Source organism: Streptomyces sp. AM25 (genome assembly GCF_058146165.1).
Genome location: NZ_JBKIWN010000008.1, coordinates 1 through 226408, shown reverse-complemented (window position 1 = coordinate 226408; position 226408 = coordinate 1). Strand labels below are relative to the sequence as shown.

Sequence of the window (226408 nt, the reverse complement as noted above, 5' to 3'; positions counted from 1 at the left end):
AAAGGTAAAGAGCCCGCCCCTCCCGCACAGGGGGCGGAGCCGGCCGCGGTGCGCGGCCGGGCCGAGGGTCCCGGCCGTGCGCCGCAGCCACCCCGTCGCCCATCAGGCGGTTCATGTCCGTTCTGCTACATTGAGAATTGGTCTATACCACCCTCTTCAGATCGGCAGGCCCAGCGTGGAAGTTGTCATCGTCCCGGATGCCCAGGCAGGCGGCGAGATCATCGCCGAGGCCATGGCCGCTCTGCTGCGCCGCAAGCCCGATGCCCTGCTCGGTGTGGCCACCGGCTCGACGCCGCTGCCCATCTACGACGCGCTCGCCGCCAAGGTCCGGACCGGTGCCGTGGACGCCTCGCGCGCCCGCATCTGCCAGCTCGACGAGTACGTCGGACTGCCCGCGGACCACCCCGAGTCCTACCGCTCCACCGTGCTGCGCCAGGTCGTCGAGCCGCTCGGCCTGACCGAGGGCTCGTTCATGGGCCCCGACGGCACCGCCGAGGACGTCCAGGCCGCCTGCGAGGGGTACGACCGCGCGCTGTCCGAGGCCGGTGGTGTGGACCTGCAGCTGCTCGGCATCGGCACCGACGGGCACATCGGCTTCAACGAGCCGTGCTCCTCGCTCGCTTCGCGCACCCGCATCAAGACGCTGACGGAGCAGACGCGCGTCGACAACGCGCGCTTCTTCGACGGCGACATCGACCAGGTGCCGCACCACGTCATCACCCAGGGCATCGGCACCATCCTGGAGGCCCGCCACCTGGTCCTGCTCGCGACGGGCGAGGGCAAGGCGGATGCCGTCGCGCAGACCGTGGAGGGGCCCGTGTCGGCTCTGGTCCCGGCGTCGGCACTGCAGTTGCACCGGCATGCGACGGTGGTGGTGGACGAGGCTGCCGCCTCGAAGCTGAAGCTGGCGGACTACTTCCGCCACACGTACGCCAACAAGCCGGCCTGGCAGGGCCTGTAGGGGGATGCGAAGGGGCCGCGGCCGCCCCTTCGCCCCTGCCGTCGCGGCCGAGCGCCGCTGCGGCGGGTTCATGGGGCCGGCAGGCCCTGTGAACCCGACCGAGGGCCCGGTTCAAGCAGCGCGCCGCACCAACGCCTCCGCGGCAGCGGTTCCGCACACGCGCGCCGCGCCATGGGTGGCCACATGCACGACCCCCGCCGGAGGCGCCTGGTTGAGGCCCATCTCCACGACCGCCGTGTCCGGGCGGGCCGCCAGCAGGGCGGTCAGGGCCGAGGCCATCCACGGGTGGCGGTGCACGTCCCGGACGACGGCCACCACGCGGCGGTCCCCGGCGGCGGCCGGCACCGTGGCCGCGTCCGACCCGGGGCCGTACGTGGCCGTCGTCGTGCCCGGCAGCAGCCGGGCCAGTTCGGCACCGACGCCCCACGGCGTCTCGTCGCCCACGGCGATGTTCGCCACCGGCGCGAACGCCGCGACGTACGCGGCCCCGTCCAGCGGCTTCCAGTCCGATGCAGCCGTGACCCGCAGCGCGCGGCGGGCGGCCTCCAGTCCGATGTCCGGTGCCGGGGCGACCGCCGCCCCGGCCGGCGTCGCCGCTGCCAGCGCCCGTACCCGCGCCGCCGCGTCGGCGAGCCGCTCCTCCGGCAGTTCCCCGGCGCGCACCGCGCCGACGAGCGCGTCGCGCAGCCGCAGCACGGTGTCCTCGTCGGCCAGCCCGCCCCCGACGCAGATCGCGTCGGCGCCGGCGGCGATGGCCATGACACTGCCGCGCTCGATGCCGTAGGCGGCCGCGACGGCCTGCATCTCCATGCCGTCCGTCACGATGAGGCCGTCGAAGCCCAGACCGCCGTCCGCGACGGACGCCCGCAGCAGCCCGTGCAGCGCGGCCGGGCTGAGCGTGGCCGGCAGGCTCGGGTCGAGGGCGGGCAGCAGGATGTGCGCACTCATCACCGCCTTGGTGCCGGCGGCCACGGCGGCCCGGAACGGCACGAGTTCGCGGGCGTGGAGCGTGCCGAGGTCCGCGTCGATGCGCGGCATGTCGTGGTGCGAGTCGACGGCGGTGTCGCCGTGCCCGGGGAAGTGCTTGGTGCACGCGGCGACCCCGGCGGACTGCAGGCCCTCGACGTAGGCCGCGGTGTGCCGGGCGACCAGCTGCGGGTCGGCGCCGAAGGACCGCACGCCGATGACCGGGTTGTCGGGGTCGGAGTTGACGTCCGCGGAGGGCGCCCAGTTGAGGTTGACGCCGCAGGCGGCGAGCCGGCGGCCGAGTTCGCGGGCGACGGCCCGCGTGAGCCCGGTGTCGTCGACGGCGCCGAGGGCGAGGTTGCCGGGGAAGGAGGAGCCGGTGCGGACTTCGAGGCGGGTGACGTCGCCGCCCTCCTCGTCGATGGCGACGAGGACGTCGTCCCGTTCCGCGCGCAATTGCGCGGTCAGTGCGGCCAGTTGTTCCGGCGAGTCGATGTTGCGCCCGAACAGGCCGACGGAGGCCAGGCCCTCGCCGAGCCGGCGCAGCAGCCAGCCGGGGGCGGTGGTGCCCGTGAAACCGGGCTGGAGGACGGTCAGGGCGTCGCGCGTGAGCGTGTCCATGGATGCAGTGCTAACCCTTCACTGCGCCGGAGGTGAGGCCTCCGACCGCCTTGCGCTGGAGGATGACGAAGAGGACGAGGATGGGTACGGCGAAGAGCGAGGAGGCGGCCATGGTGGCGCCCCAGTCGTCGCCGAAGGTGCTGCGGAAGCCGGTGAGCCAGAGCGGCAGCGTCTGGGAGCCGGGGTCCTTGTTGAGGATCAGGACCATCGGGAACTCGTTCCAGACGGTGATGAAGCCGAAGAGCGAGGTGGCCATCAGGCCGGGCGCCAGCAACGGGAAGATGACCCGCACGAACGCCTGCGTGCGCGTACAGCCGTCCACCATGGCGGACTCCTCCAGCTCCTTGGGCACGGCGGCAACATAGCCGCGCAGCGTCAGGACGGTGAAGGGCAGCACCATGACCGTGTAGATGGCGGTGAGCGGCACGAGGCTGTTCAGCATCTCCGCGTCGCGCACGATCATGTAGTAGGCGATGACCATGACCTCCCAGGGGGCCATCTGGGCCATCATCATCACCAGGATGAAGCTCTTGCGCCCCTTGAAGCGCATGCGGGCGACGGCGAAGGACGCCAGCAGCGCGATGACGAGCGAGAGCCCGACGGCGATCAGGGTGACGGTGAAGGAGTTGCCGACGAACGTCCAGAAGCCGTCGGCGTGCACGGCCTTGGTGAAGTGGTCGAGCGTGGGCGCCTTCGGGAACCAGACGGGGGTGTCGCTGACGATGTCCTTGTTGGCCTTGAAGGCCGTGGCGAACATCCAGTAGACGGGGAATACGAAGACGACGAAGAGGACGGCCGCCGTCGCCCCGGGCCAGACACGGCCGAGCGGTGAGCCCGAGCCCGTCCGGCGATTGAGGACAAGACGCCTCATAGTTCGTCCTCCTCTTGCTTGAGCACGATGCGCAGGTAGTACGCGGTCAGGACGAGCAGGATCACGATGGTGAGGATGGAGATCGCGGCGCCCATGCCGAAGTGCTGGTTGCCCATGCCCTCGACGAAGGCGTAGACCGGCAGCGTCTCGGTGAGCCGGTCGGGGCCGCCCTCGTTGATCGCGAAGACCTGGGTGAACGCCTTGAAGACCCAGATGACTTCGAGGAACGTCGTCGCGAGGAAGAAGGGCTTGAGGAAGGGGAAGGTCACCGAGGTGAACTTCGCCCAGGTGCCCGCGCCGTCCAGCGAGGCGGCCTCGTAGAGCTCTTTGGGGATCGTGGTCGTCGCCGCGTAGAGGTTGATCGCCACGAAGGGGATGGACTGCCAGACGATCAGGACGGTGATCACGAAGAAGGTGGAGAGCTGGCCGCTGGTCCAGTTGTAGCCGTGCATGGAGTGCCAGCCGAGCCGGTCCAGCACGTAGTTGACGACGCCGAAGCGCTGGTCGAAGAGCCACTGGAAGACGGTGGTGGCGGCGACGACCGGCATGGCCCAGGCGAGGACGAGGCCGAGCGAGAGCAGCAGCCGCATTCTCTTGCCGAGCCGGGCGAGCAGCAGTCCGACGAGGCAGCCGAGCACCATGATGAGGACGACGTTGGCCGCGGTGAAGGCGACGGACCTGCCGGTGACGTGCCAGAACTCGGAACTGCCCAGTGTCTTGGTGTAGTTCTCGCCGCCGTTCCACTCGGTGACGTGCCGGATCAGCTGGCGCGGGTTGAGGTTCTGGAACGACAGCATGCCGTTCTTCACCAGCGTCCAGCCGAGCAGCAGGACGATGACGGCGGCCGCGGGGAGAATCAGCAGGTACGGAGCGGCGGTTGCGGCTCTCTTCGCCGATGTGCCGGGCGGCGGGGCGCCGCCTTTGCTGTTCCGGGGGGCGGTCCCGGCCGCCGCCTCTTCGGTCTGAGCTGACATCGTCGTCCGCCTTCTCCCCTGTAGAACTGTGCTGCGTGGTGCCGGGGTTGTGCGGTTCGCACCGCACAACCCCGTCGGATCACTGCTTCTGGCTGAGGCGCTTGTTCATGTCGCCCTCCACCTGCTTGGCCGCCTCGTCCGCGGACTTTCCTTCGAGGACGGCCGTCATGTACGCCTTGACGGGGTTCGGCGCGTTCTCCACCGCGGCCCATTCGGGGATGAGCGGGGTGGTGCCGCCGCCCTTGGCGGCGGGCGCCGCGGCCTCGGCGGCCGGGTTGCCCTTGACGCTGGAGAGCAGGGAGTCCTTGTTGGGGATCGAGCCGACCTCCTTGGACAGCGCGGCCTCGTTCTTGTCGGAGAGGGCGATCTTCAGGAATTCCTTGGCGAGTTCCTTCTTCTTGCCGCCCTCGGCGACGGCGAGGTTAGAGCCGCCGAGGAAGACGCCCTCGGGCTTGTCGGCCGTCTCACCGGGAATGGTGAAGTAGCCGATCTCCTTCTCGATCTCCGGGTTCGCCTTGACGGCCGTGGCCGCCTCCCAGCCCATGCCGATGAAGGCGCCGGTCTTCCCCTTGGCGAAGACGTCGGCCTGCTGCGGGGTGGCCTCGTCCTTGTCCTTGGGGGCCTTGCTGAAGGCCTGGTACTGCTTGTAGATGTCCATGGCCTTGGCGACCTTGGGGTCACCGAGGTTGGAGACGTACTTGCTGCCGTCCTTCTTCACCAGGTCGGCGCCGGTGCCGATGGTCAGGCCGTCGAAGAAGTACCAGTTCTGGCCGGGCAGATAGAGCGGCTCGGCGTCGCCCTTCTTCTGAATGGCCTCGAGGTCCTTGAAGAATTCGGCGCGCGTCTTCGGCGTGTCCGTGATGCCGGCGTCGGCCCAGATCTTCTTGTTGTAGATGACGACGCGGCTGGCGGCGTACCAGGGTGCGGCGTACTGCTTGCCCTCGAAGACGGACGGCTTGTTGAGGGAATCGGTCCAGTCGGCGCCGATCTCCTTCTTGAGGTCGCCGAGGTCGGCAATGCCGCCCGTCTGGGCGTAGAAGGAGGTCTGGGTGTTGCCCACTTCGACGACGTCCGGCGGGGTGGACTCGGAGAGCGCGGTGGTGAGCTTCTGCTGGATGCCGTCCCACTTCTGGACCTGGATGTCCAGTTTGGCGCCCGTTTTCTGTTCGAATTCGGCTTGTACGGACTTGGTCCAGCCCGGCGGATTCGAGCCATCCATGAACCAGACGGTCAGACTCTTGGCCCGGGAACCGTTTCCGCCCGAATCCTTGTCACTGTCGCTGGACCCACAGGCAGCAACACTCACCAACATTGCCGCGACACCGGTCGCCGCTATGAGCCCTCGCTTCACAGCACTCTCCCCAAGGACTGATTGTGGTCTTTAATGGTTTAGACCAGTGCCCGCAGCTTGGCCTAGACCTTTTGGGGTGTCAAGGGTGTATAAGAGTCGCTGTCGGCTCCGTTACCGGACCGACACCTGAGGCCGGCCCGGTCGTCCCCGGGCCCCTCGGGCTCTGCCCGTGCCACCATGTGACCGCGATAAACGGAGGAGCCGGTGACGGCAGCAGGATCGGACTCGGGAAGGCACGCCATGGCAACCGAGGGTGGTACGGCGGAGAGCGGCGGCGCCGCGAGCAGTGCGCGGACGGCTCGCGTTCCCAAGTACTACCGCCTCAAACGTCACTTGCTGGAGATGACCGAAACCTTGCCCCCCGGCACTCCCGTGCCGCCGGAGCGCACCCTCGCCGCCGAGTTCGACACCTCCCGCACCACCGTGCGGCAGGCCCTGCAGGAACTGGTCGTCGAGGGACGGCTGGAGCGCATCCAGGGCAAGGGGACATTCGTCGCCAAACCCAAGGTCTCGCAGGCGCTGCAACTGACGTCCTACACGGAGGACATGCGCGCCCAGGGCCTGGAGCCCACCTCACAGCTCCTCGACATCGGCTACGTCACCGCGGACGACCGGCTGGCCGGGCTGCTGGACATCGTGCCGGGCGGGCGCGTCCTGCGCATCGAACGCCTGCGGCTGGCGAGCGGCGAGCCGATGGCCATCGAGACGACCCACCTCTCGGCGAAACGGTTCCCGGCGCTGCGCAGAAGCCTGGTGAAGTACACGTCGCTGTACACCGCGCTGGCGGAGGTCTACGACGTGCATCTGGCGGAGGCGGAGGAGACCATCGAGACGTCCCTGGCGACCCCGCGCGAGGCGGGCCTGCTGGGCACGGACGTGGGCCTGCCGATGCTGATGCTCTCCCGCCACTCGCTCGACGCGGAGGGCCGGCCGGTGGAGTGGGTGCGGTCGGTGTACCGGGGAGACCGCTACAAGTTCGTGGCGCGGCTGCAGCGGCCGGCGGAGTAACGCGGCCAGCAGCGGACCGGCCGGGGGGCCGGGGGTTGCCCCCGGGACAATGCAGCGTGGCACGGCTGCAGCGGCCGGCGGAGCAGCGCCACCCGCATCAGGGACGGCTCGGCACCCCCGCGGCCCAGCCGCCCCTGATGGGGCGTCACATCCGGCGGACGTGCCGGTTCAGGGGTGCATCCTGGCGCCCTTGAGCACCTTGTCCACACCGTTGCGCGGCCCGTAAAGGGCGATGCCGACCAGGTCGAGCCCGTCCTTGCCCACGGCGCGCACCGCGGCGCGGTTGTCGCGGTCGTTGTCGGTCGTGAACAGGTCCGAGGTGAAGACGGACAGCGGGATCCCGCGGCCCAGGGCCCGGCCGTGCGCCGCCGTCAGAAGCTCCTTCGAGCCTTCGAAGACGAGCACCGGCTGCCGGAACATCGACAGGTACTCCGTGCCGTCGGCGTCCCCGTAGGGCTCGCCGATCACCTCGGGGAGCGCGGTGCCGATACCGCTGACCAGGAAGGCCGTGACGTTCAGGCGCTGCCAGGCATACAGGTCGTCGCGCAGCAGGACCGCGATCTTGGTGTCGAAGCGAACAGGGGCGTTCTCGGTTTCCATGCACAGGATTGTGACCGGGCCCAACGACCCGGGTCTTGTACGATCTTTGCGTGGTTGCCCGCCCCGAGCTCACGGCGTGGCGGCCGGCCGTGGCCGGGGTCGCCGAAGTCCTCCACGCCCACTTCACCGACCACGTCTACCCCATGCACGCGCACGACACGTGGACGCTCCTGATCGTCGACGACGGCATGGTCCGGTACGACCTGGACCGCCACGAGCACGGCGCCCTCAGCGACTTGGTCACGCTGCTCCCGCCGCACGTGCCGCACAACGGCTGCGCGGTGACACCCGACGGGTTCCGCAAGCGGGTCCTGTACCTGGATGCGGACGTGCTGGGCGTGGAGCACATCGGCCGGGCCGTGGACGGACCCGCGCTGGCCGACCCGCTGTTGCGGCGCCGCATCCATCAACTGCACACCGTGCTGGCCGAACCCGGCGAGGACTTGGAGGCGGACTCCCGCCTCGCCCTCATCTGCGAACGCATCCTGGGACATCTGGGCCGCCGCGTCCCCCCGCCCCGCCCGGACCAGAGCGGCCTGGCCCACCGGCTGCGCGACCTCCTCGACGACCGCGTCCCCGAAGGCCTGTCCCTGCAGGAGGCGGCGAACCTGCTGCACGCCCATCCCGCCCACCTCGTCCGGGCGTTCAGCCGCGAGTTCGGCATCGCCCCCCACCAGTACTTGACCGCCTGCCGCGTGGACCGCGCCCGCCGCCTCCTGCTGGAGGGCCGGGCCGCGCCCGCGGTGGCCGCGAGCACGGGCTTCTGCGACCAGTCGCACCTGGCACGGAACTTCAAGCGGATCGTGGGCGTCGGACCGGGGTGGTACGCCCGCACGGTCCGGGGACCGGGCGGCGGGCCGTACCGCCAGTAAGTGTGATCTGCACCGTGCGGCGCTTATACGGCCATTACCATCACCCCCGTACCAAGTGTCCCGTCTCGTCACACGCAGAGGTTGCTCGCATGAAGCTGTCCCGAATAGCGACGGTCGCGGCCGCCGTCTCCCTCGCCCCTGCCGTCTTCCTCGCCACGCCGGCGTCGGCCGACGACGTCAACACCGGGCAGTCGCAGGCCCGGACGGTCACGGAGCCGGAGAAGGACACGGCCGGCGCGACCACGCAGCAGACGGAACAGGAGGCCAAGGCCACCCTGACTGCTCACTTCCCCGAGAAGCTCGTGACCGGGTCCGAGAACTGGGCGGAGTTCTCGTTCGACATCGACAACACCCAGGGGGAGGACGTCGCGGAATTCTCGCTCCGCTTCACCCTTAAGGCCGTGCGCGACGGCAAGGACCACCCCAAGGCCGGCAAGGCCGAACTGGAGTACCAGGACACCGAAGGCAAGTGGCACCCGGTACTCGACCCCTCCGCCCCCTACGGCACCGTGTCCGGCACCGTGAAGGACGGCAAGCTCGACAAGGGCGCCAAGCGCACCGTCACGATGCACATCAAGCTGGGCGCCGACTTCCCGCGGCCCGCCTCCGCGCATGTGAAGGTGGAGGCTTCCGGCGTGGTGCAGAAGGGCCTTCCCCACATCACCGTCGAGGCCCAGCCCCCCTCCCCCTCCCCCGCGCCCGAACCGGCCACGCACGGCGGCGACAAGAGCAACCAGAGCGACAAGAGCGGCAAGGCCACGGCCTCCCCCTCCCCGGCCGGGCAGGACCCCTCCGCCTCCCCCAAGCCCAGCCCGAGCACCAGCGCGAGCGCTTCCGCCTCCGCCTCCGCGAGCCCCAGCCCCGCCCCCGCGACCGGTGGCGGCAACACCGCCTCCGGCAGCGGTGACACCGCGCAGCTGGCCTCCACCGGTGCGGGCAGCGAGACGCCGTGGCTGATCGCCGGCAGCGCCGCCGCCCTCGTGGCGGGCACCGGCATGGTGGTCGCGGCCCGCCGCCGTTCCGCCTCGCGCGGCTGACGTCGTCCGGCGGTGAACCCCGCTCTCTCCGGGCGGGGTTCACCGCCGACCACGAGGAGGCGACGTAAGATACTGACCGACCGGTTTGTTAACACCCGCCGCAACATGGTCGAGAGCGGACGCGGGGCCGGCTGACGGACTGAACCGAACCGGCCGCATCGGCACACATATCAATCACGGGGGACGCATCACTCATGGGTGCACTGCAGGGCAAGACCGCGCTCGTCACCGGTTCAAGCCGCGGCATCGGCCGCTGCACGGCCGAGGAACTCGCCCGTCAGGGCGCGCTCGTGGCCGTCCACTACGGCAGCAACGAGGCAGCGGCGCGGGAGACCGCCGCCGCGATCGAGGCGGAGGGCGGCCGGGCCTTCCCGGTCCGCGCGGACCTCGCCGGACCCGACGCCGCGACGGAGCTGTACGCCGCCTTCGACGCGGGCCTGAAGGAGCTCGGCGCCGAACCCGGCCTCGACATCCTCGTCAACAACGCGGCCGACGGCACGATGCGAGGGATCGCCGACGTCACCCCCGAGCACTTCGACGACCTCGTCGCCGTGAACGCCAAGGCCCCGCTGTTCATCATCCAGCAGGGCCTGGAGCGCATGCGCGACAACGGCCGCATCATCAACCTCACCTCGGCGGTGACGCGCCACGCCTTCCCCGACGCCATCGTCTACGGGATGACCAAGGGCGCCGTCGACGTCATGACCCTGGCCCTGGCCCAGCAACTCGGCGGCCGGGGCATCACGGTCAACTGCGTGGCGCCCGGATTCGTCGAGACGGACATGAACGCGGCGATACGCCAGTCCCCCGAGGCGCGGGAGCAGTTGGCGTCCTTCTCCGTGTTCCAGCGGATGGGCGTGCCGCAGGACATCGCCGACGTGATCGCCTTCCTCGCGTCCGACGCGGGCCGCTGGATCACCGGGCAGCGGATCGACGCCACGGGCGGCTCGAAACTGTAGGCCAAGCCTCGTCAGGGTGCGGCGACCGTCAACGGGACGTCCAGCGTGACCCCTTCGTGGGTGGAGAGGCGCAGGACGTAGATGCCCGGGGTCCGGCCGGCGTGGAGGGCGGGCATCGTCACGATGCCGCCGGAGTCCGGTCCGGGAAGGGCGAGGGTACGGACGGGGTTACCGTCCGCGTCCGCGAAATACGGCAGGTCGTCACCGCTGCCGGTGAGGGTCGCGGTGATCCGGGTCCCGAGGGCGGGCTGCCCGTAGCGGGTGGCCTTGATGCGTACGGGGCCTGGGAACTCGGCGCCGACGACGGCCTGCAGAGGCTTCTCGTCGAACTTCTCGTCGACCACGCGGAGGGCATCGGCGGTGGCGGTGGGAGCGAGCCGGAGATCCACGCGGAACCCGGCCTCCCGGCCGCCGGCCCGGGCCTTGACCGTGAAGCTGCCGGGCCGCTCGCCGGTGTGGAGGGGCGGGGCGACGGCGATGCCGTGCCCGTCGGTGCCGACGGTGACGCTCCTGGCACCACCGGGGAACCGGGCGTCGGTGCCGGTGATCTCGAACGTGACGTCCTGCCGGGGGACGCCCTGCCCGCTGCGGTTGCCGGCCCAGACGCGGAACGGGTCCGGGAGCACCTGCCCGGTCTCGGTGTCGAGCCGACCGGGCCCGAGGGCGTCGAGCCGGACGGGGGTGAGGTCGGGGACGGGCCGCGGATCGGGCTTGGGATCGGGCTTGGCGGGGTCGGGCTTCGGCTCGGGGTCCGGCTTGGGCCGGGGTGCGGGGGTGGTGGTGACCGGCCGCGAAACCCCACTGCCGGAAGCGGACTTGATCGACGTGGCCACGGTCCTGCGAACCCCCGGATCGGGCCGGTACGGGGTGGCCGAAGTGTCATTGGGAATCGCGGTGGCGTTGCCGCCCTGGTACGTCCGCATCCACTGCAGCACGGCGTTCACGTATTCACGCGAATTGTTGTAGCTGAGGACGGCCTTGTCGAGGTCGGCGGGATTGTTGAGATCCCGGTCCCCGGTGCAGAGATAACGGGCGGTGCCGAGGGCGGCGTCGTAGATGTTGTTGGGGTCCTTGACCCCGTCGCCATTGCCGTCGGCACCCCAGGAAGCCCACGTGGAGGGAATGAACTGGGTGGGCCCGACGGCCCGGTCGTACTCGGTGTCCCCGTCCCAGCGCCCGCCGTCGGTGTCGCGGATGAGCGCGAACTCCTTCCCGTCGAGCCGGGGCCCGCGAATGGGCGTCGCGGTGGACCCGTCCTCGCGCAGCCCGTACCCCGAGGCGTGCACGGACTCGACCCGCCCGATACCGGCGACCAGTTCCCAGGGAATGTGACAACCGGGCTGGCTGCCGGCAAGGGCCTCGGCAGCCTTCTTGTACGCGTCCAGGGCGGTCGCAGGAATCCCGGCGTCGCCGGCTGCGGAAGGCCCCGGCTGCACACCGGGCTTGCGGAGGTCGGGCAGCGCGAGGTTGGGCACACCACGCGAGGGTGCAGCCTGCGGGCTGTCCTGCCCGGGGGCCGCCTGACCGGCACTGGCGGTGAGCGGCCCGGCGGCCGCGGCCGTGGAGAGCGAGGCGGCGAGGGCGACCCCGCAAAGGCCGCGGCGGGTGCGGGGGGTGGCGAACTTCATGGGGTCCTCGGCTAAGGGGAACCGCGCCCCGTTAGGGGGCGCGGGAACTGCGCGGGGCCGACGCCCGACGGAATCAGGCGTCGGCCCCACAACGGGACAACGGCTACAGTCCGTTGTTCCAGACCTTGCGCGGCGCCTCGAAGCCGCCACCTGCCTTGCCGGCGAAGGTCCACACAGCGGTCTGCACACGGCCGTCGGCACCCTGTCCGTAGCCGTAGGTGATGCCGATGTCGGTCTTGCCGTCACCGTTGAAGTCACCGGCGACGAGCTTGCTCGCCTCCCAGTTCCAGCTGTCCTTGGCGCCGGACTCCCACACGGTGCGCGGCTCGTTGAAGCCGCCCTTGCCGTCGGCGGTGTAGACCCACAGCGCAGCCCGGTTACGGCCGTCCTTGGACGGACCGTAGTCCACCAGCATCGCGAGGTCGGTCTTGCCGTCGCCGTCGAAGTCGCCCGTGGCGGTCATGGAGCGCTTGGGCAGCGAACGGACCTGCTGGATCCAGTGGTTGACGTCGTCGACACGGCTCTCGACGGCACCCTTGCGGGTCTCGTCCTCGTTGCCGAAGCAACCGCCCTGCCAGGAGGTGCTGCTGACGCCGGCCAGCTCCTGCTGCCCGCCCTTCGTGCGGAGGGCGGGACCACCGGTGTCGCCCTTGCAGACGGCACCTTGCTTGCCGATGACGTCGAGGGCGGCACCCTTCACGGCGTCCACGCCGAACGCACCGGAGTGCACGCGGTCCGGCACCCACTCGTCCTTGGTGCGCCCGTACCCGGCGATGCTCAGCTCGTCCCCCTTGGCGGGGGCGCTGGTGGCGAGCTTCGCGGGGGCGACGTCGGTGACGGGGGCGGCGAGCTTGGCCATGACGAGGTCGCGGTCGGCGCGGGGGATCAGATCGACGACGTCGCGGACCTGCCCGGCCTCGGTGCCGAGGTCAGCGCGTCCGACGGTGGCGGTGGTCTTGAGCTCCGGCGCACCGGCCTTGACTGCCTTGGGGTCGTCGGCGAAGCAGCTGCCGGCGGTGAGCACCCACTGCTCGTCGACGAGCGTGCCGGAACAGCCGCGCTTGCCCTCGCCGATGTCGAGCTTGACGGTGGCGGCGAACTGCCCGTCCTTGGCAGCGTCACCGACGACGGCGTGCGCGGGGGCGACGGTCAGCGCGGTCGCACCGACGACGGAGGAGAGAAACCCTGCGGCCAGGAGGGAGCGCGAGGCGCGGCCGAACATGTGCAATTCCTTGGGGGTTGGGGGCGGGCCGCCCGTCGGAACGGGCGGCCCGAATGGTGTGCTGAGCCTCAGCCGACGAGCTGAACCTCGCCGTGGGTGCCGGCGGTGTCGACACCCGGGTAGTAGCTGAGGTTGCCGTCGTTCCATCCCATGAGGATGTCGTTCGGCCGGTTGGTAGGAGCGGTGAACGAACCCACCGTCAGCGTCTTCGAGTTCTTCCACGCGGACCCGACGGGCCGGATGGTGACCCGGCTGCCGTGGTATCCGGCGGTGTCGACACCGGGGAAGACCTGCGCCTGACCGTCGTTCCACCGAATGAGGAGGTCGGCGGTCTTCTTGCCGGTGAACTCACCGGCACTGATCTGCGCGGCGTTCTTCCAGCCGTCGTCGGCCTTGGTCAGCTGCGTCCAGCCGCTGAGGCCCTTGGTGCCGATGTCGGAGTACATCGAGGTCGAACCGTTCTCCCAGAGGACGAGCAGGTCGTCGCGCAGGGAGTTCTCGGTGTAACGGCCGGCCGTGATGAGCCGGGCGTTCTTCCAGAACGGGTTGTCGCCACCACCGGGGCGGAGCGTCTTCTCGTCGTGGACACCGTTCTGGTCGACGTGCATGAACGTCGACACCTTGCCGTTCTCCCAACGGACGGTGATGCCGTCGGAACCGTCCTCGGTGAACTTGCCACCGGTGACGGCGCGAGCACGCGTCCAGTAGCTGCCGGGCTTCTCGATCTGATACTCGGCCGAGAAGGGCTGCTTGGGATCGTCGTGGTCGGCACCCTGGAAGAGGCTGGCCTCGCCGTCCTTCCAGACGACGAAGAGGTCCATGCGGCGCTTGCCGTCGTTGGAACCGCCGGTGAAATAGCCGGAGGCGGTGTAGGTGGCCTGCTTCCAGTTCGAGCGGGTCAGGAGCGTACGCGAGTAGGTCTGCTGGACCCAGTCGGCGACATCGTCCACACGAGCATCCACCGCGCCCGTACCGGTCTCGCTCTCATCGGCACCCCAGCAACCACCCTGCAGGGAGGTGCTGTTGATACCGACTAGTTCGAAGCGCCCGTCCTTCTCGCGGAAGGCGGGGCCACCGGAGTCGCCCTTGCAGACGGCGGCGCCGGCAGACTTGCCAGTCAGTTCGAGCGTGGAGCCGGACACCGAGCCCACGGTGAACGCTGCGTTCTGCAGGCGGTCGGGTGCCCATTCGTCCTTGGTACGGCCGTAGCCGGAGACACGGAGCTCCTCGCCCTGACGCGGCGCGACCCTCCCCACAGGCACAGGGGCAACACCGCCGACAGGCTTGGCGAGCTTGACCATGACGAGGTCTCGGTCACCACGCGGGACGAGCTCGACGACATCGGTCGTAGTGCCGGTCTCGGTCGACAGATCAGTGCGACCGACGGTCGCCTTGGTCTTCTGCTTGGGCGCACCACCGGTGATGTGGAAGCCCTGCGACGGGTTGTCCGCGAAACAGCTGGCCGCGGTGAGCACCCACTGGCTCTCCACCAAGGCGCCGGTGCAGCTGCGCTGACCACCGCCGATATCGATCTTCGCCGTGAAAGCGTACTTCGCGTCTTTGACCCCATCACCGACAACAGCGTGTGCCTCTGTACCGGTCAGCATTCCAGTCGCAATGGAGCCCGCGAGGAGCCCTGCCACCCACGCAGCGCGTGGACGCTTGCCAGACATTTCTTTCCTAACGAATCTCGATGAACAACCGTGTGGGCAGGTGCTGCTGGAGCCGGAGCCCCAGCAGGAGCCTTCGTCGCTACTTCTTGGCGACGATCTCCAGCAGCGTGAAATCGCGACCCTGCTGGTCAGCGGTCTCTCCGACGGCAGTCCACTCGTTCTTGTCGAGGTCGAACGACTTCTCTTCGTTGGAGGTGACCATGTTGACGCGCACTGCGTAGTCGTTGCCCATGGCTCCATAGACCTTGGGAAGCTCCAGACTCAGGTAGCCCTGCTTGCCGGTGATCCGGAAGCAGAACTTGCCCTTGCCCACCTTGTCCACGTCGGCCATACCCCGACCCCACACCTCCATCAGATCGGGTCGACTTCCGCACTCTGCGAGGACAATGTGGCCGTCACCCCGCTTCAGCTTGATGCCGCGCTCCTTGAAGATCTTGTCGGCCTGCGGGTACGCAAAGTCCTCCACTGCCGAGGTCGGGGCGGACACAGCCGGAGCGCTCTTTCCTTCAACAGCAACGGCCACAGTAGGGCCGGTCAGCGCAGTGGCGCCCACAACCGCACCGGCGACAGCTGCGGCAACGAGCGTCTGGGAAAGCAACCTCATCAGGTCCTCACCTTCGTGATCAATAATGACGAGAGAAAGTGCATGCGCAAGATCGCGTGCACATACAGGTGCATGCAGGCCCACCCGCTCGACATCAATCCGGGACCTCAGGCCACCGACCGCCGCTTGCGCGGCATTACGGAGAATGAGATTTCCGCACGGCAGGCTTGCCAGCCATTGGTATCACCAAGTCGACTTTACCAAGAAATTACAGATGGGTGACAGGCATCACACACAGCCTGAGCAACTATCAGGCCGACCTTCGGCATACAACTGCCTGACCCGCAGGCACATCACGCCCATCGGCCGGACGCGAAGCGATCAGCAAGGCGCTTGATCTCTTTTCGTTAACTTTTCCATTACTTTACTGTACGCAACCTTCCTTGTGACCTATCTCTCCATAGGGGATCGCAACGCGTCGCGCGCCACACCCAAAGTCGTCCATCCAGGCCCGTATGTCACCTTTGCCGAACAGAATTTGACTGTGCATCAGGGGTGCGCTGCGATCGATTGAAGATCGAATCTCGAGCCCAAGCCTCCATTACTATCTCTTTACGTATGTGAGTATCTCTTCCCGACAAGGCATCAACAGCCGTGTCCCGTAATGCAAATGAAGCCTCGATGAGGCGGAGAACGGGCATGAAGAGATCAAATACGTCACGCGCACGCCACCTGCGCAGGAAACTCACCGCAATCACGGCCCTCTCGCTGGCTGCGACGGTGTTCGGCACCACTGCTGCCCAGGCCGCACCTGCCGATCCCGACGAGCCAACGCTGTCTGCCGGTGCGCGGGCACGGGTGGTCGAGGCATGGCAACTCGGTGGAATCGCAACCAAGGACGCCGCGGAGAGAGCACTCGTCGGCTCCGACGCTGACATCACCACGTTCCTGAAAAGCGGACTTGAGCGAGCGACAGTGGAGGACGAGCGCTTCGCCGTCCTGAAGATGCTCAGCTCGTCCGGCAAGGGTGTCCGTGAGGCTGCTCAGAAGGCTCTGAGCGGTTCGGACACGGACCTGCACGAGTTCGTGAAGTCCGGATACAAGAAGCCCTTGGACGACGACCGGCGCGTTGCAGTCCTGACCGTGATGAACGACGCCGGACGCGGTGTGCGTGCGGCGGGGCACAAGGCGCTCGAAGACGGCTCCGCCAAGGCACTGGAGAAATTCCTCACCGAGGGCCGGGTCACGGCTCAGGAGGAGGACGACCGTGTCGAGATTTTGAAGATCATGCGCGCCGGCGGTCCGGAGGTGAAGAAGCAGGCGAATCGGGCGATGAGCGGATCGCCCCAGGACATCCGGGAGTTCCTGGAGACCGGCCAGCACCTTGCCCGTGCGCGAGATCAGGAGACCCTGACGGTTTCCCAGCTCGCGAAGGTGGCCGAGGACGCGGGCAAGCGCGCCAAGGCCGAGACCGAAGCGGCCAAGGAAGCCTCGGATCGCGCAGAAGAAGCCGCTCGCCTGGCCAAGGAGGCTGCACAGCGGGCGGCAAAGGAAACCGAGGCGGCCAAGAACGACCTCCAGCGCGCGGGACAGGCCGCCAACCGCGCTGCGGCAGCCGCTGAAGGTGCGGCGGACGCCGCACGGACCGCGATCCGGGCTTCCAACACGGCGGTCTCCGCGGCCCGTACGGCTGCGGCCGCTGCCCAGGCCGCTGCCTCTGCCGCCGCCGCAGCCGGCCAGGCGGCTGCGCGTGCCTACTCGGCTGCCGCCGCGGCCGCAGGCAACGCCAGCGAGGCCGCTACTGCCCGCCAGGCTGCCCAGGCCGCCCGTGATGCAGCTGCCGGAGCCCGCAGCGCGGCATCGGCGGCATCGCACGCCGCTGATGCCAGCGCCGAGGCCGGCCGTTCAGGTGCCGCTGCTGCCCGCGCTGCGCAGAACGCCGCAGCCGCGGCAGACGCCGCAGCAGATGCCGGCAGCTCTGCCGGCGAGGCCACTGCTCAGGCTCAGAGGGCCCGCGAGGCCGCCGATGTCGCCCGTAGTGCAGCTGCAACGGCGACGTCTGCAGCCAACCGGGCGCAGTCGCTGGCAAACCAGGCTGCCTCTGCCGCACGTGATGCGCACAAGTACGCGAACAGCGCTGCCGACCATGCAGAAAAGGCCGCCAAGGAAGCTGATGAAGCTGCGGCCCAGGCTGGGAAGGCGCAGGACTGGGCGAACAAAGCCACTGAGCACGCCAACAAGGCCATCGAAGCGGCCAAGGCAGCTTCCGACGCAGTAGAGCAGGCTCAGAAGATCGAGCAGCTGGCTCGCGAGAGCGAGAAGGCTCAGCTCGAAGCCAATACGAAGCTGGCTGTCGAAGAAGCCAAGACCATCAAAAAGGCCGACAAGGAGGACCGGGATCGTGCGGAGCAGTTGCAGACCCAGGCGTCCGCTACTGACGCGGCGACCAAGCAGCTCCTCGAAAAGGCCACCGCTTCCGGAACCGATGCCAAAACTGCGGCCGGCTTCGGCCGCAAGGCTGCAGTCAACCTGCTGAACAGCACCGGTGCCTGGACCCGTCAGGCTGCCGAGGCCGCTCTCGCCGGCACGGACCAGGATGTCGTCACGTGGGCAAAGGCCGATCACAAAAAGGCCCTGGCCCAGGACGATCGGGAGAAGGTCCTCTACCTCTCCAAGGTCGGTGGCCCTGCCCTCGCCGAAGCAGCCCAAAAGACGCTCCAGGGTGACGACGCGGGCGTTGAGAAGTTCATCGACGAGGGCGTCTACAGCGTCCAGGCCGAGGACTACCGTGTCCAGGCGCTCAAGCTCATGAACGGTGCCGGCAAGGCGGTCAAGCAGGCCGGCGACGCCGCCTTGCGCGACGGCAGTGTCAAGGCCCTGTACACCTTCCTGTTCACCGGCTACCGCCAGGCGCTGGAGGAGGACGACCGGGTCGAAACCCTCAAGATCATGAACAACGGCGGTGCCAACGTGAAGGCCGCCGCCCAGGTCGCCATGGCCGGACCCGGCTGGATGCAGCACGAGTACGTCACCCGCGTCCAGTACAAGTCGGCTCAGCAGGATCAGGACACCGCCACCCACATCGCGTCGGTACGCTCGCTGATCGCCAACGCCGCACGTGCCGCAGCTCTTGCGAACGAAAACGCGGCACTGGCTTATGAGGTGGCCGAGAAGGCACGCAACAAGGCCAAGGAAGCCGGCGAGTGGGCCGACAAGGCCAGGGCCTCGGCCAATCAGGCCAAGGGCTACGCCGAGGAGGCACAGAACAAGGCTCGCGAAGCCGATCGTTCGGCAGCTTCGGCAGCGGAATCCGCCAAGAAGGCCAAGGACGCCGCAACAACCGCCCAGCAGGCCAGCCGCCAGGCCAACTACTCGGCCAGCCAGGCCGAGGCATCCGCTCGTGAAGCTGTGAACTCGGCTTCCAGCGCACAGGCGTCGGCCGCCGGCGCCCGCGAGTCCGCAGCGGCCGCGGGCAAGGACGCCCAAGCGGCGTCCCAGGCTGCCAGCGAAGCCAACACCATTGCCACCCAGAAGCGCCAGCAGGAACAGGCAGCGGCTGCGGCCAAGGCAGCCGAGCAGGCCAAGGAGAATTCGAAGAACGGCACCGAGCCCTTCAACGACCCCAAGTACGACGTGTGCAAGTTCACGCCGCCCGACGGCAAGGAAGGAGCACGTGAATGGGCACAGTACTGGAACCGCGCCAGTACCGTCCTGGGATTGATGGCGGCGGGTTCCGCTCTGATTCCGGGTGCCGACCTCATCGCCACACCTGTTCTGGGGCTGTCCTCGATTGCTGCTGGTGGAATCAGCGCCGGACTGGCCTGGTATGCAGACGGATTCGGCAGCGACAGCATGATGAGCGCCGTTACGGGCCTGGCGGTCGGCGGAATCATGGGTAGCATTGGAAAGGCAATAGGAATCGGGGCGAAGGTCCTGGGCAACGGTGTTCTGACAAAGGCGGAAAGGACGGTGAGCGCTGTGCAGTCGGCCGTCTCCCCCATCGTTGGCCTATTCACTTGGTAAAGTGATGGACGGACCCCAGGGCGTAGGACGATGAGGCTGCGAGGCCTCATCGTCCCGATTCGCCCCGGCAAGCGAACCGTCAGCTGAACACTCGGCGAAACAAAAACTGTGGGGCCCGCCCTCGGCGGGCCCCACAGGATCAAGGAAGGCATCATGCATCCCCCCTCCCTCCCCCTGCACATCTGGTGGTCCGCCGCTGTCGCGGTGACGATATTCTTCCTGCTGTTCTTCGTGCCGCTCATGCCGAATCGCCGGTACAAGATTCAGATCTCTCTTGCGCCCGCAGCTGCGGCGGCCTTCGCAGCGCTTTCCGCTCTGGCAAAGAACGTCGGGCCGGAAGTGCTGCTTCCGCTGTACTCATTCGGCATCTTCGCCTTCCCGATCGCTTTCCTTGGCCACCGAAAGGAGCTTCGGGAAAAGACATTGAATATGGCACAGCACGGAGAAAGCCGTGACAACGCCCTTTCCGTCGGACTGCAGTTGCAGCTGGTTTTTGTGTGCGCAGTCGTGGGTTCGCTGGGAGCCTGGTTCTCCATGGCAGCGTGATCCAGATCCAGACCTATATGCCGGAGGGCGTGGAGTAGCCGAGCCGTGGAGCCTCCCGCCTGAGACCCTCAAGCGCAGCTGAGCAATATCCCGCCGGAGTGGCGCTGACCGGCTTGAGGGCCACGCAACCGCCATTGGCCAGATCACAGGTATCCGCTTCGATCTGCGTACGCACGACTACTTCTTGGAAGCTCTGGCCGACTGAACACACACCAGTGGCCTTACCCGTGCCCTCTACCAGACGCAAGCGTCGATGTCCCAACTTCCCTCGGAACCCGACTCACTTGGTTCCCGCCCCGCTACGGTGGCCGCAACAAGCGACCCCCCGCACCGGCGGCAACCGGCACAGGGGGTCTTCACCACCAGGAGATCGGACCTCCCGCAGATGCACCGGCATGCTATCCCCCCTGCACGCTTCTTCTCCCAGGTTCCCAACGAGATCATCCGCCATCCCCGCCTCTCCTCCGACGCCGTCCGCCTGTTGCTCTGGCAGCTGTCGCTCCCGGACTCCGCGAGCGAGCCGCTCTACGAGTCCGCGCAGCGTGCCGGGATCAAGAAGGCCGCGTTCAACCGTGCGAAGCACGAGTTGCTTGCCGAGGGGTATCTGCACGAGTGGCGGACCCAGGACCCGGCCGGGCGCTGGTCCCGGCCGCAGGTGATCTCCAACGTGCCGTTGACGGCCACCGAAGCGATCGCCGTACGGGACGGCCGCGTTCCGCAACCGACTGCTCCAGAACCGGCCGTCGGTGAGCCGAAGACTCGGGCCGTCGGTCGTTCCCAAAGCAACACCGAGGAAGACACCTCCCACCCTCCCCACCCGCTCGCCGAGCGCGGAGCCCAGGCCCTCGCCGCCGTCGCCCGCGGCGAGCGGCGGCTCCGTCTCAGCAGGAGCGAGCTGCGCCAACTCGCCCCGCTGGCAGGCGAATGGCTGCTCCGCGGTGCCACCCTCGCCGACCTGCGCTTCGCGCTCACCTCCGGGCTCCCCGAGTGCATCCACTCCACCGCCGGGATCGTGCGCGACCGGCTCGTGCGGAAGTTGCCGGATCCCGCGCCGGAACCCAAGCCGGCTCCCAATCCGCTGCGCTCGTGCAGCGGCCCCTGCGGCCGCGTGTTCCGCCCCGCCGCCGACGAAGACCGGTGCCGCGACTGCCGCCGCGCAGCGGCCACCGCGGCCCCGTCCGTCGCCGCAACCCATCGCGGCATGGCCGCCCTCCGCGAAGCGCTCGGCATCACCCCAACGTGACGTTGCCATACCGAAATCCGGACAGGGGGTGACGCCGCCGCGCCCCTCGCCTACATTTCGTGCGCATCACGTAAGTGATCACTCGCACCGGGGACGGACGGAGTCACCGCATGTCGGCACCACCAGAACCACCCGAGAACAACCCCGAGAACACCAGTGGGCGCACCCGCCCCGTCGTCACCGTGCCGCTCGTCGTGGCCGGGATATGTCTGGCCGTCCCCTTCGGGGCGATGCTCTGGGTCGACTCCTACTCCCGGCTCACGCCCACCCTCATCGGCATCCCGTTCTTCTACTGGTACCAGATGCTGTGGGTGGTCCTCTCGACCCTGCTCACGATCATCGCCTACGTTCTCGTCCGGCGCCACGAACGGGCGCGCCGAGGGGGTGAGCCGCAGTGAACGGCACCGCGCACGGCGTCAACGGCGTGGCCCTCGCCGTCTTCATCGTCTTCTTCCTCGCCGTCACCGTCATGGGATTCCTGGCCGCGAAATGGCGGCGGGCCGAGAACGCGGACAGCCTCGACGAATGGGGGCTCGGCGGGCGGTCGTTCGGCACCTGGGTCACCTGGTTCCTGCTCGGCGGCGATCTCTACACCGCGTACACCTTCGTCGCCGTTCCGGCGGCGATCTACGCGGGCGGGGCGGCCGGATTCTTCGCCGTTCCGTACACGATCCTCTGCTATCCGCTCGTCTTCACCTTCCTCCCCCGTCTCTGGTCCGTCGCGCACAAGCACGGGTACGTGACGTCCTCGGACTTCGTCCGCGGGCGGTTCGGTTCCAGGGGCCTCTCGCTCGCCCTCGCGCTGACCGGAATTCTGGCGACCATGCCGTACATCGCGCTCCAACTGGTCGGCATCCAGGCCGTCCTGGACGTCATGGGCGTGGGCGGCGGAACGAACGCGAACTGGTTCGTGAAGGATCTGCCGCTGCTCATCGCCTTCGGCGTGCTGGCGGCGTACACGTACTCCTCCGGGCTGCGGGCGCCCGCCCTCATCGCGTTCGTCAAGGACGCGCTGATCTACATCGTCATCGCCGTCGCCATCATCTACATTCCCCTCAAGCTCGGCGGATTCGGCGAGATCTTCAGCAAGTCCGGCCACGCATTCGCCGCGGTCAACCCCGCCACCGGCCAGCCGCGCGGCTCGCTCGTCACGGGGCCGCAGGCGCAGTGGGCGTACGCGACGCTCGCGCTCGGTTCGGCGATGGCGCTGTTCCTGTACCCGCACTCGGTGACGGCCGTCCTCTCCAGCAAGAACCGCAACGTCATCCGGCGCAACACCACCATTCTGCCGCTGTATTCGCTGATGCTCGGGCTGCTGGCCATGCTCGGATTCATGGCCGTCGCCGCCGGAATCAAGGTGCAGAACGGGCAGTTGGCGATTCCGCAGCTCTTCGCGGACATGTTCCCGGACTGGTTCACGGGGGTCGCCTTCGCGGCCATCGGTATCGGGGCACTGGTCCCCGCCGCCATCATGTCGATCGCAGCCGCGAATCTCTTCACGCGCAATATCTACAAGGACTTCATCCGGCCGGACGCCTCGCCCGAGCACGAGGCCAAGGTCTCCAAACTCGCCTCACTGCTGGTGAAGGTCGGGGCGCTGGTCTTCGTGCTCACCATGGACAAGACGGTCGCCATCAACTTCCAGCTGCTGGGCGGCATCTGGATTCTCCAGACGGTTCCCGCGCTCGTCGGCGGCCTCTTCACGCGGTGGCCGCACCGCTGGGCGCTGCTCGCGGGGTGGGCCGTCGGGATGGGGTACGGGACGTGGCGGGCGTACGAGACACCGAGCGCCACGCAGGATCACTTCGGCAACACCAACCTGATTCCGTTCATCGGGGAGAAGGGGTACATCGGCCTGACGGCCTTCGTGCTGAACGTGCTCGTGGTCGTCGTCCTGACCTTCGTCCTCAAGGCGGTCGGGGCACCGGACGGCGTCGACCGGACGTCGGCGTCGGACTACACGGCCGACGCAGCCGACCCGGGCGTCAGCCCGGACCTGCCGCCGGCCACGGCAGGAGCGGCAGGTCCGGGCGGGCACTGAGTCCGCTCCGCCGGCGCACGGCTTGAACCTCACGTCGTGTGAGGACGCATGGTTGCTCCATGACCACGACCTGGAAAGTGGGTCCGCTCGCCGAGGCCAGCGGACTCACCGTGCGCACCTTGCACCACTGGGACAACATCGGACTGCTCAGCCCCTCCCAGCGCACCGCCGGCGGGCACCGGGAGTACACGGAGGACGATCTCGTCCGCGTCCGGCTGTACCAGGTGCTGGCCCTGCGCAGGCTGGGGCTGAGTCTGGAGAGCATCGCCGTCTGTCTCGACACCGGCGTCGACCCCGCGCGGCTCGTGCGGGACCACCTCGCGACGGTCGAGGCGTCGCTCACCGCGCTCGGTTCCCTGCAGCAGCGGCTCGCGCAGCTCGGCGACGCCCTCGACGCCGGACGCGCGCCGAGCACCGGCGTGCTGTGGGACGCGCTGTGCGCGATCGGCGGTACGGGGCCCGGGGGCGAGCGCACGCTGCGCCGACATCTGGACGACGAGCAGATGCAGGTGCTGGAGGCGCGGGCCGCGGCGCTCGGGCCCGCGATGCACTACCTCCTGGAGATCGAGTGGCCCGAGCTGTACCGGAGGGCGGAGCGGCTCCGCGCCGACGGGGTTCCGCCCGCCGACCGGAGGGTCCGGCGGCTGGTGGCCCGCATGGCCGAGTTGAGCACCCTGTTCGGCGGCGGCGATGCGGGGATCGGCGCCGGTGTGCGGGCGGCCTGGTACGAGGACCCGGCGGCCATGTCGGGTGATCCGGCTGCCGCCGCCTCTGCGGACGAATGGCACGCGCTCGCCGACTACTTGGACCTCGCCCGCCGCAGCACCGAGGAGCAGACCCGGTCATGAACCGTCCCGCCCGGACCCGTATCGCCCTGCTGTCCACGGTCCCCACCCTGCTGACCGTTCCGTTCCTCTGCCTCCTCGCTGCACTGGGCATCGCTCCGTGGAGCCTCCTCCTCTCCGTGCCGGTCGCCCTCGCCGTGCACGCGGCCGTTACGTTCGTCCGTCTGCGTCCGGCACGCAGCGGGACGTGACCGGCCGGAGGCCACTCGCGCCGCGCCGCACCGGCCTGACGACACCCGGATCACGCGATCACGCGAACGCGGGCATGATCCGCTCGTGGATGAGCCGCAATTGGGCAGGGACGTCGGCAACGTCCGGAAGGTCGCGGCCCGTGAAGGCCTTGACCAGTGTCCGGTCCGTCACAGCGCAGATCATGTGGTTCACGCCTGCCGGGGCGATCTGCGTACGGATCTTCTCCAGGCACTCCTCGGGCGTGCCCGCGATGGACAGCCGGTCGGCTGCCGCGGGCGGGGTGAGCTGGATGCCGCGGGCCAGGTCGCCCGCAGCGATCGCCTCGATCACGGGCTTGAGGGCGCTGGGGTCGACGCCGTTGCGGTGCAGCAGTTCCTCCGGCATGGAGGACGCGTAGATGCCGACCATGCTGCGCGCGGCCTCCTTGGCCTGCGCGGAGTCGGGGCCCGTGGCGAAGACGACCCAGGCGCCGATGTCGAGCGAGGTCCAGTCCTTGCCGGCGCGTTCGGCACCGGCCCTGATGTGCCGGACGGCGTACTCGCATGCCTCACGGCTGTAGCCGAGCGCGTGGTGGCAGCCGTCGGAGAGTTCGCCTGCCGCCTCGAACGACTTCGGGCCGCGCATGGCCCCGAGCTTGACCGGCACTCTGGCCTGGACGGGGCGGGCGAAGGTGAACAGCCCGTCGTAGGAGTGGAAGTCGCCCCGGTACGTGATGCTGCCGTGGTCGAGGAGCGTACGGACGACGTGGTGGGCCTCCTTGACCCGCGACAGCGGGCGGTTGCCGGCCGATGCGATGCCGTGCTGGGCGAGCAGTCCGAAGTTGCCGCTGGACAGCACGACTTCGGCGCGGCCGCCGGACAGTTCGTCCAGGGTTGCCACTGCCTGGGCGATCAGGGCGGGTTCGCGCAGCAGGACCGGGGAGACGCTGGGCCCGAGGCGCAGGGCACGCGTCCGGCCGGCAGCGACGGCGAACAGCTGCCACAGGTCCTTGTGCCAGGTCTCGTCGGCGGCGTAGCAGGCGTGGAAGCCGAGTTCGTCGGCGAGACGGATGGCAGCCAGCGACTCGTGGACCGGGTAGTCGGGGAGCATTGCGTAGCTGAACCTCATGGGTGGCACCCTGCATCGGGCTGCGGGGCATGACAAGGCCCCACGCCGGTCCCCATCGCCCTCGGGCGGTCCCCGGCTGTTTCCGGCCCTCCTGAGGCCCTCCTGGGTCCACCGTGAGGCCCCTCCCGAAGCCCCCTGAACCCCCCTCACCGCGCCGCCACCGCACCTCCGCAACGGTTCCCAACGCCCCCGTCCGTTAGCACATTCCGCAACCGCTCGACGACGCGCCGACACAACATGTGGGGGCGCTCCCGACCCCCGGCACTAGATGTATGCTCGTCCTCGCTGTCGTCGCAGGGGAATCCGGTGGAAATCCGGAACTGTCCCGCAACGGTGAATGTATGCGCATATGCGCTCCACAAGTCCGAGGACCTGCCGTCAGCGCGCCCACGTCCGAGCCGTCCCAGGGCCCGGCATGGGTGACGAACACGTCCGGGCCTCGCGGGTTGGGCCGATGGGCGCTGTCCGGCATGCCCCGAAGAAGTGTGCCGGTACGCGATCCGTCGAGCGCCTCCCGAGCGGCCCCAGCCGACCAGCCGAGCGAGGGAGAGCCACACGTGACCATCGCGCCCGCCGATCCGGTCTCAGCAGCCACTGCGGAGGAGACCGGAGGTCCCGGGACCGCGCTGCTGCGCACCCTGACCGATCTCACCGCCGATCTGCCCGCCACCGACCCCGGCAAGGTCGCCGCCGCCGCGCTGCGCGGCCGGCACCCGGGGTCGGACGAGGCGGAGCTGCGGTCCCTGGCCACCGAGGCCGCCGCGGGGCTGATCGCCGAGGAGCCGGAGTACTCGCGGCTCGCGGCGCGGCTGCTCACCCTCGCCATCCGGGAGGAGGCGGCCGGCCAGGGCGCGGTCTCCTTCTCCGCCTCCGTCGCCGTCGGGCACCGTGAGGGCCTGATCGCCGACGAGACCGCCGCGTTCGTGGCCGAGCACGCCGAGCGGCTCGACGCCCTCGTCGAGAACGCCCTCGCCGACGGTGCCGACAACCGGTTCGGGTACTTCGGCCTGCGGACGCTCCACAGCCGCTACCTGCTCCGGCACCCGATCACCCGCAACGTGATCGAGACCCCGCAGCACTTCCTGCTGCGCGTCGCCTGCGGTCTGGCCGAGGACCGCTCCGTCCGGGCCCTGGAGGACGTGGCCGAGCTCTACCGGCTCACCAGCACGCTCTCGTACCTGCCCTCCTCCCCCACGCTGTTCAACTCCGGCACGCGCCACCCGCAGATGTCGTCCTGCTACCTGCTGGACTCGCCGCTGGACGAGCTGGACTCGATCTACGACCGCTACCACCAGGTCGCGCGGCTGTCGAAGCACGCGGGCGGCATCGGGCTCTCCTACTCCCGCATCCGCTCCCGCGGTTCGCTGATCCGCGGCACCAACGGGCACTCCAACGGCATCGTGCCGTTCCTGCGCACCCTCGACGCCTCCGTCGCCGCGGTCAACCAGGGCGGCCGGCGCAAGGGCGCGGCCTGCGTCTACCTGGAGACCTGGCACGCGGACATCGAGGAGTTCCTGGAGCTTCGCGACAACACGGGCGAAGAGGCCCGCCGCACCCACAACCTCAACATCGCGCACTGGATTCCGGACGAGTTCATGCGCCGCGTCGAGGCGGACGCCGACTGGTCGCTGTTCTCCCCGGCGGACACCCCCGACCTGGTCGACCTGTGGGGCGACGAGTTCGACGCCGCGTACCGCACGTACGAGGCCGAGGGCAAGGCCGTCAAGCAGATCCCGGCCCGTGTGCTCTACGCCCGCATGATGCGCACCCTCGCGCAGACCGGCAACGGCTGGATGACGTTCAAGGACGCCTCCAACCGCACCGCCAACCAGACCGCCGAGCCGGGCGCCGTCGTCCACTCGTCCAACCTGTGCACCGAGATCCTCGAGGTCACGAACGACGGCGAGACGGCCGTCTGCAACCTCGGTTCGGTCAACCTCGCCGCGCACCTGGGTGCCGACGGCGGGATGGACTGGGAGAAGCTGGACCGCACGGTCCGCACGGCGGTCACCTTCCTCGACCGCGTCGTGGACATCAACTTCTACCCGACCGAGCAGGCGGGCTCGTCCAACTCCCGCTGGCGCCCGGTGGGTCTGGGCCTGATGGGCCTGCAGGACGTCTTCTTCCGGCTGCGGCTGCCCTTCGACTCCGCCGAGGCGAAGGCGCTCTCCACCCGCATCTCCGAGCGCATCATGCTCGCGGCGTACGAGGCCTCGGCCGACCTCGCCGAGCGGCACGGCCCGCACCCGGCCTGGGAGGCCACCCGCACCGCCCGCGGCGTGCTGCACCCCGACCACTACGCGGACGCCACGGCCACCTGGCCGGAGCGCTGGGACACCCTGCGCGCCCGGATCGCGAAGACCGGCATGCGCAACTCGCTGCTGCTCGCCATCGCCCCGACCGCCACGATCGCCTCGATCGCCGGTGTCTACGAGTGCATCGAGCCGCAGGTCTCCAACCTCTTCAAGCGCGAGACCCTCAGCGGTGAGTTCCTCCAGGTCAACACCTACCTGGTGGAGGACCTGAAGCAGCTCGGCGTGTGGGACTCCACCACGCGCGACGCGATGACCGATGCCAACGGCTCGATCCAGGACCTGAAGTGGATCCCGCAGGAGGTGCGCGACCTGTACCGCACCGCCTGGGAGGTCCCGCAGCGCTCCCTGATCGACATGGCCGCGGCCCGCACGCCGTACCTGGACCAGAGCCAGTCGCTGAACCTCTTCATGGCCTCGCCCACCATCGGCAAGCTCAGCTCGATGTACGCGTACGCCTGGAAGCAGGGCATCAAGACGACGTACTACCTGCGTTCGCGCCCGGCGACCCGCATCGCCCGCGCGGCCTCCGGCTCCACCGCCGCGTCCGCCCCCGTCCCCCTGCAGCAGGCCGCGCCCGACGCGGACGCCATCGCCTGCTCCCTGGAAAACCCCGAGTCCTGCGAGGCCTGCCAGTAATGTCCGCCGAACGCCAGAAGAACCTGCTCGACCCGGGCTTCGAGCTGACCCTGCGTCCCATGCGGTACCCGGACTTCTACGACCGCTACCGCGACGCGATCAAGAACACCTGGACCGTCGAGGAGGTCGACCTCCACTCCGACGTCGCCGACCTCGCCAAGCTCTCGCCGGGCGAGCAGCACATGATCGGCCGCCTGGTCGCGTTCTTCGCGACCGGTGACTCGATCGTCGCGAACAACCTCGTGCTGACGCTGTACAAGCACATCAACTCCCCCGAGGCGCGCCTGTACTTGTCGCGGCAGCTCTTCGAGGAGGCCGTGCACGTCCAGTTCTACTTGACGCTGCTCGACACCTACCTGCCCGACCCGGAGGAGCGCGCCGCCGCGTTCGACGCGGTGGAGAACATTCCGTCCATCCGCGACAAGGCGCAGTTCTGCTTCAAGTGGATCAACGAGGTCGAGAAGCTGGACCGGCTGGAGACGAAGGCCGACCGCCGCCGCTTCCTGCTCAACCTGATCTGCTTCGCCGCGTGCATCGAAGGCCTGTTCTTCTACGGCGCGTTCGCGTACGTGTACTGGTTCCGCAGCCGCGGCCTGCTGCACGGCCTGGCGACCGGCACCAACTGGGTGTTCCGCGACGAGACGATGCACATGAACTTCGCGTTCGAGGTCGTCGACACCGTGCGCCAGGAGGAGCCCGAGCTCTTCGACGACGAACTCCGGCAGCAGGTCACCGACATGCTCGAGGAGGCCGTCGAGGCCGAGCTGCAGTTCGGCCGTGACCTGTGCGGCGAGGGCCTGCCGGGCATGAACACCGAGTCGATGCGCGAATACCTCCAGTGCGTCGCCGACCAGCGCCTGCAGCGCCTCGGCTTCCCGGCGGTCTACGGCTCGCAGAACCCGTTCTCCTTCATGGAGCTGCAGAACGTCCAGGAGCTGACCAACTTCTTCGAGCGCCGCGCCTCCGCCTACCAGGTGGCGGTCGAGGGCACGGTCTCGTTCGACGACGAGTTCTAGAGACCGCCTCCCTGCAGACGAACGAAGGGCCCGTACGGAACGGAATGTTCCGTACGGGCCCTTCGGCCGTGACGACTAGTCGTTGGCGACGACCGGGTACCGCGGCGTACCCTCCTCCATCTGCCGCAGCGCATCGCGCCGCTCCCGCTTCGAGAGGCGGTCGATGTACAGGCGCCCGTAGAGGTGGTCCGTCTCGTGCTGGAGGCAGCGGGCGAAGTAGCCCGTGCCCTCGACGCGGATCGGGTTGCCCTTCATGTCCTGGCCGCTGACGACCGCGTAGTCGGGGCGGGCCAGCGGGGCGTAGGCCGTCGGGACGGACAGGCAGCCCTCGTTGGAGTCGTCGAGGACGCGGCGGTCGGCCGGCAGGTCCTCGAGGACGGGGTTGCAGACGTGGCCGACGTGCCGGACGCCCTCGTCGTCCATGCAGTCGTAGACGAAGACCTTGAGGTCGACGCCGATCTGGTTGGCCGCGAGGCCGACGCCCTCGGCGGTGCGCTGGCTCGTGAACATGTCGTCGACGAGCTCGGCGAGCTTGTCGTCGAACTCGGTCACGTCCTGGCACTCGCGGTGCAGGACGGGGTTGCCGACGACGGTGATCGGGCGGGAGGTGCCGCGCTCGCGATGGGCGCGCTCGCGCTCCTCGCAGTCCTCGGTGTCCACGATGAACTCGCTGTTCACCGAGTGCTCAGTGTCTTGCTGCGCCATGTCCGCCGTATGCCTCTCTCACAACCCGAAAGCAATATCGTGCCCGGAATCCACAGGGCTCATACAGGGTACGGGGAGCACGGGCCACCGCTCAGCAGACCTCTTCGAGATCCCGCCATTCCCGGGTGTCCGGGCTGTCGGCGACCCAGCCGTCCAGCAGTCCCCGCACCAGGCCCGCAGGGGCCGCGATGCCGCACTCGCGCTCGGGCACCCACAGGGAGCCGGAGCCGGCCGTGCGGTGGCCGAGCGGGCCGGGGTGGCCGGGCTCACTGTGGTCGTGCGGGTCCAGGTGCTCGCCGTCGCCCTCGTCGCTGGGCATCCGGCTCTCCGAGCACGTACGGCACAGCAGGCGCACGGACGAGGACCAGTCCTCGGCGGCGAAGCCGGCGTCGGCGGCGAGCCGCTCCAGGGCGTCCCGGTCGGCCTCGGTGGCGGCCTCCAGGAGGACCACCCAGGTCGGCACGGGGGACGGGGCCCACAGCTCGATCTCGTCGAAGACCGGGTACGAGGGCCCGGCGGCGGTGACCCGCTCTCCGTGCGGGACGCCGTCGTGCAGCACGACCTCGCCCCAGCGGCGGCCCGAGGACGGCAGCGGGATGGAGAGCACCTCCATGCGCGCCGGGTCGAGCCGACGGCCCCACACGACCTCCGCCTCGCCCTCCGGGGAGAGCCGCACGGCCGCGCTGCCCAGCTCCATGCCGACCGGCTCACCGGCCGGGCCGCCCTCGGAGGGCACCCGCAGCCCGTACGCCTGCCAGGCGCGGCGGGCCAGCGGCCAGTCCTGCAGGGCGGTGGCCGCGATGCCCACGTTCCACCAGTCGGGAGCGCCCGCCTCACGGTCCAGCAGGGCCACGGCGCGCAGGCCCGCGGCGCGCGCCTGCTCCCAGTCGTGGCGGAACTTGTGCAGCAGCGCGAGGTTGAACCACGACTCGGACAGCCACGGCTCCATGTCGGCCGCGCGCGTCAGCAGGGCGCCCGCGTCCTCGTACCGGCCGTCGCCGATGAGTGTGAAGGCACGGTCCGTCGCCTGCCGCCACGAGGCGGAAGGCCGGTGCCGCACCCTGCCGAAGATCCTCACGATTCCCGCCTGCCGGTTTCTGCGTGCAACCACGCCGGATGGTCCCGGTACCGGCCGCCGTCCTCACCGACGGTCGCCGGCCGCACCGCATTCGCTCCGGGGAGCGCTGCCGCCCTCCATGCCTCCTCCTTGCCGACGACGGCGCGCACGACACCCCCCGATTCCGCTTTCTCGCCATTCTCTTCGTCTTCTTCGCATCCAACCATGTCCTTCCGGACGCCCGCTCATTACCCGTGGGTTCAGCGGACTACTCCGGGTTTGCCCGCACTTTCACGGCCCCGGTGGAGCGGGGCCGCCGCGTGCGAGCACCCTCGCGAGCGCCTCCACCACCCGGGGCTCGTGGTCGTGCGCCGTCGCCAGCCGCAGCCGCTCCAGGGCGCGCAGCGGGCCGCACGCCGGGTCGGCGGTGAGGTCGTCGTAGGCGTTGACGGTCCGCACGACGCGGGCGGCGAGCGGCTGCTCGCGGTACGGATCGGCCTGCCGTTCGACCACCAGGGCGACGTCGGCCGGGACGCCGGTCTTGCGGACCACGGCCGCGCCCAGCAGCGCGATGCGGCGGCGCTCCTCCGGGGCCAGCGGCTCGGTCGCGCCCTCGGGCACCGGGTCGACGAGCGACAGCTGGCCGATGTCGTGCATCAGCGCCGCGTACTCCACGACGGTGAGCTCCGCGTCGGACAGGCCCAGCTCCCGGCCCACGGCCAGGCCGAGCGCGGCGACGCGGCGGGCGTGGCCGGCCGGGGTGTAGCCGGCGATCTCGGTCGCCCGGGCCAGCGAGGCGATGGTCTGCCGGCGGGTGGCGCGCACGGCCTCGTAGCGGTGGATCGACAGCTGGGTGACCAGCAGCGGGAGGCAGAAGACGGGCAGCGCCCACAGCCCGGCGACGGCCACCGCGAGGGCCATCACGACGCCGGTCGCACAGATCGCCGAGCCGATGCCGGGCAGGGTGCGCAGCTCCTCGCGCAGCAGCGGGCCGTACGGGCTCCCGGTGCGGGCCCGGGTGAGGGCGGCGGCGAGCACCGCGTCGCACAGGGCGGTGAGGACGAGCAGGAGCAGCAGGAACAGTGCGTAGTACGGGCCGGGGCCGGGCGTGCCCGCGTGCTGCAGGGGCTGGAAGCAGGTGGCGGCGAAACCGGCGTTCAGGACGCGGCGGGCGAGCCGGTCGACGGCGGGCGGGCGGCCGACGGCCCCGGCGAGGGTGGCGCCGAGCACCACGGCCACGACCTGCGGCGCCCCGTGCGAGGCCGGCCGCCCGCCGACCTCGCCGAGCAGCGCGTAGGCGAGGGTCGCGGCGGCGCTCACGGGCGCCGTCTCCCGCACCCCGCCGCTGCGCGGCCGCCGCCGGGCGGCCTCGCCGAGCGCGATGAGGATCCCGTAGGCCAGGGCGACGCCGGGCTGCGCGACACCGCGCCACGCGGTCCACAGCAGCGCGACCAGCGCCGCGGTCCCGGCGGCGGCGTGCACCCCGCGCACGACCCAGCGCCTGCGGGGGCGGGCGCCGGGCGGGATGCGGGGGGCGGGGTCCGGCGCCGCCCCGCAGGGGCGGTGCTCCGGCTCCCCGGACGGGTGCGGGGCGTCCTCGGGGGCCCGGCGGGGGCGGCCCACCGCGGGGAGCGGGCCGGGCGCCCCGCGGCTTCCCGCCCCGGGCGGTGCCTGCGCCGGTGCCACCGCAGCGGCGGAGGCGGAACGGGCACGGGCCCCCGGCACGGACACCCGTCCGCACTCCTGGCCCCCGCCCGCAGCGAACGCCGCCCCGTCCGGGGCGGCGGGCTCCTCGGCCTCCGCGGTGCCCGGCGGCGGAGTCGCTCCCGGTGTTCGGCCCGTCATCCGGGGCCCCCGGGGTGCCGGGCCGGCCCGGCGGCGGAAGGCTGAGCAGAACAGTCAGGGTGATCAGAGTGATCGAGGCGATCAGAAGGGACGTTTCGGCTGGCCTGGGCGGCGAGTTCCGGCGGGGGCGGCGCCGGGTGCCAGCGGTGGTGGGTCAGGGCCTGGGAGAGCGCCTCCACCATGCGCGGGTCGAACTGGGTTCCGGCGCAGCGGTCCAGCTCCTCCAGGGCCGCGGGCACCGGCCGCGCGCGCCGGTAGCTGCGCGTCGAGGTCATCGCGTCGAAGGCGTCGGCGACCGCCACCACCCTTGCGAACTCCGGGATCTGAGGACCCGTCAGACCGTAGGGGTAGCCGCTGCCGTCCAGGCGCTCGTGGTGGTGGAGGATCGCCGCCCGCGCCTCGTCGAGGAAGCCGATGCCGCGGACCATCTCGTGCCCGTACTCGGGATGCAGCTCGATCACCCGCCGCTCCTCGGGCGTGAGCGGCCCGTCCTTGCGCAACACCCGGGTGGGCACGCCGAGTTTGCCCACGTCGTGCAGGATGCCCGCGAAGCGCAGCGCTTCCAGGCGCTCCCCGCTCATGCCCAGCTCGCGGGCGATCAGCACCGACGCACGGCCCACGCGCTCGCTGTGGCCGCGCGTGTAGCGGTCCTTGAGGTCGACGGCCTGCACCAGGGCCCGCACCGTGGCCTGGTGGGCGGCCCGTTCACGGCGGCAGCGGTCGAGGACCCAGGAGGAGATGGACAGCGGCAGCAGCACCAGCAGCGCCGCCACGGGACCGTAGACGCTGTGCCACAGGACGGCCATCATCAGCCCCGCCGGGCCGTGGACCAGCGGGGGCACCAGTGCGCCGGGCAGCCGGCCCCGCCAGGCCGAGCGCGGCGGCCGGCCCTCGGCGGTGACCAGGGCGCCGCCGTCCAGACCGACCATGACCAGGGCGAAGACGACGCCCGCCGCCAGGGCGGGCAACAGCGCGTACGGAAGGCCGGGGCCGCCGGGCACATGCGCGAAGACCACCGAGGCCAGGCCCCCCGCCAGCACGTACTGCCCCGCATGCCACAGCCGCCGCACCCACACCGGCCGCAGCTCCCCCCGCCCGGCGAGCGCACCGGGCACCGCGACCAGCCCCGCGGCGGCGGGCGGCAGCAGGAAGGCCCCGGCGAGCAGCACGGGGAGGACGGGCGCACAGCGCGGCATCCGCTCGCACACCGCGCAGACGGCCGCGAGGAGCAGCACCGCACCCCAGGGAACACCCGCTCCGGGGCGCACGGCGGGCAGGACGCACACCGCGGCGGCCAGCACCACGCAGGCGATGTAGCCGCGCGCGGCCACCGGAAGTGCCCCCATGGCGCGCCCCTCCCCGTACCGTCCCGGACATGACGTCAGGTTGGGGAGAATAGGCTTCCGACGGGCCGGGCAAACGGGATCCGGGTATTGGACCGTCCGTTCGGGTGACGTTCCCCGGTGCGGTGGTTTGGATCACCCCGGAACCGGTCCGGAACCCCTGCGGGCGCACCCGCCCCCGCGAGGGGCGGGCTACCGGTCCTGGGCGACGCTGCGCGCCTCGGCCTCGGCCGCCTTGGCCTCGGCCACCACGTCCTGCTCGGGCACGGCCTGGCCGGCCCGGATCATCTCGATCCGGCCCATCACCTTCGAGCGCAGGTCGGCGGGCACGTCGTCATGGCCGCAGCAGCGCTTGACGAGCTTCTTCACCGCCTGTTCCAGGCCGTACTTCTCCAGGCAGGGCGAGCATTCGTCGATATGCACCTCGAAGTCGGCGCACTTGCCCTCGGGCATCTCGTGGTCGAGGAACTCGTAGAGATGGTCGAGGACTTCAGAGCAGTCCGTCTCGTGCGGCTCTCCGCAGCTCATGAGTCCGAGCCTTTCCGATTGTGCGACTCGTCGGAACCGTTCGGCACGTTGCCGGCCCCTGCGGGGACCAGACCGCGCTCACGGGCGTAGTCCTCCAGCAGTCCGCGCAGCTGACGGCGGCCACGGTGCAGCCGGGACATCACCGTGCCGATGGGGGTACCCATGATGTCCGCGATCTCCTTGTAGGCAAAGCCCTCGACGTCCGCGAGGTAGACCGCTATGCGGAATTCCTCGGGAATGGCCTGGAGGGCTTCCTTGACGTCGGAGTCGGGAAGGTGGTCGAGCGCCTGGGACTCGGCGGAGCGCAGCCCGGTCGACATGTGCGACTCGGCGCGCGCCAGCTGCCAGTCCTCGATCTCCTCGGACGCGCTGCGCAGCGGCTCCCGCTGCTTCTTGCGGTACGAGTTGATGAAGGTGTTGGTCAGAATGCGGTAGAGCCACGCCTTGAGGTTCGTACCGTCACGGAACTGGTGGAAGGACGCGTAGGCCTTGGCGTACGTCTCCTGCACCAGGTCCTCGGCGTCCGCGGGATTGCGCGTCATGCGCAGTGCGGCCGAATACATCTGGTCCAGGAAAGTGAGCGCATCACGCTCGAAACGGGCACTGCGCTCGGCGGCGCTCTCCGTGCCCGCACCCTCGGTGCGCTCCACGGGCTCCCCCGCGTCGGTACCGGCGACCGGACCCACCTCCTCCAGCAGCGCTGCGGGACCGGAGACGGACCCGCTCGTTTCGGAGAATAGACGACGATCCGGTCCACCCGCCGCTCCGGCCGCGGCCGGCAGGCCCGCGCCCATGACCGCCCATCCGAGGTCGGCCGTCTGCGGGCGGGACGGGCATGCGATCGAACCCATGCGGGGAGCTCCCATTCCATACGTCGTGCCGGTGCGTTGCTTTGCTACGTCCGGTTAACAGCCGCACGGCGCAGCGCATTCCCGCTTCACCGGAGCCGGAGTCCCGCGAGCCAGTCCGCCACCGCACCGGTGATCACCGCGAGGGCGTCCTCCTGGGTGACGTCCGCCTTCTTCGGCACCGCGAAGCCGTGGTCCCCGAAAGGCACGGCGACGGGCGCGGTGCCGGACGGGAATTCCCCGGGGCGGCCGAACGGGTCACGCGCGCCCTGCACGACGAGCACGGGCAGGCCCGCCCCCGTCAGTTCGTCCGCGCGGGACTTCTCCGGCCTGCCCGGCGGGTGCAGCGGGAAGCTCAGCGCGAGGACGGCGGCTGCGCCGAGCTCCTGCGCCGTGCGGCACGCGACGCGCGCCCCCGCGCTGCGGCCGCCGGCCACCACCGGCACACCGGGGGCGGCGAGCGCGGGCCACAGGGCGCGCCACGCCTCGTCGAGCGCCTTGGGCGCGGGTGCGACCTTCCGGCCGGCCACGCGCCAGGGCTGCTCGACGAGGGCCACGGTGACGCCGCCGCCGGGCAGGGCGGCGGCCAGGGCCGCCAGGTCGCGCGCCTCGACGCCGCCGCCCGCACCGTGCCCGAGGGCCAGCACCAGACGGGGCTTCCCCGCCGCGGGGTACCAGTGGATCCGGGCCTCGCCGCCGGGGGTGTCCACGGACTCGGCATGGCTCTGTGGTGTGTCGGTCACGTCCCCATCCTGCAGCCACCCGCTGACAACCGGGGTCAGAACAGCGTCGTCTCCTCCGGTGCAGGCAGTTCCTTCAGCAGTTCGGGGCCGTTGTTGCGGACGTCGCTGACCGCCGTGGCCACCGGATACGCCCGGACCGAGCCGGGCGCGGGCGGGGCCAGCAGGTGGCGCAGCTCCGCCGGATCGGTGCACGTCGGGTCCAGCCAGGCCGCCCACCGGTCCGGGGGCAGCACCAGCGGCATCCGCGGGTGGATCTCGGCGAGCGAGCGGGGTCCGGGCTCGCCGGCCTCCGCGGACGGCGCAGCCTCCGCGGACGGCGCAGCCTCCGCGAACGGCGCAGCCTCCGCGAACGGCTCCTGCTCCGCGAACGGCTCCTGCTCCGCCTCGGTGGTGATCACCGAGCAGGTGGCCCACCACGCCTGCGGGTGGTCCGGCGGCAGGGTCGGGTCGCGCCAGAACTCGTACACCCCGGCCATGGCCATCACCGAACCGTCGGCGGGAGTGACGAAGTACGGCTGTTTCCTGGCCCTCTTTCTGCGGCCCTGCTCCTCCAGTTCGCGCTCCTGCGTACCCGTGACCCACTCGTAGTAGCCGTCCGCCGGGATCAGGCAGCGCCGGGACTCGAAGGCCCTCCGGAAGGACGGCTTCTCGTGGACCGTCTCCGCCCGGGCATTGATCATCCGGGCCGCGCCCTCCGGCGACTTGGCCCACGACGGGACCAGCCCCCAGCGCAGAACGCGCAGCTGACGAACCGGACGCCGGTCCGCTGCGTCTTTCAAAGGACGCTCGAGCACCGCATGGACGCTCTTCGTCGGCGCCACGTTCCAGTCCGGAGCCAGCGTCTCCTCCGGTTCCCACTTCTCCACCCCGAAGAGCCCGACCAGATCCTCCGGTCTCCGGCTCGCCGCATATCGACCGCACATGAGTGCCACAGTGCCACGAAGACGCAAGGAGCGGATCACCGATGGACAGCACCACGGCCACCGAGCTATGGGACCGCGTCGTCGGCGGCCAGCCCGCCCCCGAGCTGTGGCTGGTGATCGTCACCGCCGCGGTGGCCCTCGGCGCGGTCGTCCCCTGGAACGTCTGGCGCATCACCCGTAACGCCGTGACCATTGCGCACGAGGGCGGCCACGCGCTCGTCGCCCTGCTCAGCGGGCGCCGGCTGGACGGCATCCGGCTGCACTCCGACACCTCCGGGCTGACCGTCTCGCGCGGCCGGCCGACCGGCCTCGGCATGATCCTGACCGCCGCCGCGGGCTACACCGCGCCCTCCCTGCTGGGCCTGGCCGGCGCCGGGCTGCTGGCCGCCGGGCACATCACCGCCCTGCTGTGGGGCGCGGCCGTGCTGCTCGCCGCGATGCTGGTGATGATCCGCAACGCCTACGGGATGCTGACGGTGGTGCTCGCGGGCGCCGCCTTCGTCCTGGTGTCCTGGCTGGCCGGACCGCAGGTGCAGGCCGCGTTCGCGTACGGGGTGGTGTGGTTCCTGCTGCTGGGCGGCGTCCGCCCGCCGTTCGAGCTGCAGCGCAAGCGGCGCCGCGGGGGCGCCGCGGACTCCGACGCGGACCAGCTGGCGCGGCTGACGAACGTCCCGGCGGCAGCCTGGCTGTTCCTCTTCCACGCCGTCACCCTGTGCTCGCTCGCGGCGGGGGGACAGTGGCTGCTCGGAGTGTGAGCGCAATAAGCACGACGGAACCACGCCCGGAACCTCAGTAAGGTTAGGGGCATGACCGAGAGCCCCGCGCACACCGATCTCTGGCCCGCACCGCTCGCCACGCGAGCCGTCGACGCGACCGTCACGGTGCCAGGATCGAAGTCGGTCACCAACCGTGGCCTCGTCCTGGCAGCCCTGGCCGCCGAGCCGGGCTGGCTGCGCCGGCCGCTGCGCTCCCGGGACACCCTGCTGATGGCCGAGGCGCTGCGCGCCATGGGCGTCGGCATCGAGGAAGGCGTGGGCCCGGACGGCACCGGCGAGGCCTGGCGCGTCATCCCCGCCCGGCTGCACGGCCCGGCCACGGTGGACGTCGGCAACGCCGGCACGGTGATGCGCTTCCTGCCGCCCGTGGCCGCGCTGGCCGACGGCCCGGTGCGCTTCGACGGCGACCCCCGCAGCTACGAGCGCCCCCTGCACGGCGTGATCGACGCACTGCGCGCCCTCGGCGCGCGCATCGACGACAACGAACGCGGCGCGCTCCCCCTGACCGTCCACGGCGCCGGCGCCCTCGACGGCGGCCCGGTGCAGATCGACGCCTCCTCGTCCTCCCAGTTCGTCAGCGCCCTGCTGCTGTCCGGACCGCGCTTCAACCAGGGCGTCGAGGTCCGCCACGTCGGCTCCGCGCTGCCCTCGCTGCCGCACATCCGGATGACCGTGGACATGCTGCGCGCGGCCGGCGCCCAGGTCGACACCCCCGAGGCGGGCGGCGAACCGGACGTCTGGCGGGTCTCCCCCAGCGCCCTGCTCGGCCGCGACCTGGTCGTCGAGCCCGACCTGTCCAACGCCGCGCCGTTCCTGGCCGCGGCCCTCGTCACCGGCGGCCGGGTCACCATCCCCGACTGGCCGGAGCGCACCACCCAGCCGGGCGACGCGCTGCGCGAGATCTTCACCGCCATGGGCGGTTCCTGCGAACTGACCGAGGCGGGCCTGACGTTCACCGGCACCGGCCGGATCACGGGCATCGACGCCGACCTGCACGAGGTCGGCGAGCTCACCCCGGTGATCGCCGCGGTGGCGGCGCTGGCCGACTCGGAGTCCGTGCTGCGCGGCATCGCGCATCTGCGGCTGCACGAGACCGACCGGCTCGCCGCGCTCGCCAAGGAGATCAACGAGCTCGGCGGCGACGTCGCCGAGACCGAGGACGGGCTCGTCATCCGCCCGCGCCCGCTGCACGGCGGCGTCTTCCACACCTACGAGGACCACCGGCTGGCCACCGCGGGCGCCGTCATCGGCCTGGCCGTGTCCGGGGTCCAGGTGGAGAACGTCGCGACCACCGCCAAGACCCTCCCCGACTTCCCGGCGCTGTGGGCCGGAATGCTCGGGTCCGCCGCGGGGGCGACGACGGCGTCGAGAGCCTGAGAAAGCCGGTACGTCCCATGCGCCGCTACGGCAAGCACACCGACGAGGACGACGTCCGCGTCCGCCCCAACAGGAAGGGCAACCGCCCCCGCACCAGCATCCGTCCCAAGCACGAGGACGCGGCCGAGGGCTTCGTCCTGACCATCGACCGCGGCCGGCTGACCGTCCTCGTCGAGGACCGCACCGTCGTGGCGATGAAGGCGCGCGAACTGGGCCGCAAGGGCGTCGTCGTGGGCGACCGCGTCGCCGTCGTGGGCGACCTCAGCGGTGCCAAGGACACCCTGGCGCGCGTCGTCCGGGTCGAGGAGCGCAGCTCGGTGCTGCGCCGCACGGCCGACGACGACGATCCGTTCGAGCGCGTGGTCGTCGCCAACGCCGACCAGCTGGCGATCGTCACCGCCCTCGCCGACCCCGAGCCGCGCCCCCGGCTGATCGACCGCTGCCTGGTCGCCGCGTACGACGCGGGGCTCGAGCCGCTGCTCGTGCTGACGAAGTCGGACCTGGCCCCGGCCGAGAGGCTGATGGAGTCGTACGGGGCGCTGGGCCTGCCGTACGTGGTCACCAACCGCGACGAACTGGCCGACGGGGACGCCGCCGCCCGGGTGCGGGAGCGGCTGGGGGGCCGGATCACCGCGTTCGTGGGGCACTCCGGCGTGGGCAAGACGACCCTGGTCAACCACCTCGTCCCGGACCGCCAGCGGGCCACCGGGCACGTCAACGCGGTCACCGGCCGCGGCCGGCACACGACCACCTCGGCGCTGGCCCTGCCGCTGCCGGACGGGGACGGCTGGGTGATCGACACCCCGGGCGTACGGTCCTTCGGGCTGCACCACGTGGACCCCTCGCGCGTCATCCACGCCTTCCCCGATCTGGAGCCGGGCACCGAGGAGTGCCCGCGCGCGTGCAGCCACGACGAGCAGGACTGTGCGCTGGACCGGTGGGTGGAGGACGGCCACGCCGATCCGCAGCGGCTCTACTCCCTGCGCCGGCTGCTCGCGACCAGGGAGCGGCGCGAAGGCGACTGATCGCCTACGTTTGCGAGTGACCGCCCGCGGCAAGGGCATCAGGGGCACTGAGGCTCGTGATGCGCACGGCGGTCACGGACACGGGAGGCAATCCGATGGCGTGGCTGCTGGTGGTCGTCGCAGGTCTGCTGGAAACCGGTTTCGCCGTCTGCCTGAAGCTCTCGCACGGTTTCACCCGCCTGTGGCCCACGATCGCCTTCGCGTGCTTCGCGCTCGGCAGCTTCGGCCTGCTGACCCTCGCGCTGCGGAAGCTCGACGTCGGCCCCGCGTACGCCGTGTGGACGGGCATCGGCGCGGCCGGCACGGCGATCTACGGCATGGTCTTCCTGGGCGACCTGGTCTCCACGCTCAAGCTCGTCTCGATCACTCTGGTGATCCTCGGGGTGATCGGGCTGCAGCTGTCCGGTTCGGCGCACTGACGCCGCATCGGAGCACGCGTCAGAACACGGTGTCGCCCCGCAGGGCGCGGACCAGGCGGGCGACGCTCGTGGCCGCCTCCTCGTCCGAGGCCGCCGGGGCGATCACGTAGGACAGGGTCAGCCGGACCGCCGCCTCGCAGGCCCGCCGGGTGCGTTCGCGGTCCCCGTCGCGGCCCGTGCTGACCGCTCCGAACGCGCTGTCGCACATCCGGTCGGACAGTGCGCCCGGCGTGGGCGCCCCGCGCGCCGGTCCGGAGCCCGGGCCGGGCGCCGGGCGCGGGGCGGGGACGACCGGCGCGGCGGCGGCCGGCAGCCGCTCGCCGCGGCAGCCGGTGAGCGCGGCCCGCACCAGCGGGTTGGCCCGCGCGGCCCGCAGCGTCCACAGGGCGAGGGCGGCGCAGCAGTCGCCCGCGTCGGCTCCGTCGCGGGCGGTGTCGGCGAGGGAACGTTCCACCCCGGCGAGGAAGGAGTCGGCCTCGCGGCGCACCAGGGCGCGCGCCAGGCCGTCCTTGCTGCCGAATTCGTTGTACAGCGTCTGCCGGGAGACCCCGGCCGCGGCCGCGACGTCGACCATCCGGACCCCGTGCCAGGGCCGGGCGCCGAGCGCCGTGAAGGCCGCGTCCAGCAAGAGTTCTCGTGCCGCGGGCATCGTCGCCTCCTGGGCCCTTCGGCCGCACGACGGTCGTTGCCACAGAATTGACGTGCCACCAGACGGTGTCAAGACCCGCGGGCGGGCCGCACGTGCCGGGGGCGGGGCCGCAGGTAGTGTGCTGCCATGTCCGACTACCACGATGATCTGCGTCTGGCCCATGTGCTGGCGGACGCCGCCAATGCGGCGACCATGGACCGGTTCAAGGCCCTGGACCTCAAGGTCGAGACCAAACCGGACATGACTCCGGTGAGCGAGGCGGACAAGGCCGCCGAGGAACTGATCCGCGGCCAGCTGCAGCGGGCCCGCCCGCGCGATGCGGTGCTGGGCGAGGAGTTCGGCAGCGAGGGCGCCGGCCCGCGCCGCTGGGTGATCGACCCGATCGACGGCACCAAGAACTACGTGCGCGGGGTGCCGGTGTGGGCCACGCTCATCTCGCTCATGGTGCACGGCCCGGGCGGCTACCACCCGGTGCTGGGCGTCGTCTCGGCTCCGGCGCTGGGCCGCCGCTGGTGGGCGGCGCAGGGCTCCGGCGCGTACACGGGGCGCAGCCTGTCCTCGGCGACGCGGCTGCAGGTCTCGCGGGTGGGGCGGATCGAGGACGCGTCGTTCGCGTACTCCTCGCTCTCGGGCTGGGAGGAGCGCGGCAGGCTGCCGGGCTTCCTGGACCTCACCCGGACTTGCTGGCGCACGCGGGGCTACGGGGACTTCTGGCCGTACATGATGGTCGCCGAGGGCTCGGTGGACATCTGTGCGGAGCCGGAGCTGTCGCTGTGGGACATGGCGGCGAACGTCGTCATCGTCGAGGAGGCGGGCGGCCGGTTCACCGGGCTGGACGGGGCGCCGGGACCGCACAGCGGCAACGCCGCCGCGTCGAACGGTCTGCTGCACGACGAATTGCTGCGCTACCTGGGGTCGTAAACTCCCTGTTTCCTCCACGGGACACCTCTTGTCCACCTCCTGACGGCGTGTGAAGATGACACTCCGAGCTTGTGAACTTGTGAATCCCTGTTCGGGTTTCACGGTCCGCCAAGGAGGTGGCTGAAGGCCATGCTCGTCCGCGACGCCATGAGCACGGTGATCCTCACCATCGGTCCCGCACACACCCTCCGGCAGGCAGCGCGGCTGATGTCCGCGCGCAAGGTCGGTGCCGCCGTCGTCCTCGACCCCGACGCCGGCGGCCTCGGCATCCTCACCGAACGCGACGTCCTCAACGCGGTGGGCGCCGGGCTGGACCCGGACCACGAGACGGCCCAGGGCCACACGACCACCGATGTGGTCTTCGCGGCCCCCGAGTGGACCCTGGAGGAGGCCGCCGCCGCGATGGCGCACGGCGGCTTCCGGCACCTGATCGTCCTCGACCGCTACGAGGCCGCGGGGGTGGTGTCGGTGCGTGACATCCTGCGCTGCTGGGTGCCCCAGCGGACACCCGCGGGCACGCTGGCAGCACGCTGAGACAGGCCGAAGAGGCCGGAGCCCCATGGCGTCCGGCCTCTTCGGTGGGTACGGCAAGCGTCCGTCAGCCCCTCAGGGCCTGGACAGCGGCTTCCAGTCGCTTGCCGTAGTCGGGGTCCGCCTGGCGGAAGTTGCCGATCGCCCGCTCGACGATGTCGTCGCGCGACACCTTGGCGATGAAACCGGCGAGGTTGCCGATCAGCCGCTCCTTCTCCGGCTCGGACATCAGCCGGTAGAGGTTGCCCGCCTGGACGAAGTCGTTGTCCTCGGCGTGCGCGGGGGCGGGGTGGGTGCCGGTCGGCCCGGTGACGGTGGCCGGCTGCCACAGCGGGCGGTCCGTCTGGACGGGGCCGCCGAAGCTGTTCGGCTCGTAGTTCTTCGCCCGGCCGTGGCGGCCGTCGTAGGCGTAGCCGTCACGGCTGTTGGTGCGCGCGACGGTGGCGTGCGGGCGGTTGACCGGCAGGTGGTCGGCGTTGATGCCGACGCGGTAGCGGTGGGCGTCGCCGTAGGCGAAGAGCCGGCCCTGGAGCATCTTGTCGGGCGACGGGCCGATGCCCGGGACGAAGTGCGCCGGGGAGAAGATCGACTGCTCGACCTCGGCGAAGATGTTGTCGGGGTTGCGGTTGAGCTCCAGCTTGCCGATCTCGATCGGCGGGTAGTCCTCGTGCGGCCACACCTTGGTGAGGTCGAACGGGTTGAAGCGGTAGTCGGCCGCCTCGGCCGCGGGCATGATCTGCACCTGCACGGTCCAGCTCGGGAAGTCGCCGCGCTCGATGGCCTCGCGCAGGTCGCGCTGGTGGCTGTCGGGGTCCTCGCCGGCGAGCCTGTTGGCGTCGTCCTGGGTGAGGTTCTTGATGCCCTGGTCGGTCTTGAAGTGGTACTTGACCCAGAAGACCTCGCCCGCCTCGTTGTTCCACTGGTACGTATGCGAGCCGTAGCCGTTCATGTGGCGGAGCGTGGCCGGGATGCCGCGGTCGCCGAAGAGCCAGGTCACCTGGTGGGTGGACTCGGGCGACAGGCCCCAGAAGTCCCAGACGTTGTCCGCCTCCTGGGAGCCGGTGTAGGGGTCGCGCTTCTGGGTGTGGATGAAGTCCGGGAACTTGATGGCGTCCTTGATGAAGAACACCGGGGTGTTGTTGCCGACGAGGTCGTAATTGCCCTCCTCGGTGTAGAACTTGAGCGCGAAGCCGCGCGGGTCGCGCACCGCGTCCGCCGAGCCGAGGTTGCCCGCGACGGTGGAGAAGCGCAGGAACGTCTCCGTCTGCTTGCCCACCCGGGAGAGGAACTTCGCCCTGGTGTACCGGGTGACGTCCGCGGTCACCGTGAACGTGCCGTACGCGCCGGCGCCGCGGGCGTGCACGATGCGCTCCGGGATGCGCTCGCGGTTGAAGTGCGCGAGCTTCTCCAGCAGCAGCTGGTCCTGCACCAGGACGGGGCCGCCGACGCCCGCGGTCTCGCTGTTCTGGTTGTCCGCGACCGGAGCTCCGGACTCCGTGGTCAGCGGGCCCGTGATCGTTGCCGCCTGGCCGTTCTCCGTCACGTACGCCTCCGTCGTCTCGACTGCCTCGCGGCCGTCTGGCCTCGTCTCGAAAACGATCCTACATTGGACTTAGTCCAAGTCAAGATGAGGGCAACCTGAAGACTGATTCCATGGATGGACAGGGGCCACTGCTACGCTGGTGCTATCTGACTGATAGGTGAATGGCATGAGTGACCTGCTGGAACGGCTCCGGGGACGCGGCTGGCGGCTGACCGCACAGCGGCGCGTCGTCGCGGAAGTGCTCGACGGGGACCACGTCCACTACACCGCGGACGAGGTGCACGCCCGGGCGGCCGAGCTGCTGCCGGAGATCTCGCGCGCGACGGTGTACAACACGCTCGGGGAGCTGGTCTCCCTCGGCGAGGTCCTCGAGGTGAGCACGGACGGCCGCGCCAAGCGCTACGACCCCAACGCACACCACGCGCACCAGCACCTGGTGTGCTCCCGCTGCGGCACGATCCGCGACGTCCACCCGGCCGACGACCTGCTGGCGGGCCTCCCGGCCGACGAGCGCTTCGGCTTCACGGTCTCGGCGGTCGAGGTGACGTACCGCGGCATCTGCCCCGGCTGCACCGACACGGCATGACAAAGGGCCCGGATCCACTGGATCCGGGCCCTTTGTGAGCAGTAGCGGGGACAGGATTTGAACCTGCGACCTCTGGGTTATGAGCCCAGCGAGCTACCGAGCTGCTCCACCCCGCGTCGGTGAACCCACTCTAACGCCCTCGTGACGAGCAATGCAAACCGCTTCCGTCACGCCGTGAGCTCCTGCTGCAGCGCGTCCCGCAGCCGCGCGGCCCGCTCGGAGACCTCCGCCGGGCCGAGCTCGACCGCGTGGGCGCACCACATCTGGCCCTCGGCCAGGTCGCCCCGGCGGGCCGCCAGCAGGGCGAGCCGCAGGGCGGCGCGCCCGTGCCCGGCCTCGGCGGCCCGGGCCCACCACATCGCGGCCTCCGGCTCGCTGCCCTCGCGGGCCAGCAGCAGCCCAAGGTTGAAGGCACCGTTGCGGCTGCCCGCCTCGGCGGCCTCGCGGTACCAGTGCGCCGCCTCGACCACGTCCCCGCGCTCGGCGACGAGCATGCCGAGCCGCACCTGGGCGCGCCGGTGCCCCTGCCGGGCGGCCACCTCGTACCACTCCTCGCTCTGCGCACGGGTGTCGTCGTCGCGGTCGAGCAGGGCGCCCAGCCGGAAGGCCGCCTCCGCGCTGCCGCCGCGCACGGCGATACGCAGATGCCGCTCGGCCTCCCCGTCCTCGGCACCGCCGTCCCGCAGCAGGGCCATGGCGACCTGGAGGGCCGCCTCCGTGTGCCCGGCGGCGGCGGCCCGCTCGTACCACTGGAGCGCCAGCTGCTCCTCGTCGCGCCCGGCATAGAGGATGCCCAGGTTGAACGCGGCGTCCACGCTGCCGGCCTCGGCGGCCTTGGAGAACCACGGCTCGGCGCCGGCCGGGTCGCCGCCCTGGAGCAGCAGCACGGCCAGCGCGTTGGCGGCCTCCCGGTGCCCGGCGTAGGCGGCGCGGCGGTACCACTGCTCGGCCTGCGCGGTACGGCCCTGCTCGGCGCAGAGCAGGCCGAGGTTGTACGCACCGTTGACGTCGCCCGCGTCCAGGGCGGAGCGGTACCAGCGCTCGGCCTGCTGGGCCTCGCCGCGGTCCGCGTGCAGAGCGCCCAGCGCGTTGGCCGCATTGCCGTCGCCCTCCTGGGCCGCGCGGCGCCACCAGACGGCCGCACTGTCCAGGTCCCCGGAGTCGCGCAGCAGGAAGCCCAGGGCGCAGGCGGCGCGCGGCTCCCCGTCCTTGGCGGAGGTCAGGTACCAGCGGGCGGCCTCCTGGGTCTCGCCGCGCGCCTCCAGCAGGGTGCCGAGGTGCAGGGCGGCGCGGCGGTGGCCGCGGGCGGCGGCCTGCCGATACCACTGCTCGGCCTCGCCGGCCGGGCCGTCGCTGCGCGGGCCCTTGGCCGCGTGGGCCCGCAGGTCGCGCACGGAGGTGTCCCCGCCGCCCGCGCTCACCTGCCGGGGGATGGCGGGGCCGAGGCCGCCGGCGAGCCCGGAGAGCCCGCCGGGGGTCTGCGCCGCGGCACCCGGCGCCCGGCCGTCGAGTATCCGCGCCAGGCGGTACGCGGCCTCGCGGTGCCCGCGCTCGGCGGCGGAGCGGAACCAGCGCTCGGCGCCCACGTCGCTGCGGTGCTCCAGGAGGTCGGCCAGGGCGTACGCGCCCAGGGCGTGGCCGGACTCGGCGGACTGACGCAGCCAGTACTCGGCGGCCGGCTCGTCGCCGCGCTCGCGGTGGTAGCGGCCGAGGGCGTGCGCGGCGGCGGCGGAGCCGGCGACGGCGGCGACGCGCCACCAGCCGGCGGCCTCGTCGGCGTAGCCGCGCTGGTGCAGCAGGACGCCCAGGTTGTTGGCGGCGGAGCGGTCGCCCTCGGCGGTGGCGGCGCGCAGGTGGCGCTCGGCGCCGTCGAGGTCTCCGCGGCGCAGCAGCAGGGCGCCGAGCATGCTCAGGGACGCGGGGTCGCCGGACTCGGCGGCGCGGCGGCGGGCGGTCTCCAGCTCGAGGTCTCCGCCGTCGCCCGCGGACGACGTGGCGAAGGCCGAGGCGCGGGCACTGCCTGCGGAGCCGTCCGGCCCCGGGCCGTACGCGGGTGCGTCACGGCGGTCCTGGTCGCTCCCGTCACCGGGAGCTGTCACAAGCCGACGGGTCTCCAACAGCCTCGCCCTGTCCCCCATAAGTCCCATCGTCGCACTCCCGCAACCTGCGTACACCTGGAATACCGCAGCCAGTGAGGTCACTTCAGCGTTTTGTCGACTTCCCGACTTCCCGACACGGCGGTGCTCCAAACTCTAATCAAAACCCCCGCACACAACCCGCACAGACCGCCTCGCGCCGGGCATGGACTGCTGTCCGGTCCGACCCCCGCACGAGCGCACGGCAGTCCAACGGTCGTACAGGCGGCCCGCACATACGACAAGGCCCGGAGTCGAGAACTCCGGGCCTTGTCCTGTGAGTAGCGGGGACAGGATTTGAACCTGCGACCTCTGGGTTATGAGCCCAGCGAGCTACCGAGCTGCTCCACCCCGCGCCGTTGTGGGTCAACCGTACCACGGCGCGGGGCGGCCCCTTACCGGCTGCCCGGCTTGCCCCCGTTGCCGGCCGCCGCGGCCTCGGCCTTGGCGGCGCGGTCGAGCGCGTCCTTCAGGGCCTGCTGGGCCTTGCCGTACGCCGCCCAGTCCTGGGCGGCGAGCGCCTTCTGGCCGGACTCGAAGGCGTCCTGAGCATCCTTCAGGGCCGCCTGGACGTCGGCGTTCTGGGAGACGGGCGGCTTGGTGGTGCCCTCGGCCGGCGGTTTGGTCCCGGGCTCCGGGCTCTTCACCCCGAACACCACGTCGAGCGCCTGCGTGAGGTTGTCCTCGAAGGCCGTCTTGTCGCCGTAGGTGACCAGAACCTTCTTCAGCAGCGGGTAGTTGGTGCCGGCACCACGCACGTACACCGGCTCGACGTAGAGCAGACCGTCGTCGAGCGGGACGGTCAGCAGATTGCCGTACTCGATCTCGGAGTCGCCCCGTTTCAGGATATTGATCTTATTGGCGATCTCCGGGTCGCCGTTGAACTTGCTCTGCACCTGTTGCGGACCGGAGACCGTGGTCTCCGACGGCAGCTTGAGGATCCGGATCTTCCCGTAGTCCGGGCTCGTGGCATTCGCGTCCACCGCCATGAACGCACCGAGGTTCTCCCGGCTCTTGGGCGTGAACGTCGTGGTGAGCGAGAAGGTCTGCGCGTTCTGGTCCGGCATCTTCATGCTCAGGTAGTACGGCGGAACCGCATTGCCCGACTTGTTGGTCGGGTCGTCCGGCACCTGCCAGCGCTCACTGCCGGTGTAGAACGTGCCCGGGTTGGTCACGTGGTAGCGCGTGAGCAGCTCGCGCTGCACCTTGAACAGGTCCTGCGGGTACCGGAGATGGTCCATCAGCCCGGAGGAGATCTCGCTCTTCGGCTTCACCGTGCCCGGGAACGCCTTCATCCAGGTCTTGAGCACCGGGTCCTTGGTGTCCCACTGGTACAGCTTCACCGAGCCGTCGTAGGCGTCGATCGTGGCCTTGACGGAATTGCGGATGTAGTTGACCTGGTTCTGCTGGGCGACCACCGCACGCTGCCCGTTGGTCAGCGAGTCCGCGGTCGTGTCGCCCAGGGTCGTACGGGACGCGTACGGATAGCCGTTGGTCGTGGTGTAGGCGTCGACGATCCACTGGATGCGGCCGTCGACCACGGCCGGATAGGCGTCGCCGTCGATGGTCAGCCAGGGGGCGACGGCCTCCACGCGCTCCTTGGGCGTGCGGTTGTACAGAATGCGCGAGCCGTCGCCGATGGCACCGGAGTAGAGGATCTGCGGCTCGCCGAACGCCACCGCATAGGCGGCCCGGTTGACCGCGTTCGAGAGGCTCACGCCGCTCTTGCCCTCGTAGCTGTAGCTCTTCTCGCCCTGGTCGCCGGAGTAGTCCAGCTCCTTCTGCGGACCGCCGACGATCGAATACTGCGTCGTCTTCTCGCCGTAGTAGACGCGCTGCTCGTACGAGCCGAGCTTGCCGTCCGTCGGCAGGTTCTTCTCGGTGAAGTCCGGGGCGCCGCCGTCGGCGGTGCTGGTGCCCTTGGCGGTGATGGCACCGTATCCGTGGGTGTACTTGAAGTGGTCGTTGATCCAGTTGCGCTCGGGAATCCCGTTGATGTTCAGCTCGCGCAGACCGATGACCGTGTCCTGCTCCTTGCCGTCGACCTTGTAGCGGTCGACGTCCAGGGTGGACGGGAACTGGTAGTACCCACGCACCTGCTGGAGCTGCTGGAAGGTGGGCGAGACGATGTTGGGGTCGAGCAGCCGCAGACTGGCCGTGGAGTCCGCGTCCGCACGCAACTTCTGCTTGTCCTTGCCGTTCAGATCACTGCTGCCCGCATACTCCTTCACCTGGGCGTCGTCGATGCCGTAGGCCTCACGCGTCGCGGTGATGTTCTTCTTGATGTACGGGGCTTCCTTGGCCTGCTCGTTCGGCTGGACCTGGAACTTCTGCACGATCGCCGGGTAGAGCCCGCCGATCAGCACCGCAGAGAGCACCATCAGGCCGAAGCCGATCACCGGCAGCTGCCAGGTGCGCCGCCAGAGCGTCGCAAAGAACAGCGCCGCACAGATCAGCGCGATGATGAACAGGATCGTCTTGGCGGGCAGATAGGCGTTGGCGTCCACATACCGCAGGCCCGTCCACCCCTCGGTCGACTTCAGCCCGCTGGACTTCACCGCCAGCCCGTACCGGTCCAGCCAGTACGCGACGGCCTTGAGCATCACGAAGAAGCCGAGCAGCACGGACAGATGGCCCGTGGCGGCGGCCGTGGCCCGCCCGCCGGGGCTGGTCAGCCGCAGCCCGCCGTAGAGGTAGTGCACCAGCGCGGCGGCGATCAGCGAGAGCACCGTCGCGGCGAAGCCGAAGCTCAGCAGGAAGCGGTACCAGGGCAGGTCGAACGTGTAGAACGCGATGTCCTTGTGGAACTGCGGATCCTTCTGGCCGAAGGGCACCGCGTTCACCCACTGCAGCCACGTACGCCACTGCCCGGCGGCGGACGCACCCGCCACCAGGCCGATCAGCGCGGAGACCGCCAGCAGGGCCCACCGCTTGTACGGGGCGATGCTCATCCGGTAGCGGTCGAGGCTCTGCTGCTCCATCGACATCGCGCTCAGCGGCGGCCGCAGCCGGTGCGCCAGCCAGATGTTGACCCCCACCGCGAGGGCCATCAGCACACCGAAGACCGCGAACAGGCCGATCTTGGTGCCGAGAGTGGTGGTGAAGACCGAGGAGTAGTCCACGGAGCGGTACCAGAGCCAGTCGGTCCAGAACCCCGCGAACATGACGAAGAGCATGGCCAGCACTGCCAGCACACCCAAGGTCGTCAGCAGGGTCCGCAGCCGTCGCGACGGCCGTCCGACTCTGATCCGTGGCCCCGTGGGGCCTCCGCCGCGGTCCGGCATCTGGAAAGCCAAGGTGCGCACCTCGAAGTTCGCTGTCGATGGAGCTGTCGATCAGGCCCAGGCGATAGTAGGACCCAGTGTGGCAACTTACCGAGGCTTTACTCGGTTCCCGATTTCGGCCCTTCTCGGTGCACGATATTGAACATGTCCAGCAACACCGGCTCCTCGAGCCTCCCCGACCCCAGCGCTCCCATGGCCGCGAGCCCGCTGACCCGTGCCGTCCTCGAGATCGACGAATACGCCGCCACGCTCGGCTGGGACCAGCCCGCCCGGCTCTTCGCCCTCGTCGACACCGCGAAGCTGCGCGCTCAGGAGCCTTCCCTGGCCGCCCAGCTCGGCCTCGACGAGTCCGCAGGCGACAGCGCCTCCTACACCCCCGTCGAGCAGGACGAGGTGCCCCCGGGCACCCCGCTCGACAAGTTCCTCGGCACGATCGCCTGGCCGGATGCGGTGGCCGGCTGTGCCCTGACCGTGGAGCGGCAGATGCTCCCGCCGTCCGCAGAGGGCTCCGTGCCGCACGGGATGAGCGAGAAGCAGCTCGCCGCCTGGGTGGCCAGGCACCCCGAGCGCCAGGAGGTCCGGATGACCGTGGCCGTGCTGCGCGACGGCGCCCGGGAGACCGCCCTGCGGCTGCGCGAGAAGGACTCCCCCAAGGAGGTCCTCACCGGCGCAGACCTGGTCCCGGGCCTGGCGGAGGCACTGGCGGCGACGTTCGCGGAGTAGCCCCGTAAGGGGCGCGGGGAACTGCGCGACCAGCCACGCACGGCCTGCAGCCGACGGACTGTGCTCGTCGGCTGCAGGCCGCCGCGGGCTAACCGGCGGAGCAGCGGGGCAGACCGGCCGAGTCCCCCTTCTTGATCTTGTCCAGGGACTTCAGGGCGTCACCTATGGTGTCGACCTTGACCAGCGTGAGCCCCGCAGGGGTGTCCTTGGCGGCGGCCGCGCAGTTGTCGCTGGGCGTCAGGAAGTACCGGGCGCCCTTGGAGCGCGCCCCGACCGTCTTCATCTCGATGCCGCCGATCGGCCCGACCTTGCCGTTGTCGTCGATCGTGCCCGTCCCCGCGACGAACTTCCCGCCGGTCAGGTCGTCGGGGGTGAGCTTGTCGACTATGCCGAGCGCGAACATCAGGCCGGCGCTCGGCCCGCCGACGTCCGCCAGCTTGATGTTGATCGTGAACGGGAAGGTGTGGTCCGTCCCGGCCTGGATGCCCACGATGGCGCGCTTCGCGTCGTCGGGCGCCTTGGCGGTGACGAGGGAGACGGTGTCCTCCACCTTCGGCTGGCGCTTCTCCTTCTCCGCCGCGGCCGCCTCCTTCGCGGGGACGACCAGGAACGTCACCTTCTGACCGGGCTGGTGCTTGGTGACGAGCGCGGCGACGTCGCCCGGCTGCTTGACCTCCTGGCCGTCGACCGCCTTGATCACGTCTCCGGCGTGCAACTGCCCTTCCGCGGGGCTGCCCTTGACCACGGACGAGACGATCACCCGGGTGCCGACCGGGATGCCCAGCTGCTTGAGCGCGGCCACCTTGGCGCTCTCCTGGGACTGGCTGAATTCCTCCGCCGTCTCCTGGTTGAGCTCGTCCGGGGACTTGTCGTCCGGGTAGAGCGTGCTGTGCGGGACGACCAGGTTGTCGTGGGTGAGCCAGCCGTAGAGGGCTTCGACCAGATTCATGCGGTACTGCGAGCCCGTCACCCGGACCGTGGTCATGTTGAGATTGCCGGTGGTCGGGTACGTCTTGTGCCCGGAGATCTGCAGCACCGGCTCGCCGCCGTGCTCGCCCAGCGTGTTCACCGTGGGCCCCGGGGACATCTCCGCGTACGGCACGGGCATCAGGACGCCGACACAGGCCAGCGCGATCAGCGTCAGGAGGGAGGCGAGCATCGTCGCAGTGCGGCGGGGCATGGAACGACAGTACGGGATGGGTCCGACAGTCCACTCCCGGGGCGGTCCGTCCGGGGGTGAGCAGCGCGTGACCCCGCTCCCCCGCCCCTCAGGCCGACGGTCCGGAGCCGGACTCCGACCGCTCCATCGCCTCACGGAATCGCGCATAACCCGCCAGTTCCGAGACGTCACCGGTCTTGCGGTTCCGGGCCGCCCAGCTTCCCCACAGGGCGGCGACGACAGCCGCGGCAACGGGAATCAGCAACCACGCGAGCGCCGCCATGCCGGCCTCCGACTCCTTACACAATCGCAACTCGATGACGAACACCGTCGAGCAAGGACGAGCTGAACCGATGAGCAGATTAGTCGTCTTCGGTCTCAACGCTTACGTCAGGGGGCCGGTTACGCAACCGGGAGCGGCCCGTATGTGAGCAGATCCGGACACCGCGCAGGACGCGTCCGGCCACCGCATCTCTACGACGCGCCGACCCACTCCTCGGTTCCGTCCGCGAACGTCTGATGCTTCCAGATCGGCACCTCGCGCTTGAGGTCGTCGATGAGCCGCCGGCAGGCCGCGAAGGCCTCCGCCCGGTGCGGGCAGGAGACCGCCACCACCACGGCCAGGTCGCCCACGGACAGGTCCCCCACGCGGTGCACGGCCGCCAGGGCCCGGACGGGGAAGTCCGCCGCGACCTTCTCGGCGACCCGGCGCAGCTCGTCCTCGGCCGTGGGGTGCGCGGAGTAGCCGAGCCCGGTGACGTCCGCGCCGCCGTCGTGGTCGCGCACGGTGCCCACGAACAGTGCGGTGCCGCCCGCGGCGTCGTCACCGACCGCCGCGAAGACCTCGTCCAGGGACAACGGGGTGTCCCGCACCGCCAGCAGGCGGACGGGACCGTCGGCGGCGAGCTCGCCGGGGTGATCGTGGGTCGGAGCCATGCTGTCCATCGTGCCGCACTCGGGCGGGCGGCCACCAATGGCCGTTCGACCGGGCGTACACCCGCTCGTCCGTACGATCCGCCGGGCCCGGCCGCCGGCCCGGCGTGCAGCGGCTACATCCGGCGGCGCGCCTTGCGGGCCCGCCGGACCAGGGCCGCGGTACCCAGCAGGGCGACCGTGGCGCCCGCGGCGCCCGCGGCCGTGGCGTCCTTGCGGCCCAGTCGGCGGCCGACCACCGTGTGTCTGCCGGCGGCCTCCTCCAGCAGCTCCGCCAGGACCTCCTCGTTGGTCCACCGCGGCCGCCAGCCCGCGTCGTGCAGCCGGTGCCCGCTGACCACCCACGGGTGCATCGTGTACTCGAGGTCACCGGCCGGGGACGGGGTCAGGCCCAGCCGGTGCAACCGGGAGGCGGCGCCCAGGGCGACGGCCGAGGGCAGCTCCATGCGCCGGATGCCGGTGAGCTCCTCGACCTCCTCCTGCTCCAGCCAGCCGTCGCAGCCGACCGCCAGCTCCCCCTCGGCCTTCTCCAGCGCCGCGAACTCCAGCGCGCTCACCAGGTCCTCCACGTGGCAGAACTGCCAGGTCGGCCGGGATCCGGCGACCACCAGGAGGCGGGGCGACTCGAAGTAGCGGGTCAGAGCGGTGTCGGTGCCGCCGCCGACCAGGACGGCCGGCCGCAGCACGGTGACGTTCAGACCCGGGTGCGCCCGGGGGGCCCGTTTCGCGAGCCGCTCTATCTCCAGCAGGTCGCCCACCCCGGTGGCCTCGGCGGTGGCCCGCAGCTCCGCGTCCTCGGCGAGCGGAACGTCGTTGTCCGGGTGCGCCCCGTAGACCATCGCCGACGTGCACAGCACCACACGGTGCACACCTGCGGCGGCGGCCGCGGTGAGCACCGTCTGGGTGCCGCGCACGTTGTAGGCGGTCCGGGCTGCGGCGTCGGACTCCAGGTCCAGGTCGAGCGCGAGGTGGACCACGACGTCGGCGCCGCGCAGCTTCTCGGCGATCACCGGGTCACGGACGTCGAGCACGTGCCACTGCGCCTCGGTGACGTCACCGCGCCGCTCGTCGATGGCCACCACGTGCTTGACGTGCTCGGACGCGGCCAGCCGCCGTGTCAGCAGCGCGCCGACACCGCTCGCGGCACCGGTGACCGCGACCACGGGACGGCGGCCGTGCGGGGTCGTACTGTCGCTCGCGGAACCGTTTCGCGCTGCGCGAACTTCTCGGTCGGGGGAACTCACCGGGCGTCTCCAGCGGTTGTCTTCGGTACGTAAGCGCCATCACGAGTGTCATGACGCGTACGGACCAGGTGACGTCCATCCTGCCGCAGGCCCCGGGTCGGCGGAGCACCAAGCCCCGATACCGGCAGGGTGTCTACGCTGGGTGGTGTTGAAGGGCATTCGCCGCCGGTACGGAGCCGGTGGCCCTACGAGCCGAGGAAACCCGTGAGTGACACCCCATTCGGATTCGGTCTTCCGCCGGAGGAGCCGGAGGACGGCGACAACGGCAAGAAGAAGGGCGGTGACCAGGGTGGCGGACAGGGACCCGCGAATCCCTTCGGCTTCGGCGGGCCTGCGGGCGGCGGGGACAACCCGTTCGCCGCGATGTTCGGTTCGATGAACCCGAACGACCTGGGCGCCGCCTTCCAGCAGCTCGGCCAGATGCTCTCCTACGAGGGCGGCCCGGTGAACTGGGACATGGCCAAGGACATCGCGCGCCGCACCGTCGCCCAGGGCACCGCCGACGGCAGCAAGGACGCCAGCGTCTCGGACGGCGAGCGGGCCGGGATCGAGGAGGCCGTGCGGCTGGCCGACCTGTGGCTCGACGGCGTGACGTCGCTGCCCTCGGGTTCCGGGACCGCCGTGGCGTGGAGCCGCGCCGAGTGGGTCGAGGCGACCCTCCCGGTGTGGAAGGACCTGGTCGACCCGGTCGCCGAGCGGGTCGGCGCGGCCATGGGCGACGTGCTGCCCGAGGAGATGCAGGCCATGGCGGGCCCGCTGCTCGGCATGATGCGCAGCATGGGCGGCGCCATGTTCGGCACCCAGATCGGCCAGGCCGTGGGCGTCCTGGCGGGCGAGGTGGTCGGCTCCACCGACATCGGCCTGCCGCTCGGCCCGGCCGGCAAGGCCGCGCTGCTGCCGGTGAACATCGCCGCGCTCGGCTCCGGGCTCGGCGTCCCGCAGGACCAGGTGCGCCTGTACCTGGCGCTGCGCGAGGCCGCCCACCAGCGGCTCTTCGCCCACGTGCCGTGGCTGCGCTCGCACCTGTTCGGCGCCGTCGAGGGCTACGCCCGGGGCATCAAGGTCGACACCGCGAAGCTCGAGGACGTGGTCGGTCAGCTCGACCCCACGCACCCCGAGCAGCTCCAGGAGGCGCTGCAGCAGGGCATGTTCCAGCCGGAGGACACCCCGGAGCAGAAGGCGGCCCTGGCCCGGCTGGAGACCGCTCTGGCGCTCGTCGAGGGCTGGGTCGACGCCGTCGTCCACGCCGCGGCCGCGCCGCACCTGCCGTCCGCCGACGCGCTGCGCGAGACGCTGCGCAGGCGCCGCGCCACCGGCGGCCCCGCCGAGCAGACCTTCGCCACGCTGATCGGCCTGGAGCTGCGCCCCCGCAGGCTGCGGGACGCCTCCCGGCTGTGGGCCTCTCTGACGGACGCCCGCGGCGCGGACGGCCGCGACGCCCTGTGGGAGCACCCGGACATGCTGCCGACGGCGGCCGACCTGGACGACCCGGACGGCTTCGTCCACCGCGAGCACCTGGACTTCTCCGAGCTCGACAAGATGCTCGGCGAGGCGGCGAGCGGCGGCCCGGCCGGCGGCAAGGGCGACGCCGCCGACGGCTCCGGCAAGGAGCAGGAGAACGGCGAGGACGGCAAGGGCGACCAGGGCGGCAGCGACAAGTGAGCCTGCACGAGAACGCGGTCCGCGTGCTGAAGGAGTACGCGGACCAACCGGAGTTGCGCGGGCTCTACCTGGACCACCTGGCGTCCCGTGCGGACGGCATGTGGAAGCCCTGCCAAGCGGGGCACGTCACCGCCAGCGCGCTGGTGATCGACCCGGAGCACCGCCGGGTGCTGCTCACCCTGCACCGCAAGCTGCAGATGTGGCTGCAGATGGGCGGCCACTGCGAGCCGGGTGACACCACGCTGGAGGCGGCCGCCCTGCGGGAGGCCACCGAGGAGTCCGGCATCACGGGCCTGACGCTGCTGCCGGGCGGCCCGGTGCGCCTGGACCGGCACCCCATCCCGGCGCCGTGCAACTGGCATCTGGACGTGCAGTACGCGGCACTGGCGCCGCGGGGCGCGGCGGCCACGATCAGCGACGAGTCACTGGACCTGCGCTGGTTCGCCTACGACGAGGTGGCCGGGGTCGCGGACGACTCCGTGGTCCGGCTGCTGGAGCGGACGCTCGCGCGCCTGTGACGGAACGGCCGGTGAGCAGCCGATGTGTAAGGGGCGTCCACCAAGGGTGGGCGCCCCTTACACATGGTCAACGGCCGTACGGGGCGCGCCGGCCCGGCACTCCGGGCGGCGGGGGCGGACCGGGAGGCGGCACGACGCCCCCGTACGACCCGCCGCCGTGGGACCCGCCCCCGTACGGGCCGGACGGCGCGGGGCCGGTGGTCTCGCCGGAGAAGTAGCCGGGCGGGGCGATGGGCGCGGCGAGGGTGGGCGCGTAGTGCAGCCCGGAGCCCTGGTCCGGCACCGGCTCCGGAACCGGCTGCACCGGGGGCGCCGCCTCCGGGACCGGCTGCGGCTCCTGCTCTTCGATGACCTCGCCGCCGAAGTTCGTCAGCAGCGCCTCCAGTCCGCCGTCGAACCCCTGGCCGACCGCGGCGAACCGCCACCCGTCCTTGCGGTAGACGTCGGCGAGCATCACGGCCCGCTCGGTGCTGAACTCCGCGCCGGTGAAGGAGTACCGGGCGATCTCCACCCCTCCCGCGACGAGACGGATGCAGCCGGGCCCGGTCTGCGACATCAGTCCCTCGCCGTCGACCGTCGCGGTGAAGGCGAGCTTGTGGATGTGCGCCGGAATGCGGTCGAGGGAGACGTGGAACGACTCCGTGTCACCGGCCTGCGGCCCGAGTTGGCGGATGGCCCCCTCGGGCGAGGCGGGCTGGTTGTAGAAGACGAAGTACCGGTCGTCGGAGAGCCGTTCGCCGGCGTCCAGACCGAAGCAGCTGATGTCGAAGGCCGCTCCGGCACCGCCCGCCTGCACCCCCACGTACAGTTCGGTCCCCGCCGTCAGGTCACTGATCCTGGCCCTGTGGCCGCGCTGGAATTCCCGGGACATGTGCGCCAGGCTACCCGCAGCCTCACTCGCTGCGGGCGGCCGGGAGATGCGGCAATCGCTCGGCGGCGACCACGCCTTCGAGGTATCCGCGGGCCCGCTCGGTGCGCGGGTACGACTCCAGCAGCTGCCAGAAGGCCGGCCCGTGCCCGGGAACGAGCAGATGCGCCAGCTCGTGCAGGAGCACGTAGTCCACCACGTACTCGGGCATCCCCTGGAGCCGGTGCGAGAGCCGGATGCTGCCCTCGGCAGGCGTGCAGGACCCCCAGCGGGTGTTCTGGTTGGTGACCCAGCGGACCGAGTCGGGGCGCGCCAGGCCCTCCAGGTACTGCCCGGACAGCCGCCCGGCCCGCTCGGCGAGCTCGGCGTCGCCGAGCATCCTCCTGCTCTCCTGCGCCGCGAGCTTGTCGAGCATCACGGTGACCCAGCGCTGCTCCTCCGCATCCGACATCCGCGCCGGGATCAGCACCACCGTCCGGTCGCCCTCGCGGTACGCGGAGACCGTTCTGCGGCGACGCGCGCTCCGCCGGACCTCGACCGCGTGGCTCTCGGGCCCTCTGGAGTACGGGCTCGGGGCGCTGCGCGGTGGTCTTGCGGCACTGTGCAGGGGGTCGGCGGGCACGCCCCGACGTTACCCGTTGGCGGCGCGCGAAGTCCTGCCCGCGGCCCGGTTGTCGGCGAAACACACCCGCAGCGCACGGCTTGTATGACAATCATCCCTGACCTGTGGACAACTCCGCGCGGCTCCGTGCCCGGACGGGCATGCTGATCCCGTCGCCGACCGGATCGGCCCGGCCCGGCGAGACCGAGGGGGAACCATGTCCGCACACCCGACGCCCATCGTCCGGGCCCGTCCCGGCTCCGCACACCCGATGATCAAGCCCGCCCTGCGGCGGGCCTGGCGCGACCGCGCCCACGTGCAGTTCGGCGTCGGCCCGGCCCACGCCGTCCTGGTCGGCCCGGTCGACACCGCGACCGGTTCCTTCCTCGGCCTGCTCGACGGGACCCGCGGCCTGCCCCTGCTCCGCGAGGAGGCCCGGGGCATGGGGCTGCCGGAGGGCAAGGCCGACGGGCTGGTGGAGCGGCTCGGCTCGGCCGGCCTGCTCGACGACCCGCGCAGCGGCGGGGAGGGCGCGGCCGCCCTGCGCGAGCGGAGCGACGGCGACGCCCTGCAACGGCTCCGGCCCGACCTGGCCTCGCTCTCCGTCCTCCATCCCGAACCCGGCACGGCGATGCGGCTGATGGCCGCGCGGCAGACCATGCGGGTGCAGGTGCGCGGGGCCGGGCGGGTCGGCGCAGCCGTCGCGGCCCTGCTGTCGGCCTCGGGGGTCGGGCGGGTGGACGTGATGGACGGCGGCTGCGTCGGCCCCTGGGACGTGGCGCCCGGCGGGGTGGATCCCGAGCAGACCGGCGAGCGCAGGGATGCCGCCGCCCGCCGGGCGGTCCGCCGGGCCGCGCCGCTGCCCCGCCCGCGGTCCCGCCCCGGGGGCAACGGGGATCCGGCCGCCGAGCCGCCCCTGGCGCTGGTGGTGTTCGCCCCGCGCGACGGGCTCGCGGCCTACGCCCCGGATCCGGCGACCGCCGAGGAGTTCCTCTCGTCCGGTACTCCCCATATGTACGCCGGAGTTCTGGAGGCCACGGGAGTGGTGGGCCCGCTGGTGCTGCCGGGCGCGACGGCCTGCGCCGCCTGTATCGAGCTCGGGCGGGCCGAGCGGGACCCGGCGTGGCCGCGGATGCTCGCCCAGTGGAGGTCGGGCCGGGGTCCGGGGGTACCGTCTTGCGACATGGCACTGGCCACGGTCGTGGCGGGGCTGACCGTGGTGCGGGCTCTGGCCTTTCTCGACGGCGGGTCCGCCGCGGGCGCGGGGGTTCGGCTGGATCTGGCACTGCCGGGTCCCGCCTGGTCCCCGCGGCCCGTGGAGCCGCATCCGCGGTGTCCGTGCGGCGCAGCGAACTTCCCCTGCCCGGGGGATGCTCCGGCCGCGGGGATGCCGCACGGGACAATGGCCCGGTAACCGCCGTCCGCGGCCCGGCTGTTCAGCGAGTTGGAGGGGCGCATGTCTGATCTACCCCGCAAGGCGGTCACCCGGACCGCCAAGTTGGCCGCGCTCCCCTTGGGGTTCGCAGGGCGCACTGCGCTCGGGCTCGGCAAACGCATCGGCGGGCGGCCCGCGGAGATGATCGCCGCGGAGCTCCAGCAGCGCACGGCCGAGCAGCTCTTCGCCACGCTGGGGCAGCTCAAGGGCGGGGCCATGAAGCTCGGTCAGGCGCTGTCCGTCTTCGAGTCGGCGCTTCCGGAGCAGATCGCCGGCCCCTACCGGGCCGCGTTGACCAAGCTCCAGGAGGCCGCGCCGCCCCTGCCCACGGCATCGGTGCATGCAGCCCTGGCGGAGCGGCTCGGGAAGGACTGGCGGGATCTCTTCGAGGAGTTCGAGGACCGGCCCGCGGCAGCGGCCTCGATCGGGCAGGTGCACCGCGCGGTCTGGCACGACGGCCGCGAGGTCGCGGTCAAGGTGCAGTATCCCGGTGCGGGTGATGCCCTCCTGTCGGACTTGACGCAACTGGGCCGATTCGCCCGGCTGCTGGGGCCGCTGATCCCCGGCATGGACATCAAGCCTTTGATCACCGAGCTGCGCGACCGGGTCGCGGAGGAACTGGACTACGGGTTGGAGGCGCGGGCCCAGAAAGCGCACGCCCGGGAGTTCTCCGGCGACGGCGATGTGGTGGTGCCCGATGTGGTCCATCACGCCGACCAAGTGCTGGTGACGGAATGGCTGGAAGGGGTGCCGCTGTCCGAGGTGATAGCGGACGGCACCCAGGAGCAGCGGGACCGTGCAGGGCAGTTGCTGGCCCGGTTCCTCTTCTCCGGCGCGGCCCGCACGGGCCTGTTGCACGCCGATCCGCATCCGGGGAACTTCCGGCTGCTGACGGGGGACGCCCCGGACGGCCCGCCGGAGAAGTGGCGGCTGGGCGTGCTGGACTTCGGCACCGTCGACCGGCTCCCGCAGGGGCTCCCGGTCGAGATCGGCACCGCCCTGCGGCTGGCTCTGGACGGCGATGCGGACGCGGTCCACGAACTGCTGCGGGACGAGGGCTTCGTCAAACCGGAGATCGAGCTGGATCCGGGTGCGGTCCTCGACTACCTGGTCCCGATCATCGAGCCCGCGCAGGCGGATGCGTTCACCTTCACCCGCGACTGGCTGCGCTCCCAGGCGACCCGCATCGCCGACCCGCGCTCCCCCGCGTACCAGCTGGCCCGGCAGCTCAACCTGCCGCCGTCCTACCTGCTGATACACCGGGTGACGATGAGCACCATCGGGGTCCTGTGCCAACTGGGCGCCACGGTACGCCTGCGCGACGAAATGGAGGCGTGGGTCCCCGGCTTCGCCGAGGACGCCCACAGCGAGGAGACACCGGCCTGACGGTCAGGGTGCCTCCACGGGGCTGCTCGGGTTCGACCCCAAGGCCGGGCGCGTGGTGCTGCCGGCAGACCCCTTCGGAGTCCGGCCGGCAGGCTCGGGGTCGTAGAAGGTGCCGTCGCGGAGCATGGCGAAGGCGAAGATGACGCTGATGCGGCGGCGTGCGGGGCGGGGTCGCGCAGGGCCGCGAAGAACATGACGGGGGAGGCTCCCGGAGGAGTCCCCCCTCCCTCACCACCAGGACGAGTCCAAGCGCCCTTCGATCGATCTGATGTTGGCTCGGGCGCAGGCGTCGCAGAAGTAGCGGCGGGTGCCGTTCTCGACGGAGCAGGTCCAGGTCGGCGGCGTACCGTCGGCGGTGGTGCCACAGCGAGCGCACGTGAGGGGCGTGGCGGTCTCGGTGGCCTCAGGGTCCAACTGCACTGGTTTATGCGTCTTCTGGTCCACCTCCCAGACGATATCCCCGCGCACGGTCCGGGAGCGCACAACGGGGCCGGTCCCTGTGGACCGGCCCCGTGAGTCGTCTCAGTGCATCACGGCCATGGCCAGAGCTCGGCGGGCGCGGCGCGAGGCGCGCTCGGCACGGCGCTGCATCCGCCGGGCGGCGACCAGCCGGACAGCCCTGCGTTCGGACTCGGCCTCTTGCAGGCGGTTCTGCATATGAGCTCGGGCCAGGGCTTCTGGGATGAGTTGCATTTCGCGGGTCCTGTTCTGGCGCGACTTCAGCGCACCGGAGGTGTCACGGGCGGGGGCTTCTGAGCCGAATGGCTCGGGGGACGGGTGCTGCATCGTCGGATCCTGCTTCTTGGGGTCGTGCGTCACGGGGCGGTCGATGGTGCCGGCGGCGTTCATGCGGCGACCGGGTTCTTGCGCGGGCGGCCACGGGGCCGCTTGCGGGCGACGACCACACCCTGGACGAACAGCTCGCCGCCCCAGACGCCCCAGGGCTCCCGGCGGTCCATGGCGCCGGCCAGGCAGGCCTCGCGGAGCGGGCAGGTCTGGCAGAGCGACTTGGCGTACTCCACATCGGCCGGGGACTCGGCGAAGAAGACCTCGGGGTCATAGCTGCGGCAGGGAACCGAGCCGCCGAGGTTCTCGATCGCGTCGTCGAGCTCGGTCAGGGTGGTGAGGGGGGTCAAGGTGTCCTCCGTGGGCACAGGCGGGGGGATCAGGTCGGTGGCTGACGGGGTGTGCGTGGTGATCTGCACGGTGTCGTGTGTCCTCGTCTGTTGTTCCGGCTGGTGGCCGGGCTGGTTCCCCAGGCTTGGGGGGCAAACAAAAGGGCCGCGGATCCCGGTGTGGGTTCCGCGGCCCTGGAAGGTGCCGACCTGATCGCGCCGATCAGGCTGGATCTCTCCAGGGTTCGAGCCCACGGAAGGCCCACATCGAGTCGTTCTGGTGCTGCAGGTGCAGGGATCCGGCGCCATTGGCCGCCGCCGCGAGGGCATAGGGCTTCGCCTCTGCCACCGCTGCTGCCGCTACCGCAGACGCCTGGGTCGGTCGCTCTTCGAGGAAGACCGGGACGCCAGCGGACACACCGGTGCCCCGGAAGGAATCGGCGGTGAAGCCGAGCATGCTGGCGGAGCCGATTCGGCGATCGGTCATTTTGTTGCCTGCAATAAAGCTGATCATCTTCTCCGCCTCCTCTCGGCGTCTCGGGGGACCGGGGTGATCCGGTCCGGCTCTTCGGTTTCGGTTCTGCAAGTACAGCACGGACACAGCAGCTCTCGGAAGAACCGCTGTTTCCCTGCTCGGAAGGCTATGGGTATGCCCTCCGCGCGCGCAAACTATTTTTCCGGGGAGTTCTGCGACGTCGGTTCCGCCCCCGCGCACAGGGCCAGGACCTCGGCGCCGAACCTGTCCAGCTTGCGCCCTCCGACACCTGAGATGCACGCCAGCTCGGCTTCGGTTCCCGGGACGGCCTCGGCGATCGCGAGCAGGGTCTTGTCCGTGAAGATGCAGAAGGCGGGCTGGCCCAGCTGCCGGGCCTGCTCGGCCCGCCAGTCGCGCAGCCGCTCGTAGAGCGCCTCGTCCAGCTCCGAGGGGCAGTCCTCGCAGCGCATCAGCTTGATCTCGCCCGCGTCCGTCAGCGTGCGCCCGCAGACCCTGCAGCGCGCGGGCCCGCGGCGTCTGCGCCGGTCGCCGCGCTCGATGCCGCCCTGGGCCACGGCGGCGGCCGCCGAGCCCGGGCGGGGCGCGGCGGAGCCCGGCCGCAGCCCGTTGAGGAAGCGGCTGGGACGGCGCGAGGGGCGGCCGCCGGGGGTCCGGGAGAGCGCCCACGACAGGGTGAGGTGCAGCCGGGCCCGGGTGACGCCGACGTAGAGCAGGCGGCGCTCCTCCTCGATCTGCTCGTCGGTCTTGGCGTAGGTGATGGGCAGCATGCCCTCGGTGAGGCCGACCAGGAAGACGGCGTCCCACTCGAGGCCCTTGGCAGCGTGGAGTGAGGCGAGCGTCACACCTTCGACGGTGGGCGCGTGCTGGGCGCTCGCCCGCTCGTCGAGTTCGGCGACGAGATCGGCGAGGGTGGCCTGCGGCCGGGCCCGGGCGAAGTCCTCGGCGAGCCGCACCAGGGCGGCCAGGGACTCCCAGCGGTCGCGCACGGCGCCGGATCCGGCGGGCGGCTCGGGCGTCCAGCCACGGGTGCCCAGCACGGCGCGCACCTGGGAGGGGAGGTCGTCGGCGTCGGCGAGCTGGGGGTCGGCGTGGCTGCCGGCGCGGGCGGCGCCGCGCAGCAGCAGCCCGGCCTCGCGGACCTCGGGGCGCTCGAAGAACCGCTCGGCGCCGCGCAGCTGGTAGGGGATCCCGGCGTCGGCGAGGGCCTGCTCGTAGACCTCGGACTGGGCGTTGATCCGGTAGAGGACGGCGATCTCGCTCGCGGGCACGCCGGAGTCGAGGAGTTCGCGGATGCGGCGGGCGGTGCCCTCGGCCTCGGCGGGCTCGTCGGCGAACTCGGCGTAGCGCGGCTCGGGACCGGGCGGGCGTTGGGAGACCAGCTCCAGCCGGTGCTCGGCGGCCCTGCCGCGGGCCTGGGAGAGCAGACCGTTGGCCAGGTGGACCACCTGCGGGGTGGAGCGGTAGTCGCGGACGAGCCTGACGACCGTCGCCTGCGGGTGGCGGGTGCGGAAGTTGAGCAGGTGGTCGGGGGTGGCGCCGGTGAAGGAGTAGATGGTCTGGCTGGCGTCGCCGACGACGCAGAGGTTGTCGCGGTCGCCCAGCCACAGCTCCAGCAGCCTCTGTTGGAGGGGGCTGACGTCCTGGTACTCGTCGACGACGAAGTGCTGGTACTGGCGGCGGACGGTTTCGGCGATGTCGTGGCGGTCCTGGAGGACGCCGACGGCGAGGAGCAGGACGTCCTCGAAGTCGATCACTCCGCGGTCGCGCTTGAGCTGCTCGTACATCCCGTAGACGCGGGCGGTCTCGGCCGGGTCGCGCGGGACCTCGCGGCCGGCTTTGGCGGCGGCGGCCGGATAGTCCTCGGGGACGGTCTGGGTGACCTTCGCCCATTCGATCTCGGCCGTCACGTCGCGCAGCTCGTTGCGGTCGAGGCGGATGCGGCAGCGGGCGGCGGCCTCGGCGACGACCTGGATCTTGCGCTCGACGAGCCGCGGCAGCTCGCCGCCGACGGCCTTCGGCCAGAAGTACTGCAGCTGGCGCAGGGCCGCCGAGTGGAAGGTGCGGGCCTGGACGCCGCCGGCGCCGAGCTGGCGCAGCCGACCGCGCATCTCCCCCGCGGCGCGGTTGGTGAAGGTGACGGCGAGCACACTGGCGGGCTGGAGGACTCCGGAGCGGACGCCGTAGGCGATCCGGTGGGTGATCGCCCGGGTCTTGCCCGTGCCGGCTCCGGCCAGGACGCACACCGGCCCGCTCAGGGCCGTGGCCACCTCGCGCTGCTCGGGGTCGAGCCCGTCGAGCACCGCGTCGGCGGAGGCCGGCACCTGCGGGAAGAGGGAGGAGTGCGTTGCTGCTGTCACCCCGCCATGCTGCCAGGTCCCCGGAGGCGACCGGGAATGTTGTCCACAGGCGGGGCCGTGCGGTCGTATTAATGCGGGAGTCGACGGAAGTGGCCCTGGCGGGAATGCCCCGGGGCGGACGCACGTTCTACCCCGCGGAGCATCACCCACCCCCTAAGGAGCCCCGATGTCCGCCGTGACGATGTACAGCACCACCTGGTGCGGCTACTGCCGCCGCCTGAAGGGCCAGATGGACCGCGAGGGAATCGCGTACACCGAGGTGAACATCGAGCTCGACCCGGAGGCGGCAGCCTTCGTGGAGAAGGCCAACGGGGGCAACCAGACCGTCCCGACCGTGCTCTTCCCGAACGGTACGACGCTCACCAACCCGTCCCTGGCGCAGGTCAAGCAGACCCTGGGCGTCTGATCCGAGCGGTTCGGGTCCGATCCGGGCCGAGCGGTTCGGGTCCGAGTGGTCAGCCGGGTGCCGGGCCGTCCCGCCGCGGGCGGGGGCCCGGCACGGGTACGGCGGTCAGGCCTTCGCAGGCGAGGGAGGGGCTTGCGACGCCGACCGGCAGTTCCTGGCCGTTCTTGCCGCAGCCCGTGACGGGGTTGAAGAAGGCCACGTCGTCGCCGATCTGCCGCAGGGCGCGCAGGGCGGCCGTCTTGTCCCCCTTGATGTCCAGCCGGCGGACGAGGGTCCCGGTGAGTTCCCCGTCCTCGATCCACTCCGCGTAGGCCGGCCGGATCACGAACAGTTCCTCGACCGAGCCGCCGCCCCAGGCCCCGCGGCAGTACAGTCCGCGGCGGACGGACCGGATCATGCTGTCGGCCGGTGTTCCGCCGGCTGCCACGGAGAGGGCGGACATCCTCGGCTGTGCCGGTCCGGTGCCGAAGGAGCGGCGGCCGTTGCCGGTCCGGGGCAGTCGCTGCAGGGACGCCTGGGCGGCGTCCGTCATCACTCCCGTCACCACGCCACCGGTCACCAGACGGGTGAGGGCCGCCGGGTGTCCCTCGTCGTCGGTCCGGTAGGTGCTCTCCAGTTCGCCGGGGCGGGGGCCGTCCGTCACGCTGAGGGCCTCGGTGGAGATGCGCAGGCCGAGCCGCAGTCCCGAACCGGACGCGTAGTCGCGGTAGTTGTCGGCCTCCAGGCTGTGGCCGAGGGTTTCGTGGGCGAAGTGCACCGCAGTCTCGGGGGCCAGGACGACGTCCCCGGTGAACGGGCCGGACAGCGGGAGGGCGGTCGCCGCCGCCCGGATCTCGCCCGTCACGTGCGCGGCCGCGGACCGTAGGGCGGCCAGGGGGTCGGGGCCCGCCCACTGCCACACCACGGGCACGGTCCGGCCGTCGCGCGGCACGCGGATCTCGGTCACGGCCTCCAGCCGGGTCCGTTGCACCGGATCGCTGCCAGGTGGCGTGCGGCACTCCCACCGGCTCGTCATCCGGACGGCCACAGACGCGTCCGTCACGTCGGCCCGGACGGTCAACAGCAGGACGGCACTGCGCAGTTCGCGCGCCAGCTCGTTCAACCGTCCAGTGGCGAGGAGCGGGACGTCGTCGTAACGTCCGGCGGCTCTTTCAGTGACGCTGCTGCCGGTCACCGTGACCGTGCGGTGCGCCGTTTCGTCCGCTCGCCCGTCACCGTGTGCCGTCATGCCGCCTCCGGCTCGCTGCGTGCCGCCGGTGTGCGGTCCGGGCCGGTGGTGCGTCCGCCGAATTCCCGTACTCCCGCGACGAGGAGCGGGGCGACGGTGCTCAGCGTGAAGAGCACTGCTGCGCTCAGGGTGACGGACCAGAGGGGCACATGGGCGAGCGAAAGGCCGACGAGCGCGTAGCCGACGGGTGCGGCCGCGGTGGAGGCCAGCCAGTCCAACGACATGATGCGGCCGAGCAGTTCGTCGGGGATGTGCCGTTGCAGGGCGCTCATCCACAGCACCTGGAACGCGGCCAGGCCCGCCCCCGCGGGGATCGCAGCGACCGCGAGCAGCGGCAGTGACCGTGTCACGCCCAGCAGTCCCACGGCCAGCCCGAACGGCAGTTGGGCGAGCAGGGCCACCGTGCCGGGGTGTCCGATGATGCCCTTGCGGACGAGGATCCCGCCGGTCAGGGCCCCGGCCGAGAAGGCCGCCATCACCACGCCGTAGGCCACGGTGTCCGTGTCCGACTTGAGCATCCGTTCCGGCAGCAGGACGAACCAGGCCGGGACCGTGGTCATCATGTGGAACACGGACATCAGCAGCACCGCCCACACCCAGGGCCGGGACCGGGCGGCACGCACTCCCTCGGCGATCTCGCGGAGCAGGGAGCCCACGCGGAGCCCCGGCCGCTCCCCCGGCTTCCCGGGCGCGGTCTCCTTCACCCCGACGAGGAGGGCCGCGCTGACCGCGAAGGTGGCCGCGTCGAAGAGCAGGGCGCTGCGGGCCCCGGTCACCGCCACCGCGGCGCCCGCGAGGGTGGGGCCGAGGATGCCCACCGTCCGCTGGGTCGCGGTGGCCAGGGAGTTGGCGGCCTCGAGCTGCTGCTCGGGCACGAGCCGGGGCAGCAGGGACTCGTAGGCCGGGTCGAAGAAGGCCTCCCCCGCGCCGACCAGCAGCACCAGCAGCGCCAGGACCCAGGTCGGCGCGCCCACGGCGGCCAGGGCGGCCCCGGCCACGACCACGGTGCGCAGGACGTCGACCCCCGCCATGATCCTGGTGCGCCGGAAGCGGTCGGCCACCACGCCCCCGATGAGGACGCAGACGGCCATGCCGAGGGCGCGGGCGGCGAGCACGGTGCCGAAGCCGGTGACGCTGCCGTCGTCGACGAGTACCGAGGTGGCGATGGCGAAGGGGAAGACCTGGTCGCCGAGCGAGCTCGTCAGCTGGCTGATCCACACCCGGGCGAAGGCGGGTTCGCGCAGGACTCTGCGCCAGGATCCGGCGTCGGCGGGGGTTGCGGCGGGCTTCATCGGGGCGGCGTGCTCCCTGTCGGTGTGAGGTCCGTGTCCTGCTGGTGGGCGTCGGCGAGGGCGAAGTCCCCGGGGTTTCCCAGCCGGTCGGCCGCGCGGGCCGCGTCGGCCAGGACCGCGTCCGTCCACGGCGCGGGCGCGGGCAGGCTCCGGCAGAACTCGCCCTGGAGGCGGGCGGCGTGGAGTTGCCCGTACACCCAGGACGCGGGCCGCGAGCTGCCGTCCCAGGGGGAGGACAGCGGCGGGAGTCCTTCGGGCAGCGGGTACAGGTCGGTGACGATCCGCCACTGGGCCCGGGCCAGGACGGTGACCAGGCCTGCGGCCGCGGCCTCCGGGGCCGGTGCCGTCCCTGCTGCCGTCAGGGCGAGCCGTTCGGCCGGTGCGGGTCCGGCGAAGAGCAGCAGGTGGGCTTCGGCGGCGGCCAGGGCGGCGGGCCAGTGGTCGGCGAGCAGGGCGACGGCGTCCGCTGCCACATCTGCGTCCTGTTGCGGCAGGCGGCCGCAGTGCCAGGAGATGCCGAGCTGTTCGGCAGTCTGCCACCAGGCGTGGTGGGTCAGCAGGTGCAGTGCCGAGGGGCCGGCGGTGGCGAGCGGTGCCACGGTGGGCCGCCGCCATGTGCCGTCGGCCGTGCGCAGTTCGGGGGTGCCGTCCTGGGGGTCGAACCGCACGGCGGTGGTCTCGCCGAGGGCGGCGGGGACGGTCCAGCGTTCGCCGGGCAGGAGCACGGCGATGCCGTGGGGTTCCGAGGGGGCCGCGGTCAGCGGCCGGCCGACGGCGACCTCGGGATGGCGGGCGGCGATGCCGAGGACGGCGGAGGCGACCTGCGGGACGAAGGTGTCGGCGGGCTCCCAGTAGTCGGCGGCGGCCTCGCGTTCGGCGCGGCGGACCGCGCCCAGGAGGACGGGGTGGCGGCCCAGGGCGAGGAGTTCCGTCTCCTCGGCGGCCGACAGCAGGTCGGTGATCGTCTGCGCGGTGCGCAGCGTGTCGGGCTGTCCGCCCCAGTGGCTGCTGCGGTGCCGCAGCAGGCGCAGGACGCGGAGGAGGACGTGCCGGGCGTGTTCCCGGCGCGCGTCTGCCCACAGCGTGCCGGAGACGGGTGCGGCCAGCAGGGCGCGGGCGTCGGGCAGGTCCGGGGTGCGGCGGAGCAGGTCGCGCAGCGGGCCGCGGAGGGGGACGGCGAGCGGTTCCCCTCCGGAGTCGTCCCGTTCGGCGTCCGGCCGGGTGCGGGGGGCGTGCAGCCCGTGGTGCACGCCGGCGTGGTGGCGTGCACGCAGGGCCGCGCCGATGCGGTGCCGGAGTGCGGGGTCGTCGAGGGCCTGCCAGAGGGCGTCGAGGTCGGGTTCGCCGGGGTCCAGGGGCTGCCACCACGCGCGGTGCGCCGCCAACTCCTCTTCGAGCAGGGGCAGTACGGACTGCAGCGCATTGGCGGAGTTGAGGGCGATGCTGATGCTCAGGGAGGGGCCGTCGCTGACGCCCCAGTGGCTCCAAAACACCGGTAGGTAGAGCACGTCCCCGGGTTCGAGGACGAATTCGAGGGCGTCGTCGGGCATGTAGGCGGTGCCGACGGTGTGGTCGCCGGTCATGCGGCGGCGCAGGGAGTCCTCGGGCAGGCCGGAGGGCGGGGCGAGCTGCCAGCGTTTGGTGCCCTCCTGTTGCAGCACCAGGTTGTCGCTGTCGTCGAAGTGGCAGCCGATGCCCGAGGGGGCGAGTGTGCGCACTGCGTCGCACCACACGTTCGGCCAGTCCAGGGCGTGCCGGACGGTGTCGCTGACCGCGGCCAGGCGGGGCGAGGCGAGGTCCGTCACGCGCACGAACCGGGCCTCGCCGGGGCGTTCGACGACCTGTACGGGGTGCTCGCGCGCCATGCGGGCCCGGATCTCCTCGAACTCGGCGACGGTCAGGGGCGGTTCGAGGAGTGTACGGGCGGCGCCGCGCAGGACGAAGGGGGTGCGGCGGAAGTGTGCGGCGAAGAACGTCTCCCGGCTCATGCCGGGCAGGAAGTCAGGCACCCCACACCCCCGCGAGGACGTCGGCGTGCTGCCGCGCGTCGCGTTCGGCGCCGCCGTCCCCGCTGCGGCGGCCGGCCAGGGCCAGCAGGCCGGGCAGGTCGCGGTGCAGCGGGGTGGTCTCCAGGGCGCGTCGTGCCCGTTGCACGCCCTCGGTGGTGCGGCCCAGGCGCAGGGCGCAGATCACGCCCAGGATGCCGGCGTGGGCGTCCAGGGTGTCGGAGACGGTCTCGGTGCACAGGTCGAACAGTTCGAGTGCGGTGGCGTGTTGGCGTGCGTGCATGGCCGCGAGTCCGGTGACGTAGGCGGCCCAGGTGGCGCGCCCGCCGTGCTGCCGGGCGCGGTGGACGGCCGTGAGGGCCTCGTCGATGCGTCCCGACCGGGCGTCGAGGACGGCGCGCAGGGTGAGGCCCTCGGCTCCCAGGGGGGCGAGTTCCTCGTCCCACAGCCGTTCCGTCTCCGCAGGGTCGAGGCGGGTGCCGCGGGCGGCGGCGGCCAGCGAGCGTTCCGGTACGGGGCTGTCCGGAGTGCCGGTGAACACTTCTGCGGCGGGTGTCCGCAGGGGCATGCCCAGTTCCTGTGCCAGTTGTGCGGCGAGGGCGGTGCCGCAGTCGGCGGGGACGAAGCCGCTGGAGACGCTCAGTGATCCGCTCCAGCTGCGCATCTTCGCGGCCCACGGCCCCAGTTGTGTCATCGCTTCGGCGACGGTGTGGTCGGCGCGCCCGTCGCTGTCGACGAAGTAGTCAAAGTCGACTTCCACGGCGGTGATGCCGTCCAGCACCTCGGGGCCGAGCGCGTGCAGGCCGGTGCAGGCGAGGGTGCCGACGGGCAGTTCGGCGCGGACGCCCCACGGTTCGCGGGTGAACGTCTCGATCACCCGGTGACCGACGTGGGGCACCAGGCTGAGTGCGCCCAGCAGAGCCGCTGCGGGATTCCGGCCCGCCTCGCCGGGGACGACCCAGCACACGGAGGAGAGCCAGCCTCCGGCGAGCGCGGGGTAGAGGAAGTCGTCGAGCCCGTAGCGGCCCCGGCCCGGTTCGCGGAACGGCAGGCGGCGGCAGGCGGCGGCGAGTTCGCGGGGGCGGCCGCGCAGCGCGGCGAGGGCCCGGCAGTCCTCCGCGGGCACGTGTTTGAGGTCCAGGTGCCGGTCGAAGAAGAGCAGGTGTTCGTCGCTGAACCCCCGGACGTCCCAGACCGGGAGGACGTGGCCGTGTTCCGGCACCACGGTCAGTCCTTCGCGGGTGTCGTCGAGTGTCGTCGTACTGGCCGTCGTCACCAGATTCCTCGCCTCCGCAGTGCCTGCCTGGCTCGTTCCGCTTCGGGTCCGTCGGGCCGGAGCAGGGCGTCGGCGATCCGCCGGGAGACGGGACCGAAGGCCATGGCCCGGGATGTGCACACGTACAGGCAGGTCACGCTTCCCCTGCCCGGATCCGCTGCGGCCGATGCGCCCCAGCGGGCGGGCAGCCGGGCCGGGCAGGTCCGTACGGTGGCGTGTCCGTGGTCGGTGGGCAGGATGCCGGGCACGTCCGTCCGGAAGGAGACCGGCCGTTCGTGGACGAGCGCGGTGAGGAGCGCCAGGAGCATCTCGTGCTGGAGCGTGTACCAGAGGTCCTGGGCCACGGTGTCCTCGCCGTCCGGTGCCGCGCAGGGCAGGTCCATGGCGTAGCCGGCGAAGGCCTCTTCCAGCGAGACGCCTTCGCCGGTGAAGGGCAGGGCCCGGAAGCCGGCGAACCGGGGCGAGGCGAGGAACTCGCGGACCAGGCGCTCCCTGGGCCATCCGCTGTCGGCGAGGAGGGCGACGGAGCGCGGGAAGGTGTCGGCGATGCCGCCGGCTCCGTCGCCGTGCCACAGGTCGGTGCGGAAGCGGCGTGCGGTGAAGGCGAGTTCACCGTGGTCGACGGTGCTCAGGCAGGCGAGTTCCGCGGTGCTGCCGGCGACGGCGGCGGGGCCGTGGGCGGCGAGGCGTTCGCGGTAGTCGTCGTCGGTGAGCAGGCGCGCCAGCAGGGCGGTCAGTTCGGGTCCGGTGAGTCCGGCGGCGGGTGGTGTCACGGGGTGTCCCGGACGGGCCCGGGCGCCGGGGCGGCCCATGCGGTCACCAGGTCGCGCAGCCGTGCATAGTTGCGGCGCGATTTCTCGACGAGTTCGCCATCCTCGCCGTAGACGGGGTCCTCGTAGGTCACGCCGAGGAGGTTGGGGCAGCGCGGCAGCAAGTGACGGGTGAGTTCGATCTGTTCGTCGAGGAGGACGCCGTGGTGGAGGTCGCGGAACCTTCCCTTGACGATCTGGCAGCCGGACAGGTGCAGTTCGCGGCAGCGGTCGAGGGGCAGCCGTTCCAGTTCATCGAACATGGCCTGTCCGGTACGGCCCTTGAGCCACTGGTAGCTGAGGACGTGGCCAACGTCGAGGGTGACGTGGACGTCGGCGTCCTCGGCCAGGCGGCGGAAGTAGTCGAAGCCGTCGAGGTCGCCCAGGACGAACGAGCCGCCCTCGGTGAAGCCGGGGAACTCGACGTGCAGGGGCGGTACGAGCAGGTCGCGGGCCTGCCGGGCGTTGGCCGTGGCCAGGTGGAGCCCTTCCTCGGTGAGGACGGGCGGCAGGGGGTACGGCAGCGGCCGCCCCTGCAGGCTCCAGATGCCCAGGTCCTCGACGACCCAGGAGAAGCCGTAGCGCGCGTGCAGGGCGTTGGCGAACTCCGCGGCCGGGCGCCGGTCGTAGGCCTCGGGGGTGCCCATGTTGAGCAGGGTGTGGTGGAAGGCGCGGGTGCGCAGGCCGGGCATGGCGGCGTAGAGCCGGTCGTAGGCGGTGACGTAGTCGGCGGTGCGCAGGCGGGCCCGGTGGCGGGGCTGGAAGGCGAAGAAGGAGTAGGCGAAGTCGCCGGCGTGGCGCCCGAGGAAGGCGCGGACGCGGGGGGTGACGTCGCCGCCGTCGTCCGTCTCGCGGAAGCCGGTCCGCGCACCCCAGGGCAGGTCCATGCCGACGCCCAGGCCGAGCCGGGTGCGGGGGCGGGGGCGGGTGGTGGGCGGTGCGGCGGTGGTCATGCCGGGCTCCCTAGGGCGAGGGGGACGCTCTCGGCGGCGTCGGCGGCCACCAGGCGTCCCAGCAGACGCGCTCCGCGGTCGGAGCGGGCCGTGAGCGTGTGCGCGTCCTCCCCGGCGGCGACGTGGTCCCGGGGAAGGGCGAAGATCTGCTGCCAGACGAGGTCGGAGAGCAGGAGGGCACCGGCGCCGGCTCCCTCCGCCGCGGCCGCGGGCACCGGGCGCACCCAGGGGCGCAGCCGGGCGTGCCGGACCGGGCCGTGCGTCCGGCTGCGCCGCTGGTGCGGGGGCAGGGAGTCGTTCCCCTGCGGGCGGACGGCCTGGAAGGTGTCCGTCAGCCGTTGCAGGGAGGCGGTGCGGCCGGGTCCGTCGGCGGCGGTCAGCGGGTAACCGTGCCTGCCGCCCAGGTAGTTGAGTTCGGGGTTGGCGCCGAGGGCGCCCGTGCGGTCGAGGGCGAGGCCGTAGCGTCCGGCGTCGGCGGCGAGGAGCGTCCCGGGTTCCGCGACCATGAGCTGCAGGACGTCGATGCCGATCTTCGTCTCGTTGGCCCGGAGGAATTCCCGCGACGCCTTCGCCTCGTCCTCGGTCTCGTCGAAGAGGCCGCCCATGACCGACAGCCGGAGATTGATGCCGGCGCCGGTGACGTTGTCGATGATGCGCTGGTAGTCGGCGGATACGACGCCTTTGTCCATGAGGTCGAGCAGGCGCTGTGCATTCGTCTCGTATCCGACGCTCATGAGAATGCATCCGAGCGCCGACAACTCCCGGCAGAACTCCTCGTCGAGGAGGACGGATTCGAGTCGGTTGCGTGTGCTGAAGGTGACCCGGATGCCGCGGCGGCGGACTTCGCGCATGGCTTGCACGATCAGCCGCAGATTGGTGTTCTCGTCGACGACGGCCACGAAGTCCACGCCGTGCCGGCGCACGACGGATTCCACGGAGTCGGCGATCTGCGCAGGAGTTCCCTGCTGATACGCCCCTTTGGGCAGGGACCTGTTCCCGTACGAGCAGAAGACGCAGCGTCCCCAATAGCAGCCGACGCAGGAGACGATGGCCAGCTGGAAGTCCTCCGCCACGTAGGAATGCACCGGAAGGCCGGCGAAGTCCGGTGACCCGGTGTCGCGGAAGGTCATGCGTACGGGCCGGGAAGCGGCTTCCGGTCCGGCCGCGGTCCACAGGGCTCCTGGGACGTCGCCCGCGGCCGCCGTGCCGTCCAGCGCGTCGAGCCCTGCCGCGAGCGGCTCCTCGCCGGCGGCGGTGCACAGGGCGTCGACGCCGTGCCGGACGGAGTCCAGACCGAGGAGTTCGGCGCTGCGCAGCATCACCTGCTGGCCGCCGAGCCACACCTGGGCCTGCGGTTGCAGGGCGCGCACCCAGGCGGCGATCAGCAGTGCGGGCGCGAGCTGGCTGAAGAAGGCGACGGACAGGCCGACCAGGCGCGGCCGGGTGGCGGCGAGGGTGCGTTCCAGGAGGCGCCGGAGCGTGGCGGTGGGCGGGTCGAGCGCCGCGGTGTCCTGTGCCGAGAGCGCCGAGAGCCGTGCGACCTCCGCGTCCAGTGCGTGCAGGCTCGGCCAGGGGCGCGTGAGGAAGGAGTCCTCCAGGACGGTCTCGACGGCCTGGTTGGCCAGGCGCACCGCCCGGGCGGGCCCGAGGGTGCCCGCACCCTGTTTGGTGAGCACGTGGCTGCGCAGTTCCGGCAGGTGCTCGCAGGCCGTCGCGGCCATTGCGGCGCGGTACCAGTGGCGCATTCCGGGGCGGCCCCGGTGGCGCTCGCGCGCGGCCGTCAGGGGCCCGTACTGCAGGAGTTCGTGGAAGAGGCCGAGATTGAGGTCTTCCTGGTGGACGGTCCGGCCCTGTGCGCGCAGATGGCCGGTGAGGTACGGGAGGCTCAGATAAGGGAAGAGCCGTGCTTCGGTCTGCGGCGGGAAGAGAAGGACCGCGTCCGCGGGAGCGGTGTCTCCCATGGGTGTGCACGCCCCCAGGACTTCGTGGAGTTCCGGATTTCCGTGCGGATTTCCATGATGCGGCCGACGTCGCGTGGAGCCGGATTCCTCCGGCTCCACGCGACGGTGCGCGCTAGTCCTCGGGAGTGGCCTCGACGAGGGACCTGAAGCGGAAGGCGTGGAATGCGCCGCCCACCTTCAGTTCGGTGGATTCGATGACCTGGAGGTCGTCCAGCTCGTCGAACTCTTCGGCGGTGTAGTTCTCAGACATGCGAAACTCCCTATTCCGGCTATTCCGGGGCAGCTGAGCAGTCGAACTGCGCACAGTAAACAGGAATGGAAAGCACGCAAGCAAGGCAATAATCCGGCCAGTTGACGTCCCGTTCGCCCGGTGTGCACCGGTTTGGCGAGGGCCTGCTGGCCGGATGACGTCCTCCCCCGCACCGGTATCCGATATCCGGTGCGGGAATTGCGTCGTCGGATGTACTGGAAGGCGATATTCAGCTTGCAGGCAGCGGCTCGCCGAACCAGAGTTCGATCAGCCGGGCCGCGATGGAAATGCCCGTGGGCGGCAGGACCTCGCCCGAGGCGAAGGCGGCCCGCAGCTCGTCCCGCGAGAACCAGCGCGCCTCGTGGATCTCCTCGCCGTCCACCTGGATGTCCGAGGACGTGGCGCGGGCCATGAAGCCCAGCATCAGACTGGACGGGAACGGCCAGGGCTGGCTGGCGACGTACTCCACGTCGCCCACCACGACGCCGGCCTCCTCGGAGACCTCGCGGCGCACGGCCTGCTCGATGGACTCGCCCGGCTCGACGAAGCCCGCGAGCGTCGAGAAGCGGCCCTCGGGCCAGTGCATCTGCCGGCCCAGCAGGGCCCGGTCCTTCTCGTCCGTCACCAGCATGATCACGGCCGGGTCGGTGCGCGGGTAGTGCTCGGCGCCGCAGGCCGGGCAGCGGCGGATGTGCCCGGCGGCCGCGATCACCGTGCGCTCGCCGCAGCGGGAGCAGAAGCGGTGCAGCCGCTGCCAGTTCTCCAGGGCCACCGCGTGCACCATCAGGCCCGCGTCGCGCGGCGAGAGCAGCAGCCCCGCCTCGCGCAGCCCGGCGGGTCGCGCCGACTGGTCCATCCGGCCCGGCAGGGCGTCCTTCTGCAGGGCGAAGTAGGCGACGCCGTCGGCGTCCTGGCCCAGGAAGTAGCGGTGCGTCTCGGTGACGGGCGCCTCGAAGGCGGGGGTCATCACCAGCTCGGTGCGGCCGTCGGGGGTGTCGTCGATCAGCGCCTGCCCGCCGGAGACCACGAAGACCCGGGTCGAGGGGTGGCTCCACGCCGCGGACAGCCACGCCTCGTCCAGGCGGTGGTGCGCGGCGCGGTCGATGCCGCTCGTGTCGCTGAGCGTGATGGGCCGGGTTGCTGCGAGGTCGGTCCAGGTGGTCACGGCTGCTTCCAACTCCCCCTGCGAATGGTGATGATGGTGCGTCATGGGCGCGGCTCCGGATCGGCCGGTCAGTCCCGGCCGGGGCGCCCGGTCGCGGCGAGCTCGCCCCACAGATGGGCGGCGGTCTCGACGCCCTTCATGAGGAGATCCAGCTCGACCTTCTCGTTCGGCGCGTGCCAGCCGTCCGACGGCACCGAGATGCCGAGAAACAGCACGGGCGCGCCGAGCACGTCCTGCAGATCGGCGGCGGGGCCCGAGCCGCCCTCCCGTGTGAAGCGGATCTTCTGCCCGAAGGCCTTGCCCATGGCCCGGACGACCGCCTGCAGCGCCGGGTGGTCCAGCGGGGTCAGGCAGGGGCGCGTCGCGCCCCAGAACGTCACCTCGTGACGGACGCCCTCGGGCAGCCGCTCCGCCACCCAGGCGCCCAGGGACCGCTCGATGAGCTCGGCGTCCTGCCCGGCGACGAGCCGGAAGGAGAGCTTCAGCTGGGCGGAGGAGGGGACGATGGTCTTGCCGCCGGGGCCCTGATAGCCGCCGCCGATGCCGTTGACCTCGGCGGTGGGCCGGGCCCAGATGCGCTCCAGGGTGCTGTAGCCGGCCTCGCCGAGGGTGCCGTGCGAGTGGGCCGTGCGCAGCCACTGCTGCTCGTCGAAGGGCAGTTCCGCGAAGAGTTCGCGCTCGGCGTCGGTCAGTTCGGCTATGCCGTCGTAGAAGCCGGGGATCGTCACGCGGTGCTGCTCGTCGTGGAGCGCGGCGGCCAGGCGGGCGGCCTCCATGGCCGGGTTGGGCACTGCGCCGCCGAACGAGCCCGAGTGGATGTCCTGGTCGGGGCCGTACAGGTCGATCTGGCAGTCGGTGAGCCCGCGCATGCCCGTGCATACGGTCGGGGTGTCCGCGGACCACATGCCGGTGTCGGAGACGATCACCGCGTCGCAGGCGAGGCGGTCCGCGTGCGCGCGCACGAGAGCGGGGAAGTGCGGCGAGCCGGACTCCTCCTCGCCCTCGATCAGCAGCTTGAGATTGACCGCCGGGGCCGTGCGGCCGGTGGCCGCGAGGTGGGCCCGGACGCCCAGGGTGTGGAAGAAGACCTGGCCCTTGTCGTCGGCCGCGCCGCGCGCGTACAGCCGGCCGTCCTTCATGACCGGCTCGAACGGCTCGGTGTGCCAGCCGTCCTCGCGGGCGGCGGGCTGGACGTCGTGGTGGCCGTAGACCAGGACGGTCGGTGCGTCGGCCTCCCCGGAGGGCCACTCGGCGAAGACCGCCGGGGCGCCGGCCGTCTCCCAGACCTCGGCGGTCGGGAAGCCGGTCTCCTTGAGCTTCGCCTGCAGCCACTCGGCACTGCGGCGCACGTCGGACGCACGGCCGGGGTCCGCGGACACGGAGGGGATGCGCAGCCACTCGACGAGGTCGTCGAGGAACGCGGCGCGGTGGCCTTCGATGTACGTGCGGACGGCGCTGTCCGGGGTGTTGCTCATGACGTCGAGCCTAGCCGGACACGGGGTGTGACCGGGACCGGGTTCCGTCATGATCCCTCCCCCGGTTCCGTGCCGAGGAGGATGCGCTCCAGCGCCGCCCGGTCCGGCAGGTCCGCGGGGCGGACGGTCTCGCCGTCGCGGACGTGGACGAAGGCCGCGGTGACGGCGGAGAGGGGCAGACCGCAGCGTTCCGCCCAGGCCAGACGGTAGATCGCCAGCTGGAGGGGGTCGGCCGCCGTCCGGTCGCGGGCGGTCTTCCAGTCGACGATCTCGTAGCCCTCGCCGTCCGGGCTGCGGTAGACGGCGTCGATCCTGCCGCGGACCGGCCGGCCCGCGAGGGTGAGCTGGAAGGGCACCTCGACGCGGTGCGGGACGCGGCGGGCGTAGGGGGTGCGCTCGAAGGCCTCCTTGAGCGCGGCCAGGTCGCGCTCGTCGGCGATCTCCGTGCCGTCCTCCCCGCCCGGCAGCTCGTCCGGGTCGTGGAGGGGCAGGGGGACGGCCTCGAAGCGGGACTCCACCCAGGCGTGGAAGCGGGTGCCGCGGCGGGCTGCGGGCTGCGGGGCGCGGGGCATGGGGCGCGCCAGGTCGCGGGCGAAGGCGTCCGGGTCGGCGGCCAGGTGCATCAGCTGGGTGGCGGTGAGGGCCGCGGGCAGGGCGACGTCGCGGACCGTGGCGCGGGCGCGGCGGAGCTCGCCGGCGAGCGCGTCGAGGTCGCGGTCCCAGGAGGCGGCGGTGCGGGCCTCTTCGGGGGCGAGCGGGTCCGCGGCGGGGCGGGGCGCCGGCACGTGCGGGCGGGCGGCGGGCAGGGCGTCCCAGTCCTCGCCGAGGAAGGACTCGTCGGGCTCGTCGTCCTCGGGCGGAGGGGGCCAGTCCGGGTCGTACGCGGGTTCGGCCGCGGGCTGCTGCGGCTCCGCCTCCAGGCGGGCCAGGTGGGCCGTCACCGCGTCCGCCGCGGCCCGGCGACGGGCCAGGGACGCGGGGTCCAGCGGGAGCGGCCAGACCTGGTCGGCCGCGGCGGCCTGCAGGGCCGGGTTCTCCTCGCCCTCCCCGGGGGCGTCGGCCCAGGCCTCGATCTCGCCGTGGCCCTCCTCGCAGTGGGCGCGGAGCTCCTCCAGGAACGCGGACGGGCCCCGCGGGCGCTTCTGGTCCGGGCCCCACCAGTGGCCCGAGGCGAGCAGGAGCGAGCGGGGGCGGGTGAACGTGACGTAGCCCAGGCGGAGTTCCTCGATGCGCTGGTGCTCCTTCATGGCGGCCTTGAAGGAGGCCAGGCCCTTGCTGTCCCAGGAGTCCACGCCGGGCAGGGTGTCCGCGTCGCCGCGCAAGGCGTGCGGCAGGGCCCTGGGCCGGGCCGTCCAGGACTCGCGGGCCTGCTCGCTGGGGAACTGCTTGGCGACGAGTCCGGGGACGGCCACGACGTCCCACTCCAGGCCCTTGGACTTGTGCGCGGTGAGGATCTTGACGGTGTTCTCGCCGCCGGGCAGCGAGCTGTCCAGGCCCTTCTCGTACTGCACGGAGGTGCGCAGGAATCCCAGGAAGGCGAGCAGGGTCGTCTCGCCGTCGAGGGCGGCGAAGCTGGCGGCGATGTCCAGGAACTGGGTGAGCGTCTCGCGGCGGCGGGCGGCCAGGGCGTGCGGGGAGGCGGAGAGCTCGACCTCCAGACCCGTGGTGGCCAGGACGCGGTGGAGGACGTCCATCAGCGGATCGGCCAACGAGCGCCGCAGGTCGCGCAGTTCGGCGGCGAGGCGGGCGAAGCGGACGCGGGCCTCGGGCGAGAAGGGCAGACCGTCGTCGGGGGCGCCGGTGGTGAGGAAGGTGTCGAGGGCGTCGGCGAGCGAGATCGCCTCGGCCGGGTCCACGCCTTCGACGGCCTCGGCGAGGCGCCGCTCCGGGTCGGCCCCGGCGGACCCGAAGGGCACCAGGGTGCGGGCGCGGCGGCCGAGCAGGGCCAGGTCGCGGGGGCCGATGCGCCAGCGCGGGCCGGTGAGCAGGCGGACGAGGGAGGCGTTGGCCGTGGGGTCCTGGAGCACCTCGCAGACGGCGACGAGGTCGGCGATCTCGGGCAGGTGCAGCAGGCCGGAGAGGCCGACGACCTCGACGGGCACGTCCCGCGCGACGAGCGCGCCCTGGATGCGGGCGAAGTCCGAGGCGGTGCGGCAGAGGACGGCGATCCCGCCGGGCGGGGTGCCGGTGCGCACCAGGTGGGCGAGGGAGTCGGCGAGCCAGTCCAGCTCCTCGGCGTGGGTGGGCAGCAGGGCGCAGCGGACGACGCCGTCGTGCTCGGCGCCGGGGGCGGGGCGCAGAGCCTCGACGCCCTCGTGCCGGGTACGGAGTTCGGCGGCGAGGCCGTTGGCGAGGCGGAGCAGGCGGCCGCCGCTGCGGCGGTTCTCGCTGAGGGCGTGGCGCCGGGCGGGGCTGCCGTCGGCGTGCGGGAAGTGGCGCGGGAAGTCGTCGAGGTTGGCGACGGAGGCACCGCGCCAGCCGTAGATGGCCTGGCAGGGGTCGCCGACGGCGGTCACGGCGTGTCCGGTGCCGCCGCCGAACAGCCCCGCAAGCAGTAGCCGTTGGGCGACAGAGGTGTCCTGGTACTCGTCGAGGAGGACGACGGCGAACTCCTCGCGCAGGATGCGGCCCACCTCGGGCCGTTCGAGGGCGAGTTCGGCGGAGAGGGCGATCTGGTCACCGAAGTCGAGCAGGTCGCGGCGGCGCTTCTCCTCTCTGTACGTCCTTACCAGGCCGAGGAGTTCGCGGCGGGCGCGGGCGGCCTCGGGGACCTTGCGCAGGTCGGCGTTGGTGAGCCGGGCGCCCTCCAGGGCGGCGAGCAGCTCCGTGTCGTGGGTGTGCAGGCGGGCGGGCGGCACGAGGTGCTCGCTGAGCTCGGCGTCGAGGGCCAGCAGGTCGGCGACGAGGTCGCTGAACGAGCGGGTGAGGGCGGGGTGGGGGCCCGGGGAGGAGTGCAGGACGCGGGCGGCGAGCTGGTACCGCGTGGCGTCGGCGAGGAGGCGGGCGGAGGGCTCCAGGCCGATGCGCAGGCCGTGTTCCTTCAGCAGCCGGCCGGCGAAGGCGTGGTAGGTGGAGATCTGCGGCTCGCCCGCGGCCCGGTCGGGGTCGTCGTCGTACGCATCCGTGATGCCGGCCTGGGCGAGGGCCTTGCGGACGCGCTCGGCGAGCTCGCCGGCCGCCCTGTTGGTGAAGGTCAGGCCGAGGACCCGCTCGGGGGCGACCTGGCCCGTGCCGACGAGCCAGACCACGCGCGCGGCCATCACCGTGGTCTTGCCGGAGCCGGCTCCGGCCACGATGACCTGCGGGGCGGGCGGCGCGGTGATGCAGGCCGTCTGCTCCGGGGTGAAGGGGATGCCGAGGAGCTCCTTGAGCTGCTCGGGGTCGGTCAGGCGCGGGGTCACGCCGGAAACGCTAACGGGGACCACTGACAACGGGCCCCGGCCGGCGGCTTCCTGCTCACTCCACGACATGGCGGCCCTCCGGGCGTGCCGTGCACGAGGCGCGGAAGGTGCAGTGGGTGCAGTGCTGGCCGGGGCGCGGGGAGAACCGTTCCTCGAGGACGCGGCGGGCCGCGGCGGCCAGCAGGTCGCCGATCCACGCCCCCTCCCCCAGCGGCTCCTGGGCCTGCACCTTGGGCAGGGCCTCGCCGCCGTCCTTCTTCGCCGCGCCCTGGCGCAGCTGGACGAGCTCGGCGCCCCCCGGCTCCGGCCGTGCACCGTCGAACAGTTCGTCCACGGCGCCCTGTTCGACGGCCAGCTGGTAGACGGCGAGCTGGGGGTGGCGCTCGACGTCGGCCGCGGAGGCCGTGCCCTTGCCGGTCTTGAAGTCGACGACGTACGCGCGGCCCTGGTGGTCGCGTTCGACGCGGTCCATGGAGCCGCGGATGCGGACGAGGTGGTCGTCGGCCTTGAGCGTGACGTCGAAGGGGTGCTCGGTGGCGACGGCGCGGCGGCCGCCCCGCTCCAGGACGTGCCAGCGCAGAAAGCGTTCGAGGGCGGCGCGGGCGTTCTCCTTCTCCTGGAGCGACTTCCAGGGGGCGTCGAAGGCGAGCGCGTCCCAGACGGAATCCAGCCGTTCCATCAGGACGGCGAGGTCGGCGGGGGTACGGCCGGAGGCGACCTCGTCGGCGAGGACGTGCACGACGTTGCCGAAGCCCTGGGCGGCGGTGGCGGGGGCGTCCGCCTTGACCTCGCGGCCCAGGAACCACTGGAGCGAGCAGGTGTTCTCCAGCTGCCCGAGCGCGGAGCCGGAGAGGGCGACGGGGCGCTCGGGGTCGCGCAGCGGCACCTCGCCGTGGGTGGCCTCGGCCAGGCCCCACCAGCGGTAGGGGTGGGCGGCGGGGACGAGCGGACGGCCCTCCTCGTCGCGCAGGGCGGCGAGCCGGGCGAGCCGTTCGGCGGCGGCGGCGCGCAGGGCGTCGGAGGCGGCGGGGTCGACGGTGGTGGCGCGCAGCTCGGCGACGAGGGCGGCGACGGCGAGGGGGCGGCGGGGCCGCTGGGTGACGTCGACGGGGGTGGTGCCGAGTTCGGCGAGGAAGCGGGAGGGCTGGTCGCCGTCCTCGGCGGCGGCCTTGACGGCGGTGACGACCAGGCGGTCGCGGGCGCGGGTGGCGGCCACGTAGAACAGGCGGCGCTCCTCGGCCAGCAGAGCGCCGGGGGTGAGCGGTTCGGCGAGGCCGTCGCGGCCGATGCGGTCGGCCTCCAGGAGCGAGCCGCGGCGGCGGAGGTCGGGCCAGAGGCCTTCCTGCACTCCGGCGACGACGACGAGGCGCCACTCCAGGCCCTTGGAGCGGTGCGCGGTCATCAGGCGCACGGCGTCGGGGCGGGCGGGACGGCGGGTGAGGGTGTCGGCGGCGATGTCCTGGGCGTCGAGCTCGTCGAGGAGGTTGAGGGCGCCGCGGCCGCCGGTGCGGGCCTCGGCGCGGGCGGCGGTCTCGAACAGGGCGCAGACCGCGTCGAGATCGCGGTCGGCGTTGCGGCCGGCGGCGCCGCCGGCGTGGGCGGTGCGTTCGAGGCGCTGCGGCCAGGGGGTGCCGTTCCACAGGGCCCACAGGGCGTCCTCGGCGGTGGCGCCGCCGGCGAGGAGTTCGCGGGCGCTCTGCAGGAGGGCGGCCAGGCGCTGGGCGCCGCGGGCGTAGAAGGGGTCGTGGGCGGCGAGGCGTCCGGGGGCGGCGAGGGCTTCGGCGACGAGCTCGTCGGAAGGGCGGGGGACGGCCCGGCCCGCGGCCCGTTCCTCGTCGCGCAGGGCGCGGCCGAGCCGGCGCAGGTCGGCGGCGTCCATGCCGCCGAGGGGGGAGGCGAGGAGGGCGAGGGCGGTCTCGGCGTCGAGCCAGGGGGCGTCCTCCTCCGCAGGGAGGACCGATTCGGCGACCGTGCGCAGGGCGGTCAGCAGGGGGGCGACGGCCGGTTCGTGCCGCAGGGGCAGGTCGTCGCCGTCGACCTCGACCGGCACGCCCGCGGAGGTCAGGGCGCGGCGCAGGGACGGCAGGGAGCGGGAGCCGGCCCGCACCAGGACGGCCATGTCCTGCCAGGGGACGCCGTCTTCGAGGTGGGCGCGGCGCAGGATGTCGGCGATGTTGTCGGTCTCGGCGCCCTGGGTGGGGTACGTGTACGCCTCCACGCGGCCGCCGGGGCGGACGGCGGTGAGCTCGCGGTGGGCGCGGACGGCGTCGGCGGGCAGGCGGGTGAGCGGCATGCGGCGGGTGAGCTGCCGGGTGGCCGCGAGCAGGTGCGCGCCGGAGCGGCGGGAGACGGTCAGGACCTCGACGGGGGCGGGGGTGCCGTCGGGGCGGGCGAAGGTGCGGGGGAAGTCGAGGATGCCGCCCACGTCGGCGCCGCGGAAGGCGTAGATCGACTGGTCGGGGTCGCCGAACGCGACCAGGTTCCGGCCACCGCCGGCGAGGGCGCGCAGCAGCCGCACCTGGGAGGCGTCGGTGTCCTGGTACTCGTCGACGAAGACCGCGTCGTAGCGGCCGGCGAGCTCCGCGGCCGTCTCCGGGCGCTCGGCGAGCAGCACGGCGCGGTGGACGAGTTCGGCGTAGTCGAGCACCCCGTAGGCGTCGAGGACGTCCAGGTATTCGGCCATGAAGGAGGCGGCGGCCCGCCAGTCGGGGCGGCCGGTCCGGGCGGCGAAGGCGCCCAGCGTGCCGGGCCCCAGGCCGAGTTCGCGACTGCGGGCGAGGACGGCGCGCACCTCGTCGGCGAAGCCGCGGGTGGTCAGGCAGGCGCGCAGCTCGTCGGGCCAGCGCACGGCGGCGCGGCCCGCGCGCTCCAGCCCGGCCTGGCCGGCGAGCAGTTCGCGCACGACGACGTCCTGCTCGGGGCCGGACAGCAGGCGCAGCGGGTCGGCGAAGAGGTCCGCGTCCTGGTGGGCGCGGACGAGGGCGTAGCAGTACGAGTGGAGGGTGGTGGCCTGCGGGGCCGCGGCGCCGCCCATACGGGCCGCCATCCGGTCGCGCAGTTCGACGGCCGCCTTGCGGCCGAAGGTCAGGACGAGCACCCGCTCCGGGTCCGTGCCGCGCCGCACGCGCCCGGCCACGGCCTCGACGAGCGTGGTGGTCTTCCCCGTGCCCGGCCCGGCGAGCACCAGCAGCGGCCCGTCCCGGTGGTCAACCACGGCGCGCTGCCGTGCGTCCAGCTCAGGAGGAACCACGGGTCCCGGCCGGGTGCGCACCAGACGGTAGGCGCCCTGGGCGGGCCGCCGTGCCTGGTGAGCATGCGGTGAGCGGGAAGGCGGGGAGAGACTCACGTGGGGTGCCGGTCCTGGAGGTGTTGCGGGGGTGGGTGCGACGCGGTCCTCGACGCTACGCCAGGAGGCCGCCGGGGCGCAGGGCGCCCGGGGAGCCTCCGCACGCCCGTCGCGGCCTCATCCGTTCGGGTGCTGCCCCGGGACGGCGGGCCCGCGGACGCCGCGCACGGCCCCGCCGCGCGGCCCGGCTCACGTGTGCGGAGTCACATCGCCGTCCCAGCGCGCCCGGGCCATCGCCAGGCGCGGCACGTGCCCCTCGGCCCGCCGGCCCGCCTCGCGCAGCGGGGTGCCCTCGGCCCGGTAGTGGCCGAGGGCGCGCAGCTCGTGGCCGGGCAGCAGCACCCCGTCGGCGCGGACGACCCGCCACCACGGCACCGCGCCCCCGTACAGCGCCATGACCCGCCCCACCTGGCGCGGCCCGCCCTCGCCGAGCCACTCGGCGACGTCCCCGTACGTCATCACCCGGCCGGGCGGAATCAGCTCGGCCACGGCCAGCACCCGCTCGGCATACTCGGGCAGGGTCTCCGGAAGCTCGCTCACCCGGCCCATCCTGCCGCACCCCTCCGACAACGCCCCGGGCGGATGATCACTCAGAGTGCGGTACCGCAGCACAGGGCGTACGATCCGGAGTCCGCGCCCGCGAAATGCACCCTGATGCCCCGTTGCCCGGCCGGGCCATGCCACCATCTTCCGGGCGGTGACTGGTGATACGAGACCAAGAAGAAGACAAGGACGAGCAACAGGGCGCGCAGCCTCGCGACGAGGCCCGCGTCCCCGGAGCGCTGCCCCCGTCCGGGGACGGCGGCTCGTACCCGTACGAAGGCGGCGAGGTCCACATCGACAAGGTCTCCGGCGACGAGCCCCTGCTCCCCGCCCGTGTCCACCGCCCCGCCGACCTGGTCCGGCTCTTCCTGGGCATCCTCGGCATCGCCCTCGTGCTCGCCCTGGCCGCCTTCGCGCACTTCACCACCGCCGGGCTCGAGAAGGACATCGGCGAGAGCACCGGCCGGGCGCCCCAGCTGCTCGCGAACTTCGCGGGGCTCGCGGCCAACATCGCCATCTTCATCGTGCCCGTCGCGTTCGCCATCGAGCGGCTGATCAAGCGGGACGGGCTGCGCATCGCCGACGGCGTGCTGGCCGCCGTCCTCGCGCACGGCGTCTCGCTCGGCACGGACCTGTGGGTCGCCCAGGGCGCGCCCGCCTCGATCCGTGAGGCGCTCACCCAGACCTCGCCGACCGGCGGGGTCACCGACCCGGTGCACGGCTACCTGGCGCCCGTGATCGCCTACATGACGGCCGTCGGCATGTCCCGCCGCCCGCGCTGGCGGGTGGCCATGTGGGCGGTGCTGCTGCTGGACGCCTTCGCCGTGCTGGTGAACGGCTACACCACGCCGTTCTCCATCGTCACCACGGTGCTGATCGGCTGGACCGTGGCCTACGGCACGCTCTACGCGGTCGGTTCGCCGAACGTGAGACCGACCGGTCAGCATCTGCTCGCCGGTCTGCGGCGCGTGGGCTTCAACCCGGTGACCGCCCTGCGCACCGAGGACCCGGAGGACACCGAGCACCACGACCGGGGGCGCCGCTACATCGTCACCCTGGAGGACGGGCCGCCGCTCGACGTCACCGTCGTCGACCGCGAACAGCAGGCGCAGGGCTTCTTCTACCGGGTCTGGCAGCGCCTCGCCCTGCGGGGCATCACGCAGCGCCGCAGCCTGCAGTCGCTGCGCCAGGCCCTGGAGCAGGAGGCCCTGCTGGCCTACGCGGCCATCGCCGCAGGCGCCAACGCACCCCGGCTGATCGCCACCTCCGAGCTCGGCCCGGACGCCGTGATGCTCGTCTACGAGCACATCGGCGGCCGCACCCTGGACGCCATCCCGGACGAGGAGATCACCGACGAGCTGACGGCCGGCGCGTGGCGGCAGGTGCAGGCGCTGCAGTCGCGGCGCATCGCCCACCGGCGCCTCGACGGCGACGCCCTGCTGGTGGATCGTTCCGGCAACGTCGTTCTGACCGACCTGCGCGGCGGCGAGATCGCCGCGGGCGACCTGGTCCTGCGGATGGACATCGCCCAGCTGCTCACCACGCTCGGCCTGCGGGTCGGCGCCGAACGGGCCGTGGCCTCGGCCGTGGCCGTGCTGGGTCCCGACGCGGTCGCCGACAGCCTGCCCCTGCTCCAGCCGATCGCCCTCACCCGCTCCAGCCGGGCCACCCTCCGGCAGCTCGCCCGCGAGCGCGCAGAGCGCGAACGGAACGCGGTGCTGGAGGCCTCGCGCATCGAGAAGGAGCACAGGGCGCGCGAACGCGCGGAGAAGGGCGCGGACGTCAACGAGCGCAAGGCGCTCAAGGCCGAGAAGAAGGCGGAGAAGCAGGCACTCGACGTGGCGGCCGAAGAGGCCCGCGAAGAGGACCTGCTCGCACAGATCCGCCGGCAGGTCCTGCTGATCCGCCCGCAGGCGCCGATAGAGCCGGTGCGCCTGGAACGCATCAAGCCCCGCACCCTCATCAGCTCCATCGCGGGCGCCTTCGCCGCGTACTTCCTGCTCTCGCAGCTCGCACACGTCAAACTTGGCGACCTGGTCGCTCACGCCAACTGGTACTGGGTGCTGGCCGCCGCGGCCTTCTCCGCCCTGAGCTACTTCGCGGCCGCGATGAGCCTGCTGGGCTTCGTGCCGGAGAAGGTGCCCTTCGGCCGCACGGTGCTCGCCCAGGTCGCCGGCTCGTTCGTCAAACTGGTCGCCCCCGCCGCGGTGGGCGGAGTCGCCCTGAACACACGCTTCCTGCAGCGCGCGGGACTGCGGCCGGGGCTCGCCGTGGCGAGCGTCGGGGCGTCACAGCTGTTCGGTCTGGCGAGCCACATCATCCTGCTGCTGACGTTCGGCTACATCACCGGAACCGAGAACACCTCGTCGCCCCTCCCCCCGTCCCGCACGGTCATCGGCGGCCTGCTCACGGCAGCGGTCCTGGTGCTGGTGGTGACGGCGATCCCGTTCCTGCGGAAGTTCGTCTCCACGCGCGTGCGGTCGCTCTTCGCGGGCGTGGTGCCGCGCATGCTGGACCTGCTGCAGCGACCGCGGAAGCTGCTCAACGGCATCGGCGGCATGCTGCTGCTGACGGCCACGTTCGTGCTGTGCCTGGACACCTCGATCCGGGCGTTCGGCGGGGACATGAGCTACGCGAGCGTGGCCGTGGTCTTCCTCGCGGGCAACGCGCTGGGCTCGGCGGCGCCGACGCCGGGCGGCGTGGGCGCGGTGGAAGGTGTCCTCATCGGCGCCCTGACCCTGGCCGGCCTCCCTGCGGAGACGGCTGCGCCGGCCGTGCTGCTGTTCCGCCTGCTGACGTTCTGGCTGCCGGTGCTGCCGGGGTGGCTGTGCTTCAACCAGCTGACGCGGAAGGGTGCGATTTAGCTGCGCCGGCAGGGCAAGTGCGGGCCGTCGTGGCTGATCGCGCAGTTCCCCGCGCCCCTTCGGGGCGCGGATCCACCTTGCATCTGCTAGCTGAATCGCCTTACCGTGCCGCATATGCGCACGTACACCATCGGCCAGGCGGCGCGGCTGCTCGGCGTCAGCCCGGACACGGTGCGGCGCTGGGCCGACGCGGGGCGAATACCGACACAACGTGACGAATCCGGCAAAAGACTCATCAACGGCGAGCAGTTGGCGGCCTTCTCGGTCTCCCTCGCCGCCGAGGCGAACAGCGAGGACGAGGCGCCGTACACCACCGCGCGCAACGCCTTCCCCGGCATCATCACCGCCGTCAAGCTCGGCGACGTCGCCGCCCAGGTCGAGGTCCAGGCCGGCCCGCACCGCCTGGTCTCCCTCCTCACCCGCGAGGCCGTCGAGGAACTGGGCCTGGCCGTCGGCATGGAGGCCGTCGCCCGCGTCAAAGCCACCAACGTGCACATCGACCGCGCCTGACCGGGGGGACACCATGAACCGCACGCTCACCCGCACCGCCCTCGCAGCAGCCCTCGTCCTCCCCCTGGCAGCCTGCAGCAGCACCGGCAGCAAGCACACGAGCACCCTCACCGTCCTCGCCGCGGCCTCCCTCACCGACGTCTTCAAACAAGCAGGGGCCGCGTACGAGAAGGAGCACCCGGACACCAAGCTGAAGTTCTCCTTCGCCGGCTCCCAGGAACTGGCCGCCCAGGTCCGCCAGGGCGCACCGGCCGACGCGCTGGTGACCGCCGACACCAAGACGATGGACGACCTCAAGGCACAGACCGGAACCCCCGCGGTCATCGCGAAGAACCGCCTCACCATCGCCACGGCCCCGCACAACCCCCGGCACCTCCAGGGCCTCTCGGACCTCTCGCAGGCCGGCCTCAAGGTCGTCCTGGCGGCACCCGAGGTCCCCGCGGGCCGCTACAGCAAGAAGATCCTTGACCAGCAGCACCTCTCCGTGAAGCCGGTCTCCCAGGAGCCCAGCGTCCGGGCCGTGCTCAGCAAGGTGTCCCTGGGCGAGGCGGACGCCGGAATCGTGTACGTCACCGACGCGACCGCGGCCAAGGACAAGGTGGACACCGTCACGATCCCCGACGCCCAGAACGCGGTGGCCTCCTACCCGGCGGCGACGCTCAAGAACTCCAAGAACACCGAAGCGGCCGAAGACTTCGTGAAGTGGCTGAGCTCGACCGAAGCCCAGAAACTGCTCGCATCCGCGGGCTTCCAGAAGCCGTGAAAACGAAGATCCCCCTCCCCCTGGGCATACCGGCCGCACTGGCGGTCGCGTTGCTCCTCCTCCCCCTGGCGGGCGTCCTCACCCACGCCCCCTGGAACACGCTCCCCTCCCGCCTCACCTCGCACGACGTCACCCAGGCCCTCACCCTCTCCCTCCTCGTCTCGGGCTGGGCCCTGCTGATCGCCCTGCTCCTGGGCGTCCCCCTGGCCTGGCTGCTGGCCCGCACGGAGTTCCCGGGCAAGTCACTGGTGCGCTGCCTGGTCATGCTCCCGATGGTGCTGCCCCCCACGGTGGCCGGAGTGGCTCTCCTCCAGGCATACGGCCGCCACGGCATCCTGGGCCCGGCACTGGCGAAATACGGCATCACCCTCCCCTTCTCGACCACAGGCGCAGTCATGGCCTCCGCATTCGTGGCCATGCCCTTCCTGGTGATCAGCCTCGAAGGAGCCCTGGCGGGCCTGCACCCCCGCTACGAGGAAACGGCAACATCCCTCGGGGCAACACCACTTCGCGTCTTCCGCACGATCACGCTCCCCATGGTCCTCCCGGGCCTGATCGCAGGAGCGGCCCTCTCCTGGGCCCGGGCCCTGGGCGAGTTCGGCGCCACGATCACCTTCGCGGGCAACCTCCCGGGCACCACCCAAACCCTGCCCCTCCAGGTCTACCTGCTCCTCCAGGACGACCCGGAGGGCGCAACAGCCGTCTCCCTCCTCCTCCTTGCCATAGCCACAACAATTCTGCTGGCCCTCCGCGGCCGCTGGCTGAACCCGCAGACGCCGACGGCCGGGCGGGGCCGGGGGGCCGGGGAGGGCCCGGCAAGGGGCGTTGGGGGCACCCCCAGCGGTAGCTGGGGGACGTATTTGCGGCCAAGTGCGGGGTACGCATCGCGCGGACCGGCAACGGCCGCAAATACAGCAGCCCCAGAGGGCCCTCCCCGGCCCCCCGGCCCCGCCCCCACCCCGCACCCGCTGCGCACCACGGTCCAGGGCGCGGTCAACGCAACGCTCAACGCCCCACCCGGCACAACGATCGCGGTAGTAGGCCCCAACGGCGCAGGAAAGACAACCCTCCTCCGCACCCTCCTGGGCCTCACCCCCCGCGCCACGGCAACCGAACTCCACCTCGGCACCGAAGACGCGTCCCGCACACCCCCGCACCACCGCCGCATCGCCTGGGTCCCCCAGGACGGCGCCCTCTTCCCCCACCTGACCGCCCTCGCCAACACCGCATACGGCCTCCGCGCCCAGGGCACCCCCCGCACCGAAGCCCACCGCGAGGCCCAGCACTGGCTGGACCGCCTCGGCGTCGGCGCCCTGGCGCACCACCGCCCCGGCCGGCTCAGCGGCGGCCAGGCCCAGCGCGTGGCCCTGGCCCGCGCCCTGGCCGCACGCCCCCGCCTGCTCCTCCTCGACGAACCCCTCGCCGCCCTCGACCAGTCGACCCGCACCCACGTACGCCACACCCTGCGCACGCACCTCGCAGACTTCCCGGGTGTCTGCCTCCTGGTCACCCACGACCCGGTGGAAGCCGTGTCCCTCGCGAGCCACGTCCTCGTCCTGGAGAACGGCCGTACCGTCCAGTACGCCACCCCCACCGACCTCACCCGCCACCCCCGCTCCCCCTGGGTGGCCCGCATGCTGGGCCACAACGCATGGCCCGGCCGGAGCACGGCGGACGGCAAGGTGCTGCTGGAGGACGGCGCGAGCCTCACCACGGCCGAAGCGGCACCGCCCACGGCGACGGGCCTCGCCGTGGCACCCCCCGAAGCGGTCTCCCTGCACACCGCCCGCCCCGCCGGCAGCCCCCGCAACGTCTGGCAGGGCAAGGTCCGCGAGATCATCGCACAGGGCGGCCGCCTCCGCGTCCTGGTGGAGGGCACGGACGGGGCCCCGGAGACCGCCGCCGAGATCACCCCGTCCGCCGCGGCGGACCTCGCCCTGGCCGAGGGCACCCCCGTCTGGGTGAGCATCAAGGCCACGGAGATCACCTTCGTACCGCTGTAACCCGTACGCCCCGCACCACGCGCGCCCCGACGGCCCCCCGCGGACGATGGCAGTCCCAGTCGGTCGACGTCGGTCCCGGGAGGCCCCGCCGTGTCGAGATCCACGAGATCCATACGAACCGGCGGCCTGCTCTCGGCCGTCCTGCTGACGGTCACGGCGGCAGCCGCAACGGGGTGCACGAACACAGGCCGTCCCCAGGCGGCCGCCACGGCCCCCGGCACCGCCGGCGGCACCCCCCACGGCACGGACCCGAAACTCGACTGGAAGACGTGCCCGCCCCCCAGCCCCGGCGAGGACAGCGGCGCAGCGGCCAGGCCGCCCGGCCGCGACTGGGAGTGCGCAACCCTGCACGCGCCCCTGGACTACGCGCACCCGGACGGCGAGAAGATCGCCATCGCCATGATCCGGGCGAAGGCCACCGACCCGGCGCACCGCATCGGTTCGCTCGTCTTCAACTTCGGCGGCCCGGGCGGCTCGGGCGTCACCACCCTGCCGGCGTTCGCCGAGGACTACCGGAATCTGCGCACCCGTTACGACCTGGTGAGCTTCGACCCCCGCGGGGTGGGCCGCAGCAGCGGCGTCCGCTGCCTGGACAACAAGGACCTGGACGCGTACTACGCGGCGGACTCCACACCGGCGACCAAGCCCGAACAGACGGCTCTCGTCGGCCGCGTCGAGGCCTACGCGGCCGCCTGCCGCCAGCACTCCGGAAAGGTGCTCCCGTACGTCGGGACGACGAACGCCGCCCGCGACATGGACCTGATGCGCCAGGCGCTCGGCGACGCCAAACTGCACTACTTCGGCATCTCCTACGGCACCGAACTGGGCGGCGTCTACGCCCACTTGTACCCCAAGAACGTCGGACGGGCACTGCTCGACGCGGTGGTCGACCCGTCGAGCGACCCGGTGCAGAGCGCCCTCGCCCAGGCCCGCGGCTTCCAGCTGGCACTCGGCAACTACATGGCGGCGTGCCCGCAGACCTCCGACAACTGCCCGACGGAGCGCTCGATCACCGACCTCCTCGACCGGCTGGGCAAACAGCCGATCCCGGCAGCAGGCGGCACCGGCACCGACACCGGCTCCCCCACGCCCACCGCCGGAACCGCCGGCCGCGAGCTGACGCGGTCGCTGGCGACGAGCGGAATCGCGCAGGCCCTGTACTCCAAGGACTTCTGGGACTACCTCACCGAGGGCGTCGAGGACGCCGAGAACGGCGACGGAAGGATTCTGCTCTCCCTCGCCGACTCCATGAACGGCCGCAACCAGGACGGTCATTACAGCTCCTTGCAGGCCTCCCTCAACGCGGTCACCTGCGCGGACTTCGCCCAGCGCTACACGGCGGAGGACATCGAGCCGAAGGCGGCGGAGTTCCGCAAGGCGTCGTCGGTCTTCGGGGACTTCATGGCGTGGAGCCTCCTGCAGTGCACCGGCTGGCCGGTCAAGGGCGAGTGGCAGACGCCGGACGTGAGCGCGAAGGGCGCCGCACCCATGCTCGTGGTCGGCAACACCGGTGACCCGGCGACCCCTTATGAGGGAGCGCGCACGATGGCGCGGGAGCTGGGCGAGGGCGTCGGAATCGAGATGACGTACCGGGGCCAGGGCCACGGCGCGTACGACAGCGGCAACCCCTGCGTCAAAGGTGCGGCAGACGCGTATCTCCTGGACGGTAAGGTCCCGGAGCCCAACAAGGTGTGTTCATAGCACCCATAGCAGATCACACCGGTAATACGAACTGCACCGGCTCGAATGTCAGTGGCCCGCACTACGATCGCCCGCACAGAAGTTCCGTACGCGGACGGCGCGTTGCGGACCGAGCACGGGGCGGGGGGATCGAAGTGTCGAACGACAGCAGCACGTTACGGACCGGGGCCGGGCGCCCCGGCAGCCCCGGCCACAGGGCGCGGGCGCTCACGGGCGCCCTGGCCGTCGCGGCCCTGCTCGCGGCCCTGGCGGCCTTCTGCCAGGCGGAGTTCGGGCCGCTGGCGAGGCCCTCGTACTGCTGGGGCACCTGGCCGGAGGACGGCGGCCCGTTCCGCGGTGGCGACCACGACCGCTCGGCGCAGGAGAGCGCCCCCGCCCCCGGGCGCCCGTACGGCGCGTGCACGCTGAGCTGGCGCGGCGGCCGGGGCGCCGGGGCGTACCGGCAGCGGTTCGACGTGCGGTACGGGACGGGCCCGCGGGAGGCGGAGGCCCGCCGCGCCTGGCTCTCGGGGCTGCTGGTGGGCGGTGACAGCGCGCTCCCGGACGGCCTGCCCGGCTTCGTGGCCGCCGGCTCCGGCACGCTGGTGCTGCCGCCGTCGTGCGACGTGGACGGCCGCCCGTCGGTCGTGACGGTGACGAGCTCGTTCCGGGACGCGGACGGGGCGGAGCCGGACAGCGACACCGACCGCCCCGGTTTCCCGGACGACTCCTCCCCCGCCCGCACGGGCCGCCTCCTGGTGGACGCGGCCAACAGGGCGGTGAGGGCGTCGCGTTGCGCCCCGTCGCCGGTCGTGCAGCCGCAGCACGCGCCGCCCAGCTGGGTACGGGTGTCGGCGGGCGGCCCGGCGGAGCAGTGCGCGATACCGGGGCTGGCGGTGGCGGCCGCGGACTCGGTCAGGCTGACGGACACGGTGGGCAGCGTGGGGGACGACTTCCAGACGTGCGCGGTCGCCGCCGACGGCCGGTGGGCGGCGCGCTTCGCCATGATCGCCCGGCCGCGGGTCGTCGCCCTCTTCGACGGCCTCGCCGGGGACGGCCCGCCCGCGCCGGGGTGGCGTGCGCACGGCCGCATCGAGGCGTCCGGCGCGCTGATCCAGGCGGAGTGCGAGGGCCGTCCGACGGTCTTCACCATGCGGACGGGTCCAGGCCGTTCACGCACCCGGCTCGACGACGCCCGCGCGGTGTTCCCGGACTTCGTCGACGCGGTGGGGCGGCGCATCGGGTGTGCGCCGCTGCACTAGCCGCCGCACCAGGGGGTGCCCGGTGGCGCGGCGGGAGCGGACCGCGACCCGCCGCGCTCCCCCGTGCGCGCCCGTACCCCGAGTCCGGTGCGGGTGATTCCTCCGTAGAGTCGGTGAAATGAGTACCGCACGGCCCCGGGCCACCGCCCTCGCCTCCGCCGCCTTCGCGCTCGCCCTGGCCGCCACCGTCACCGCGTGCGGCGGGAGCAGCGGCGATGCCGGGTCCGGCGCCGACGCCAAGCAGCCGCCCTCGGGCGGCGCCGCCCTGCGCTGGACGGCCTGCGACGCCCCCACCGCCGCCCAGGGCGGCGGCAAGGCGCCCGGCAAGGGCTGGGAGTGCGCAAAACTCCCCGTACCGCTGGACTACGCGAAGCCGGACGGGGAGCGGATCGAGATCGCTCTGATCCGGGCCAGGGCACTGGACGCCGGGCACCGCATCGGCTCGCTGGTGTTCAACTTCGGCGGCCCCGGCGGCTCGGGGGTCTCGACGCTGCCGGGCCTCGCCGACAGCTACGGCAAACTCCGGCAGCGCTACGACCTGGTGAGCTTCGACCCGCGCGGGGTCGGCGAGAGCGCGGGCGTGCACTGCCAGAGCGACAAGGAGACGGACGCGGCCAACGAGATCGACGCGACACCGGAGGACGACGCCGCGGTCCGCACGTACCTGGCGGCGAACAAGGCCTACATCGACGCGTGCGCCAAGAACTCCGGCAAGGTCCTGCCCTACGTGGACACCGTCGACGCCGCCCGGGACATGGACCGGATCCGGGCCGCCGTGGGCGACGACAAGCTGCACTACTTCGGCATCTCGTACGGCACCGAACTGGGCGGCGTCTACGCCCACTTGTACCCGAAGAACGTGGGCCGCGCGGTGCTGGACGCGGTCATCGATCCCACGCAGGACCCCCTGCAGGGCAATCTCGCCCAGTCCAAGGGCTTCCAACTCGCCCTGGACGACTACGAGAAGGACTGTTCCTCCCGGTCGTCGTCCTGCCCCGGCACCGACGAGATCACCGCACTGCTCAAGCGGCTCCGCACGCAGCCGCTGCGGACGGCGCAGGGGCGCAAGCTCACGCAGGACGAGGCGGTCAACGGCATCGCGGCCGCGCTCTACACCAAGGACACGTGGAAGTTCCTCACGGACGGCCTGGAGGAGGCCCTGCAGAAGGACAACGGCACCATCCTGCTGATGCTCTTCGACTCGATCAGCGGCCGCTCGCCCGACGGCCACTACTCCAACCTGCAGCCGGCCAACCGGGCCATCTCCTGCGTGGACGAGGAGCAGCGCTACACGGTCGACGACGTGAAGACGCACCTGGCCGAATTCCGGGCCGCCTCACCGGTGTTCGGGGAGTCGGCGGCCTGGTCGCTGATCTCGTGCACCGGGTGGCCGGTGAAGGGGAGGACGAAGGCGCCGGAGGTCGGCGCGAAGGGTGCGGCGCCGATCGTGGTGATCGGCAACACCGGGGACCCGGCGACCCCGTACGCCGGTGCGGGGCGGATGGCGTCTGCGCTCGGCGCCGGGGTGGGGGTCGAGGTGACGTACCGGGGCGAGGGGCACGGGGCGTACAACACGGGGGATCCGTGCATGACGCGGCTGGTTGACGCGTATCTGCTGGAGGGGACGGTACCGAAGGCAGGGGTGACGTGCGGGTAGTCGTCGGCTTGTCGCGCAGTTCCCCGCGCCCCTTCGGGGCACGGTCACCCAGGCGCCCTGTCAGGGGCGCGGGGAACTGCGCGAGCAACCACGACGAGCCCGCAGTCGACGTACCGCGGCCTAATACACCGGCTTTTCCGGTTCGATCTGGTTGACCCAGCCGATGACGCCGCCGCCCACGTGAACCGCGTCGGCGAACCCGGCGGACTTCAGGACCGCCAGGACTTCCGCGGAGCGGACACCCGTCTTGCAATGCAGGACGATCCGCTTGTTCTGCGGCAGGTCCTGGAGGGCGGTGCCCATCAGGAACTCGTTCTTCGGGACCAGGCGCGCGCCGGGGATGGAGACGATCTCGTACTCGTTCGGCTCGCGGACGTCGATGATGTCGATGTCCTCGCCGTCGTCGATCCACTCCTTGAGCTGCTTCGGCGTGATCGTCGAACCCGCCGCGGCCTCCTGGGCCTCCTCGGAGACGACGCCGCAGAAGGCCTCGTAGTCGATCAGCTCGGTGACCGTCGCATCGGGGCCGCAGACCGCGCAGTCGGGGTCCTTGCGGACCTTGACCTGCCGGTAGGTCATCTCCAGGGCGTCGTAGATCATCAGGCGGCCGACCAGCGGCTCGCCGATCCCGGCGAGCAGCTTGATGGCCTCGTTGACCTGGATCGAGCCGATCGAGGCGCACAGCACGCCGAGCACGCCGCCCTCGGCGCAGGAGGGCACCATGCCGGGCGGCGGGGGCTCGGGGTAGAGGCAGCGGTAGCAGGGGCCGTGCTCGGACCAGAACACCGAGGCCTGGCCGTCGAAGCGGTAGATCGAGCCCCACACGTACGGCTTGCCCAGCAGCACGCAGGCGTCGTTGACCAGGTAGCGGGTGGCGAAGTTGTCCGTCCCGTCCACGATCAGGTCGTACTGCGAGAAGATGTCCATGACGTTGTCCGCCTCCAGGCGGCCCTCATGGAGCACCACGTTCACGTACGGGTTGATGCCCAGCACGCTCTCCCGCGCGGAGACGGCCTTGGGGCGGCCGATGTCGGACTGGGAGTGGATGATCTGGCGCTGCAGGTTCGACTCGTCGACCTCGTCGAACTCCACGATGCCCAGCGTGCCCACGCCCGCCGCCGCCAGATACATCAGCGCGGGCGAGCCGAGGCCGCCCGCCCCCACGCACAGCACCTTGGCATTCTTCAACCGCTTCTGCCCCGCCATCCCCACATCCGGGATGATCAGGTGACGCGAATACCTGCGAACCTCGTCAACGCTGAGCTCGGCAGCCGGCTCAACCAAAGGTGGCAGCGACACGGGAACTCCGTAGGTCGGTCGGACATGCGGCTACGTCCCCGCGGCTGCGGGGCGTACGTTCCCGTAACACTGCCACGCCCGGTCTCATTCCGAGACACCAGGTCCGATGCGCGAGACGATCTCGTCCCAGTAGCCGGGCAGGGACTCCCAGGGGTCCACGCGCACGAAGGTCAGCGGGGCCGCCCGGCCCGTGCGGGTCACCCGGCGGGCGCGGCCGGTCCGGCTCGCGTGGTTCGTGCGGTCGGTGAAGAAGACCGTGCCCGCGCCCTGCCAACGGGCTATCCGCATCGCCTCGTCGAGGTGCGGCCGGGGCACCCCGTGGACGAGGTGGCAGAAGCGCTCGGGCGGATGGTCCGCGGTCCACTCGGCGGCCTGTGACCAGCGGTAGCCGGACCAGGGGCCCGTAAAGGTCACCAACTGGTCGGCGAGGGAGGCGTATCCGGGGCAGGGGTGGGTGCCGTGCAGCAGGACGAGGTGGGTGCCGTCGCGCAGGGTGCGCAGGGCGCCGGCGGCGCGGCGGGTCTCCCGCAGACCCGCCGCGTCGGCCGGGCAGCGGCCCAGCGCGAATCCGTCGACCTTGTACCAGTTGAGGAAGCGCTGTGCGTCCGAGAGGAGTTCGCCGAGCGGGCGCGTGCCGGCGGCCAGGTCCACGTGGCCGAGGAGCCGCACGCCCGCCTCCCGCAGCGGGGCGGTGGCCGCGCGCCAGTACGGGTCCGGGCGGCTGCCGGGGCCGCCGCCCGCGCCCCCGAGCACCACCCAGTCCAGCGGCAGGCCGGCGCGCTGCAGGCCGCCCCACTCGGCGGGCGCGACCAGCGGGTGCGCGAAGCCGGGGACGCCCAGCCGCAGCGGGGCCTTGCCGGTGGCCGGCGAGCGGCGCTGCCCGGAGGTCAGATGCGACACGCGGCCTCCATCCAGATGTCGGCCAGCGACTCCTCCAGGCCGATCCGGGGGCGCCAGCCCAGCCGGTCGCGGGCGGTGCGCACGTCGGCCTGCTGCCAGGCGCCGCAGCCGTCCGGGTAGGGGTAGGCGGGCGGGGTGCCCAGGTGCGGGTCGTCCAGTTCGTGCAGGGCGCCGCCGAAGCCCGCCACCCGGGCCAGCAGGGTGGCCGCGTCCCGCAGCCGCACCGCGCGCCCGGTACCGATGTTGACGGCGCCCTGGGCGGCGGACAGCGACGCGGCGTGCACGGCGCGGGCGACGTCGCGCACGTCGACGAAGTCCCGCTGCACGCCGAGGCCGGTGAGCTTGAGTTCGTTGTCCCCGTTCTGCATGGCGCGCCGCATGGCCTCGGCGAGCCGGCCCAGCGGGGAGCCGGCGGGGGTGCCGGGACCGACGGGCGAGAAGACCCGCAGCACGATGGCGTCCAGGCCGGAGCCCAGCACGAGTTCGGTGGCGGCGAGCTTGCTGACGCCGTACGGGCCGCCCGGGCGCGGCACCGCGTCCTCCGCGGTGGAGGAGCCGGGCTGGGAGGGCCCGTACTCGGAGGAGCAGCCCAGCTGTACCAGGCGGGCGCCGCAGCCGCTGCGGCGCAGCGACTCGCAGACGGTGGCGACGGCGACGGTGTTGTGACGGGCAAGGTCGCGGGCGCCGCCGCGGGTGGCGCCGGCGCAGTTGATGACGACGCCGGGATGGACGGCGTTGAGGAAGCGGGTGAGCGCTCCGGGGCTGCCGGTGGCCAGGTCGAAGCGGACGTCCGCGTCGTCGCCGCGGCCGAGCGCGGTGAGCTGGACGGCGGGGTCGGCGAGCAGGCGGTCGGCCACGAAGCGGCCGAGGTAGCCGTTGGCACCGAGCAACAGGACCCTCATCGGTGTTGCCCTCGCTCTCGCGCGCTGCGGTGGGGGTGGACGGTCATGTTCCTTGCTCCTCTGAGTGGACGGAGGCCCGGGACAGGGCGGGGACGGCGTGGACCAGCAGGGCGAGGGCCGGCAGGACGCACGCGGCGAGCGGTATGGCGACGGGCGTGCAGGCGCCGGCCGCCCAGCGCACCGGCCATCCGAGGGCGTCACAGCCCGGCAGGCGCGCGGCGAGGAGTGCGCACAGCGGTACGGCCTGGGCCGCACCGGCTGCGAGGGTGGTGTGGACGGCCGCCCTGGTCTGTCCGTACGCGGCGAGCAGCCGGGCGAGGAAGAGCAGGCATCCGAGGGCTGCGACGAGGGTGTAGGCGGGGACGGGCGCGGGGCCGGCCGGTGCCGCGGTCCCGTCGTCGGGCAGGGCGGAGCGGGCGGACCACAGGAAGAGCAGCAGCGCACCGAGGTACAGCACGACGGCCGTCAGCAGGACGGGCCGTACGCGGGAGCCGAACTCCTTCAGGCTGCGGCTGGTCCGCAGGGCCCGGCGGGCGCGGCCGGCGAACCAGTGGGCGCAGCAGGCCGCGGGCACGACGGCGCACGCGAGGGCGAGCCCGGCGGGTGCGGCGGCGGCGAGCAGGGCGCGCACGCCGGTGCCGCGGGCGCCGTGCAGCAGCACGGTGAGCGCGCGGTCGCCGGCGAGCCCGGAGGCGAGCAGCCACAGCCAGGCCAGGGTGCCGGTGACGCCCCAGTCGGCAGGGAGCGCTGTGCAGGGGCCGCGCCTGTCCTCCTGTTCGCCGACGGGTGCCACGGTCGGGGGGAACTCGCCGTGTTCCACGCGCGCGTGGAGCTCCTCGGCCAGGGAGAAGACGTCGCGGTGGCGGTACTCGGCGGCCTCGCGGTCGCCGATGCCGCGCGCCTCCAGACCCGCGGCGATCTCCCAGGGGTCGACGGCACCGGCGCACAGGGCGTGGTGCTGCTGGAGGAGCGTCTTCACCGGGTCGGCCGGTGCGTCGGCTATGCCGACGGGGCCGGGGGCGCTGCCGTCGCGGAGCGATCTGGTCATGAGCGGCCCGCCCAGGTGGGCGAGGCGGAGCGGGGGGAGCGGGTGAGCGGCGGCCGGTCGCCGGCGGCGTGGGCGAAGGGCACGGACGGGTCGGGGGCGGGGTGCTGGACCGGGGCGCGGGAGAGGACTTCGAGGTAGAGGGCGCCGAAGGAGGCCACGTTCTGTTCGCCGGTGAAGAGCTCCAGCGCCCGGGCGCGGGCGGCGGCGCCCAGCCGGGCCCGGCGCGCGGGGTCGTGCAGCAGGTCGAGGCAGGCCCCGGCGAGGGCGCCGGGGTCGCGCGGGGGGACGACCAGGCCGGTGCCGCCGATGACTTCGCGGACGGCGCCGGTGTCCGGGGAGACGGTGGCGCGGCCGCAGAACATGGCCTCGGCGAGGGCGGCGGGGAAGCCGTCGGCCGTGCCGGCCAGGAGCACCACGGAGGCCGTGGCGAGGACGTCGGGGCCGCCGTTCCTGTCGTGGGTGACGCCGTCGACGGCCGGTGCGTCCTCCGCCGGGTCGCCGACGAGGTGCAGCCGGACGCCCGGTTCGGCCTCGCGCAGGGCGGCGAGGGCCTCCCACAGGTGGGGTTCGGGCGGGCCGCCGACCCAGACGAGGTCCCCCGTTGCCTGAACGGCACGGGAGGTGCCCCCATGCCCGCCGGGGTCGGGGGCGCCCTCGCCGACCTCCTCGTAGAGGCTCGCGTCCATGCCCGGGTAGACCGTGCGCAGCCGGGCCCGGTCGGCGCCGCAGTGCTCCTGCCAGCGGCGGGCCTGTCCGTCGCCGGAGGTGACGAGCGCGGCCCGGTCGTAGACGTGGGCGGCGAGCAGCCGGTGGAAGGAGGAGAGCAGGGTGCGGACGGCCGGGGTGGGTCCGACGGGGCCGTCGAGGTAGTACTCGCGCAGGCCGACCTCGTACTCGCTGACGAGCAGGGGGATGCCGAAGAAGCGTTTGGCCAGCAGGCCCGGGAGGGCGGCGGGCCCGGCGGAGGTGGCGTGGCAGAGGTCGACGCCGGAGAGGCCGCGGTCGCCGTCGGCGGTGCCGTACCAGTCGAGCGAGAGCGGTCTGAGGGCGCGTTCCAGGAGGCCGGAGACGGCGAGCAGGTCGGTGACGCGGGCCCCGTAGGCGGCGGGTTGTGCGCCGGGCGCGCGGCAGGCGGTCTCCAGGGCCCGCAGGGCCTGTTCGGAACGGAGGGCGGCGGCGAGCCCGCCTTCGTCGCGCGCGAGGTCGGCGAGGCCGCCCAAGCCGTCGGCGAAACGGTACGCCTGGTCGCCCGGCAGGGTGATCGCCGCCGCCAGGTCGCCGAAGTGGGCGCCGAAGCGCCGGCGCTGTTCGCGGCCGTACGCGCCGTAGGCGCGCCCGGCGCACCCCGGCGCGGGGCCGCCCCACAGGGGTGCCGCTCTGACCCGCCGGACGTTGCCCGGCAGCGCGTGCCAACCGCTGTCCTCCTGACGGGCGCTGCGGCTCAGTGCGTAGAGCTCGAAGTCGTGCTGGCCGAGGCCCCGGACCAGCCCGTCGCACCACTCCCCGCCGTCGCCCGCGGCATACGGATACCCGCCCTCGGAAAGCAGTCCCACACGCACGTGCGCACCCCCGCCTCTCCTTCGTGGCCCTGTCGGAAGCCACCGCCGAACGGCAGCGGGAGCACGCTATGCGGGCTGCACGGTGGCGCGATGGACGGTTGTCCGTCGCGCCACCGGAAGGGGTGAACGGGAGTGACTTTCGGGCAGACGGGACGTTGCGGCGCGCTATGCGGATGCGCCCTGCAGGGCGGTGCCGTCCTCGGTGCCGAGGCGGGGCACGGCGGCCAGCAGGCCCCGCGTGTAGGCGTGCCGGGGGTGCTCGTAGACGGCGTCGGCCGGGCCCTCCTCGACGATCCGGCCGCCCTGCATCACGACCAGCCGGTCGCTCACCTGACGGACGACGGCGAGGTCGTGCGCGATGAAGACCAGCGTCAGTCCGAGGTCGCGCTGCAACTCGCCCAGCAGGCGCACGACCTGAGCCTGTGTCGTCACGTCGAGCGCGGAGACCGGCTCGTCGCAGACGATGAGCTTCGGCTCGGGGGCCAGGGCGCGGGCGATGCCCACGCGCTGCCGCTGTCCGCCGCTGAACTCGTGCGGGTAGCGGTGGTAGGCGTCCGGGTCGAGCCCGACGCGCTCCAGGAGTTCGCGGACGCGCGCCACGATCGCCGCGTCGTCCAGCTTCCCGGCGGCGCGCAGCGGGTCGGCGATGGACTCGCCGATGCTGCGGCGGGGGTTGAGCGAGGAGACGGGGTCCTGGAAGACCATCTGCAGCTCGCTGCGGAAGGGGCGCAGTTCGCGCTCCTTGAGGCCGCCGACGGAGCGGCCCCGGTAGCGCAGTTCGCCCCCGGTGGGGTCCAGCAGGCGCACCAGCATCCGCCCGAGCGTGGTCTTGCCGCTGCCGGACTCGCCGACGACGCCGACCGTCTCGCCGGCCCGCACGGTCAGCGTGACGTCGTCGACGGCGGTCACGGCGTGCCTGCCGCGCCCGAACTCCCGCCGCAGGCCGGTGGCTTCGAGGAGGACGGAGTCGTCGGTGGCCGGAACCGGTTTCGCCGATCGGCGCACGTTCACCCGCGGGACGGCCGCCAACAGGGCGCGCGTATAAGGCTCGCGCGGTGCCTCCAGCACGTCGCGCACCGGCCCGTGCTCGACGGCCCGCCCGTCCTTCATCACGAGCAGGTCGTCGACGCTGCCGGCGGCCACGCCCAGGTCGTGGGTGACCAGGATCAGGCCCATGCCGGTCTCGGCCCGCAACTCGCCCAGCAGGCCCAGGATCTGGGCCTGGACGGTGACGTCCAGGGCGGTGGTGGGCTCGTCGGCGACGAGCAGCCGGGGCTCGCAGGCGAGGGCCATGGCGATGAGGGCGCGCTGGCGCATGCCGCCGCTGAACTCGTGCGGGCGGGAGCGGGCGCGGCGGGCCGCGTCCGGGATGCCGACCCGGTCGAGCACCTCGGCTGCACGCTCGCGGGCGGCGCGCCGCGAGGCGCCGGGCCGGTGGACCCGGTACACCTCGGCGATCTGGTCGCCGACGGCCTGGTAGGGGTCGAGCGAGGACAGCGGGTCCTGGAAGACCATGGCCGCGACGCCGCCGCGGATGCGGCGCAGCCCGGCCTCGTCCGCGGCCTGCACGTCGTGGCCCGCGACCTGCACGGACCCGCCGACCTGCGCCCCGGTGCCCCGGTGCAGGCCCAGCAGGGCGTAGGCGGCGGTGCTCTTGCCGGAGCCGGACTCGCCGACGATGCCGAGCGCGCCGCCGGGCGCGAGCGTGAAGGAGAGCCCGTCCACGGCCCGGGAGGCCCCGTCCCCGGCGGGGAACGCGACGGAGAGGTCCGTCACGGAGACCAGCGGCGTCATCGCAGGGCCACCCTTCGGTCGGCGACGGCGTACAGCACGTCGGCCACGATGTTGGCGAGCACCACGGCGGTGCCGGTGACCATCACCACGGCGACGACGACGGGGATGTCGATGGTCTGCGTGGCGTGGACGAGGAGCTGTCCGAGCCCGGGGAGGCCGAAGAGCGTCTCGGTGAGCACCGCGTTGCCGAACATCGAGCCGAGGTCGACGGCGGTCAGCGCGATGACGGGCGGCAGGGCGCCGCGCAGGGCGTGCCGTCCGACGACCGCCCGCTCGGTCAGGCCGTACGCGCGGAAGGTGCGGATGTGGTCCTCGGCGAGGGTCTCCAGCATCGAACTGCGCGTGAGCCGGGCGTACTTGGCCGATTCCAACAGGGCGAGCGCGGCCCAGGGCAGCGCCAGGTTCCAGGCCCACTGCTCCGGGTCGTCGCCGAGCGGGACGTAGGTGGGGAACGGCAGCCACTCCAGGTAGACGCAGAACAGCATCAGCAGCCCGAGTCCCGTGATGAACACGGGTGTCGCCGTGCCGGCGAGCGTCAGCCAGGTCAGCACCCGTTCGGTCGCCCCGCCGCGGCGCAGCGCGGAGAGCAGGCCGGTGCCGATGCCGAGCAGCAGCCACAGCACCATCGCGCCGAGGGCGAGGGAGGTGGTGACGGGCAGCCGTTCGGCGAGCAGGTCGGTCACCAGCTGGTTGCTCTGGTACGACTGCCCGAAGCAGGGCGCGGTGCAGTGCAGCACGCCGGTGCCGGTGGAGTAGTCGTGACCGGCGACGAGGCCCTGCAGGAAGTGCCAGTACTGGAGGTAGAAGGGGTCGTCGAGGCTCAGCTGCTCGCGGACCTGGCGGAGCTGCTCGGGGTTGCAGCGTGGACCGCAGGCGAGGCGTGCGGGGTCGCCGGGGGCGATGTAGAACGTCGCGTAGACGACGAGGGAGAGCACGAGGACGACGGCGAGCGCGCCGAGCGCGCGGCGCAGGAAGTATCCGGCGAGGCCGTTCACGCGGCGCCTCCTTCAAGGGACTTGGCCGCCTTGCGACGGCTCCTGCCGACGCCCAGCCGCGAGGCCTCGCGCGGGTCCAGCGCGGCCCGTACGCCGTCGCCGAGCACCGTGAAGGCGAGCACGGTGACGAACAGCAGCAGCGAGGGCATCAGGACGTACGTCGGGTCGGCGCGGAACCACATGGTGGCGCTGGACAGCATCTGTCCCCAGGAGGGCGTGGGGGGCTTGATGCCGACGCCCAGGAAGGACAGGCCCGCCTCGATGACCACGTTGGTCGGCAGCAGGATGGCCGCGTAGGTGATGACGGGCGCGGCGAGCGCGGGCAGCAGTTCGCGCCGGGCGACGCGCCAGGGCGAACCGCCGGTCAGCCGCGCTGCGGTGACGTAGTCAAGTTTTTTCAGTCCGAGCGTCTGGGCGCGCACCAGCCGTGCGGTGGAGCCCCAGTTGAGCAGTCCGATGACGACGATCAGCAGGACCGGGCGCGGGAAGTCCGAGGGCACGACGGCGAACAGGGCGATGGTGAACACCAGTGAGGGCATGGCGACCATCACGTCGGTGAGGTGGCTGAGCACGCTGTCGAGCAGCCGGTTGCCGAGTGCTGCGGCCAGGCCGACGGCGACGCCGATCAGCACCTGGACGACGGTGGCGCCGAGGGCGACGAACAGCGAGATGCGGGCGCCGTAGAGGAGCCGCGCGAACAGGTCGCGTCCGGTGCCCGGTTCGACGCCCAGCCAGTGCTCGGCACCGGCGCCGCCGAAGGATCCGAGCGGCACGCCGCCACGGGCGGAGTCGACGAGGGTGTCGTGGTAGGTGACGGGGTCCTGGCCCTCCAGCGCGGCCAGCAGGGGCGCGCCGAGGGCGAGGAGGACGAGCAGGCCCAGCACGGCGGCGGCCACGAGCGCGCTCTTGCGCGCGCGCAGCCGCCGCCACACCTGCCGGGCGCCGGAGGCGGGGGCCGCCTCCGGCTGCGGGGTGGCGAGGGCGTCCGTCACTTGACCGCGACCTGCGAGACGTCGAGGACACCGGTCCAGTCGCTGATGACGACGTTCTTGACGTCCTTGCCGTACAGCCGCTTGTAGACGGGGTGGAACAGCGGGACGGTCAGGGCCTGTTCGCCGACGGTGCGGTCGAGGGCGCCCCAGCGCTGCGCGGCGGCGTCGTGGTCGGTGATCTTGTTGATCGCGTCGATCTCGTCGTTGACCTTGGGGTCGTCCAGGCGCGCGGTGTTGAAGTTGGCGCCGTCCTTCACGATCTGCCGCCCGTCGAAGACGGGCGCGAGGAACGGTCCGCCGGACGGCCAGTCGGCGCCCCAGTGGGCGAGGAAGAGGCCGGGCTGGTCCTTGAAGCTGTGGACCTTCTCGTCGTAGTCGTTGGCCTCCAGGCCCTCCAGCTTGAGGGTGATGCCCGCCTCCTTGAGCGCGGCCTGCAGGGCCGTGGCGATCTCGGGGCTGGTCTCGAAGTCCTGGGCGGTGGAATGGGTGAGCGTGATCTCCAGGCCGTTGTCGTGACCGGCCTCCTTCAGCAGCTCCTTGGCCTTGGCCGCGTTGCCCTTGTCGCCCGCCGGGAAGTGGTCGTAGGGCGTGTGGCCGAAGGACTTCCGATTCGGCAGGAAGGTGGTCGCGGGCTCGGCGAGCGCGGAGCCGCCGGCGGCGTTGACGACACTGGTGCGGTTGACGGCGTAGGCGACGGCCTGGCGCACCTTCGGGTTGTCGAAGGGCTTCACTTCGGGGTTGAAGGCCAGATAGTTCGTGTAGCCGAAGTGGCCGGTGCCGACCCGGTCCGCGAGCTTCTTGTCGTTGCCGACCTGGGCGAGTTCGGCGGGGCCGAGGTTGGTGTCGGTGGTCACGGCGGCGGCGTCGGGGCCCGCGCCGGTCGACAGCCGCTGGTTGATGACGGCGGAGGAGAGGCCGGACTTCACCTCGATCCGGTCGGGGTAGGCGTGGCGCTCCTTGTCGGTGTCCTCCGACCAGTGGGTGTTGCGCTCCAGCTCCAGCTGCTCGCCGTCGTTGGTGTTCTTGACGACCTTGTACGGGCCCGAGGAGACGGGGTGTTCGGCGTACCTGGCGCCGGTGTCCTTGTCCTTGGGGACGGGCGCGAACTGGGTGGAGGTGGCGAAGTAGGGGAAGTCGCCCTCGGACTTGCGCAGGTGGAAGACGATGGTCTTCGCGTCCGGCGTCTCGATGGAGTCCAGGCCCTTCTTCTCCTTGTAGGGGCCCTGGTAGTCCTCGCCGCCGACCAGCCAGTCGCGCAAGTAGGGGGCGCCGCCGGAGAGTTCGGGGGCAAAGGAGCGCTCGACGCCGTACTTGATGTCGGCGCTGGTGATCGGGGTGCCGTCCTCGTAGGTGAGCCCGTCCTTGAGCTTGTACGTCCAGACCTTGGCGTCGTCGCTCGGTGTGCCGGTGCCGGTGGCGAGGTCGGGGACGACCTTGGTGCCCTCGGCGCCGTCGGCACGGTGCCGGGTGGTGAGGGTGCGGAAGACGAGGGAGGGGATGTTGCCGCCGCCGGAGGTGTAGAGGCGGGCGGGGTCGAACTTGTTCTGCGGCTGTCTGTTGAGGACGGTGAGGGTGCCGCCCTTCTCCGGGGCCGCACCGGCCCCGTTCTGTGCACCGCCGCCGCCCTTGGGGCCGCAGGCCGCCGCGCCTCCGACCAGGACCACGCTGACGGCGGCCGCGGCCACGCGGCGGGATATGACGGATATATGAGGCATGACGGAGGAAGCCTTTCGCGGGTGGGCGAGGAAGGGCGAATGCAGGGAACACCCACGGAAGGCGGTTGGGAAGAAGAGGCGCACGGGAGCGCACGGACCGCCCCCGGGGGAAGGGGGAAAGCGGTCTCAGCGACAGAGGATGTCGGCGACTGCGTGCGCGGCCACGCCGAGCAGAGCCAGCTCGATGCTGGCGTTCTCGGAGGCGTGGTGGTGCGGCATGGGAAGAAGATTGGTTGAAATCCGGCCGACCTGCAAAGCCGTATCAGTTTGCGAGACAAACGGTCTCAATCAACGAAACCCGCGCCCCGAAGGGGCACGGGGAACTGCGCGACCAGCCACAGTCGGCCCGCAGGTCCGGCGAAACGTCTGAGCGCTCCGCGGGAAGTGCAGCGTGTCGGCTGCGGGCTCGTCGTGGCCGATCGCGCAGTTCCCCGCGCCCCTTTGGGGCGCGATCACGTACCGCGCTTCGCCAAGCCCGCCTAGTTGCCCGGGAACGGCCAAGGATTGGCCCGACAAGTCCGCCCGTCCGTTGTCAAGAATTTCGTCTGCTGCATCATCACCGGCGCCAGCGCCCCCTGCTTCTCGCAGGTCTCGTGGTCGTGCCCCAGCCGGTGCCCCACCTCGTGGTTGATCAGCATCTGCCGGTACGCGTGCATCTGGTCGCCGTAGGTCTGCGAACCCTGCGCCCAGCGATAGGCGTTGATCATGACGCGGTCGGTCGCGGCGGAGTCGCAGGAGACGTTGTCCTCGGTGGTGTCCAGGCCGGACTTCGCGCACCAGGTCGCGGTCGTCTGCGGGCCGGCCAGGGTGATGACGAAGTCGGGCGTGCCGGACGAGATGCGTTCGAAGGTGCGGGTGCCGCCGTGCCCCCAGCTGCGGTCGTCGTTGAGGGTGCGGTGCACGGCCGTGGCGAAGAGCGTGCCGTCGAGCGGCAGCCCTCTCTCCACGTCGACGCGGTAGCGCAGGACCTGCCCCTTGCCGGGGGCGCTGTCGTGGCCGCCCATGGTGGCGAACTCGCCCGTCCCCTTGGCGGCCGGATCCAGCGGGTACTTGCGGGACATCTGCTGCTCGTACGTGGCCGGGAGCTCGGCGCCGCCGTTGGGGGTCGGCCGGCTGTCGGAGCGCGAGGCGGCGCCGGCGCCCTGCCGGCCGTCGGTGTCCGCGGCGCGCGCCTGGGCCTTGCTCTCCTGGCCGTCCTCGACCTGCCCGGCGACGACGACGGCCAGCACCGCGGTCACCACGGCGGCGGCCACCCCGGTCACGGTCCGCACCACGCCGCTGCTGCCGGCCCGGTGGGCGCCGCCCGACGACGCGGGGGCCTCGCGGCGCGGCTCGGGCACCGCGACCCGCCCGCTCCCGGCGGGGGTGAAGGAGGCCTCGCCCTTGACGTATCCGGTCGGCCCGCGGCCGGAACCGCCGGAGCCGCCGGTCCCCTGCGCGCGCTGCGATCCGATGACGCCCCAGCCCAGGACGGGGTCGCGCGAGGCTCCGGCGGGCCCTCCGGCGGGCATGCCCGGACCGGGCAGGGGGTCCGTGCCGCGGCCGTCCGGGACGTGTCGGCGGCCCGTGCCGGGGGCGGCGGCAGCCGGCCCGTCGGCGGGCCGGTCCGCTCGTGCGCTGTGTTTACCCACGGGGCGGGGCGCTCCGTCCAGTCGTCGTGGCGGTGTCCGCGAGGAGCTCGCGGAAGGCGCGTGCCACCGCGCCGGGGTCCTCCATCATGGCGATATGTCCCGACTCCAGCAGTGTCAGCAGGCGCGAGTCGCGGAATGCCGCGCTCGCCCGCCGGGCCATACGGTACGAGACGAGCTGATCGCGCATCCCGTACACGAGCAGAGTAGGGGCAAGAACCCGTTCCGCCTGGCGCCACAGCGAATGCTGCCCGCCCAGGGTGTACGCGTCCACGATGCCGCGCGCCGAACGCGTCATCACGTCCCAGAAATAGGGGAGTTCCAGCCGCCGCTCATACTCCTCGACCGCCAGTGCGAACGCCTCCGGCGTCACCCGTGCGGGGTCGCCGTAGGTGAGCGCGAGCAGTTCACGCGTGCGCTGCTCCGGGCTCCAGTCCCGGGTGGCCTTGGCGAAGAGGGAGACGACGCCCGGCACGGCGAGCAGCCCGGTCGGCAGGGCCGTGCGCTGCGGACGCAGTTCCGGCAGGGCGGGCGAGACCAGGGTGAGCGTGCGGACGAGGTCCGGCCGGACGGCCGCCACGCGCGTGGCGATGGCGCCGCCCATGGAGTTGCCGACCAGGTGCACGGGCCCGCGGCCCGAGGCGTCGAGGTACCGGATGGCCACGCGCGCGTACCCGGTGATCGAGTAGTCGCCGTCCTGCGGCGGCGGTGCGTCGCCGAAGCCCGGCAGGTCGAGCGCCTCGCCGTCGACCGTGTCGCCGAGCGCCTCCATGAGCGCGGACCAGTTCTGCGAGGATCCGCCGAGCCCGTGCACGTAGAGGGCGGGCGGCAGCCCCGTACGCACGGGCGGCCGGGAGCGGACGGTCAGCGTGACGCCGGGCAGGGTCACCGTGCGCAGCTGCTCGCCGTCGGCGATCCACGACGGCCGCGAGGGCGGCACGACGGGGACGGCACGGGCGTGCGACGACTCGGTCGATGACATGCGGGCAATGTTACGAGACGATCACGCCGGGGCCTCTGTGGCGGGGGTCACAGATCGCCTGGCGGTACGGGGCCGGGTCTCCTAGGCTCGTACCAAGGAGTACGAGGGCGCACATCCTGGATGCCGGAAAGAGGTTCCGCATGCCCGTGGACCCGACCGATCCCGACACCTTCGAGGACGAGGACACCACCGCGGCGGAGTTCGACGTGGAGGCCCCCGAGGCGGACGCCGCCGAGCAGCACGCGGACGTCGCCCCGCAGCGGGACGAACCGCTGGAGCACATCGATCCGGACACGGCGAACGAGGCAGACCTCGCCGAACAGGCCCGGGTGGTGGAACTCGACGAGGACGACTACCGCTGACCCGCAGCCGTCACGGGCGGCGCGGAGTGTGATTTTTCGGGACTTTGTTGGCTTCCCACAGCGTCCGGGAGGCGAAATTCTCCGCTCCGACCACGCACGGCCCGGTTACCCAAAAGTACGATGGCGGGCGCGGCGTGGGCCGTGCACAGAACAATCATGGGAGGCGGCGTGACAGCCATCGAGCAGACCGAGGCGCGCCCGCGAGGCACGCGCCTGCCGCGCCGAGCCCGACGCAATCAGCTCCTGGGCGCCGCCCAGGAGGTCTTCGTGGCCCAGGGCTACCACGCGGCGGCGATGGACGACATCGCCGAGCGGGCCGGGGTCAGCAAGCCGGTGCTCTACCAGCACTTCCCGGGCAAGCTCGACCTCTACCTGGCCCTGCTGGACCAGCACTGCGAGAACCTGCTGCAGGCGGTCCGCACGGCCCTGGCCTCCACCACGGAGAACAAGCTCCGCGTGGCGGCCACCATGGACGCCTACTTCGCCTACGTCGAGGACGAGGGCGGCGCCTTCCGGCTCGTCTTCGAGTCCGACCTGACCAACGAGCCCGCCGTGCGCGAGCGCGTCGAGCGGGTGTCGCTGGAGTGCGCGGAGGCGATCAGCGAGGTCGTCGCCGAGGACACCGGCCTGTCCCGGGACGAGGCCATGCTGCTGGCCGTCGGCCTGGGCGGCGTCTCCCAGGTGGTCGCCCGCTACTGGCTCTCCAGCGAGAGCACGGTCCCGCGCGAGACGGCCGTCCAGCTGCTGACCTCGCTGGCCTGGCGCGGCATCGCGGGCTTCCCCAAGGTCGGGCCCGAGAAGGCCGCGTCCGACACTCTCTGACACCGGCGGCCGGTGCGTGTTCGCTGCGAGCGTGCGGGGACCGGCCCTGACCCGCCCCCGTGCCGGGCTAATGTGTGGAACGTACCGGCGCGGCTGGCCGCGCACCCCTCCCCCGGGCCCAGCCAGGGGGACCGCACACCTTCGGAGGGACAGGCCGTGGAGGTCAAGATCGGCGTGCAGCACTCGCCCCGCGAGATCGTGCTGGAGAGCGGGCAGACTGCCGAGGAAGTCGAGCGCCAGGTCACCGAGGCACTCGCCGGCAAGGCGCAGCTGCTGTCGCTGGCGGACGACCGCGGACGCAAGGTCCTGGTCCCGGCCGACCGCCTGGCGTACGTGGAGATCGGCGAGCCCACCGTGCGCAAGGTCGGCTTCGGCGCGATGTGACACCCGAGCACGAACGGAAGGCCCCGGTGCGGAATGCACCGGGGCCTTCGCCGTGTCGTAAGAGGTGAGGGGAGAACGGGACGAGGGTTGCCCGGCACTTCCCCGGGGTAACACCGCTACGACCGATTTGCGCCCCGCTCCTCGGTCATCGCACAGGAGGGTGTGCACATGCTCCTCTGGGAAGCGCTCGGCTCGGTCCTCATCGGCCTCGCCGTCTCCTACGGAGCCCTGCGCTGGCTGCCCGCGCGGTTCGGCCGCTTCGGATCCCGCACTCTGACACTGGCCACGGGGCCGGGCGCCGCGCTCTTCGGCGCCCTGCTGGCCCACTCGGTGCTCGGCCCGGGGCATCTGCTCGCCACCCTCGGGGTATCGCTGGGCGTGGCCGTCGCGCTGCTGTCCCTGCTGCTCCGGCCGTCCCCCCGACCCCGCCGGTCGGCCACGGTCTGAGCCGGCCGGCGCCGGAATCGGGGGGGCGTGCAGGGTGTTCCGCTCACTCCGGCGGTTACGCCGCCAGACCCAGCGCGGCCATCCGCTTGGTGTGCGCCTCGGTGATCCGGGAGAACATCTTGCCGACCTCCGCGAGGTCGAAGCCGTCGGCCACCCCGCCCACCAGCATGGTGGAGAGGGCGTCACGGTCGGCGACCACCCGCTGCGCCTGCGAGAGCGCCTCGCCCATCAGCCGGCGCGCCCACAGCGCGAGCCGCCCGCCGACCCGGGGCTCGGCCTCGATCGCCGCCCGGACCTTCTCGACCGCGAAGGTGGCGTGGCCGGTGTCGTCGAGCACCGCGAGCACCAGCGCCCGGGTGTCGGAGTCCAGCCGCACCGCGACCTCGCGGTAGAAGTCGCTCGCGATCGAGTCGCCCACATACGCCTTCACCAGGCCCTCCAGCCAGTCCGAGGGCGCGGTCTGGCGGTGGAACTCGTCCAGCGCCGTGGCGAACGGCTCCATGGCGGCGGTGGGGTCCGTCTCGATCGCCGCCAGGCGGTCGCGCAGCCGCTGGAAGTGCTGGAACTCGGCGGAGGCCATCTTGGCCAGCTCGGCCTTGTCGTCCAGCGAGGGCGCCAGCTTGGCGTCCTCGGCCAGCCGCTCGAAGGCGGCCAGCTCGCCGTAGGCGAGCGCGCCGAGCAGGTCCACGACCGCGGCCCGATACTGCGGGTCGGCGGAGGCAGTGTCCCAGTTCTGGGCGGCGATTCCGGTGTGCTCTGCGGCGTTCTCGGGCGTCCCGTGCGTCTCCATGGACCGAACGATAGCCCGCCCCGCAACAGGGGGAAGGCCCTGGTCAGCCGGTTCGTCCGGAACCGTCCTGAGGATTGTCCGGACACACATGCGGCTTTCCGGGGTACAGTGCTAGGAGGCCAGCCGACTCTTCGGCAGGCCGCACCCAAGCTGTGTCTCTCGGGAACAGGTCCCCTGAGCTCCAGCGGATGCCCGGTCGGTGGCCCGATCGGCTTCCACAAAACCGACCGCCCTCCCCGCGGTACGCACGAGACGTGCGCACACCTGGAGGGATCCGCTCGCGGCACGTGTGCACGAGTGAAGGCAGTGGTCCCGCGCCACCCGGCCCCCGGCCGGGATCGGTACCCCGGCGCGGTACGTACGACCCCACGTACGACCCCCTTCGCCGCCCCGCGCCGCGTCTCACAGAAGAGGCGAACCGCTGAATTCTCAGCCCACTTTCCGAGACCTCGGGATTCTGCCCGAGACCGCCGAGGCCCTGGAAGCCGTCGGCATCGTCAACCCGTTCCCCATCCAGGAGATGACGCTCCCCGTAGCCCTCGCCGGCTCCGACGTCATCGGCCAGGCCAAGACCGGCACCGGCAAGACGCTGGGCTTCGGCCTGCCCCTGCTGGAGCGCGTCATCGTCCCGGCCGACGTCGAGGCGGGCCGGGCCACGCCCGACCAGCTCTCCGACGCGCCGCAGGCGCTGATCGTCGTCCCCACCCGCGAGCTGTGCCAGCAGGTCACCAACGACCTGCTCACCGCGGGCAAGGTCCGTAACGTCCGGGTCCAGGCGATCTACGGCGGCCGGGCCTACGAGCCGCAGGTCGAGGCGCTCAAGAAGGGCGTCGACGTCGTCGTCGGCACCCCCGGCCGACTGCTCGACCTCGCCGGCCAGAAGAAGCTCAGCCTCGCGCACGTCAAGGCGCTCGTCCTCGACGAGGCCGACGAGATGCTCGACCTGGGCTTCCTGCCGGACGTCGAGCGCATCATCACGATGCTCCCGGCGAAGCGCCAGACCATGCTCTTCTCGGCGACCATGCCGGGCGCCGTCATCTCGCTGGCGCGCCGCTACATGTCGCAGCCGACGCACATCCGCGCCGCCGAGCCGGACGACCAGGGCCAGACCCACGCCCACATCTCCCAGCACGTCTTCCGCGCCCACTCCATGGACAAGCCGGAGATGGTCGCCCGCATCCTGCAGGCGGAGGGCCGCGCCCTCGCGATGATCTTCTGCCGCACCAAGCGGACGGCGGCGGACATCGCCGAGCAGCTCACCCGCCGCGGCTTCGCCGCCGGCGCCGTCCACGGCGACCTCGGCCAGGGTGCCCGCGAGCAGGCGCTGCGCGCCTTCCGCAACGGCAAGGTCGACGTGCTCGTCTGCACCGACGTCGCCGCCCGCGGCATCGACGTCGACAACGTCACGCACGTCGTCAACTACCAGTCCCCCGAGGACGAGAAGACCTACCTGCACCGCGTCGGCCGCACCGGCCGCGCGGGCAAGGCGGGTACGGCCATCACCCTGGTCGACTGGGACGACATCCCGCGCTGGAAGCTGATCAACAAGGCGCTGGAGCTGCCGTTCGACGAGCCGGAGGAGACGTACTCCTCCTCCGCGCACCTGTACGAGCAGCTGAAGATCCCCGCCGGCACCAAGGGCATCCTGCCGCGCTCGGAGCGCACCCGCGCCGGGCTCGACGCGGAGGAGCTCGAGGACCTCGGAGAGCCCGTGGGCCGCGGTCGCGGCCGGGACCGGGACCGCGGGCCGCGCCGCACGGAGGAGCGCCCCGCCGAGCGCACCCGCACGCCGCGGAGCCGCCGCCGTACGCGCAACGGTGCGCCGGTCGCCGCGACGGCGGAGGCCGCCGTGGCCACGCCGGAGACCGTGGACGCAGCCGGGTCCTCCGCCCCGGAGACCCCGGCCCGGCCGCGCCGCCGGCGCCGCACGCGGGGTTCCGCGGGCGCTGCGGTCGCGGAGGCGGCGGTCACCGCGACTCCGGTCGCCGAGGACGTCACAACCGCGGCCCCGGCCGTGGTGACGGAGCCCGAGGCCCCGGCGCAGCCGCGCCGCCGCCGCACGCGGGGCGCCGCCGAGGCCGAGGCGACGGCGGTCACCGCCACGCCCGAGGCCGCCGTCGAGGCCGAGCCGGTCCGGCGCACGCGCGCCCGGAAGGCCGTCGAGGCCGCACCGGCCGTCGCCGGGACCGAGGCGAAGCCGAAGCGGGTCCGCGCAGCGGTGAAGAAGGCCGTCGAGGCCGAGACCGTCACCTTCGAGACGGTCGAGGTCGCGGCGAAGCGCATGCGGGCTGCTGCCAAGAAGGCGGAGGCCCCCGCGGTCGAGACCGCGGAGGTCGCCGAGGAGGCGAAGCCGAAGCGCACGCGCACTGTCGCGAAGAAGGCCGAGGCTGTCGTCGAGACGGCCGAGGCCAAGCCGAAGCGCACCCGCGCGGCGGCCAAGAAGGCCGTCGAGGCCGAGCCCGAGGCGATCGAGGCCGCTGCGCCCAAGCGCACGCGCGCTGCCGCGAAGAAGGCGGAGGCCGCGGTCGAGACCGCGGAAACCGCCGAGGCCAAGCCGAAGCGCACCCGCGCAGCGGCCAAGAAGGCCGTCGAGGCCGAGGTGACCGAAGCCGCCGAGGTCAAGCCCAAGCGCACCCGCGCAACCGCCAAGAAGGCCGAAACGGCGGTCGACGCCGCCGAGACGGCCGAGGCGAAGCCGAAGCGCACGCGTGCCAAGAAGGCCGTCGAGGCCGAGGTGACCGAAGCCGCCGAGGCGAAGCCGAAGCGGACCCGTGCCACGGCCAAGAAGGCCGCGGCCGAGCCGGTCGCCGCCGAAGCCGAGGCCGAGGCCAAGCCGGTGCGGCGCACCCGCGCCAAGAAGGCCGCCGAGGCCGAGCCCGAGGCCACCGTGCCGAAGCCGCGGCGCACCCGCGCGGCGGCCAAGAAGGCCGACGCCTGACAGCCGCCACGGCCCCCGTCACCGACGGGGGCCGTGGCGTATCCCCGCCCCGAAGGGGCGCGGGGAACCCGCACCCGAACAGCCGGCCAGGCGCGCGCTAACCTCACCCCCATGAGCCGGCCCCCCTTCCTCACCCTCCCCCCGTGCGCCCGCGCGTACCAGCTCACCACCTCCCGTGGGGAGTTCGCCGTCCACGACGCGCGGCCCCGGGCCACGGCGGAGCCCCGCGGCATCGTCCTCCTCCTTCCCGGGTTCACGGGCAGCAAGGAGGACTTCATCGCGCTCCTCGAACCGCTGGCCGCCGCCGGTTACCGCGCCGTCGCCGTCGACGGACGCGGCCAGCACGAGACCGCCGGCCCCCGCGACGAAAGTGCCTACGCCCAGGGCGAGTTGGCCCGTGACGTGCTGGCGCAGGCCGCCGCGCTCGGCGGCGGGACCGGGACGGTGCACCTGCTCGGGCACTCGCTCGGCGGGCTCGTCGCCCGCGCAGCGGTCCTGGCGGAGCCGGCCGCCTTCCGGTCGCTGACCGTCATGAGCAGCGGCCCGGCCGCGATCTCCGAGTCGCAGCAGGCCCGTACGCGCCTGCTCGTCCAGGCACTCGCGGCCATGGACATGGAGAGCGTCTGGCAGGAGATGCAGCGCCAGGACGCGGAGTCGGACAACGTGCCGGACGAGGAGGCACCGGCCGAGCTGGCCGGGTTCCTGCACCGGCGCTGGATGCGCACCGTTCCCGAGCAACTCATGGCCACCGGCCGCCAGTTGACCGGCGAGCCGGACCGTACGGCGGAGCTGGCCCGGGTGCCGCTGCCCAAGCACGTCATCTCCGGGTCGGTGGACTACGCCTGGCCGGTGCCGGTGATGGACGCGATGGCGAAGGAACTGTCGGCGGTGCGCACCGTCGTCCAGGGGGCGGGCCACTCCCCCAACGCCGAGCGCCCGGCGGCCACGGCGGAGGCGCTGGTGCGCTTCTGGGAGTCGCTCGACTGACGTTCTGTCAGCAGTTGCCGTTCTCGGTCACCGTGAACATCCCGCCCTCGGGGTCGCACAGCGTCGCCTCGCGCCCGATGCGCCCGGACCCGGACCCGGGTTCCGAGGCGACGGAGCCGCCGGCCCCGAGGGCCGCCTCGACGGCCTTCTCGACGTCGTCGACGCGGAAGTAGACGTGCCAGCGCGGCCTGACGCGCGGGTCGGGCGCCGCCTCGATGGCGCCGCCGCGCAGGCAGGCGACGGTGTGGCCGGCGGCCCGCACCATGACGGCCTCGTCCTCGTAGCGGACCTCGCAGAGGTCCGGCCGGTTGTCCCAGTCGAAGATCTCGGCGTAGAAGACGGCGGAGGCGAAGGCGTCCCGGGTGCGCAGTTCGAGCCAGGCGGGCGCCACTCCGCTGCCGATGTTCCAGCCGCGCAGGACCTTGCCCTCCCAGAAGCCGAAGACGGCCCCGGCCGGGTCCGCGGCGAGCACGGCGCGGCCCTTGCCGACGGCCAGCGGCCCGACGGCCACGGTGCCGCCGCGCTCGCGCACCCGCGCGGACACGAGGTCGGCGTCGTCGACGGCGAAGTAGCAGGTCCAGGAGACGGCGACCCCCATGCGGCGGGCGACCTCGCCGAACCCGGCGACCGGCTTCCCGTCGGCGAGCGCGATGCAGAAGTCCTCGCCGAGCGAGCCGAGCCGGAAGGTCCAGCCGAGCACGGCGGTGTAGAACCGCTGGGCCGCGGCGAGGTCACCGGTCAGCAGGCTCACCCAGCAGGGCATCCCGGGCCCCGCGCGGTCGGAAGCCGACATGGCCGATCGCCTCGATTCAGTCCGGGGTCGGGACCTCCAGGGTTCCACTCGCCCCCGGCCTGCGCATTCCGGCACGCTCTGGACTTTCATCAGTAATTACTTACGGTAAAAATTTCCTTAGCGTAGGGAATGTTTGAGGTTCCCTGCACGTTGGACCCTTCGAGAGCACGCGCCCCACTGTCGCGGCGCGTGCCACGGACATCAGTTTCTCCACTGGAGGATCAAACGAAGGGAGAAGCCATGCGCTTCGAAATCATGCGACTGGACGACGTCGACGGCACCGCCGTGGACAGCACCGTCGTGGACGCCGCCTCCGTCAAGCGGATCGTGCAGCAGGCCGCTTCGACGGGCCAGCGCATCTACATCCGCCCGGCCGACTCCACGGCCCGGTAACGCGCACGAGCAACTCCCGCACGCGGAAAGCCCCGCACGGCAACGGCCGTGCGGGGCTTTCCGCTGTCCGGACCACCGTCAGTGGTGTCCGGCGATCACCTGGGTGATGCCGTTGATGATCTGCTGCACGGCCAGCGCGGAGAGCATCATGCCCGCGAGCCGGGTGACCAGCACCACACCGCCGTCCTTGATGACCCGGATGATGTGCAGCGAGTTCCGCATCACCAGCCACAGCACCACGTGGATCGCGGCGATCGCGCACCACACCGAGACCTGTCCCGCGAGCGAGTCCACCCGCTGCACGGCGAGGATCACCGAGACGATCGCACCGGGCCCGGCGAGCAGCGGCATGCCCAGCGGGACGAGCGCGACGTTGACGTCCTTCGTCTGCTTCGGCTCCTCCGACTTGCCCGTCAGCAGGTCCAGTGCGACGAGCAGCAGGAGCAGACCGCCCGCGATCATCAGGGCGGGCGTGGTGATGTGCAGGTAGTCGAGGATCTGCTTGCCGCAGATCCCGAAGATGGTGATCACGCCGAAGGCGACCGATGCGGCCTGCCAGGCCATGCGGCGCTGGACCTTGGCGGGGCGGCCCGCGGTGAGGGCGAGGAAGATCGGCGTGATGCCGGGCGGGTCCATGATCACGAACAGGGTGAGGAACAGGGAGCCGAAGACAGCGAAGTCGAACACAGTGAGGCCTTGGGAGGGGAGAGCGAGGGGAAGGAGGGGGAGGAAGACGTGCCGTGCACGGCGGGCACGGGTGGGTGCACGGACGCCGGCGATGCGGTCGCCGGGTCCGTACGAGCGCGCGAGCGCCCGTCAGCGGCCGCCGGCGCCCGGTACGGGGAACGCGCCCGTCGCGCGGCGCGTGATCTCCCCGTAGATCTCCGGGTCGGTCGTGAACTCGCCGAGGCTGCAGGTCTTGCGGCTGCCGTGGTAGTCGCTGGAGCCGGTCGGCAGCAGGCCGAGCTCGGCGGCGAGGCCGCGCAGCCGGGCGCGGGTGGGGGCGTCGTGGTCCATGTGGTCGACCTCGACGCCGTCGAGCCCGGCCGAGGCCAGCTCGGCTATCGCGCTCTCGGAGACGCACTGGCCGCGCTTGAGGGCCAGCGGGTGCGCGAGGACGGTGACCCCGCCCGCGGCCTTGACCAGGCGGATCGCCTCGAAGGGGTCGAGCTCGTGCTTCTCGGCGTACGCGCGGCCGTCGTTGGCGAGCCACTCGGGGGTGAAGGCGTCGGAGACGGTCCCGACGACCCCGAGCTCGACCATGGCGGCGGCCACGTGCGGCCGGCCGACAGCGCCCCCGGCGGCGATCGCGGCGACGCGCTCCCAGGCGACGGGCACGCCGAGCGCGTTGAGCTTGGCCACCATCTCGCGGGCGCGCGGCTCGCGGTCGTCGCGGACGAAGTCCCGGGCGCGGGCGAACTCCGGCTCGGCGGCGTCGAAGAGGTAGGCCAGCATGTGCAGCGGAACGCCGTTCAGCCAGCAGGAGAGCTCGGCGCCGGTGACCAGGGTCAGCCCGGCGGGGAGGGCCGCGATGGCCTCGGCGTGGCCGCCGACCCCGTCGTGGTCGGTCAGCGCGACGACGTCCAGGCCCGCGGCGGCCGCGTTGCGGACCAGCTCGGCGGGGGTGTCCGTACCGTCGGACGCCGTGGAGTGGGTGTGCAGATCGATGCGCACGACACGGACTCCCCGGCACTCGGCAGGACACAGGACCGGTTCAGGATAACTGTCGTACGAACGTGAACGGTGTCGCTCACGTGCTCAGGGCGAGAGGATGCGCGGCGACAGTGCGCCGCAGGGCAGCAGGTCCACCTCGGCGCCCGCGTCCCGCAGGTCGGTCAGCACCAGTTCGTCGTACATCAGCAGGCCCGACCGCTCCGGCCAGACGATCGCCCACAGCCACAGCCCGCGCGCCTCGCCCGCGAACACCGCCCGGTCGCCGGGGGCGCCGTCGACGTGCCAGAGGGGGGTGGGGCGGCCGGCGGCGTGCACCTTGGCGTGGGGCGAGCGGTCCACCCGCAGCAGGGGGCCGGGGTCGGGGCCGTCGACCCCCGCGTAGCGCGCGCCGAGCCCGACGCCGAGCTCCTCCGCCACCAGCAGCAGCTCGCCGGGGCCGCCGAGCGGGCTCGGGCCCGAGCAGGCCACGGCCGTGGCGCGGCCGCCGCTGCGGTCGTCCCCCGCGCTCACGACGCCGGTGAACAGCCACCCGACGGGCAGCGGCCAGGGCATCCAGACCGGGACCCTGGCCCGCCGCACCACAACGGCCAGCGCCTCCACGCTCGGCGGGACGACCGGCTGCAGGGGATGCACCGTGCCGTGCACAGCACACTGCCAGGAGTCGGCGAAGAGACCGGGCGCTCGCACCCGGCCACCGCACTTCGGGCAACTGGGTTCGCCCCTCATAGCCTCCAACGGTCCTACCGGGTTGCCGTCGCGTCAAGGACGATCACCCGTCCGGAGGGCCGCACCGCAGCACCGTGGCCCGATCGTCACTCCAGGGACACACCCGGCCGCAGCGGGTCGCGCAGATCGGTGCCGTGCTTCAGCCACTTCTCCTGCAGTGCGCCGGCGCCGTGGACGCGCTTCCAGGCGGCCTCGTTGGGGGTCATGGGGAGAAGGGGGAGGAAGCGGACGGGGTCCATGGGCTCGTCCAGTTCCAGGTCCGCCACCAGCCCGCCGGGCTCGGCGACGAGGACGGAGGTGAAGGGCGCTCCCGGCCACAGCGGTTCGCCGGTGTCCAGCGAGGCCCCGGGGGCTACGACGACGCCCTCGACCTGGGGGGAGGCGGCGAGCACGGCCAGCGGGCGGAGCACCTTGTCCGTGTCGGCGCGGCCGGTGCGGACGGTGAGGAGCAGCTCGGCGCGGGGGCCGCGGACGGGGTCGGCGAGGGGGGAGGTCGGGTCGGCCATCGGCTGGGCGGACATGCCGAGCGTGGCGTAGCGGACGACGTCGCCCGCGTCGTCGGCGGCGCCGAAGCGGAGGACCTCGATGCGGTCGGCGCCCAGGAAGGTCACCGCGGCGCGGGCGTCCGGCTCGCCGAGCGCCGTGCGCAGCCGGGCCTCGGCCAGTGCGAGAACGTCTGACATGCCGTGAGCATAGAACGCGTATCGAACATGCAAAGCGGGGCAGGGTGCGCCGGACGGCTGCTAGCCTTGACGGGCCTTGACCCGCGGTCAAGTGCGTGACGATCGTCCCTCAGCAGGGACCGGCCGGAGGAGGTGGGGCTGCGGTGGATCCTAGTCGACCGTGCAGTACCGGCAGTTCTCCCGTCTGCCCGCTCCGGACGCACCCGTACTCCGCCTGATCCGAAGCCTTCCGCGGCCGGCCCTGCAGCCGGCAGCAGCACCGGAAGTGCTCCTGCGCCCGCAGCACGTGACGGAAGAGCGCCTTCCCCGCTTTGTTCCGTGTTCACCGCGTTCTCCGGGACGTTTCCCGCGAACTGCCGTCAGCTCTGCGCATCGTACGAAGCGCCATCCGATTCACGGACGTGTCGCACGTCTGCGATTCAGGCAGCGTTTCCGCGTCTGTCCGCCGCACCTGACGGCCGGCCCGTGAAGGAGCCTGCCTTGTCGATGATCCGTGACCTGCGCGCCGCCGTCCGTCCCGCCCTGCGGCGCGGCCATGCCGCCCCCGGATCCCCGTACACGTACTCCGCCACCTGCGACCCGGCCGCCAGCAGCGCCGTCGTGGACTGCGCCGTCTACCGCGACGGCCGGCGGCTGAGCGAACACATCGGCCCCGCCGAGGCGATGCGCCGGGTGCGGGCCGAGGGCGGCTTCGTCTGGATCGGGCTGCACGAGCCCACGGAGCAGGAGTTCGCCGGCATCGCCCAGGAGTTCGGCCTGCACCCGCTGGCCGTGGAGGACGCGGTCCACGCCCACCAGCGGCCCAAGCTGGAGCGCTACGACGACACGCTGTTCACCGTCTTCAAGACCATCCACTACGTCGAGCACGCCGAACTCACCGCCACCAGCGAGGTGGTGGAGACCGGCGAGGTGATGTGCTTCACCGGGTCCGACTTCATCATCACCGTGCGGCACGGCGGCCACGGCTCGCTGCGGGCGCTGCGCCACCGGCTGCAGGACGAGCCGGAGCTGCTCGCCAAGGGCCCCTCGGCCGTGTTGCACGCGATCGCCGACCAGGTGGTCGACGGCTACATAGCCGTCGCCGACGCCGTGCAGGACGACATCGACGAGGTCGAGATCGACGTCTTCTCCGTCACCGGCAAGGGCACGTCGCGCGGCGGCGACGCGGGTCGCATCTACCAGCTCAAGCGTGAAGTGCTGGAGTTCAAGCGGGCGGTGACCCCGCTGATGCGTCCGATGCAGCTGCTGAGCGAGCGCCCGATGCGGCTGATCGACCCGGACATCCAGAAGTACTTCCGGGACGTCGCCGACCACTTGGCGCGCGTGCACGAGCAAGTGGTCTCTTTTGACGACCTGCTCAACTCCATCCTGCAGGCCAACCTCGCGCAGGCGTCCGTCGCGCAGAACGAGGACATGCGCAAGATCACGTCCTGGGCGGCGATCTGCGCCGTGCCGACGATGATCGCGGGCGTGTACGGCATGAACTTCGACCACATGCCGGAGCTGCACTGGAAGTACGGCTACCCGCTCGTCATGCTCGTCACGGTCTCCATCTGCGTCACGATCCACCGCGGCTTCAAGCGCAACGGCTGGCTGTAGGACTACGCCTGCTGCTTGCCGCGGCGATCGCCCATGATGACGAGGACGAGGCCCGCAAGGATCACCACGAGCGCCGGGTAGGCGGCCGTCTGCGGCGTCTGGCCGAGCCACAGGGCGGCGATGAGCGCAGCGCCCGGCGTCTCCAGCAGGATGGCCGTCGAAGTGACCGACGGGCCGAGGCTTTTGACCACCCTGTTGATGAGCGAGTGACCGAGCAGTTGCGCGGTGACGGTCAGCGCCGCCAGCTTCAGCCAGGTCTCCCCGCTGTAGCCGCCGAGCGAACTGCCGCTCACCAGACAGGTGACGAGCAGCAGTACGGCCGTGGTCGCGTAACAGACGTACGTGTACGGGACCGTGCCCACCGTCCGGCGCACCTCCGCGCCCAGCAGGACGTACCCGGCGGCCGCCATGCCGGCCGCGAGCGCGAGCGCGTCACCGGCCAGGGCGCGGGTCGAGAGCGACAGGTCGACGCCCGTCAGGATCACGACCCCGAGGAACGCGACCGCCGTGCCGGCCCAGACGAGCGCGGGCGGGCGGTGGCCGCGCAGCCGCAGCACGAGCATCGTCCAGATCGGGGTGGTGGTGCACAGCGCCGTCGAGGAGGCGACGGACGTCATGTGCAGGCTCGGCAGCCACATCCCGAAGTGCAGCGCGAGCAGCACGCCGGCCCCCACGGTCAGCAGGACCTCCCGCCGGCCGATGCCGCGCAGCTCGGCGCGGTGGCGTACGAGCGCGAACGGGGTCAGCACCCCGACCGCCATGGCGTTGCGCCAGAAGGCGACGGCGAGGGCGGGGGCCGCGGTGGCGGCGATGAGCGGCGCGGAGAAGGAGACGGACGCGATGGCCGTCGCGAGCAGCAGCCCCTCGATGCGCAGGGCGGCAGGGGGGAGGGCCCCCGCGGGGGCCGTGGGGACGGTGCGTATCGCATTGCGTCGGGCAGGGGCAGCACTCACCCCACCAGCCTAGATCCCCCTAAGGTGGGTGCATGACCGAGACGGAGACGCTGTCGCGTGCGCTGATCGAAGAGGCCGCCAGGAAGTCGGGCCTGATCTGGCTGCAGGGCCCCGCCGGGCCGAGCCGTGCGCTGTGGCACGTGTGGCACGAGGGTGCCGTGTGCCTGGTCGGCGGCGGCGCCGGCGAACAGCCGCTGGACGGGCTCGGTCTGGAGGACGGCGGCACCGCCACGGTGACGGTGCGCAGCAAGGACAAGGGCGGCCGGCTCGTCACGTTCACCGCGCACGTCACCGAGCTCCCTGCTCGGGGCGAGGCGTGGGGGGCCGCGGTGGCGGAGCTGAAGGGGAAGCGGCTGAACGCGCTGGATGCCGGGGGCATCGAGGAGCGGTGGGCGACCCGGTGCCGGGTGCTCCGCTTGGAGCCTCGCGGCGGTGCGGCGGATCCGTTGCCGGACGGCTCCTTGGCGGCCGTTCCCGTGGCCTCGCCGGCCACGACGCGGCGCGCGATGCCGGCGGCGCTGCCGCGTCTGCTGCGCAGGCGGAAGCGGTAGCGGGTGCCGCGCCCCGTCAGGGGCGCGGGGAACTGCGCGAGCAACCACGACGGACCCGCAGCCGAAAACGCATCAGTCCCCGGAGGGGATCCGCTTCCCGTAGTCCACCGTGTCCCCCTTCGCCGGAGGCGAAAGGGCGAAGTCCTTGCCCCAGTCGGCCAGCTCCAGCTGCCCCGCACCACCCGCCCGCTGCACGCGCAGCGGATACGGCTCGCCGGCGAGGGACACGTCCAGCGTCCCGCCGCCCCCCTTGCTGCCGCCGTTCACCCGGATCGTCGGCACACCGCCCACCTTGCCGTGCTCGCCGCGGCTCGGGGTGCCGTGCAGGCCGAGCAGGCCGTCCAGCAGGGCGTCCTTCTCGGTGAAGCCGCGCAGTTGCGGGTACGACGGGTCCGCGGCCGGCACCTTGACGTACTTGCCCTCCAGCTTGGCCGAGGCCGAGGCGGCGCCCTTGGACCAGAACGCGGCGGGCGCCTTCAGGTAGAGGTCGTCCCCGGTGCGCAGCAGCTCGAAGGCGCCGGCCCCGGTGTCGGACGAGGAGACGCGGCCCGTGCCGCCGTTCTTCTTCAGCCGCATGTCGATGCGGTACGTGCGGCCCTCGCTGACGACGTTGCCGGACAGGTGCACCGCGCCCGCGGACCGCGCCGCGGACCGCGTCTTCTGCTGGATGGCGGCGGCGTCCAGCTTGCCCACGCCGTTGGTCCCCGCATCGGGGTCCTCCGTGCCGCCGCAGGCCGTGAGCGCCGTGGAGAGCACGACGCACAGCGCTGCCGCGAGGGCCGCGTTCCGGGTTCGCACGTCTGCTCTGCCTCCTGTGACCGGCGGGAGTACGGCAGCCGCAGCGTACCCGGGCCGGACCGGAGCGGAAGCCCCGAGTCCGTACGGCCGCTTCCCCACGGCGGGGAGAAGCCGGTCACGTTAGCCTGAACCGGACACGAGAGGAGGTGCGCGGCATGGCAGCAGGCGCCCCCCGGGTGTTCGTCTCGCACCTCTCGGGCGTGGCCGTCTTCGACCCGAACGGGGACCAGGTCGGCCGGGTGCGCGACCTCGTGGCGATGCTGCGCGTGGGCGGCCGGCCGCCGCGCGTCCTCGGACTGGTCGTGGAGGTCGTCAGCCGGCGGCGGATCTTCCTGCCCATGACCCGGGTGACCGGGGTGGAGTCCGGCCAGGTCATCACGACCGGGGTGATCAACATGCGGCGCTTCGAGCAGCGCCCGACCGAGACCCTCGTGCTCGGCGAACTGCTGGACCGGCGGGTCCGTCTGGTGGACGGGGACGAGGAGGTCACGGTGCTGGACGTGTCGATCACCCAGCTGCCGGCCCGCCGCGACTGGGAGATCGACAAGGTCTTCGTCCGCCGCGGCAAGAGCGGTGCGCTGCGCCGCAAGGGCGAGACGCTGACCGTCGAGTGGTCGGCCGTCACCGGCTTCTCCCTCGAGGAGCACGGGCAGGGCGCCGAGAACCTGCTGGCCACCTTCGAACGGCTGCGCCCCGCCGACCTCGCCAACGTCCTGCACCACCTCTCCCCCAAGCGCCGCGCCGAGGTGGCCGCGGCCCTCGACGACGACCGGCTGGCGGACGTCCTGGAGGAGCTGCCGGAGGACGACCAGATCGAGATCCTGGGCAAGCTCCAGGAGGAGCGCGCCGCCGACGTCCTGGAGGCGATGGACCCCGACGACGCGGCCGACCTGCTGTCCGAACTGCCCGAGGACGACAAGGAGCGGCTGCTGACGCTGATGCAGCCGGGCGACGCGGCGGACGTGCGGCGCCTGCTGGCCTACGAGGAGCGGACGGCGGGCGGCCTGATGACGACCGAGCCGATCGTGCTGCGCCCGGACGCGACCGTGGCCGACGCCCTGGCGAGGGTCCGCAACCCCGACCTCTCCCCCGCGCTCGCCGCGCAGGTCTACGTCTGCCGGCCGCCGGACGAGACGCCGACGGGCAAGTACTTGGGCACCGTGCACTTCCAACGGCTGCTGCGGGACCCGCCGTTCACGCTCGTCGGCTCGATCACCGACACCGATCTGCGGCCTCTGGCGCCGGACACCCCGCTGCCCGCCGTCACCAGCTACCTGGCCACGTACAACATGGTCGCCGCGCCCGTCGTGGACGAGAGCGGCTCGCTGCTGGGTGCGGTCACCGTCGACGACGTCCTGGACCACCTGCTGCCCGAGGACTGGCGGGAGACGGAGCTGCACCACGGGGCACTGGGCATGAGCGACATCCGGGAGGCCGCCCATGGCAAGCCGTGACCGCGGCCGCGACGCCGTGCCGACCGGCACGGGGCTCCGCCCCGACCGGTCCGCCGAGCGGGTGAAGGCGGAGTCGGCGGCCGTCCACCCGCACGCCCATCCGCATCCGCGCGTCCGGCTGGACGTGCCGCGGGTGAAGCGGCGCGGCTGGCTGCCGCAGTACGACCCGGAGGCCTTCGGGCGGCTCTCGGAGCGGATCGCCCGGTTCCTGGGCACCGGGCGCTTCATCGTCTGGATGACGGTCGTCATCGCCCTCTGGCTGGTGTGGAACACCACGGTCCCGCACCATCTGCGGTTCGACCCCTACCCGTTCATCTTCCTGACGCTCGTGCTGTCCCTGCAGGCCTCGTACGCGGCGCCGCTGATCCTGCTCGCGCAGAACCGTCAGGACGACCGGGCCAGGATCGACCTGGAGCAGGACCGCAAGCAGAACGAGCGTTCCATCGCCGACACCGAGTACCTGACCCGGGAGATCGCGGGGCTGCGCATGGGCCTCGGCGAGGTGGCGACGCGGGACTGGATCCGTTCGGAGTTCCAGGACCTGGTCAGGGAGCTGGAACAGCGGCGTGTATTCCCCCGGGAGAGTGAGGAAGCCGACCGCTGAAGTCCTTTCCCCGGGCCCCGTACCGGGCCGTACCATCAGACCTATGGCTACCGAAACGAACGGCACCGCCGCCCCGGGTGAGGACGCGATCCGCGCCGCGCTCGCGACGGTGAACGACCCCGAGATCCAGCGACCCATCACCGAGCTGGGGATGGTCAAATCGGTGGAGATCGCGGCGGACGGTGCGGTCGCGGTGGCGGTCTACCTGACGGTGGCCGGCTGCCCCATGCGGGACAAGATCACCTCGCTGGTGCAGGAGGCGGTCGGCGGCGTCGCGGGCGTCACGGGCGTCACCGTCGAGCTGGACGTGATGAGCGACGAGCAGCGCCGCGAGCTCGCCACCTCGCTGCGCGGCGGACAGGCCGAGCGCGAGGTCCCGTTCGCCAAGCCCGGCTCGCTGACCCGGGTGTACGCGGTGGCCTCCGGCAAGGGCGGCGTCGGCAAGTCCTCGGTGACGGTCAACCTGGCGGCGGCCATGGCCGCGGACGGGCTGAAGGTCGGCGTCGTGGACGCGGACATCTACGGCCACTCCGTGCCCCGCATGCTGGGCGCCGACGGCCGGCCCACCCAGGTCGAGAACATGATCATGCCGCCGTCGGCGAACGGCGTGAAGGTCATCTCGATCGGCATGTTCACCCCGGGCAACGCCCCCGTCGTCTGGCGCGGCCCGATGCTGCACCGGGCGCTGCAGCAGTTCCTCGCGGACGTCTACTGGGGCGACCTGGACGTGCTGCTGCTGGACCTGCCTCCGGGCACCGGCGACATCGCCATCTCCGTCGCCCAGCTGGTGCCCAACGCCGAGATCCTCGTCGTGACGACGCCTCAGCAGGCCGCGGCCGAGGTGGCCGAGCGGGCCGGTTCGATCGCCGTGCAGACGCACCAGAAGATCGTCGGCGTCGTGGAGAACATGTCCGGGCTGCCGTGCCCGCACTGCGACGAGATGGTCGACGTGTTCGGCACGGGCGGCGGCCAACTGGTCGCCGACGGGCTGACCCGCACCACGGGCGCCAACGTGCCGGTCCTGGGCTCCATCCCGATCGACGTCCGGCTGCGCGAGGGCGGCGACGAGGGCAAGCCCGTCGTGCTGACCGACCCGGAGTCGCCCGCGGGCAGTGCGCTGCGGGCCATCGCGGGCAAGCTGGGCGGGCGCCAGCGCGGGCTGTCCGGCATGTCGCTGGGCATCACGCCGCGCAACAAGTTCTGACAGCACTGACAGCGGTAAGGGGCGGCCTCCATGGAGGCCGCCCCTTACCGTTCCGCGTACGCCGTGATGTCCTTGATCACCGAGAAGCCCATGCCGTACGCGCTCATCCCCCGGCCGTACGCACCCAGATGGACGCCGCCCTCCTCGGGCGAGCCGGCCAGCACCCAGCCGTACTCGGACTCCCGGTAGCGGAACTCCGTCGGCACCCCGTCCACGGGGAGCGACAGCGTCGTCCAGGGGGCCTCGTCCAGGTGGTCGGCCAGCTCCCAGGCGAGGGCCGTCTGCTGGTCGAGCCAGTCCTGGCGCAGGGAACGCTCCATCTGCGCGGGCCAGGTGCACGACAGCAGGCCCGAGCCCGCCAGCCAGGCGGCCGAGGAGACCGAGGTGGCCTCCAGCACGCCCGTGCCGTCGGCGCTGCGCCGCACCGGGCGGCCCGCGACGGTCACCACGACGGCGAAGCGGCGGCCGGGGTTGGCCCGCTCGGTACGCACCGAGGGCTCCTCGCCGTGGCCCGTGGAACCGTGCTCCACCGTGCCGTCGGCGGCGGCGCCGACCTGCATCAGCCAGCGCCGGCCCGTATGGGCCTCGTCCAGTCCGTACCAGGGGAAGGACGCCAGCAGATAACCGTCGACCGAGCGCCGAGTGCCGTCCTCGGCCGGCCCGGTCCCCTGTGCCACTGCCCGACTCGTCGTCTCCATCTGCGCGGCGCCTCCTCGTAGCCCCGTCGACCGGGACGTCTGCCCACTGCGGGCGGCTGCTCCCAAACAAAGGGAGGATAGCCACCTGCGTCAATGGGGCCCCGGATGCGCGGGCTCAGGTGGCGTCGGCGTCGAAGGGGGGACGTTCGCCCGGCTGGAGGCGCTCCTGCGGCTTGTGGAGGTCGGGCTTCTTCGTCAGGTCCGGGCCGGTCGCGGCGGCGGGGGCGTCCGTGCGGCCGTGCACCGCGTCGGTGAGCTCGCCCATCTCGGACTTGAAGTCGAAGCCGTTGCGGATCTCCTTCAGCCCCAGCTCCTCGTTGTCCATCACGTGCTTGCGGACGAACGTCTTGGGGTGCAGGTCCTGGAACTCGAAGTCCTTGAACTCCGGGCCGAGCTCGGAGCGGATGTCCTGCTTGGCGTTGTCGGAGAACTCCCGGATCTTGCGCAGTGTGCGCGACACATCCTGGATCATCTTCGGCAGCTTGTCCGGGCCGAAGATGAGCACCGCAAGGACGACGAGCGAGACCAGCTCGAGGGGTCCTATGTCGAGCACGTTGCAGCTCCTTGATGCGTCGGTGGCCGAGGATGCAGGCCGTCTATCACGGTACCTGGCCGGAAGAGGTGGGTGGGAGACGCCTCGGCCAACAACAGGCCAAAGGCCGGGGCGGCGGGGCCGCCGGGTCAGCCGGCGCCGGCCGACCCCAGGGTCAGTGCGGCCGTCCGCTCCCGGCCGTCGCGCACGACGGTGAGCCGGAGGCGGTCGCCGGGGCGGTGGCTGCGGACCTTGATGATCAGCTCCTGTCCGTTGTGCACCCGGACCCCGTCCACCGCCCCGATCACGTCGCCGGGCCGGATGCCCGCCCTGTCGCCGGGGCCGCCGGGGGTGACGGGCGGCCCGTCGGCGCCCTGGGTGTTCACCCGGGCGCCGTCACCCGTGTAGGCCATGTCGAGGGTCACCCCGATGACCGGATGGGTGGCGCGGCCGGTGTTGATGAGCTGCTCGGCCACGCGCCTGGCCTGGTTGACGGGGATGGCGAAGCCGAGGCCTATGCTGCCGCCCTGGGTGCCGCCGCTCTGCCCGGGCTCGCCGGAGGTGCCGCCCGCGGAGCGGATGGCGCTGTTGATGCCGACGACCCGGCCGGCGGAGTCCATCAGGGGACCGCCCGAGTTGCCGGGGTTGATCGCGGCGTCGGTCTGCAGGGCGTCGACGTAGCTGATGTCGGTGCCCTCCTGCTTCCCGCCCGCGGTGATCGGACGCTCCTTGGCGCTGATGATCCCCGTGGTGACGGTGCCCGGGAGGTCGAAGGGGGCGCCGATGGCGACGACGGAGTCGCCGACGCGGACGGAGTCCGAGTTGCCCAGCGGCAGCGGGGTGAGGCCGGACACACCGGCAACCTTGAGGACGGCCAGGTCGTAGCCGCTGTCGCGGCCGACGACGGTCGCCCTGGCGGTCTCGCCGCCGTTGAACGTCACCGTGATGGAACCGGACTGCCCCGCGGGCTGCACCACGTGGTTGTTGGTGAGGATGTGGCCCTGCCTGTCGAGGACGCACCCCGTGCCGGTGCCGCTCTCGCCGCTGCCGCTCACGTGGATGGTGACCACACCCGGCAGGGCCCGGGCGGCGATCCAGGACACGCTGCCGGGCGCCCGGTCGACGGCCCGGTCCCCGGCGGCCGCCTGCGGCAGGTTCAGGGTGCGCCCGAACCCGTCCCGCTGCAGCCAGGCCCCGACCCCGCCGCCGACCGCACCCGCGACGAGCGCCACGAGCACGGCCCCGCCGACGATCCGCCGCCGCCGCGCCGAGGGCCCGGCGGCGGGCGACGGCTCGGCCACGACGGCCCAGGGGTCGTACCGCCACGGCCCGGACATCCCGAACTCGGGCGAGCCGTAGGGGTCGGGGGCGTGCAGCGGGGTGACTGACGGGGCGTCAGCGAGGGGGGCGGTGCCGCCCGCCGGCTGCGGCGGGGCAGCGGGGTACGCGGCCTCCCGGCCGACCGGGCCGGGCACCGGGTCCGTGGCCGGCCGGTCCGGGGCCATGGACTCGGGGTGCGCGTCGGCCGGATGCGCTGCGCCCTGCCCCGGAGCCGTGCCCGGCTGCGCCGGAATACCGGGAGCGGGGTCCGCGGCCGGCTGGGCCGGGGGCACAGGCCCGGGCTGCGCGTCGGCCGGACGAGCCGCAACCGGCCCGTCCGACACGGCAGTCGGCCGCGCCGGCGCACCGGAAGCCGGGTGTGCACCCGTCGGCCCCGCAGGCGAATCCCCGGGAGTCGCGGCCGGCTGGGCCGGGATCGCGGGTCCGGGCTGCGCCGACTCCCGGACCGCAGCCGGTCGGGAGGGAGTCGGCTCGTCCGGGACGGAACCCGGCTGCGCCGGCTCCCCGTTCGCGGTGCTCCCGGCGGTGACACCCGGCTGGGACGGGATCGTCGGCCGGGGGTACGCGGCCTCGAAGGCGCCGGCACCGCCAGTCGTCGTGCGCGGCGCAGCCGATTCCGCCTGGTCCATCCTGTTTTCCCCCACCGTCCCGCCCTCAGGGCCCGCCGTCGGGGAGATTCTTCCAGGTCCCGGCGGGCCCGTGGACCGGGCCCGGGGGCGATGGCGGGAATCAGTGCGCGGCGTGCACCGGGAGCGAGGCGCGTGCCAGTGGCGGGAGGACCGGGGCGCCGGACGGGCGCAGCAGGGCCGCGCTGAAGGCGGGCTGCGGTGCCGCGTACGGGTCGTTGTCCGCGAAGCGGCCCGGCGTCATGTTCAGCGAGGTCGTCGCGACCCCGGGGTCGCCCGCGCGGGCCCGCACCGGGTCGGTCGGGGTCTGCAGCGGCTGGGCGCCGACCAGCGCCAGGGCCGCCAGCGACACCGCCCCGGCCGCCGCGAACGCGAAGCGCCGGCCACGGGTACCGCTGCCGCGCTCGACCTCGTGGATCCGGAAGCCGCTGTCACGGGGCTGCGGGGCGACGGCCGGGAGGAGGGTGAACGACGACCCGGCGAGCGCGCCGAAGCCGGCGGCTTTTCCCTGGCCGCCGGCACCCTGGTCGGAGTCACCGCCCTCACTGCCCGGCAGGCCCTGCAGCCGGGCGAGCAGCCCTGCGGAGAGGGGCGGGGGCGCCGCCTCCGCGAAGACGCTCTTGAGCCGGCGCTGCGCGTCGGCTTCCGCTTTGCAGTTACGGCAGGTCGCGAGGTGCGCGAGCACCCGCTCCCGGGACTCGTGCCCCAACTCCCCGTCGACCAGTGCCGCGAGACGGTCGCCGAGGTGGTGCTCGGCGGGGGACTGACCGCCTGAACCGGTCACGCGATCCCGACCTCCCCACTCAGCTGGACTCCGGGGGCCACTCCTGCCGGCTCGCGCCGCTCGGCCCGGGCGGCGGGCGACCGGTGCTGAAGCGCCTTGCGCAGGTGGGAGCGGCCGCGGTGGATACGGCTGCGCACGGTGCCGAGCTTCACGCCGAGCGTCGCGGCGATCTCCTCGTACGACAGGCCCTCGATGTCGCAGAGCACGACCGCCGCCCGGAACTCCGGGGCGAGGGTGTCCAGCGCCTGCTGGACGTCCGCGTCGAAGTGCGTGTCGTTGAAGTGCTGCTGGGGCGACGGCTCCCGGCTGGGGAGCCGCTCCGCCGCGTCCTCGCCGAGCGCGTCGAAGCGGATGCGCTGCCTGCGGCGCACCATGTCGAGGAAGAGGTTGGTGGTGATGCGGTGCAGCCACCCCTCGAACGTGCCCGGCGTGTACGTCGACAGCGAACGGAAGACGCGGACGAAGACCTCCTGCGTGAGGTCCTCGGCATCGTGCTGGTTGCCCGTGAGGCGATAGGCGAGGCGGTAGACCCGTGCGCTGTGCGTGCTGACGATCTCCTCCCAGCTGGGAGGAGTCCACGCCTGCACATCCGCATCGGCGGTGAACGTCGCGGTGGCTGCGGTGGGGGAATTGTCAGCGGTGTAGGTCACGGATTTCGGCTCGGCGGCGGACCTGCGGAAGCGCCTCAGCACTCCCCTACGGTCTCCGCCTGCAGCCGCACCTCCCCTGTCGGCTCTGGTGGTGTCCAGTGGAGCCCCTACCATATCCACCTCGCCCGTTAGCTCCGGATAAGCATTTTTGACCCGCTTTTTGGCCTTGACCTGGAGTGATCCCCTCGTCACCGGACCGCGCCGGTCTGCGCCGGGATCCGGCCACCGCCTTCCACCTCTCCCAACGCCCGGTCCCATCTGCGGGTTCCCGTGGGCAGCGGATACAGTCACGGGTGCGTCGACCACGGGGACAGGAGAGGGCCATTACCGGCAACCGGCAGACGAGCTGGGCGTTCGCCGATGCGTTCGTAGCCGAGGACGAGGCAACGCGCTGGGCCCGGGACCGGGCCCGGGAGGCGGGCCTCCGCTCGGTGTCGTCCGGCACCGGGGCTGCGCTGCGCCTGCTCGCCGGAGCGGCGGACGCCAAGGCCGTCGCCGAGATCGGCACCGGCACCGGGGTGTCCGGCATCCATCTGCTGCACGGCATGCGGCCGGACGGCGTGCTGACCACCGTGGACAGCGACCCGGAGTGCCAGCAGTTCGCCCGTCAGGCGTTCCGCGCGGCCGGCTTCGCCGGCAACCGGGCGCGGTTCATCCCCGGCCGCGCCCTGGAGGTGCTGCCGCGGCTGGCCGACGGCGGGTACGACCTGGTCTTCTGCGACGGCGACCGGATGGAGTCCCTGGACTACCTAGCCGAATCGTTGCGCCTGCTGCGCCCCGGCGGACTCGTCTGCTTCGAGGGCGTCTTCACGGAGGGCCGCACGGTCGACTCGACCGTGGCGCCTCCGGCGGAGGTCCAGCGGGTACGGGAACTGCTGCGGGCGGTACGGGAGTCGACGGTGCTGATGCCGTCGCTCCTCCCGGTGGGGGACGGTCTGCTGTGCGCCGTCCGGCGCGGGTAGCCCTGCGGGGCACCCGGAAAACACCACTGCCCCGCGCGCCGGAGGCGGCAGGGCAGTGGGCGGATTGTGGGCCGTGCGTCAGACGGTGACCTTCTCCAGGGCCTCGCCGAGAGCCTTGGCCTCGTCAGGGGTCAGCTCGACGACGAGACGACCGCCGCCTTCGAGCGGAACCCGCATGACGATGCCCCGCCCCTCCTTGGTCACCTCGAGCGGGCCATCGCCCGTCCGCGGCTTCATGGCCGCCATGCTCGTTCCCCTTCCTGAAACCAGCTCGTCGCAGCCGACAACCCAGGTGTCACCGGCATCGAACACATTGCTTCCAGGCCATTATCCCGCATCGCGCGACCCAATGACCAACATCGGTCCGCATCCCTTCGACAACTCCCTCCCGCAAAACCACTCAATTCGGGGATCGGACCGTCGTCCCGCACCCGGTCCGGGGCCGTACCCGGAGCCGATTCTTTGACGCAGGTCACATATCCGTTGCGGATGATCTCCGGCATGCTGAGCCCCGCAGACGCAGCAGCCGAGAGGGAGGGATCCGGAACATGGCCGACGCCGTGCTCTACGAGGTGGCCGACGGGCTCGCGACGATCACACTGAATCGCCCCGACGCCATGAACGCGCTCAACACCGAGACCAAGTGCGCCCTTCGGGACAGCCTGCGGCAGGCCGCGGCGGACCCCGCCGTACGGGCCGTGCTGCTGACCGCCACCGGACGGGCGTTCTGCGTGGGCCAGGACCTCAAGGAGCACATCGGCGCGCTGGCCGCCGACCGCGAGCACGGTACGTCGGCGGCCATGTCGACCGTCGCGGAGCACTACAACCCGATCGTCTCGGCCATCGTGCAGATGCCGAAGCCGGTCGTGGCGGGGGTCAACGGCGTTGCCGCCGGCGCGGGTGCGGGCTTCGCGTTCGCGGCCGACTACCGGGTGGTCGCGGACACCGCCTCCTTCACCACGTCCTTCGCCGGGGTGGCCCTCACCGCCGACTCCGGCGTCTCCTGGACGCTGCCCCGCCTGATCGGCCACAGCCGCGCCTCGGACCTGCTGCTCTTCCCGCGCACGGTGAGCGCGGACGAGGCCCGCGAACTGGGCATCGCGAACCGGGTCGTCCCGGCGACCGAACTGGCCGCGGAGGCGGTCGCCGTTGCACGGCGGCTGGCCGAGGGGCCGACCGTCGCCTACGCGGCGATCAAGGAGTCGCTCGCGTACGGAGCAGGGCGCCCGCTCGGCGAGGCGCTGGCCAAGGAGGACGAACTCCAGACGCGGGCGGCCGCGGCGGAGGACCACCGCATCGCGGTGGAGGCGTTCGTGAAGAAGGAGAAGCCCCGCTTCCTGGGGCGCTGAGCCCTGGTCAGGGGCGCGGGGAGCCCGGGTGCGCGGCGCGCGCCACGCACCCCGCCAAGTGGTCGTTCACCAGCCCGCACGCCTGCATGAGGGCGTACGCCGTCGTCGGGCCCACGAAGCGGAAGCCGCGCTTCTTGAGGTCCTTGGCCAGGGCTGTCGACTCCGGTGTCACCGCCGGGACGTCCGCACTCGTGCGCGGGGCGGCCCGGCGGCCCGGCGGTGCGTACGACCACACCAGGGCGTCCAGCTCCCCCTCCGCCAGCTGCGCGGCGACCCTCGCGTTGGAGACCGCCGCCGCGATCTTCGCGCGGTTGCGGATGATGCCGGGGTCGGCGAGCAGCCTCGCCTCGTCCTCCTCCGTGAAGGCCGCCACCTTCGCGACGGAGAACCCCGCGAAGGCCGCGCGGAAGCCCTCCCGGCGGCGCAGGATCGTCAGCCACGACAGCCCGGACTGGAAGGCCTCCAGACATATCCGCTCGAACAGGGCGTCGTCGCCGTGGACCGGGCGGCCCCACTCCGTGTCGTGGTACACGCGGTAGTCCGCCATGGACTCCGCCTCCAGGCCCCACGGGCAGCGCCGGGCCCCGTCCGGCCCGACGACCGTTCCGGAACCGCTCATGACCGGCCCTCCTCCTCGCCGGACGGGGCCCGGCGCTCGCGCTCGATGGCCGCGGCCTGGGCGCCCGCCAGCGCCGCCTCCAGCTCGGCGATGCGGGCGTCCCGCTCGGCGAGCTCGGCGCCGAGCCGGTCGAACGCATCGTCGGTCTCGGTCATGCGGTAGCCCCGCAGGGCCACCGGCAGGCGCAGCGCCTCGACGTCCGCCCTGGCCAGCGGCCGCTGCGCGGGGAACGGCCGGAAGGCCGCGTCCGGCGCGGCCTCGGGCAGCGCTCCGCCTCCGCCTCCCCCGGCGACGGCGAGGGTGACCGCGGCGACCACCACGACGAGCGCGATGAGCAGAAACCAGAACACGAACGTCTCCCGTAGTCCTCCGTCAGCCGAACCGTCCACCCCGATCGTGCCATGCCCGACCGACAGCTAAGGTCGCTGCCGGACCACGGAGAGGGAGTTGGAAAGATGCTGCGGCTGGGACGACGCGAGTTCGGCGCTCACGAACCGGTGATCATGGCGATCGTCAACCGGACCCCGGACTCCTTCTACGACCAGGGCGCCACCTTCCGCGACGAGCCCGCGCTGGCCCGCGTCGAGCAGGCCGTCGCGGAGGGCGCGGCCATCGTGGACATCGGCGGGGTCAAGGCCGGGCCCGGCGAGGAGGTCACCGCCGAGGAGGAGGCGCGCCGCACGGTCGGCTTCGTGGCGGAGGTCCGCCGGCGCCACCCCGACGTGGTCATCAGCGTGGACACCTGGCGGCACGACGTGGGCGAGGCGGTCTGCGAGGCGGGCGCCGATCTGCTCAACGACGCGTGGGGCGGCGTCGACCCGAAGCTGGCCGAGGTCGCTGCCCGGTACGGGGCGGGCCTGGTGTGCACGCACGCGGGCGGCGTCGAGCCGCGCACCCGGCCGCACCGCACCGTCTACGACGACGTCATGGCGGACATCCTCGAGGTCACCCTCGGCCTGGCCGAGCGGGCCGCCGCGCTCGGGGTCCGGCGCGACGGCATCCTCATCGACCCCGGGCACGACTTCGGGAAGAACACCCGGCACTCGCTGGAGGCGACGCGCCGGCTCGGCGAGATGACGGAGACGGGGTGGCCGGTGCTGGTCTCCCTCTCCAACAAGGACTTCGTCGGCGAGACGCTCGACAAGCCGGTCAAGGAGCGGCTGCTGGGGACTCTCGCCACCACGGCCGTATCGGCGTGGCTGGGGGCGCAGGTGTACCGGGTGCACGAGGTGGCCGAGACGAAGCAGGTGCTGGACATGGTGGCCACCATCGCCGGCCACCGGGCACCTGCGGTGGCCCGGCGGGGGCTCGCCTGACGGGGGCGGGGCCCCTCAGACCGTGCCCGCCTCCTTCGTCACCAACTCGATCGTTTCGTCCACGTCGTCCGTCATGTGGAACAGCTGCAGGTCTGCCTCGCCCGCCTTGCCCTGGGCGACGAGGGTGTCCCGCATCCAGTCGAACAGGCCCCGCCAGTACGCGGTGCCGAACAGGACGATCGGGAAGCGCGTCACCTTCTTGGTCTGGACGAGGGTGAGCGCCTCGAAGAGCTCGTCCAGCGTGCCCAGTCCGCCGGGCAGGACGACGAAGCCGCTCGCGTACTTCACGAACATCGTCTTCCGGACGAAGAAGTAGCGGAAGTCGACGCCCAGGTTCACGTACGGGTTGATGCCCTGCTCGAAGGGCAGCTCGATGCCCAGGCCCACGGAGACGCCGCCCGCCTCCATGGCGCCCTTGTTCGCCGCCTCCATGGCGCCGGGGCCGCCGCCCGTGATGACCGCGAAGCCGGCCTCGACCAGGCCGCGGCCGATGGCCTCGCCGGCCCGGTACTCCGCGGTGCCGCGCCGGGTGCGGGCGGAGCCGAAGACGCTGATGGCGGGGGGCAGTTCGGCGAGGGCGCCGAAGCCCTCGACGAACTCGGACTGGATGCGCAGCACCCGGAAGGGATCCTCGTGCACCCAGTCCGCGGTCCCGCGGGTGTCCAGCAGATGCTGGTCGGTGGTGCCCGCCTGCATCTGGCCGTGGCGTCTGACGACGGGCCCCCGGCGCTGTTCCCGCTGTGCGCGCGTCCCTTCGGGGTTGACCATGCGTACGCTCCCTCCGCTGCGGATCGTTGCTGTTCAGCGTAGGCCCACCCGCGGTGTTTCAGGAGGCGAGCCAGCGGCGCAGCCGCTCCTCGCAGTGGTGGATCCTGTCGACGGCCACGTGCTCGTCGCGCTTGTGCGCGTACAACGCGTCACCCGGCCCGTAGTTGACGGCGGGCACGCCCAGCGCGCTGAAGCGGGAGACGTCGGTCCAGCCGAACTTGGGCTGTGCGGTGCCGCCCACGGCCTCCATGAAGGCCACGGCGGCCGGGTGGGAGAGCCCGGGCAGGGCACCCGGCGAGTGGTCGTCGACGACGAACTCCGTGATGCCGCAGTCCGCGAAGACCTCGCGGACGTGGGCGAGGGCTTCCTCCGGGGAGCGGTCGGGGGCGTAGCGGAAGTTCACCGTCACGGTGCAGGCGTCGGGGATGACGTTGCCCGCGACCCCGCCCTCGATGCGGACGGCGTTGAGGCCCTCGCGGTACTCCAGCCCGTCGATGACGGGCCGTCGGGGCTCGTACGCGGCCAGCCGGGCGAGGATCGGGGCGGCGGCGTGGATCGCGTTGGAGCCCATCCAGCTGCGGGCGGAGTGGGCGCGCTCGCCGGCGGTCCGCAGCAGCACCCGCAGGGTGCCCTGGCAGCCGCCCTCGACCTGGGCGTCGGAGGGCTCCAGCAGCACGGCGAAGTCGGCGGTCAGCCACTCCGGATGGGCGTCGGCGAGGTGGCCGAGGCCGTTGAGGTGGGCGGCGACCTCCTCGTTGTCGTAGAAGACGAACGTGAGGTCGCGGTTGGGCCCGGGGACGGTCGCGGCGATGCGCAGCTGCACGGCGACGCCGGACTTCATGTCGCTGGTGCCGCAGCCCCAGAGCACGCCGTTCTCGTCGAGGCGGGAGGGCACGTTGTCCGCAATGGGCACGGTGTCGATGTGCCCGGCGAGGACGACGCGTTCGGCGCGGCCCAGCTCGGTGCGGGCCACGACGTTGTTGCCGTAGCGGTGGACCGTCAGGTGCGGCAGGGCGCGCAGTGCCGTCTCGATGGCATCGGCCAGTTCTTTCTCCGTACCGCTCTCCGAACGGATGTCGACCAGCCGGGCGGTGAGGGCGGCTGCGTCGAGGGACAGGTCGAGTGCCATGGGGTCCATGACCTGGAGCCTAACCGGCGGTACGGCCGGGCGGGAACGGTACGGCCCGCCGCGGAGGGCAGGGACGGATGTTGCCACGTCTCTCAAGTAACGTGGGCGCATGCCCCGGATCTCCACCGCCCGTCGCGGCCGATTGCTGCGGACAGTCGCCGCCTGTGCCGTGTTGCTGGCACTGATCGGTTACGGCATCGCCCAGCTGGTCACGGGCGGCCCGGGGGCCCCGCGCTGCACCGCGAGCGCCGAGGGACAGTCGTACGCCCTCTCGCCCGAGCAGGCGGTGAACGCGGCGACGATCTCGGCCGTGGGCACCTCGCGCGGGCTGCCCGAGCGGGCCGTGACCATCGCGCTGGCCACGGCGATGCAGGAGTCGGGGCTGCGCAACATCCATCACGGGGACCGCGATTCGCTGGGCCTGTTCCAGCAGCGGCCGACGCAGGGCTGGGGCACCGCGTCGCAGATCACCGACCCGGTCTACGCGACGGGGAAGTTCTACGACCACCTGGTGCAGGTGCCGGGCTACTCGCGGCTGCCGCTGACGGTGGCCGCGCAGAAGGTGCAGCGCAGCGGCTTCCCGCAGGCGTACGCCAAGCACGAGCCGGACGCCTCGCTGCTGGCGTCGGCGCTCACGGGCCGGCAGTCGGCCTCGTTCAGCTGCACGCCCAGCCCCGGGGACGGCAAGTCGGGCGACGCGTCGGCGGTGAGCGCCAAGCTGGAGCGCGAGTTCGGCCCGTCGGTGCAGCCGGCGATGTCGAGCGGCAGGGGCACGGTGACGGTGCCCGTGCAGCCGTCGCCGCAGGCGCCGGAGGAGGGGACGCAGCGGCGCGGCTGGGCGCTGGCGTCCTGGGCGGTGGCCCACGCGGCCGAACTGCGCATCGCGCGCGTGTCGTTCGACGGCCGGGTGTGGACCGCCGAGAACGCGGCGGACGGCTGGCAGAAGTCGAAGGACAAGAAGGACGCCGACCCCTCTCCGACGGTGCACATCAGCACCGTTCAGTAGTGCGACGGGCCACTCCCCGGGCGTACGCCCCGCGTACCGGAATTGCCGCGCGGCATGCTGCCCGCACACATTCCCGAAGAAGCCCCAACCGCCTTGCGATGAACGGCTTGTAGGGCTTTTACGCACCCACTCGGCCGGTCCGGTTTGGCGGGATTCCGGTAGAGCCGATAATGCGATGCATTGCCAACTCTTTACATCGGCCCACCGCAACCTTCGAGGGACTCACGCGGTAGTCACTGCGTCCGCTCGCCGGACAGCAATCGACCTCTTCACTCCGTCACAAGGAGAAACATGTCCCTCCCCCTCACGCGTCGGATCGCCCAGGTCGCCCTGTTTGTCGCAGCGGGCGCCGGTACCGTCCTCGGTGCCTCCGGTGCCGCGAACGCTGCGGACCTGGCGCAGACCCCCGACCTGGCCAGCGGGCTGAGCGCGGCGGACACCTCGCACGCGGTCACCACCGTTTCCGGGGCCACCCAGAAGGCCGGAGGCACGGCGACCGAGGTCGGCAACAAGGCCGTCGGCACGACCAAGAACGTCGTCCAGCACACCGGCCAGGAGACCGCCCCGAAGCTCCAGTCCGCCGCGGGCCAGGTCCTGGGCTCCGCCAGCGGTGCCGTCGGCCAGACCGCGGGTCACCTGCCCGCCACCGGGGGGCAGAGCCTGCCGATCGGCGGCTGACGCCGTCCCGCCAGGCGGAACGCGCAGGGGCCCGGGAGAGCGACTCGCTCTCCCGGGCCCCTTTCGCATCACGGGTGCCGCGCCTACGCCAGGCGACGGACCGCCGCCTCCACCCGCTCGTCGGTGGCGGTGAACGCAATCCGCACGAACCGCTCGCCCGCGGCGCCGTAGAACTCACCCGGCGCAACGAGGATGCCGCGCTTCGACAGATCGGCGACCGTGTCCCAGCAGGGCTCGTCGCGCGTGGCCCACAGGTACAGCGAGGCCTCGCTGTGCTCGATCCGGAAGCCCGCGGCCTCGAACGCGGCCCGCAGCTTCGCCCGGCGGCGGGCGTAGCGCTCGCGCTGCTCCGCGACGTGCGCGGAGTCGCCGAGGGCGGCGACGGTGGCCGCCTGCACGGGCGCGGCGACCATCATCCCGCCGTGCTTGCGGATCTGCAGCAGCTCGCCGAGCACCGCGGCGTCACCGGCCAGGAAGGCGGCACGGTAGCCGGCCAGGTTGGAGCGCTTGGAGAGCGAGTGGACGGCGACGATGCCCTCGTACGAGCCGCCGCAGACGTCCGGGTGCAGCACGGAGACCGGGTCGGCCTCCCAGCCCAGCTCCAGGTAGCACTCGTCGCTGAAGACCAGCACCCCGTGCTCGCGGGCCCAGGCGACCGTGCGGCGCAGCTCGTCCATGGACAGGACGCGGCCAGTGGGGTTGGACGGCGAGTTCAGCCAGAGCAGCTTCAGGTCCGTCGGGTCCAGGTCCGTCGGCTCGTCGTAGACGACGGGCTCGGCGCCGGCCAGCCGGGCGCCCACCTCGTAGGTGGGGTAGGCCAGGCGGGGGTAGGCGACCTTGTCGCCGGCGGTCAGGCCGAGCTGGGTCGGCAGCCAGGCCACCAGCTCCTTGGAGCCGACGATCGGGAGCACGTTCGTGTGGGCGATGCCCCGGGCGCCCAGACGGCCCTCCGCCCAGCCGGTCAGCGCGTCGCGCAGCGCGGGCGTGCCCCACACCGTGGGGTAGCCGGGGCTGTCGGCGGCCTCGGTCAGGGCCTGCTGCACGATCGCCGGGACCGGGTCGACGGGGGTGCCCACCGACAGGTCGACGATGCCGTCCGGGTGGGCGGCCGCCGTGGCCTTGTACGGCTCGAGCCGGTCCCAGGGGAAGACGGGGAGACGGGAGGAGACTGCGCCCACGTGATCGCTCGCTCTCTTGTGCTGGCTCTTGTACTGGCTCGTGTTCTGGGGTAGTGCGACACGAACGCCGCGGCCCCGTACGGCGGAAGGCCGTACGGGGCCGCGGGCGGCTGCCGTCAGTGCTGCGGGTTGATGTCCGCCGGCAGCGCGGCGATGAAGGGGTGGTCCCGCTCGATCAGGCCGAGCTTGGAGGCGCCACCGGGCGAACCGAGCTCGTCGAAGAACTCGACGTTCGCCTTGTAGTAGTCCTTCCACTCCTCCGGGGTGTCGTCCTCGTAGAAGATCGCCTCGACCGGGCAGACCGGCTCACAGGCACCACAGTCGACACATTCGTCCGGGTGGATGTACAAGGACCGGGAGCCCTCGTAGATGCAGTCGACGGGGCACTCCTCGATGCACGCCTTGTCCTTCACGTCGACACAAGGCTGCGCGATGACGTAGGTCACGCTGTCGTTCCTCCTCGGTAGGGCCAATCTCGCGCGGGAGCGCGGCGTCGTCGATGCCCACACCTAGTATCTCCCTCCCCGGGCACATGACGAACAAGAGGGGCGGGCCGAGCTGTGGAATTCACCACGGGCGGAAGACTGGAAGTCCGGATCACCGCGGCAGATGTGGGAAAAAGGGTCTCTGTACGACGCCTGAACGACTCCGTCCGGTCCCCGGAACGGTTCACCGACACCGTCGGAGAGCTCGTCTCCTGGGAAGGCGGTGTGCTGCGGATCACTCGCAGGACTGGGGAAACCATTGAAATTCCGGAGCGGTCGCTCGTCGCCGGCAAGGTGGTGCCCGCCGCTCCGCCCCGCCGCCGGGGCCCGGCGGCCACGGTGCGCGAGCTCCAGGAGACCGCGGCGCGCGGCTGGCCCGCCCAGGAGGCGGAGCGGCTGGGCGACTGGACCCTGCGGGCCGCGGGCGGCTTCACCGCCCGGGCCAACTCGGCGCTCGCCCTCGGCTCGCCCGGGCTGCCGCTGCCGGAGGCCGTGGACCGGGTCGTGGAGTGGTACGGGCGGCGCGGGCTGCCGGCCCGGTTCCAGATTCCCGCCGGGCACCCGGAGGCGGACGAGGCGCTCGACGCCGAGCTGGCGGGGCGCGGCTGGACGGTCGAGCGGCGCGCACTGATGCAGACGGCCGCGCTGGCACCGGTCGCCGACACCGGGGCCGACACGGGCGCGGTGCTGCTCTCCCGCGAGCCGGACGCGGAGTGGCTGGCCGTGTACGGGCCGACCGAGGGCGGCGCCGAGGACGTGCCGGCCGTGCTGACGGGCGGGCCGTCGGTGTGGTTCGCGTCGGTGCCGGGCGCCGCGATCGGGCGGTGCGTGGTCGACGGCCGGTGGGCGGGGTTCAACGCGCTGGTGGTGGCCCCCGACCGGCGCCGGCAGGGGCTGGGCGGGCTGATCATGGCCCGGCTGGCGCAACAAGCGCTGGACGAAGGCGCCTCCGCGGCGTATCTCCAGGTCAGAGCGGACAACGACGAGGCCGGGGCGCTGTACGGCGGGCTCGGCTTCACCACCCACCACGCCTACCACTACCGCCGCGAGCCGCGGCCGTAGTCACGGCCGCACCATGGAGGAGGGAGGCAGCCATGGACGACATCTCCGAGCGCCGGCGGCGGTTCGCCGAGGCGGCCCGTGACGAGCGGCCCGACCTGGCGCTGCTGTGCCTGCTGGTCGAGCAGGAGGCGACGGCCGGGGACCCCGGCGAGTCCGCCGTCGACGAGGCGCAGATCGAGCTGGACCGCCTCGCCGGGCTGCTGCCCGCGCTGGGCCGCGGGGCGGAGCCGCGGCACTGGGCGGAGGCGCTCGCGGAGCTGCTGGGCGGGCGGTGCGGCTTCCACGGCCTGCCCGCCGACTACCGGCGGCTGGAGTCCTCGCTGCTGGGCGCGGTGCTGACGCGGCGGCGCGGCCTGCCGATCCTGCTGTCGGTGGTGTGGCTGGAGACGGCCCGCCGGGCCGGGGCGCCGGTGTACGGGGTGGCCCTGCCGGGCCACTTCGTGGTCGGCTTCGGGGACCCGTACGGGGACCACGTACTGGCCGATCCGTTCGACGGGGGACGGATCCTGTCCGAGGACGACGCGGGGCTGCTGGTCGCCGGGGCGACCGGGGCACCGCTGTCGCCGTCGGTGTTCTCGCCCGCCGAGCCGCTGGACATCGTGCTGCGGATACTCAACAACATCCGTGCGTGGGCGGCGGCGCGTCCCGAACGCACCGACGTCCAGCTGTGGGCGGTGGAGCTGTCGCTCCTCCTGCCCAGCCATCCGGCGCGGTTGCGCTTCGAGCGCGCCGAACTCCTCGTGGAACGGGGGGATTTCGCGCGGGGCGCGCGGGAGATGGAGGAGTACGCGGAAGTCGTCGCAGCGGCGGACCCGACGGTGGCGGAGTCGGTCCGGCACCGGGCGCTGGCGGCGCGGGCGATGCTGAACTGACCGTGCGGTCAGCAGGGTTGCGGCAGGTTCGGCACCGCCGTACTGCACCGTCGTGGTTGCTCGCCGTTGCGGCGGATCCAAAAGGTGCGGCACCTTTTGGATCCCCTACAGCCACCCCTTGTCCCGCGCAATGCGAACGGCCTCCGCGCGGTTCCGTGCCCCCGTCTTCTGAATGGCCGTCGACAGGTAGTTGCGGACGGTGCCGTTCGACAGGTGCAGCCGCGCAGCGAGTTCCGCGTTGGTGGAGCCGTCGGCCGAGGCCGTGAGGACGGCGCGTTCGCGGTCCGTCAGCGGGTTGGCGCCGTCCGCCAGGGCCGCCGCGGCGAGGGTCGGGTCGATGACCCGCTCCCCGCGCAGCACCCGGCGCAGTGCGTCCGCCAGCCGCGCCGCGGGCGCGTCCTTGACCAGGAAGGCGTCCGCGCCGGACTCCATCGCCCGGCGCAGATAGCCAGGGCGCCCGAAGGTGGTCAGGATGACCACCTTCAGCGCAGGCAGTTCACGGCGCAGCAGCGCGGCCGCCTCCAGGCCCGTCATGCCCGGCATCTCGATGTCCAGCAGCGCGACATCGACCGGCGTGGCCTTGGCGGCGTCCAGCACCTCGTCCCCTCTGGCCACCTGGACGACCACGTCGATGTCGTCCTCCAGTCCGAGCAGGGCGGCCAGGGCTTCCCTGACCATGGACTGGTCCTCGGCGAGGAGTACGCGGATCTGCTGAGTCACACGGACAGGGTAGGCGGCCGGGAGGCCGCCCTGCGCGAGAGCGGGACGCAGGCCCGCAGCCGGAAGCCGCCGCGCTGCGCCGGGCCCGTCTCCAGCCGCCCGTCGGCCAGCGCCAGGCGCTCCGTCAGGCCGGTCAGGCCGTTGCCGTACGGGCCGCCCGGGCCGTGCCCGTCGTCGGTGACCGTGAGGCAGAGCTCGTCGCCCTGTTCCTCGACGGTGACCTCGCAGCGGCGGGCCCCGCTGTGCCGCACCACGTTGGTCACCGCCTCCCGCAGCGCCCAGGCCAGGGCGCCCTCCGTGTCGGGCGCCAGGTCCGGGTGGTGGGCGGGCGCCCCGGCGAGGTCGACGGCGATGCCGGCCGCGGCCAGGGCGGTACGGGCCCCGGCGAGCTCGGCCTCCAGGGTGGGGCGGCGAAATCCGCTCACCGCCTCCCGGACGTCCACCAGGGCCTGCCGGCTGACCTTCTCGATGTCCGCGACCTGCTGTGCGGCCTTCTCGGGGTGCTCGGGGAGCATCCGCCCGGCGAGCTCGCTCTTGAGCGTGATGAGGGAGAGCGAGTGCCCGAGGAGGTCGTGCAGGTCCCGGGCGAGCCGCAGCCGCTCCTCGTTCGCGGCGAGGTGGGCGACGGTCGCCCGCGCCTCGCGCAACTCCCGCATGGTGCGGCTCATCTGCATGACGGCGATCATCGCCGCGCCGCCCAGGAAGGTGGGCAGCACGAGCATCAGCACCTCGACCGTGGCCGCGTGCTCGACCGTGCCCAGCACGAAGACGGTGAGCGAGACGAACGGGACGGACCGCAGCGACCACTTCAGCGGCAGCATCACGCCGCTGGAGATGGAGACGTACACCAGCAGGACCGTCCACGCCCCGCCCAGCGTCAGCGTGAGCGTCACCGCGAGGACGTACAGCCCCGCGAGCAGCGCCGTCCGCCGGCGGGTGTCGCCCTCGGACCGCGGGGCGAGGACGAGGTAGAAGTAGCCGCCCACGAAGGAGGCCAGCCCGATCCAGCCGAGCTGGACGGCGAGGGCCGAGTGCCTGCCGCTCCTCAAGTCGTCCACCGCGTAGTACATGTACGACATGTAGAGCAGCGTCCAGCAGGCCTTGATCAGCAGGTGGCGCCAGTCCTCCGGCGCCTTGCCGACCCGGGCGAAGGGGCCCTCCCCGATCTTCTTCGCGGGGTCGTTGTGCTCGTTCATGCTCGCAGTCTCCCCGTCACCTGCCGGGCCGATAACTGACACTCCGTCAGGACTTGTGCGTGTCCTTGCGGTACAGCCACGCGGCGGCACCGGCGAAGACCGCACCGTAGGCGACCATCAGGGCCAGGTCCTTGACGTGCGGGGCGTGGCCCTGCTCGATGGCCTGGCCGAGCGCCGCGTAGGCGTGGGTGGGCACCCACTCCGCGATCTTCTGCACCCAGTGCGGGAAGGTCGTGGTCGGCATCCACAGGCCGCCCAGGATCGACAGGGCGAAGTAGACGATGAACGTGACGGGACGCACGGCGTCGCCCGTGACGAGGTAGCCGATCGCCACGCCCAGCGCGGCGAAGACGATGCTGCCCGCCCAGATCGCCACGGTCAGCGCGACCCACTGCCAGGCCGCGTCGAAGCGCACGCCCTTCACAGCCGCGGCGACGACGAACACGACGAGGATCGACGGCAGCGACACCACGGCCGCCGAGGCGATCTTCGCCGTCACATAGCCGCGGCCCGGCAGCGCGGTGAGGCGCAGCTGGCGGACCCAGCCCTTCTCGCGCTCCTTGGATATCCGCTCGCTGTTGCCCACCAGGACGGCGGTGATCGCGCCGAAGGAGGCCATCGAGACCATCATCAGCAGCGGGAGCGTCAGGTGCGTGCCCTTGACGATCTCCTCGGTGCTCGCACCGCCCGCGATCATCAGGTAGATGATCGACGGGTAGGCGACCGAGAAGAACATGAACCTCTTGTTGCGCAGCGTGCGCATGATTTCGAGCTTGATCAGCGTGTTCATCGGGATATGCCTCGCGAGACGTGTCCGGGTACTGCGGCGGAGCGGTTGCGGCCGGGGGTCCGGGGGGCGTCCCCCGGGAAACACGTCACAGGGCAGCCTCTTCGGCGGTCGCGGCTTCGGTGATGGCGATGAATGCCTGCTCCAGGCCGAGGCCCGCGACCTCCAGGTTGCGGGGGAAGAAGCCGAGCCCGTAGAGCGCGTGCACGGTGGAGTCGGCGTCGTGGGACTGGATGCGGACCGTGCGGCCCGATATCTCCAGGCCGGAGAGGAACGGCAGTTCGCGCAGGGCGGCCTCGTTGACCGGCCCCTCCAGGTCGAAGACGATGCGCCGGGCGCCGGCCTTCGCCTTGATCTCGGCGGCCGAGCCGTCCGCGAGGACCCGGCCGCGGTGCAGCACGATCACGCGGTCGGCGATCGCGTCGGCCTCCTCCAGGTAGTGGGTGGCGAAGAGCACCGCCCGGCCCTCGTCGGCCTGTTCGCGCATCACGGCCCAGAAGGCCTGGCGGGCCGAGACGTCCATGCCGGTCGTCGGCTCGTCGAGCACGATCAGCTCGTTGGCGCCCGCGGTGGCGAGCGCGAAGCGCACGCGCTGCTCCTGGCCGCCGGAGAGCTTGTTGACCATGCGGTCGGCGATCTCCTCGACGCCCGCGTTCTTCATCACGCGGTCGACCGGGTAGGCGCGCGGGTGCAGGTCGCAGGCGAGCTTCACCAGCTCGCGGACCTTCACGTCCTCCATCAGGCCGCCGCTCTGCAGCATCGCGCCGACCTTGCCCTGCGCGATGGCCTGCTGCGGGGTCGTCCCGAAGAGCTGCACCCGGCCCGCGTCGGGGTTGCGCAGCCCGAGCAGCAGGTCGAGGGTGGACGACTTGCCCGCGCCGTTGGGGCCGAGCAGGGCGACGGTCTCGCCCGGGTGGAGTTCGAGGTGGAGGTCGGCCACGGCCTTGACGCTGCCGTAGGACTTGGTGACGTTGTCGAAGCTGACCACGGGGGCGCCGCCGGTGCGGCGCCCGTCCCCCGTGAACGTTGCTGTAGTGGTCATGCCGACCATCATCCCCGGCCGGGAGCGGCACCTGCAGTGTCGGTCGTCGTGAACGCGGGATGACAGATGTCACGGATCCGCGCGACGGGCCCCTCGCACCGGTCGGTACGAGGGGCCCGTGGGCGGTTTCCGGTCAGCTGCCGTTGACCGCGATCGTGGCGATGCGCTCGGCCGGAGTCTTGCCGCGCAGGGCCTTGCCGAGGGCCCCGGCGACGTCCTGCGGCGTGACGGGCTTCTTGGTGCCGTCGCCGCGCTGGATCAGGACGCCGTTGAAGGCGCTCCCGTACAGCTCCTTGAGCGCCTCCAGGTCATAGCTCTCGACGAGCTTGCCGTTGACCTCCTTGACGGAAAGGATCTTCGGCAGCGAACGGTCCGGGCCGAACTGGATCTTGTGCACCGGATCCGTCTGCACGGTGACCAGACCGGACATCGCGGGCTCCGCGAAGTCCTTCATCATCCGGTCGACCTCGGCGTTGCTCACCTTCGGCTGCTGGCCGGAACTGGGCAGCGCCACCGGCTGGTCCGGGCCGCCGGCCACCCGGGCCTTGTACGCGTCCGAGACGGCCTGCACCGACTTGTCGATGTCCAGGCCCTCGTGCGCCTTGCCGTAGACGGCGACGGCCTTGCCCTGCTCGAACCTGATGGTGCCGTCGCCCGCCGCGCCGGTCTCGCCGGACAGCGCCTTGAGCGCGGAGCCGATCTTCTCCTCGTCCGCGACCACGGTGGGCTCGGCCTTGCGGGAGCCGCCGAAGAGCGAGCCGATGACGGTCAGCGGGTTGTAGTCCCGCCCGGACACGGACCGCACGGTGGCCTGGGTGTCGATGGACAGGCCCGCCACGGACGGCTTGAGCTGCGCCGTCCTGCCGCCGACCGTGACCTGCAGCGGGGCGCCGGCCCGGCTGCCCAGGGCGGAGTCGAGCTTCTGCACGGCCGCCTCCTTGGAGCTGCCGCCGATGTCGACGCCGAGCACGGTGGTGCCGTTGGGCACGTCCGCGTGGTCCATCAGCAGGCCGGCGCCGTACGCGACGCCGACCAGGCCGACGATGCCGCCGCCCAGCAGGACGAGCCGCGAGCGGCCGCCGCCCTTCTTCTTGGGCGCGCTCTTCTTCGCCGCGGGGGCGGCCTTCTTCTCCTCGGCCTTGGGCGCGGCCGGGGGCGGCGGGACCTGCGTCTTGGGCTTGGGCACCGTCACGCGGGGCGCGCCGCTGTCTATCGGGGGCTTCGGAACCTGTCCGGCCGCCGGGGGCACGGCGGCGGGCACGCCGCTGACCAGCGTCTCGCTGGACGGGGCCGGAACCGCTCCGCCGCCCTTGCCGCCCTTGGGGCCGCGCTTCTTCTTGGAGGGCGGCGCCTGCGACGTCAGCTGCGCCTCGGGCTGCACGGCGGGGAACTGCTGCGTGGCACCGCCGGCTGCGGCGGCAGCGTCGACCGCCGGGCCGACGCGCTCCCAGCCGCCCTTGCCGCCGGGCGCGGGGACGCCGTGCGCAGGCGTGCTGCCGGTGGCCGAGGGCCCGCCGGGCCAGTCGTCGACGGCCTGGCCGTTCGGCCAGGGCGTGGCGCCCGTGGTGGACGGGTCGCCGGGTACGGGCAGGGAGCCGGTGGTCGAAGAGCCGCCCGGCCAGTCGTCGACCTGGCCGACCGGCTGCTGCCACGGCGTGGCACCCGTCGTGGACGGGTCGCCGGGCACGGGCAGGGAACCGGTCGTCGACGGGTCCGCCGGCCACGGCGTCGCACCGGTCGTCGAGGAACCGCCCGGCCAGTCGTCGACCTGGCCGACCGGCTGCTGCCACGGCGTGGCACCCGTCGTCGACGGATCACCGGGCACGGGCATCGTCCCGGTCATGGACGGATCGCCCGGCACCGGCATGCTGCCGGTGGTCGAGGGGCCGCCGGGCCAGTCGTCGGCGGGCAGGTCGTTCGGGTGCTGCCACGGCGTGGCACCGGTCGTCGACGGGTCGCCGGCCACGGGTGCAACGCCCTGCCACGGCGAACCGCCGGAACCGGCAGCGCCGCCGGGGGCGGGCCAGTCGTCGGCCACGGGGGCGGGGCCGCCGCCCGGCACGGCACCCGTGCCCGTGGCGGCGGAGTCGCCGGGCCACGGCGAGGCACCGGCCGCCGCCGGGTCGCCCTCCGCGGCGGGGCCGCCCACGTACGGCGCGTCGCCCGAGCCCACGGAGCGGCCCGGCGCGCCCTTCTCCCACAGCGAGCCGGTGCTCATGCCGGCGGGCGGGCCGCCGCGCCACGGGGCCGACGAGCCGGGGGCACCGCGCTTCGGCAGCGGCGGCCTGCCGCCCTGTGCCGCGGCCGGGGCCTCCGGCGTCCGGGGCGCGGGCCGGGCGGCGGGGCCGGGATCCGGCGCGGGAGCGGCGGGGGCGGCCGGGGCCGGGGCGCCGCCCGCGGACGGCTTGCGGGGCGCGAACCAGTCGCTGGTCTTGTCGGCGGCCTTCTCCCCCGCCGGCTCCGCCGCGGCGGGCACCTCGGGGGCGGCCGGGGCGGGCGCGGGCGGAGCGGCCTGGGCGGCGGGCGCGGCGGCCGGGCGCTCGTCGGTGTCGCCCCCCGCGACGGGGGTGCGCATGACCACGGGCGGGATCGGCCGCGAGCCCGGGATGTTGATGCGGATCCGCGTCGTCAGCGTGGTCTCGGTCAGCTTCGGCTCGTCCGGCCCGGCAGCCGCGGCCGCGCCGTCCGTGCCGGGGCCGGAGGCGGTCCCGTACGGCGGCGTGCCCGAGGGGTAGGCGGTGGCGCCGCCGCGACCCTGGGGCGTGGAGGACGAACTGTCAGATTCACGGCTCAAAGCAGGTTCTCCCGGTTACTCTTTGCCGCCCTCGTTGACCTCGCTCGGGGTCACCCATCGCCGGAGGCCAGGGGGAGGCTCGGCGGCGCGCACCACCATACTGGGCACCACGGGCGCGTATTTGACGACCGCCGGATCAGGCCACGGGCCGTGCGAGCGGCAATCGCGCCGACGTCAGGCAGAAATGGTCACGTCACTTGCCAAGTCGGGCCGCAGGCCCGCCCGGTTGCGGCAGCCTCGGGAGCGTGGCACACATCACAGCCACGATCATCCCGCCCAGCAGGAAGACATAGGAACCGATCCCCGCCCCGAACAGGAAGTCGCCCTCCGGCCGGGTGGACGAGAGCATCAGCACGGCGACGAGCCAGCCCGCGCCGGGTGCAGCCCCGCCGATCCGGGTGCCGGTGGCCGTCAGACCGCCGTAGCAGAGCCCCGCGATGCCGAGCAGCGCGAGCAGCAACCCGCCGGGGAACCAGCCGCCTTGGACGAGCGCCCCGGCGACGCCGACGGCGAATCCGAGGACCGCCAACAGGACATACGCCGCGAGGCGCCCGAAACTGGGCGGAGTGACAAGGCCGTTCATGCGTCCACTCCTGCGAAGAGGTCGTGCTCCCGGCCGCCCTCGGCGGCGGGTCTGCCCTTGACGAGCCGGTAGTACTCGCGCGGGAAGAGCGGCTGGCCCAGGTCGTTCGAGAGGGCGAAGAAGGGGCCGTCCACGGCGATCTGCGTGGCGTGGGCGCGCATCGCGGCCGCCTTGGCGGGCGCGTACGCAGCGGTGTCGATTTCGGTCGTGACCTCCGCATCCGGCAGCACACCGGGCACATCGGACGCGGTGGCGATGCCGGGGAAGGCGTTCTCCCGGCCCATCGCCCGCAGCCGGGCGAAGCCCGCCTCGACGACGGAGAGCGGGACGCAGTTCCAGTAGACCTTGGCGATCGTATGCGGCTCGCCGAGGTCGCGGCGGAAGTCCGGCTCGGCCGCCAGCCCGGCGGCCCGCATGGCGACGCGGTGAGCCTGGATGTGGTCGGGGTGGCCGTAGCCGCCGTCCGGGTCGTAGGTGACGAGGACCTGCGGCCGCACCTCGCGAATCACCTCAACGAGGGATGTGGCGGCCTCGTCCGGGTCGGCCTGCCAGAAGCACCCGGGGCGCTCGTTCTGCACGGAGGCCATCATCCCGGAGTCGCGGTACCGCCCGGGGCCGCCGAGAAGGCGGTGGTCGGTGACGCCCAGCTCCTTCATCGCGGCCGCCAGTTCGCCCTGCCGGTGGGCACCGAGGGTGTCGTCCCGGTCCGCGGCGAGGTGCGCCAGGTCCGGCGGGATCACCTCGCCCTCCTCGCCGAGCGTGCAGGTCACCAAGGTGACGTGGGCACCCTCGGCCGCATACTTGGCCATGGTCGCGCCGTTGTTGATCGATTCGTCGTCCGGGTGCGCGTGCACCAGGAGCAGCCGGCGGCCGGGAAGGTCGGTCATGGCTCCAGACTACGAGCCGCGGCGGCCCGCCGGGGAGCGGGCCCGGGCGGCGCGGGCCGGACGCGGGTCAGATCTTGAAGCCGCTGATCATCGTCGCGAGGCTCGTCGTCGCCTGGCGGATGGTCGGCCCGATCGTGGAGCTCGACAGGTAGAAGCCCAGCAGCATGCAGAGCAGGGCGTGGCCGGTCTTCAGTCCGGACTTCTGGACCAGCAGGAAGACGATGATCGCCAGCAGCACCACCAGCGAGATCGAGAGTGCCAAGGCGGTTCACCTCCAGGTACACGCGGTCGGTCGGACGAAGGCATGCTCGGGCGGGACACGGCGCGGGATGCCGAAGACATACCCACGGTGCGCGAGCGATCATAACTTTCCGTGCCCCCGCATGACTCGGTGCACGGAAGCAAACCCGGGGCGCACGGCGAGTTCTCGCCGTTCCGAACGGCACCGGTGGTACGCGCCGTAGGCTCGCGCACATGACCGGACAGCTCTCGTTCCCCCGTCAGCACGCCCGCACGCAACGCTTCTCCCTCGGTGTGCCACGGTCGTTCACCGTGGCGCCCGACGGCACACGGGTCGTCTTCCTGCGCTCGCATTCCGGTACGGACCGGGCGAACGCCCTGTGGGTGCTCGATCCGGAGACGGGCCGGGAGCATCCGGCGGCGGATCCCGCCGTCCTGCTGGGCGGATCCGCCGAGGAGTTGTCCGCCGAGGAGCGGGCGCGGCGCGAGCGCACCCGCGAGGGGTCGGCGGGGGTCGTGGGGTACGCGGTGGACGGCGCCGTCGAGTTGGCCGCCTTCACCCTCTCGGGGCGGCTCTTCGTTGCCGAGCTGCGCAGCGGCACCGCCCGTGAACTGGACGTCCCCGGCCCGGTGATCGACCCGCGCCCCTCCCCCGACGGCCGCAGGGTGGCCTATGTCTCCGGCGGCGCCCTGCGGGTGGTGGAGGCGGACGGCAGCGGCGACCGGGCGTTGGCGGAGCCGGACGGCCCCGGGATCGCCTGGGGGCTCGCGGAGTTCGTCGCGGCCGAGGAGATGCACCGCTTCCGCGGCTTCTGGTGGTCCCCGGAGGGCGACGCGCTGCTCGCGGCCCGCATCGACGACGGGCCCGTGCAGCGCTGGTGGATCGCCGACCCGGCGAACCCGGGCCGCGAGCCCGCCGAGGTCGCCTACCCGGCGGCCGGCACGCCCAACGCCGAGGTGACGCTCTCCCTGCTGCGCCTGGACGGCACCCGCACGGACGTCACCTGGGACCGCGGCCGCCACCCCTATCTCGCGCGGGTGCACTGGTCGGCGTCCGGGGCCCCGCTGCTGCTCGTCCAGTCGCGGGACCAGCGCTCCCTGGCGTACCTGACGGTGGACCCGGGCACGGGCGGCACACAGGTGCTGCAGACGGAAGAGGATCCGAAGTGGCTTGAACTGTTCGCCGGTGTGCCCGCCTGGACCCCGGACGGCCGCCTGGTGCGCATCGCCGACCGGGACGGCGCGCGGGTGCTGCTGGCCGGCGACCGGGCGCTGACCGGACCGGAGTTGCACGTGCAGTCCGTGCTGGACGTCGCCGCCGACGGCGTGCTCGTCGCCGCGTCGGCGGGGCCGGAGGCGGCGGACGACGAGACGGGCGAGGTGCACGTGTACCGGGTCGACGAGAGGGGCGCGGAACGGCTCTCGACGGAGCCCGGCCGGCACTCGGCCGTGCGGTCGGGCGCGGTGACGGTGCTCGTCTCGGTGTCGATGGAGCGCCCGGGGGTCCAGGTGCGGGTACTGCGCGACGGCAAGCAGACCGCCACGGTGCCCTCGTACGCCCAGACGCCGGTGCTCACCACGCGCGCCCGGCTCACCCGCGCGGGCTCCCGCCGCATTCCGTGCGCCGTCGTGCTGCCCTCCGGCCACCGGGACGGCGACGGGCCGCTGCCGGTGCTGATGGACCCGTACGGCGGTCCGCACGGGCCGCGGGTGGCCGCGGCGCACAACGCCCATCTGACCTCGCAGTGGTTCGCCGACCAGGGCTTCGCCGTGGTGGTCGCCGACGGGCGCGGCACCCCGCACACCTCCCCCGCGTGGGAGAAGGCCGTCCACGAGGACTTCGCGGGCGTCACCCTGGACGACCAGGTCGAGGCACTGCACTCGCTCGCCGCGGAGTACCCGCTCGACCTGGCCAGGGTGGCCATCCGCGGCTGGTCGTACGGCGGTTACCTGGCCGCCCTCGCCGTGCTGCGCCGCCCCGACGTCTTCCACGCGGGCGTCGCGGGCGCCCCGGTCACCGACTGGCGGCTGTACGACACCCACTACACCGAGCGCTATCTGGGGCACCCGGACGAGCGGCCGGATGTGTACGCCCGCAACTCCCTCGTCACGGACGGCGGCCTGTCCCAAGTGGCGCAGCAGCACCGGCCGTTGATGATCGTTCACGGCCTGGCGGACGACAACGTCGTCGCCGCCCACACCCTGCGGCTCTCCTCCGCGCTCCTCGCGGCGGGCCGGCCGCACGAGGTGCTGCCGCTGTCCGGGGTGACGCACATGACCCCGCAGGAACAGGTTGCCGAGAACCTTCTGCTGCTCCAAGTCGACTTCATCAAGCGATCTTTGGGTATGCAGCAGCCCTGAGAGTGAATCGGCCGCGGCGCGCTTGACCTCCCTGTCAAGCACGCCGCCACCTCGATCTGCACAACCTTCGCTCAAGATGCGGCAGAGCCCCGTGTCTTCCATCGCAGCCCCCTTGACTGCACCGTAACTCCATTGCCAAAGTCCGCTCAACCCAACGTGTTCGATATGTCACTCCTTGATCAACGCGCGGGGAACCGAGACGACTTGGCGGGGGATGCACGCGATGACGAGCCCTTCCCGGAGCAGCGCAAGCAGCGCCCTCGACGCCGCACCGGCCGCAGCGCCGCCGGTGGGACGCTCGCCCGGGCAGCTGATGTGGCGGCGCTTCAGGCGTGACCGCTCGGGAGTGATCTCCGCCTGGGTCGTGCTCTTCTTCTTCCTCGTCGCCGTCGCGGCCCCGCTGATCTCCATGGTCTACGGCAAGAACCCGACGGAGACCTACGGGCTCGACGAGTCCGGCCTGCTGAACCAGTTCGGCTACCCGATCGCCCCCAACGGGGGCATCTCCGGCCGCTTCTGGTTCGGCATCGAGCCGACCCTGGGCCGCGACGTGCTGACCCAGCTCGTCTACGGCATCCGCACCTCGCTGCTGATCGCCACGGCGGCCACCGCGCTCTGCGTGGTGACGGGCGTCCTGGTCGGGGTGACGGCCGGCTATCTGGGCGGCCGCACCGACTACTTCCTGGGCCGCTTCATCGACCTGCTGCTCGCCTTCCCCCAGCAGCTGTCGTTCGTCGCATTCACCCCGGTCGTCTACTCCCTCTTCGTCAGCCCCGAGAAGGAGACCCCGACCTACCTCCGGGTCATCACCCTGATCCTGGTCCTGTGGGTGCTGGGCTGGATGGGTCTGGCGCGGCTGCTGCGCGGCCAGGTACTGAGCCTGCGGGAGCGGGAGTTCGTCGAGGCGGCGAAGGTCACCGGGGCCTCGCCCTGGCGCATCATCACCAAGGAGCTGCTGCCCAACCTGTGGACGCCGATCCTGGTGCAGTCGACCCTGATGCTGCCGACCCTGGTGACGGCCGAGGCGGGGCTCTCCTTCATCGGCGTGGGCGTCGTCGAGCCCACCCCCGACTGGGGGCGGATGTTCGCCAACGGGGCGAAGTACTACGAGAGCGACGTCACCTACATCTTCTTTCCCGGGCTCGCGATGATCATCTTCGTGGTCGCCTTCAACCTGCTCGGGGACTCCGTCCGGGACGCCTTCGACCCCCGCACCCGGCGCTGACCGCCCCGGCGGCCCGAACCGCACGCTCCACCGTCAACCGACAGGCAGGTGCAGATCGATGAGGACGACAGTCAACCGCAGGGCACGGCGGACGGCCGTGGTGCTGGCCGCCGGCGCCCTGGTGCTCACCGCGTGCAGCAGCGGGGGCGGCGGAGGCGGCGGCGGGGCGACCGACAGCGCGGGCCCCGGCCAGGACAAGAACGTGGCCGCCAACTACTCCCTCGGCACCGCCACGGACTCGACGGGCCCCGCCCCGGCGCCCTCGGGCGCCAAGAAGGGCGGCACCGTCACCGTCCTCCAGCGCGACGCCTTCCACCACCTGGACCCGGGCCAGATCTACTACGGCGACATGCTGATCAGCCAGCTGCTCTACAACCGCACGCTCACCGGCTACAAGATCGGCGCCGACGGGAAGGTCAAGGTCGTCGGCGACCTCGCCACCGACACCGGCACCTCCTCCGACGGCGGGAAGACCTGGAAGTTCACGCTCAAGGACGGGCTGAAGTGGCAGGACGGTTCGCCGATCACCTCGCAGGACGTGCGCTGGGGCATCGAGCGGCTCTACGCCTCGTTCGAGACCGACGGCCCGCAGTACATCCAGCAGTGGCTCTCCGGTGACGGCACCAGCTACCGCAAGGCCCTGCCGGACGGCCCGTACGACGGCAAGCACCTGCCGTCCTCGGTGCTGGACACCCCGGACGCCAGGACCATCGTCTTCCACTTCCTCAAGCCGCACGCGGACGCCCCGTTCGCCACCGCGATGCCCAACGTCGGCCCGGTGAAGGCCGACAAGGACGGGAAGCAGAAGTACGACAACGCGCCCTTCTCGTCCGGCCCTTACCAGGTGGCCGACTACAAGACGGGCAAGTCGCTGACCCTGGTGCGCAATCAGGGCTGGGACCCGAAGACGGACCCGATCCGCACCCAGTACCCCGACAAGTTCGAGATCAGCTTCGGCCACCAGGCCACCGACTCCACCCGGCGGCTGCTCGCCGACCAGGGCCCCGACAAGTACGGCATGTCGTACACCAACGCCGTCGCGCCGGAGATGGTCGAGCAGGTGCTGAAGGACCCGGGCACCAAGGCGCGCCGCTTCATCGAGATCCAGCCCTACCTCGACGTCATCAACTTCAACATGGACCGGCTCAAGGACATCAGGGTCCGCAAGGCCCTCGCCTATGCCGTGCCCAGCGGACAGATCATCCAGCAGATCGGCGGGGCGACCGCCGGACAGCTGGCCACCAACCTGATCTCCCCCTCCATCGACGGCTACAAGGCCTCCGACCCGTTCGGCAAGAAGGCCAAGCCGAACGGCGACCCTGACAAGGCCAGGGCCCTGCTGAAGGAGGCCGGCAAGGAGGGCCAGGAGATCGTCTACGCCTACGCCAACACCGACGTCCAGCAGAAGGTCTCGGTGGTCGTCACCCAGGCCCTGGAGCGCGCGGGCTTCAAGGTGCAGAAGAAGGAGATCGACGCCAACGTCTGGGACAACTCGATCGCCGAGGTGAAGAACGGCTTCGACATCTTCCGCACCGGCTGGGGCGCGGACTGGCCGGTCGCCTCGACCGTCGTCCCGCCGCTCTACGACGGCCGGGTGATCTCCGACGGCGCCCAGAACTACGACCACCTCAACGACCCCGCCGTCAACAAGGAGATCGACCGCATCAATGCGATCCCCGACGTGAAGAAGGCGGCGCCGGAGTGGATGAAGCTCGCCGACAAGATCCTCACCGATGACGTCCCGGCCGTGCCCACCTACGCCAACCTCCAGTTCTCGCTGTGGGGTTCGGGGCTCGGCGGCGTCAAGTACCACCCGGTGTACGGCTACCCGGACCCGTCCGGCGTCTTCGTGAAGTAGCCGCGGAGGCGGCCGGGACCTGGCGGTCCCGGCCGTCCACCGTCCTCCGTCCCGCCCGAACCGTGAGGCAGCGCAGCCATGCTGAGATTCCTCGCCCGCCGGACCGCCGGCGCGCTCGTCATCATCCTGCTGATCAGCGCGATCACGTTCTTCCTCTTCTTCGCGCTGCCCTCCGACCCGGCCCGCATGTCCTGCGGCAAGAACTGCACCGCCGACGCGCTCGCGGTCATCCACAAGAACCTGGGCCTCGACCGGCCGGTGCCCGTCCAGTACTGGCACTACATGGTGGGCATCTTCACCGGCCGCGACTTCTCCGTCGGCCACTGCGCGGCCCCCTGCTTCGGCTACTCCTTCTCCAACCAGCAGCCGGTCTGGGGCACCATCGTGGACCGCTTCCCCACCACCCTGTCGCTCACCGTGGGCAGCGCCGTCGTCTTCCTGACCGTCGGCGTCGGCTTCGGCATGATCGCCGCGGCCTTCCAGGGCCGGTGGCTCGACAAGTTCTTCAGCTCGCTGTCGCTGGTCGCCAACTCGCTGCAGATCTACTTCGTCGGCGTCCTCGCCCTCGCCGTGTTCGTCACCGGCCTGCACTGGGCGGACAACCCCGCCTACTACCCGATCACCGAGAACCCCGGGAAGTGGTTCACCGGGATGCTCATCCCCTGGCTGGTGCTCTCCATCATCTTCGTCGCCAACTACACGAGGATGACCCGCTCCCAGATGGTCGAGCAACTGGGCGAGGACCACGTCCGCACCGCCCGCGCCAAGGGCCTGAGCCACCGCACGGTCTTCTTCCGCTACGCGTGGCGGGGGGCGCTCGCGCCCATCGTGACCATCTTCGGCATCGACCTCGGGTCTCTGTTCGGGGGCGCCATCATCACCGAGTTCACGTTCAGCCTGCACGGGCTGGGGAGGCTTGCGGTCGACTCCGTCAGCCAGACGGATCTGCCGACGCTGATGGCGGTGATGCTGATCAGCTGCACGGCGATCGTGGTGGCCAACATCGTCGTCGATGCCGCCTATGCATTTATCGATCCCCGGGTGCGGCTCGCTTAGTCGGGTGCGGGCCGTGGTCGGTTGCTCGCGCAGTTCCCCGCGCCCCTGACGGGGCGCTCAGCCCCCTGGAGTTCATCCCAGTGACCGCATTCCTCTCCGTCCAGGACCTCTACGTCCGCTTCAGCACCGAGGACGGCATCGTCAAGGCCGTCGACGGTCTCTCCTTCGACGTACGGAAGGGGGAGACCCTCGGCATCGTCGGCGAGTCCGGCTCCGGCAAGTCCGTCACCAACCTCGCCGTGCTCGGCCTGCACGACCCCCGGTCCACCGAGATCCGCGGCGAGATCCTGCTGGACGGCCAGGAACTGACCGGTGCCCCGGAGTCCGTCCTGGAGAAGCTGCGCGGCAACAAGATGGCGATGATCTTCCAGGACTCGCTCTCCGCACTCTCCCCCTACTACACCGTCGGCCGCCAGATCTCCGAGCCCTTCCGCAAGCACACCGGCGCCTCGAAGCGGGACGCCCGGCTGCGGGCGATCGAGATGCTGGAGAAGGTGGGCATCCCCAACGCCGGGCTGCGCGTGGACGACTACCCGCACCAGTTCTCCGGCGGCATGCGGCAGCGCGCCATGATCGCCATGGCGCTGGTCTGCGACCCGGAGCTGCTGATCGCCGACGAGCCGACGACGGCGCTGGACGTCACCGTGCAGGCGCAGATCCTCGACCTCCTGAAGGACCTCCAGCAGCAGACGGGTGCGGCGATCGTGCTCATCACGCACGACCTCGGCGTGGTCGGGCACACGGTGGACGAGGTGCTGGTGATGTACGCGGGACGGGCAGTGGAGCGCGGGACGGTGGAGGAGGTGCTGCGGGAACCCCAACACCCCTACACCTGGGGCCTGCTGGGCTCGATGCCCCGGCTGACCTCGGACGTGACGGAACCGCTCACCCCGATCCCCGGCACCCCGCCGAGCCTGCTGGCGCCGCCGCCGGGGTGCCCGTTCCACCCGCGGTGCGCGTTCGTCTCCGAGGTGGGCGGGAACCGCTGCCGCTCGGAACGCCCGGAGCTCCCGGCCCAGGGCCGCGGCTCAGCCTGTCACCTGACACCAACTCAGAAGCGAACGACCTTCACCGAACGGATCAAGCCCCGGCTGGGCTGAGGAGCGAGCGAGACATGAGCGAGATCCTGGTCGCCGAGGGGCTGACCAAGCACTTCCCCATCAGAGGCGGCTTCCCGGTCAAGCGGACGGTCGGCGCCGTCCAGGCCGTCGACGGCATCGACCTCGCCATCCGGGCCGGCGAGGCCTTCGGCCTGGTCGGCGAGTCGGGCTGCGGCAAGTCCACGACGGGCCGGCTGCTGACCCGGCTGCTGGAGCCGACCGCCGGGCGGATCCGCTACCGGGGCGAGGACATCACCCACGCGAGCCGCAAGGAACTCGCCCCGATCCGCTCCGAGATCCAGATGATCTTCCAGGACCCGTACTCGTCGCTGAACCCGCGGCAGACGGTCGGAAAGATCGTCTCCGGCCCGATGGAGATCAACGACATCACACCGCCGGGCGGCCGCGAGGCCCGCGTCCGCGAACTCCTGGAGACCGTGGGCCTCAACCCCGAGCACTACAACCGCTTCCCGCACGAATTCTCGGGCGGCCAGCGCCAACGCATCGGGGTCGCACGGGCGCTGGCCCTCGAACCGAAGCTGATCGTGGCGGACGAGCCGGTGTCCGCACTGGACGTCTCGATCCAGGCGCAGGTGGTGAACCTGCTGCAGAGGCTGCAGCAGGAGCTGGACATCGCGTTCCTCTTCATCGCCCACGACCTGGCCGTGGTCCGGCACTTCTCGCAACGGGTGGCGGTGATGTACCTGGGCCGGATCGTGGAGGTGGGCACCCGCGACGACATCTACCGCCGCCCGCGCCACCCGTACACGCACGCACTGCTGTCGGCGGTACCGGAGGCGGGGGAGGACGGCGCGACCCGGGAACGCATCCGCCTGGCGGGGGACGTCCCGTCCCCCATCGACCCCCCGTCGGGCTGCCGCTTCCGCACACGCTGCTGGAAGGCGCGGGACCTGTGCGCGGAGACGGTCCCCCCGCTGGCCCCCGCGGACGGCTCACGGGAGGGCCACTTGTCGGCCTGCCACTTCCCGGAGCCGCCGACGGTGGAACGGGACACGGAGGTGGTGATGTGAGCTCCGGGCTCCGGGCTCCGGGGGCCGGGGGCCGAGCGCTCTATGCAAGGAATGGTGGGTGGGTCTCAACCCACCCACCCTCCCGTGCTCCCAAGTGGCGCGCGTAGCACGCGCGTTCACCTTTGGTGATTGGTTGCAACGGGGCGTGGTGGCCCTCTAGCGTGCGGAGCAGCAACAAAACAACCCCGGAGGGTGCGGGAACACCAACCGGGGTCTGACCACGAAGACCGACCAACCTAAGGAATTTCGATCTCATGGCTGCCGCCAACCATATCTCACACCCCCTGGCCAAACCGGGCTACGGCAAGCGCAGCGCACCGTCCCAATCCCCGCGCAGCCGCACCGACTTCACACACCTCAAGCCCCGCGAGGCATCGATCGCGGCGTTCATCGACCGCCTGCCGGAGGGTGCGGCGATGGATGCCAAAACCCTGGCGGCGCACTTGCCCACGTACGGGCAGGCGGCGTGCCGGACGGCACTGAGGCGCTTGTCGGAGGCGGGTCACCTGCGCCGGGTGAAGGAACACCTCAAGAGCGAGGACGGCAGCGCGCGTTGGGTGACGCGGACGTACTTCTCGCGCACACCGAGGGACGACGCGTGGTGGGAGCCGGTCCTGACCGGGTCCGCTCCGGTACCGCAGACGCCACGCCCCGCACGCTCGACCGCCTACGCGGCCCTGGCCTCGGCGGCGCGCACGGACCCCCGCATGACACTGTCCGCGGCGGACTGCGCAGCCCTCGAACCCCTGGCCCTGCAGTGGCTGGAACGCGGCGCGGACGGGCGGGATATCGTCAGAGCGCTGACGGCAGGCCTGCCGCACGAGGTCCACCACGCGGCCAACCTGGCCCGCTGCCGCCTCACGGACAAACTCCCCCCGGAACCGGAGCCGCTCCCCACCCGCGCTCCACTCCGCATCCTGGAGTGCACCGTCTGCGCCACCCCGGGCCGCCCGGAAGCCCTTCCGGGCGGGGTGTGCCGGGGCTGCCGGGGCGAGGCCCGTTCCCACGAACCGCATGGACCCTCGCACGCCGTGGTCCACACCCGCGTTGAACAGCTCCGGGCCATCAACCGCACACGTAAGAGGAGCAGGGCGTGACGCTGCTTGCCGAAGACTTCGGGGGACCTGGCCCGCACGGCGCCGGAAACGGTGCGCCTGGGGTTCGTGAACGGAAGGGTCGAGGTCAAGCCGGCGCGGGACGGCAACCACAGCTAGATCATCATGTGGCTGCAGATGACGTGCAGGGAGCAGCTCCCGGAGACGTGGCTGTACCAGGGGGTACCGGAGCCTGACGTCACGGCCGTACGGCACACCTGTCGAGATCCCCGAACCGGTCGGTTTCACCCTGGAGACGGAAGAACTGAAGGACTTCGTCTCGGCTACGAAAGAGCGCTGACGACCGCCGCCGTGTCCGTCAGGTCGGCCAGAACGACGTGGGCGCCGGCCCGAGCCAGTTCGGTCGGGCTGCTGCGCCCCGTGGCCACGGCGATCACCTTGACCCGATTCGCAATGCCCGCTTCCACACCCGCAGGGGTGTCGTCGACCAGGACGGCATCCGAGGAGGCAGCACATGACCGCCGCAGCGCAATCCTCACCAACTCACTCCGTTCGTCGGCGTCTTCACCGTAGGCGCCCAATTCCCACTGGATGTGACGGCCGAGCCCGAACACGCCGAGTTTGATCTCCGCGACCGGTCGCACGTTGCCCGTCACCACGGCCTGCACCGCATCCGGCACCGCAGCGATGGCGTCCAGGGCTGCTGCCGCACCGGGAAGAGCACGGCCGCGTTCCCGCAGTTCCACAGCATGCTGCACGTGCGCCTCGGCCAACGCTTGAGCGAAGCGCTCGAAGTCGCGCCGACCGGTCTGCAGGCCGTGCAGCTTCGCCGTCTCCCGGAAGATCACGGCCTCCGTGATGCCGTCCACACGTGCCTGCTGCTCCATTCGCCGTCCTGTCACCCGTTCAAAAGCGAGCCCGGACAGCTCCCGGCCAACCCCGCGCGTGTCGATCAACGTGTGGTCGATGTCCCACAGGACGATCCGGCGCTGTCGCATGCGTCTCCCTCCGTCACCGGTAAGGCCAGGTTGTCGCACGAAAGGCTTTATCGACTCCCCTCAGCCACAACCGGGCGTACGGTGAACTACCCGTGCAGCAAAGGGATAAAGATGGCACGCGACCTTCAACTCGGCTCCCGCATCCGGTACTGGCGGCGTCGCAACGGCAATAGGTCTCAGGCTGCTATCGCCGGCCTGTGCGGCATCACCGAGGACTACCTGTCTCAGATCGAACGAGGTCGCAAGACCCCTGCCCTTGACGTCCTCATCGCACTCGCCCACGAAATCGGCGTTCCTGTCGCCGCTCTTCTGGACGATCACGTGCCGGCTGAGCACGAGACCCCCCAGCACACAGCACCCGACGTTGCACGCATCCTCATGGGGTACAGCCCTCCAGGCCGTCAGCCCCCGGTCGATGCTGTAGTTCTGCGCGAACGCGTCGAAGCAGCATGGTGCATGTGGCAGGCCTCGCCGACCCGGTACACGAGCACAGCCGAGATCCTTCCCCGGCTCCTCGCCGATGTCGAGCATGCAGTGCGGGCCCACCGAAGCGGCACGGACGAACGCGCCCGCCGGGAAACGCTGCGTGCAGCAGCCGACCTCTACGGCCTCCTACGCTCCTACTGCCGCCGCACGGGCCGCAACGACCTCTCCCTCCTCGTCGCCGACCGTGCCTTGCGCGCGGCCGAAGACGCCGACGACCCGTTGCGGATCGCCGCAGCGCAATGGAACCTCGGACATGTCCTTCTCGCACAAAACGACCTTGAGGGAGCCGAAGAGGTTGCCGCTCAGGCTGCCGAACAACTTGCCGACGCGCCACTCGGCAAGGAACGCGAATCTCTGACCGGCGCCCTGGGGTTGGTCATCGCCACTGCCTCGGCCCGCCGGAGAGACTGGTGGGGAGCACGCGAGCGCCTCGAACGTGATGCTCAGCCCAGGGCGAGAAGAGTCGGGCAAGGCAACGTCGCCTGGACCGTCTTCGGACCCGCCAACGTCGACCTTCATGCCCTCGCGATTGAAACACTCGCCGGAGAAGCCTCGGAGGGGCTACGCAGAGCCGACCACATCGACGCGGACGGACTCCCCTCTATCGAGCGTAAGTTCACGTTCCTGCTCGACGTCGCGCGTTGCTACGACCTCAAACACGACGATGCGGCTGTCCTCGTACATCTCCTCGACCTCGAGCGACTCGCTCCGGAAGACCTGATGCGCAACCCACTGGCCCTCCAGATGGTTGCCGGCCTGCGCAGCCGCGTCCGTCCCACCTACCGGCGCCAAGTTGAGGCGCTCGCCGAGCGCCTCGGCATCGACAGGCCGCCCGGCCCCTCAGCCAACCCGGTCTGTCGGACCGGGTTGGCCGCAATTGACGGCCCTACCGTCACCCAGCATGAAGGACTCGACGACAAGGGCGTTGGCCGGCCCGGCACAGGCCATTGATCCCCTCCTGCTCCACGAAGCAGCCCTCTGGCTCGTCTCACGAGAGCGCCGCCCGAGCGACGCGCGCGAGTCATGGATGAGGGGAGTGACCGCAACGCTTCAGGTCGGCCTCCACTTCGACGTCGTCCAACTCCCCTCCGGAATCGTGGAGAACGGCATCCACGGCATCAAGGACCGAGCCGCAATCGCCGACCACTTCCGCATGGCCGGCCTCACCCGCTCCGTCATCGTCTCCCGGACACAAACGCGGTACTTCCTGCTCGTACCACCGAACACCTACCGGCGCTGGGCAGAACCCGGCACCCAGTGCATCGGTCGCGAGCACCCCACCAACTACCTCGGGGTACCGGCCCCCACCCGCCGAGAACCGCCGGGGGCCTACTGGCTCATGCCGGCGCCGGAAGGCAGCGGCATGCTCTGCGACCCGGCGAATGTCCGGCTGCTCGTCGGAAAGGCTGGAAGGCGACGGGAGTAGACGCGGTGAACAGGCACTGCGCGTAGCGCAAGAAGCCGCCAACGACCGAGGCCACGGCGGCCGCCATCATCGAGAGCGACCGCCAATCAGGGCGTGCCCCAGCGCACGCCCTGATCTCACGTGTCGAACTCACCCAGCCAGCTACGCTCCAGCAACCCCTTGGGCAGGTACTCGGACTCGACCTCGATCGGGAAGCCTGCGTCGTAAGCGAGACAGGCGACGGCCAGCGGTCCGAGGGCGAGCAAGCCGGCGGAGCTGGAGGCTCGCTCCTCGTCACCTGTCCAGTACTCCTTGTGCCATTCCAACGCCTTCGCCAGCTCGACGTTGAAGCGCTCAGGGTCTTGCTGCAGGAAGCGGTAAAAGAGGTTGATCGGTGGGTACAGAGTCTTGAGAACCAGTTCCCGACTGGAGTCCGGCAGAACGCTGGGGTCGGTGCCCTCCATGGCAGCCATCAGTTTTTCGGGAAGCCCGGGCCGTTCCAGCCAGTAAGTCTGCAGGGTGTCGACCCAGGAGTAAATGTACTCATCGAAGACTGCGCCGGAGTCTCGCAGCAACGCAAGAGGAACATTGCTCAGCTCTGTCATGCGGCCCTGCTCCCGGCAGATGATCGCAAGCCAGAAGGCGTTGATCCAGTTGCCGGCATCAGCATAGGATTGCGGCCCGGTAGCCGGAATCATCCGCATCTTATGGGCGATGCGGCACCCCACTGGGCCTTCGGCGGCCGTTGCCGAAACAAACAAGGCCGACCCGACCTGCATCGCTGCGACGAACGCTTCCCAGGATTCGGACCTGTCAACGTTGGGATCGACGGCACAGTACGTCTCAGCCAGGGTTGTCGCGGTACCGAATGCCATGTTGAACATGCTCGGCGACCGTTCGAGATAGCCGATCGTTTGCTCAACGTTCTCGCCGAGCATCTCCAAGGCGAACGAGGCGTTGGCCGCGGGAAATTCGTGACGAGACACAGTCACGATCATCCGTGACTCCCCTTCCTGATGTCGAAGTGCTGCATGTCGTAGCCCTTGTAGAGGGGCCCGTCGGCCTTCGCCTTGACGACAACGTACTCCACCCTGTCGCCCTCCAGAGCCTGGAGCAGGCGGTTCATCAAAGCCAGCTCCTCCTTCGCCTCCGCCAGTTTCCGCCTCGCCAGCAGCTCATCCGCGGGAAGCTTGGGGTTGGAAGCGCGCTTCTGCATCTCGAGCAGGATCGTTTCGTAGTACTCACGAGTCCCTTGCATGACGTCACGCCCGCTGTGCCCCCTGCGGTGTCCGAGGTCTGCTGACGGCGCCTTCGCCTCGACCGTCAAGATCTTATCGCCCTGAAGTTCCCATACCTGATCGAATCGGTTGTTTCCGGTTGCACGATTGTCCACTCGACGGACAACGTCAAAATTCTCCGGCACCGCATGAAACTCCGCTGCCTTGTCGCCGAGTTCCTCTCCCACATCTCGCACCGCAGTATGCGTCGTCCGGTACGTGTCCTTCGCATCCGCGGCCGCAACCTTGAGGTCTTCGTTGTGCTTGTCAGCCGCGAGGGCATCTTCGGCTGCCTTCAGATCGCTACTGGCGGTCTTGTCGGCTGCGATCGCCGACTCGCGTCGGGCTGTCACGTCATCGAGATTGCCGAGATGCTCAGGAAACGCGGTTTTCCTCTCCCCCAACACGCCTTCGACATCAAGGCGGAATTTTGGAGGAATTGCCGGCGGAGCTTCACTCGCCGGAATCCACTTGCCCGGCCTGTCGGGGTCCGGCCTCAGCTGCACCAAGGCATGACCATGCTCATCGCGCCCCAGCCTGCTATGCCGGTAAGCATTCTTCTTGTAGTGGTTGTTAAACCAAGTCTTGTCCGGAGAGTTGGCCTTTTCTACCTGCCGCCGGACAACCTCTCGCGCGTCCAGCTCGGATGTGTTCCCGTTCTGGGTTCCACCGCCATGATCCCCAGCGCCGTGGGCATCTGCCGCAGCCCCGTCCTCGCCGCCTTCATGCGGCGCGGAGGGGTCGTCCGTGTGACGACCCGGATCGCCGTGCGAGGAACCGCGATGGTCATGCGAACCCGTGGGTGCCTCTTGGTGGTCGCTGCCTGGGTACCCGTCGGAGCCGTGAGGACCGGAGCCAACTTCGCGGGCGATATTGTCCGTGCCGCGACCACCCGATGGCAGTGACGTTTCTGTGCCGCGACCGCTCGCGTGGCCAGCCGAGTTCTCCACTGCTCCGCCAGTGCCGTGTCCGCCTATGCGGGCGGCCGACTCGCTCGCGCCGCCTCCGCCGACGTGAGCGAGTACACGGTGAGCCTGCCCGGCACCCCGCTCCGCCGCGCTGAGTTCCTTCGGAACCTCGCTGTGGGTCGGATATTCGGAGCCGTCGGCTCTGAGCCAGGTGCCGTCCTCTCTGATGTAGGTGGGGGTTTCGTCCGCGGTCGTGAGCTTGAGGGCCTTCTCATTTGTGCCCGGGATACGCTCGGTCAGGTGGGCGGCGTTCTGCAGGGCCACCTTGTGAAGGTCGCCGATCCTGGCGGACTCCAGGGCGCCCTTGGCCGCGGTGAATCCCTTGCCGACGCCCTTCGCCATGAGGTTGACCGGGTCGGCGATCTCGCCGACCCGGGCGGTGGTGCCCAGCACCTTTCCCGTCGTCGTACCGGTCCGGGCCAGGCCGGCCGCCTTGGCCTCGGGGATCAGCGCAGTGATCACGTTGAAAGAGAGCGCTCCGAAGGCGCGGGAGGGGTTCTTCTTCCACTCGTCCCACGCCAGGAAACCCTTGTCGGCCGCTTTCGCGGCCTTCTTGTACTCCCTGGCCTGCTTGGGCAGCCAGGAGTCGGGCATGACGCGAGTGGCCTGCGCCGCCAGGAACATGCTCGGGTTCGCTCCTGCCGCAAGCAGGCCGAGGTTCTTCCATGCCTCGGCAGCCTTGTCCCCGCCGTCCCAGCCGAACATGGTCCCCAGGCCACGCACACTGCCCCACGTGCCGTCGATGAAGAAGCCCTTGTACGCGTCGGCAATCGGGTTGTTGATGAGGTGGTCCCACACCTTCTCGAGAGCCCCATGCTCCCGCTTCTCGACCGTCCCCCACGGCGTCTCCGTGACCTTGGCAATCGCCTTGGGGTCGTAGCCGTACATGCCCGGCTTGTGGGAGCCGTCATCGACCGTCAGGTACGTCGTGCCGCAGTAGACAGCCGTGATCTTGTTGACGGCATCCCGCTCGGCCGCGTGGAACTTCTCCTGGGCGACCGCCACCGCGCGGATCAGGCGGGCGTTCTCGTCGACCTTCCCCTGGTTCTTCTGCCAGTGCTCGTCGTCCTTGACCGAGTCCCGGAACGCGACCGCCTGCTCGCGCAGATGATCCAGCTCCTTGACGATCGGACGGATCTCGGAGGCATACGTCGAGAGCGCGGACTGGACCGTCTCCAGGCCGCGCGCGAACTGGTCCGCCTGATCGCGCACCGGAATCGTCGTGGCCAGCAGCTGGTCCCGCTCCGGAGCGTCGTAGTCGGCGGACAGATGCTGGAAGGTGGAGTGGGTGTCGGCTCCCGTGGCACGGATGTCGGACGCATCCGTCTTCAAGGACGCAACAGCCTTTTCCAGCTCGCCCAGTTCCCCCGTGTAGTGGGGTATGGATATCGGGTCGATCGGATCGGTCACTTCTTGTCCCAGGGGGTCTTCGCCTCGCGCCCGGCTATCGCGTCCTTCTCGGCGTTCTCGGCCATCTCCAAGTCACCGTTCAGGTACCAACCGACCGCCGCCACCGTGCCGTTCAGCGTCTTCTCCGTACGGTCCGCGACCGCGTTCAGAGTCTGGGTGGCGTTGTTCGCGTACGCGACGACAGCCGCACCGACCGGGCTCATGCCCATGCTCGCCGGGTCGCAAGGACCGGCCAGCGTCCCCGCGCTCTGTGCCACGCTCTGGACATGGCCGTGGTACGCCCCGGCCTGCCCCTGCAGCTTGCCCGCGACCTCGGCCGTCTTCCCGACGGTGCCCTGCACACCCTCCGGGTGGATGTCCCAACGCGACACGACGCCGCTCCCTCCCCTACGCAACAAACAACTTGCACGTTTCTATCAATCACCGTCCCCAGCTGTCATAGGCATTCGTACTCAGACGGATCCGGACACGTGGCTCAGATGTCACGCCGGAACCTCACGCTCCACCGACGCAAATCCTCACTCCCCGCAGCGGAAAGTGAAGATTTCTGCCACCGGAAGGGGCAACTCCCCGAGGAGTTCACGTCCCGCCCCGCCAGCGCGGCCGGCCGCCGACACGAGCCCGAGCGGGCCGGTGTGGGGCGCGGTGGGGGCCACCGTTTACCGGCCGGCTCGAAATGCCGATGGCCCGTATGAACCACGAACTGGCGGCAGTCGAAACGTTCTTCATCGCTGCCGACCCCGCCCTGGCCCACGTCTCCTCCACCCTCGTCACCGCGATGAGTCGACAGGACGCGGCCCAGGCCCCCGCATAACCGGCCGTCAACTGCCCCGCCACCTTTCGTTCACCACGGTCGGTAATGGTGATCAGGCGTGCTTCGGCGCACGCACTGGTTCACGAAAGGCCCCCATGTTCCACAAGCTCGCCCCCCGCACCGCCGCCGCAGCCGCTGCCGCCGGCATCGCTCTCCTCGGTGCGGTCGGCATGGCCGCCCCCGCCCAGGCGGCCCAGCCGGCGGTCCCGTACCCCGGCAAGATCACGGTCTGCAACCACGGCGCCTTCGTCCTCTACGAGGACGTGCGGGACAACTACGGCCGGCTCTACCAGAGCAAGGACCTCAACGCCGGGGAGTGCATCACCACTTACAACCACATCACCGGCTCCTCCACCGTCTACCTGTCCGCGCGGGACGGCGCCAACACGAGCGGCAGCTTCCACACGGCATGGGGCCGCGACCAGTGCTTCTCCGCGAGCGGCCTCGCCGGTGACGCGGACTACCAGGCGGCCTGCTGACCCGGGCCGACCCCACCTTCCGGCAGCGGAAATCCTCACTTTCCGCTGCCGGAAGTGAGGATTTCCGCTGCCGGAAGGGGAAGTTCCGGTTGACGCACTCCGGGCCCCCTCAACCCCCAACAGCGAAGAACCCCGCAAGCCCCCGCTCGGCCCCCTCCATCCGCGGCGCCGAACGGCCCCGCCGCGAACCGCCCTCCGGGCGGAAGTGCAGCAGGAACAGCCGGACTTCCGGCGAGCCCAGCGGCACACTGACGCACATGCTCACCCACCCCCGCCCCAACTCCGGGTGGTGCAGCGGCTTCTCGTCGCCGTCGGGGTGGGTGTGGCCCACGGGAACCCCTCGGTAGAGGTCCCTCGTGCGGGGATCCGCCAGGCAGCGCTCCTTGAGCTCCCGGAGGGTCGGGTCCTCCTTGTACTGGGCCGCGGCCGCGCGGATCTGGGGGACCAGCACCGGGGCCCAGGAGTTCTCCCAGTCCAGCAGCACCTCGTTGCGGGCGTCGTCGCTGAACAGCAGCCACCACAGGGTGTTCACCGGCACCCGCCGGCCCGGGAACATCCGGGACAGGGGATCGTTGTAGGCGAGGATGTTTCCGGCGTAGTCGCAGACGTAGGCCATCGAGGAGAACCCCTCCACGACGTCCGCCCAGGCGTACGTCCGCGACACCTCCGCGGCGCCGGACAGCGGAGCCGGCGGGCGTTCCCCGCGGGCGTAGCCGTAGAGGGCGCTCCATTCCTGTTCGGTCAGCTCCAGGATGCCGGCGACGGCACGCAGGTAACCGGCCGACGGGCTGTCGAGCGCTCCGCGCTCCAGCCTTCCGTACGTGCCCGGGGAGCGGTGGGTCAGCTGATCCATGTGGGCCTGGGACAGGCCGGGAGACCGGCGCCCCCGGGGGTCCCTCCTCGTGAAACCCAGGCCTTCCGGGCTGATCAAGGCCCTTCGCTCGCTGAGCATCTGACGCATCGCCTCAGCGTCCATCGTGCGCGGTCCGTCCCCTCCGGCCATGGTGCTCCGTGCTTCCGGGCCGCTTTTACAGGTACCGGATTTACCTGGAAACAGGCAACCGTGGAAAGGCCGGCCCGATCTCCATACGCTCGGCAGCACGTCAGCGCGCACCTGCACGGGGGTCAGGTGCGCGCCGCCCCCTCCTCCGCGAAGTGGCACGCCGACGGGTGCGCGGCCGGGCCCCCGCCCTCCCGGAACCATTCCGGCACCGCCAGCGGCGGCACCACCTCCGCACACACCGCCTGCGCCTTCCAGCACCGCGTGCGGAACCGGCATCCCGACGGCGGGTCCGCGGGGGACGGCACGTCGCCGGACAGCAAGATGCGCTCCCTCCGTGCCCGCCCCCGCGGGTCCGGGACCGGGACCGCCGACAGCAGCGCCTGCGTGTACGGGTGCGTCGCGTGCTCGTAGATCTCCGCGTCCGACCCCGCCTCCGCCAGCCGCCCCAGGTACATCACCGCCACCCGGTCCGAGATGTGCCGGACCACGGACAGGTCGTGGGCGATGAACACGTACGACAGCCCGAACTCCCGCTGCAGCCGCTCCAGCAGGTTCACCACCTGGGCCTGCACCGAGACGTCCAGCGCCGACACCGGTTCGTCCGCCACGATCACCTCCGGCCGCAGCGCCAGCCCCCGCGCGATGCCGATGCGCTGCCGCTGGCCGCCCGAGAACTGGTGCGGGTAGCGGTTGACGTGCTCGGGGCTGAGGCCGACCACGTCCAGCAGCTCCTGGACGCGCCGCCGCCGGCTGCCCTTCGGGGCCGCCTCAGGGTGGATCTCGTACGGCTCGCCGACGATGTCGCCGACCGTCATCCGGGGGTTCAGGGACGTGTACGGGTCCTGGAAGACCATCTGGATGTTGCGCCGGACCGCCTTCAGCGCCTTGCCCGACAGGCGTGTGATGTCCTCGCCCCGGTAGCGGATCTGCCCCGCCGTCGGCCGTTCCAGGTGGACGAGCAGCTTCGCGACCGTCGACTTGCCGCACCCCGACTCCCCCACGATGCCGAGGGTCTCCCCCTTCCGGACGTCGAAGGAGACGCCGTCCACCGCATGTACCGCCCCCACCTGCTTCTTGAACAGGATGCCGCGAGTCAAGGGGAAGTGCTTGACCAGGTCCCGCACTTCCAGAACGACCTCACCGTGCGTCATCCAGCGTCTCCTTCCAGAAGTGGCACGCGCTCACCCGCCGCGGCCCCGCCGCGAACAACGGCGGCCGGTCCGTCCGGCAGATGTCCTGGGCGCGCGGGCAGCGCGGGTGGAAGGGGCAGCCGGACGGGATCGCCGTCAGGCTGGGCGGCAGACCCTTGATCGCGTACAGCTCCGTGCCCTTGCGGTCCAGCCGCGGGATCGAGTCCAGCAGCCCGCGCGTGTACGGGTGCGCGGGCGCCCGGTACAGGTCGTGCACGGGCGCCGTCTCCACGATCCGGCCCGCGTACATCACCGCGATGTCGTCGGCGACGTCCGCGACGACGCCCAGGTCGTGGGTGATGAGGATCAGGCCCATGGTGAACTCGCGCTGCAACTCCGCGAGCAGGTCCATCACTTGGGCCTGGACGGTGACGTCCAGCGCGGTCGTCGGCTCGTCCGCGATGATCAGGTCCGGCTCCAGGGCCAGCGCCATCGCGATCATGATGCGCTGCCGCATACCGCCCGAGAACTGGTGCGGGTAGTCGTTCAGCCGTTCCTTCGCGGCCGGGATGCGGACGCGTTCCATCAGCCGGACCGCCTGCGCCCGGGCGTCCTTGCGGGTCGCCCCGCGGTGGACCTCGTACATCTCGGCGAGCTGCGCGCCCACCGTCATCACGGGATTGAGGGCGGACAGCGCGTCCTGGAAGATCATGGCGAGGTCGGCGCCGCGGATCCTGCGGCGCTCCTCCTCGGCCGCGGTCAGCAGGTCCTTCCCCCGGAAGAGGACTTGGCCGCCGGTGACGAACCCGGGCGGCGAGTCCAGGATGCCCATGACGGCCTGGGCGGTCACGGACTTGCCGGAGCCGGACTCCCCCAGCACGGCCAGCGTGCGCCCGGCGGCGACGGAGTAGCTCACGCCGTTGACGGCCTTGGCAACCCCGTCGCGGGTACGGAACTCGACGTGCAGGTCCCGCACGTCGAGCAAGACGTCCTGCTCCGTGTCCGGCATCTCCCGGCTCCTCAGCGCAACTTGGGGTCGAGGGCGTCGCGCACCGCGTCGCCGAGCATGATGAACGCGAGCACCGTGACGCTCAGCGCCCCCGCGGGCCACAGCAGCATGTGCGGGGCGTTGCGGATCTGGGTGGAGGCGTTGGAGATGTCGATGCCCCAGGAGACGGTGGGCGGCCGCAGCCCGACGCCGAGGAAGGACAGCGTGGCCTCCAGCGCGATGTAGGTGCCGAGGGCGATGGTCGCGACGACGATGACCGGCGCCACCGCGTTGGGCGCGATGTGCCGCAGCAGCATCCGCGCATTGCCGGCGCCCAGCGCCCGTGCCGCCTGGACGTAGTCGTGCTGCTTGGCGGTGACGACGGAGCCGCGCGCGATGCGGGAGATCTGCGGCCAGCCCAGCAGCACGATGAAGCCGACGACGGGCCAGATGGAGCGGCCCGTCACCACGGACAGGAAGACGAGCCCGCCCAGGATGATCGGGATGCCGAAGAACACGTCGGCGAGCCGCGACAGCAGCGCGTCCCACCAGCCCCCGTAGAACCCGGCGAGCCCGCCGAGCACGCTGCCGAGCAGCGCGGCCCCCGCCGTCGCGCACACGCCGACGGTGATGGAGGCCCGGGCGCCGTACACGGTGCGGGTGTAGACGTCGCAGCCCTGGGAGTCGAAGCCGAAGGGGTGCCCGGGGCGGGGCCCGTCCTGGGCCAGGGCCAGGTTGCACTGCAGCGGGTTGCCGCTCGCGATGATCTGCGGCCACAGGGCGATGAGCACCAGGAAGACGATGACGAGGGCGGAGATCACGAACACCGGGTTGCGCCGCAGGTCGTGCCAGGCGTCGGACCACAGGCTGCGGGCCTTGGCGCTGCCGGGCGCGGCGGGTGGGGGCACCTCCCGGCGGTGGCCGGGGGAGGGGCCGCCCTCCAGGGTCTCCGCCTCGCTGGTGGCCAGGCTCATGGCGCCGCCGCCCGCGGGGGTGACGGCCTCCCGGGGGTCGGGCGGTTCGGGCGGCGGCTCAGGCATAGCGGATCCTCGGGTCGAGCACGGCGTAGAGCAGGTCGACGACCAGGTTGGCCACCAGGAAGACGATGACCAGGACGGTCACGAAGCCCACGACGGTCGGCGAGTTCTGCCGCAGGATGCCCTGGTAGAGCTGGAAGCCGACGCCGTGGATGTTGAAGATGCGCTCGGTGACGATCGCGCCGCCCATCAGCGCCCCGACGTCGGTGCCGATGAAGGTCACCACCGGGACGAGCGAGTTGCGCAGCAGGTGCCGGACGACGATCCGGCGGCGCGGCAGGCCCTTGGCGACGGCGGTGCGCAGGTAGTCGGCGCGGGAGTTCTCGGCGATGGACGTGCGGGTCAGGCGCGTGACGTAGGCGAGCGAGGTGAGGGCCAGCACCACGCCGGGCAGCAGCAGTTCGCCGAGCTGCGCCTCGGGCGAGACGGACGGCGTGGCCGTCCCCCACTTCACGCCGAAGACGTACTGCAGCACGTAGCCGCTGACGAAGGTCGGGACGGAGACCACGACCAGCGTGAGCAGCAGCACGCCGGTGTCCAGGGCGCGCCCGCGCCGCAGCCCGCTGAAGACGCCGAGGGCGATGCCGACGACGATCTCGACGGCGATGGCGACGAGCGTGAGGCGCAAGGTCACCGGAAAGGCGTCGGCCATCAGCTCGGTGACCTTCTGGCCGTTGAAGGCGGTGCCGAAGTTGCCGGTGAGGATCTGTCCCATGTAGTGCAGGTACTGGATGCCCAACGGCCGGTCGAGATACAGGTCCTTGCGGATCTGGGCGGCGGTCGCGGGATCGGGCGCCTTGTCGCCGAAGAGCGCGGCGACGGGGTCGCCGAGCGCGTAGACCATGACGAAGATGAGGAAGGTGCTGCCGATGAAGACGGGGATCATCTGCAGCAGCCGCCGGATCACATAACGCCCCATGCCACGCCCCTCATTTGACGGTGATCCGCTCGTAGACCGGGACGCTGAAGGGGTTGAGCATCACGCCGGAGAGGCCTTCGGCGTACCCCGCGCTGCCGTTCTGGTACCAGAGCGGGATGGCGGGCATCGATGCGGCGAGGACCTTCTCCGCGTCCTGGAAGGTGGCGACGGCCCGGGCCGGGTCGGACTCGGCGTTGGCCTCGTCGACGAGCCGGTCGAAGTCGGCGCTGCTGAACTTGCCGTAGTTGGAGGAGGCGTCGGTGTAGTAGAGCGGCTGGAGGAAGTTCTGGACGAGCGGGTAGTCCATCTGCCAGCCGGAGCGGAACATGCCCGTCACCTTCTGGTCGTTGATCCGGTTGCGGAAGTCCGCGAAGGTGCCGACGGGGTCGACCGTGCAGGCCCGGTCGTCGCCGAGGGCGTTGTTGATGCTGTTGCAGACGGCGTCCATCCACAGCCGGTGGGAGCCGGTGTCGACGTTCGAGGTGACGGTGACGTGCCCGCCGGGCAGGCCGCCGCCCTCCTGGATGAGCTGCTTGGCCCGGACGGGGTCGTAGGTGCAGGCCTCGCCGCACAGACCCGCCTTGTAGCCGCCCTGTGCGCCGAGCACGGGCGAGGTCCAGTCGGTGGCCGGGGTGCGGGTCCCCCGGTAGATCTGCCCGGTGATCTCCTCCCGGTTGATCGCCATCGACAGCCCCCGGCGCACTTCGGCCATCCCGCGCCCGGTCCAGCTCGCGTCGTACATCGGGAAGGAGAGGGTCTGGATGATGCCGGCGGGCTGGTTGATGTAGCGGCCGTCGAGGTCGTTCTTCACGTTCTTCAGCTGGGCGCTGGGGATGTCGTCGACGAGGTCGAGGTTGCCGGCCATGAGGTCGGTGTAGGCCGTGTTGTTGTCGGTGTAGACCCGCAGTTCGACGCCCTTGTTGCGGGCCTTGTCGGGGCCGGGGTAGCCGTCCCACCGGCTGAGCCGCATCACCGATCCCCTGGCGTAGGAGTCGATCGTGTAGGGCCCGTTGCCGACGGGCTTCTTCAGCCAGCCCGCGTGATCGGTGAAGAACGCCCGGGGCAGCGGGGCGTAGGCGCTGTAGCCGAGGGTGTCCGGCCAGGTGGAGAACTTGGTGCGCAGCCGGACGGTGAAGGTGCGGTCGTCCTTCACCGCGAGCCCGGAGAGGGTGCGGGCGGTGGCGCGGCCGGAGGCGGGATGGACGCGGTCGTAGCCGTCGATGTACTCGAAGAAGGAGGCGTTCTTCTGCTTGTTGTCGACGAGCGCGCCGTAGTTCCAGGCGTCGACGAACGAGCGGGACGTGACGGGCTCGCCGTTGCTGAAGGTCCAGCCGGGTTTGAGGGTGACGGTGAAGTTCTGCTGGTCGGGGGTCTCGATCTGCTCGGCGAGCATGTCCTCGGCGGCGCCGCTCTGCGGGTCGTACCGCTTGAGCCCCCGGAAGACCATGTCGAGCACCTTGCCGCCCTGCACCTCGTTGGTGTCGGCGGGCTCCAGCGGACTCTGCGGGTCCCCCCAGGAGGCCCGCACCACCCCGGCCCGCGCCCGCCCGCCCCCCGTGCACCCGGCGGCGGCCGCCACGAGCACCACGGCCACGGCACCGCAGAGGCCCCGGCGGGCACGGGTGCGCGTGCGTGGGTGCATGGGGCGTCGCCTCCTCCGGTACCCGGGCATGGAAAATCCGGCAAATCTCACTTAAGGCACGATTTCACCTCACACAGAGGCGCCGGACACCCCTCCGGGCGCCGGAGGGGCGAATAAACCGCCCGTATGCCCGAGCGGCCGCCCGTGCGGGCGGCGTACGGGTGGGACCCGGCGGAGGCCCGTCCGGCCGGGCCCCACCCCCATCGCCGCAGGCCGACACCGGCCGGAATCAAGGGAGTTGCCGCAGCCGCCATAACGGAAGGAGGGGCCGGCGGCCCAGGGATTAACCGACAGACCGGTACAATGCCCCCTTGTCATGTCCCAAGTAATGAATCCGGCGGCGGAAGACACCGCGCCCGCGCCCTCCCCCACGTCCGCACCCGCCCGCCGGCCCCGCCCGGCAAAGGCTTCGCGCCTCGCCGTGCTGGACGGGCTCCGGCTCGTCGCGGCCCTGATGGTCGTCGTCTACCACTACACGGCGATGGACAACCCGTGGGCGGGACACACCAGAACGATCTTCCCCACCCTCCACAAGTTCTCCCAGTACAGCTGGACCGGTGTCGAGGTCTTCTTCCTCATCAGCGGCTTCGTCATCTGCATGAGCAGCTGGGGGCGCTCGGTCGGCGACTTCTTCGTCTCCCGCATCTCCCGGCTCTACCCGGCCTACTGGGTCGCGGTGGCGGTGACGTTCGCGGTGATCAGCATCTGGCCGCTGGTCCCGCTGTTCCACCACGTGGACAACTGGACGCACGTGGCGATCAACATGACCATGCTGCAGGGGGGCATGGGGATCCCGGACGTCGACGGCGTGTACTGGACCCTCTTCTGCGAGCTGAAGTTCTATCTCCTCTTCGCCCTCGTGGTCGTGGCCCGGGGCGTGAGCTACCGCAACTGCGTGATCTTCTGCTGTCTGTGGACGGTCGCCGGCATCGTCGACTACACCGCGCCGAGCCAGCTCCTCGACATGTGGGCCATGCCGCTCTTCTCGCCGTACTTCGTGGCGGGCATCGCGTTCTACCTGATGTACCGGTACAAGCCGAACGCCGTGCTCACCGGCATCGTGCTGGTCTCGTTCCTGCTCGCCGAGAACCAGATCGTCAAGCGCGTCGGCTTCAACCTGACCGAGCCGCACCGCCCGATCCCGGCCTGGCCGGCCCAGGTGATCGTGGCACTGGCCTTCGCCTTCATGGCGCTGCTCGCGCTCGGCGCCTTCGACCGCATCCAGTGGCGCTGGCTGACCACGGCGGGCGTCCTCACCTACCCGCTGTACCTGCTGCACGAGGACATCGGCTGGACCGTCATCGCTGCGCTCCGCCACAGGGTGTCGCCGCCGGCCCTGGTGGCGGGGACGACGGTGGCCATGATGCTGGCCGCGTATCTCCTCCACCGGCTGGTGGAGCGCCCGCTGGGGCCGCGGCTGAGCCGGTGGCTCAAGAGCGCCACGGCGGAGATCAGGCGCCTCTGAACGAACAGTTCCCCGCGCCCCTGAAAGGGGCGCGGGGCTGTTTTCAATGTGCGGCTCCGCCGCGTGGGCGCGAGCAACCACGAACAAGCCGCACCCGTCAGACGGCGTGCACCACGTCCTTCTCCTCCGCAAAGTGGCACGCCGACTCGTGCGCCGCCGGCGTCGACTTCCCGGCGAAAACCTCCGGCACCGCCAGCAACGGCACCTCCTCCGCGCACTTGTCCTGCGCCTTCCAGCACCGCGTGCGGAACCGGCAGCCGGACGGCGGGTTGGCCGGGGACGGCACGTCACCGGTGAGGATGATCCGCTCGCGGCCCTCCCGCGCCTCCGGGTCCGGGACCGGGACGGCCGACAGCAGCGCCTGCGTGTACGGGTGCGTCGGGTGGTCGTAGATCTCCGAGTCCGTACCGATCTCGGCCAGCTTGCCGAGGTACATCACGCCCACGCGGTCCGAGATGTGCCGGACGATCGACAGGTCGTGCGCGATGAAGAGGTAGGACAGGTTGAATTCGTCCTGCAGCTTCGCCATCAGGTTGACGACCTGCGCCTGCACCGAGACGTCCAGCGCCGAGACGGGCTCGTCGCAGATGATGATCTCGGGGTTGAGCGCCAGCCCGCGCGCGATGCCGATGCGCTGCCGCTGGCCGCCCGAGAACTGGTGCGGATAGCGGCTGATGTACTCCGGGTTGAGGCCCACGACGTCCAGCAGCTCCTGGACCCGCCGCCGGCGGTCGCCCTTCGGGGCCACCTCGGGGTGGATGTCGAAGGGCTCGCCGATGATGTCGCCCACCGTCATACGGGGGTTGAGCGACGTGTACGGGTCCTGGAAGACCATCTGGATGTTGCGGCGCACGGCCTTCAGCGCGCGGCCGGACAGCTTGGTGATGTCCTGGCCCTTGTAGAAGACCTCGCCCGCGGTGGCCGTCTCCAGGGTCATCAGCAGCTTGGCGACGGTGGACTTGCCGCAGCCGGACTCGCCGACGATGCCGAGCGTCTCGCCCTGGTAGAGGTCGAAGGAGACGCCGTCGACCGCCTTGACCGCGCCGACCTGCTTCTTGAACAGGATGCCCTGCGTCAGCGGGAAGTGCTTGACGAGGTTGCGGACCTGGAGGATCGGCTCGCCGCGCTCCACAGGGGCGTCGAGCACGGCCTCCACCTCGGCGGTCGTGGAGGCGTCACTGGCCACGACGTCGGAGAGGGCCTCGTCCTTCGTACCGGTCTCAGCCATGGATCGTCTCCTTCCAGAAGTGGCACGCGCTCCCGCGGCCGGCCAGCTCCGCGCCGTCCTGCTCGGTCACCTGGTGCAGCGCCGGGACATCCGAACCGCAGATGTCCTGGGCCTTGGGGCAGCGCGGGTTGAAGGCGCAACCGGTGGGAATGCGCAGCAGGTTGGGCGGCAGGCCCTTGATCGCGAAGAGCTCCTGGCCCTTCTGGTCCAGGCGCGGGATCGAGTCCAGCAGACCCCGGGTGTAGGGGTGCGCGGGGCGCTTGTACAGCTCGTGCACGGGCGCCGTCTCCACGATCCGGCCCGCGTACATCACCGCGATCTTGTCGGCGACGTCCGCGACGACGCCCAGGTCGTGGGTGATGAGGATGAGCCCCATGTTGAACTCGCGCTGCAGCTCGGCCAGCAGGTCCATGACCTGGGCCTGGACGGTGACGTCCAGCGCGGTCGTCGGCTCGTCCGCGATGATCAGGTCCGGCTCCAGGGCCAGCGCCATCGCGATCATGATGCGCTGCCGCATGCCGCCCGAGAACTGGTGCGGGTAGTCGTTCACCCGCTCCTTCGCGGCCGGGATGCGCACCCGGTCCATCAGCTCGACGGCCTTGGCCTTGGCGTCCTTCTTGGACATGCCCTGGTGGACGCGGAACATCTCGCCCAGCTGGTACCCCACGCTGAGCACGGGGTTGAGGGCGGACAGCGCGTCCTGGAAGATCATGGCGATCTTGGCGCCACGGATCTTCCGGCGCTCCTCGGCGGACATCTTGAGCATGTCCTGGCCGCGGAAGAGGATCTCCCCCTTGGGGATCGCCCCGGGCGGCATGTCGAGGATGCCCATGACGGCCTGCGCCGTCACGGATTTGCCGGAGCCGGACTCGCCGAGCACGGCGAGCGTCTCGCCCGCGTTCACGGAGTAGTTGACCCCGTTGACGGCCTTGGCGATGCCGTCGCGGGTGTGGAACTCCACGTGCAGATCGCGGACTTCGAGGAGCGGGGCGTTCGCGGACGCCTGCGTCTCGGTGGTGGTGGTCACGTGCGTCTCCCTCAGCGCAGCTTGGGGTCGAGGGCGTCGCGCACCGCGTCGCCGAGCATGATGAACGCCAGCACGGTCACGCTCAGGAAGCCTGCCGGGAAGAGCAGGACGTGCAGCGCGTTGCGGATCTGCTCCGAGCCGTCGGAGATGTCGCCGCCCCACGAGATGCCGTTCTGGATGCCGATGCCGAGGTAGGACAGGGTCGCCTCGAGCGAGATGTACATGCCGAGGGAGATCGTCGCCACCACGATGACCGGCGCGACGGAGTTGGGCAGGACGTGCTTCAGCAGGATCCGGCCGCTGCCCGCGCCGAGGGCCCGGGCGGCCTGGACGTAGTCCGCCTGCTTGACGGTCATCACCGCACCGCGCATGACGCGGGTGATCTGGGTCCAGCCCAGGACGCCGATGGCCGCCGAGACGGTCCAGGCCGTGCGGCCGGTGAACGCCTGCAGGATGACCAGGGAGCCGAGCAGGATCGGCACACCGGAGAAGATGTCGGTGAGCCGGGAGAGCACGGCGTCGATCCAGCCGCCGAAGTAGCCGGCGACCATGCCGACGAACATGCCGAGCACGGTGACGATCGCGGTGGTGACGACGCCGACGATGATCGAGGCGCGGGCACCGTAGATGACACGCGCGTAGATGCTGCGGCCCTGGGCGTCGTAACCGAACCAGTCCACCTGGCCGATGTGGCTGAGGTTGGGCTTCTGGAGGAAGTGCGTCAGGTCGCCCGGCTTCGGGTCGGCGTCGGTGAACCAGCCGGGGAAGGCCGAGATGGCCAGCAGCAGCAGGATGATGACCGCGGAGACGATGAAGACCGGCCGGCGGCGCAGATCCCGCCAGGCGTTGGCCCAGAGGCTGTTGGAGACTTCCTTCTTGGGCTTCTCCGGAGCCGCACCGCCGGAGCCGGCGGACGGAACGGTCGCCGATGCCAGGGCCGTTGTGGTGTCGTTCAGCTCAGGCATAGCGGATCCTCGGGTCCAGAACGGCGTAGAGGAGGTCGACCAGGAGGCTCGCGATCAGGTACACGACGACCAGGAAGGTCACGGTCCCGACGACCAGCGGGCCGTCGGCCCCGGTGATGGCCTTGTAGAGCGTGTTGCCGACGCCCTTGACGTTGAAGATGCCCTCGGTGACGATCGCGCCGCCCATCAGGGCGCCGAGGTCGGTCCCGAGGAACGTCACCACCGGGATGAGGGAGTTGCGCATCAGGTGCACGCCGACGACGCGGCGGCGGGGCAGGCCCTTGGCGACCGCGGTGCGGATGTAGTCGGACCGGATGTTCTCGACCACGCTGGTGCGGGTGAGCCGGGAGACGTACGCGAGCGAGACCGAGCCGAGCACGATGCCGGGGAGGATCAGCTGCGTGATGTCGTTGGAATCCGTGACCGTGGGATTGACGAGGCCCCACTTCGTCCCGATGTAGACCTGCGCGAGGTAGCCGATCACGAAGATCGGGATCGAGATGACCAGCAGGGTCAGGACGAGGACGATCTGGTCCACGATCTTGCCCCGCTTGAGGCCCGTCAGCAGGCCGAGGGCGACACCGAAGACGGCCTCCAGGGCGAAGGCCACGAGCGCGAGCTGGATGGTGACGGGAATCGCGTCACCGAGGATGTCGGACACCTCGCGCTGCTGGAAGCTGATGCCGAGGTCGCCCTGGAACAGGTTGGTGAGATACGTCCAGTACTGCTCGATCAGCGACTTGTCGAGTCCGTACTGGTGCTTGAGCCGGGCCACGGTGGCCGGGTCGGCGGCCTTGTCGCCGAAGAGCGCCTTCACGGGGTCGCCCGGGAGGGCGTACACCGCAAGGAAGATGATCAATGTGGTGCCGATGAACACCGGGATCATCTGGAGCAGGCGTCGCAGGATATAACGCCCCATCGTGCCTCCAATGCGGTCGGCACGGCGGCGGCCGGAGGGTCCTCCCGGAACCCGCCGACCGCCTGCCGTGCGACCGGTTCAACCGTCCCCGGCGGTGGGCGCAGGGGACGGAACGCCGGTGTGTGAACTACTTCTTGAGAACCTGGACGTCGGTCCAGACCGGGTCGCCGATCCAGTCGTACGTCACGTCCTTGACGTGCGTGGAGTAGCCGGCGTTCGACTCGTAGTTCCACAGCGGGATCTGCGGCATGTCCTTGAAGAGGACCTCTTCGGCCTTCTGGTACAGCTTCGCCGACTCCTCGGGCGTCTTGGCCTTGTCGGCCTCGTTCGCGAGGTCGTCGAACTCCTTGCTGCTGTAGCCGGAGTCGTTGGAGGCGGCACCCGTGCGGTACACGTCGGCGAGGAAGCTCGCGATGTGCGGGTAGTCGGCCTGCCAGCCGGTGCGGAACATGTCACCGGCGCCCAGCTTCTTGCTGGTGATCAGGTCGCGCGAGGTCTTGAAGTCCGGCTTCGGGTTGCCCTCGCAGGCGACGCCGAGCGTCTTGGTGATGGAGTTGCAGACCGCGTCGACCCACGGCTTGTGGTTGCCGTCGCTGTTGTAGAGGATAGTGATCTTGTTGCCCGGGACGCCGCCGCCGTCCTTGACGTACTGCTTGGCCTTCTCCGGGTTGAACTGCAGCAGCTCGTTCTTGGCGTTCGGGTCGTAGCCGAGGATGCCCGGGGTGAGGAAGCTGTTGGCGGGCTTGCGGGAGCCCTGCAGCACCGTCTTGGTGATGGTGTCGCGGTCGATGGCCATGGACAGGCCCTGGCGGACCTTGGCCTTGTCGACGCCGTCCCAGTCCTTGTTGTACATGGCGAAGCCGATCATCTGGATCGTCGCCATCGGCTGGTCCACGGCGCGGTCGCCGAGGTCCTGCTTGTACTTGGTGAGGCTGGACGGCGGGACCATGTCCAGCACGTCGAGGTTGTTGGACTGCAGGTCGGCGTAGGCCGCCTCGCCCTTCAGGTAGAACTTGAAGTCGACGCCGCCGTTCTTCGGCTTGTCGTCACCCTTGTAACCGTCCCACGCACGCAGGGAGATCTGCGTGTTGTGGTCCCACTTCTCCACCTTGTAGGGGCCGTTGCCGATCGGCTTCTGGCCGAACGCCTTGGGGTCCTTGTAGAACTCCTTCGGCAGCGGGGAGAGGGCCGGGTAACCCGTCTTGTACTGCCAGTACGAGACCGGCTGCTTGAGCTCGACGGTGAAGGTCTTGTCGTCCTTGACCACCAGGCCCGACATCTTGTCGGCCGTCGGGTCGCCCTTCTCCGGGTGGACGTCGTCGTAACCCTTGATGTCGGCGAACCAGGAGCTGTTCAGCTGCGCGTTCTTGGTGTTGGCGCCCCAGTTCCAGGCGTCGACGAACGAGGAGGCCGTCACCGGCTCGCCGTTCTGGAAGGTCCAACCGGGCTTCAGCGTGACGGTGAAGTGCTGGGAGTCCGTGGTCTCGATCTTGTCCGCCACGGCCATCTTCAGCGACCCGTCCTTGGGCGCGTACTGCGTCAGACCACGGAAGATGCTCTTGAGGACACGACCGCCGCCGACCTCATTGCCGTTGGCCGGCTGCAGCGGGTTCTGCGGCTCCGTCGACTGGTAGGTGAAGATCCCCTTGGCGTCCGGGTCACCGGACGCCCCGTCCTTCTTGTCGCCGCCACAGGCAGTCGCGGCCATCGCCACGACTATTGCGCATGCAGCCCACTTGGCGCTCTTGGCACCGCGCATGGGTTCGCCTCCTCTTGAGTCCACTATCACTACAAGTGAGGCGCCGGTCCCCCGCTGACACCCCTGACAGCGGAGCGGGAACCGGCACCTCGAGTGTGCTCGCGAGTCGGCGCTCCCCACAGCGCTTGACCCATTGACCCGAGCTCAGTGAACCCAACTATTAAGTAACTGCGGCCTGTAAACCACACTTAAAGGGTTTCGCTTTGGTCACATCGAGGCCAGAAAAAGGTTGACAATCCAGACAAATGCCACCCAGACAGACACCTACGAAACGGACCGTTAACACGGCATCCGGGATCCCGCGTCCGATATCCGGGTATGCAGAAGGCCCGGGATCCCCGCTCTGGAAGCGGAGATTCCGGGCCTTGCGTTACTCAATTACCCCTGGCTCAGCCGTGCTTGGCACGCGACGCGGTACGGCCGCGCTCCTTCTGGTCCAGGACGACCTTGCGGATGCGGACCGCCTCCGGGGTCACCTCGACGCACTCGTCGTCGCGGCAGAACTCCAGGGACTGCTCCAGCGACAGCTTGCGCGGCGGCACGATCGCCTCGAAGGAATCGGCCGAAGAAGAGCGCATGTTGGTGAGCTTCTTCTCCTTGGTGATGTTGACGTCCATGTCGTCGGCGCGGGAGTTCTCGCCGACGATCATGCCCTCGTACACCTCGGTGCCCGGGTCGGTGAAGAGCACGCCGCGCTCCTGGAGGTTCGTCATCGCGAAGGCGGTGACGGCACCGGCGCGGTCGGCGACCAGCGAACCGTTGTTACGGGTCTTCAGCTCGCCGAACCACGGCTCGTGGCCCTCGTGGATGGAGTGGGCGATACCGGTACCGCGGGTGTTCGTCAGGAACTCCGTACGGAAGCCGATGAGGCCGCGGGACGGGACGACGAACTCCATGCGGACCCAGCCGGAGCCGTGGTTGGACATGTTGTCCATGCGGCCCTTGCGGGTGCCCATGAGCTGCGTGACCGCACCCATGTGCTCCTCGGGCACGTCGATGGTGATGCGCTCGACGGGCTCGTAGGTCTTGCCGTCGACCTGCTTGGTGACGACCTGCGGCTTGCCGATGGTCATCTCGAAGCCCTCGCGGCGCATCTGCTCGACCAGGATGGCGAGCGCGAGCTCACCACGGCCCTGGACCTCCCAGGCGTCGGGGCGGTCGGTGTCCAGCACGCGGAGCGAGACGTTGCCGATGAGCTCGCGGTCCAGGCGGTCCTTGACCTGGCGGGCGGTGACCTTGCGGTCCTTGACGGCCGCCTTGGCGTCCGCGCCCTTGCCCGTGCCGCCACGGCCGACCAGCGGGGAGGTGTTGGTGCCGATGGTCATGGAGATCGCGGGCTCGTCGACCGTGATCAGCGGCAGCGCGACCGGGTTCTCCGGGTCGGCCAGGGTCTCGCCGATCATGATGTCGGGGATACCGGCGACCGCGCAGATGTCACCGGGGCCGGCGACCTCGGCCGGCTTGCGGGTGAGCGCCTCGGTCATCATCAGCTCGGTGATGCGGACGTTGGCGACCGAGCCGTCGCGCTTGATCCAGGCCACGGACTGGCCCTTGCGCAGCTCGCCCTGCTCGACGCGGAGCAGCGCGATACGGCCGAGGAAGTTGTCGGCGTCGAGGTTGGTGACGTGGGCCTGGAGCGGCGCGTCCTCCTCGAACGTCGGGGCCGGGACGTGCTCCAGGATGGTGGAGAAGAACGGCTCCAGGCTGGTGCTGTCCGCGGGGACGGTGCCGTCCTCCGGCTTGGTCAGCGAGGCGATGCCGTCACGGCCGCAGGCGTAGACGATCGGGAACTCGATCTGGTCCTCGTCGGCGTCCAGGTCGAGGAAGAGGTCGTAGGTCTCGTTGACGACCTCGTCGATGCGGGAGTCCGGGCGGTCCGTCTTGTTGATGCACAGGATGACCGGCTTCCGCTGCTGGAGCGCCTTGCGGAGCACGAAGCGGGTCTGCGGCAGCGGGCCCTCGGAGGCGTCGACGAGCAGCACGACCGCGTCCACCATCGACAGACCGCGCTCGACCTCGCCACCGAAGTCGGCGTGGCCGGGGGTGTCGATGATGTTGATCGTGATCGGGGCCCCGCCGTCCTTGGGGTGATACTTCACCGCCGTGTTCTTGGCGAGGATCGTGATGCCCTTCTCACGCTCCAGGTCGTTGGAGTCCATGACACGGTCGTCGACCGACTCCAGCTGATGCGCCGCGAAGGCACCGGCCTGCTTGAGCATGGCGTCGACGATGGTCGTCTTGCCGTGGTCGACGTGGGCGACGATGGCGACGTTTCGAATGTCGTGGCGCGTGGGCATACTTGCGGCGCTTCTCCCGGAATCGTGGATGGCGGCGCGTACGGTCCGGTACGCGCGCCCGCCGGGCAGATCAACGCCACGGCCTCACTCCATGGTACGGGTGCGCCGCCGATTTGGCTTTCCGGGGGCTCTGACCTGGGGTTACGCCCCGTAAGGGGCGCGGGGCCCTGCTGAACATGCGGCTCCGCCGCGTGGGCGCGACCAGCCACATACGGCCCGCAGCACCCCACTCAGCGCCGGAACCCCATGTCCTGATACCGAGGCGTCGCCAGACCGAAGGCTCCCGCGTTCACGACAGTGCTGCGCGCACCCACCAGTTCCGGCCGCTGGTACAGCGGGATCGACCCGGCCGCCGCCCAGATCCGCGCGTCCGCCCGCGTGACCAGGTCGCGCGACGCGTCCTCGTCCAGCTCGCTCGACGCCTGGTCGAAGAGCCGGTCGATCTGGTCGGTGCCGACCCGCGTGTAGTTCTGCTCGACGGTCAGCGACCCGTCCGTGGCCGGCTGCGGCTTGGCGAAGATCGGCCGCGCGTCGGTCGCCGGGTAGGCGCTCGCGGGCCAGGAGTAGAGGGCCAGGTCGAAGTCGCCGGAGGCGATGTGGTCCTTGAAGTAGCCCGCGTCCTCGACCTTGGTGATCTCCGTGCGGATGCCGACCGCCTCCAGCTGGCGGGCGATCCGGTCGCCGACGGCCCGCAGGGACTCCGTCCCCGACCCCTTCGGCAGGACGAAGCGGAGGGCGAGCTTCTTGCCGTCCTTGAGGCGGACGGGCGAGGCCACGCCCTTGCCGGAGGAGGAGCCGTCGTTCCGGTCGTCCCGCAGCTCCTTGGTGGTGTCCTCCGCCGCCTCGGCCGGCTTCTTCCGGGGCGGCTGCCCCTCCTTCCAGCCGGCGTCGGCGAGCAGGGCCATGGCCGCCCGCGGGTCCATGCCGCCGATCGCGTCGCTGTTGTCCTGGTAGCCCTCCTGCCCGGCGACGAGCACATGGCTGCCGAGCGGCTCGGCGGGCAGCCCGAGCGGCCGCAGGACGGACTCGGCGATGGCCCGGCGGTCGATGGCCCGGGCGACGGCGCGCCGCACGCGCTCGTCGGCGAGCGGCCCGGAGGCGCCGTTCAGGGCGAGCTGCGTGTAGGCGGGCTCCAGGGACTTGCGGACGACGAGCCCGCGCAGCTGCGGGTCGGACGGCTTGACCGGCTTCCCGGCCTTGTCCTTCTTCGGCGGCATGTTCGCCTTCGCAATGCGCGTGGCGATGTCGGAGGTGATCTCGGCGAGGTCCGCCTTGCCGCTCGCGAGCGCCTCGGCCCGCTGCTCGCGCGGCACCACGCGCAGCACGAGCCGGTCCAGCCTGGCCCGGTCGCCCCACCACTTGGGGTTCCGCACGAGGGTGAGAGTGCCCTGGTCCTCGTCGCGGCTGCCGACCCGGAACGGCCCGGCAGCGAGCGCCAGTTCCTTGCGCGCGGAGTCGTTGAACCCGGTCGGGGTGCCCATCACGGACTTCGGGTAGAGCGGGGTGAAGAGGGAGGGCCAGTCGGCATAGCTCTTCGCGAAAGTGACCTTGACCTCGTGGGCGTCGGCACCGCGCTCGACGCGCTCGATCCGGTCGTAGCCGGCGTTGCGGGCCGTCCAGTACGCGCTGTCCTTGCCGTGCAGCGCCTTGGCCTGGGCCTCGAAGTCGGCCGCGGTGACGGCGCTCCCGTCGCTCCACACGGCGTTCGGGTTGAGCTTGTAGAGCACCACCTGGTGGGGCTCGCGCCGGACGACCTCGGCGGACTGCAGGAAGTCGGGGTTGCGCTGCGGACGGCCGTGCGCGTCGAGGGTGAACAGGGCGGGGAGCACGGCCCCGGCGACCCGCTGCGTGCTGGCGTCGGCGTCGGCCTGGAAGGTGTTGAAGGTGGTGGGCAGGGCATCGACGGCCCAGGTCAGAGTGCCCTTGTCGGCAACCTTGGCGCGCGCGGCGACGGCGATGTCCCGGGCGGCCGCGACCCCGTCGGAGGCGTCGGGCCCGCCGGAGGAACAGCCGGCCAGGAGCGGCAGCGGGAGCAGCGCGCCCGCCGCGAGCAGCGTGACGCAGCGGCGGGCACGGGACGACCGGGTGCGGACGGACATGGGCGCTACCTCCGCGGGGCGGGCCGAGATCGTTCGCAGCCGGCGCATGCGGCCGCTGCTCGCCGCCCACTGAAGGCGACGGTTCCGGCGAAGACCCGCCGACACGTCGCCGCCGGCCCGCACGCCACCCGCCTGGACGAACGTTTCCGCGGGACCGCACCGTCACCCTGACGCGCAAGGGGAAAGCGCTCCCGCGAAGGCGAGATCGGGACGGCTATCTTCCCCTGAAGGGGTGTGACGCGCGACACTCTCTGTCGCATCTGCGCCGCCACCCGCAACCGCCGACGCGGAAGTGAGGGCACACCATGTCCGTCAAAGACGACCTGACCTCGGTCCAGCGCAGCCTGGACGAGCTGAACCGCGCACTGGGCCGGCTGGAGCAGCAGCTGGGCCGGGACCCGCTGGACGTACGGCGGGTGCGCACCGACGCCGACCACCTGCGCGAGAGCGTCGCCCTGCTGCGCGGGGCCCAGCCCGCCGAGAGCCTGCGCCCCGCCATGGTCCCGGTGCCGGTCCCGGACGCCCCGTACGACGCCTCGCTGTGGCGGGACGCCGACGACGAGGGTCTGGGCGCGCGCGACCGCCGCGCCCCGTAGCCGGGCCGGGCACCGACACCGAACCGTCCGCCCACTCCTCCCGGAGTCCGCCTTGGCCACTGGTACCGATCCCCGAGCCGCCGGCACCGGAGCGCGCCCCGCTCGGGGCGGCGTCCACCACTCCTCGCGCGCCGCGATCCCCGAGCGCCACCTGCGGCGCGACCGCTGGTGGCTGGCGCCCGCCGCGACGGCCGCCGGGCTGCTGGCGTTCGTCGTGTACTCGACGTGGCGCGCGTTCGCCGGCGACCACTACTACGCGGCGCCCTACGTCTCGCCGTTCTACTCGCCCTGCCTCGCGGAGAACTGCGTGCCCATGAAGGGCGGTGCGGACTGGGGGGTGTTCGGGGCCTGGTGGGGGCTGTCGCCCGCGCTGCTGGTCCTCATCTTCCCGCTGGGCTTCCGGCTCACCTGCTACTACTACCGCAAGGCCTACTACCGGGGCTTCTGGGCCGCGCCCGCGGCCTGCGCGGTGCCCGAGCCGCACGGGCGGTACACCGGGGAGACCCGCTTCCCGCTGATCCTGCAGAACATCCACCGCTACTTCTTCTACTTCGCGGTGATCGTCGCGGGGATCCTCACCTACGACACCGTGCTGGGCTTCCGGAACGCGGCCGGCGAGTGGGGCCACATGGGCCTCGGCACCCTCGTCCTGCTCGTCAACATCGCGCTGATCTGGGCGTACACGGCCTCCTGCCACTCCTGCCGGCACATCGTCGGCGGACGGCTGCGGAACTTCTCGCGGCACCCGGTGCGCTACCGCCTGTGGGGCTGGGTCAGCCGGCTCAACGCCCGCCATATGCAGCTCGCCTGGGCGTCCCTGGTCAGCGTGGCCGTGGCGGACTTCTACGTGTACCTGATCGCGAGCGGCGCCTTCGACGACCCGCGGTTCTTCTAGGACGACCAGGACTTCCAGAACAGGGGCCATTTTTCGATGACACAGGTGGAGCGGCAGTCCTGGGACGTGGTCGTGGTGGGCGCCGGCGGCGCCGGGCTGCGGGCCGCCGTCGAGGCGCGGGAGCGGGGGCTGCGGGTCGCGGTGATCTGCAAGTCGCTGTTCGGCAAGGCGCACACGGTGATGGCCGAGGGCGGCATCGCGGCCTGCATGGGCAACGTCAACTCCAAGGACAACTGGAAGGTCCACTTCCGGGACACCCTGCGCGGCGGCAAGTTCCTCAACAACTGGCGGATGGCCGAGCTGCACGCCCAGGAGGCGCCCGACCGGGTGTGGGAGCTGGAGACCTGGGGCGCGGTCTTCGACCGCACGGACCGCGGGATGATCTCCCAGCGCAACTTCGGCGGGCACGAGTACCCGCGGCTGGCCCACGTCGGCGACCGCACGGGCCTGGAGCTCATCCGCACCCTCCAGCAGAAGATCGTCTCCCTGCAGCAGGAGGACCACAAGGAGACCGGCGACTACGAGTCCCGGCTGAAGGTCTTCCAGGAGTGCACGGTGACAAGGGTGTTGAAGGAGGGTGACCGCGTCGCCGGCGTCTTCGGCTACGAGCGCGAGTCCGGCCGCTTCTTCGCCATCGAGGCCCCCTCCGTGGTGCTGGCCACCGGCGGCATCGGCAAGTCCTTCAAGGTGACCTCCAACTCCTGGGAGTACACCGGCGACGGACACGCCCTGGCGCTGCTCGCCGGGGCGCGGCTGGTCAACATGGAGTTCGTGCAGTTCCACCCGACGGGCATGGTCTGGCCGCCGTCCGTCAAGGGCATCCTGGTCACCGAGTCCGTGCGCGGCGACGGCGGGGTGCTGCGCAACAGCGACGGCAACCGGTTCATGTTCGACTACATCCCGGACGTGTTCCGCGAGAAGTACGCCGACACCGAGGCCGAGGCCGACCGCTGGTACGAGGACCCCGACCACAACCGCCGCCCGCCCGAGCTGCTCCCCCGCGACGAGGTGGCCCGCGCCATCAACGCCGAGGTCAAGGCCGGGCGCGGCACCCCGCACGGCGGGGTCTTCCTGGACGTCTCCACCCGGATGCCGGCCGACGCGATCATCCGCAAACTCCCCTCCATGCACCACCAGTTCAAGGAGCTGGCGGACGTGGACATCACCGCCGAGCCCATGGAGGTCGGCCCCACCTGCCACTACGTGATGGGCGGCGTCGAGGTCGAGCCCGACACCGCGGAGGCAGTCGGGGTCCCGGGCCTCTTCGCGGCCGGCGAGGTGGCCGGCGGCCTGCACGGCTCCAACCGCCTCGGCGGCAACTCCCTTTCGGACCTGCTGGTGTTCGGCCGCCGGGCCGGGCTCTATGCGGCGGAGTACGCGGCCGCGTTCGGCGCCGCGGACCGGCCCGCGGTCTCGGACGCGGACGTGGAGCTGGCGGAGGCGGAGGCGCTGCGCCCGTTCGGCGCGGAGGGCGCGGAGCAGGACCCCGCGCAGGGCCCGGAGAACCCGTACTCCGTCCACCAGGAACTGCAGCAGTCGATGAACGACCTGGTGGGGATCATCCGCCGGGAGGCCGAGATGGCGGAGGCGCTGCGCCGCCTGGACGCCCTGCGGGCCCGCGCCCGGCGGGCCGGGGTCGAGGGGCACCGGCAGTTCAACCCCGGCTGGCACCTGGCCCTGGACCTGCGCAACATGCTGCTGGTCAGCGAGTGCGTGGCGCGGGCGGCCCTGGAGCGCACCGAGAGCCGCGGCGGTCACACGCGCGACGACCACCCGCAGATGGACCGGCAGTGGCGGCGGATCAATCTGATGTGCCGGCTCGCCGACGGAGCCGTCGGAGCCGCGGTGGACCCGGCGCTGGGGCGGATCCGGCTGGAGCGGCAGGACATGCCGCCGATGCGTCCGGACCTGCTGGCGCTGTTCGAGAAGGAAGAGCTGGTCAAGTACTTGACGGACGAGGAGCTCACCTCATGACCTACCAGGGCCGCTTCAGGGTGTGGCGGGGTGACGCCGAGGGCGGCGGCCTCGTCGACTACGAGGTGGACGTGCACGAGGGGGAGGTCGTCCTCGACATCGTCCACCGCATCCAGGCCACCACCGCCCCTGACCTGGCCGTCCGCTGGAACTGCAAGGCGGGCAAGTGCGGTTCGTGCAGCGCGGAGATCAACGGGCGCCCGCGGCTGATGTGCATGACGCGGATGTCCGTCTTCGATCCCGCGGAGACGATCACGGTGACCCCGATGCGGGCCTTCCCGGTGCTGCGCGACCTGGTCACGGACGTCTCGTACAACTACGCCAAGGCCCGCGAGATCCCGTCCTTCGTCCCGCCGCCCGGGGTGAAGGCGGGCGAGTACCGGATGATGCAGGAGGACGTCAACCGGGTGCAGGAGTTCCGCAAGTGCATCGAGTGCTTCCTGTGCCAGAACACCTGCCACGTGGTCCGCGACCACGAGGAGAACAAGGAGGTGTTCGCGGGGCCGCGCTTCCTGATGCGGATCGCGGAGCTGGACATGCACCCGCTGGACGCGGCGGAGGAGACGGGCACCGACCGGAAGCGCGGGGCGCGCGAGGAGCACGGGCTCGGCTACTGCAACATCACCAAGTGCTGCACGGAGGTGTGCCCGGAGCACATCCGCATCACGGACAACGCGCTGATCCCGCTCAAGGAGCGGGTGGTGGACCGCAGCTACGACCCGCTGGTCTGGCTGGGCAGCAAGATCGGGCGACGGAGCAGGTAGGACTCGGGCAGGACGGGCCGGGGGCGCACACGACCACTCACAGCAACCGCACAGCTGCCAGCGGTAGCGGACCGGCGATTCCGGTCATACGCTCCAAAATGTGACGCGGCTTCCGACGCGGTACGCACGGTCCGCGGCGCTCCCCGGCATGGCCCTGGTCGGCGCCCTCTCCGCGCTGTGCGCCCTGTTCCTCCCCGCCGCGTCCGCCCGCGCCGACACCCCGCTCGACCTGGACTCCGGCGGCCGCATCACCGACACCGTCGGCGCCCTCGGGCACCGCCGCGGCCAGGTCGAGGCCGCCCTGGACCGGCTGCACGCCACCCAGCACGTCCAGCTGTACGTCACCTACGTCCACGACTTCTCCGGCCGGGGCGCCCACGACTGGGCCGACGCCACCGCCGACCGCAACGGTCTCGGGCCGCACGACGTCCTGCTCGCCATCTCCACCTCCGGCCGCCAGTACGCCGTCTCCGCCGCCGAGGACTCCGGCTTCCGGCAGGACCAGCTCTCCGCCGTGGCCGCCCTGGCCATCTCCCCCGCCCTCAAGGAGCACGACTGGGCCGGGGCCGCCATCGGCGCCGCCGACGGCTACCGCGCCGTGCTGCGCGGCGAGCCCGTCCGCACCCCGCTCATCCTGCCCGGCAGCAGCGACCCCGGCGGGGACGGGCTGCTGCCCGGCGACCGCCGGGTCTGGGTCCCCGTGGCCGGGGGCGGCGGCCTGTGCCTGGGCGGGCTCTACCTCGCCTCGCGCCGCGCCGCCCGGCGCCGCCGCGCGGCCGAATACCTGGCGGAGGAGGATGCGTACCCGCTGGTCTCCACGGCCACCCCGCTCGGGCTCGCCCGGATGGCCCAGCCGCTGACCCCGCTGTCCGAACTCGACTCGGAGGCCTGCCGGAACCTCGTCGACACCGACGACGCGGTCCGCACCAGCGCCGAGGAGCTCCACTTCGCGACCGTCCAGCTGGGCCCGGCCGCGACCCGCCCCTTCGCCGAGGCCGTGGACTGGGCCCGCGGCGAACTGGCCGACGCCTTCCGGCTCCGCCGGCAGCTGGACGACGCGCCGTACGAGGACGAGGACGCCCGGCGGCACGCCCTCGACGGCATCTGCTCCCGCTGCACCAGCGCCAACCGCCGCCTGGACGCCGAGTCCGCCGCCTTCGACCGGCTCCGCGGCATACGCGCCAACGCCGGCATGCTGCTGGTACGGGCCGAGGCCGCGGCCCGCGCCCTGGCCCCGCGCCTGCGCACCGCCGAGGCGGCGCTGGCGGCCGTCGCCGCGCACTGCCCGGACGCCGCCCTCGCCCCCGTCGCCCGCCACCCGGCCGAGGCCCGCGCCCGCCTCGTCTTCGCCGGCGCCGCACTCACCGAGGCCCGTGCCGCCCTGACCGGCGGCGACGCGGAACAGGCCGTCGTCTCCCTCCGCGCCGCCGAGGCCGCCCTCTCCCAGGCCCGCACCCTGGTCACGGCCGCGCTCCGGCACGTCCGCGAACTCACCGGCGCCACGGCCCGGTTGCACGCCGCGCTCCGCACCATGGCGGACGGCACGCGCGACCCGCGCGAGGTGATCCGGGTCCTCGACCCGCTGGAGGCCGCCCGCGGCGAGGCCGCCGCCGCGCGGGACTTCGTCGCCACCCACCGGGGCGCGGTCGGCTGCCGGGCCCGCACCCTGCTGGCCGAGGCGGAACGCCGCCTGACCCTGGCCCGCGGCGACCCCGTGGCCGCCCTGGCCCTGGCGGTCCAGGCCCGCACCCTGGCCGAACGCGACGTGGCCGACTACGCCACCCCCACCCACGGCGTGGGCGCGGCCCTCATGGGCGGCATCATCCTCACGGGCCTCCTGCCACCGTCCTTCGGAGGCGGGTCGACGAGGGGGCGGCTGGGGCCTTGAAGTGCGGTTCGACTGCAGGCCGTCCGTGGCTGGTCGCGCAGTTCCCCGCGCCCCTTCGGGGCGCGGTGTTGCATCGCGCCCCCGTAAGGGGCGCGGGGAACTGCGCGACCGGCCAACGACAACCCGCACGTACCCACCGCCCTCAGTACAGGCTCAGCAACGCCTCAACCGCATCCGGCGGAGCCGACCCCCCGTCCGGCAACGCCAATTCGAACCACACGGTCTTGCCCCGAGGAATCCGCCGGCTCCCCCAGGCCGCACTCAGCAGGCCGACCAGCTGAAGCCCACGACCGCCCTCGTCGGTATCGCGCGCCCGACGGCGCCTCGGCTGCACCAAGCCCCCGTCCCACACCTCGCACACCAGCGTCCGGTCCAGCAACAGCCGCAACCGGATCTCCCCTTCGCCATAGCGGAGCGCATTGGTGACGAGCTCGCTGACCAGCAGCTCGGTGGTGTCGACGAGGCCGTCCAGCTCCCAGGCCGTCAGCTGGTCGCGGGCCAGTTCGCGGGCGCGGGCGACGGAGCGCGGCTCGGGCGGCAGGGTCCAGTCGCCGACCCGGTCCGCCGGCAGGCCGCGGACCTTGGCCATGAGCAGGGCGATGTCGTCCTCGCCGTGGTGGGTGTCGAGGGCGCCCAGCACGTGGTCGCAGACGTCCTCCAGCGGCCGGCCCGGATCGTGCAGGGCCTCGCGGAAGGCCTCCAGGCCCTCGTCCAACGGGTGGTCCCGGGACTCGACCAGGCCGTCGGTGTAGAGGGCGAGCAGCGCACCCTCGGGGAGCTCGACGACCGTCTCCTCGAAGGGCTCGCCCCCGACGCCCAGCGGCATGCCCGGCGGCACGTCCAGCAGCATCGCCGGCTCGCCCTCCTCGACCAGGACGGGCGGCAGGTGCCCGGCGTTGGCCACCGTGCAGCGCCGGGTGACCGGGTCGTAGACCGCGTAGACGCAGGTGGCCAGGTAGACCTCGGAGAGGTCGGAGGGCCGGATGCTGCCGCGCACTCCGCGCGGGGCGGACTGCTTGCCGCCGGGGCGGCCGAGGCCGTGGGCGATCTCGTCGAGCGCGGAGAGCACCTCGGCGGGCTCCAGGTCGAGCATGGCCAACGTGCGCACGGCGGTGCGCAGTTCGCCCATGGCGACGGCCGCCCGCAGGCCGCGTCCCATGACGTCGCCGACGACCAGGGCGGTGCGGTGCCCGGGCAGCTCGATGACGTCGAACCAATCACCGCCGATCTCCGTGGCCGCGTTGCCGGGCAGGTAGCGGCAGGCGATGTCGAGGCCCGCGGCCTCCGGGTCGCCCGGGGGCAGCAGGCTGCGCTGGAGGATCAGGGCCCGCTCGTGCTCGCGCCGGTAGAGCCGGGCGTTGTCGATGCAGACGGCCGCGCGGGCCGCCAGCTCGACGGCGAGGGCGGTGTCGCGCTCGCCGAACGGCTCGCTGCCCTTCGTACGGGAGAACTGGGCCAGCCCCACCACCGTGTCCCGGGCGACCATCGGCACCGCCAGCGTGGACTGCACGACGGCGCCCAGCTCCGGGCCGCCCTCCTCGCTCACACGGCAGGGGACGTTCTGCACGTGGGCGGTGCGCAGCGCCTGGGCGCAGGGTGAGTGGAACGGGTACCGGTGCACCTCGCCGACCTGGACGGACTTGCAGTCCGCGTCGACCGGCACCCCGGAGACCGCGCTGGAGTAGGCGACGCGCCGCAGCTCGCCGCTGCCGTCGGCGAGTCCGGGCGGCGCCTCGTCGCCGACGAGCAGGCCCTGGTAGAGGTCGACGGAGGCGAGGTCGCAGAACTGCGGGACGGCGACGTCCAGCAGTTCGCGGGCGGTGGTCTCCAGGTCCAGCGAGTTGCCGATGCGCGCGCCCGCCTCGTTGAGCAGCGCGAGGTTGCGGCGCACCCCCGCGGCCTCGCGCTCCGCCCGGCGCCGCCCGGTGACGTCGGCGGCGATCGCGGCCACCCCGATCGGCCGCCCGCTGCCGCTGTGCAGCCGGTACAGCGACACCGACCAGCGGCGCCGCTCGTGCCGGCCGGGCACGGGCCCGACGAGCTGAAGGTCCGCCACCGGCTTTCCGGTGTCGAGGACCTGGCGCAGCGCGGCCGTCAGCCGCTCGGCCTCGATGCGGGGCAGGAAGTCGTGCGGGGTGCGGCCGCGGTGCCAGTCGGCGGGGCGGCCGAAGGCCTGGGCGAAACTCTCGTTGACGCGCAGCAGGGTCAAGTCCGTACCGACGAAGAAGAAGCCGAGCGGAGATTGGCCGAAAACGGCTTCCGAAGCGGCAATGTCGGTCTCTATTCCGCGCAACGCCCTGACATCGACGGCCACACAGAGCGCCGCGCGCTCGCCGCGCCGGTTCTCACTGGGCATCACATAGATCTCGGCCAGGCCCTGCCGAGGGCCGCCGCCGTCGCCGCGCTGATAGGGCACCAGGCCGGTCCAGGCGCGCCCGTCGAGGCCGCCGTCGCCCAGGAACGGGGTGTCGGTCAGCGGCCTGCGGCGCGCGGCCGGTGCGGGGGCGAGCACGTCCAGCGGATCCCTGCCGACGGCCTGCCGGGCCGCTATGCCGAACAGTTCCGCGGCCCGCTCGCTCCACTGCTCGATCCGCCCGTCGGGGCCCAGCGAGAACGACGCCACACGGATGTGGTCGTAGAGGGAACCGGGCGGACTGTTCTGCCACATCGCCGTGGCGCCCGTACCCTCCGGACCGCCCGCTGCAGTACCCGCTGGCTTTTCGCTCACGTGCCCGTCCCCTCCGGCTCATGTGCTCGCACCGGCATCAGAAGGCCGAGTATCCAGCACGGCAGGCCCTCGGAACACGGACTTCACGATCACAGCACGGTCTCAACCCGCTATGTCTTCTCCCCGTGTCAGGAACTCGGCAAGCTCAGCTCGAACCACACCGTTTTGCCGGTAGTGGCGGGCCGGGTGCCCCAGCGCCGCGAGGCCAGGGCGACGAGCTGGAGTCCGCGGCCGCCCTCGTCGTCGGCGCCCGCCGGGCGTTCGCGGGGCGGGGCGGGCACGGGGTCGGAGACCTCGACGAGCAGGGTGGGGCCGGCATGTGCGTACATCCGGACGCCGATGGGACCGCTGGCGTACCGCAGGGAGTTGGTGACCAGCTCGCTGACCAGCAGGACCGTCACGTCCGTGACCGCGTCGAGGCCCCATTCCCGCAGGGTGTCGCGGACGAGGGTGCGCGCGGTCCGCACGGCGCCGGCCTCGGCGGGAAAGGTCCACTCGGCGAATCCGGGCGTCGAAGCCAGGGTCCCTGCGCTGTCGCTCACGCCGACCACTTCCCAGACCGCTGCGACCCCGCCGGTATGACCGGCTTTGGGGATAATAATCAGCACATACCCGGTATGGGGGGCGGCCTATCGTGTTCTGCGGCGTCCGTCCGCGGAGCATGCCACGTTCGGCGTAGTGGGGACCCTTCGCCGTGCGGATCCCCCACCGCTTCACCGGGGCAGCTTCTCCAGCAGCCGCGCGGCGGCGGCCACCGCGGGGCGGTCCTGGTCCAGCCAGTCGACCTCGTCGACGCGGTCGGGGGTGAGCCAGCGCAGTTCGTCGTGGTCCTCCAGCGGCCGGGCCTCGCCCGACAACAGCCGGGCCGTCCACACCTGCAGGACGTACCCGGGCTTCAGCGGCCACTCCCCGGCGATGGGCTCCAGCGGCTCGGCCTCGATGCCCAGTTCCTCGCGCAGCTCCCGCACGAGCGCCTCCTGGGGCGTCTCGCCGGGCTCCAGCTTGCCGCCGGGCAGCTCCCAGCGGCCGGCCAGCTCGGGCGGGGCGCTGCGTCGCGCGGCCAGCAGCCGCCCCCGGTCGAAGACCGCTCCGCCCACCACCACACGCACCGTAGCCATGAGGGGAGAGTCTAGGCGGTCACAGCAGAACTTCCCCGCGCCCTCAGGGGGCACGGGGAAGTCGGATGCCGGCGGGGCGCACGGGCTACGAGACCGCCCGGCCCACCCGCTCCACGATGTAGAGCTGCCGGTTGCCATGGGCGTCCAGCCGGTCGGCAACGCGCTCGGCCTCCGTCCGGGTCGCATAGCGCCCGACGCGGTAGCGGTTGCCGTTCTCGTCCTGGCGGATCACCAGCCAGGGCAGGACCGGTCCGGAGTCATTCATCGCCCCTGCCCTCCCGCCGAAGCTGCGCGCACCGGCGCACGCCCTTCGGCGCCTCCCGAAGAAACCGCAGTCCGCATATGCCCGAGCGTACGCCCGACCTTTACGCAGCGGATACGGGTTTTCACGAAGAGGTACGCATTTGGCCACCGAGGGTGGCCGCATGCGGTCTTACTTGACCTTCTCGCCCTCCGCCGCGGCGGCCTCCTCGGCCTCCTCGGCGGCGAGCATCTCCTTCTCGGTCTCCACAAGGGTCGGGTTGCGCCACGCGCTGCGCACGCCCCACACGTAGAAGGCGAGGGCGATCACGACGACGACCGCGATGTCCCAGCCGGCCGCAAGGTAGCCCTTGCCGCCGAACTCGGTGCCGCCGGCCCAGGAGACCGCGGCCATCACGAGCAGGTAGGCGATCATCCAGACGCCGGCCTGCAGGTGCGGCTTGAGCTCGGCCCACGGCTTGCGCAGCTCGTACCAGGCCCAGATCGGCAGGCCAACGGCCATGATCAGGATGACCTTGCCCGTGAGCGGCCAGCGGGCCCAGTAGAGCACCAGGGAGCCGAAGGTCATCGCGATGGGGGCGATGACGGGCATCGCGCGCAGCATGACCGGGCGCTTGATGCCCGGGGCGATGCGGCGCAGCGACATCACGGCGACGGGGCCGGTGATGTACGAGATGACGGTCGCGACCGAGACGATCTCGGCGAGCGAGCCCCAGCCGCGGAAGACGGCCAGGAAGATGAAGGCGACACCCAGGTTGAGCAGCAGGGCCGGGCGCGGGACGCCGGTCTTCTTGTCGACCTTGCCGAAGACGCCGGGCAGGTGGCCGTTCTCCTGGACGCCCTGGACCATCCGGGAGGTGGTGGCGGCGTAGATCATGCCGGTGCCGGACGGGGAGATGAAGGCGTCCGCGTACAGCACGATCGCGAGCCAGTTCAGGCCCCAGGCGATGGCCAGGTCGGCCAGCGGCGACTTGTAGATCGTGCCGAGGCCGGACCAGCCGTGCTGGGCCAGGTCGGAGGACGGGACGGCCATCAGGAAGGCGACCTGCAGCGCGATGTAGATGACCAGCGCGATGAGGATCGAGCCGATGACGGCCTTCGGCAGCGACTTGCCCGGGTTGCGGGCCTCGCCGGCCATGTTCAGCGGGGACTGGAAGCCGTTGAACGCCCAGACGATGCCGGAGAGCGCGACCGCGGTGAAGACCGAGCTCCAGCCGTTCGGGGTGAAGCCGCCGGCCGACTCGATGTTGTGCGTGTCGAAGTGCGACATCATCAGCGCGCCCGCGGTGAGCGCGGGGACGACGACCTTGAAGACCGTGATCGCGTTGTTGGTCTTCGCGAACAGGGAGATCGCGAACCAGTTGAGGAAGAAGTAGAAGAGCAGCAGCACGGAGGCCAGCGCGACACCGCTGCCGGTCAGCTCCTTGCCGTCGTAGAGCGACTTGGCCCAGTCCCACTTCCAGGAGCTCATGTACTGCACGGAGGCGGTCGCCTCGCCGGGGATGACGGAGACGATCGCGATCCAGTTGGCCCAGGCCGCCAGGTAGCCGGCGAGCGAGCCGTGCGAGAGCTGGCCGTAGCGGACCATGCCGCCGGCCTTCGGGAACATCGCGCCCAGCTCACTGTAGGTGAGCGCAATGGTCAGTGCGACGGCCGCTCCGATGACCCAGGCGAGGATCGCCGCAGGACCGGCGATGGCCGCGGCGCGCTGGGCGCCGAACAGCCAGCCGGAGCCGATGATGGACCCGAGGCCGACGGCCGTCAGGGCCACCGGACCGAGCGTCCGGCGGTAATTACTGGAGTGGGAACCCGCTTCGGTACTCAACGCCCCGGATCTCCTTTTCTTTCTACTCCCCCACGGCAGGACACAAACCGCGCCATCGTACGAGCGATTTCGCCGACTTGGTTCCGCAAAATGGCTCTGACCTGGGCGTCTGTGAGTTTTGCAACACCGAAAGAGCCTCTTCCACACCGGGACGAACCCGGACATAAGGGGCTGTTCCTACCCGCTGGTACGGACCATGACAAGAGGATTCCGGGACCCTGGAACCTGACTCCAAAGTCAGTTCATGTGCACGTCACCACTACTTCACCGGAAGGTGGTAAGCGACGCGATAGCGCTCGGCGAGCATCACCACGTCCGCCGTCTCGACCGGACAGCCGCCCGCGAAGTACGTCCGCGAGACCACCAGGACGCAGTGCCCGGGCACCCCGCCCAGCGCCAGCGTCTCCTCCGCGAGCCCCGGCCGGGCGCCCACCTCCTCGGTGACGTTGTCCACCACCAGATCGATGGCGGCCATCCGCTCGACCACCCCGCGGCCCGCCAGCGGCCCCTCCTCGGGCAGCATCACGGGTGTACGCCCCGTGACCGTCAGGGGCTCCCAGGACGTGGAGAGCATCACGGGCTCGCCCGCGGAGCGGAACAGATAATGCGTACGCATCACCCGGTCCCCGGGCGTGATCCGCAGCCGCCGCGCGATGCCCGCGTCCGCCATGCTCTGCTCGCTGCGCGACTCCCAGGTGCCGCCGACCCGCTCGTCGGCCTGCTCCTGGCGGAAGGGCGTCGAGTCCCCGAGCGCGCGATACCCCGTGCGCACCACGGCCCTCGGCACGGGCTGCTCGCGGACGTACGTCCCCGACCCGGAACGCCCCTCGACCAGGCCCTCGGCCATCAGGACCTTGCGGGCCTCCAGGGCCACCGTGTCCGAGACGCCGTACTGCTCCCGGATCCTCGCCTGGGAGGGGAGCCGGGTGTGCGGCGGCAGCTCGCCCGCCACGATCTTCTGGCGCAGATCGCCGGCCACACGGAGGTATGCGGGCTGGTCACCGAATGCCACGTCCACTCCCAAGGGGTTGACAGTCCGCAACAGCTTGGCAACCGTCGGTTGCGGAGCGCAACTCTAGGCCAAGGAATCACCGGATGTGGTGAATTGCAGGTGGGCGGTGCGTAGTTGAGAACCGTCGGCACATGCAGGGAGCACGCACCGGGAGCACTTCTGCATCGATGCAGCGGGGGCGGCGGTCACGGGGAGTCAGGGGGAGTCAGGGGGAGTCAGGGGGCGGGAACGCGAAGGGGCCGGACCCGAAGGTCCGGCCCCTCACAGGCGATACGCTCGTCAGACGTTGAAGCGGAACTCCACCACGTCCCCATCGGCCATCACGTACTCCTTGCCCTCCATGCGGGCCTTGCCGGCCGCGCGGGCCTCGGCGACGGAGCCGGTTTCGACCAGGTCGGCGAAGGAGATGACCTCGGCCTTGATGAAGCCCTTCTGGAAGTCGGTGTGGATGACACCGGCCGCCTCGGGGGCCGTGGCGCCCTTCTGGATCGTCCAGGCGCGGGACTCCTTGGGGCCGGCCGTCAGGTAGGTCTGCAGGCCCAGGGTCTCGAAGCCGACGCGGGCCAGCGTGGCCAGGCCGGGCTCCTCCTGGCCGACGGACTGGAGGAGCTCCAGGGCCTCCTCGTCGTCCAGCTCGGCCAGGTCGGCCTCCAGCTTGGCGTTGAGGAAGATGGCCTCGGCGGGGGCCACCAGGGCCCGCTGCTCGTCCTTGAAGGCCTCGTCGGCCAGCTCGTCCTCGTCGACGTTGAAGACGTACAGGAAGGGCTTGACCGTCAGCAGGTGCAGGTCGTGCAGGATCTCGGCCTTCTCGGTGCCCTGGACGATGCCGGCGGAGAACAGGGTGGTGCCCTCCTCCAGGATCGCCTTGACCTCCTCGACGGCCTTGACCTTCGGGGCCACGTCCTTCTTGATCCGCGACTCCTTCACCAGGCGCGGCAGGACCTTCTCGATGGTCTGCAGGTCGGCGAGGATCAGCTCGGTGTTAATGGTCTCGATGTCGTCCTTGGGCGAGACCTTGCCGTCGACGTGGACGACGTTCTCGTCCTTGAAGGCGCGGATGACCTGGCAGATCGCGTCGGACTCACGGATGTTGGCCAGGAACTTGTTGCCCAGGCCCTCGCCCTCGGAGGCGCCGCGGACGATGCCGGCGATGTCGACGAAGTCGACCGTGGCGGGGAGGATCTTCTGCGAGCCGAAGATCTCCGCCAGCTTGGTGAGCCGGGCGTCCGGGACGCCGACGACGCCGACGTTGGGCTCGATGGTGGCGAACGGGTAGTTGGCCGCCAGCACGTCGTTCTTGGTCAGGGCGTTGAACAGGGTCGACTTGCCGACATTGGGCAGACCGACGATTCCGATCGTGAGCGACACGTGACGACTTCCCGTAGCTTCCAAAGGTTCGCGGCCCGGGCGGGCCGGTCCCCCAGTCTACGGGGCCCGGCCCCCTGCGGGGGATCGGCCGAACGCACGGCCAAGGGGGGTCAAAGGGCGTGTCCCATCCGGGGTTCCCCCGGTCCCCCGACCTACTTTGGTCGCGTGGAGCAACCCAGCACGCGTACCCCCCAGCGCAAGGTCCGCCGCGACACACCGGTGCCCCGCCCCGCCGTCCCCGTGGGAGCGGGCGAGAGCAGCTCGGTCTTCCGGGCCCGGCGGCTGCCGGGCCGCACCCGCCCGCTACGGCCCCGCCGCCTGGAGCAGCTGCCCCCGGCCCGCCTGACGGGCCTCGGCAGCGGGCTGCTCACCGCGCTGGTGATGCTGGCCGCCGGCAAGCTCGACGCCATGACGCTGGACGGCTCGCCCGTCGCGTACGGCGTGTGCTTCCTGCTGGCCTGCGCGGGCTGCGCCCTGTGGGTGCGCCCGGCCGAGGTGCTGACCGCGCCGGTGAGTGCGCCGATCGCCTTCGCGGTCGGCGCACTGCCGATCAGCAACAGCAGCGGCGGCGGCCTCGGCGCCCGGATCATGGGCCTGGTCACCGTGCTGTCGCTGCAGGCCGGCTGGCTCTACGCGGGCACCCTGCTCGCCGCGCTCATCGGTCTCTACCGGCGGGTCGCGCTGATCAGGGTGCGGCGGCGGGAACGGCTCCAGCAGCGGAAGCGGCCATCGCGGCCCCCACGATCCCCGCGTTGTTCTCCAGGGCAGCAGGAACGATCTCGGCGCTGATCCCCTCGATCAGCGGCAGGAACTTGTCGGCCTTGCGGCTGACGCCGCCGCCGATGACGAAGAGCTCGGGCGAGAAGAGCATCTCCACGTGCGCGAGGTACTTCTGTACCCGGCGGGCCCAGCGCTCCCAGGTCAGCCCGCCGTCCTCCTTGGCCCGGGAGGAGGCGCGGGTCTCCGCGTCGTGGCCCTTGAGCTCCAGGTGGCCCAGCTCGGTGTTGGGCACCAGCCGGCCGCCGGTGAAGACGGCGCTGCCGATGCCGGTGCCGAAGGTGAGCACGACGACGGTGCCCTTGCGGCCGCGTCCGGCGCCGAAGGACATCTCGGCCAGGCCGGCCGCGTCCGCGTCGTTGAGCAGGGTGACCGGCGCGCCCAGGCGCTCGCCGAGCAGGCCGGCCGCGTCCGTGCCGATCCAGCCCTTGTCCACGTTGGCCGCGGTCCGGGTCGTGCCGCCGACGACGACACCCGGGAACGTCGCCCCGACGGGACCCGTCGCCCCGCCGAAGCGCCGCATCACCTCCGCGACACCGTCCGCGACCGCGTCCGGGGTGGCCGGGTGCGGCGTGAGCACCTTGAAGCGCTCCGCCGCCACCTCGCCGCGCACCAGGTCGACCGGCGCGCCCTTGATGCCCGATCCGCCGATGTCCACGCCGAATACGTTCATGCCGACCACGCTACGGGCCGACGGGCACCGTCACCCCTCGGACGGCCGCACCTTTTCCGCGGCCTCCGTACGCAGGTCGCGGCGGAGCTCCTTCGGGAGGGAGAAGGTGATGGACTCCTCGGCCGCGGTGATCACCTCGACGTCCTCGAAGCCGCGCTGCGCGAGCCACTCCAGGACGCCCTGGACGAGGATCTCCGGCACCGAGGCGCCCGAGGTCACGCCGACCGTGCCCACGCCCTCCAGCCAGGCCTCGTCGATCTCCTCGGCGTAGTCGACCAGGTGCGCGTCGCGCGCGCCGGCGCCGAGGGCGACCTCGACGAGGCGGACGGAGTTGGAGGAGTTCTTCGAGCCCACGACGATCACCAGATCGGCGTCGGCGCCCATCTGCTTGACCGCGATCTGGCGGTTCTGCGTGGCGTAGCAGATGTCGTCGCTGGGGGGCGAGAGGAGGTTGGGGAAGCGGCCCTGGAGGGCGTCGACCGTCTCCATCGTCTCGTCGACGGACAGGGTGGTCTGGGACAGCCAGACGACCTTGTCCGGGTCGCGGACCTCGACGTTCGCCACGTCCTCCGGGCCGTCGACCAGGGTGATGTGGTCGGGGGCCTCGCCGGAGGTGCCGATGACCTCTTCGTGGCCCTCGTGACCGATGAGGAGGATGTCGTAGTCCTCCTTGGCGAACCGGACGGCCTCCTTGTGGACCTTGGTGACCAGCGGGCACGTGGCGTCGATCGTCGCCAGCCTGCCGCGCTCGGCCTCCTCGTGGACCACGGGGGCCACGCCGTGCGCCGAGAAGATGACGATGTTGCCCTCGGGCACCTCCGCCGTCTCCTCGACGAAGATCGCGCCCTTCTTCTCGAGCGTCTTCACGACGTACTTGTTGTGGACGATCTCGTGGCGCACGTACACGGGCGCACCGTACTGCTCCAGCGCCTTCTCGACGGCGATCACGGCGCGGTCCACGCCCGCGCAGTAGCCACGGGGGGCGGCGAGCAGGACCTTGCGGGCAGTGGGAGTGGTCATGGCGTCCATCGTACGGGGCGGCACCGACAGCGCGCGGGCCGCAGCTGGGGGACGATGACCGCATGTCCGCATCGTCCGCATCACCCGTTTCCGGCACCGCCGGGGGGCTGCGCCGCGAGCTCGGCTTCCGGGACCTCGTCGTCTACGGGCTGCTGTTCATCGCCCCCATGGCGCCCGTCGGCGTCTTCGGCACGCTCGACGCGAAGTCGCACGGGGCGGTCGCGCTGGTCTACGTCGTGGCGACGGTCGCGATGGGGTTCACGGCCTTCTCCTACGCGCAGATGGTGCGGGTCGCCCCGCAGGCTGGGTCGGTCTACGCGTACGCGCGCGTGGGGCTCGGCGAGGGCGCGGGGTTCGTCGCCGGGTGGATGGCGATGCTGGACTACCTGCTGATCCCGGCCGTGGCCTACCTCTTCTCGGGGATCGCGCTGCACGCGCTCGTCCCGTCCGTCCCGCAGTGGGTGTGGACGGCGCTCGCGGTGGTCGTGACGACCGCGCTGAACCTGTGGGGCGTACGGGCCGCCGCGCGGGTCGGTTTCCTGGTGCTGGCCATGGAGATCGCGGTGCTGCTGGTCTTCGTGGCCGCGGCGTGCGTCGCACTCGTGGAGCACGGGCCCCGGCGCGACTGGCTGTCCCCGTTCGGCGGAGTGGGCGGCTTCTCCTGGGACGCGGTGCTGGCCGCCGTGTCGGTGGCGGTGCTGTCGTACCTGGGCTTCGACGCGATCGCCGCGTTCGCGGAGGAGTCGGCCGGGGGGAGCGGGAAGGTCGCGCGGGCGGTGCTGACGTGCCTGGCGGTGGCGGGGGTGCTGTTCGTCCTGCAGGCGTACCTGGCCGCGCTGCTCGCGCCGGTGTCGCCGCAGGAGCTGGCGGCGAAGCCGGCCCGTCAGGGGGCGGCGTTCTACGACACCGTCGACGCGGCGACGGGTCCGTGGCTGCACGACCTGGTGGCCTTCAGCAAGGCCATCGGTGCGGCGTTCGCCGCGCTGGCCGGGCAGGCGGCGGCCGGGCGGCTGCTGTTCGCCATGGCGCGGGACCGGCGGCTGCCGGTGCTGCTGGCGAAGGTGGACCGGGGCTCCGGGGTGCCGCGGCCGGCCGTGCTGGGGGCGGCGGTCGTGACGCTGTGCGCCGCCGTGTGGGCGGCACGGCGGGACGACGGGCTGGACCGGCTGGTGTCCGTGGTGGACGTGGGGGCACTGGTGGCGTTCGGGCTGCTGCACCTGTCGGTGCTGGGGTGGTTCGCGGTACGGAAACGGTCGCGGCTGGCGCGGCACGTGGTGGTGCCGCTCGCCGGTTTGGCGGTGGTGATCGTGGTGATCGCCAAGGCGGCGGGGACCGCCCAGGTGGTGGGCGGTCTGTGGCTGGCGGCGGGGCTCGGCGTGCTGGGCGCGGAGGTGCTCCGGCGCTCGGCGCCGGGGTGAGCGGTGGGGGGTGCGGGCGGTTCGGCACCTCCGGATTCCGCCGTCGTGGTTGCTCGCCATTGCGGCGGAGTCGAGGAGGCAGCGGCCCCCTGGCGCCCCCTCGGGCACGGAGCGAAGAGGCTCCGCCTCTTCTGACCCTGCCGCAACGGCGAGCAACCACGACGGCGGTGCGGGGGGAGGTGCCGAACCCACCGCACCCCCCGGCCCCATCGGACAGGCCCTAGGCTCGGCCCCATGGCTGCAACCACGTCTCCCGAAGCGCCGCTTCCCGTCGGTCAGGTGAGCCGGCTCATCGGCGGGTGGATCGACCGGCTCGGCGCCGTCTGGGTGGAGGGGCAGATCACCCAGCTGTCCCGGCGCCCCGGCGCCGGCGTCGTGTTCCTGACGCTGCGCGATCCCTCGCACGACGTCTCTCTCTCGGTCACCTGCTACCGCGCCGTCTTCGACCGCGTCGCCGACGTCGTCGCCGAGGGCGCCCGCGTCGTGGTGCACGCCAAGCCCGAGTGGTACGCCCCCCGCGGCCAACTGTCGCTGCGGGCCGCCGAGATCAGGCCCGTCGGGGTCGGGGAGCTGCTCGCGCGGCTGGAGCAGCTGAAGAAGTCCCTTGCTTCGGAAGGGCTGTTCGCGGCGGAGCGCAAGCGGGAACTGCCGTTCCTGCCGCAGCTGATCGGGCTGGTCTGCGGCCGCGCCTCCGCCGCCGAGCGCGACGTGCTGGAGAACGCCCGGCACCGCTGGCCCGCCGTGCGCTTCGAGGTGCGCAACGTCCCGGTGCAGGGCGTGCACGCGGTGCCCGGCGTGATCGAGGCGGTGCAGGAGCTGGACGCGCTGCCCGAGGTGGACGTGATCATCGTGGCCCGCGGCGGCGGCAGCGTGGAGGACCTGCTGCCGTTCTCCGACGAGCAGTTGATCCGCACCGTGTCCGCGTGCCGCACGCCGGTGGTGTCGGCGATCGGGCACGAGCCGGACACCCCGCTGCTCGACCTGGTGGCCGACCTGCGCGCCTCCACGCCGACGGACGCGGCGAAGCGGGTCGTGCCGGACGTGGGCGAGGAGCTCGCGCGCGTGCAGCACCTGCGCGACCGCGCCCTGCGCTCCGTGACGGCGCTGCTGGACCGCGAGGAGCGCGGCCTGGCGGCGGCACGGGCGCGCCCGTGCATGGAGCACCCGCAGCGGATGGTGGACGAGCGCGAGGAGCAGATCGCCGCGCTGGAGGGCCGGGCCCGCCGCACCCTGGGCCACCTGCTGGACCGGGCGGACTCGGAGCTGACGCACACCCTGGCCCGGGTGGTCTCGCTCTCCCCCGCCGCGACGCTGCGCCGCGGCTATGCGGTACTGCAGCACGCCGACGGCTCCGTGGTGCGCACGGCGGACGAGGTCGCGGCGGACGAGGAGCTGCGGGCGCGGGTCGCGGAGGGCGGGTTCACGGTGCGGGCCGTTGTCGGTCCCCCGGCCTAGGCTGGTGCGCATGGCGACGGAGGCGAAGGCAGAGGCAGAGGCGGCGCTGGGCTACGAGCAGGCGCGGGACGAGCTGATCGAGGTGGTGCGCCGCCTGGAGGCGGGCGGTACGACGCTGGAGGAGTCGCTCGCGCTGTGGGAGCGCGGCGAGGAGCTGGCGAAGGTGTGCCGCCGCTGGCTGGAGGGCGCCCGGGCGCGGCTGGACGCGGCGCTGGCCCGGGAGGACGAGGAGGCCGGCGAGGACTGAGGGGCCGCGGGCGGGCGGGGCCGAGTGACCCCGTCCACATTTAGTTGAAAGTTAATACACTTTGCGCCTAGAGTGGCTGTCGCCAGCTCGAAACCCCACGCGACAGGTGGTGCCCCCACATGACCCTCAGCCTCGACAAGGCCGCCCAGGACCTCCTCTTCCGCGCGGCCCACACGGCCAACGCGTTCACCGAGGAGCCCGTCACCGACGAGCAGATGCAGGCCGTCTACGACCTGGTCAAGCTCGCGCCGACCGCCTTCAACCAGTCCCCGCTGCGCATAGTCCTGGTCCGCTCCGCGGAGGCCCGCGAGCGTCTGGTCCCGCTCATGGCCGAGGGCAACCGGGCCAAGACCGGCGCCGCCCCGCTGGTCGCGATCCTCGCCGCGGACAACGAGTTCCACGAGGAGCTGCCGGCCCTCTTCCCGGCCTTCCCGCAGGCCAAGGACCTCTTCTTCGCCGAGCGCGCGGCCCGCGAGTCGTCCGCCACGCTCAACGGCGCCCTGCAGGCGGGGTACTTCATCCTCGGCCTGCGCGCGGCCGGCCTGGCCGCCGGCCCGATGACCGGCTACGACGCCGCGGCCGTGCAGAAGGAGTTCCTGGACGACGACCACACGCCGCTGATGATCGTCAACATCGGCCGCCCGGCCGCGGACGCCTACCGCCCGCGCGGCCCGCGCCTGGACTACGGCCAGGCCGTCACGACCGTCTGACGACTGCCTGACGACCGTCACAGAACAGCAGTGGGCCGGGCGCCGCGAACGGCGCCCGGCCCACTGCCGTGTCTCAGCCCGCCGGTGCCGCGGACGGTGCCGCGGACGGCGTGCCCTCCGGGCTCGGCGTCTTCTCCGCCTTGAGCGCGCCGGCCACCTCCGTCAGCCGCTCGAACGACGCGGTGCCGGTGACCACCGTCGTCACCCCGCTCCCCTCGTGCACCAGGGCGTTGTACTTCGAACCCTCGTAGCGCTGCCACGTGAGGCCGCCCGCCTGGACGGTCCTGTCGGTCTTCTCGGCCTGCTGGGTGGCATCGTCGACGAAGACGGCGGGAGAACCGTTGCTCTGCTCGATCCCCACGTACTGCGTCTGCGGGTCGAGGAAGCCCAGGTGCCACACGGAGCCCATCTTGCTCTGCGGCTCGTAGCGGACCGAGGTCGCGCGCCAGCCCTCGCCGAGCCCCTCGGGCGCGGCCACCGCGTACGGCGCGGCGCGGCGCGCCGCGTTCAGCTCCACCTGGTAGCCGATCGTCCGCACGGGGTCCTTGTTGGCGTCGTGCGGGATGAACAGGTAGCTCAACCACGCCACCGGTATCACGACCGCCATGGACAGCACCATGTTGCGGATCTTCTGCTTCTTGCCGTCTCTTCCTGCCACGCCCCCATCGTCCCCCATGCCCCTGCCGATCTTTACGCAGGTGGCCCGGCATGCCGTGGAACGGGCCTTGACACCGCTCATGCGTGGGGGGGCCTGCTCATATTCACAATCACCCGATAAAGTCATGAGCACCCTCCCCGCGGCCGACGCCGTACAGAAAGGTCCGTCCCGATGACCGATCATCACCTGCCGTCCCAGCTCGAGGTCAGCCCCGAGGCGCCCGACCGGAACCTTGCGCTGGAGCTCGTCCGGGTCACCGAGGCCGGGGCCATGGCCTCGGGCCGCTGGGTCGGCCGCGGCGACAAGAACGGCGCCGACGGCGCGGCCGTGCGGGCCATGCGGGCGCTGATCCACACCGTCTCGATGGACGGCGTCGTCGTCATCGGCGAGGGCGAGAAGGACAACGCCCCGATGCTCTACAACGGTGAGCGCGTGGGCGACGGGACGGGCGCGGAGTGCGACGTCGCCGTGGACCCGGTGGACGGCACGACGCTCACCGCCAAGGGCATGGCCAACGCGGTCTCCGTGATGGCCGTCGCCGAGCGGGGCAGCATGTTCGACCCGTCGGCGGTCTTCTACATGGACAAACTCGTCACCGGTCCCGAGGCGGCCGACTTCGTCGACATCGACGCCCCCGTCGCCGTCAACATTCGCCGCATCGCGAAAGCGAAGCGCTCCGCCCCCGAGGACGTCACCGTCGTCGTCCTGGACCGTCCCCGGCACGAGGGCATCGTCAAGGAGATCCGCGAGGCGGGCGCCCGCATCAAGTTCATCTCCGACGGCGACGTGGCCGGCGCCATCATGGCCGCGCGCGAGGGCACGGGCGTGGACCTGCTGCTGGGCGTCGGCGGCACCCCGGAGGGCATCATCGCGGCCTGCGCGATGAAGTGCCTCGGCGGCACCATCCAGGCCAAGCTGTGGCCGAAGGACGCCGAGGAGCGGCAGCGTGCGCTCGACGCCGGGCACGACCTGGACCGCGTCCTGCACACCGAGGACCTCGTCAGCGGGGAGAACGTGTTCTTCGTCGCGACCGGCATCACCGACGGCGAGCTGCTGCGCGGCGTCCGCTACCGCGCGGAGACCGCGACCACGCAGTCGCTGGTGATGCGCTCCAAGTCCGGCACGATCCGGCTGATCGAGTCCGAGCACCGGCTGTCGAAGCTGCGCGCCTACAGCTCGATCGACTTCGAGCGCCCCAGCTGACGCGGCGCTCCGCGGGAAGTGCAGTGCGTCGGCTGCGGGTTCGTCGCGGCTGGTCGCGCAGTTCCCGGCGCCCCTTCGGGGCACGGGCACAACGGGCCGGGCCCCGCCGAGAGTTCGGCGGGGCCCGGCCCGTGATGTATCGCTTCGCTCAGCCCGCGGCAGCGACCCGCGTCGAGCGCTGCAGCTCGGCCTCGCGGCGCCGGCGGCGGGCCAGCACGACCCGGCGCTCGGCGGCCGTCAGCCCGCCCCACACCCCGTAGGGCTCGGGCTGCAGCAGGGCGTGCTCCCGGCATTCGACCATCACCGGGCAGCGGGCGCAGACCCGCTTGGCGGCCTCCTCCCGGGACAGCCGCGCAGCGGTGGGTTCCTTTGATGGTGCGAAGAAGAGCCCGGCTTCATCCCGGCGGCACACCGCCTCCGAGTGCCAGGGGCCCGCCTGTTCCCGAGCGGAAATCCGCTGGGACGGTACGGCGGCTTCCTGCAGGGGCTGATGCGGTAGCAGCACGGTCTACTCCTGACGACGGCTTAGCTCGGCCGGTTGAGTCACCCTTGCCGTCTCACCCTGCACGGCCATTCGCACCCGCAGCCGTACGAGAGACGATGCACCAAGCTTTACCCGCTGTGCGCGCTCTTATTCACACCGTTGCCATGACCGGAACGCCGCCGGACGCCACGCTCTGCGGCTATTGCCCCGACCTGAGGTTCTTGAGCCGCTTGCCGCGACGAGCCTTGGCCTCGACCCCGCCGAAGACCGCAAAACCCGTGATCACGACCACGGGGGCGTCCGGATCCGGGGCCTCGTGGGTCCGGACGTCGAAGCCGCCGAAGATGCCCGTCCCCGTCGAACGCACGGAAACATTTTCCGGAACCTTAATCTCCACCCCGCCGAACACCGCGGAGGCGTTGATCACGATCTCGCGCTGCTCGAAGACCGCCTCGGTCAGATCGATCTCCACCCCGCCGAACATCGCAAAGGCGTTCGTGCGCGCGGGGACCCGCCAGCGGCCCTTGCGCTCGGCCGCGCCGAAGACGGCGACCAGATTCTCGGCGGGCGCGGGGGCGGGGCGTACGGAGGCGTCGTACGGGCGCGCGGAGCCGGCCGGCTCGTGGGGGCGCCGCCCTGCGGGCAGGTCGTGCACCAACGGCTCCAGCTCGCCGACGGTGCGGGCCTCGTAGACCGCGGTGATCCGCTCGCCGTGCTCCTCGGCCGTGAGCCGTCCCTCGGCCAGCGCCTCGCGCAGGATGTCCGCGACGCGGTCGCGGTCGGCATCGGAGGCTCGCATCACGGGCGCCGCCGGGGCCTGCGGCCGGTCCTGGGGCTGCTTTTCGAGAGATGACTCGTCCACGGGAGCAGGGTACCCAAACGCGATAGATCGCGATAGAGGGCGGGGGCGCGGGGACGGAGTGAGCCTTACCTCACAAACCTCCCGGAGTCCCGGCGGCCTACGCTGGAGGGGCTGTCGAGGAAGCCAGCACCATCATCCGCAGAGTGAGGGAATCGCCGCGATGTCTCGGCCCGAGTTTGCCTATACCGATCTTCTGCCCCTGGGCGAGGACGACACGCCGTACCGCCTCGTCACCGCCGAGGGCGTGTCCACCTTCGAGGCCGACGGGCGCACCTTCCTCAAGGTCGAGCCGGAGGCGCTGCGCAAGCTCGCCGAAGAGGCCATCCACGACATCCAGCACTACCTGCGCCCCGCGCACCTCGCCCAGCTGCGGAAGATCGTCGACGACCCCGAGGCCTCGGCCAACGACAAGTTCGTCGCCCTCGACCTGCTGAAGAACGCCAACATCGCCGCGGCCGGCGTGCTGCCCATGTGCCAGGACACCGGCACCGCGATCGTCATGGGCAAGCGCGGCCAGAACGTCCTCACCGGGGGCGGCGACGAAGAGGCGCTCTCGCGCGGCATCTTCGACGCGTACACCGAGCTCAACCTGCGCTACTCGCAGATGGCCCCGCTGACCATGTGGGACGAGAAGAACACCGGCTCCAACCTCCCCGCGCAGATCGAGCTCTACGCGACCGACGGCGGCGCCTACAAGTTCCTCTTCATGGCCAAGGGCGGCGGCTCGGCCAACAAGTCCTTCCTCTACCAGGAGACGAAGGCGGTCCTCAACGAGGCCTCCATGATGAAGTTCCTGGAGGAGAAGATCCGTTCGCTGGGCACGGCCGCCTGCCCGCCGTACCACCTGGCGATCGTCGTCGGCGGCACGAGCGCCGAGTACGCGCTCAAGACCGCCAAGTACGCCTCCGCGCACTACCTCGACGAGCTGCCGGAGGAGGGCTCCCCGCTCGGCCACGGCTTCCGTGACAAGGAGCTGGAGGAGAAGGTCTTCGAGCTCACCCAGAAGATCGGCATCGGCGCCCAGTTCGGCGGCAAGTGCTTCTGCCACGACGTGCGCGTGGTGCGCCTGCCGCGGCACGGCGCATCCCTCCCGGTGGCCATCGCGGTCTCGTGCTCGGCCGACCGCCAGGCCGTCGCGAAGATCACCGCCGAGGGCGTCTTCCTGGAGCAGCTGGAGACGGACCCGGCGCGCTTCCTGCCGGACACGACGGACGAGCACCTGAGCGATGACGACGTGGTGCGCATCGACCTCAACCGTCCCATGGACGAGATCCTCGCCGAGCTCACCAAGTACCCGGTGAAGACCCGGCTTTCGCTCACCGGGCCGCTGGTCGTCGCCCGCGACATCGCGCACGCGAAGATCAAGGAGCGGCTGGACGCGGGCGAGGAGATGCCGCAGTACCTCAAGGACCACCCGGTCTACTACGCGGGCCCGGCGAAGACGCCGGAGGGCTACGCGTCCGGGTCGTTCGGCCCGACCACGGCCGGCCGCATGGACTCCTACGTCGAGCAGTTCCAGGCGGCGGGCGGCTCCAAGGTGATGCTGGCGAAGGGCAACCGGAGCAAGCAGGTCACCGACGCGTGTGCCGCGCACGGCGGCTTCTACCTCGGCTCGATCGGCGGCCCGGCGGCGCGCCTCGCGCAGGACTGCATCAAGAAGGTCGAGGTCGTGGAGTACGCGGAGCTCGGCATGGAGGCGGTCTGGAAGATCGAGGTGGAGGACTTCCCGGCGTTCGTCGTCGTCGACGACAAGGGGAACGACTTCTTCACGGACCCGGCGCCGGCACCGACGTTCACCAGTATTCCGGTGCGGACCACCCCGTAAGCGGGGCGCCCCGTAAGGGGCGCGGGGAACTGCGCGAGCAACCAAAGCCGGCCCGCACCGGGCCGACGACCCAGGCCGCCTACGGCCGGGGCACGTCGCCGGGTGCGGGCCGGTGGTCGCGCTGTGCCCACCCTCCCCCAGCTACCGCTGGGAGGGGCCCCCAGCCCTGCGGAACGCCTGCCCACAGCGCGAATGCCTCACGCGAAGCGCTGGCTCGAAGAGCCGTCACAGCGCTGGAGACGGACCGGATCCTTGGGCGCGGCAAGCGTCAGGCACAGCCCCGGTGCCGCCGCCGGCCGGAACGTCGGACCGTCCTGCGTGAAGCGCTGGTTGGCCCCGCCGTGGCAGTTCCACAGTTCCACCGCGGCCCCGGCCGCATACGTGCCCCCGGGCACGTCCACGCACCGGGCGTGCGACAACGCCGAGTGCAGCGTCCCGGGCGTCCCGTCGTACCACCACTGCTGGTTACGGGCACCCGAGCACGGCCAGCCGCCCACCTCGGTGCCGTTGGCCGACGCGGCGCCGTACGCGTCGACGCAGGTGCCCGTGGCGGCACTCTTCAGGGGACGGAACTTGTCGTCCCAGCCGCCCTTGTACAGCACCGGCTTGCCCGTGCTCGCCGGGTCGGCGCAACCCGCCTCCTGGTAGCCCGAGTCGTACAGCTGCGTCAGGCAGGACGCGAAGGCGCCGTGCCCGCGCTCGTTGGGGTGGAAGGACTGCCGCACCGAATTGGCGTCCGGCGGGATCGGGTTCGTCACGTCGATCCACAGGCCGCGGGCCCAGGTGTCCTCCATGCACACCTCGTGCCCGTGGAAGAGCCGCGAGTTGTCGAGGTAGACGGCGCCCGTGTCCAGGGCGGCCCTGCGCATGCCGCGCTCGAAGGCGGGCACGGCCTCGTTGCGTCCCCAGGCCGCGTCGGAGGTGTAGCCGACGCAGCCGCCCGCCAACTTGCCGGGAAAGTTCGGGTTGTCCTCGATGTCGGGGCCGATCGGGCTCGGGTAGCCCATCACCACGAGCTTGTAGTCGCCGTCCGCGTACCCCGCGTCCGTCATCACCTTGCGCAGGTCGCGCACCGTCTGTTCGACCTTGGGGACGAGCCCGTCGACGCGGGCCTGCCAGCCGGGCTCGTACTTGGGCCGGCACGTGCCCTGGAGGAACAGGTAGCGCTCGACGCAGTCGGTCATGACCGGGCCGAACTGGAGGTCGTCGTTGGCACCGGCGACGAGCAGCACCATCTTCACGCGCGTGGTGCGGGCCTTGACGGCGAGGTTGTCGCTCTGGACGAGCTCGTCCGCGTACTGCTTGGTGCCGCCGATGCGGATGTTGGCAGTGGTGGCTCCGGAACAGGCGACGTTGTACGTGACGTCCGCCGGGATCCCGGTGCGGTGGATGGCGGCGTCGGGCGAGCGGTGACACCAGTTGTCCGGGCCGTTCGTGCCCGGTTCGTAGACGCCGACGCCCTCGCCGGATATCTCGCTGTCGCCCAGCGAGATCAGCGAGGTCTTGCGCTGGTCGAGCGGGCGCTCGGCGGCATCGCCGTACAGCTCGGCCGACTCCGCCGCCCGGACCTTCTCCAGCTCGGGGCTCAGCGCGGTGGCGCCCGTGCGGGGGGCCGCGTGGGCGGCGGGGGCGGTGACGGCCATGCCGCCCAGGGCGGCGGCCAGTGCCGCGACGGAAGCGAGGGCGGAGCGCAGGGCGGGTCTGCGTGTCATGAAGCCTCCCCGGTGTTTTCTGTTACCCGCGGTATTTACTCGTCAGTTGTGGATTTGGGAACACCGGGAACAGGATTGACGGGGCGGACGCTCTGTTGGTCAGGAGGTCGACGACCATGAACGACAGCGAGAACGCCACCGCTCAGCAGTACCGCACCGAGCACGACTCCATGGGCGAGGTCCGCGTCCCCGCCCACGCCAAGTGGCGGGCCCAGACGCAGCGGGCCGTGGAGAACTTCCCCGTCAGCGGCCAGCGCCTGGAGCGCGCCCACATCGCCGCGCTGGCCCGTATCAAGGCCGCTGCGGCGCGGGTCAACGCCGAACTCGGCGTGCTCGAAGCGGACGTCGCCGCCGCGGTCGAGGAGGCGGCGGACGAGGTCGCGGAGGGGCGCTGGGACGAGCACTTCCCCGTGGACGTCTTCCAGACCGGCTCCGGCACCTCGTCCAACATGAACGCCAACGAGGTCATCGCCACCCTCGCGAGTGAACGCCTCGGCCGCGACGTCCACCCCAACGACCACGTCAACGCCAGCCAGTCGTCCAACGACGTCTTCCCGTCCTCCATCCACATCGCGGCCACGGCGGCCGTCACCGGCGACCTGATCCCGGCGCTGGTGCACCTGGAGGCGGCGCTGGAGCGCAAGGCGGGCGAGTTCGCGGACGTCGTGAAGTCCGGCCGGACGCACCTGATGGACGCCACCCCGGTGACCCTCGGCCAGGAGTTCGGCGGTTACGCGGCGCAGGTCCGCTACGGCGCCGAGCGGCTGCGCGCCTCGCTGCCGCGCCTGGCCGAACTCCCGCTGGGCGGCACGGCCGTGGGCACCGGCATCAACACCCCGCCCGGCTTCTCCGCCGCCGTCATCGCCGAGGTCGCCCGCACGACCGGGCTGCCGCTGACCGAGGCCCGCAACCACTTCGAGGCACAGGGCGCACGCGACGGGCTGGTGGAGACCAGCGGCCAGCTGCGCACCATCGCCGTCGGCCTCACCAAAATCGCCAACGACCTGCGCTGGATGGCCTCCGGGCCGCGCACCGGGCTCGCCGAGATCGGCCTGCCGGATCTGCAGCCGGGTTCCTCGATCATGCCGGGCAAGGTCAACCCGGTGGTGCCGGAGGCGGTGCTGATGGTGGCGGCCCAGGTGACCGGCAACGACACGACCGTGGCCACGGCGGGCGCCGCGGGCAACTTCGAGCTCAACGTGATGCTCCCGGTGATGGCGAAGAACCTCCTGGAGTCCGTCCGGCTCCTCGCCAACGCCTGCCGGCTGCTGGCCGACCGCACGGTCGACGGCATCACCGCGAACGTCGGGCGGGCGCGGGAGTACGCGGAGTCCTCACCGTCGGTGGTGACCCCGCTGAACCGTTACCTCGGCTACGAGGAGGCGGCGAAGGTGGCCAAGAAGTCGCTGGCCGAACGGAAGACGATCCGCGAGACGGTGCTGGAGGGGGGGTACGTGGAGCGCGGGTTGCTGACGAGGGAGCAACTGGACGAGGCCTTGGACGTCCTGCGCATGACGCGCCCCTGAACGCTCCCGCCCTCCCCTGGGTGGGACAGGTCACGGCGCCCGTTGCCCAAGACACCTAAGATCTGCCCATGACGGCGGACACGGTGAACACAGCGGCGGCGGGCGCCGCCACCCCCTGGGCCCCGGGGGACCACATCCTCTGGCGCTACCGCGGCAACGCCACCGACCACGTGCACATCTGCCGCCCCGTCACCGTGGTCCGGGACACCGACGAGCTGCTCGCCGTGTGGATGGCCCCCGGCACCGACTGCGTCAAGCCGCTGCTCGCCGACGGCACCCCCGTGCACCAGGAGCCGCTCGTCACCCGCTACACCAAGCCGCGCACCACCGCGCTCACCCGCTGGCACGGCCCCGGCGTGCTCAAGCTCGCCCGGCCCGGCGAGCCCTGGTCCGTCTGGCTCTTCTGGGACGACGGCTGGCGGTTCCGGAACTGGTACGTGAACCTCGAAGAACCGCTGGTGCGCTGGGCCGGCGGCGTCGACTCGGAGGACCACTTCCTCGACATCGCCGTCTACCCGGACCGCAGTTGGGAGTGGAAGGACGAGGACGAGTTCACCCAGGCGCAGCGCACGGGCCTGATGAGCGCCGGCCAGGCCGTCCGGGTGCGGGACGCCGGACGGGCGGCGGTCGGGCTGATCGAGTCCTGGGCCGCGCCCTTCGACGCCGGCTGGGAGAACTGGCGCCCCGACCCCGCCTGGACCGTCCCCCCGCTGCCCGGCGACTGGGACCGGCTCCCCGACCGCCTCCCGACCTAGGGGGTGGCTGATGGGTCGGCACGGACCCTGCGGCGCCTGACCGCTTGCCGTCTCCCCTCGGGGCAACCGTAGGATCGGCCTCCGCGGTACTCGCAAGGCAGCACGACCGCACGGCAGATGACGGACGATCACACGTCGCGTCGCACAGGACAGTCGCAGAGAGGGCGGAGCCGTGAGCGGTGACGACCAGCGGGAAGACTACGACGGCTACGCCCGCTTAGGGCTGGACCGCAGCGGCCAGGCCGAGGCGTTCGACGCCATCGGCGACCGCTACGACGAAGCGTTCCCGCACAAGGAGGGACAGCTCGCGTCCGGCGCCTGGCTGGCCGGGGCCCTGCCGCCCGGTTCCCGCATCCTGGACCTGGGCTGCGGCACGGGCCTGCCGACGGCACGTCAACTCACCGCCGCCGGGCACAAGGTGACCGGCTACGACCTGTCCCCCGGCATGCTCGACCTCGCCCGCGCCAACGTGCCGGAGGCCGCCTTCCACCAGGGCGACCTGGCCGCGCTGCGCAACGGCCGGCTGGGCACCTTCGACGGCGTCGCCGCCTTCTTCGCCCTGCTGATGCTGCCGCGCCCGGAGATCCCGCACGCCCTGCGCATGCTGCACGCACTGCTGCGGCCCGGGGGCCTGCTGGCGCTCTCGATGGTCGAGGCGGACGTGGACGACTACGCGATTCCGTTCCTGGGCCACACGATCCGGGTATCGGGATATCTGCGGGACGAATTGCGTGAGGTCGTACGCGAGGCGGGTTTCGAGATCGCCGGGGAAAGCTCGCTGGCGTACGCCCCGGCGAGCACGGACGTACCACCCGAGATCCAGATCTTCCTCAACCTGCGACGCGCCTGACCCGCCCCCTCGGGCGGGTTGCACAGCCCCGACGGATGGAACCCCACGCGTGACGGAGCACCCCAACTCCCACGGAAGCGCCCACGAGCCCTCGCACGCTCCCGCGCACGGGCACGGTGAGGACGCCGCCCCCGGCCGCACCGCGGCCGGGGCGTACGGCACGTCCTCGCGCGCCCGCCACGACCCCGACCCGGCGGCGCCGGGCACGGAGCGCTGCCGTACCGCCGCCGCGGGGGCGGAGACGGCCTCGCGGGCTCGGCCCGGCAGACCGGACGCGCCGGTTCCGGGTGAGCCCGGCGAGCACGCCGGGCGGCACCCCGTGCCCCGGCAGCGCGAGCCGCAGCAGCCCGGGGCCGCCCCGCCGCCCTCCGGCGGCACCCCCGGTGCCACCGCCCCGCACGGGGCGCCCGGCAGCGGCGAGCGGCTCCGGTTCGTGGGCGCCGCGACGCGGCGGATCGCGCGCGGCATCGACCTCGACGAGATCGTCCTCGGGCTGTGCCGCGCCACCGTGCCCACGTTCGCCGACGCGATCCTCGTCTATCTGCGCGACCCGCTGCCCGTCGGCGACGAGCGGCCCGTCGGCCCCGTCGTGCTGCGGCTGCGCCGCACCGACCGGCTGCCGGAGTACGTGCGGGCGGACGGCGAGGAGGGCGGCGGCCCGCAGGCCGAACAGCCCGATCCGGGGCCGGCGCTCGCCGAGACCGCGGCCGAGCGCTGCGAGGTGCGGATAGGCGGGCCGCTCGCGGAAGTGCTGCGCGGGGTCAGACCCGTCTTCGGGGACTCGCCGGCCGCGCGGGCGGCCCTGCCCGAGCTGCTCGGCGAGGGACGGCACGTACCGGAGGCGCACCGCACGGTCCTCGCGCCGCTGCGCGGGCGGCGCAGAGTGATCGGTGCGGCCGTGTTCGTCCGCCGCGCCGACCGGGCCCCGTTCGAGAGCGACGACCTGCTCGTCGCCGCCCAGCTGGCCACCCACACCGCCCTCGGCGTGGACAAGGCCGTGCTCTACGGCCGCGAGGTGTACATCGCCGACGAACTGCAGCGCACCATGCTGCCGGACTCCCTCCCGCAGCCCACGGGCGTCCGGCTGGCCAGCCGCTACCTCCCCGCGGCCGAGACCGCGCGGGTCGGCGGCGACTGGTACGACGCGATCCCGCTGCCGGGCAACCGCGTCGCCCTGGTCGTCGGCGACGTCATGGGCCACTCCATGACCTCCGCCGCGATCATGGGCCAGCTGCGCACCACCGCGCAGACCCTGGCCGGTCTGGACCTGCCGCCGCAGGAGGTGCTGCACCACCTCGACGAGCAGGCGCAGCGCCTCGGCAGCGACCGCATGGCCACCTGCCTCTACGCGGTCTACGACCCGGTCGCGCACCGCATCGTCATCGCCAACGCCGGCCATCCCCCGCCGATCATGCTGCACCGCGGCGGCCGCGCCGAGGTGCTGCGCGTCCCGCCGGGCGCACCCATCGGCGTGGGCGGGGTCGACTTCGAGGCGGTCGAGCTGGACGCCCCCGCAGGGGCAACGTTGCTGCTCTACACCGACGGCCTGGTCGAGTCCCGGATCCGGGACGTGTGGACCGGCATCGAGCAGCTCCGCGAGCGGCTGATCGACACTGCCCGGCTCACCGGCCCCAACCCGCCGCCCCTGGAACCGCTGTGCGACGAGGTGCTCGGCATGCTCGGCCCGGGCGACCGGGACGACGACATCGCCCTGCTCGCCGCCCGCTTCGAGGGCATCGCGCCGAGCGACGTCGCGTACTGGTTCCTCGACCCGCGCCCGCAGACCGCCCGCCAGGCCCGCCGCCTGGCCCGCCGGGCGCTCACCCGCTGGGGCCTGGAGGAGCTCACGGACAGCGTGGAGCTGCTGGTCAGCGAGGTGATCACCAATGCGGTGCGGTACGCGGAGCGGCCGATCACGCTGCGCCTGCTGCGGACGGACGTGCTGCGCTGCGAGGTCGGCGACGACGTGCCGCAGCTGCCCCGGCTGCGCCGGGCGCGGCCCTCGGACGAGGGCGGGCGCGGGCTGTACCTGGTGAACAGGCTGGCCAGACGGTGGGGGGCGACCCGGCTGAGCACGGGCAAGGTGGTGTGGTTCGAGCTGGCGCTGCCCGCTCACGTGCACTGATCACGTACCCGAAACCTGCCGCGCCCTCCGTTCCCTCGTACGAGGTGAAATTCTGGACAGTGTCCAGCCCCCTGTTGCCGACACTCTGTCGGCGGGGTTCACTGGCTCGGACGGAGGGCGGCATCACCGCGCCCTCGCCCATCTCCGTTGCGGGAGGCGTCTTCCAGCCATGACCGACTCGGCGCAGAGCACTCCGTACACCACGAACAACGTCGGCGTCCCGGTGGAGAGCGACGAGCACTCGCTCACCATCGGCGACACCGGCCCCATCCTGCTCCAGGATCACTATCTGATCGAGAAGATGGCCCAGTTCAACCGCGAACGGGTCCCCGAGCGGGTGGTGCACGCCAAGGGCAGCGGCGCGTACGGCACCTTCCAGGTGACCAACGACGTCAGCCAGTTCACCAAGGCCGACCTCTTCCAGCCCGGCCGGCGCACGGAGATGCTGGCCCGCTTCTCCACGGTGGCCGGTGAGCAGGGCTCCCCGGACACCTGGCGCGACCCCCGCGGCTTCGCCCTCAAGTTCTACACGCAGCACGGCAATTACGACCTCGTCGGCAACAACACCCCGATCTTCTTCGTCCGCGACCCGCAGAAGTTCCAGGACTTCATCCGCTCCCAGAAGCGCCGCCCCGACAACGGCCTGCGCGACAACGACATGCAGTGGGACTTCTGGACCCTCTCCCCGGAGACCGCCCACATGGTCACCTGGCTGATGGGCGACCGCGGCATCCCGAAGACCTGGCGCCACATGAACGGCTACGGCTCGCACACCTTCCTGTGGGTCAACGGCGGCGGCGAGAAGTTCTGGATCAAGTACCACCTCAAGACCGACCAGGGCATCGACTTCCTCACCCAGGCCGATGCGGACCGCATCGCCGGCGAGGACGGCGACTTCCACCGCCGCGACCTGTCCGAGGCCATCGCGGGCGGCAACGCCCCGTCGTGGACCATGTACGTCCAGGTCATGCCCTTCGGCGACGCCGCGGACTACCGCTTCAACCCCTTCGACCTCACCAAGGTGTGGCCGCACGGCGACTACCCGCTGATCGAGGTCGGCCGGATGACGCTGGACCGCAACCCGGAGGATTTCTTCGTCCACATCGAGCAGGCGTCCTTCGAACCGTCCAACCTCGTCCCCGGCATCGGCCCCTCGCCGGACAAGATGTTGCTGGGCCGGCTCTTCTCCTACCCGGACACCCACCGGTACCGGATCGGCCCCAACTACGCCCAGCTGCCGCCCAACCGGGCGCACTCCGCCGTCAACTCCTACGCGAAGGACGGCCCGATGCGCTACGAGCCGTCCAACACGGCCCGCCCGTACGCCCCCAACTCCTACGGCGGCCCCGCCGCCGACACCGCCCGCTTCGGCGAGATCGCGGGCTGGGAGGCCTCGGGCGACATGGTGCGCGAGGCCTACAAGCTCCACCGCGAGGACGACGACTGGGGCCAGGCGGGCACCATGGTCCGCAAGGTCCTGGACGACGCGGCCCGCGAACGTCTGGTCTCCAACGTGAGCGGCCACCTCAAGGGCGGCGTCAGCGCACCGGTCCTGGAGCGCGCGCTGCAGTACTGGCGCAACATCGACAAGAAGCTGGGCGACCAGATCGCCACGCGGGTCAACGGGGCCTGACCGCAGGTCCGTACACGGCGACGGCCGCCGTCCTCCCCTTCGGGAGGACGGCGGCCGTCGCCGTGGTGCGTGAAGTGCCTCAGCCGTTCGACCGGTTGGGCTTGCCGCCGCCCTGGTCGCCGGTGTCACCGGTGCCCCCCGTGGGGGGCGGCGGCACGGACGGCTGCGGGGACGGCGTGACGGGCTGGGTGTGGCGCGAGGGGTTCGGGTCCGGCTCGCGCGACGGGGAGCGCGAAGGCGTCGGGTTCTGGCCGCTCGGCGTGGGCTTCGTCGACGGGGTGCGCGACGGGCCCGTGGACGGGGTCGGCACCGTGGACGGCACGACGGGCGTCAGCGGGGCGGACGGCTCGTCGGTCTCCAGGTCGAACTTGGTGTCGGCGTCGTCGTCGAGGACGTTCGAGTTGTACGCGCCCCAGATGAGGGCGGGGTACCCGCTGCCGTTCACACGGCCGCCGCCACCGGTGCCCTGGAGGGTGACCTGCTTGCCGCCGGCGGCCTCACCGAACAGGCCGACCGAGGTGATCAGGTCGGGCGTGTAGCCGCTGAACCAGGCCGACTTGTTGTCGTCGGAGGTGCCGGTCTTGCCCGCCACCTGGTACTGGCTGCTCTGCACGACGTTGGCCGTACCGTCGTTGACCACGCCCTTGAGGACGGACGTCACGCCGTCGGCGGTGTTGCGGTCGATGACGCGCTCCTTGCTCGCCGCCTCGGGGAGCTTGAAGTCCTGGCCGCCGCGGGAGGCCGACTTGATGATGCTCGGCGTGACCTTCATCCCGTGGTTGTCGAGCGTCGCGTAGACGCCCGCCATGTCCATCGGGCTCGCGCCCATGGAGCCCAGCGCCATGGACGGGTTGGCGTCGAAGCCGACACCGTCGCCCCTCATGCCCATGTCGACGGCGGTCTTCTTGACCTTGTCCAGGCCCACGTCGACGGCCATCTGCGCGAAGACGGTGTTGACCGACTTGTTCATCGCGTCCTGGACGGAGACGGCGGGGTTCGAGTACTGGTCCTCGTTCTCCGGCGCGTAGTCGTCGCCGCCCGGGCCCACGACCTTCCGCTTGTTGGTGCCGTCGTAGATCGTGGCCGGCGTGATCTTCTTGCCGTCCTGGGTCGTCGACCCGTGCTCCAGGGCCGCGGCCAGGATCAGCGGCTTGAACGTCGACGCCGGCTGGTAGTCGCGGCGCGTGGCGTTGCTGATCTGGTGCTGCACATAGTCCCGGCCGCCGTACAGGGCGACGATCTTGCCCGTCTTGCGGTCCACGGACACCGAGCCGACCTGGACGTGGCTGTCGACCTCGCGGGACTTGTCGAGGTCGTCGAGGAGCTTGTCCTTGACGGCCTTCTCCAGCTGCTGCTGCTTCTTCGGGTCGATGCTGAGCGTGATCGTCCAGCCGCCCGCCGCGAAGTCCTGCTCGGCGTCCTTCTGGCTGCGGCCCTCCTTGACCAGGTCGCGGATGATCTCCTGCTTGGCCGCCTCGATCAGGTAGCCGTTCTGGCCCTTGAGACCCTCGGAGGGCTTGGGGGTGCTCGGGACCTCGAACTTCATCGAGGCGCGGTCGGCGGGGCTGAGCCACTTCTGCTCGACCATCTTGTCGAGGACGTAGTTCCAGCGGTTCTGGGCGTTCTGCTTGCCGGCGTCGGTGGCCTGCGCCCAGTCGTACTGGCTCGGCGCCTGGAGCAGGGCGGCGAGGTACGCGCCCTCCTGCAGGTTCAGCTTGTCGACGTCCTTGTTGTAGTACGCACGGGAGGCGGCCTGGATGCCGTAGGCGCCGCGGCCGTAGTAGCTGGTGTTGAGGTAGCCCGCGAGGATCTGGTCCTTGCTGAACTTGTCCTGGACCTTGAGGGAGATGAACATCTCCTTCACCTTGCGGGTGACGGTCTGCCGCTGGTCCAGGTAGTAGTTCTTGACGTACTGCTGGGTGATCGTCGAGCCACCCTGCGTGCCACGGCCCATCAGCGTATTGACGATGCCGCGCGCCGTGCCCTGGAGGTCGACTCCGGGGTCGGTGTAGAAGTTCTTGTTCTCCGCGGCGACCACGGCCTGCTGGATGTTCTTGGGGATCTTCGCGAGCGGGACTTCCTCGCGGTTGACCTCGCCGATCCGTGCGATCGTCTTGCCGTCGCTCGACTTGTAGATGTTGCTCTGCAGCTTGGCCGCCGCATTGCCGTCACCGGGCACGTCCACATAGAGGTAGAGCGCCACGAAGGAGCCCACACCGAGGGCTATGAGCCCTCCGACGTAGGCGAGCAGCATCTTCCAGGTGAAGAAGCGGCGTATGCCCGTCTTCCTGGGCTTCCCGCCACCCCTGCCGGGGCGACTGCCCTTCTTCTGCGCGCGTCGCGCGTCCGCTCGGCCCATCTCTCCCGTCGCTCCAGTCAGTCCGCCCCCAACCCAGCTCATGAAGCTAACACCGCATCTGCCACCAAACGCCCATCCGTCATGCCAATGACGGACGTGACATATAGCACCCCGGGTGGCGGGAACCCGGAACGGTGTACTGGCGGCAAACCGTACAGGGCCTTAATGTGCTATCACTTTGCTAGACACCGGGAGCGCGTGCGGCGGACCACCGCACGCCGACGAAGCGGGGGTACGTCCATGTCGGACGCCGTGACAAAAACGCACATCAAGGAAGTTTCGGCCAAGGACATCGGGGGCGGCCTCGCCCTTCTGCTGGGGCTGATCGGGCTGCTCCTCGGCGTGGGCGGCGTCATCGTCGGCGCGGCCTTCGGCGCCGACGGGAACAAGGGGGCCGCGGCCGCGTTCATCGTCTGCGGCGTCCTCGTCGGCCTGGCCTCGCTCATCGCGATGTCCGGGCTGAACACCGTCGCCCCGGGCGAGGCCCGCGTCGTCCAGCTCTTCGGCCGCTACCGGGGCACCATCCGCACCGAGGGCCTGCGCTGGGTGAACCCGTTCACCAGCCGCGCGAAGCTCTCCACCCGGGTGCGCAACCACGAGACGGCCGTACTGAAGGTGAACGACGCCTACGGCAACCCGATCGAGCTGGCGGCGGTCGTCGTCTGGCAGGTCGAGGACACCGCGCAGGCCATGTTCGCGGTGGACGACTTCCAGGAGTTCGTCGCCGTCCAGACCGAGGCCGCCGTGCGGCACATCGCCATCGAGTACCCCTATGACGCGCACGAGGACGACGGCCTGTCGCTGCGCGAGAACGCCGAGGAGATCACCGAGAAGCTCGCGGTCGAACTGCACGCCCGCGTCGAGACCGCCGGCGTCCACATCATCGAGTCCCGCTTCACGCACCTCGCCTACGCCCCCGAGATCGCCTCGGCGATGCTCCAGCGCCAGCAGGCGGGCGCGATCGTCGCCGCCCGCCAGCAGATCGTCGAGGGCGCGGTCGGCATGGTCGAGCAGGCGCTGGCCCGGATCAGCGAGCAGGGCATCGTCGAGCTGGACGAGGAGCGGAAGGCGGCCATGGTCAGCAACCTGATGGTGGTGCTGTGCGGTGACCGGGCCGCCCAGCCCGTCCTCAACACCGGCACGCTCTACCAGTGACGGAGGACTCCGCAGCCGGCTCCGGGAAGCCGCGGCAGCGCAAGCAGGTGCTGCTGCGGCTCGACCCGGCGGTCCACGACGCGCTGGCCCGCTGGGCGGGGGAGGAACTGCGCAGCGCGAATGCGCAGATCGAGTTCTTGCTGCGCAAGGCCCTTTCGGAGGCTGGACGCCTCCCTCGGGATGCGGGGGCCATACGTAAGCGGGGGCGGCCGCCCAAGTTGGACGACGGTTCCTAGCTGCGGGTTGTTCGTGGTTGTTCGCGCAGTTCCCCGCGCCCCTTCGGGGCGCGAGCCCAGGGGCTATACATCACGTGTATACATGCCATGTACTGTTGACCCCATGTCCATAGGTCACACCCTCCTCGCCCTCCTGGAGTCCGGTCCGCGGCATGGTTACGACCTGAAGCGGACCTTCG

The 226408-nt window shown here is 71.6% G+C and carries 200 protein-coding genes, 2 tRNA genes, 2 pseudogenes and 1 riboswitch; of the genes and pseudogenes, 85 read left to right on the top strand and 119 right to left on the bottom strand.

Annotation, left to right across the window (positions count from 1 at the left end; all coding sequences use genetic code 11):
• Positions 1–175: 175 nt before the first annotated feature.
• Positions 176–961 (top strand): glucosamine-6-phosphate deaminase, encoded by a 786-nt coding sequence (gene nagB, locus ACLHRZ_RS12645; protein WP_490418456.1) that lies wholly within the window; start codon positions 176–178, stop codon positions 959–961.
• A 111-nt stretch (positions 962–1072) separates the two neighbouring features.
• On the opposite strand, the gene ACLHRZ_RS12640 is transcribed toward nagB, so the two are convergent.
• From ACLHRZ_RS12640 to ACLHRZ_RS12625, 4 genes are all read right to left on the bottom strand, one after another.
• Positions 1073–2548: a glycoside hydrolase family 3 protein gene (locus tag ACLHRZ_RS12640; protein WP_490418455.1), complete on the bottom strand. Its 1476-nt coding sequence runs from the start codon at positions 2546–2548 to the stop codon at positions 1073–1075.
• A 10-nt stretch (positions 2549–2558) separates the two neighbouring features.
• Positions 2559–3419 carry a carbohydrate ABC transporter permease gene (locus ACLHRZ_RS12635; RefSeq protein WP_490418454.1) on the bottom strand — a complete coding sequence of 287 codons (861 nt, stop codon included), beginning with the start codon at positions 3417–3419 and terminating at the stop codon, positions 2559–2561.
• A complete protein-coding gene (locus ACLHRZ_RS12630) occupies positions 3416–4393 on the bottom strand; it encodes a carbohydrate ABC transporter permease (RefSeq protein WP_490418453.1) in 978 nt (325 codons plus the stop codon). The genes ACLHRZ_RS12635 and ACLHRZ_RS12630 overlap by 4 nt, the downstream gene beginning before the upstream one ends.
• 79 nt (positions 4394–4472) lie before the next feature.
• On the bottom strand, positions 4473–5744 hold the full coding sequence (locus ACLHRZ_RS12625; RefSeq protein WP_490418452.1) for an extracellular solute-binding protein: 1272 nt from the start codon (positions 5742–5744) through the stop codon (positions 4473–4475).
• Positions 5745–5984: 240 nt separating this feature from the next.
• Here ACLHRZ_RS12625 and ACLHRZ_RS12620 point away from each other — a divergent pair, with 240 nt between their 5' ends.
• Complete coding sequence (locus tag ACLHRZ_RS12620; protein ID WP_490418451.1) at positions 5985–6752, top strand: GntR family transcriptional regulator; 768 nt, start codon at positions 5985–5987, stop codon at positions 6750–6752.
• A gap of 168 nt (positions 6753–6920) precedes the next feature.
• Here ACLHRZ_RS12620 and ACLHRZ_RS12615 read toward each other — a convergent pair whose 3' ends face one another.
• The gene (locus tag ACLHRZ_RS12615; RefSeq protein ID WP_490418450.1) at positions 6921–7352 is read right to left on the bottom strand and encodes a DUF2000 family protein; all 432 of its coding nucleotides are present in this window, start codon (positions 7350–7352) and stop codon (positions 6921–6923) included.
• Between the two features lie 50 nt (positions 7353–7402).
• Between ACLHRZ_RS12615 and ACLHRZ_RS12610 the strand changes: the two genes are divergently transcribed.
• The 3 genes from ACLHRZ_RS12610 to ACLHRZ_RS12600 all read left to right on the top strand — a co-directional run bounded on the left by ACLHRZ_RS12610 (position 7403) and on the right by ACLHRZ_RS12600 (position 10220).
• Positions 7403–8224: a helix-turn-helix transcriptional regulator gene (locus tag ACLHRZ_RS12610; RefSeq protein ID WP_490418449.1), complete on the top strand. Its 822-nt coding sequence runs from the start codon at positions 7403–7405 to the stop codon at positions 8222–8224.
• A gap of 89 nt (positions 8225–8313) precedes the next feature.
• Complete coding sequence (locus ACLHRZ_RS12605; RefSeq protein ID WP_490418448.1) at positions 8314–9261, top strand: LAETG motif-containing sortase-dependent surface protein; 948 nt, start codon at positions 8314–8316, stop codon at positions 9259–9261.
• Positions 9262–9455: 194 nt separating this feature from the next.
• Positions 9456–10220, top strand: coding sequence for an SDR family oxidoreductase (locus tag ACLHRZ_RS12600; RefSeq protein WP_490418447.1), 765 nt, complete (start codon positions 9456–9458; stop codon positions 10218–10220).
• Positions 10221–10231: 11 nt separating this feature from the next.
• Here ACLHRZ_RS12600 and ACLHRZ_RS12595 read toward each other — a convergent pair whose 3' ends face one another.
• From ACLHRZ_RS12595 to ACLHRZ_RS12580, 4 genes are all read right to left on the bottom strand, one after another.
• Positions 10232–11848, bottom strand: a complete 1617-nt coding sequence (locus ACLHRZ_RS12595) for a lytic transglycosylase domain-containing protein (RefSeq protein WP_490418446.1) — start codon at positions 11846–11848, stop codon at positions 10232–10234.
• A gap of 103 nt (positions 11849–11951) precedes the next feature.
• Positions 11952–13070 carry a trypsin-like serine protease gene (locus tag ACLHRZ_RS12590; protein ID WP_490418445.1) on the bottom strand — a complete coding sequence of 373 codons (1119 nt, stop codon included), beginning with the start codon at positions 13068–13070 and terminating at the stop codon, positions 11952–11954.
• A gap of 68 nt (positions 13071–13138) precedes the next feature.
• Positions 13139–14677: a S1 family peptidase gene (locus ACLHRZ_RS12585; protein ID WP_490418444.1), complete on the bottom strand. Its 1539-nt coding sequence runs from the start codon at positions 14675–14677 to the stop codon at positions 13139–13141.
• Between the two features lie 145 nt (positions 14678–14822).
• Positions 14823–15347: a hypothetical protein gene (locus ACLHRZ_RS12580; protein ID WP_490418443.1), complete on the bottom strand. Its 525-nt coding sequence runs from the start codon at positions 15345–15347 to the stop codon at positions 14823–14825.
• Positions 15348–15986: 639 nt separating this feature from the next.
• Here ACLHRZ_RS12580 and ACLHRZ_RS12575 point away from each other — a divergent pair.
• The 7 genes from ACLHRZ_RS12575 to ACLHRZ_RS12545 all read left to right on the top strand — a co-directional run bounded on the left by ACLHRZ_RS12575 (position 15987) and on the right by ACLHRZ_RS12545 (position 24176).
• Entirely contained in the window at positions 15987–19310 is a 3324-nt protein-coding gene (locus tag ACLHRZ_RS12575) for an ALF repeat-containing protein (RefSeq protein ID WP_490418442.1), read from the top strand.
• Between the two features lie 153 nt (positions 19311–19463).
• Positions 19464–19856: a hypothetical protein gene (locus ACLHRZ_RS12570; protein ID WP_490418441.1), complete on the top strand. Its 393-nt coding sequence runs from the start codon at positions 19464–19466 to the stop codon at positions 19854–19856.
• A gap of 385 nt (positions 19857–20241) precedes the next feature.
• Positions 20242–21099, top strand: coding sequence for a hypothetical protein (locus tag ACLHRZ_RS12565; protein ID WP_490418440.1), 858 nt, complete (start codon positions 20242–20244; stop codon positions 21097–21099).
• 110 nt (positions 21100–21209) lie between these two features.
• Complete coding sequence (locus ACLHRZ_RS12560) at positions 21210–21497, top strand: DUF3311 domain-containing protein (protein ID WP_490418439.1); 288 nt, start codon at positions 21210–21212, stop codon at positions 21495–21497.
• The gene (gene mctP, locus ACLHRZ_RS12555; protein ID WP_490418438.1) at positions 21494–23140 is read left to right on the top strand and encodes a monocarboxylate uptake permease MctP; all 1647 of its coding nucleotides are present in this window, start codon (positions 21494–21496) and stop codon (positions 23138–23140) included. The genes ACLHRZ_RS12560 and mctP overlap by 4 nt, the downstream gene beginning before the upstream one ends.
• Positions 23141–23199: 59 nt before the next feature.
• Positions 23200–23988 (top strand): MerR family transcriptional regulator, encoded by a 789-nt coding sequence (locus ACLHRZ_RS12550; protein WP_490418437.1) that lies wholly within the window; start codon positions 23200–23202, stop codon positions 23986–23988.
• Positions 23985–24176 (top strand): hypothetical protein, encoded by a 192-nt coding sequence (locus ACLHRZ_RS12545; protein ID WP_490418436.1) that lies wholly within the window; start codon positions 23985–23987, stop codon positions 24174–24176. The genes ACLHRZ_RS12550 and ACLHRZ_RS12545 overlap by 4 nt, the downstream gene beginning before the upstream one ends.
• A gap of 58 nt (positions 24177–24234) precedes the next feature.
• On the opposite strand, the gene ACLHRZ_RS12540 is transcribed toward ACLHRZ_RS12545, so the two are convergent.
• Positions 24235–25284 carry an LLM class flavin-dependent oxidoreductase gene (locus ACLHRZ_RS12540; RefSeq protein WP_490418435.1) on the bottom strand — a complete coding sequence of 350 codons (1050 nt, stop codon included), beginning with the start codon at positions 25282–25284 and terminating at the stop codon, positions 24235–24237.
• A gap of 268 nt (positions 25285–25552) precedes the next feature.
• Positions 25553–25678, top strand: a riboswitch (cobalamin riboswitch).
• A gap of 163 nt (positions 25679–25841) precedes the next feature.
• Between ACLHRZ_RS12540 and ACLHRZ_RS12535 the strand changes: the two genes are divergently transcribed.
• Entirely contained in the window at positions 25842–28235 is a 2394-nt protein-coding gene (locus ACLHRZ_RS12535) for a ribonucleoside-diphosphate reductase subunit alpha (RefSeq protein ID WP_490418434.1), read from the top strand.
• Positions 28235–29251, top strand: a complete 1017-nt coding sequence (locus tag ACLHRZ_RS12530; protein ID WP_490418433.1) for a ribonucleotide-diphosphate reductase subunit beta — start codon at positions 28235–28237, stop codon at positions 29249–29251. The genes ACLHRZ_RS12535 and ACLHRZ_RS12530 overlap by 1 nt, the downstream gene beginning before the upstream one ends.
• A 75-nt stretch (positions 29252–29326) precedes the next feature.
• Here the strand turns inward: ACLHRZ_RS12530 and def are convergent, their stop codons facing one another.
• The 8 genes from def to ACLHRZ_RS12490 form a co-directional block, all read right to left on the bottom strand.
• Positions 29327–29956 carry a peptide deformylase gene (gene def, locus ACLHRZ_RS12525; protein WP_490418432.1) on the bottom strand — a complete coding sequence of 210 codons (630 nt, stop codon included), beginning with the start codon at positions 29954–29956 and terminating at the stop codon, positions 29327–29329.
• Positions 29957–30047: 91 nt separating this feature from the next.
• On the bottom strand, positions 30048–31034 hold the full coding sequence (locus ACLHRZ_RS12520; protein WP_336414126.1) for a tetratricopeptide repeat protein: 987 nt from the start codon (positions 31032–31034) through the stop codon (positions 30048–30050).
• A 270-nt stretch (positions 31035–31304) separates the two neighbouring features.
• A complete protein-coding gene (locus tag ACLHRZ_RS12515; RefSeq protein WP_490418472.1) occupies positions 31305–32495 on the bottom strand; it encodes an HD-GYP domain-containing protein in 1191 nt (396 codons plus the stop codon).
• A gap of 359 nt (positions 32496–32854) precedes the next feature.
• A complete protein-coding gene (locus ACLHRZ_RS12510; RefSeq protein ID WP_490418431.1) occupies positions 32855–34204 on the bottom strand; it encodes an HD-GYP domain-containing protein in 1350 nt (449 codons plus the stop codon).
• A 189-nt stretch (positions 34205–34393) separates the two neighbouring features.
• Positions 34394–34729, bottom strand: a complete 336-nt coding sequence (rsrA, locus tag ACLHRZ_RS12505; protein ID WP_490418430.1) for a mycothiol system anti-sigma-R factor — start codon at positions 34727–34729, stop codon at positions 34394–34396.
• Positions 34726–35415 carry a sigma-70 family RNA polymerase sigma factor gene (locus ACLHRZ_RS12500; protein ID WP_190076230.1) on the bottom strand — a complete coding sequence of 230 codons (690 nt, stop codon included), beginning with the start codon at positions 35413–35415 and terminating at the stop codon, positions 34726–34728. The genes rsrA and ACLHRZ_RS12500 overlap by 4 nt, the downstream gene beginning before the upstream one ends.
• A gap of 251 nt (positions 35416–35666) precedes the next feature.
• Positions 35667–36320 carry an alpha/beta hydrolase family protein gene (locus ACLHRZ_RS12495; RefSeq protein WP_490418429.1) on the bottom strand — a complete coding sequence of 218 codons (654 nt, stop codon included), beginning with the start codon at positions 36318–36320 and terminating at the stop codon, positions 35667–35669.
• Between the two features lie 35 nt (positions 36321–36355).
• Positions 36356–37243: an SOS response-associated peptidase gene (locus tag ACLHRZ_RS12490; protein ID WP_490418428.1), complete on the bottom strand. Its 888-nt coding sequence runs from the start codon at positions 37241–37243 to the stop codon at positions 36356–36358.
• A gap of 41 nt (positions 37244–37284) precedes the next feature.
• On the opposite strand from ACLHRZ_RS12490, the gene ACLHRZ_RS12485 reads away from it, so the two are divergent.
• The 4 genes from ACLHRZ_RS12485 (at position 37285) to ACLHRZ_RS12470 (ending at position 40840) form a co-directional block, all read left to right on the top strand.
• Complete coding sequence (locus ACLHRZ_RS12485; RefSeq protein ID WP_490418427.1) at positions 37285–37998, top strand: M50 family metallopeptidase; 714 nt, start codon at positions 37285–37287, stop codon at positions 37996–37998.
• Between the two features lie 51 nt (positions 37999–38049).
• A complete protein-coding gene (aroA, locus tag ACLHRZ_RS12480; RefSeq protein WP_490418426.1) occupies positions 38050–39396 on the top strand; it encodes a 3-phosphoshikimate 1-carboxyvinyltransferase in 1347 nt (448 codons plus the stop codon).
• Positions 39397–39413: 17 nt separating this feature from the next.
• Entirely contained in the window at positions 39414–40421 is a 1008-nt protein-coding gene (gene rsgA / locus ACLHRZ_RS12475; RefSeq protein ID WP_490418425.1) for a ribosome small subunit-dependent GTPase A, read from the top strand.
• A 95-nt stretch (positions 40422–40516) separates the two neighbouring features.
• The gene (locus tag ACLHRZ_RS12470) at positions 40517–40840 is read left to right on the top strand and encodes a DMT family transporter (RefSeq protein ID WP_490418471.1); all 324 of its coding nucleotides are present in this window, start codon (positions 40517–40519) and stop codon (positions 40838–40840) included.
• Positions 40841–40859: 19 nt separating this feature from the next.
• On the opposite strand, the gene ACLHRZ_RS12465 is transcribed toward ACLHRZ_RS12470, so the two are convergent.
• Positions 40860–41489: a TetR/AcrR family transcriptional regulator gene (locus tag ACLHRZ_RS12465; protein ID WP_490418424.1), complete on the bottom strand. Its 630-nt coding sequence runs from the start codon at positions 41487–41489 to the stop codon at positions 40860–40862.
• 126 nt (positions 41490–41615) lie between these two features.
• Here ACLHRZ_RS12465 and hisN point away from each other — a divergent pair, with 126 nt between their 5' ends.
• Together hisN and ACLHRZ_RS12455 are read left to right on the top strand one after the other, a co-directional pair.
• The gene (gene hisN, locus ACLHRZ_RS12460; RefSeq protein WP_490418423.1) at positions 41616–42410 is read left to right on the top strand and encodes a histidinol-phosphatase; all 795 of its coding nucleotides are present in this window, start codon (positions 41616–41618) and stop codon (positions 42408–42410) included.
• 129 nt (positions 42411–42539) lie between these two features.
• A complete protein-coding gene (locus ACLHRZ_RS12455; protein WP_490418422.1) occupies positions 42540–42944 on the top strand; it encodes a CBS domain-containing protein in 405 nt (134 codons plus the stop codon).
• 64 nt (positions 42945–43008) lie between these two features.
• On the opposite strand, the gene ACLHRZ_RS12450 is transcribed toward ACLHRZ_RS12455, so the two are convergent.
• Positions 43009–44484 (bottom strand): catalase, encoded by a 1476-nt coding sequence (locus ACLHRZ_RS12450; protein ID WP_490418421.1) that lies wholly within the window; start codon positions 44482–44484, stop codon positions 43009–43011.
• A 166-nt stretch (positions 44485–44650) separates the two neighbouring features.
• On the opposite strand from ACLHRZ_RS12450, the gene ACLHRZ_RS12445 reads away from it, so the two are divergent.
• Entirely contained in the window at positions 44651–45070 is a 420-nt protein-coding gene (locus ACLHRZ_RS12445) for a Fur family transcriptional regulator (RefSeq protein ID WP_490418420.1), read from the top strand.
• 42 nt (positions 45071–45112) lie between these two features.
• Here ACLHRZ_RS12445 and ACLHRZ_RS12440 read toward each other — a convergent pair.
• The 4 genes from ACLHRZ_RS12440 to ACLHRZ_RS12425 all read right to left on the bottom strand — a co-directional run bounded on the left by ACLHRZ_RS12440 (position 45113) and on the right by ACLHRZ_RS12425 (position 50489).
• Positions 45113–45186 (bottom strand) — tRNA-Met (locus ACLHRZ_RS12440).
• Between the two features lie 51 nt (positions 45187–45237).
• The gene (locus ACLHRZ_RS12435) at positions 45238–47217 is read right to left on the bottom strand and encodes a tetratricopeptide repeat protein (RefSeq protein ID WP_490418419.1); all 1980 of its coding nucleotides are present in this window, start codon (positions 47215–47217) and stop codon (positions 45238–45240) included.
• Between the two features lie 270 nt (positions 47218–47487).
• Positions 47488–47561 (bottom strand) — tRNA-Met (locus ACLHRZ_RS12430).
• A gap of 39 nt (positions 47562–47600) precedes the next feature.
• Positions 47601–50489: a UPF0182 family membrane protein gene (locus ACLHRZ_RS12425; protein ID WP_490418470.1), complete on the bottom strand. Its 2889-nt coding sequence runs from the start codon at positions 50487–50489 to the stop codon at positions 47601–47603.
• A 144-nt stretch (positions 50490–50633) separates the two neighbouring features.
• Between ACLHRZ_RS12425 and ACLHRZ_RS12420 the strand changes: the two genes are divergently transcribed.
• Positions 50634–51212 (top strand): PPA1309 family protein, encoded by a 579-nt coding sequence (locus ACLHRZ_RS12420; RefSeq protein ID WP_490418418.1) that lies wholly within the window; start codon positions 50634–50636, stop codon positions 51210–51212.
• A gap of 88 nt (positions 51213–51300) precedes the next feature.
• Here the strand turns inward: ACLHRZ_RS12420 and ACLHRZ_RS12415 are convergent, their stop codons facing one another.
• The 4 genes from ACLHRZ_RS12415 to ACLHRZ_RS12400 all read right to left on the bottom strand — a co-directional run bounded on the left by ACLHRZ_RS12415 (position 51301) and on the right by ACLHRZ_RS12400 (position 54548).
• Positions 51301–52392, bottom strand: a complete 1092-nt coding sequence (locus ACLHRZ_RS12415) for a YlbL family protein (protein WP_490418417.1) — start codon at positions 52390–52392, stop codon at positions 51301–51303.
• An 88-nt stretch (positions 52393–52480) separates the two neighbouring features.
• Entirely contained in the window at positions 52481–52699 is a 219-nt protein-coding gene (locus ACLHRZ_RS12410) for a hypothetical protein (RefSeq protein WP_490418474.1), read from the bottom strand.
• Positions 52700–52845: 146 nt separating this feature from the next.
• A complete protein-coding gene (locus ACLHRZ_RS12405; RefSeq protein WP_490418416.1) occupies positions 52846–53307 on the bottom strand; it encodes a molybdenum cofactor biosynthesis protein MoaE in 462 nt (153 codons plus the stop codon).
• 113 nt (positions 53308–53420) lie between these two features.
• Positions 53421–54548: an SDR family oxidoreductase gene (locus ACLHRZ_RS12400; RefSeq protein WP_490418415.1), complete on the bottom strand. Its 1128-nt coding sequence runs from the start codon at positions 54546–54548 to the stop codon at positions 53421–53423.
• Between the two features lie 204 nt (positions 54549–54752).
• Here ACLHRZ_RS12400 and ACLHRZ_RS12395 point away from each other — a divergent pair, with 204 nt between their 5' ends.
• Complete coding sequence (locus ACLHRZ_RS12395) at positions 54753–56210, top strand: zinc-dependent metalloprotease (RefSeq protein ID WP_490418414.1); 1458 nt, start codon at positions 54753–54755, stop codon at positions 56208–56210.
• Complete coding sequence (locus ACLHRZ_RS12390) at positions 56207–56728, top strand: NUDIX hydrolase (RefSeq protein WP_490418413.1); 522 nt, start codon at positions 56207–56209, stop codon at positions 56726–56728. The genes ACLHRZ_RS12395 and ACLHRZ_RS12390 overlap by 4 nt, the downstream gene beginning before the upstream one ends.
• 73 nt (positions 56729–56801) lie before the next feature.
• Here the strand turns inward: ACLHRZ_RS12390 and ACLHRZ_RS12385 are convergent.
• Positions 56802–57599: pseudogene (locus tag ACLHRZ_RS12385) on the bottom strand (TerD family protein); the annotation flags it as partial.
• A gap of 22 nt (positions 57600–57621) precedes the next feature.
• Positions 57622–58218, bottom strand: a complete 597-nt coding sequence (locus ACLHRZ_RS12380; RefSeq protein WP_490418412.1) for a M48 metallopeptidase family protein — start codon at positions 58216–58218, stop codon at positions 57622–57624.
• A gap of 196 nt (positions 58219–58414) precedes the next feature.
• Here ACLHRZ_RS12380 and ACLHRZ_RS12375 point away from each other — a divergent pair, with 196 nt between their 5' ends.
• Together ACLHRZ_RS12375 and ACLHRZ_RS12370 are read left to right on the top strand one after the other, a co-directional pair.
• A complete protein-coding gene (locus ACLHRZ_RS12375; protein WP_490418411.1) occupies positions 58415–59611 on the top strand; it encodes a ThiF family adenylyltransferase in 1197 nt (398 codons plus the stop codon).
• A gap of 42 nt (positions 59612–59653) precedes the next feature.
• The gene (locus ACLHRZ_RS12370; protein ID WP_490418410.1) at positions 59654–61018 is read left to right on the top strand and encodes an ABC1 kinase family protein; all 1365 of its coding nucleotides are present in this window, start codon (positions 59654–59656) and stop codon (positions 61016–61018) included.
• A 228-nt stretch (positions 61019–61246) separates the two neighbouring features.
• Here ACLHRZ_RS12370 and ACLHRZ_RS12365 read toward each other — a convergent pair whose 3' ends face one another.
• The 5 genes from ACLHRZ_RS12365 to ACLHRZ_RS12345 all read right to left on the bottom strand — a co-directional run bounded on the left by ACLHRZ_RS12365 (position 61247) and on the right by ACLHRZ_RS12345 (position 64986).
• A complete protein-coding gene (locus tag ACLHRZ_RS12365) occupies positions 61247–61462 on the bottom strand; it encodes a hypothetical protein (RefSeq protein WP_490418409.1) in 216 nt (71 codons plus the stop codon).
• A gap of 78 nt (positions 61463–61540) precedes the next feature.
• Positions 61541–61867, bottom strand: a complete 327-nt coding sequence (locus tag ACLHRZ_RS12360; RefSeq protein WP_490418408.1) for a putative WhiB-interacting protein — start codon at positions 61865–61867, stop codon at positions 61541–61543.
• Positions 61864–62223 (bottom strand): WhiB family transcriptional regulator, encoded by a 360-nt coding sequence (locus tag ACLHRZ_RS12355; protein WP_171085500.1) that lies wholly within the window; start codon positions 62221–62223, stop codon positions 61864–61866. The genes ACLHRZ_RS12360 and ACLHRZ_RS12355 overlap by 4 nt, the downstream gene beginning before the upstream one ends.
• A gap of 133 nt (positions 62224–62356) precedes the next feature.
• The gene (locus tag ACLHRZ_RS12350) at positions 62357–62647 is read right to left on the bottom strand and encodes a hypothetical protein (protein WP_490418407.1); all 291 of its coding nucleotides are present in this window, start codon (positions 62645–62647) and stop codon (positions 62357–62359) included.
• Positions 62648–62802: 155 nt separating this feature from the next.
• The gene (locus tag ACLHRZ_RS12345) at positions 62803–64986 is read right to left on the bottom strand and encodes an ATP-dependent DNA helicase UvrD2 (RefSeq protein WP_490418406.1); all 2184 of its coding nucleotides are present in this window, start codon (positions 64984–64986) and stop codon (positions 62803–62805) included.
• Positions 64987–65152: 166 nt separating this feature from the next.
• On the opposite strand from ACLHRZ_RS12345, the gene ACLHRZ_RS12340 reads away from it, so the two are divergent.
• Positions 65153–65392: a mycoredoxin gene (locus tag ACLHRZ_RS12340; protein WP_490418405.1), complete on the top strand. Its 240-nt coding sequence runs from the start codon at positions 65153–65155 to the stop codon at positions 65390–65392.
• A gap of 49 nt (positions 65393–65441) precedes the next feature.
• Here the strand turns inward: ACLHRZ_RS12340 and ACLHRZ_RS12335 are convergent, their stop codons facing one another.
• The 13 genes from ACLHRZ_RS12335 to ACLHRZ_RS12275 all read right to left on the bottom strand — a co-directional run bounded on the left by ACLHRZ_RS12335 (position 65442) and on the right by ACLHRZ_RS12275 (position 85103).
• Positions 65442–66620, bottom strand: a complete 1179-nt coding sequence (locus ACLHRZ_RS12335; RefSeq protein ID WP_490418404.1) for a metallopeptidase TldD-related protein — start codon at positions 66618–66620, stop codon at positions 65442–65444.
• Positions 66617–67912, bottom strand: coding sequence for an MFS transporter (locus ACLHRZ_RS12330; protein WP_490418403.1), 1296 nt, complete (start codon positions 67910–67912; stop codon positions 66617–66619). The genes ACLHRZ_RS12335 and ACLHRZ_RS12330 overlap by 4 nt, the downstream gene beginning before the upstream one ends.
• Complete coding sequence (locus ACLHRZ_RS12325; protein ID WP_490418402.1) at positions 67909–69900, bottom strand: JmjC domain-containing protein; 1992 nt, start codon at positions 69898–69900, stop codon at positions 67909–67911. The genes ACLHRZ_RS12330 and ACLHRZ_RS12325 overlap by 4 nt, the downstream gene beginning before the upstream one ends.
• Before the next feature lie 13 nt (positions 69901–69913).
• Positions 69914–71194 (bottom strand): hypothetical protein, encoded by a 1281-nt coding sequence (locus ACLHRZ_RS12320; RefSeq protein WP_490418401.1) that lies wholly within the window; start codon positions 71192–71194, stop codon positions 69914–69916.
• A complete protein-coding gene (locus ACLHRZ_RS12315) occupies positions 71191–71967 on the bottom strand; it encodes a hypothetical protein (protein WP_490418400.1) in 777 nt (258 codons plus the stop codon). The genes ACLHRZ_RS12320 and ACLHRZ_RS12315 overlap by 4 nt, the downstream gene beginning before the upstream one ends.
• Entirely contained in the window at positions 71964–72956 is a 993-nt protein-coding gene (locus ACLHRZ_RS12310; RefSeq protein WP_490418399.1) for a multinuclear nonheme iron-dependent oxidase, read from the bottom strand. Before ACLHRZ_RS12310 ends, ACLHRZ_RS12315 begins: the two co-directional genes overlap by 4 nt.
• Entirely contained in the window at positions 72953–74917 is a 1965-nt protein-coding gene (locus ACLHRZ_RS12305) for a B12-binding domain-containing radical SAM protein (RefSeq protein WP_490418398.1), read from the bottom strand. The genes ACLHRZ_RS12310 and ACLHRZ_RS12305 overlap by 4 nt, the downstream gene beginning before the upstream one ends.
• Before the next feature lie 112 nt (positions 74918–75029).
• Entirely contained in the window at positions 75030–75167 is a 138-nt protein-coding gene (locus ACLHRZ_RS12300; protein WP_490418397.1) for a hypothetical protein, read from the bottom strand.
• Positions 75168–75396: 229 nt separating this feature from the next.
• Complete coding sequence (nudC, locus tag ACLHRZ_RS12295; protein WP_490418469.1) at positions 75397–76332, bottom strand: NAD(+) diphosphatase; 936 nt, start codon at positions 76330–76332, stop codon at positions 75397–75399.
• Between the two features lie 68 nt (positions 76333–76400).
• Positions 76401–77807: a dipeptidase gene (locus ACLHRZ_RS12290; protein ID WP_490418396.1), complete on the bottom strand. Its 1407-nt coding sequence runs from the start codon at positions 77805–77807 to the stop codon at positions 76401–76403.
• A gap of 47 nt (positions 77808–77854) precedes the next feature.
• Positions 77855–81208: an ATP-dependent helicase gene (locus tag ACLHRZ_RS12285; RefSeq protein WP_490418395.1), complete on the bottom strand. Its 3354-nt coding sequence runs from the start codon at positions 81206–81208 to the stop codon at positions 77855–77857.
• Positions 81209–81263: 55 nt separating this feature from the next.
• Positions 81264–84554: an ATP-dependent helicase gene (locus ACLHRZ_RS12280; protein ID WP_490418394.1), complete on the bottom strand. Its 3291-nt coding sequence runs from the start codon at positions 84552–84554 to the stop codon at positions 81264–81266.
• 189 nt (positions 84555–84743) lie between these two features.
• A complete protein-coding gene (locus ACLHRZ_RS12275; RefSeq protein WP_490418393.1) occupies positions 84744–85103 on the bottom strand; it encodes an MGMT family protein in 360 nt (119 codons plus the stop codon).
• Between the two features lie 155 nt (positions 85104–85258).
• On the opposite strand from ACLHRZ_RS12275, the gene ACLHRZ_RS12270 reads away from it, so the two are divergent.
• From ACLHRZ_RS12270 to ACLHRZ_RS12240, 7 genes are all read left to right on the top strand, one after another.
• Positions 85259–87961, top strand: a complete 2703-nt coding sequence (locus tag ACLHRZ_RS12270) for a flippase-like domain-containing protein (RefSeq protein WP_490418392.1) — start codon at positions 85259–85261, stop codon at positions 87959–87961.
• Positions 87962–88075: 114 nt separating this feature from the next.
• Positions 88076–88471 carry a TOBE domain-containing protein gene (locus ACLHRZ_RS12265; protein ID WP_490418391.1) on the top strand — a complete coding sequence of 132 codons (396 nt, stop codon included), beginning with the start codon at positions 88076–88078 and terminating at the stop codon, positions 88469–88471.
• 13 nt (positions 88472–88484) lie between these two features.
• A complete protein-coding gene (gene modA / locus ACLHRZ_RS12260; RefSeq protein WP_490418390.1) occupies positions 88485–89234 on the top strand; it encodes a molybdate ABC transporter substrate-binding protein in 750 nt (249 codons plus the stop codon).
• Positions 89231–91237: an ABC transporter permease gene (locus tag ACLHRZ_RS12255; protein ID WP_490418389.1), complete on the top strand. Its 2007-nt coding sequence runs from the start codon at positions 89231–89233 to the stop codon at positions 91235–91237. The genes modA and ACLHRZ_RS12255 overlap by 4 nt, the downstream gene beginning before the upstream one ends.
• A gap of 90 nt (positions 91238–91327) precedes the next feature.
• Positions 91328–92938: an alpha/beta hydrolase gene (locus tag ACLHRZ_RS12250; RefSeq protein ID WP_490418388.1), complete on the top strand. Its 1611-nt coding sequence runs from the start codon at positions 91328–91330 to the stop codon at positions 92936–92938.
• A 134-nt stretch (positions 92939–93072) separates the two neighbouring features.
• Positions 93073–94179, top strand: coding sequence for a hypothetical protein (locus ACLHRZ_RS12245; RefSeq protein ID WP_490418387.1), 1107 nt, complete (start codon positions 93073–93075; stop codon positions 94177–94179).
• 118 nt (positions 94180–94297) lie between these two features.
• Positions 94298–95836, top strand: a complete 1539-nt coding sequence (locus ACLHRZ_RS12240; protein ID WP_490418386.1) for an alpha/beta hydrolase — start codon at positions 94298–94300, stop codon at positions 95834–95836.
• Between the two features lie 120 nt (positions 95837–95956).
• On the opposite strand, the gene moeZ is transcribed toward ACLHRZ_RS12240, so the two are convergent.
• The 12 genes from moeZ to ACLHRZ_RS12180 all read right to left on the bottom strand — a co-directional run bounded on the left by moeZ (position 95957) and on the right by ACLHRZ_RS12180 (position 109650).
• The gene (gene moeZ, locus ACLHRZ_RS12235) at positions 95957–97135 is read right to left on the bottom strand and encodes an adenylyltransferase/sulfurtransferase MoeZ (protein WP_490418385.1); all 1179 of its coding nucleotides are present in this window, start codon (positions 97133–97135) and stop codon (positions 95957–95959) included.
• A gap of 84 nt (positions 97136–97219) precedes the next feature.
• Entirely contained in the window at positions 97220–98035 is an 816-nt protein-coding gene (locus ACLHRZ_RS12230; RefSeq protein ID WP_490418384.1) for a spherulation-specific family 4 protein, read from the bottom strand.
• Complete coding sequence (locus ACLHRZ_RS12225; RefSeq protein ID WP_490418383.1) at positions 98023–98937, bottom strand: NAD-dependent epimerase/dehydratase family protein; 915 nt, start codon at positions 98935–98937, stop codon at positions 98023–98025. Before ACLHRZ_RS12225 ends, ACLHRZ_RS12230 begins: the two co-directional genes overlap by 13 nt.
• 43 nt (positions 98938–98980) lie before the next feature.
• Positions 98981–99985 (bottom strand): hypothetical protein, encoded by a 1005-nt coding sequence (locus ACLHRZ_RS12220; RefSeq protein WP_490418382.1) that lies wholly within the window; start codon positions 99983–99985, stop codon positions 98981–98983.
• Positions 99982–101544: a DUF3492 domain-containing protein gene (locus ACLHRZ_RS12215; protein WP_490418381.1), complete on the bottom strand. Its 1563-nt coding sequence runs from the start codon at positions 101542–101544 to the stop codon at positions 99982–99984. The genes ACLHRZ_RS12220 and ACLHRZ_RS12215 overlap by 4 nt, the downstream gene beginning before the upstream one ends.
• Positions 101545–101709: 165 nt before the next feature.
• Complete coding sequence (locus tag ACLHRZ_RS12210) at positions 101710–103338, bottom strand: ABC transporter ATP-binding protein (RefSeq protein ID WP_490418380.1); 1629 nt, start codon at positions 103336–103338, stop codon at positions 101710–101712.
• A complete protein-coding gene (locus tag ACLHRZ_RS12205; protein ID WP_490418379.1) occupies positions 103335–104333 on the bottom strand; it encodes an ABC transporter permease in 999 nt (332 codons plus the stop codon). The genes ACLHRZ_RS12210 and ACLHRZ_RS12205 overlap by 4 nt, the downstream gene beginning before the upstream one ends.
• Complete coding sequence (locus ACLHRZ_RS12200; protein WP_490418378.1) at positions 104330–105325, bottom strand: ABC transporter permease; 996 nt, start codon at positions 105323–105325, stop codon at positions 104330–104332. The genes ACLHRZ_RS12205 and ACLHRZ_RS12200 overlap by 4 nt, the downstream gene beginning before the upstream one ends.
• Positions 105322–107040, bottom strand: a complete 1719-nt coding sequence (locus ACLHRZ_RS12195; protein ID WP_490418377.1) for an ABC transporter substrate-binding protein — start codon at positions 107038–107040, stop codon at positions 105322–105324. Before ACLHRZ_RS12195 ends, ACLHRZ_RS12200 begins: the two co-directional genes overlap by 4 nt.
• A gap of 126 nt (positions 107041–107166) precedes the next feature.
• On the bottom strand, positions 107167–107259 hold the full coding sequence (locus ACLHRZ_RS12190; protein ID WP_390776393.1) for an Ms4533A family Cys-rich leader peptide: 93 nt from the start codon (positions 107257–107259) through the stop codon (positions 107167–107169).
• A 260-nt stretch (positions 107260–107519) separates the two neighbouring features.
• Complete coding sequence (locus tag ACLHRZ_RS12185; protein WP_490418376.1) at positions 107520–108671, bottom strand: DUF3152 domain-containing protein; 1152 nt, start codon at positions 108669–108671, stop codon at positions 107520–107522.
• Positions 108664–109650: an alpha/beta fold hydrolase gene (locus tag ACLHRZ_RS12180; RefSeq protein WP_490418375.1), complete on the bottom strand. Its 987-nt coding sequence runs from the start codon at positions 109648–109650 to the stop codon at positions 108664–108666. Before ACLHRZ_RS12180 ends, ACLHRZ_RS12185 begins: the two co-directional genes overlap by 8 nt.
• A 140-nt stretch (positions 109651–109790) precedes the next feature.
• Between ACLHRZ_RS12180 and ACLHRZ_RS12175 the strand changes: the two genes are divergently transcribed.
• The 4 genes from ACLHRZ_RS12175 (at position 109791) to ACLHRZ_RS12160 (ending at position 111665) form a co-directional block, all read left to right on the top strand.
• A complete protein-coding gene (locus tag ACLHRZ_RS12175; protein ID WP_490418374.1) occupies positions 109791–110012 on the top strand; it encodes an Rv3202a family protein in 222 nt (73 codons plus the stop codon).
• A 168-nt stretch (positions 110013–110180) separates the two neighbouring features.
• Positions 110181–110834, top strand: a complete 654-nt coding sequence (locus ACLHRZ_RS12170) for a TetR/AcrR family transcriptional regulator (RefSeq protein ID WP_490418373.1) — start codon at positions 110181–110183, stop codon at positions 110832–110834.
• 156 nt (positions 110835–110990) lie between these two features.
• The gene (locus ACLHRZ_RS12165; RefSeq protein WP_490418372.1) at positions 110991–111218 is read left to right on the top strand and encodes a DUF3107 domain-containing protein; all 228 of its coding nucleotides are present in this window, start codon (positions 110991–110993) and stop codon (positions 111216–111218) included.
• 168 nt (positions 111219–111386) lie between these two features.
• Positions 111387–111665, top strand: coding sequence for a hypothetical protein (locus ACLHRZ_RS12160; protein WP_490418371.1), 279 nt, complete (start codon positions 111387–111389; stop codon positions 111663–111665).
• 55 nt (positions 111666–111720) lie between these two features.
• On the opposite strand, the gene ACLHRZ_RS12155 is transcribed toward ACLHRZ_RS12160, so the two are convergent.
• Positions 111721–112455, bottom strand: a complete 735-nt coding sequence (locus ACLHRZ_RS12155; protein WP_490418370.1) for a ferritin-like fold-containing protein — start codon at positions 112453–112455, stop codon at positions 111721–111723.
• 520 nt (positions 112456–112975) lie between these two features.
• On the opposite strand from ACLHRZ_RS12155, the gene ACLHRZ_RS12150 reads away from it, so the two are divergent.
• Both ACLHRZ_RS12150 and ACLHRZ_RS12145 read left to right on the top strand, forming a co-directional pair.
• On the top strand, positions 112976–115393 hold the full coding sequence (locus ACLHRZ_RS12150) for a DEAD/DEAH box helicase (RefSeq protein ID WP_490418369.1): 2418 nt from the start codon (positions 112976–112978) through the stop codon (positions 115391–115393).
• 111 nt (positions 115394–115504) lie between these two features.
• Positions 115505–116380: an alpha/beta fold hydrolase gene (locus tag ACLHRZ_RS12145; protein ID WP_490418368.1), complete on the top strand. Its 876-nt coding sequence runs from the start codon at positions 115505–115507 to the stop codon at positions 116378–116380.
• A 7-nt stretch (positions 116381–116387) separates the two neighbouring features.
• Here ACLHRZ_RS12145 and ACLHRZ_RS12140 read toward each other — a convergent pair whose 3' ends face one another.
• Positions 116388–117173, bottom strand: coding sequence for a VOC family protein (locus ACLHRZ_RS12140; protein ID WP_490418367.1), 786 nt, complete (start codon positions 117171–117173; stop codon positions 116388–116390).
• A 240-nt stretch (positions 117174–117413) separates the two neighbouring features.
• Between ACLHRZ_RS12140 and ACLHRZ_RS12135 the strand changes: the two genes are divergently transcribed.
• Entirely contained in the window at positions 117414–117566 is a 153-nt protein-coding gene (locus ACLHRZ_RS12135) for a DUF8834 family protein (protein ID WP_171087432.1), read from the top strand.
• A 78-nt stretch (positions 117567–117644) separates the two neighbouring features.
• Here the strand turns inward: ACLHRZ_RS12135 and ACLHRZ_RS12130 are convergent, their stop codons facing one another.
• From ACLHRZ_RS12130 to ACLHRZ_RS12115, 4 genes are all read right to left on the bottom strand, one after another.
• On the bottom strand, positions 117645–118253 hold the full coding sequence (locus tag ACLHRZ_RS12130; protein WP_490418366.1) for a MarC family protein: 609 nt from the start codon (positions 118251–118253) through the stop codon (positions 117645–117647).
• Positions 118254–118382: 129 nt separating this feature from the next.
• Positions 118383–119240 carry a PHP domain-containing protein gene (locus tag ACLHRZ_RS12125; RefSeq protein ID WP_490418365.1) on the bottom strand — a complete coding sequence of 286 codons (858 nt, stop codon included), beginning with the start codon at positions 119238–119240 and terminating at the stop codon, positions 118383–118385.
• 84 nt (positions 119241–119324) lie between these two features.
• Positions 119325–119966 carry a DUF6758 family protein gene (locus tag ACLHRZ_RS12120; protein ID WP_490418364.1) on the bottom strand — a complete coding sequence of 214 codons (642 nt, stop codon included), beginning with the start codon at positions 119964–119966 and terminating at the stop codon, positions 119325–119327.
• Between the two features lie 86 nt (positions 119967–120052).
• On the bottom strand, positions 120053–120649 hold the full coding sequence (locus ACLHRZ_RS12115; RefSeq protein ID WP_490418363.1) for a suppressor of fused domain protein: 597 nt from the start codon (positions 120647–120649) through the stop codon (positions 120053–120055).
• Positions 120650–121129: 480 nt separating this feature from the next.
• On the opposite strand from ACLHRZ_RS12115, the gene ACLHRZ_RS12110 reads away from it, so the two are divergent.
• A complete protein-coding gene (locus ACLHRZ_RS12110; protein WP_490418362.1) occupies positions 121130–122248 on the top strand; it encodes a magnesium and cobalt transport protein CorA in 1119 nt (372 codons plus the stop codon).
• 2 nt (positions 122249–122250) lie between these two features.
• Here the strand turns inward: ACLHRZ_RS12110 and ACLHRZ_RS12105 are convergent, their stop codons facing one another.
• The gene (locus ACLHRZ_RS12105) at positions 122251–123201 is read right to left on the bottom strand and encodes a DMT family transporter (protein ID WP_490418361.1); all 951 of its coding nucleotides are present in this window, start codon (positions 123199–123201) and stop codon (positions 122251–122253) included.
• A 32-nt stretch (positions 123202–123233) separates the two neighbouring features.
• Between ACLHRZ_RS12105 and ACLHRZ_RS12100 the strand changes: the two genes are divergently transcribed.
• Positions 123234–123752, top strand: coding sequence for a hypothetical protein (locus ACLHRZ_RS12100; RefSeq protein ID WP_490418360.1), 519 nt, complete (start codon positions 123234–123236; stop codon positions 123750–123752).
• 72 nt (positions 123753–123824) lie between these two features.
• Here ACLHRZ_RS12100 and ACLHRZ_RS12095 read toward each other — a convergent pair whose 3' ends face one another.
• The gene (locus ACLHRZ_RS12095) at positions 123825–124550 is read right to left on the bottom strand and encodes a hypothetical protein (protein ID WP_490418359.1); all 726 of its coding nucleotides are present in this window, start codon (positions 124548–124550) and stop codon (positions 123825–123827) included.
• 155 nt (positions 124551–124705) lie between these two features.
• On the opposite strand from ACLHRZ_RS12095, the gene ACLHRZ_RS12090 reads away from it, so the two are divergent.
• The 3 genes from ACLHRZ_RS12090 to ACLHRZ_RS12080 are packed head-to-tail and all read left to right on the top strand — an operon-like array spanning position 124706 to position 127812.
• Entirely contained in the window at positions 124706–126004 is a 1299-nt protein-coding gene (locus ACLHRZ_RS12090; RefSeq protein ID WP_490418358.1) for a magnesium transporter MgtE N-terminal domain-containing protein, read from the top strand.
• On the top strand, positions 125991–126608 hold the full coding sequence (locus tag ACLHRZ_RS12085) for a DUF1003 domain-containing protein (RefSeq protein WP_490418357.1): 618 nt from the start codon (positions 125991–125993) through the stop codon (positions 126606–126608). The genes ACLHRZ_RS12090 and ACLHRZ_RS12085 overlap by 14 nt, the downstream gene beginning before the upstream one ends.
• Positions 126609–126651: 43 nt before the next feature.
• Complete coding sequence (locus ACLHRZ_RS12080) at positions 126652–127812, top strand: Mrp/NBP35 family ATP-binding protein (RefSeq protein ID WP_490418356.1); 1161 nt, start codon at positions 126652–126654, stop codon at positions 127810–127812.
• A gap of 44 nt (positions 127813–127856) precedes the next feature.
• Here ACLHRZ_RS12080 and ACLHRZ_RS12075 read toward each other — a convergent pair whose 3' ends face one another.
• From ACLHRZ_RS12075 to sigE, 5 genes are all read right to left on the bottom strand, one after another.
• Positions 127857–128510, bottom strand: coding sequence for a hypothetical protein (locus ACLHRZ_RS12075; RefSeq protein ID WP_490418355.1), 654 nt, complete (start codon positions 128508–128510; stop codon positions 127857–127859).
• A 115-nt stretch (positions 128511–128625) separates the two neighbouring features.
• Positions 128626–129063 carry a sec-independent translocase gene (locus ACLHRZ_RS12070; RefSeq protein WP_490418354.1) on the bottom strand — a complete coding sequence of 146 codons (438 nt, stop codon included), beginning with the start codon at positions 129061–129063 and terminating at the stop codon, positions 128626–128628.
• A 128-nt stretch (positions 129064–129191) separates the two neighbouring features.
• Complete coding sequence (locus tag ACLHRZ_RS12065; RefSeq protein WP_490418468.1) at positions 129192–130799, bottom strand: S1C family serine protease; 1608 nt, start codon at positions 130797–130799, stop codon at positions 129192–129194.
• Positions 130800–131112: 313 nt separating this feature from the next.
• Positions 131113–131793 carry a zf-HC2 domain-containing protein gene (locus ACLHRZ_RS12060; RefSeq protein WP_490418353.1) on the bottom strand — a complete coding sequence of 227 codons (681 nt, stop codon included), beginning with the start codon at positions 131791–131793 and terminating at the stop codon, positions 131113–131115.
• On the bottom strand, positions 131790–132557 hold the full coding sequence (gene sigE / locus ACLHRZ_RS12055) for an RNA polymerase sigma factor SigE (protein ID WP_490418352.1): 768 nt from the start codon (positions 132555–132557) through the stop codon (positions 131790–131792). The genes ACLHRZ_RS12060 and sigE overlap by 4 nt, the downstream gene beginning before the upstream one ends.
• Before the next feature lie 179 nt (positions 132558–132736).
• On the opposite strand from sigE, the gene ACLHRZ_RS12050 reads away from it, so the two are divergent.
• A complete protein-coding gene (locus ACLHRZ_RS12050; protein ID WP_490418351.1) occupies positions 132737–133405 on the top strand; it encodes an O-methyltransferase in 669 nt (222 codons plus the stop codon).
• Between the two features lie 78 nt (positions 133406–133483).
• Here ACLHRZ_RS12050 and ACLHRZ_RS12045 read toward each other — a convergent pair whose 3' ends face one another.
• Positions 133484–133651 carry a DUF3117 domain-containing protein gene (locus ACLHRZ_RS12045; RefSeq protein ID WP_003985072.1) on the bottom strand — a complete coding sequence of 56 codons (168 nt, stop codon included), beginning with the start codon at positions 133649–133651 and terminating at the stop codon, positions 133484–133486.
• Between the two features lie 302 nt (positions 133652–133953).
• Here ACLHRZ_RS12045 and chcB point away from each other — a divergent pair, with 302 nt between their 5' ends.
• Positions 133954–134754, top strand: coding sequence for a 2-cyclohexenylcarbonyl CoA isomerase (gene chcB, locus ACLHRZ_RS12040; RefSeq protein WP_490418350.1), 801 nt, complete (start codon positions 133954–133956; stop codon positions 134752–134754).
• Between the two features lie 7 nt (positions 134755–134761).
• Here chcB and ACLHRZ_RS12035 read toward each other — a convergent pair whose 3' ends face one another.
• Together ACLHRZ_RS12035 and ACLHRZ_RS12030 are read right to left on the bottom strand one after the other, a co-directional pair.
• On the bottom strand, positions 134762–135373 hold the full coding sequence (locus ACLHRZ_RS12035; protein WP_490418349.1) for a DNA-3-methyladenine glycosylase I: 612 nt from the start codon (positions 135371–135373) through the stop codon (positions 134762–134764).
• Positions 135370–135723, bottom strand: a complete 354-nt coding sequence (locus tag ACLHRZ_RS12030) for a hypothetical protein (protein ID WP_490418348.1) — start codon at positions 135721–135723, stop codon at positions 135370–135372. Before ACLHRZ_RS12030 ends, ACLHRZ_RS12035 begins: the two co-directional genes overlap by 4 nt.
• 105 nt (positions 135724–135828) lie before the next feature.
• Between ACLHRZ_RS12030 and folP the strand changes: the two genes are divergently transcribed.
• Complete coding sequence (folP, locus tag ACLHRZ_RS12025; protein ID WP_490418347.1) at positions 135829–136689, top strand: dihydropteroate synthase; 861 nt, start codon at positions 135829–135831, stop codon at positions 136687–136689.
• A gap of 15 nt (positions 136690–136704) precedes the next feature.
• Here the strand turns inward: folP and ACLHRZ_RS12020 are convergent, their stop codons facing one another.
• On the bottom strand, positions 136705–137457 hold the full coding sequence (locus ACLHRZ_RS12020; protein WP_490418346.1) for an LOG family protein: 753 nt from the start codon (positions 137455–137457) through the stop codon (positions 136705–136707).
• A 58-nt stretch (positions 137458–137515) separates the two neighbouring features.
• Complete coding sequence (dapE, locus tag ACLHRZ_RS12015) at positions 137516–138595, bottom strand: succinyl-diaminopimelate desuccinylase (protein WP_490418345.1); 1080 nt, start codon at positions 138593–138595, stop codon at positions 137516–137518.
• Between the two features lie 100 nt (positions 138596–138695).
• Between dapE and ACLHRZ_RS12010 the strand changes: the two genes are divergently transcribed.
• On the top strand, positions 138696–139592 hold the full coding sequence (locus ACLHRZ_RS12010) for a VldE C-terminal domain-containing protein (protein WP_490418344.1): 897 nt from the start codon (positions 138696–138698) through the stop codon (positions 139590–139592).
• Between the two features lie 291 nt (positions 139593–139883).
• The gene (locus tag ACLHRZ_RS12005) at positions 139884–140270 is read left to right on the top strand and encodes an ATP-binding protein (protein ID WP_490418343.1); all 387 of its coding nucleotides are present in this window, start codon (positions 139884–139886) and stop codon (positions 140268–140270) included.
• An 83-nt stretch (positions 140271–140353) separates the two neighbouring features.
• Here the strand turns inward: ACLHRZ_RS12005 and dapC are convergent, their stop codons facing one another.
• Positions 140354–141448 carry a succinyldiaminopimelate transaminase gene (dapC, locus tag ACLHRZ_RS12000; protein WP_490418342.1) on the bottom strand — a complete coding sequence of 365 codons (1095 nt, stop codon included), beginning with the start codon at positions 141446–141448 and terminating at the stop codon, positions 140354–140356.
• Positions 141449–141564: 116 nt separating this feature from the next.
• Positions 141565–141894, bottom strand: coding sequence for a ferredoxin (fdxA, locus tag ACLHRZ_RS11995; protein WP_171087380.1), 330 nt, complete (start codon positions 141892–141894; stop codon positions 141565–141567).
• A 114-nt stretch (positions 141895–142008) separates the two neighbouring features.
• On the opposite strand from fdxA, the gene ACLHRZ_RS11990 reads away from it, so the two are divergent.
• Both ACLHRZ_RS11990 and ACLHRZ_RS11985 read left to right on the top strand, forming a co-directional pair.
• Positions 142009–142995 (top strand): GNAT family N-acetyltransferase, encoded by a 987-nt coding sequence (locus tag ACLHRZ_RS11990; protein WP_490418341.1) that lies wholly within the window; start codon positions 142009–142011, stop codon positions 142993–142995.
• 32 nt (positions 142996–143027) lie between these two features.
• The gene (locus ACLHRZ_RS11985; RefSeq protein WP_490418340.1) at positions 143028–143867 is read left to right on the top strand and encodes a transglutaminase family protein; all 840 of its coding nucleotides are present in this window, start codon (positions 143028–143030) and stop codon (positions 143865–143867) included.
• A 105-nt stretch (positions 143868–143972) separates the two neighbouring features.
• Here ACLHRZ_RS11985 and ACLHRZ_RS11980 read toward each other — a convergent pair whose 3' ends face one another.
• The 8 genes from ACLHRZ_RS11980 to ACLHRZ_RS11945 all read right to left on the bottom strand — a co-directional run bounded on the left by ACLHRZ_RS11980 (position 143973) and on the right by ACLHRZ_RS11945 (position 152138).
• On the bottom strand, positions 143973–144545 hold the full coding sequence (locus tag ACLHRZ_RS11980) for a response regulator transcription factor (protein WP_490418467.1): 573 nt from the start codon (positions 144543–144545) through the stop codon (positions 143973–143975).
• A 38-nt stretch (positions 144546–144583) separates the two neighbouring features.
• Entirely contained in the window at positions 144584–145783 is a 1200-nt protein-coding gene (locus ACLHRZ_RS11975; RefSeq protein WP_490418339.1) for a sensor histidine kinase, read from the bottom strand.
• A gap of 46 nt (positions 145784–145829) precedes the next feature.
• Positions 145830–146573: an ABC transporter permease gene (locus ACLHRZ_RS11970; RefSeq protein WP_490418338.1), complete on the bottom strand. Its 744-nt coding sequence runs from the start codon at positions 146571–146573 to the stop codon at positions 145830–145832.
• Between the two features lie 85 nt (positions 146574–146658).
• Positions 146659–147612, bottom strand: coding sequence for an ABC transporter ATP-binding protein (locus ACLHRZ_RS11965; protein ID WP_490418337.1), 954 nt, complete (start codon positions 147610–147612; stop codon positions 146659–146661).
• A gap of 133 nt (positions 147613–147745) precedes the next feature.
• Complete coding sequence (locus tag ACLHRZ_RS11960; RefSeq protein WP_490418336.1) at positions 147746–150406, bottom strand: hypothetical protein; 2661 nt, start codon at positions 150404–150406, stop codon at positions 147746–147748.
• A gap of 193 nt (positions 150407–150599) precedes the next feature.
• Positions 150600–150989: a DUF6113 family protein gene (locus tag ACLHRZ_RS11955; RefSeq protein WP_490418335.1), complete on the bottom strand. Its 390-nt coding sequence runs from the start codon at positions 150987–150989 to the stop codon at positions 150600–150602.
• Positions 150986–151876 carry an N-acetyl-1-D-myo-inositol-2-amino-2-deoxy-alpha-D-glucopyranoside deacetylase gene (gene mshB, locus ACLHRZ_RS11950; protein ID WP_490418334.1) on the bottom strand — a complete coding sequence of 297 codons (891 nt, stop codon included), beginning with the start codon at positions 151874–151876 and terminating at the stop codon, positions 150986–150988. Before mshB ends, ACLHRZ_RS11955 begins: the two co-directional genes overlap by 4 nt.
• A gap of 67 nt (positions 151877–151943) precedes the next feature.
• Positions 151944–152138 carry a hypothetical protein gene (locus tag ACLHRZ_RS11945; RefSeq protein WP_490418333.1) on the bottom strand — a complete coding sequence of 65 codons (195 nt, stop codon included), beginning with the start codon at positions 152136–152138 and terminating at the stop codon, positions 151944–151946.
• Positions 152139–152350: 212 nt separating this feature from the next.
• On the opposite strand from ACLHRZ_RS11945, the gene ACLHRZ_RS11940 reads away from it, so the two are divergent.
• The 7 genes from ACLHRZ_RS11940 (at position 152351) to ACLHRZ_RS11910 (ending at position 161844) form a co-directional block, all read left to right on the top strand.
• Positions 152351–154477 (top strand): S9 family peptidase, encoded by a 2127-nt coding sequence (locus ACLHRZ_RS11940; protein ID WP_490418332.1) that lies wholly within the window; start codon positions 152351–152353, stop codon positions 154475–154477.
• Positions 154478–154700: 223 nt separating this feature from the next.
• Entirely contained in the window at positions 154701–155702 is a 1002-nt protein-coding gene (locus ACLHRZ_RS11935) for an ABC transporter permease (RefSeq protein WP_490418331.1), read from the top strand.
• A gap of 58 nt (positions 155703–155760) precedes the next feature.
• A complete protein-coding gene (locus ACLHRZ_RS11930) occupies positions 155761–157560 on the top strand; it encodes an ABC transporter substrate-binding protein (protein WP_490418330.1) in 1800 nt (599 codons plus the stop codon).
• 78 nt (positions 157561–157638) lie between these two features.
• Positions 157639–158616 carry an ABC transporter permease gene (locus tag ACLHRZ_RS11925; protein WP_490418329.1) on the top strand — a complete coding sequence of 326 codons (978 nt, stop codon included), beginning with the start codon at positions 157639–157641 and terminating at the stop codon, positions 158614–158616.
• Between the two features lie 80 nt (positions 158617–158696).
• Positions 158697–159716, top strand: coding sequence for an ABC transporter ATP-binding protein (locus tag ACLHRZ_RS11920; protein ID WP_490418328.1), 1020 nt, complete (start codon positions 158697–158699; stop codon positions 159714–159716).
• A 14-nt stretch (positions 159717–159730) separates the two neighbouring features.
• Entirely contained in the window at positions 159731–160747 is a 1017-nt protein-coding gene (locus ACLHRZ_RS11915) for an ABC transporter ATP-binding protein (RefSeq protein ID WP_490418327.1), read from the top strand.
• A gap of 254 nt (positions 160748–161001) precedes the next feature.
• Entirely contained in the window at positions 161002–161844 is an 843-nt protein-coding gene (locus ACLHRZ_RS11910) for a hypothetical protein (RefSeq protein ID WP_490418326.1), read from the top strand.
• 281 nt (positions 161845–162125) lie between these two features.
• Here ACLHRZ_RS11910 and ACLHRZ_RS11905 read toward each other — a convergent pair whose 3' ends face one another.
• Positions 162126–162800 (bottom strand): HAD family hydrolase, encoded by a 675-nt coding sequence (locus ACLHRZ_RS11905; RefSeq protein WP_490418325.1) that lies wholly within the window; start codon positions 162798–162800, stop codon positions 162126–162128.
• Positions 162801–162911: 111 nt separating this feature from the next.
• Here ACLHRZ_RS11905 and ACLHRZ_RS11900 point away from each other — a divergent pair, with 111 nt between their 5' ends.
• On the top strand, positions 162912–164237 hold the full coding sequence (locus ACLHRZ_RS11900) for a helix-turn-helix domain-containing protein (protein ID WP_490418324.1): 1326 nt from the start codon (positions 162912–162914) through the stop codon (positions 164235–164237).
• A gap of 85 nt (positions 164238–164322) precedes the next feature.
• Positions 164323–164712 carry a hypothetical protein gene (locus tag ACLHRZ_RS11895; RefSeq protein WP_490418323.1) on the top strand — a complete coding sequence of 130 codons (390 nt, stop codon included), beginning with the start codon at positions 164323–164325 and terminating at the stop codon, positions 164710–164712.
• Positions 164713–164828: 116 nt separating this feature from the next.
• Here the strand turns inward: ACLHRZ_RS11895 and ACLHRZ_RS11890 are convergent, their stop codons facing one another.
• Genes ACLHRZ_RS11890 through ACLHRZ_RS11880 form a run of 3 tightly spaced genes read right to left on the bottom strand, consistent with a single transcriptional unit; the run spans position 164829 to position 168717 of the window.
• Entirely contained in the window at positions 164829–165689 is an 861-nt protein-coding gene (locus ACLHRZ_RS11890) for an immunity 49 family protein (RefSeq protein WP_490418322.1), read from the bottom strand.
• Complete coding sequence (locus ACLHRZ_RS11885) at positions 165686–168346, bottom strand: hypothetical protein (protein WP_490418321.1); 2661 nt, start codon at positions 168344–168346, stop codon at positions 165686–165688. Before ACLHRZ_RS11885 ends, ACLHRZ_RS11890 begins: the two co-directional genes overlap by 4 nt.
• Complete coding sequence (locus tag ACLHRZ_RS11880; RefSeq protein ID WP_490418320.1) at positions 168343–168717, bottom strand: DUF6507 family protein; 375 nt, start codon at positions 168715–168717, stop codon at positions 168343–168345. The genes ACLHRZ_RS11885 and ACLHRZ_RS11880 overlap by 4 nt, the downstream gene beginning before the upstream one ends.
• Before the next feature lie 320 nt (positions 168718–169037).
• Between ACLHRZ_RS11880 and ACLHRZ_RS11875 the strand changes: the two genes are divergently transcribed.
• Together ACLHRZ_RS11875 and ACLHRZ_RS11870 are read left to right on the top strand one after the other, a co-directional pair.
• A complete protein-coding gene (locus tag ACLHRZ_RS11875; protein WP_490418319.1) occupies positions 169038–169160 on the top strand; it encodes a hypothetical protein in 123 nt (40 codons plus the stop codon).
• Between the two features lie 95 nt (positions 169161–169255).
• Positions 169256–169639 carry a hypothetical protein gene (locus tag ACLHRZ_RS11870; protein WP_490418318.1) on the top strand — a complete coding sequence of 128 codons (384 nt, stop codon included), beginning with the start codon at positions 169256–169258 and terminating at the stop codon, positions 169637–169639.
• Positions 169640–169748: 109 nt separating this feature from the next.
• Here the strand turns inward: ACLHRZ_RS11870 and ACLHRZ_RS11865 are convergent, their stop codons facing one another.
• The 6 genes from ACLHRZ_RS11865 to ACLHRZ_RS11840 all read right to left on the bottom strand — a co-directional run bounded on the left by ACLHRZ_RS11865 (position 169749) and on the right by ACLHRZ_RS11840 (position 176358).
• Complete coding sequence (locus ACLHRZ_RS11865; RefSeq protein WP_490418317.1) at positions 169749–170492, bottom strand: MmyB family transcriptional regulator; 744 nt, start codon at positions 170490–170492, stop codon at positions 169749–169751.
• A gap of 272 nt (positions 170493–170764) precedes the next feature.
• The gene (locus ACLHRZ_RS11860; RefSeq protein ID WP_490418316.1) at positions 170765–171793 is read right to left on the bottom strand and encodes an ABC transporter ATP-binding protein; all 1029 of its coding nucleotides are present in this window, start codon (positions 171791–171793) and stop codon (positions 170765–170767) included.
• Entirely contained in the window at positions 171780–172781 is a 1002-nt protein-coding gene (locus ACLHRZ_RS11855; protein ID WP_490418315.1) for an ABC transporter ATP-binding protein, read from the bottom strand. Before ACLHRZ_RS11855 ends, ACLHRZ_RS11860 begins: the two co-directional genes overlap by 14 nt.
• A gap of 11 nt (positions 172782–172792) precedes the next feature.
• Positions 172793–173800, bottom strand: a complete 1008-nt coding sequence (locus ACLHRZ_RS11850) for an ABC transporter permease (protein WP_490418314.1) — start codon at positions 173798–173800, stop codon at positions 172793–172795.
• On the bottom strand, positions 173793–174716 hold the full coding sequence (locus ACLHRZ_RS11845; protein WP_490418313.1) for an ABC transporter permease: 924 nt from the start codon (positions 174714–174716) through the stop codon (positions 173793–173795). The genes ACLHRZ_RS11850 and ACLHRZ_RS11845 overlap by 8 nt, the downstream gene beginning before the upstream one ends.
• A gap of 10 nt (positions 174717–174726) precedes the next feature.
• Positions 174727–176358 carry a peptide ABC transporter substrate-binding protein gene (locus ACLHRZ_RS11840; protein WP_490418312.1) on the bottom strand — a complete coding sequence of 544 codons (1632 nt, stop codon included), beginning with the start codon at positions 176356–176358 and terminating at the stop codon, positions 174727–174729.
• 316 nt (positions 176359–176674) lie between these two features.
• Between ACLHRZ_RS11840 and ACLHRZ_RS11835 the strand changes: the two genes are divergently transcribed.
• Positions 176675–177823: an acyltransferase family protein gene (locus ACLHRZ_RS11835; protein ID WP_490418311.1), complete on the top strand. Its 1149-nt coding sequence runs from the start codon at positions 176675–176677 to the stop codon at positions 177821–177823.
• 97 nt (positions 177824–177920) lie between these two features.
• Here the strand turns inward: ACLHRZ_RS11835 and ACLHRZ_RS11830 are convergent, their stop codons facing one another.
• From ACLHRZ_RS11830 to ACLHRZ_RS11800, 7 genes are all read right to left on the bottom strand, one after another.
• Entirely contained in the window at positions 177921–179051 is a 1131-nt protein-coding gene (locus ACLHRZ_RS11830; protein WP_490418310.1) for an ABC transporter ATP-binding protein, read from the bottom strand.
• Positions 179044–180078 carry an ABC transporter ATP-binding protein gene (locus tag ACLHRZ_RS11825; protein ID WP_490418309.1) on the bottom strand — a complete coding sequence of 345 codons (1035 nt, stop codon included), beginning with the start codon at positions 180076–180078 and terminating at the stop codon, positions 179044–179046. Before ACLHRZ_RS11825 ends, ACLHRZ_RS11830 begins: the two co-directional genes overlap by 8 nt.
• 11 nt (positions 180079–180089) lie before the next feature.
• Positions 180090–181043, bottom strand: coding sequence for an ABC transporter permease (locus ACLHRZ_RS11820; protein WP_490418308.1), 954 nt, complete (start codon positions 181041–181043; stop codon positions 180090–180092).
• The gene (locus ACLHRZ_RS11815) at positions 181036–181962 is read right to left on the bottom strand and encodes an ABC transporter permease (RefSeq protein ID WP_490418307.1); all 927 of its coding nucleotides are present in this window, start codon (positions 181960–181962) and stop codon (positions 181036–181038) included. Before ACLHRZ_RS11815 ends, ACLHRZ_RS11820 begins: the two co-directional genes overlap by 8 nt.
• A 127-nt stretch (positions 181963–182089) precedes the next feature.
• Positions 182090–183721 (bottom strand): peptide ABC transporter substrate-binding protein, encoded by a 1632-nt coding sequence (locus ACLHRZ_RS11810; protein ID WP_490418306.1) that lies wholly within the window; start codon positions 183719–183721, stop codon positions 182090–182092.
• 389 nt (positions 183722–184110) lie between these two features.
• On the bottom strand, positions 184111–186018 hold the full coding sequence (gene typA / locus ACLHRZ_RS11805) for a translational GTPase TypA (RefSeq protein WP_490418305.1): 1908 nt from the start codon (positions 186016–186018) through the stop codon (positions 184111–184113).
• 230 nt (positions 186019–186248) lie between these two features.
• Positions 186249–188117 (bottom strand): ABC transporter family substrate-binding protein, encoded by a 1869-nt coding sequence (locus tag ACLHRZ_RS11800; protein ID WP_490418304.1) that lies wholly within the window; start codon positions 188115–188117, stop codon positions 186249–186251.
• 305 nt (positions 188118–188422) lie between these two features.
• On the opposite strand from ACLHRZ_RS11800, the gene ACLHRZ_RS11795 reads away from it, so the two are divergent.
• The 5 genes from ACLHRZ_RS11795 (at position 188423) to ACLHRZ_RS11775 (ending at position 194234) form a co-directional block, all read left to right on the top strand.
• A complete protein-coding gene (locus ACLHRZ_RS11795) occupies positions 188423–188713 on the top strand; it encodes an Rv0250c family protein (protein ID WP_390776325.1) in 291 nt (96 codons plus the stop codon).
• A 52-nt stretch (positions 188714–188765) separates the two neighbouring features.
• Positions 188766–189608 carry a succinate dehydrogenase subunit SdhC gene (sdhC, locus tag ACLHRZ_RS11790; protein WP_490418303.1) on the top strand — a complete coding sequence of 281 codons (843 nt, stop codon included), beginning with the start codon at positions 188766–188768 and terminating at the stop codon, positions 189606–189608.
• A 36-nt stretch (positions 189609–189644) separates the two neighbouring features.
• Positions 189645–191582, top strand: coding sequence for a fumarate reductase/succinate dehydrogenase flavoprotein subunit (locus tag ACLHRZ_RS11785; protein ID WP_490418302.1), 1938 nt, complete (start codon positions 189645–189647; stop codon positions 191580–191582).
• Positions 191579–192346, top strand: coding sequence for a succinate dehydrogenase/fumarate reductase iron-sulfur subunit (locus ACLHRZ_RS11780; protein ID WP_490418301.1), 768 nt, complete (start codon positions 191579–191581; stop codon positions 192344–192346). Before ACLHRZ_RS11785 ends, ACLHRZ_RS11780 begins: the two co-directional genes overlap by 4 nt.
• Positions 192347–192446: 100 nt before the next feature.
• Positions 192447–194234, top strand: coding sequence for a TPM domain-containing protein (locus ACLHRZ_RS11775; protein WP_490418300.1), 1788 nt, complete (start codon positions 192447–192449; stop codon positions 194232–194234).
• A gap of 142 nt (positions 194235–194376) precedes the next feature.
• Here ACLHRZ_RS11775 and ACLHRZ_RS11770 read toward each other — a convergent pair whose 3' ends face one another.
• The 7 genes from ACLHRZ_RS11770 to ychF all read right to left on the bottom strand — a co-directional run bounded on the left by ACLHRZ_RS11770 (position 194377) and on the right by ychF (position 202546).
• Positions 194377–196902 carry a SpoIIE family protein phosphatase gene (locus tag ACLHRZ_RS11770; protein ID WP_490418466.1) on the bottom strand — a complete coding sequence of 842 codons (2526 nt, stop codon included), beginning with the start codon at positions 196900–196902 and terminating at the stop codon, positions 194377–194379.
• 188 nt (positions 196903–197090) lie between these two features.
• Positions 197091–197513 carry an ATP-binding protein gene (locus ACLHRZ_RS11765; RefSeq protein ID WP_490418465.1) on the bottom strand — a complete coding sequence of 141 codons (423 nt, stop codon included), beginning with the start codon at positions 197511–197513 and terminating at the stop codon, positions 197091–197093.
• A gap of 162 nt (positions 197514–197675) precedes the next feature.
• The gene (locus ACLHRZ_RS11760; RefSeq protein WP_490418299.1) at positions 197676–198080 is read right to left on the bottom strand and encodes a (deoxy)nucleoside triphosphate pyrophosphohydrolase; all 405 of its coding nucleotides are present in this window, start codon (positions 198078–198080) and stop codon (positions 197676–197678) included.
• A gap of 85 nt (positions 198081–198165) precedes the next feature.
• Positions 198166–198345 carry an SPOR domain-containing protein gene (locus tag ACLHRZ_RS11755; protein WP_490418298.1) on the bottom strand — a complete coding sequence of 60 codons (180 nt, stop codon included), beginning with the start codon at positions 198343–198345 and terminating at the stop codon, positions 198166–198168.
• A 168-nt stretch (positions 198346–198513) separates the two neighbouring features.
• Positions 198514–200166 carry an APC family permease gene (locus ACLHRZ_RS11750; protein ID WP_490418297.1) on the bottom strand — a complete coding sequence of 551 codons (1653 nt, stop codon included), beginning with the start codon at positions 200164–200166 and terminating at the stop codon, positions 198514–198516.
• Positions 200167–200425: 259 nt separating this feature from the next.
• A complete protein-coding gene (locus ACLHRZ_RS11745) occupies positions 200426–201178 on the bottom strand; it encodes a GntR family transcriptional regulator (protein ID WP_490418296.1) in 753 nt (250 codons plus the stop codon).
• A gap of 279 nt (positions 201179–201457) precedes the next feature.
• Complete coding sequence (gene ychF, locus ACLHRZ_RS11740) at positions 201458–202546, bottom strand: redox-regulated ATPase YchF (protein ID WP_490418295.1); 1089 nt, start codon at positions 202544–202546, stop codon at positions 201458–201460.
• A 165-nt stretch (positions 202547–202711) separates the two neighbouring features.
• Here ychF and ACLHRZ_RS11735 point away from each other — a divergent pair, with 165 nt between their 5' ends.
• Positions 202712–203335, top strand: coding sequence for a DUF6542 domain-containing protein (locus ACLHRZ_RS11735; RefSeq protein ID WP_490418294.1), 624 nt, complete (start codon positions 202712–202714; stop codon positions 203333–203335).
• Here ACLHRZ_RS11735 and ppgK read toward each other — a convergent pair.
• The gene (gene ppgK / locus ACLHRZ_RS11730) at positions 203232–203996 is read right to left on the bottom strand and encodes a polyphosphate--glucose phosphotransferase (RefSeq protein ID WP_490418293.1); all 765 of its coding nucleotides are present in this window, start codon (positions 203994–203996) and stop codon (positions 203232–203234) included. The two genes, ACLHRZ_RS11735 and ppgK, sit on opposite strands and share 104 nt — an antisense overlap.
• 30 nt (positions 203997–204026) lie before the next feature.
• On the bottom strand, positions 204027–205025 hold the full coding sequence (locus ACLHRZ_RS11725; protein ID WP_490418292.1) for a 4-hydroxy-3-methylbut-2-enyl diphosphate reductase: 999 nt from the start codon (positions 205023–205025) through the stop codon (positions 204027–204029).
• 53 nt (positions 205026–205078) lie between these two features.
• Here ACLHRZ_RS11725 and ACLHRZ_RS11720 point away from each other — a divergent pair, with 53 nt between their 5' ends.
• The 4 genes from ACLHRZ_RS11720 (at position 205079) to ACLHRZ_RS11705 (ending at position 208846) form a co-directional block, all read left to right on the top strand.
• On the top strand, positions 205079–206434 hold the full coding sequence (locus ACLHRZ_RS11720) for an APC family permease (protein ID WP_490418291.1): 1356 nt from the start codon (positions 205079–205081) through the stop codon (positions 206432–206434).
• 234 nt (positions 206435–206668) lie between these two features.
• Positions 206669–207889 carry an exodeoxyribonuclease VII large subunit gene (gene xseA, locus ACLHRZ_RS11715; RefSeq protein ID WP_490418290.1) on the top strand — a complete coding sequence of 407 codons (1221 nt, stop codon included), beginning with the start codon at positions 206669–206671 and terminating at the stop codon, positions 207887–207889.
• 10 nt (positions 207890–207899) lie between these two features.
• Positions 207900–208136 carry an exodeoxyribonuclease VII small subunit gene (locus tag ACLHRZ_RS11710; protein WP_490418289.1) on the top strand — a complete coding sequence of 79 codons (237 nt, stop codon included), beginning with the start codon at positions 207900–207902 and terminating at the stop codon, positions 208134–208136.
• Between the two features lie 119 nt (positions 208137–208255).
• Positions 208256–208846, top strand: coding sequence for a malonic semialdehyde reductase (locus ACLHRZ_RS11705; protein ID WP_490418288.1), 591 nt, complete (start codon positions 208256–208258; stop codon positions 208844–208846).
• 73 nt (positions 208847–208919) lie between these two features.
• Here the strand turns inward: ACLHRZ_RS11705 and ACLHRZ_RS11700 are convergent, their stop codons facing one another.
• Positions 208920–209504 carry a DUF4245 domain-containing protein gene (locus tag ACLHRZ_RS11700; protein WP_490418287.1) on the bottom strand — a complete coding sequence of 195 codons (585 nt, stop codon included), beginning with the start codon at positions 209502–209504 and terminating at the stop codon, positions 208920–208922.
• A gap of 171 nt (positions 209505–209675) precedes the next feature.
• Here ACLHRZ_RS11700 and glpX point away from each other — a divergent pair, with 171 nt between their 5' ends.
• Positions 209676–210707 carry a class II fructose-bisphosphatase gene (gene glpX / locus ACLHRZ_RS11695; protein ID WP_490418286.1) on the top strand — a complete coding sequence of 344 codons (1032 nt, stop codon included), beginning with the start codon at positions 209676–209678 and terminating at the stop codon, positions 210705–210707.
• 148 nt (positions 210708–210855) lie between these two features.
• On the opposite strand, the gene ACLHRZ_RS11690 is transcribed toward glpX, so the two are convergent.
• Positions 210856–211212: a WhiB family transcriptional regulator gene (locus ACLHRZ_RS11690; protein ID WP_171079988.1), complete on the bottom strand. Its 357-nt coding sequence runs from the start codon at positions 211210–211212 to the stop codon at positions 210856–210858.
• Between the two features lie 178 nt (positions 211213–211390).
• Positions 211391–211990: a DUF1707 SHOCT-like domain-containing protein gene (locus ACLHRZ_RS11685; RefSeq protein ID WP_490418464.1), complete on the bottom strand. Its 600-nt coding sequence runs from the start codon at positions 211988–211990 to the stop codon at positions 211391–211393.
• Positions 211991–212213: 223 nt separating this feature from the next.
• On the opposite strand from ACLHRZ_RS11685, the gene ACLHRZ_RS11680 reads away from it, so the two are divergent.
• Complete coding sequence (locus ACLHRZ_RS11680) at positions 212214–213878, top strand: fumarate hydratase (RefSeq protein WP_490418285.1); 1665 nt, start codon at positions 212214–212216, stop codon at positions 213876–213878.
• 197 nt (positions 213879–214075) lie between these two features.
• On the opposite strand, the gene ACLHRZ_RS11675 is transcribed toward ACLHRZ_RS11680, so the two are convergent.
• Positions 214076–215590, bottom strand: coding sequence for a ricin-type beta-trefoil lectin domain protein (locus tag ACLHRZ_RS11675; RefSeq protein ID WP_490418284.1), 1515 nt, complete (start codon positions 215588–215590; stop codon positions 214076–214078).
• A 116-nt stretch (positions 215591–215706) separates the two neighbouring features.
• Between ACLHRZ_RS11675 and ACLHRZ_RS11670 the strand changes: the two genes are divergently transcribed.
• From ACLHRZ_RS11670 to ACLHRZ_RS11650, 5 genes are all read left to right on the top strand, one after another.
• Positions 215707–217116 (top strand): class II fumarate hydratase, encoded by a 1410-nt coding sequence (locus ACLHRZ_RS11670; RefSeq protein ID WP_490418283.1) that lies wholly within the window; start codon positions 215707–215709, stop codon positions 217114–217116.
• Between the two features lie 68 nt (positions 217117–217184).
• A complete protein-coding gene (gene fomD / locus ACLHRZ_RS11665; protein WP_490418282.1) occupies positions 217185–217871 on the top strand; it encodes a cytidylyl-2-hydroxypropylphosphonate hydrolase in 687 nt (228 codons plus the stop codon).
• A gap of 172 nt (positions 217872–218043) precedes the next feature.
• Positions 218044–218721: a class I SAM-dependent DNA methyltransferase gene (locus ACLHRZ_RS11660; RefSeq protein WP_490418281.1), complete on the top strand. Its 678-nt coding sequence runs from the start codon at positions 218044–218046 to the stop codon at positions 218719–218721.
• Between the two features lie 49 nt (positions 218722–218770).
• Positions 218771–220846: a SpoIIE family protein phosphatase gene (locus ACLHRZ_RS11655; protein ID WP_490418280.1), complete on the top strand. Its 2076-nt coding sequence runs from the start codon at positions 218771–218773 to the stop codon at positions 220844–220846.
• Positions 220847–221015: 169 nt separating this feature from the next.
• Positions 221016–222479, top strand: coding sequence for a catalase (locus ACLHRZ_RS11650; RefSeq protein ID WP_490418279.1), 1464 nt, complete (start codon positions 221016–221018; stop codon positions 222477–222479).
• Between the two features lie 79 nt (positions 222480–222558).
• Here ACLHRZ_RS11650 and ACLHRZ_RS11645 read toward each other — a convergent pair whose 3' ends face one another.
• Complete coding sequence (locus ACLHRZ_RS11645; protein WP_490418278.1) at positions 222559–224838, bottom strand: transglycosylase domain-containing protein; 2280 nt, start codon at positions 224836–224838, stop codon at positions 222559–222561.
• Between the two features lie 240 nt (positions 224839–225078).
• Here ACLHRZ_RS11645 and ACLHRZ_RS11640 point away from each other — a divergent pair, with 240 nt between their 5' ends.
• The 3 genes and pseudogenes from ACLHRZ_RS11640 to ACLHRZ_RS11630 form a co-directional block, all read left to right on the top strand.
• Positions 225079–225993 (top strand): SPFH domain-containing protein, encoded by a 915-nt coding sequence (locus tag ACLHRZ_RS11640; RefSeq protein WP_490418277.1) that lies wholly within the window; start codon positions 225079–225081, stop codon positions 225991–225993.
• A complete protein-coding gene (locus ACLHRZ_RS11635) occupies positions 225990–226229 on the top strand; it encodes a type II toxin-antitoxin system antitoxin (protein WP_490418276.1) in 240 nt (79 codons plus the stop codon). The genes ACLHRZ_RS11640 and ACLHRZ_RS11635 overlap by 4 nt, the downstream gene beginning before the upstream one ends.
• A gap of 103 nt (positions 226230–226332) precedes the next feature.
• A pseudogene (locus ACLHRZ_RS11630) lies at positions 226333–226408 on the top strand (PadR family transcriptional regulator); the annotation flags it as partial.

What these genes read in the sequence shown, in the direction of transcription:
- ACLHRZ_RS12160 (WP_490418371.1), top strand. Translation starts at nt 111,387, where the DNA reads ATGCTCCTCTGGGAAGCGCTCGGCTCGGTCCTCATCGGCCTCGCCGTC.
- fomD (WP_490418282.1), top strand. Translation starts at nt 217,185, where the DNA reads ATGACGGCGGACACGGTGAACACAGCGGCGGCGGGCGCCGCCACCCCC.
- ACLHRZ_RS11670 (WP_490418283.1), top strand. Translation starts at nt 215,707, where the DNA reads ATGAACGACAGCGAGAACGCCACCGCTCAGCAGTACCGCACCGAGCAC.
- ACLHRZ_RS11925 (WP_490418329.1), top strand. Translation starts at nt 157,639, where the DNA reads ATGCTGAGATTCCTCGCCCGCCGGACCGCCGGCGCGCTCGTCATCATC.
- sigE (WP_490418352.1), bottom strand. Translation starts at nt 132,557, where the DNA reads ATGGTAGGGGCTCCACTGGACACCACCAGAGCCGACAGGGGAGGTGCG.
- ACLHRZ_RS12100 (WP_490418360.1), top strand. Translation starts at nt 123,234, where the DNA reads ATGACCGAGACGGAGACGCTGTCGCGTGCGCTGATCGAAGAGGCCGCC.
- ACLHRZ_RS12175 (WP_490418374.1), top strand. Translation starts at nt 109,791, where the DNA reads ATGCCCGTGGACCCGACCGATCCCGACACCTTCGAGGACGAGGACACC.
- ACLHRZ_RS11975 (WP_490418339.1), bottom strand. Translation starts at nt 145,783, where the DNA reads ATGAACGAGCACAACGACCCCGCGAAGAAGATCGGGGAGGGCCCCTTC.
- ACLHRZ_RS12570 (WP_490418441.1), top strand. Translation starts at nt 19,464, where the DNA reads ATGCATCCCCCCTCCCTCCCCCTGCACATCTGGTGGTCCGCCGCTGTC.
- ACLHRZ_RS12405 (WP_490418416.1), bottom strand. Translation starts at nt 53,307, where the DNA reads ATGGCTCCGACCCACGATCACCCCGGCGAGCTCGCCGCCGACGGTCCC.
- ACLHRZ_RS12240 (WP_490418386.1), top strand. Translation starts at nt 94,298, where the DNA reads ATGAGTACCGCACGGCCCCGGGCCACCGCCCTCGCCTCCGCCGCCTTC.
- glpX (WP_490418286.1), top strand. Translation starts at nt 209,676, where the DNA reads ATGACCGATCATCACCTGCCGTCCCAGCTCGAGGTCAGCCCCGAGGCG.
- ACLHRZ_RS12425 (WP_490418470.1), bottom strand. Translation starts at nt 50,489, where the DNA reads ATGCCGGACCGCGGCGGAGGCCCCACGGGGCCACGGATCAGAGTCGGA.
- ACLHRZ_RS11785 (WP_490418302.1), top strand. Translation starts at nt 189,645, where the DNA reads ATGACACAGGTGGAGCGGCAGTCCTGGGACGTGGTCGTGGTGGGCGCC.
- ACLHRZ_RS11685 (WP_490418464.1), bottom strand. Translation starts at nt 211,990, where the DNA reads ATGCGAGCCTCCGATGCCGACCGCGACCGCGTCGCGGACATCCTGCGC.
- ACLHRZ_RS12090 (WP_490418358.1), top strand. Translation starts at nt 124,706, where the DNA reads ATGGCAGCAGGCGCCCCCCGGGTGTTCGTCTCGCACCTCTCGGGCGTG.
- ACLHRZ_RS12485 (WP_490418427.1), top strand. Translation starts at nt 37,285, where the DNA reads ATGGACAGCACCACGGCCACCGAGCTATGGGACCGCGTCGTCGGCGGC.
- ACLHRZ_RS12225 (WP_490418383.1), bottom strand. Translation starts at nt 98,937, where the DNA reads ATGAGGGTCCTGTTGCTCGGTGCCAACGGCTACCTCGGCCGCTTCGTG.
- ACLHRZ_RS12530 (WP_490418433.1), top strand. Translation starts at nt 28,235, where the DNA reads ATGTCCGCCGAACGCCAGAAGAACCTGCTCGACCCGGGCTTCGAGCTG.
- ACLHRZ_RS12435 (WP_490418419.1), bottom strand. Translation starts at nt 47,217, where the DNA reads ATGGGACTTATGGGGGACAGGGCGAGGCTGTTGGAGACCCGTCGGCTT.
- ACLHRZ_RS12575 (WP_490418442.1), top strand. Translation starts at nt 15,987, where the DNA reads ATGAAGAGATCAAATACGTCACGCGCACGCCACCTGCGCAGGAAACTC.
- ACLHRZ_RS11860 (WP_490418316.1), bottom strand. Translation starts at nt 171,793, where the DNA reads ATGACGCACGGTGAGGTCGTTCTGGAAGTGCGGGACCTGGTCAAGCAC.
- ACLHRZ_RS11870 (WP_490418318.1), top strand. Translation starts at nt 169,256, where the DNA reads ATGTTCCACAAGCTCGCCCCCCGCACCGCCGCCGCAGCCGCTGCCGCC.
- ACLHRZ_RS11675 (WP_490418284.1), bottom strand. Translation starts at nt 215,590, where the DNA reads ATGACACGCAGACCCGCCCTGCGCTCCGCCCTCGCTTCCGTCGCGGCA.
- ACLHRZ_RS11830 (WP_490418310.1), bottom strand. Translation starts at nt 179,051, where the DNA reads ATGGCTGAGACCGGTACGAAGGACGAGGCCCTCTCCGACGTCGTGGCC.
- ACLHRZ_RS11645 (WP_490418278.1), bottom strand. Translation starts at nt 224,838, where the DNA reads ATGGGCCGAGCGGACGCGCGACGCGCGCAGAAGAAGGGCAGTCGCCCC.
- ACLHRZ_RS11720 (WP_490418291.1), top strand. Translation starts at nt 205,079, where the DNA reads ATGTCCGCATCGTCCGCATCACCCGTTTCCGGCACCGCCGGGGGGCTG.
- ACLHRZ_RS11980 (WP_490418467.1), bottom strand. Translation starts at nt 144,545, where the DNA reads ATGGTCAGGGAAGCCCTGGCCGCCCTGCTCGGACTGGAGGACGACATC.
- ACLHRZ_RS11810 (WP_490418306.1), bottom strand. Translation starts at nt 183,721, where the DNA reads ATGCGCGGTGCCAAGAGCGCCAAGTGGGCTGCATGCGCAATAGTCGTG.
- ACLHRZ_RS12330 (WP_490418403.1), bottom strand. Translation starts at nt 67,912, where the DNA reads ATGAAGCCCGCCGCAACCCCCGCCGACGCCGGATCCTGGCGCAGAGTC.
- ACLHRZ_RS11760 (WP_490418299.1), bottom strand. Translation starts at nt 198,080, where the DNA reads ATGGCTACGGTGCGTGTGGTGGTGGGCGGAGCGGTCTTCGACCGGGGG.
- rsgA (WP_490418425.1), top strand. Translation starts at nt 39,414, where the DNA reads ATGCGCCGCTACGGCAAGCACACCGACGAGGACGACGTCCGCGTCCGC.
- ACLHRZ_RS11820 (WP_490418308.1), bottom strand. Translation starts at nt 181,043, where the DNA reads ATGCCTGAGCTGAACGACACCACAACGGCCCTGGCATCGGCGACCGTT.
- ACLHRZ_RS11875 (WP_490418319.1), top strand. Translation starts at nt 169,038, where the DNA reads ATGAACCACGAACTGGCGGCAGTCGAAACGTTCTTCATCGCTGCCGAC.
- ACLHRZ_RS12335 (WP_490418404.1), bottom strand. Translation starts at nt 66,620, where the DNA reads ATGACGGCACACGGTGACGGGCGAGCGGACGAAACGGCGCACCGCACG.
- ACLHRZ_RS12155 (WP_490418370.1), bottom strand. Translation starts at nt 112,455, where the DNA reads ATGGAGACGCACGGGACGCCCGAGAACGCCGCAGAGCACACCGGAATC.
- ACLHRZ_RS11930 (WP_490418330.1), top strand. Translation starts at nt 155,761, where the DNA reads ATGAGGACGACAGTCAACCGCAGGGCACGGCGGACGGCCGTGGTGCTG.
- typA (WP_490418305.1), bottom strand. Translation starts at nt 186,018, where the DNA reads ATGCCCACGCGCCACGACATTCGAAACGTCGCCATCGTCGCCCACGTC.
- ACLHRZ_RS11865 (WP_490418317.1), bottom strand. Translation starts at nt 170,492, where the DNA reads ATGGATCAGCTGACCCACCGCTCCCCGGGCACGTACGGAAGGCTGGAG.
- ACLHRZ_RS12635 (WP_490418454.1), bottom strand. Translation starts at nt 3,419, where the DNA reads ATGAGGCGTCTTGTCCTCAATCGCCGGACGGGCTCGGGCTCACCGCTC.
- ACLHRZ_RS12145 (WP_490418368.1), top strand. Translation starts at nt 115,505, where the DNA reads ATGAGCCGGCCCCCCTTCCTCACCCTCCCCCCGTGCGCCCGCGCGTAC.
- ACLHRZ_RS12580 (WP_490418443.1), bottom strand. Translation starts at nt 15,347, where the DNA reads ATGAGGTTGCTTTCCCAGACGCTCGTTGCCGCAGCTGTCGCCGGTGCG.
- ACLHRZ_RS11905 (WP_490418325.1), bottom strand. Translation starts at nt 162,800, where the DNA reads ATGCGACAGCGCCGGATCGTCCTGTGGGACATCGACCACACGTTGATC.
- ACLHRZ_RS12560 (WP_490418439.1), top strand. Translation starts at nt 21,210, where the DNA reads ATGTCGGCACCACCAGAACCACCCGAGAACAACCCCGAGAACACCAGT.
- ACLHRZ_RS12120 (WP_490418364.1), bottom strand. Translation starts at nt 119,966, where the DNA reads ATGAGGGGCGAACCCAGTTGCCCGAAGTGCGGTGGCCGGGTGCGAGCG.
- ACLHRZ_RS12465 (WP_490418424.1), bottom strand. Translation starts at nt 41,489, where the DNA reads ATGCCCGCGGCACGAGAACTCTTGCTGGACGCGGCCTTCACGGCGCTC.
- ACLHRZ_RS11835 (WP_490418311.1), top strand. Translation starts at nt 176,675, where the DNA reads ATGTCCCAAGTAATGAATCCGGCGGCGGAAGACACCGCGCCCGCGCCC.
- ACLHRZ_RS12455 (WP_490418422.1), top strand. Translation starts at nt 42,540, where the DNA reads ATGCTCGTCCGCGACGCCATGAGCACGGTGATCCTCACCATCGGTCCC.
- ACLHRZ_RS11955 (WP_490418335.1), bottom strand. Translation starts at nt 150,989, where the DNA reads ATGAACGGCCTTGTCACTCCGCCCAGTTTCGGGCGCCTCGCGGCGTAT.
- ACLHRZ_RS12010 (WP_490418344.1), top strand. Translation starts at nt 138,696, where the DNA reads ATGCCCCGGATCTCCACCGCCCGTCGCGGCCGATTGCTGCGGACAGTC.
- ACLHRZ_RS11965 (WP_490418337.1), bottom strand. Translation starts at nt 147,612, where the DNA reads ATGACCACTACAGCAACGTTCACGGGGGACGGGCGCCGCACCGGCGGC.
- dapE (WP_490418345.1), bottom strand. Translation starts at nt 138,595, where the DNA reads ATGGACCCCATGGCACTCGACCTGTCCCTCGACGCAGCCGCCCTCACC.
- ACLHRZ_RS12275 (WP_490418393.1), bottom strand. Translation starts at nt 85,103, where the DNA reads ATGGGCCGGGTGAGCGAGCTTCCGGAGACCCTGCCCGAGTATGCCGAG.
- ACLHRZ_RS11840 (WP_490418312.1), bottom strand. Translation starts at nt 176,358, where the DNA reads ATGCACCCACGCACGCGCACCCGTGCCCGCCGGGGCCTCTGCGGTGCC.
- ACLHRZ_RS11910 (WP_490418326.1), top strand. Translation starts at nt 161,002, where the DNA reads ATGGCTGCCGCCAACCATATCTCACACCCCCTGGCCAAACCGGGCTAC.
- mshB (WP_490418334.1), bottom strand. Translation starts at nt 151,876, where the DNA reads ATGACCGACCTTCCCGGCCGCCGGCTGCTCCTGGTGCACGCGCACCCG.
- ACLHRZ_RS11890 (WP_490418322.1), bottom strand. Translation starts at nt 165,689, where the DNA reads ATGATCGTGACTGTGTCTCGTCACGAATTTCCCGCGGCCAACGCCTCG.
- ACLHRZ_RS12375 (WP_490418411.1), top strand. Translation starts at nt 58,415, where the DNA reads ATGTCCGCACACCCGACGCCCATCGTCCGGGCCCGTCCCGGCTCCGCA.
- ACLHRZ_RS12210 (WP_490418380.1), bottom strand. Translation starts at nt 103,338, where the DNA reads ATGACGCCGCTGGTCTCCGTGACGGACCTCTCCGTCGCGTTCCCCGCC.
- ACLHRZ_RS11755 (WP_490418298.1), bottom strand. Translation starts at nt 198,345, where the DNA reads ATGAATGACTCCGGACCGGTCCTGCCCTGGCTGGTGATCCGCCAGGAC.
- ppgK (WP_490418293.1), bottom strand. Translation starts at nt 203,996, where the DNA reads ATGAACGTATTCGGCGTGGACATCGGCGGATCGGGCATCAAGGGCGCG.
- ACLHRZ_RS12115 (WP_490418363.1), bottom strand. Translation starts at nt 120,649, where the DNA reads ATGTCAGACGTTCTCGCACTGGCCGAGGCCCGGCTGCGCACGGCGCTC.
- ACLHRZ_RS12490 (WP_490418428.1), bottom strand. Translation starts at nt 37,243, where the DNA reads ATGTGCGGTCGATATGCGGCGAGCCGGAGACCGGAGGATCTGGTCGGG.
- ACLHRZ_RS12325 (WP_490418402.1), bottom strand. Translation starts at nt 69,900, where the DNA reads ATGAGCCGGGAGACGTTCTTCGCCGCACACTTCCGCCGCACCCCCTTC.
- ACLHRZ_RS12290 (WP_490418396.1), bottom strand. Translation starts at nt 77,807, where the DNA reads ATGAGCAACACCCCGGACAGCGCCGTCCGCACGTACATCGAAGGCCAC.
- ACLHRZ_RS12510 (WP_490418431.1), bottom strand. Translation starts at nt 34,204, where the DNA reads ATGGGGGCACTTCCGGTGGCCGCGCGCGGCTACATCGCCTGCGTGGTG.
- ACLHRZ_RS11650 (WP_490418279.1), top strand. Translation starts at nt 221,016, where the DNA reads ATGACCGACTCGGCGCAGAGCACTCCGTACACCACGAACAACGTCGGC.
- ACLHRZ_RS12005 (WP_490418343.1), top strand. Translation starts at nt 139,884, where the DNA reads ATGTCCCTCCCCCTCACGCGTCGGATCGCCCAGGTCGCCCTGTTTGTC.
- def (WP_490418432.1), bottom strand. Translation starts at nt 29,956, where the DNA reads ATGGCGCAGCAAGACACTGAGCACTCGGTGAACAGCGAGTTCATCGTG.
- ACLHRZ_RS11900 (WP_490418324.1), top strand. Translation starts at nt 162,912, where the DNA reads ATGGCACGCGACCTTCAACTCGGCTCCCGCATCCGGTACTGGCGGCGT.
- ACLHRZ_RS12420 (WP_490418418.1), top strand. Translation starts at nt 50,634, where the DNA reads ATGTCCAGCAACACCGGCTCCTCGAGCCTCCCCGACCCCAGCGCTCCC.
- ACLHRZ_RS12470 (WP_490418471.1), top strand. Translation starts at nt 40,517, where the DNA reads ATGGCGTGGCTGCTGGTGGTCGTCGCAGGTCTGCTGGAAACCGGTTTC.
- ACLHRZ_RS12150 (WP_490418369.1), top strand. Translation starts at nt 112,976, where the DNA reads ATGACGCTCCCCGTAGCCCTCGCCGGCTCCGACGTCATCGGCCAGGCC.
- ACLHRZ_RS12045 (WP_003985072.1), bottom strand. Translation starts at nt 133,651, where the DNA reads ATGGCGGCCATGAAGCCGCGGACGGGCGATGGCCCGCTCGAGGTGACC.
- ACLHRZ_RS12075 (WP_490418355.1), bottom strand. Translation starts at nt 128,510, where the DNA reads ATGGAGACGACGAGTCGGGCAGTGGCACAGGGGACCGGGCCGGCCGAG.
- modA (WP_490418390.1), top strand. Translation starts at nt 88,485, where the DNA reads ATGAACCGCACGCTCACCCGCACCGCCCTCGCAGCAGCCCTCGTCCTC.
- ACLHRZ_RS12140 (WP_490418367.1), bottom strand. Translation starts at nt 117,173, where the DNA reads ATGTCGGCTTCCGACCGCGCGGGGCCCGGGATGCCCTGCTGGGTGAGC.
- ACLHRZ_RS12190 (WP_390776393.1), bottom strand. Translation starts at nt 107,259, where the DNA reads ATGCCGCACCACCACGCCTCCGAGAACGCCAGCATCGAGCTGGCTCTG.
- ACLHRZ_RS12035 (WP_490418349.1), bottom strand. Translation starts at nt 135,373, where the DNA reads ATGAGCGGTTCCGGAACGGTCGTCGGGCCGGACGGGGCCCGGCGCTGC.
- ACLHRZ_RS12545 (WP_490418436.1), top strand. Translation starts at nt 23,985, where the DNA reads ATGAACCGTCCCGCCCGGACCCGTATCGCCCTGCTGTCCACGGTCCCC.
- ACLHRZ_RS12600 (WP_490418447.1), top strand. Translation starts at nt 9,456, where the DNA reads ATGGGTGCACTGCAGGGCAAGACCGCGCTCGTCACCGGTTCAAGCCGC.
- aroA (WP_490418426.1), top strand. Translation starts at nt 38,050, where the DNA reads ATGACCGAGAGCCCCGCGCACACCGATCTCTGGCCCGCACCGCTCGCC.
- ACLHRZ_RS12615 (WP_490418450.1), bottom strand. Translation starts at nt 7,352, where the DNA reads ATGGAAACCGAGAACGCCCCTGTTCGCTTCGACACCAAGATCGCGGTC.
- hisN (WP_490418423.1), top strand. Translation starts at nt 41,616, where the DNA reads ATGTCCGACTACCACGATGATCTGCGTCTGGCCCATGTGCTGGCGGAC.
- ACLHRZ_RS11915 (WP_490418327.1), top strand. Translation starts at nt 159,731, where the DNA reads ATGAGCGAGATCCTGGTCGCCGAGGGGCTGACCAAGCACTTCCCCATC.
- ACLHRZ_RS11725 (WP_490418292.1), bottom strand. Translation starts at nt 205,025, where the DNA reads ATGGACGCCATGACCACTCCCACTGCCCGCAAGGTCCTGCTCGCCGCC.
- ACLHRZ_RS11985 (WP_490418340.1), top strand. Translation starts at nt 143,028, where the DNA reads ATGGACGACATCTCCGAGCGCCGGCGGCGGTTCGCCGAGGCGGCCCGT.
- ACLHRZ_RS11970 (WP_490418338.1), bottom strand. Translation starts at nt 146,573, where the DNA reads ATGAACACGCTGATCAAGCTCGAAATCATGCGCACGCTGCGCAACAAG.
- ACLHRZ_RS12590 (WP_490418445.1), bottom strand. Translation starts at nt 13,070, where the DNA reads ATGTTCGGCCGCGCCTCGCGCTCCCTCCTGGCCGCAGGGTTTCTCTCC.
- xseA (WP_490418290.1), top strand. Translation starts at nt 206,669, where the DNA reads ATGGCTGCAACCACGTCTCCCGAAGCGCCGCTTCCCGTCGGTCAGGTG.
- ACLHRZ_RS12220 (WP_490418382.1), bottom strand. Translation starts at nt 99,985, where the DNA reads ATGACCAGATCGCTCCGCGACGGCAGCGCCCCCGGCCCCGTCGGCATA.
- ACLHRZ_RS12550 (WP_490418437.1), top strand. Translation starts at nt 23,200, where the DNA reads ATGACCACGACCTGGAAAGTGGGTCCGCTCGCCGAGGCCAGCGGACTC.
- ACLHRZ_RS12265 (WP_490418391.1), top strand. Translation starts at nt 88,076, where the DNA reads ATGCGCACGTACACCATCGGCCAGGCGGCGCGGCTGCTCGGCGTCAGC.
- ACLHRZ_RS11935 (WP_490418331.1), top strand. Translation starts at nt 154,701, where the DNA reads ATGACGAGCCCTTCCCGGAGCAGCGCAAGCAGCGCCCTCGACGCCGCA.
- ACLHRZ_RS12020 (WP_490418346.1), bottom strand. Translation starts at nt 137,457, where the DNA reads ATGGTCAACCCCGAAGGGACGCGCGCACAGCGGGAACAGCGCCGGGGG.
- ACLHRZ_RS12340 (WP_490418405.1), top strand. Translation starts at nt 65,153, where the DNA reads ATGTCCGCCGTGACGATGTACAGCACCACCTGGTGCGGCTACTGCCGC.
- ACLHRZ_RS11795 (WP_390776325.1), top strand. Translation starts at nt 188,423, where the DNA reads ATGTCCGTCAAAGACGACCTGACCTCGGTCCAGCGCAGCCTGGACGAG.
- rsrA (WP_490418430.1), bottom strand. Translation starts at nt 34,729, where the DNA reads ATGAGCTGCGGAGAGCCGCACGAGACGGACTGCTCTGAAGTCCTCGAC.
- ACLHRZ_RS12595 (WP_490418446.1), bottom strand. Translation starts at nt 11,848, where the DNA reads ATGAAGTTCGCCACCCCCCGCACCCGCCGCGGCCTTTGCGGGGTCGCC.
- chcB (WP_490418350.1), top strand. Translation starts at nt 133,954, where the DNA reads ATGGCCGACGCCGTGCTCTACGAGGTGGCCGACGGGCTCGCGACGATC.
- ACLHRZ_RS12565 (WP_490418440.1), top strand. Translation starts at nt 20,242, where the DNA reads ATGCACCGGCATGCTATCCCCCCTGCACGCTTCTTCTCCCAGGTTCCC.
- ACLHRZ_RS11705 (WP_490418288.1), top strand. Translation starts at nt 208,256, where the DNA reads ATGACCCTCAGCCTCGACAAGGCCGCCCAGGACCTCCTCTTCCGCGCG.
- ACLHRZ_RS12415 (WP_490418417.1), bottom strand. Translation starts at nt 52,392, where the DNA reads ATGCCCCGCCGCACTGCGACGATGCTCGCCTCCCTCCTGACGCTGATC.
- ACLHRZ_RS11640 (WP_490418277.1), top strand. Translation starts at nt 225,079, where the DNA reads ATGTCGGACGCCGTGACAAAAACGCACATCAAGGAAGTTTCGGCCAAG.
- ACLHRZ_RS11855 (WP_490418315.1), bottom strand. Translation starts at nt 172,781, where the DNA reads ATGCCGGACACGGAGCAGGACGTCTTGCTCGACGTGCGGGACCTGCAC.
- ACLHRZ_RS12640 (WP_490418455.1), bottom strand. Translation starts at nt 2,548, where the DNA reads ATGGACACGCTCACGCGCGACGCCCTGACCGTCCTCCAGCCCGGTTTC.
- ACLHRZ_RS12085 (WP_490418357.1), top strand. Translation starts at nt 125,991, where the DNA reads ATGGCAAGCCGTGACCGCGGCCGCGACGCCGTGCCGACCGGCACGGGG.
- ACLHRZ_RS12350 (WP_490418407.1), bottom strand. Translation starts at nt 62,647, where the DNA reads ATGATCAGCTTTATTGCAGGCAACAAAATGACCGATCGCCGAATCGGC.
- ACLHRZ_RS11850 (WP_490418314.1), bottom strand. Translation starts at nt 173,800, where the DNA reads ATGCCTGAGCCGCCGCCCGAACCGCCCGACCCCCGGGAGGCCGTCACC.
- ACLHRZ_RS12305 (WP_490418398.1), bottom strand. Translation starts at nt 74,917, where the DNA reads ATGGGAGACACCGCTCCCGCGGACGCGGTCCTTCTCTTCCCGCCGCAG.
- ACLHRZ_RS11800 (WP_490418304.1), bottom strand. Translation starts at nt 188,117, where the DNA reads ATGTCCGTCCGCACCCGGTCGTCCCGTGCCCGCCGCTGCGTCACGCTG.
- ACLHRZ_RS12300 (WP_490418397.1), bottom strand. Translation starts at nt 75,167, where the DNA reads ATGTCTGAGAACTACACCGCCGAAGAGTTCGACGAGCTGGACGACCTC.
- folP (WP_490418347.1), top strand. Translation starts at nt 135,829, where the DNA reads ATGCTGCGGCTGGGACGACGCGAGTTCGGCGCTCACGAACCGGTGATC.
- ACLHRZ_RS12360 (WP_490418408.1), bottom strand. Translation starts at nt 61,867, where the DNA reads ATGAACGCCGCCGGCACCATCGACCGCCCCGTGACGCACGACCCCAAG.
- ACLHRZ_RS12605 (WP_490418448.1), top strand. Translation starts at nt 8,314, where the DNA reads ATGAAGCTGTCCCGAATAGCGACGGTCGCGGCCGCCGTCTCCCTCGCC.
- ACLHRZ_RS11770 (WP_490418466.1), bottom strand. Translation starts at nt 196,902, where the DNA reads ATGTGGCAGAACAGTCCGCCCGGTTCCCTCTACGACCACATCCGTGTG.
- ACLHRZ_RS12180 (WP_490418375.1), bottom strand. Translation starts at nt 109,650, where the DNA reads ATGTCATCGACCGAGTCGTCGCACGCCCGTGCCGTCCCCGTCGTGCCG.
- ACLHRZ_RS11940 (WP_490418332.1), top strand. Translation starts at nt 152,351, where the DNA reads ATGACCGGACAGCTCTCGTTCCCCCGTCAGCACGCCCGCACGCAACGC.
- ACLHRZ_RS12540 (WP_490418435.1), bottom strand. Translation starts at nt 25,284, where the DNA reads ATGAGGTTCAGCTACGCAATGCTCCCCGACTACCCGGTCCACGAGTCG.
- ACLHRZ_RS11680 (WP_490418285.1), top strand. Translation starts at nt 212,214, where the DNA reads ATGTCTCGGCCCGAGTTTGCCTATACCGATCTTCTGCCCCTGGGCGAG.
- ACLHRZ_RS12630 (WP_490418453.1), bottom strand. Translation starts at nt 4,393, where the DNA reads ATGTCAGCTCAGACCGAAGAGGCGGCGGCCGGGACCGCCCCCCGGAAC.
- ACLHRZ_RS11815 (WP_490418307.1), bottom strand. Translation starts at nt 181,962, where the DNA reads ATGGGGCGTTATATCCTGCGACGCCTGCTCCAGATGATCCCGGTGTTC.
- ACLHRZ_RS12195 (WP_490418377.1), bottom strand. Translation starts at nt 107,040, where the DNA reads ATGCCTCATATATCCGTCATATCCCGCCGCGTGGCCGCGGCCGCCGTC.
- ACLHRZ_RS12080 (WP_490418356.1), top strand. Translation starts at nt 126,652, where the DNA reads ATGGCTACCGAAACGAACGGCACCGCCGCCCCGGGTGAGGACGCGATC.
- ACLHRZ_RS11780 (WP_490418301.1), top strand. Translation starts at nt 191,579, where the DNA reads ATGACCTACCAGGGCCGCTTCAGGGTGTGGCGGGGTGACGCCGAGGGC.
- ACLHRZ_RS12135 (WP_171087432.1), top strand. Translation starts at nt 117,414, where the DNA reads ATGCGCTTCGAAATCATGCGACTGGACGACGTCGACGGCACCGCCGTG.
- ACLHRZ_RS12585 (WP_490418444.1), bottom strand. Translation starts at nt 14,677, where the DNA reads ATGCTGACCGGTACAGAGGCACACGCTGTTGTCGGTGATGGGGTCAAA.
- ACLHRZ_RS12445 (WP_490418420.1), top strand. Translation starts at nt 44,651, where the DNA reads ATGAGTGACCTGCTGGAACGGCTCCGGGGACGCGGCTGGCGGCTGACC.
- ACLHRZ_RS11710 (WP_490418289.1), top strand. Translation starts at nt 207,900, where the DNA reads ATGGCGACGGAGGCGAAGGCAGAGGCAGAGGCGGCGCTGGGCTACGAG.
- ACLHRZ_RS12370 (WP_490418410.1), top strand. Translation starts at nt 59,654, where the DNA reads ATGTCTGATCTACCCCGCAAGGCGGTCACCCGGACCGCCAAGTTGGCC.
- ACLHRZ_RS12310 (WP_490418399.1), bottom strand. Translation starts at nt 72,956, where the DNA reads ATGACCACCGCCGCACCGCCCACCACCCGCCCCCGCCCCCGCACCCGG.
- ACLHRZ_RS12620 (WP_490418451.1), top strand. Translation starts at nt 5,985, where the DNA reads ATGGCAACCGAGGGTGGTACGGCGGAGAGCGGCGGCGCCGCGAGCAGT.
- ACLHRZ_RS11845 (WP_490418313.1), bottom strand. Translation starts at nt 174,716, where the DNA reads ATGGGGCGTTATGTGATCCGGCGGCTGCTGCAGATGATCCCCGTCTTC.